We start from the raw sequence: 230686 nt of genomic DNA on the forward strand, positions 1-230686 counted from the left end.
TATTCATTTTCAAAAGTATCTTCACTAAATCCATATTCTTCATATTCATGATAATTAGATGTTTTTTGTTCCAAACTTTTACTTTTAAGTAAATTAGCTATCTTCGCAAACATTAAAAACACCTCTTTTTCCAAGATTAACTATCTTAGTATGAACATATCACTTTGTTGTTAATTTGAAATTAAGTGAATGTAAATTTATTGTAAAAATACAATTCTAAGAAAAACTCCGGCATCGCTAAATATTTCCAGCATTTTGAAGTTTCTTAACCCCACCTCCTTCATTCGAACTTCTCCCTTATAAATCTTTCATTTGAATATATGGTCGCTACATAAAAATGATCACTATTTTCTATTTGCTCAAATGTGTTATTAGACAGTGGTAGAAAACCATTGGAGAATTCAATCTTCATCTTATAGGTGGAACCTATTTCATAAGACAGTAGGTCTTTGTCTTTCTTTTTAAAGTCTCATACCTACTTGTCTACCCAAATTACATTGATATTAAATCCTAGGTCTAAAAAGCTTTACGATAGATAGTGAAGAATATTCGAATAGAGGAAAATAAGTTGAATATTTTTATTTTATCTTATTGATTTTATGAGGAAAATGACGATAAATGTAATAAGATACTATAAATCTACTAAACCAATGGAGCGTGAACCAATGAAGCTGGTGAAGAAACTATTTTTATTGACAGCAATTTTACTAACATGTACAACTCTGTCTCCATTTAATCATATGGCTGTGGAAGCCGCGAGTAAGACTCAAAGCATTCCGAAAACAACTTTGCAAACGACATCTAATTTAAACATGAGAAGTGGTACGGGTGCAAAGGACAAAATTATACTGACGATTCCGAAAGGTAAAACGGTAACAGCGACAGCAAAACAAGGTGTCCGTTATAAAGTATCGTATACGTATAGTTCGAAAGGGAAAAAGATAACAAAGGCTGGATGGGTTCATAGTGATTTTGTCAAAGAATACTATAAGTATACGAAAACGAGTAAGACATATTATGAAACAAACAAGCTAGCGAATCTTCGTCCAACTGCAGATACGAAGAAAAAAGCAGTCAGCAAGATTGCTAAGGGGAATGTTGTATACTCTACACAAAAAGCTGTGAATAGTATTGGACAAACATGGTATAGAGTAACTGTCAGCGGAAAGAATTATTATGTTTCAAGCGCGGATGTTAAAAAAGTCGCATCTAAAACTTTTTCACAAACAAAGTACTTTGCAAAGAATGATACGAATCTTTATTCTTCCTATAGTACGACCTCTACGAACCTTATAAAAATCCCGAAAGGCTCTTTAGTTACATCAAAGCAGAGAATCGGTAATTGGTATAAGATAAACTTTAGCGGAAAAACAGGATATATCGCTATAGGAAGCTTTGTGAAATTTGTTAGCCCATCTGAAGAACAGGTCGCCAAAGAGACATACAACGTAATAACTAAATCAGACTTAAAACAATATGCGCATAATTCGTCTAAAACACTCGCTTCTATTCCAAAAGGGAAAAATGTGACTCCAACTCACAAAACATCTAATGGATGGTTCAAGATTAAGTATGAAGGGAAAACGGGTTATATTTTAGGCACAAAAGTAAAATTGGTGAAGGAGGAAGAACAGCCTGCGGTAGAACCACCTAAAGTAGAGCCTCCAAAAGTGGAACCTCCAAAAGAAAATCCGCCAAAGGTTGATCCACCTAAAGAAGAACCACCAAAGGAAGATTCTCCTGCTGAAAAAATTAAGGAAGAGACGATTCCGAAGAAAACCTTTTGGGTGAAAGCTGATTTAAACTTAAGAAAAACAGCTGATACTATGTACGATCCAATTTTAACTATGCCAAAAAATATAATTGTGATCCCGTCCCATAAAACATCTAATAATTGGTATAAAGTTAAATACAATGGGAAAACCGGTTATGTTTCAGGGTCTTATTTACAAGAAGTTAAAACAGGCGATCCATTAAACGGGCGGACAGGGTACCAATTCATTGATTTGCGTACCCCATCACCTGTAACCGCGGCGCAGATTAATAATTATATTGCTAATTATGAAAAGCAGTCTGGTAAAAAAAGTGTTTTAAACGGAAAAGGGCAAGTATTCATTGATTCGGGGAAAAAATATGGAGTGAATGCCTTATATCTGGCTGCTCACGCCATTCACGAAAGTGCTTTTGGAACGTCGAGTCTTTCGTTTGGAAAATATAATTTCTTCGGATTTGGAGCATTCGATGCAACGCCTTATGTGGGTGCGTACCGATTTCCAACTATCAATTCAGGTATAGACTTTATTGCCATTGAAATGAAATCATCTTATCTCAATCCTGCTAATTGGAAATTTAACGGCTACCACTTAGGATTCAGTGCAAAAACGCTAGGTAATGTAAGAGTTGATGAGCTTAGCGAAGGAATGAATTTTTACTATGCGACGGATGAGAAGTGGGGACAAAAAATTGCAAGTCATATGGAGAAAATCTTACCTTATAAAAAGGCATATTATGACAAGGCTGTTGCAAATAAGACAGTTCCCGCTCGCCCAAGTATTCCTGCTGGAAGCGATGTGTTCCCAAATGAAATATCTGCAATCGCCAATCTATCTATCACGTTCCACAGTACAAAAGGTGGAAATGATAAAGTGAAAGAAGTGAAAAAAGGTTCCCAATTCACATTACTCGAGAAAACAAATGATTACTGGGTAAAAGCCAAGATCGATGGAAAAACATATTGGACTAACAATATTAACTTTGTTGCCTATAAAAGCTATATAACTGTTCAAAACCTTGGCAGGGTTAACGTGGACGAATTAAATATTCGACCTGAAGCGAACACAAACAAGAAGGAAATTGGCAAACTGAAACTGAACGACTATGTTTCAATCGTCTTAAACAAAGATGGAAGCGTAAAAATGGATAGTTCTAAATCCTGGTATCAAATTAACCTATCAAATGGAAAAACCGGCTGGGTAAGCAGCCAGTATATTACGAGGGAACTAAAATAATAAGTTTATTTTCTGATTGAACCTGCCACTGAAATATGGCAGGTTCTTTCATTTTAATGAAATTCCTTTGAATCAGTTAATGTAGATTTCATCAAATAAGCGTGACGCTCACTAACCTCTTCTAGAAATTCATCAATTAATCCAAATTACATCCGACAACGGGCCAGAAGTTTATAACTATGTTTCCAAGTGACTTTTTTCTCTAAAATCCTTCAATCGAAGAAGGCTTTTTCATATTTCCCACCATTTTCGGAAATACTTCCTACTATATTCCAGCATCAAAAGGGGTTGCAACGTCATGGATAGGAAGATACTTAAGCGAAGGATTAAATTTGTGATGGATCCGATTACGAGCTATGCTTTTCGGGAAAGTCATCGTAGGGTTCAGCAGTATGCGAAGTTTTATCAAAATTGTCGTGTGAGGAAGAAGACGATTCTTTATGAAAGTCGTGATGGGAACAGCATGACGGATAGTCCATACGCGATGTTTAAATATATGGTCGGAAACCCCAATTTCAAGGATTATACGCATATTTGGTCTGTCCAAGACTTCACAAGTCTAAAGAATGCCATTTCAAAATATCAGAACTATTATAACGTTAAATTCGTAAAGCGAAATTCAATGGATTATCTTAAATGTTTGGCGACTTGCGAATATCTCATTAATAACTCCACATTCCAAAACTTCGTGATTCCGAAGAAAGATCAGATCTATATTAATACGTGGCACGGGACACCACTTAAACATATGGGGTTCGATATTCCGGGCAATCCTTCCGGCTCCCAAAATGTACTGCGCAATTTTTTGAGTACAGATTATATACTTAGTCCTAATTCACATACGACGAACATTTATAAAAACAGTTATAAACTAGACGGTATTTATTCGGGGACGATTATTGAAGAGGGCTATCCTCGGATTGATTTAACGTTGAATACAAATCCAGAAGATATGATAAGACGTTTGCGGTCATATAGTTTGGAGCTTGATGATCAGAAAGACACCATTTTATATGCGCCTACATGGAAGGGTACAAATGTAGCGAAAGTTAATAACGACGTTCATCATATCATTGCGGATATGAATGATTTGCAGCAAAAAATCGGCGACAAGTACAATGTTTTAGTAAAGGTCCACCCTTATTTATTCAAGGAAGCTGCCCATCATCCAGACTTACAAACTAGACTTGTTCCAGATTTCATTGATACAAATGAGTTGCTTTCCACAATCGATTTACTTATTACCGATTATTCCAGTATTTTTTTCGATTTCCTTGTGACGAATAAACCAATTCTTTTTTATGCATGGGATCTCGATGTGTATAACGAGCAAAGAGGGCAATATTTAAAAAACGAAGAGCTTCCTGGTCCTCTTCTGTTTAATGCAAACGAATTGGTCGAGGCCATTCGCAATATCGAAAAAGTAGAAGCAGGCTATCGTGAAAAATACGACACCATGAAAAAGAGATTCACAAATCATGATGATGGCAATGTCACGGAGAGAATAGTGGATTTTATTTTTAAAGAATCGGGTACAAAATTGAATACAATTACGAATCTAAATTCTTCTAAAGAAAAAATTTTGATTTACCCTGGAGGAATGAAAAATAACGGAATCACCACTTCATTCATTAACTTAACGAATAATATTGATTACGATACATATGATGTCACTTGTTTCCTCCCTATGTCGAATGATGAAGAATTTTTTAAAAACGTAGAAAAAGTGAATAAAAATGTTCGCCTTCTTTTTAAAGGCGGCCATCCTGTTTACAAAATAACAGAACATTACCGGGATAAATTTGTTCATAACCGTGGCAGGAATGGATATTTGGCTAAAAAACTTTACCCTGAACATATTTTTATAAGGGAACACCAACGATTATTTGGCAAGACGACTTTCGATTACAGTATAGACTTTAGTGGCTATAGCCTGCTTTGGGCGAAATATATATTGGCAACAAATGCGAAAAAGAAAGTATGTTTTATGCATACAGATATGCTCTCCGATAGTGAAAAGGTTGTAAATGGGAAAAGACCACACCGCATTAATTTACGGGGCCTCTTTTCAGTATATGATCAATTTGATAAGCTCGTCAGCGTATCCAAAGGGACAATGGAAGTAAACAAGGCAAACTTGTCCAAGTATGCGGGCGAGGATAAGTTTGACTACGTGCTGAATTCGATCAATCCCGAGCGGATTTTACAAAGTGAAGTTGAAGTGAGAATGGAGAATGAAACACCAGTTGTTGAAAATTTTAAAGCGAGAGCGATAATAAAGGATGCTCAAAAAGCCTGGAATCTCCCGCCTTTTAATGACGGGGCAAGTGAGTTTGAATTAGGACCTGATTTTAAAAACGCAGAAATTCTGATTACGAGAAAAGCTGGTACACATTATAAATTTACCTATAACCATCAAGTAATCGGCTGGATTGGCGCTGATTCGGTTGAACTGCTCCCGGATAGCGTCATGAACGAAAAGGACGTTAATAAAATAGCGAAGCTTGCGAATCCAAAAGGACATCAAATTTGGTCGAAGCCATATAAAGTCCAAGGTGCCGAGAAAGTTTCAGGTAGCGCGGATTATAAAGATTTGATCGTTGACATTGATAGGGAGGCTGAAACTCCCCGAGGGATGTATAGTCGAATTTCTATTAATGGGGTTGTTCTTGGCTGGATCAGCAATTCCGCGCTGCAAATTTTGGATACGGATGTCATAAAAAAGAAATTACTTAAAACGAGAAATTATCGATGGAAAAAGAACTTAGTTAAAAATATAGAAAATCGAACCTTGAGTGAGGCTAAAATAATTAGGCCGATTTATGCGAAAATAACACAACCTGAACATCACCTCATTTATACACATGCTTATCCACATTGGAATGCAAAGGAAATGGCGCCGGCTAAATGGCTGGAAGGTGAGATTGTCACGATTAAAGCAGCAATCAAGACAAGATTTGGACACAGCTTTTTAATTTATCATGATAGCAAAAAAATAGGTTGGCTTGATTCCAAAGCGTTTGAGATTTTAAAAGAAGCGATGTTGATAAAAGATATAGAAGTATCGAGAATAGCAATTTTAAATTTAGATGAAAAGTATTCCATTTGGACAAAACCTTATGGACTTGATGGAGCAGAAAAAGTGGAAGGCGAGGAATTAAAAGGAGGAAAAGTTCTGATTGATAGAGAAGCAATTACATTAAAAGGAACGTATTCACGTATCTCGTCACTTGGATGGGTGAACAATAAGGCGCTACGTGTAATTGGAATGGAGGTAGACGGCCGGTATATCCCCGAACCGAGCAGTGAAGACATTAACTTTGTAACGATGGGCAGGTTGTCACCCGAAAAAGGCCAGGATAATTTGATCAACGCATTTGCTCGTTATCATATAGAAAATCCTAACAGTAAACTTTATATACTAGGTGATGGAGCTTTAAAAAAGCAGCTTCAAATCTTAATAAAGGAGCTAAAACTAATTGGTTCCGTGTTCCTCCTAGGGCAAGTAGAAAATCCCTTTTCTTTTTTAAAAAAGTGCGATTGCTTTGTGTTGTCATCTCATTACGAAGGCCAACCAATGGTCTTGCTAGAAGCGATGACACTAGGAATGAAAATTATCGCAACAGACATTGTCGCCAATCGAACCGTGTTGGAAGATGGGAAATATGGTTTGCTTGTAGAAAATAGTATTGAAGGGCTAAAAAAAGGAATGGATAAAATGGCAAAGAAGAAACATGTGGTTGAGCCATTTGATTATAAGTATTATAACGAAATGGCGATAGAATCATTTATTAAGGTGTTACCGTAAAGAGGGGGCCAAAAGTATAACTAATAGAGGAGCTTCCTATTTTGGTCATGAATAATAAAAAACTTTCTTCTTATTATTAATTAAGTCACCATTATAAAATCATCTAGAACTAGAATGGATCGATTTTCTTTATACTTCAACCACCCATAAAGGAAAAGAAGATGTCTGCAATTTACTTATGGTACAGTTCGCCTAGCTAGATATAGCATTCGCAATGGCAACCATACCGTATAATATTACTTTACTTAGCTTTAATCTTAATCCCTCTGGTCTTTGATTGTTATAACTATATTCAACTCATTTTTGAAAGTATTGTTCAGCAAGAGCTTTAATTAAAGCTTCCTTTACAGGTTAAATAAATTTCATTTTTCATAAAGAAAAGAGTACTCATTTGAGATACTCTTTTTTGATATATTATTTCTCAGCTTTGTAACTTACAGCTAATCGTGAGCTTTCTTTCATTCCAGACTTGTTACTGTTACATATACTTTTCCAGCCTTTACGCCAAGTTGTTTTATGGATAAAGAAACATTTGATCTTTGTCGCCGCTTTTGAGGTTGCTAGAACTTTTCCTTTTGTAGATGCATTATATAGCTTTACTATGTCGCCCTTTTTAAGACTTGAAATAGTAAACGTGTCATTTTTCTTTTTGTTATTAGCTATCTTTATAGAAATTGTTTTTGGTGTGTTCGTATTTTATACAGTATAGAAAACAGCAAATCGAGCACTTTCCAGTTGATTTGCTCTTTTTATAGATATGTAGATCTTACCGGATTTTAACCCAAGCTGTTTTACAGTTAAAGTAGCACTCTTTCCTTTTGAAGTTGTAGAGGCCAAAAACTTACCTTTAGAACTAGCATTGTAAACTTTTACTACATCACCTTTTACAAGATCGCCAACAGCTATTGTGTCACTTTTCCCTTTGTTATTAGTGATTTTTACTGGTTTAGTTTTAAGTGTATCTGTTTTTTCACCATTAGAAGAAACGAGCACTAAGTTCAAGTAATTTGACATTCGCCTCAATGGGAGGTCAATCCGAGTGGAATTGAAGTAGCAATATTGGGGGAGCTATTTTAGAAAGAATTGTAGAGTTCCATCGAGAGGAGAGGTGGTTTTGGGATAATTAAAGTATTGATTTAAAATATGGAGAAAAAAAGTCGCAGTCCGCGACTTTTTATAATATAATTACTCCCCTTCTGCAATAAAATACTTCTTCAAAAACTCATACCACAATTTATGGCCCTTTTTATTAGGTGCACTATTATCTTCAAGTAAATAATCCTCTAATTTTGGGTCATCATCATCTGGCCATGCACTCCAATGATCCAAGTAGTCAAGCTCGTGTTGCACGGCAAAATCCTTCAATTCATCCACTTGGACAGGGTAATACCTTGTGTCATAGACAGGGGGAGAAGGCTGTAAAACTAAGACGGCATCACTGCCTGCACCGTCCAAGGAGTTCATGAATTTTGAAATATTATCGCTATTATGTTGGGGGGCGACACTATTATCAATCCATTTAAATGGTTCAAATAAAATGAAATCTGGTTCAAAATCTATAATTTCCTTAACGTGTTCTTCATCAATAAATTGATCAGAGGAAAGTGCGTATTCGAATATTCCTATCTCTATGTTATCTTCTCCATATGTATCTACAAGAGCATCTTTTAACATGACTGACCAACCACCAGTTTCTTTTCCGAGTGCAGGCGATCCGACAAAGGCAAATTTATATGGATTGCCATTCTCCAACTTTTTCTGAAATGTTTTTTGAGCCGTGCTAGGCCAGTTATCTATATATTCCAAAATATTTACATCTCCGATTTGATTTTCTTCCAGATCGACAATTTCCTCGCTTTCTATCTTAGAATCTTTTATTTCAATTTCGTTTTCCGCAGTGGTATACGAAGAAATATTTGTCTTTTCTTTCCAATAAAAATGTCCGAATCCCAAAAAGACAAAGCACAAAACAGATGCTATTGTAACAGTAAATGCGCGCAATGCTAGACCCTCCAAACCATTGGTATTATTAATTGTAAAATAAATGTAAAGTTTTTGTTAAAAAGTGAAAAATTACAATTAAAATCTTTAAATACTATGTTATAATAATACACGTTATAAGAAAAGTCGACAATCGTCTAGGAGGATAACATGGAAGAGACTATTAGCTTGAAAGAGCTTATGTATACATTGCGAAAGAGAATGAGTTTAATTGTGTTGATTACTGTGGCAGCCATGGTCGTAAGTGGAGCTGTCAGCTTTTTTGTTTTAACCCCAATTTACCAATCTACTACTCAATTACTTGTCAACCAAGCGAAAAGTGACCAGCCTATTTATAATCCAGCTGAAATTCAAACAAACTTACAATTAATTAATACATATAACCAGATTGTGACAAGTCCGTTCATACTGGATAAAGTGATTGATGAACTTGAACTTGAATCAACAGCCAGTCAATTAAAAGAGAAAATTACTGTTCAAAGTGCAAAGGAGTCACAAGTAGTTGAAGTAACTGTTCAAGATCCGAATCCTAAAAAAGCAGCTGATATTGCCAATAAAGTAGCTAGTGTTTTTGAAAGTGAAATAGTAAACCTTATGAAAGTAGATAACGTGAACATATTAGCTAAAGCGGAGGTAGGGGAAAAAGCCTCTCCTGTTAAACCAAAACCACTTTTAAACATCGCTATAGCATTTATGGTGGGGGCAATGGTAGGAGTAGGTCTAGCGTTTTTACTAGAATATTTAGATAACACAATCAAAACACCTGAAGATATTGAAAGAATGTTGGAACTGCCTGTTCTTGGAGCAATTGCCACATTTGAAGATCAGAAACTGGAACGTCCGGCAAGAGAAGGCCGCAACACTAGGATTAGGAGTGAAACCATTGGCTAAGAACAATAACATACAGGCAGGAAAGCGAAAGCTAATCGCGAAGCTCAATCCAAAATCACCGGTTTCAGAACAATATAGAACAATTCGAACTAATATACAATTCTCTGCGGTTGATGAAGATATTAGAACATTAATGGTTACATCTTCAGGTCCTGGAGAAGGGAAGTCGACAACAACGGCTAATCTAGCAGTCGTTTTCACTCAGCAAGGAAAAAAAGTCTTGCTTGTTGATGCCGATATGAGAAAACCTACTGTTCATTACACATTTGGTATGACGAATACGTATGGGTTGACGAATGTATTGACAAGACAAATGGAATTAAATGAAGCCGTTAAAACAACGGATATTCCTACTTTAGATATATTAACTTCTGGACCAATACCTCCGAATCCAGCAGAGTTATTAAGTTCGAAGGCGATGAAGGATTTCTTTGAGAGAAGTAAGGACCAATACGATATGGTCATTTTTGATACTCCTCCCGTACTTGCCGTTACTGATGCGCAAGTATTGGCAAATCAATGTGATGGTACCATTCTGGTAGTTTCAAGCGGAAAAACAGAATTTGAAAGTGCGCAAAAGACTAAAGACCTTTTAGTCTCAGCTAAAGCAAAACTTCTAGGAGTCGTTTTAAATAATAAAAAAATTGAGAAAAACGATTATTATTATTATTATGGAACTAAATAACAGATTCGGGGCTTATTGACATTTTTCGAAAGAGCAGTAAATTAGTGCTATATTGATTGGATTAGGGGAGGAAAAAATGATTGATATTCATTGTCACATATTGCCGGACATGGATGACGGAGCTAGTCATTTCACAGATAGCCTTCTCATGGCAAAACAGGCCGAAATTGAAGGGATTCATACTATTATTGCTACTCCCCATCATCAGAATGGCAAATATATTAATGTTAAAAACGATATATTAAAAAAAGTCGAAGAGATAAATGATTATTTGAAAACAGAAAAAGTATATGTGAATATACTTCCAGGGCAGGAAACTCGTATATACGGAGAGATACTAGAAGATTATGAAGCAGGAGAAATCTTGCCATTAGCTATTCTATCAAACTACCTATTTATTGAATTACCATCAAGCAGTGTACCAAGATATACGGGACAGCTTTGCTACGATATACAAATGAAAGGTTTGACACCTGTCATTGTACATCCAGAGAGAAATAAGGAACTAATCGAGCATCCTGATAAATTGTACAAGCTTGTAAACAACGGAGCAGCTACGCAAATTACAGCTGCAAGTTTCACTGGTTATTTCGGAAAGAAAATTCAGAAATTTACTTTTGATTTAATTGAGGCTAATTTAACTCACTTTATAGCATCGGACGCCCATAATACAGCTACTCGTGGATTTAAGATGTCCGAAGCATTTGATCTACTTGAAAAGAAATATGGTCAAGATCAGGTTTACTTGTTTTTAGACAATGCGGAACAAATTGTTGCAGCAAAAGACATTTATAGAGAAGTGCCGGAACAAATAAAGAAAAAGAAGATACTCGGGCTATTCTAAAAAATAATTCGATTATTTTTTTTCGTTTGAAATTATTATTTCGAAATACTAAATGTTATTACATGTAGAATTATAATGTAATAACAACTATTAGGTAATGTCTCCTATCCGTTATCAATGGAGGCACTCGGTCATGCTGTGGGTGGAGAACCACCTTAGACACAATTTGTTGTCAGAAGGATGGTGCGAGGATGGGTTTGATGCCCAGTTCATTTAATTTATCTAGGCAACAAACAAAATAATATTTTTTAGAATGTATTGTAAATGTCTAATGAAAGCGTGCAAGGCTGTGCGTTTTCATTAGACATTTATTTTTATTAAACGAAAAGAAGGGATGAACTTGACTTATCAAAAGCGTGTTCCGCTATTGATGCTACTTGATTCAATTATCGTTTTATTTTCCATCTATGTAGGATATTTCATCTTGCATCCTTATTCTGATTTTTATACATCGAAGTTATTGCTTGTAAGTTCTGTGATCTTGCTCGTTAGCCACCATGTGTTTGCTATTATGTATCGTCTTTATAATAAGGTGTGGGAATATGCAAGTGTCGGTGAGTTGCTTACGATCACGAAGGCTGTCACCTTTTCAATCTTAACGGCAGCCATCGCTCAAGGAATTGGGAATGGTAATGTGTATTGGCGAGTCTTACTGATTACGTGGATGATGCATGTTTTACTCATTGGCGGATCTCGTTTCTCGTGGCGAATGTATCGAGATCACCATATTAAATCGAAGCTTGAGAAAAGGCGGACGCTGATAGTTGGAGCAGGCTCCGCGGGAACAACAGTCGCAAGGCAGCTCTTACATAATAATGATATTGATTTAGAGCCCGTTGCGTTTGTAGATGATGATATTACGAAGTATAAGCTTGAGATTTTCGGATTATCAGTGTGTGGCGTTATAGAACATATTCCAGACATAGTAGTAAAGAATAAAATAAAAGATATTATCATAGCCATTCCATCTTTACCAAAGTCAGAAATTAGAAGAATCTATGAAATTTGCGCTAAGACGGATGCGAATATTAAAATCATGCCGATGATTGAAGATATTATGACTGGAAAAGTATCCGTCAATGCGATTCGGAATGTTGAGGTCGAGGATTTATTAGGACGTGATCCAGTTGAACTTGACATTAGTACAATCTCCGAAACAATAGCAGGTTCAACCGTTCTAGTAACAGGTGCAGGAGGATCGATTGGATCGGAAATATGTAGGCAAATTTGTAAGTTTGCTCCCAAAAGACTAATCCTACTTGGTCACGGAGAATTTAGCATATATAACGTGGATATGGAATTGCGAAATAAATGGGAAGAGATCGAAATCCTTCCTGTCATTGCGGATGTGCAAGATCGCTCTCGTATATTCGAGGTGATGGAAGCTTATGTACCTGATGTCGTCTATCACGCTGCAGCTCATAAACATGTTCCATTAATGGAATATAATCCGAGAGAAGCTGTGAAAAATAATATATTTGGAACAAAAAATGTTGCGGAAGCAGCGGATACATTTGGGGTACACAGTTTTGTTCTTGTCTCAACAGATAAAGCCGTCAATCCACCAAATGTGATGGGAGCAACCAAACGAATTGCGGAAATGATCGTTCAAAATTTAGCGAAAGAGAGTAAGACGAAATTCGTTTCCGTCCGCTTTGGAAATGTACTTGGAAGTAGAGGAAGTGTCATTCCTTTATTTAAAAAGCAAATTGAAGCAGGTGGACCTGTTACCGTAACCCATCCTGACATGACAAGATACTTCATGACAATTCCGGAAGCTTCAAGACTCGTTATTCAAGCAGGTACATTAGCAAGAGGGGGAGAAGTGTTTGTGCTTGATATGGGGGACCCTGTTAATATATCTGACCTTGCCAAAAACTTGATCACTCTTTCTGGATATACTATAGAAGAAATCGGAATTGAGTATAGTGGAATCCGACCGGGTGAGAAGATGTTTGAGGAATTATTAAATGAAAATGAAGTACAGAAAAAACAAGTATTTCCGAAGATTCATATTGGAAAAGCGGAACCGCTTGGAAAGTCAGAATTATTTCATTTTATCGATAGTTTAATAGATATGCCAATGAATGAAATAAAAGAAACGATTGTTTTTGTGGCAAATAATAAAGAAATTAGAAAACTTCAGGTAGCGGAATAGTATAGCCTGTTTAATGAAAACTGTTAAAAAACGACTATACTTGCTGCGGAATCTTGTACTAGGTTTTTACCTTCAACAAAAGTCATGCAAATAGAATGCTTCCGATTGTTGATATAACCACAATTCAATATACTTTTGTTAAATCTGAGAGAGTTAGGAAGGATACGGATTTTGAATTTGAAGGAAGCTGGATTCTAGATGTCAGGTCTGGGTGACCAATTACTTATGTAAGTCCCTCTTCTAGTATTGAAGTTGGCTCCATCATATTTCTAAAGCAACTTTTAATACAAATGTAATAATAGAGAGGGGCTGTATTAAGTATTTATTCATTAATAGATAATGATAACATTGCTGAAAATTAAGAGCATATAGAATCAATTATTGAGACGAACAATAACTTGGAGCGACAAATAATGTTAGATTCCGGAATGATTTTAGGAAAGTTGAAAAACAAATAGAAGAATCTAGTTAAGAAATCGGGGTGTCATTTTAATGTATTTGAAGGTTAAGAGGCTAATAGATATTATTCTTTCATTGATAGGACTTGTTATTTTATCGCCTATCTACTTAACACTAATTATTGCAATTAAACTAGATTCAAGAGGGCCTGTGTTGTTTAAGCAAAAGCGTGTTGGAATTAATAAGACTCATTTTAATATATTAAAATTTCGTACTATGAGAATAGATACTCCTAAAGACACGCCAACCCATTTGTTAGAAAATCCAGAACAATATATTACTAGAATGGGAAAGTTCTTGAGAAAGACCTCTCTTGATGAGTTACCGCAAATTTGGAATATCTTAGTGGGACAGATGAGTATTATCGGACCAAGACCAGCGCTCTGGAATCAAAATGATTTAATACTTGAAAGAGATAAATATGGTGCAAATGGAGTTCCACCTGGTTTAACTGGTTTGGCACAGATTAATGGTAGAGATGAGCTTCCTATTGAGGTAAAGGCTAGGTTAGATGGAGATTATGTACAAAAATTAAACTTTAGAATGGATGTTATCTGTTTCTTTGCAACCATTATCAGCGTTGTAATGGGTGATGGGGTTGTTGAAGGTGGTGGAACTGCTGCTAAAAAGGAAGTGGCTAGTAGCAAGGAGAGATTATCTAAATGGTAAAAATATTGATTACTGGTAAAAATAGTTATGTGGGCATAAGTCTTGCAAAGTGGCTTGGCAATTATCCAAGTAGCTATTCAGTATATATGTTAAGTTTAAGAGATGAATCGTGGGAGAAAAAGGACTTCTCAGATTATGATGTAGTTGTTCATGTAGCTGGGATAGCCCATATAAAGGAATCAAAACATATTGCAGAAATGTATTATAAAGTAAATCGTGACTTAGCATTTGAAACTGCAAAGAAAGCAAAAAAAGATGGAGTTAAACAATTTATATTTTTAAGTTCGATGAGTGTCTATGGAATAGAAAGTGGTGAAATTAATAAAACATCCCTCGAAATTCCAAAAACCAATTATGGAAAATCTAAGTTGGAAGCCGAAGAACTTATAAATACTCTTAGTGATTGCGCATTTAAAGTTGCTATACTTCGACCTCCCATGGTATATGGCAAGGGATGTAAAGGGAATTATCCTAGGCTGGCAAAAATGGCACTTAATATCCCTGTCTTTCCTAATATACAAAATAGACGTAGTATGATTTATGCAGAAAACTTGTGTGAATTTATTAAGTTGCTAATTGATAAATGTGATAGTGGTTTGTTCTTTCCACAGAATAAAGAATATGTATGTTCTTCTGAAATGATTAAATTAATTACAGAAGCTCATGGTACAAGGATATACATGACGAAAATATTTAATCCTTTATTAAAAAAAATGAAGAATAATACTATAAATAAGGTTTTTGGTGATTTGATATATGATAAACAGATGTCCGAATACCAAGAAAATTATTGTTTATATGATTTTAGAGAATCAGTATTTAAGACAGAGGTGTAAAATGAAAGTGGACAAGCCTTTAATAAGTTTAATAACTGTCTCTTATAATAGTGAAAAAACAATTAAAGACACTATTGAATCAGTATTTAATCAAACATATAAAAATATAGAATATATAATTGTAGATGGATTATCTAACGACAATACGGTCTCTATTGCAAAAAACTATGAAAAAAGATTTGCGGAAAGAGGTTCTGCATATAAGATATTATCTGAAAAAGATAAAGGGTTGTACGATGCTATGAATAAAGGTATAAATCAGGCACAAGGGAAAATTATCGGCATTTTAAACTCTGATGACATTTATATAAATAATCTTGTAATTGAGAAAGTAGTAAATAAAATGGTTTCTGAAAATGCAGATTGCTTTTACGCAGATTTATTATTTGTAGATGAAAATAACACAAATAGAATAGTGAGAAAATGGAAATCTGGAAAAGGAGATTTTAGATTTGGTTGGAATCCTCCCCATCCAACCACTTTTATAACTAAAGCTACTTATCAAAAATTTGGGCTATATAAAGTTGAATACAAAATTTCATCTGATTATGACATTTTGTATAAAATTATCCATAAAGGGAAAACGAAAACAGTTTATTTGCCAGAATATATTGTGAAAATGCGTAGTGGAGGTAGATCCACAAGTGGTTTGAAAAGTAATATTATTGCGAGTAAAGAAATTTATCAAACACTTAAAGAAAATACCCAAAAGTATAAATTGCCTATTATTTTAATTAGGTTATTCGTTAAATTAAAACAATTTGTATAAAGTAGCTTTTTTGTTCGTATTTTCCTTATAAGAAATAAGGCTATTTTGTAAATATTGTCTAATTTTAATAATTATATTAGATAATATATTATGAAAGGAGAGAGTAGGATGCAAAAGGATTCTAGGATTTATATTGCGGGCCATAAAGGATTGGTAGGGTCAGCAATTTTAAATAATTTAAAAGAAAAAGGTTATAAAAATCTAATATACAAAACAAGTTCAGAGTTAGATTTAAGAGATTCAAAACAAGTATATAACTTTTTTGAAAATGAGAATGTTGAATATGTATTTTTGGCTGCTGCAAAAGTCGGCGGTATTGTAGCTAATAATGAATTTCCAGCTGATTTTATTAGGGATAATATACTAATACAAACAAATGTAATTGATGCAGCATATAAGTACGATGTAAAAAAACTATTGTTTTTAGGTAGTACTTGTATTTATCCTAAGTTAGCTAATCAGCCATTAAAGGAGGAATACTTACTTACTGGTGAGTTAGAGCCAACAAATGAACCTTATGCTATAGCAAAAATAGCAGGAATTAAAATGTGTGAATCATATAATCGCCAATATAAAACAAATTTCATTTCTGCTATGCCTACAAATCTTTATGGTCCAAATGATAATTTTGATTTGGAAACTTCTCACGTTCTGCCCGCTTTGATTAGAAAATTTCATGAGGCTAAGGCAAATGGTAATAGTAAAGTTGAATTATGGGGAACGGGAACGCCTAAAAGAGAATTTCTTCATACCAAAGATTTATCTGATGCATGCGTATTTCTAATGGAGAATTATTCAGGAAATGATATTGTAAATGTTGGTGTTGGTCAAGATATATCAATTGCGGAATTAGCAGAAAAAATAAAGAGAATTGTTGGTTTTGAAGGTGAAGTAGTTTATGATACTTCAAAGCCTGATGGAACACCTAGAAAATTAGTGGATGTAACAAAAATAAATAAATTAGGTTGGCGTGCGAAAATTAGCTTAGCGGTAGGCTTAAAAGAAACTTATGGCTGGTTTAAAGATAATTTAAAATAATAAATAACTAAGTCGGAGCCTTCCTGTTAAAAGCTTTTTGCGGACTTGAACAATAAAGAGCCTTCTCATCTCAGTATGTAGGAGTGTCTTATAACGAAAATTGACCCTAATATAGGATACCTAGGAGGACCAAGTTAAATTTAATATAAAACAACAAGGTTAACCAAGTCCCTGAACAAACGTTTGTGGTTGAAATGGATATCACCAATTATATGCATTTTGCATGTATGTTTGATTAACGAGGAATGCTACTGAAAAAGTCATTCCTATACTTATACTACAATCAAGACATAAATTTGAACTCTATTACAAAAAAATTCTTGAGGCCATGCAACTATTTAGCAAAAAAATGTCATTATCGCGATTGAATCAAAAGGCAATTATTGTCTTAACCTAGCCTACTCTCCCTATGAATGTGCATCCCTTTTGTAATTTTTAACAAAGCATTCAAAGAATTGGACTTCGTTTTGCACACCAATAAAGGTGCCAAAGATACATTTGCCATTACGATATTAGTCAAAGATGGGGGATAGTTACCCGCAGTTCTGAAAGAGATAGAGGTTGAACTACATGCCGGATCAACATCCGGCTGAAGAACTTGGTGAGGGTAAGAACAATATCATTCGTAGGACAGATTATTATTTTCCCGGGTTTCCAAGGGGATATCCGTCCTTAGAAAGATTGCCCTTGATGCCTTAGAGTGAACACCATTCCCTAGCGATTTACCTGGAAAAAAATTGGGGTATCAACCCTTTATTGGCAGGTAGAAGGGATGAAATCCCCCAAATAACTGATGGAAGCGCAGCTTATAGAATTTACCAAAATTTCCATTGGCCTAAAAGAAGAACAATAAATGGTTAGAACTCCAGACTGTTCCTTGCTTAAGAGGTACCATAATTGTTGATTTATTATCGAGATTGGAAACCTTTTACATTATGAATATCCAACCCAACTACTAAAACTATCGGGATTAATGCTATGGGAAAGCTTTTCTGCTCAACATAATGATCAAAAGCATATTTCCAAAAGACAGTTTCAGGATATTCTCTTTCGCATAAAGGTGCCGATAATTCGGCTAACGAAGCATCTTGTCGACTACATGAATATTGTACAAACAGACCAAACTTTTACGGATGAAATAGTCGATTGTAATGTGAAAGACATGGTCTTTGATACTAGGCTAATTATCTAGGACATTCCCAAGTTCATTGAGGCAAAATAAGTTTATATTCATTTAATCGTTAGACGATTGGACAACATGTTGAAGGTGGCATTATTTTTTTATTCGACCACAAGTTCCTATAGGACTTCGTTAGCCTCCTTCTTATGCACATATCATTGCCAAGATACATAGGAGAGTAAGTCAGCATAAGTAACGCAGAGAATCGCTGTCAACCGCACACCAATACTGATAGTTTATAAAGAATAATATAATTCCTGGGAATTCATCTGTCGAAAAATACTGTTTTTGATACCTTAATAACAGTTCAAATACTTGATACATCAATATTATAACGGAGGAATAAATAATGAAAATAGCGTTGATAACGGGAGTTACAGGACAAGATGGATCTTATTTAGCAGAGTTTTTACTACAAAAGAACTATGAAGTACATGGGATAATTCGTCGTAGTTCATCATATAACCAAGAACGTTTAGAAGGTTTTATAAATAATAAAAATTTTCATTTGCATTACGGTGATGTAACTGATGCCTCGAATATTATTCGTTTAATAAATGAAATTAATCCCGATGAGATATATAACTTAGCAGCTCAATCACACGTACGTGTTTCATTTGATATGCCTGAATATACACAAAATGTAGATGCAGCAGGTACGTTAAATATTTTAGAAGCAGTTCGTATACTAGGATTAGTTGGTAAGACTCGTGTTTATCAAGCCTCCACGTCTGAGTTGTACGGTAAGGTACAAGAAGTACCGCAGAAAGAAACAACACCTTTTTATCCAAGATCTCCATATGGGGTAGCAAAAATTTATGGTTTTTGGATTACAAAAAATTATCGGGAATCTTATAATATGTTTGCTGTAAATGGGATACTTTTTAATCATGAGTCTGAACGCCGTGGTGAAACCTTTGTAACAAGAAAAATAACCCTAGCTGCTGCTAGAATTGCTCAAGGAAAACAGGAAAGATTATGTTTAGGAAACTTAAATACTAAAAGAGATTGGGGCTATGCTAAAGATTATGTTGAGTGTATGTGGCTTATGCTACAACATGAAAAACCAGAAGACTTTGTTATTGCTACTGGAGAAATGCATACTGTTCGTGAATTTGTGGAATTAGCATTTAAGCAAGTTGGAATTGAAGTGGAATGGTTTGGAACCGGTGTGGAAGAAAAGGGAAGAGATAAGAAAACTGGAAAAATAATTGTGGAAGTTGACGCGAGTTTTTTCCGTCCTGCTGAGGTAGATCAATTATTAGGAGATCCAACGAAAGCAAAAACTTTACTTGGATGGTTACCAACGAAAACTTCTTTTGAAAAACTAGTAAGTATTATGGTAGAGGCTGATATGAAAAAAGTTGAAAAAGAAGAAGGGATAAGGAAGTCTTTTGACTAAGGTGGAGATATATCAATAAAAGGGGGGAGCCATCTTGAAGTTAGTATTACTTTCAGGAGGGTCAGGGAAACGCCTTTGGCCATTATCGAACGATTCTCGGTCAAAGCAATTTTTGAAGGTATTAGAAGGCGATAATGGGGAAAAACAGTCCATGCTTCAAAGAGTGTGGAAGCAGTTAAATTCAGTGAACCTTTCTGATGAGACAATAATTGCAACTTCGAAGCTGCAAAAAGACATTATTCAAAGTCAAATTGGGACGGATGTGCCACTAATTACTGAACCGGAAAGACGGGACACTTTTCCAGCAATAGCTCTTGCTGTTTCATATTTATATTCAGTTGAAAAAGTCTCAGATGATGAAGTAATTTCAATACTTCCTGTAGACCCTTATGTAGAAAATAGTTTTTTTGAAAAAGTTAAAGAGTTAGAGGGGATTTTTCGTAAGTCTGACTGTGATTTAGCTTTAATTGGAGTAAATCCTACTTACCCATCTTCAAAATATGGTTATATTGTGCAAGACAAAGATAGTAATACGGGACAAACAGAATACTATAATGTCAGCCATTTTACTGAAAAGCCTACCGAGGAGGAAGCTAAAAATCTTATCAGTATGAATGCTCTTTGGAACTGTGGTGTGTTTGCTTTTAAATCGAAGTATGTAATTGATATTTTAATAGAAAAAGGTTTGCCAACTGATTTTGAAACATTGTTAAATCAATATGACACATTACCAAGTATAAGCTTCGATTACGAAGTCGTTGAGAAGGCTAATCGCATAATTGTACTACCTTATAGTGGGAAGTGGAAAGACTTAGGAACTTGGAATACACTTACCGAGGAAACGGCATCTAATCAGATCGGAAGTGGAATTATATCTGAGGACGCAGTAAATACCCATTTAGTGAACGAGCTTTCTATACCTATTACTATATTAGGTATTCAAAATGCGGTAATAGCTGCTAGTCCAGATGGTATTTTAGTAACGGACAAATCCGCTAGTCCAAGGATAAAAGACTTTATTAAAGTGTTTGATAACCGCCTACCAATGTATGAAGAGCGGCTTTGGGGTTGGTCGAGAGTACTAGACTATGAGAAATATACCAATGGTAACGAAATGATTACGAAGCGTATTTGTATTCATAGAGGGAAGAATTCAAGCTATCATTCTCACCTTTATCGAGATGAAGTATGGACAATCGTGAAGGGGGAAGGAGAGCTTGCCTTAGAGGGGAATATTACAAAAGTAAAAGCTGGGGATAATATTCATCTTCCTGCAAATAAGAAGCATGGTATAAGAGCAATTACAGACTTGGAATTTATTGAAGTTCAGACCGGGAATGGACTAAGTGATGATGACTTTAGTAGATTATATTTTGATTGGGATGAGATGCTAAACTCTTTCAAGAAATCTAAAGTTATTTTATAAAAAGTAATGATATAAAAAGTTAAAAAGTAAGAAATTTGACTTTTTTATCGATTAATTAAGGTTTCTAGGATTCAGTTGTCATCTAAGAAGCGATTAAATGAAGTTTGGAGGAAGTAGTATGAAGATTGTTCATCTATGTCTAGCAAATTTTTTTATTGATAATTATGGTTACCAGGAAAATATGTTGACAGCTCAAAACAAAATGGATGGACATGATGTACGAGTATTAGCATCTACAGAAACGTTTATTAATAATAAACAGCTTGGTTATATTGAACCGAGTGAATATTTGAATGAAAATGGTATAAAAATTACAAGGATACCATACAGAAAGTTTTTACCTCACAAATTGATGGTTAAATTGAGGATCTATCCAAGGGTTTATCAATTTTTAGATAAAGAAAAGCCAGATGTTATACTATTTCATAATCCCCAATCATGGGAATTATGGACGGTAGCTAAATATAAAAAGAAGAATCCCCACGTTAAATTATACGTAGATAATCATGCAGATGAAGGAAACAGTGCCAAAGGATTTGTTTCTAAAAATATCCTTCATAAATTTTATTATAAGTATATCGTGCAAAAAGCTTTACCTTATATCGATCTATTCCTATATGTCACTATCGAACGGAAGCATTTTCTTGAGAAGTATTACCAAGTTCCTGATGAGAAGATGGAGTTTTATCCATTAGGTGGAACTATAATTGAAGATAAAAAAAGATTGGAATACAGAGACGAAATAAGAGAAGCATTAAGTTTTTCAGATGATCAAATAGTCTTCATCCATGCTGGGAAAATGGACAGGTTAAAAAAGACGAAGGACCTCATCATCAATTTTATGAAAATTAAAGACTGTAGATTAAGGCTATTAATAGCAGGATCCTTCACGGATGATGTAAAAGTACAGGTAGAGGAGTTAATTAATCAAGATGATCGCATTGTATCTCTCGGTTGGAAAACCCCTGATGAGCTGACCAAATACTTCTGTGCTTCTGATCTATATGTGCAACCTGGTAGTCATACAGTTTTAATGGAACATGCCACATGCTGTTCCCTTCCAGTTGTTGTGGCGGACTTAGAAAGCTATAAATTCTTATTAAAATATAGTAAACATTCATGGATTATTAGTAAAGTAAATGAATTAGAACAAATATTCACCGAAATTAGTAAAACACCTGCAATACTAACAAGCATGTCTAAAAGTGCAAACGACTTTGCACGGCAAACGCTGGATTATAAGAAGCTTGCTTCAAAATTGTATAGGTAAAGGAAGATGGTTTATGAACTTATATAAAAATATACTAGATAAAAAAGAAAGTATATCAATCGTTGGGCTAGGCTATGTGGGTATGCCTATTGCAGTTGCATTTGCAGAAAAAATAAATGTAATAGGTTTTGATATAAATGAAGAAAAAGTGGAAAAGTATAAGGCGGGATATGATCCAACCCAAGAGGTAGGCGATGAAGTAATAAAAAATAGTAAGGTGTTTTTTACTTCAGATGAAAAGGAGCTGAAGAAAGCCAAGTTTCATATTATTGCAGTTCCAACTCCAATTAATAGTGATAAAACACCAAACTTAAGCCCTGTGGAGAGTGCAACTGAAATGATAGGTCGCAACTTAACGAAAGGGTCCATTGTTGTCTTCGAATCAACAGTTTATCCAGGTGTTACCGAAGATGTATGTATACCGATTTTGGAGAAGGTTTCTGGTTTAACTTGTGGTTTAGATTTTAAAGTTGGTTATTCCCCAGAGAGAATCAACCCAGGAGATAAAATTCATCGTTTAGAAAATATCACAAAAATAGTATCTGGAATGGATGAGGAATCACTGGATATTATAGCTAAAGTATATGAATTAGTAGTAGAAGTTGGGGTACACAAAGCTTCTTCTATTAAAGTAGCAGAGGCTGCAAAAGTAGTAGAAAATAGCCAAAGAGATATTAATATTGCATTCATGAATGAATTAGCGATCGTATTTGACAAAATGGGCATTGACACCAATGAAGTGGTTGAAGCAATGAACACGAAATGGAATGCACTTGGCTTCTACCCTGGTTTAGTGGGTGGACATTGTATTGGTGTAGACCCTTATTATTTCTTATATGAAGCCGAGAAATTAGGATACCACTCACAAATTATCTTGTCTGGAAGAAAAATTAATGATTCAATGGGTGCCTTTATTGGAGATGCTATCATTAAAAAGCTGGTAACTATGAATAAAAGAGTAAAAAAAGCACGGGTTGTAATTATGGGTATGACATTTAAAGAAAATTGCCCTGACACGCGTAATTCGAAAGTAATAGATATTATTACAAGACTTAAAGAATATGAAATACAACCCATAATTGTAGATTCACATGCAGATCCAGCAGTATCTTATGAGGAGTATGGTGTTGATATTGTTAATTTGCAAGAAGTTGATAATGCGGATTGTATCGTATTTGCAGTGGCACATCATGAGTTTAAAGCCATGACTTTATCACAAATCAACGAGTACTTTATTGATGCACCAAATAGTGAAAAATTACTTGTTGATGTAAAGAGTATTTTAAATAAAGAAGAGGTTCTTTCTTCGGGATATCAATATTGGAATCTCTAGGTCGCACAACTATATATTTCATTGGAATGAAATAAGTAGTAAATAATTATTACATTTCTCTCTAGTATATGTTTTAGAATGAAATAGATTGAATCTTTCAAAGTAATATTGGAGGTGAATTTATTTCATGGAGGAATAATTTATAGGAGATTCAGATGAAAATTTCTAACACAATAACTAAATTTCCGTTAATTACAATTTTATTAATTATTATTTCATTCCCCGTCAATTATAATTTAGGTTTTGGTATAAGATTTGTCGACATAATAGTAATTACATTTATTGCTATTATTTTATTCACAAGTAACTTCCACAAGCTTTCTCATACCTTTATATACTTATATATATTTCTTTTATTATACCTACTTAGTATGGGCTATGGTATTATTTTCATTGGCATTGAATCCAGTTCAAACTTTTTTTTCATTTATAAATATATGCTTCCCTTTCTTCTTGCATATTCTTTATTGAAAGTGAAGTTGGAGGAGCAACAAATCTATCGGCTCATTAAATGGTTTTTCTTAATATTTTTCCTTTTAATCATCTATACTTATTTATATGTATTAGTTTTTTCAGGTGAAGGTAGACCTTCTTTTCCGTTCTCTAATGATATGACTTGGGGTGTTGATGCCCACTTATTTAGTGCATATTTATCAAATAGTTTATTGGCGTTCATCATGTTTGCAACCTATAAGTATAAGTTAAGTTATACCAAAAGACTTATTATCTTTTCTGCTTCTTTTGGAGCGTTATTATTAACTGGTTCAAGAACGGGAATATTAACATTAGCTATTGTTATGGTTGTTATACTTATTACTTATTTTTTTAAAAGCTTTAAAATCGGTTTAATTAAGTACCGAACGATATTTTTTGTCCTAACTTTAATACTTTTAATCCCAGTTGCTGTCTATAGTTATGATTTAGTAAACCAACAAGATAATTATAAGGAAAATTTGATAAATAGAGCATTAAATTTTAATTTAGCTGAAGATCAAAGTAGTTTGAGCAGACTAAACAAAGCTAGAATGGGCCTTGAATTAGTTAATAAGGAATTAATATTTATTGGTGTAGGTATGCAAAGTACCGAGATGGTATGGTTTGATAATTCTATTGCTAATATTGTTGTTTCATCTGGGTATCTCGGTCTAATCGCCTTTATTTTTATTATAGTCTCTTTTATAAAGAACACGTATAAAGTGGCAGTAAGACATGATAGATTAAGGGAATTTAATGTTTTTTTTGTTGTATTTACCCACTATATTCTTGTTAACATGATTACAGAATATTTTTTAGTTTCGAGAAGCATTGTTCCATTTATTGTATTTATAATCTTAATAATAAAAGTTATAAATATTCCAAAGTTTGAACAGCAAGTAAGTGAGTAAATTCAATTTAATATTTTTTAGAGGTCTACCTACAAAAAGGGGATATAATACAGTGGGAATAAAAAGCTTGATAAAAAAGTTTGTTAGTTTATTCTATGCTCTCATTAGGAAAGATTTACTTCTAGATTGGAAAAGTGAAATAAATCCTAATGTTTATAAGCACTTAAAGGGTTCTACCAAGTACAAAATATCAGTGAGCAATTCTGTTTTATCAGGAAATATCAAGGCAGGCAGAGGTTCAAAGTTCTTAAATGTTACCTGTTACGGAAATGTCAGGTTAGGGGATTTTGTATCAGTGAATGGTCCTGGCACAAGATTATCGTCAAGGATAAAAGGAATAGAAATTGGGAGTTACTCTTCCATTGCATCTAATGTAGTGTTACAAGAGGATTATCATCGAACAGATAAGGTATCATCATATTTTATGAACAATAATTTATTTAATAAAGGGATAGAAAAGGACATTTATTCAAAGGGAAAAATAGTAATAGAAGAGGACGTTTGGATAGGTTCTAGTTCCGTTGTATTGTCTGGAGTTAGGATTGGAAGAGGGAGTGTGATCGGTGCTGGAAGCATCGTAACTAAAGATATTCCAAGGTATTCCATTGTTGCTGGAAATCCAGCGAGAGTTTTAAAGAAAAGATTCGAAGATCATATTATAGATGCTTTGGAAGAATGCAAGTGGTGGGAATTAGAACCATCAGAAATGGAAAAAATAGAAGCGTTTTTTAATGCAAATCTTCATGAGATAAAGAGTAAGGAAGACGTTTTATCCTTATTAAATAAATTATAGCTATATCTATTGAGTATGAAGAAGAGGAGATTCAAGTTAGTGACTACGAATCAGCTAGCAAAACATAATAAATCGTTTGTTAGAAATATTTTAACACTAATGACAGGAACAACGATTGCACAGGCTTTGCCGATTGCTGCATCTCCTATCTTAACAAGAATATTTACACCTGATGACTTTGGAATATTAGCACTATTCTTATCCATTACATCTATTATAGGTGTCATGATTACTGGTAGATATGAGTTAGCGATTATGCTGCCCAAAGAGGATAAAGAAGCGGTAAACTTAGTTGCCTTATCTATAACTATTGCTGCTGGAATTAGTTTATTTTTGCTCACCCTAATCATAATTTTTGGAGAGCAGATTTCCGCATTATTAGGTAATAGTCAAATTTACCCTTGGTTATTTTTTGTGCCATTATCTTTGTTCCTAACAGGGATATTTCAGGCATTTAATTACTGGTCAAATCGAAAACTACAATATAAAAGAATAGCCAATGCAACTATTTCAAAATCTACTACGACTGCAGGGATGAATATTGGAATTGGTGTGATGCAGTCTGGCGCAGCGGGTCTCGTCCTTGGGAATGTATTAGGTCAGTTAGCGGCAACAGTCCAGCTAGTTGTAAAAAGCATTAAAAAAGGGAAGATAAGCTTTTCTTATGTGACATTAAAGGAGATGACTTTATTAGCAAAGAAATATGATCGATTTCCAAAGGTGTCAATCTGGTCTGCTATGTTGAATACCGCTTCATTGCAGCTTCCAGTCTTTGTTTTATCTACAGGTTTTTCTAGTGCCATTGTTGGTTTCTTTTCTTTATCACAGAGGGTACTTAGTATTCCAATGTCCGTATTAGGAAGTGCATTCGGACAAGTTTTCTTTCAAACTTCAACAAAATTAAAAGAGGAAGATCCTAAAGGATTAACACAAGTTACATATCGTTCTTATAAATATATGTTATTAATTGGAGTTATTCCTATATCCATTATATTCGGATTTGGAGACATAATCTTTTCCTTTGTGTTCGGTAAAGAGTGGCAAATAGCAGGTGAATATGCCCGGATCCTTAGTGTATGGTTGCTCCTCGTTTTTATCTCATCGCCACTAGCTTTATTGTACACAGTTATGAATAGAGAAGGAACACTTTTCTTATTTAACTTATCTATGTTCGTAAGTAGAGCGATTGTTTTGTTATTTGGTATTTTTTATTTTAAAGATGCTTATATCACGATTATATTGTTTTCCGTGATTAGTTCTTTGTTTTATTTATGGAACAATATTTATATTTTAAAATTAGTGAATATAAGCATGTGGAGATCACTACTTAATACGGTATTTGTTATGACAGTAGCATTGTGTATTATCTCGGTGTTTAGATATCTTTTTTTAAACACAGTCTGGTAAGGCAAGAATAACAAAAATATTATTAATTTTAAAATATAACTTTAAAATCGTGGTGAATCGTATAAATGAGAAAATTTGCTATCTTCATTGCAAAAATAATAGGTTATTTGTTTTATGATGAGAAATATTTAAAAGGAAAATGGTTCGAAAAAACCCCCAATGGAGATGGTTGGATATTCGTCCTTAAATGTTTCCTATGGCAAAAGATATTCAGAATTAATGGTAAAGTTCCATTCCCTGTTAATCAAAATATTAGAATATCAAATTATAAAAAACTTCATTTCCATCCAGATGATTTAAATAACTTTCAGGGATTTGGTGTCTACTTTCAAAACTTCATGGCAGATATTTATATTGGGAGAGGCACCTATATTGCTCCGAATGTGGGATTAATAACTGCAAACCACAATCCAAAGAATCCTGATTTGCATCTTAAGGGTGAAAATATTGTCATCGGAGAAAAGTGTTGGATCGGTATGAACGCTGTAATTCTTCCTGGTGTAAAGCTTGGTGATAATACCGTTGTAGCAGCTGGTGCAGTTGTAACAAAGAGCTTTGAAGAAGGAAATTGTATTGTAGGTGGTGTTCCTGCAAAATTAATTAAAAAGATAGATGAATAATAATGGTCTCATAAATACATCGGAATATGATAGATCCCTTTAGGATAATAAGTTGAGCTGTAAAGCATGTAGTTTGTTTTACAGTTTTTTATGCAACTAGGTCAATTTCCTAATTGCATGATAGACAACTGAAAAATGAACAATAATCTGATAATCAATTTAGCACTTTACCGGATTGAATTATGGAATCAATTATTCCACTCTCTAATTACATTTGGATTGCTAGAAATATAAAAACCCTTTATACAATATAGAAAACTAGCTTGGCAATTTTTAAGGGTTCTTCATCAATAGCTATTGGATTAGTGGAATGAAGTGGACAGGAAATTTTATCGACGTGAAAAAAGAAAAAGGGAGACAGAAAGTAACTTGTAAAATATCTATCCGAAGAAAATGTAGTGAAAATAGAATTAATTGTTAGCCCGATATCAAAGGATCATTACTTAAAGAAAGATAAATTGGAAAGAAAATATTCAAAAAAAGAAAACTGGTCCGAATTATAATGAGCATGACCTTTCTTTTTTAAAAAAAACCGAAAATAACTGAAACTTTTCCCTTTAAAAATATAAGTGCATTTAATGGTTATAATGCAATATTAGCGCGAGTTTCCAGGTGTATTTACATAGAGCTCATATCCTCCTACTAAATGAAGAATAGTTTTAGACAAAAATCGAAACCAAGAGAAGTACGCGAGTAGTTTTTTAATTTATCCCTCTAGGGTATAAAATCAAAAAAATAGCAAATTTATCTTATACATGGTAATTAAATAGCCCCAAATTGCACAAACTAACATTGACAATACAAGGAGATTAATGTGAACAACATAGTGGTATTTGGTTCAGGTGGACATAGTAAAGTAGTAATCGATATTATTGAAAGGGCTGGAAAATATAATATACTTGGATTAATAGACCCATATAAAAAAGTTGGAACAAGAATTATGGATTATGAAATATTGGGTAATGATGAAGCAATACTTGAAATCGGGGATATGGTGGTTGGTGGGATAGTTGCAATCGCTGATAACTGGCAAAGATATAAGATAGTAAAAAGAATTACATATATAAATCCTTATTTTAAATATATTAAAGCAATTCATCCATCTGCGCAAATTGGTAGAAATGTAACATTAGGAAATGGCACTGCGGTGATGGCTAATACGATAATCAACAGTAATACAAAAATAGACAATCATTGTATTATAAACACAAAAGCCTCACTGGACCATGACTGTCAAATTGGAGAATATGTAACATTAGCACCAGGAGTTACCGTGGCAGGAGGTGTTTCTGTAGGTAATCATTCTGTTATTTCTATAGGGGCAAATGTGATTCATAATAGGACAATTGGTGTACATACAGTGATTGGAGCGGGCTCGACAGTTTTACATGACTTTGACTCCTATGTAGTTGCTTATGGAACTCCGGCTAGAGTTATTAGAGGGAGAGCAGAGGGTGAAGAGTATCTTTAGAGATTCCCAGGATTGGCACTACGTAAAAGCTTCAGAAGAAATCCCGCGTGGAGATCATTTAATGCTATGCTATTTTAATACTTGAACATGAAAGTATATTAGGATTGATTTAGCATTATCTAAATTCCATTTATTTTTGAGTTAGTGGCTTGTTCTACCATTGAATAAAGAAGAGAAACTTACAATGTTCTCCAGGATGTTATCTACAAAAAAGAAAATTATTATGTTGTACACTGTATAACTGGCCTGTAATAACACTTCTTCAAAAGTAACGGAGAAGAAAAAAATAATTAAAATAAGATAGATAAGATTTAAACTAGAAGATCTGTTTTAATCATTTTGGGTGGTATTGATACTCTTGCCACTGGATCTGTTAAATACTTTGTAGTTAACATCCCCGTAAAGTGCTTTCCTGAAATTGCAAGCGTCAATATGTAAATACATATTCCAAAGACAGCAGAACCAGTCAAAAGCCCCGCGAGCCTCGCTTTTTCCGCTGGATATTTTATTCTTCTGGCCATATCGATAGATGCAAAGCCTGATATGGTAGCAATCACCTAAGAAATGAAAAAAGCCATAAATTATGATAGTCGTGTGTGCTGAATAATCTCAATTGCCCAACGGACGAGTTCATCATGTGATCTAAATTCTCACACTCATTCCATATTCAGAAGGGGAATAGTTTATCTTTATTACAATTTTTGAAAGAGGTGTGAATGATTACGGCCATCTAAATGTACCACTAATGGAATGGCTTGTACCAATGAATGTCAAGAAATTTACCACTGATTGACAGGTTATTTACTAGAAAGAAGATACCAGTGGAAAATGCAAGCGAAGCGGTCCTTGATAATGAGTAAGTGATATATAGGCTCTTCGGCTGGCAGCCCCCAAACGACTATAGGAGCGCTATAAGGGGGGATGCTAGCAAGGACAGCCACATCCCATATCCGCCGAAGGCTCAGTAACAGGGATGCCAGTAGAATGATCGGTAGAAAGATTCATCCTGCCTTGACGGTGACGTAGGATTTTTCATGGTAAATGGGACGTCAACGGCTGGTAAATTCCTCTGGCCGTAATCAGTAAAGGCTATCCTGTTTATGGCAATATGAATATGTAGGTTATGGCATTCCTTTTATGTAGGTCCCCCGCGGGGGACCTACATAAAAAGGCCACTTGCTAACATCCCAAAAATTCAATACACTTCCTGTTGGACCCATTACTGGCAGGAGGTATTTATAGGAGATGTTAGAAGTGACCGAAATTAATTATATCAGACAAGAAGTGAACACGAAAGGTCATTCCTATTCGGATGTTGCTAGAAGAACAAATAGGGATTTTCGTACTATTAAGAAGTATGCTGATCAAGAGGAATTTCAACCAGATATGAAACGTAAAAAGCCCCAACCATCCCCGGTGATGGATCCAGTTAAGGATTTGGTGGATCAATGGTTGAAAGAAGATATGAAAAAGAAAAGGAAATACCGAAGGACAGCCAAACGTATATGGCAAATGCTTGTGGATGATGTTGATTTCAAAGGATCAGATCGTACTGTAAGATCGTATGTTTCCAAACGAAAAAAAGAATTACTTGAGGAAAGCGAAGAAGAGCACTACCTTTGGAAGCAAGACCAGGTGATGCGCAAGTGGACTTCGGTGAAGCACCGTTTAAAAGAAATGGTAAAGTGATAGATCTCCCGTATCTTGTTCTATCATTTCCAAATAGTAATGCATTCTTAGTTCAAGTCTTTGAATCCCAAAATCAGGATTGTTTCTTAGAAGGATTAAAGTGGTTCTTTCACCACTTAGGAGGTGTGCCAAGGAGAATCCGTTTTGATAACTTATCTCCGGCAGTTAAAAAAGTTCTTCCCTACGGGAAGCGTGAACTAACAAAAGCTTTTGAAAGATTTACATTGCACTACAGTTTTGAATATGAATTTTGTAATCCTGGTGCCGGAAATGAGAAAGGCCATGTTGAGGCAATGGTTAAATATGTACGAAACAATTTCTTCTTACCTGAACGAACAGTACATAGTTTAGAAGATTTAAATAATGTTTTATGGGGTGAGGTAGAGATTGATCGATACCGCCCACATTATGAGAAAAAAGAAGAGGCTTTTGAACTTTTACTATCAAACAATATGTACACTATTAACTATTGGCTCTGAAAATACTCTATAACCGGATAACTAAAATAAATTGCCCGCTTTATTGCGGGCATGTCAAATTCTAGGGAGTAGAATGTAAAAATTCTACTGTACTAATAGTATCATTAATATTAAGGAATATGCACCAAGGAGTCTTTTTCTTTGCAATCCTAGCTTCTTTAAGGAAAAAATTCTTTAAAAAAATACTAGATAGGGGAGGTGGAAAATCATGACCACAGATTAGGCTGTATTTGTCCAAGATTAAAATAAATTAATAAACCGATTTATAGTGCATTCTAAAGAGTTGAGTTTGTAGAATGATCAGCTTTGCTTCGCATATACCCCTTGATTTAATCCTTCCAATATCCACATAACTTTTCTTCTTTCACAATTTTCCCCCATTCCAAATCTATGAGCATTATATATAAATTGGCTCGAAGGGATAAAGGTGGTCTTTTCATAATCATGTTAAAAACTTTTTCATCATTAACAACAATCGTCAATTTATCTGTTTCATTCAGTTCAAATGTAGTAATGCGCCCATAAAGAAAGAATGGCTGAAAAGTAGGATGATAACGATCAGGAATACTTGGTTTGAAATCTAAATACCATCTATTGTAACCATCATGATCAATGTTAAGGATCATATCTGAAAAATGATATTTTTCTTCGTGTTTTTCTACGCTCCATTTAAAAGGTTTTTCATATAGGTCAGCTAGTATGACTTGAATAAATTTCCTCTGTAATTGTTCCATTTTCCCTCTAACATCCATGGGAGAATGTTTTTCTATTCTGTCATGACTATTTATATCTAACTCGTTTTTTCGAGCTAAATGCCCGGCGGCAACCATAAGATCTTCGTACGAAACTTCATTTTGAGCTTTTGCTGCAAACTTTGATATCGTTTCAGGAGTGGGAGGTGAGGCTATCATGTTTCTAAGGAACCTTGAAATGTGGGCAGCACTTACACCAGCTTCGTTTGCGTACTGATTAATGGATCTATCTCCTTTTGCCCGCTCAAGAAGAATAGCAAATTCCTCTTTATTAAATTGGTCCTCAATATCCATAAAATTCCCCTCACTATAATTTATGTTCTTATTATATTTTAATCATTGACTGTAGTCAATGGTATGTAAAAGTAAATTAAATGATTGTATTGTTTTAATTTTAATAGAATGATATAATAATTTCTAAACATTATAAAAATTAGTAAAAAGGTCGTGTGTTTTAAGAACTATCCAGAGTTGCGTAATAACTACAAACAATGGGTAAGTGAGGTGAAAAGAATATTATATTTTATAAATGCTCCGATCATTAGGTTTGCATTTAGCATAGGGAAGAATCTTCAAAAGTATTGTAAGCGCCACCAAATGGACGGTTAGAAAAGGATATGGAAATGTTATATTTGCCGTTTTTTCAATATTGAATTGGAAAACCTGAGATATTGGCTAAATAACGGGATTAGCTGTAGCAAGCAGCTAAGGAGGTGAGGGCAGTGTGATCCTATTCATACATATAGAAAACCCCTTGAATTAATGGTCTTGGTGGACGTAATTCAAGGGCTCTACTGTTGGAGTATACCAACTACTAATAGTATACTCCTTTTTACAAAAAAATAAACTAGCAGTTACACGGAAGGAGTAGAATGATAGAAATGAAGAAATATACTATCAACATTGACACAAGAGCGATTTTAAACAATTACGATGAGAACGGGAACCTGTGCTCCATTGCGCTTGAAGGAAAAGAGCTCTATACCCTTAACGGAAGCCCACTTTCAATTGTTGAAAGAAGCATTGAATATTATGGGAATAGTCTTCGAGGGGCGATTGTAGGTGCAAGAGGCGCATTAGGAAATATTGATATGCCACCAGTCATGATATGCGGAAAGCTAGGTATTTACTGGTTTCCGATTAAATCAATTGGGCGTGATGACAATATTTGGCTGTCCGTTAATCATATTAAAGATTACGAACCCCTTGATGCAAAAACGGTTAAAGTGATTTTTCTTGATGACTCCGATATTAAAGTTGAAAGCAGTTACAGCAGCTTTGATCGAAAAGTAAAAAATGCGCTGAAGTTGAAAAATATATTAGAAATCAGAGCAAGTGGCGAGTATATAACTTTCAATAAAGGCACGGAAAATTTAATTATTAGGGATCCGGCTAGAAAGCATTATTGTTTTATGACGAGAAAGGAAAGGAGAAATAAGGAAACGTTGAGGAGAAATAGGAAGAGGTAGCTGATCATTAAAATCAGGAGGATTGTCTTATGCCTCCTGATTTTCAGTTTCTTGCAAAAATGACTCATTGTTTATATGAACTTTTGGAGTGTGATTGTTTCATTATGGATGATCATATATCGATTTGATCTATATAATTAAAAATGAAAGAATTTTTTTGGAGGACATTTTTAATGGAAGGGCAGCCTGATCCTGCTGTTGAGTTAGTTCATCGAATAGCGCACACATAGATCCGATGGAATCTGCTCTCATTAATGAATCTCAGAAAAGATTACCTGATTTAGCAGATGGACGTTTGAATTTCAATATCTTAAGTATAAGAAATAAAGGAAAAAATCTACCAATTATTTATTATTGGTAGATTTTTATTCGTTGACTTCCGCTTTTTGTCTTTTGATCATAGATTCTAAAAAACTTGACAGAAGATGAATTTCTTCTTCAGTTAATTGTTGTGCATTCTCTACTAGCCGTATTATTTCCCCGGGCAGAACAGGTACCGATCCAAAAAATTCACTTAAAGAAATATTTAATGAATCACATATTGTATTCAGTTTATCCAAAGATGGGGTAGTTCTACCATTTTCAATATCCCTTAAATATGACTGAGAAATAAAAGCTTGTTTAGCCAATTCCGCAACTGATAATTCTTTTGCCATTCTTAAATTTCGTATTCTATTTCCAATATCCATTATATTTCACCTACCTCTATTATATTATTTCCAGATCCTAATAAATTAAGAAAAATGAGAAATTTTGACGTAAATAACGTAAAATAATGTTGACTTTTATGTTATTTACGTTATTATGTATATAAACTTCCACACATTACTTTTTGACTAGTAAGGTTGTTTAATATCGTGCTAGTACATTGCTATGATTTTAAATTTCAAAAGGGGGGAGAAATCTATAAAAAACTGTGTGTTTTCAACCTTTACAAAAAAGTGGTAAGGAAGTTCTTGGGATTAGTTAATTTGATGTGAAATAACCAAGTAATTAGATTGAATTATTTAGTTTTATCTTTGAAAAAGTGAAAGGTTTTTATAATTGAAGGGACGTGAGATATTGGGAAACTTCGCAACATTTCTATCATCTAATGCTTACCTAGATTTAGGGGCAAAGAAGCATGTACGGAGGTTATCTCAGTTAAAGGATATTTATACGGATAAAGATGTAATTGGAACAATCTTAAAAAGGGAGGATCCAGTTATTTACGAAGTATACGAGATGCCGCAACCGTTTACGGAAACTGACTTGTTAGTGAATATTACTGTTCTTCATCCTGGGAAGGTGGGGGAAGAACTTTATATGACGAAAGGGCATTTTCATGAGGAGCCCGACACTGCTGAGGTAGTGATAGGCCTTCAAGGATCAGGTGTTCTTTTATTGCAAAATCGAGAAGGGGTTTTAGAAGAGAAACCTGTAATGAAAGATTGGATTAGTTATTCAGCTGGTGGATGGGCACATCGAGTAGTAAATATGGGAACGGAAGATTTAGTATTTCTAGCCATTAGTGGGGCGAATATTATCCATGATTATGAGACTGCTGCAAGATTAAATTTTAAATAAACTATAGAAGTCTTTAAGGGAGTGAAAAAAATGAGTGGTATAAAGGTTATTAAAGCAAAGAGACTTATTGATGGGACTGGCAACCCTATTCAAGAAAATATCGTCATAGTGGTGCAAAAAAACATTATTGAACAAATCATTCCTGAACAGGATTATATCATTCCGGAAGATGCAATCGTTTACGACCTTACTGATAAAACAGTCATGCCAGGTTTGATCGATGCTCATATGCATTTTTTTTCCGTACCTAGCCATGAATTACACAAACTTGTTAGTGAATCTGATGTTAATCGTGTATTGCGTGGAGCCGGAGAAGCAGAAAAGATGCTTCAAGCAGGGATTACTGCAGCGAGATGCTTAGGTTCTACCATCTCTCCTGCATTAAGAAAAGCTATAAATGAAGGGCATATTCGCGGCCCACGATTAGTAGTAGCGGGAGAATTTGTTATTTCCTCGGGTGGAACGTGGTATGAAATTATGCAAGATGTAGAAGGGGCAGATGGGCCAGAAGAAATAAGAAAGAAGGTTCGGGAACGGATTATGCAAGGGGCTAATGTCATTAAAGTGGGCCTTTCCAAAGGGAAGTTAGATGATTTGAATCGTTCATGGGGGGATGAACCTTATCAAACACTTACTGCTTATAGTTTAGATGAAGTGAAAGCCCTGACAGATGAGGCACATGCCAATCATCTAAAAGTAAGTGCTCATTGTATTGGGGACGCTGCGGTAAATCTAGCGATAGATGGAAATGTCGATGTAATTGAGCATGGATATGCCATAACAGAAGAAACGAGAAAAAGATTGGTAGAAAAGCAGATTCCTGTAGTGACAACGATTTCCCAATTGTACTTCCATGAAAAGGCAGCAGAAGCATTTCATTATCCTGAATGGGAAATGAGGATTTATCAAACTCATAAGAAAGCGATGAAGAAGGATTTTAACGAAGGATTAAAAGCTGGTGTAAAGTTTGTGATTGGGACCGATTTAATTGGTTATCCGACGCACCCACAAGATCAGGCAGCGAAAGAATTTGAATTGGCCGTTGAATGGGGGATGGATCCGGAAGCAGCCATCGTTGCAGGTACAAAGCGGGGAGCGGAAGTTTTAGGGTTAGAAAAAGAAATTGGAACTATTGAAGTAGGGAAAAAAGCTGACTTGATTGCTTTTGATGGTAATCCAATAGAGGATATTAAAGTTCTTCAAAAAGTGGATTTTGTTATGAAGGATGGCCAACTCATTAAATCTGAATTCAAGAAAGGAAAGAGATAGTATATGCACGCTAAGATTAAGAAAGTAACCAATCTCACGGCATCCCTTATTGAAATTCAGGAACTTTCCGTTGAATTTCAATCAAGTTCGAATCAGAAAATCACGGCTTTAGATAATGTAAATCTTTCGATCAATAAAGATGAGTTCATTTGTGTAATGGGGCCATCAGGATGTGGGAAAACAACATTATTAAATACAATCGCGGGTATGCAGGGAATCACTTCCGGGTCTATTACGATTGATGGAAGGAATATTGAAAAGCCTAGCCCTGAACGAGCGGTTGTTTTTCAAGATGATGCCGTGTTTCCTTGGATGACTGTTGAAGAAAATATTGGATTTAGCCTAAGTATGCAAAAGAAATCCAAGCAAGAAATTAAAGAGTCAGTTGATCATTTTTTAGAGCTAGTGAAACTGGAAGATTTTCGAAATGCATGGCCAAAACAATTATCGGGAGGTATGAGGAAAAGAGTTGATATTGCAAGAGCGTATGCGGCAAATCCTAAGGTTTTATTGCTGGATGAACCGTTTGGACCTTTGGATATTATGACGAAAGAACATTTACAAGAGGAATTAAGAAAGCTTTGGATGCAGGCCCCAAGAACGGTCATTTTTATTACACACGATTTGGAAGAAGCTTTGTTTCTTGGTGATCGGATTGTTGTGATGACTCCTAGACCAGGAAAAATTCATTCAATTTATAAACCTAACTTTCCGAAAAGTCGGGACATGTCCATTAAAACTTCAGCTTCTTTCGTCGATTATAGAAAACGGATTCGAGCTATTTTAAAGCAAGAGGAGGAGTCTTTGGAAGGAGGTGAAAGTTGATGTCAGAATTTTTTTTGAAAGGAAAGGCGAGTTGGTTTAAAGAATCACATTTAAGCATCTTATCCATTATCGGTGTGTTTGTCGTCTGGTTTTTGGTGACAAGAGATGGGCTGGGGTTAGTAAAGCCGGTCATTTTTCCTTCACCAATAATGGTGGTAGAAGCAGCGATCTCAACTAGCTCACTTATTGGAACAGACGTATTGTATACAATGTTTCGGGTCGTTTGCGGATTGGTTACAGGGACTATTGTTGGAATAACGATTGGGATGTTAGTTTGTTTCAATAACAAGCTGTATTATTTGCTGAATCCCATTATTGAAAGTTCCAGACCCGTTCCTGTCATCGCGATGATTCCCTTTTTTTTGATGTGGTTTGGAATTGGAGAAATTGGTAAGTTCTTGTTAGTCACATTGGGTGTATTTGCCATCATCGTGATAAACACCATTGAAGCAATTAGGAATGTACCACCTATTTATGTTAAAGCTGGACAAACATTAGGGGCAGGAAAAAAAGCGATTTTCAGTAAAATTATTTTGCCTTCTATTATTCCATCCCTAATCGGGCCAATCCGAGTTTGTGTTGCGATTTCATTTACATTGGTCGTTGCAGCTGAATTTATGGGTGCACAAGCAGGTATGGGATATCGGATTTTACAAGCAAGAAAGATGTTTAATACCGATGTGATTTTTCTAGGAGTCGTGATGTTCGGAGTTTTATCAGCGCTTGTAGATACTACCGTTCGTAAATTGTTGCAGCATTTGACGAGGTGGACTGAGAGGGCATGAAAAAATAAAAAAGGGGGATATGTGGGAATGAAATGGCATATGAAAATAGTTGCATTATTTATATTGGCTATCAGTTTCTCTTTAGGTGGGTGTGTCGATGATAAAAGTGTAGCAGGGGGAAATGGTAGTAAAGGAAAAAGTGATTTACAAACTGTTACCTTGGCGCTAAGTCCGTTCCAAGATGTGTATTCTATTCACGTTGGAATTGAAAAAGGTTTTTTTGCCGAAGAAGGCATTGAATTAAAAATTCAAGAAACGGATTGGGCTGGAGGAAATGATTTGCTTGTAGGTGGCAAAGTGGACCTAGCTACTGCAGGTGATTCCGATATTGTGTTGCAAAACTCAAATGGAGTAGATACGACATTGGCATTCCCGATTTTCTATTTTGCAGGGGCGGCATTAATGTTTGATAACGATAAATATGATTGGAAAACATATGATGAATTTTTAGCTGAAACGAATGATGATAAGGAGGCGATGCGCTTAACTCTGGAGCAAGCGAAAGGGAAAAAAGTTGGCCTGAATACAAGTGTAAGTGAATATACAAGTTTTATCTCGATGTTGAATCATGCTGGTCTGGATTCGAAAGATTACGAGGTTGTCGATATGTCACAGGAGGATTTGCCACCTGCCTTACTATCAGGGTCGATTGATATTATGATTAGCGGGATTCCACAAAGATTGGCCGTGCAAAAAGAAGGATATGAAACATTGATTGATCAAACAACTTTGCCCCATACAATCTCACATAATGGGTTTGCTGCTAAGAGAGAGTGGTTGGAGAAGAATCCAGAACTGAGGCAAAAGTTGTTAAAGTCGTTTTTTAAAACATTGAGTTATATTGAAGAAAATGCAGATGAATCTTTTCCGATTATTGTAAAACATATGAAAAAAGTTGGGACAGAGATTTCGGATGAACAGTTGAAAAATGTATGGAATAAGATGGAGTTTTTCCCAAGCGGTGTAGAATTTTATGAAAATGAAGTGTTGAATCCAGAAGGGAACTTTTACTGGGAAGATCGCTTTAAAGCTGTCATCGATATTATGGAAACAGAAGGGAAAATTGGAAAAGGGAGTGTAACGGATTTGCCGTCACTTCATTATACAGTGAAACTGGTTGATGAAATAAAGTAATAGATTAGGAGGATGGAAAGTGAATATCCAATTGAGGGAAGCTAAATTACCTGAGTTTGGGATTGCAGAGGAAATCCCGGCGGTTAGTAAGGAAGAATTTGAGAGACGTTGTCTAGCAGTGTATCGTGCAGCGAAATGTGACTGGTTTGTCGTGTATGGGGATCGAGAGCATTTTGCGAATATGCATTATCTATCGGGATATGATCCGCGATTTGAAGAAGCGCTTTTGATACTAGGTCCCAACAATGCCAAGTTTTTATTGGTTGGTATGGAAGGTTTAGATTATAGTGTAGATAAAAAAATAGAAGCGGATGTAATTTTATATCAATCGTTTGGACTGTTGGGACAAGATCGTACGCGTTCGCCGCGATTAGATGAGATTCTAGCGGGAATTGGGATTAAGCGTGTAGATCGTGTTGGATTATGTGGATGGAAGTATTTTGAGAGTATTGAAAAGGTGTCTGACGAACCACACTTTTTTATACCTGCTGGTATAGTAGAATGTTTTAAGAACGTGGTTGATACGCCTTTGATGGATAAAACGCGGGTCCTTTTACATCCGACTGAAGGGTTGCGTTCTTATAACAATGTTGATCAAATTGCATTATATGAGTGGGGGGCTTCGAGAGCATCGGCAGCTGTTCATAATATTGTACGTGGCGTTGAGGTGGGAATGTCAGAATTTGAGGCTGTTTCAAATATGCAATATGCAGGGGAACCATTGACTGCGCATATTATGTTTTCAGCTAGGAAAGAACAAATGGTTGGATTGCGGAGTCCTTCAGGCAGGAAGATTGAATTAGGTGATGGAGTGACGACGGCTGTTGGATATTGGGGCGGGCTCAGCTGTAGGGCGGGCGTAATTGATACAGAAAACGATGAGTTTGTAGAGAAATTTGCCAAGCCTTATTTTAAAGCAATTGTCGCATGGTACGAGACAGCTGGTATAGGGATAAAAGGTGGTGACCTCTTTGAGAAATGTCGATCTGTTTTGGCATTGGGTGGTTTACGACCTGCCTTAAATCCAGGACACTTGACGAGTACTGACGAATGGCTTCATACACCTGTTCGACCTGAAAGCAACGAAGTGATTGCATCAGGGATGGCCTTACAATGTGATGTTATCCCAACACCACTGCCAAATGGAGTTGGATTGAATTGTGAAGATAGTGTTGTCTTTGCAGATGAAGCCCTTCGAAAAGAGTTAAAGACGAAGCATCCAACGGTGTGGGAAAGGATTCAGGCTAGACGTAAATTTATTATAGAAGAAATCGGAATCAACATTAAAGATGAATTGCTTCCTTTGTCGAGCAACCCTGCTTACTATAATCCGTTGTGGCTGGCACCGGAGAAGGTGATGGTTGTAAGGTAGGGTGTGTACGGCAAACAGGATGTCCTGTTGCCGAGCACTGAAAATACAAAATTATCAACTGGCGAGATCAGGTGTTGGGTGCACCTGGTCTTTTTTATTATAGACCATTTTTTTGTTTGTTTCATTTGAAGAGACTTTTACCTAATATATAGAAGAAATTGAAAAAAGTTTAGATAAGTTATTTTTTGCTGTGAGGGAGGGCTGACCCTGAGGTCGAAAAAAAATACTTGGTTGTTTTGCCAGTATACTAAACACCTCGTAATTCTTTTTATGGGGGAGCCCGTAGTTATGATAGAATAAATGAAAAAAATGTGGTGAAATAAATGAATAAATGTGAGCAATGTGGATCAGATGATGTGAGAATAAGTATAACTGCAGGGGAAAGCATGAGTGTTCTATGTTTGAATTGCTACAACGAACAAATGGCAAAAGAACTTGAAGTCGAAATGGAACCACTGACAGAGACTTTTACATTAAATGATTTCCAAGGAGTAAGTCGTACTTTTATTGTGGAAAGACGAATAGACCCAATAGGTATTTTTATGGAGGCTAAGGAAAGAGGGATGTTTGGTTACAAATTTGCTGTACATGGTGAATTGTACTGTAATCAGGATGAACTGTTAAATACCCTAATTGAAAAAACTAGTAAAGGAATAGAAGAACAACAAGTTGAAACAAAGTTTTTTCCTAATGGACAAGCATACAATCTCATTAAGAACGATTATTTCACGGGTTTGATAGAGTATGATGAAAATTCTGAAAACACCCCACTTGTTATTATTGATGGTAGACCTTTTACATGGGAGGAAGTAGGAAAGATGCTCAAAGCGTACGAAGGTTTTCAAATAAAGATAAAGTGTTATGATTTTACAGATTAGGAGTAGCTAGAAGCTATGAAGTCTGTATATCGAAAATCTAAAAATTTTTATAAAATATATTTAATGACAAAATCTAGCAGTAATATTGTATTCGTTATATCATAAAGGAAGGAATAATTTTCAAAATTAGGTATATTTTATACAATGCGGAAAAATGGCTAATTCCAAAGACGTTATATTTTTGAGGTGAGATTAATGTCGAGAAAAGGCACTGTATTTGTCTTATCGTTTATAGCTTTAGGGATTGCCTCTTTAGTGGGTGGTAATCTTTATTGGAAAAATAGTGTTTCAATTATTAAAAATGATGATAATGTGAAGGTCGGTAAAGAAATAGAAAAACAGCAAGAAATAACAACTGATGTCGAGTTAAAGGGAACCTCCAATGAAGAACTAGAAGTGGCTGAGAATGAGGAGGAAAAAAATAACGATAATTCGGATGAAATCACTGATGAAGAAACAATGGAACAAGCTGATGAACCCCTTACAGAAGAAGAGGCTACTGATAGAAAGGTTACGAACAACACTCAACAATCTACTTATGTGCCAACTACGAATAATAAACAGGTGACTAACATTCCTAGAAGTTCGGTTTCCAATAATAGAACTAATACAACTAAAAAACCTGAAACTAAAAAACCAAAAGAAACTACGCCGGTGAAAACAAACCCAGCTAAGACAAATCAAAAAACAGAAAAACCAGCAACGAATAAGGAAAATCCAAAGGGTACGTCAAAGGAAGACAAGCCAGACCAAAAAAGCCCTTTAGATAAAGGAACAACAGAAGACCCTAATCCTGAAAAGCCAAAGGTAGAAGAACCGGAGACGCCAAAACCACCTGTAACAACTGAACCTCCGGAAGAAACAGAAGACCCAGATCCTATCAAACCTCCAGACCCAGAAAACTCACCTAATGACAGTAATAAAGATGTTGAAAATAATGAAGAACCTTAAAAAAACTAGTGAGCCCGTTATTCCAGAAACCTTAGATCCGGAATTAACGGGCTTTTTTATTCTAGTTTGTTACATTTCAGTCTAATCTAGTTATAATTGGATTGATTACAGTGATTATAATGATTGTTGTAAATAGAAAAAAGTAACCGCCCAGCCTCCCGACCAAAGGATAAAGGGTTGTTACTTTTTTCAATTCACCTTTTAGCATTCTAGGTCAGCCGCTCTACATGCGGCATGTAGTTGCCTACCTGACCGAGCGTTTGCAACGCTTGGTCACTTTTAATATATATCCAATTATATGGTAATATGCATTAATATGCAATTTCGCAAGTCTGACCCCATATATGTAGTTGGGTCTACTTCCCAATTATGAGGGAGGGATTATCTGAATGAAAGTAGATTATGTCTGGACTACCAATTACAAATCTATTAATGATAGAGGTAAGCTAGTTATAGATCCATCTGTAACAGCTGTAATTGGTAAAAATGAATCTAAAAAGAGTAATCTCACTTGTCGATAGTATCAAGGATTTACCTAGAGCCTCACAGCCTAAAAACCAACTTTTGAGAATCGACCTGCAGAAACGGATTGTAATGACAATATACAAAGTATGAAAATGGTTTTTGGAGCTATTGAAAGTGCAAACACTGGTAAAAGGGTTTTGATATAAACTTCAGTTAATTAAGTTTACGACACATAAGAGCTTATAAACGACTGATTTATTTTAGGAGTTAGTATTTAAAATCAGACTTAAAAATAAATTATCGAGTTCTTCGCTGCCTGAGATAAAATTCAAGGGGCAGCTTTTTTATTTTGTTTAAGAGCGGTTCGTTTTGGCATTAAAAGGGTAAGAAAAATACAATATGAAGAAGTGAGAGGTTTTTTTGAAACCAAGCTAACATGAATAAGGAGCATAGATATGAGGACATTACGGCAAATTAATGCGGTTTGTGAAAAAATTATTCAATCTGATATGCCAAACCGTGTTAAGACACATAAATTGACTAAGCTTATGACTGAAATGGAAAAGAAATTTCAAATTCCCCTTACAAGGAATGAGCATTGGGAAAGAGAAAATGAGGCAATTTTAGCTTTATATCGCAAATTATGGCGTTGTAGAGATTTATAGCGAATTGGAAAGTACCCCTTCTTGTTAATTAATAATAAAGTCGTTTAAATAAAAGTAAAGTTGTTGAATTGACAATAAAGTTATTTGAAACCTTCATAAGGCTGTTCATGAGCCCCGGTGTCAGGTTTTCTTGGCTCATATTATTTAGGGAAAATACGGTATATTGTACAGAGTTCATGGGGCGACTTTATGTTAGTGCAGTGGTGTTATCTATGTTATTGGTTTTATATTTTAACTGTTTTTGATAGATCAAAATGAGTTCGTCTAACTTTTGACTCCAATAAAGAGTTTCGGCGCTGCTTAATCCAAATGCTTTCCCAGTTTTAATCAGTTCTATTCTTAATTGTGCAATCTCCTTTTCGAGTTCATCTACTACTAAAGTCATCATCCTACCTCCCTAATAATCCATAATTAATGTTTGTACAATTATCCAAAAAAACGTACACAATTGAAATAGATCCTACAAAAACTTCCTATAAAGCGACAGGATGTTTTTTTTGCTTTAGGTATTGTGTTGTGTTTTTACTTAGTGAATCTTAAGTATTTTCTACTGTTATTTTTCCTGATATAGAAAATTTTTACCATTATATGTTTTTTATTGAGGGAAGTCGGGTACTTCTTACTAGAACTAAAATAGTGAGCTTTCTGGGGGAGCAACATAATGGAATTGTGACATGGTTTTCTTATAGTAATCTTTTATGAAAAAATCACATCGGGTGAGGGATAAAAATGAAGAAAGTACTAATTGTTGATGATCAAGCAGGGGTGCGAAGTTTACTGTGTGCCGTGTTACAATCTGAAGAATGCCAAATATATGAGGCAGCAAACGGTCCTCAAGCTTTATATATGATTAGTCAATATATTCCCGACTTTGTTCTCCTAGATATCCGAATTCCGGGAATGGACGGAATTGAAATTTTAAAGCGGATAAAAGAAACCAACTCCAATATTTGTGTGACCATCATGACAGCGTATAGTGATGAAAACCTGATAAAACAAGCATTGGAGTTTGGGGCCTTCTCCTGCTTATCCAAACCGTTTGATATTGAAGAAGTCAGAACTTTAATAAAGAGGGAAAGTTCTCGCCTATAAATGATGTTTAAATATGTTCTATGTATCTTAGTGTTAACTGTTTATTTTTTTATTCTCTAATCCCATTTTTAAAAGTAAACCGACGCCTATTCCAGGAATTGAAAATAACAGAGGCAAAAAGATAGGTCCTAATAGCACTCCAAACACCTTTAGATTTGAAGAGTATATCACCCCTAGTGTTGCCGTGTAAACACTAAATACAAAAGGAAGAAAGGCATAAGGTGATTTCCCGCCTCCCGCTAGCTTGTACGCGTCCCATATGGAAAATAAGTAGATACAAGGATAAAACATCAACCATTGATAATTCGCTTTTTCGATAGCTAATTGAATATCCCCTCGAAAACTATAGAGGATTACTTTTAATAAATGTGATTGAAAAAGGGTAAATAATTCTACTCCACTTAAAAGTAATCCTTTTATAATTTTCCCATTTAATATTTGTCCAGATCCCGGCAGTATGATACTCCAAAGAACTTTTTGGATTCGTCCTTTCTTTGACATTTATCCACTTCCTATTACTTCTTGTGAAAACATGGAATATAAAAATGGTTTGGAAAGTCTTTATAAGAAAAGGGCATTATTGAGATTCTTACTACATAAGTAATTCCAGCGCTTTCTAGCAATTTTAGTGTGTGCTCGCTTACTCAAAAATGTTTTTACTTTTTATGTTTAAAATTGCGAGCTAAGGTATTTATGGCAGGGGTAAAACATGATTATTGGATATATAAGTATGGTGACTATTTTCCTGATTTTATGGGGCTTATTTTTACTGTTGTCTACCTTAAGAATAAAACGAATTTGGGATTTCACACCTCTTTTATAAAAGAATGATTTAATTGAAAGTAATAAGAGCGTGTTTTGATCACTATCTTTTTTCAAAACACGCTCTTGTCTTTTTTTCTTTTATAAAGGTTATTAATATTTGCTCTTTATCAAGCAATAATATAATCTTTTCCGTTATTACCTATTTATAAACGGTCCATATTTGGCTGCCACATTACTCTAATCCTTTGATGATAATTCTTTACGATCGGCTGCTAAAGGGGGCTGTTCTAACCATTCATTGGCAATCATCATATTTACACCATCTTCAGCAAACTTCATCACTTCTGTCAAAAGACGCGAATAGTCCAAAACTAAATCACTTCTTTGACTTTGAGAAATAGCGGCTCCATAATTTCCAATACCAGCATAAGACATCAGACCAAAATGATATAACATTAATTTATCGGAGAAAGGGGATTCTGTTGACTCGCTTATTTCTTGATCAAACGTCATAGGTACTGGAAGAGAGTGATTGGCTAAATAATCACTAAAGACTTTTATGTGCTTCATCGAAATATCTTTTCCTCTTAAGATGTAACTTCGAACTTTTTTTGATTGAATTACCTGACTAAATCCCATCGCTATACTTGTACCTAAATGATTGGTCTGAATATTTGCATAAATATCAGCAATTTCTATTCCTGAAAGAGGGCGTTTTCCAAGACCTTCTAATAAAAAGGATTGTTTATGAACAAACTCCAATTTTTTTGGAAATGGAATGGTAGGAGGTCGGACAGCTAATCCTTTTTCTAATAAAATTTGCGTAACCACATTATTTAATTCCAAAGTAGATGTTAAACACTTTGAATAAAAAGAAAGTATGTCTTGGCGAAAGATATTTGGTGTCGCGCGCGCATACATCACTAGTCCGCCTTTAGCCATATTTTTCACATAATACAAATAAAACTTATCCGAAAATAAGCGCTTTGCCCTTAAATTAACGTCTTGTTCCGTAAAACCTTGTGGAATTTGGATATCTTCTTTTGAAAAAATCTCTTCAATGATCTCCACATGTTGTTGAGACAATTCTAAAGCGTGACTTACCACCGTTTTTATTTCATCATCCTCGATGTGTTCAAGAAAATATTTAAATACACAAACCGCCATACTATCACCAATATAACTGCTCCATAAATAAGACATCTCGGCAGCCGTTAGCTGAATATTCCCGTGATTATTTTCCAAAAAAACAACCTCCATTTAATTCTTCGCTAAGATATAAAATCCCCCAAAACAGAAAAAATATAGAGGTTTGCTAATATAAAATTGGAGATTTATTGTAATTGACTTAATTTATACATTTCAAATTTTATTAATAAGTATTTTATATCTTAATCAAATAAGTATATTTTTTTATTTCTTTGCATTGACAATTTTACCCATATATGATTTGATTGGAAGTGGAAGAATAATCCATTATTTTTACATAAAAAGGAGGAATAATCCGGACGATCGTTTCTAAAAGCAAGGAGTGATTTTTTTGAGTAATCGTTTAGCCGTCATTACTTACCATGAGAGCGACTTTTTAAATGCAATAAAGACAATGGTGCCAGAGGCAGCCATTATTTTACCTCATGACTTTACTGATGAAAATTTAGAGTCATTTGACAGTATTGCTTTGCTTGGAGGTGGGGATGAAGAACCTCTGTTACTTGAACCAAGACAAAGAGTTGCTTTAGAAAACCAAATCCACAAAGGAAAAAGGGTATTTGCAGAATATGTTGCTAGTATAGGTAACGTATATTTTTCAAAACCGGAATCTACTCGATATGATCGTTTAGTATATTGCTCGAGCACATCTGATATCCCTGATTTAAAGATCGGTTCTTTATTAGATGACCAGTGTGGACAGCGTATAATGCCTCATGACATTACTTGCACTCATGATATTCCTATTTTGCAATACGTGAGAAGACATGCTCATGACCATATAAATCTGGATGAAACTTTATTTAGTAATATTTCAGATAGGGCATTATGGTTCGATCATCCTAAAAATCTTCTAATATGTGCTTTTCGGATATGCAATTTTAGAAAATCCCGATATTCCCCTTGGAATGAAATAAAAAAGTTAGTGGAATTTATTATTGGATGGTTATTGGATCGAAAAGTATTATTAAGTGACTTAAGTCCAATTTATAGCAGTGGAACCGCCGCCTCGATCGGTGAGCTATCGGAGGATCAAATAAAAAGAAGTGTTTTAAAATCTATGGAATGGTTTGAAAGCGCTGGCATTTTATTGAGCAAAGGAAAAAGAGGAGCATGGGAGGGATACGGGACTGAAATATATCCTAATGGCAATCAGCGAAAAGTGAAGACTTTACGAGCAGATTGTATAGGAGAAATTTCACTGCCATATTTTCTTGACTATTTGCTTTGCGGAAATAAGGAGAGTATTGAAGTTTCAAATAATCTTCAAGATTTTATTTTTGATCATTATTTAAATCGTGAAGAAGGTTTTTTATACGGAATGATGAGATGGACAAATGAGGCTTGGGGCGTATGCTATCAAGATGATGTAGCAAGAGCAATAATGCCTCAATTATTAAAATGTCTATATCTTAATATAGAAGACCACTTGGATGATTGTATCGATGTATTAAAATTTTTAGTGAAAACTACAGGTTCAGATGGAACAAGAGTATTCAGAACAGATAACATCGATCTTTCGGAAGAGAAAATGAAGGAGTTGGCAGAAAGACCTGGCAATCTCCCTAGTGCTCATTACAATGGCTACTATTATGCTGCTTTATTGCTAACCTATCAATTAACAAATATTGAGGAATTTAAAAAGATTGCTATTAAAGGTCTTACAACCATTATGCAAGTATATCCCGATACTATACGGGAACAAAGCGAGACACAGGAATATTGTCGCTTAATTCTCCCTCTCAGCTATTTGTACTGGGTTACTAAAGATCCTATTCATAAGGATTGGTTGTACCGGGTGACCCATGATTTAAAACAATTTAAGCATTCATCAGGTGCATATTTGGAATGGGATTCGGATTATAAAGCGAGTATGCGCAATGGGGTAGGAGAAGGGGAAAGTTCTTTAGTATCTAAAAATGGTGATCCAGTAGTAGATCTATTATATTCCAATAATTGGCTGCCTATGGCATTTATACAGGCCTATTGGATAACGGGAGATACTTTATTTAAGGAGTTGTGGAAAGATATTTCTAGATTCCTAGTATCTGCTCAGCTAAATAGTGAAGTTTCTACTATAAATGGGGCTTGGGCACGAGCGTACGATGTAAACAAAAAGGAAGTTATTGGCTCCCCTGCAGATATGGGATGGGGTCCTTGGGCAATCGAGTCTGGTTGGACAGTAGCAGAGATTTCTGCAGGTTTATCCATGGGTTTGTTGGAGAAGCAGTTGGCTAAATTTTATAAAGTTTGTTTTGATGATTAGTACTTTTTTCTGGTGAAAAACTTGTAAGGGGAGAATGCGTTTTACGATAGGCCAATTTTTACAACATGATATTACACACTTTCAATCTAAAAAAATTGAGGAGTGTTAATAAAGTGAAATCAACTCATACTAAAATATTAATCGTGTTTATTGTTTCATTTCTTTGTTTATATTTAAAGGTTGGCGATGCAAAAGCAGAATATTTACCGAAAGATGATCCGAAGTCGAATCATTCATCAAATATAGCTCTCATATATACGGGGTACTACGATCCTGCTAACTATGATGGAGAAAGAATAGGAGACTTTAATAAAGAAAAGTTTCTACCTTATGTAGGTTATTTGGACGAAAGTGGTAAAGCTACAGACTACTTTTTTGATACTTTTTTATTGCTTAACATAAGATCTCCATACGAAGGTAGTTTAGGTAGGTATTATAGCTGGGTTGAAAACTCTCATCCAGGTACGTTAAAGGATTGGAAATGGGCGATGGATCGCATGTTCATAAAAAACCAACAGCTTGATGCACTAAATCAGGCAGTAAAAGAAGTGAGCAAAACACTTGGTGATCAAAATAAACAAGTAAATGTTTATTTGACACTTCCATTCCCTGATCCTCAAAGTGCCGATTTTGGAGACTTTAAAGGGAATGGGCAATCCGCTAATTTAGAGAGTTTAGAGACAAGAAACGAACTTGTAAAATGGTATATCGATAAAATGAGTTCTAGATTTAAAGAACAAGAGTATAAACATTTAAAACTTGCCGGATTTTACTGGTTTCAGGAAGATCTAGATACGACCGTTTCTGGTGAAAAGGAAAATGTGAAATATACGGCAGATTATTTGAACAGTCTTGATATGCGATTAGGATGGATCCCGTGGTCCGGAGCTGGTGAAAAAGCCAATGGCAATAAACATGGATTTGATTTCACTCTCGTTCAGCCAAACCATTTTTTCCAAGCTGATACAACAATTAAACGAATTGAGGAGACGGCTAAATTATCTAAAGCGAATGGGCAAGGGATAGAAATGGAGTTTGATCTTCGTGCAATGGAAGATCCTCATTACCGTAAAGCTTTAAATAACTACTTAATTGGCGGCGTTAAATATGGTTATATGAATGATTCTATTTTAGCTTACTATCAAGATGTAAATGCAATATATGATTTATACCATCACGAAAGCCCAATTGGTCGTCAATTTTATACAGATATATATCATTTTTCAAAAGGCGAATATGTTCCTCCAACTGGAAACATTGACCTTCGAGTGATTGATGAAGATGGTCATCCACTATCAGATGTAAAGATTTCGGATGAAAATGGATTAATTGGCACTACAGATGAAAATGGAAAATTTACAAAACAGGATCTTTTATCAGTAGATACAACTTTAAATTTTAGCAAGACTGATTATCCAAATAAATCTGTCACCTTAGATATACCTATAAATGAAACAATCTATAAAGATATTATCCTTGCTGTACCTAAAGGTGAAAATATTATTAAAACAGCTACAATCGCGGATTTTCAAGGTGATTTCAATGTGGGTGGAAACTCCGTTGTTCCAAGGTCTTTTAGTAAGGAGAAAACATTCACTGGAAATCAATCTTTAAAGATTCAATTTCCAAATGGATGGGGGCCAGTGAGGGCATTTATTGACTCATCTTCTGATAGTTTAGCGAATTCGGATCGAGAATATGTTAATTATACAAATACCGATTGGAGTGATTTTGATACCCTCTCATTGGCTGTATATAACGATTCGGATAGCGAGCAAAAGTTTGTAATGGAAATTATGTACGATCGATATAGCTGGGCATCGTCAAAGTTGAAAAACTTCAAACTTCTGCCGAAACAATGGAATGAAATTGAAATATCGCTAAAAGAATTAGAGGATGATGGAGTAAATATTAAAAATATTATTAGATTATCACTAGCTATGAACGAATTTAATAGAGACTGGACAACTATGTATTTCGATGACATCAAGTTGCGCAAATATGAAAAAATGAGTGTTATTCCTGATTACCATATTTCTCTACCTTCTAAAGTTCCAACAATGGACATTGGCAGCAAATGGACGCCAATTGTTATAAATAAAGCCCTACACGATGAGCAAGGAAATCCAGTTAAAGCTGCGAACGTCACATATGAAAGTTCCAATCCAAATGTAATCCATGTGACATCAGATGGTCAACTTGTAGCTCTAAAGAAAGGGAAAGCATCAATTAGAGCAATGATAAATGGAATTGAATCCGAATCCGTAGTAGTCGAGGTATCTCCTTGGAGTATTAACAAATTTAAAGGAGGTAATTCCAACCTAGGAGTTGGTAAAGAAACAACATTAACTATGCGGAATTTCTTTGAGAATGGCTATGAGATTCCTTCGGAAGATGCAAAGTATGAATGGTCCATTATTAAAAAGAGTGATGTCGCTACCATAAGAGATAACGGTAATAATAAAAATCAGCAAATCCTAAAAGGTGTAAAAAATGGGAAGGTAACGGTACAGGTAAAGGTAACTTATAACGGCCAATCTAAAACATTTACGAAAAATATCAAAGTGAAAAATAATCCGTAAATATTAAGAGATATATCAATGTACTTTGAAAGAGGCTCACCAAAAAACATAATTGTTAAGCCCTCTTTCTCAAACAAAATGCCTATTTCGGTATTGCAACACTCTTATAATTGGAGGTTAAAAATGATTATAAAGCTTTTAGGAACTGCTGCAGCTGAAGGATACCCAGCTATTTTCTGTAATTGCGATGCCTGTAAGCTAGCTACAGAATTAGGAGGTAAAGATATTAGAACAAGAACATCTGCCATAATTGATCAAGAGCTTAAAATTGATTTTCCACCCGACACACTACACCATGTATTAACCAATAAATTAAACCTTGGAAATATAGAACACCTCTTATTTTCACATACACATCACGATCACTTCCATCCAGATGACCTAACAATGAGAGCTCCAGTTTACGCTCATAACATTTCTTATCCATTGAATATTTATGGAAATGATGTTGTTATAGCGAAATGTGTGAACGCTATTCAATATTCGAAAGAATCTTTTAAGTATCATCAAATTAAGCCGTTTGTTTCTTTTCAAATTAGTGAGTATCAGGTAACTCCATTGCTTGCAGACCATGATCAATATGAAACCTGTTTTATATTTTATATTGAAAAGGATAATAAAAAAGTTTTATATGGCCACGATACTGGCTGGTTTCCTCAACAAACGTGGGACTGGTTGGAAAATAAAAAATTAGACCTAGTTATATTGGATTGCACTCATGGGTTAATCCCAGAAAGGAGAAACCATCTAAATATAGAAGGTGTAAAGGAGATAAAAAATATCTTTTCTCAAAAAAATATTACTAACAAGACAGCGAATTTTATTGCCACTCACTTTTCTCATAATATTAAGTTAACCCATTCCGACTTGACTAATCTATTAGAGCCTTTTGGAATAATGGTTGCATTTGATGGAATGGAAATTGAAATATAGGACAGTTGAAAGTAAAGGGAAGGATACTTTCTTTCAATATTGAAGACGGGAATTAGAAGGAATATGGGAAGCGCTGAACTTAAATGGTGGATTTATCCGTTGTTTAAGAAAAAAAAGGAGGGGATCTTCATTTCTATAATCCAAACAAACTAGAATCACTAGTATAGGTGTATCCAACTTTTTTTGGAACAAATCACACAATTGGATCTTTGAAAAAATGTAGATTAATAGAATTACTCGTTTTGCAGTAAATGTATATTCATTTGTGAAAGGGCTTTCTGATTTTTTGGAAATGATGTTGAATTAAACTATTTTGGAAGCGTTGAAGTATGCAAATATTTGAGGGGGAGAGAGAAAATGAAAAGAATTTTGCTCATTTTGTTAACGGTAACAGTTATTTTTAGCTTAGCTGCATGTTCATCTTCAAAGAATAGTGGATCTAATACCAAAAAGGAAATATCTTTTTGGCACGTGTCCAGTGATAAAGATGCCGGTCCTATTAAGAAGCTAGTTGAGAAATATAACACCAGTCAGGACAAAGTAAAAGTGAATTTTCTAGGAAATCAAGATCCGCAGAAGCAACTAACGGCTATTTCCGGGGGAAGTGCTCCAGATATTGCTTTTATTTACTGGAATATGGTCGGTCCATGGGCAGCAGCTGGTGCGGTGCAGCCATTAGATGATCTTATTAAAAAAGATAATTTTGAAATAGACTCTTTGATTCCAGCGGCAGTTAATAGAATGAGTATTGATGGTCAACAATTTGGATTACCACTTACGATGAGTATGGCATCTAAACTTTTTTATAACAAAGAATCATTTAAAGAGGCAGGTATAACAAGCCCTCCCGAAACGATGGAAGAGTTAATGGAGTATTCCAAAACACTAACAAAAAGGGATGGCGATAATCTTACCCAAATTGGATTTATTCCAGATTATCCTTGGATTGACAACGTATTTTGGCCAATTGTGTTTGGAGGATCTTTCTATGATGAAAACACAGGCGAAGTAACTCCTAACAAAGAGGAAAATGTTAAGGCAATTGCATATCAACAAGAATTTTATAAAGAATTTGGAGTTAAAGAGATTGAAAAATTACGTTCAGGTATGGGTGCGTATGAAACACCTCAAGATCCACTGTTAACTGGAAAATTAGCAATGATGATTGGATGGGAAAATAACTTTAACGAGCATAGAGTAGAAGATGGTCCTATAGGTGTTGCACCGTTTCCTTACCCATCTGATCGTCCTGATTTGAAAGGATCTGGTATGGTATCACCGACAGCTCTTTATATTCCTAAAAACTCAAAGAATCAAGAAGAAGCATGGGATTTCATGAAATTTTTGCTTGAAGAGGATAATCAAATCGATTTTGCGATTGAATCTGGAAATATCCCTGTAGTATTGAAAGCCCTAGATAATCCACGTTTAACAGAGAACGAGGATGTCAAAATTATGTGGGAGTTTTATGAAGCGGCTAAGAGTGAAAATCTACGTGGATTCCCAAATAGTGTTTACATTAATGAATACTTACAAGCTTTATCTGAAGAAACAGAAAAAGCATTGAAAGGTGAAATTACAGCACAAGAAGCGATGGATAAGGTAAAACAAAAGATTCAGCCAGAGGCAGATAAAGAAAACGAGAAGAAATAGTTACTTATTATAGGTGGGACTGTTTCTTGGTCCCCCTTCCCTATGTATGAAAGGAGTGGCAGGAATGGATGGCAAAATGTATAAGGAAATATCCCCTAGCCAAAGAAAACGTAAGGCATTCATCCTCGGTATCCTATTTTTAAGTCCGTGGATTATCGGGTTCATTGTCTTTCAGCTGTTTCCCATTGTTATGTCTTTTTACTATAGTTTAACAGAATATAATCTCTTTAATTCACCAACTTGGGTTGGGCTTGAGAACTATAAAAACCTTTTTCACGATGAAAAGTTCTATTTATCTTTATACAATACTATGTACATAACTTTTTTCGGCTTATTTCCACATTTAATATTCGCTCTCTTAATGGCTATTATTTTAAACACCAATGTAAAAGGCCAATCTTTATATAGAACGATTTATTTCCTGCCAACCCTTGTCCCAGCGGTAGCCGGCTCATTATTATGGATGTGGTTATTTAATGCTCAATATGGACTAATCAATGAAATGCTTGGTGCAATTGGATTGGTTCAACCGAATTGGCTTGTTGATCCACAATGGACAAAGCCAGCCATTATTATCATGGGTTTTTGGGCAACAGGTACAAATACAATAATGTATCTTGCTGCGCTGCAGGATGTACCAAAAACTTTTTATGAAGCAGCAGAGATTGATGGTGCTAATAAATGGCAAAGGTTCTGGAACATTACTTTACCAGCCATTTCTCCTATTAGTTTATTTCTTATCATTATGGGATTAATAGGTTCATTTCAATTCTTTACTCAAGGGCTTATTTTCGGTCAAGCATCACAATCGATGGGCGGTCCAGAGAACTCGATGTTATTTTATGCAATATATCTTTACCAAACTGCATTTTCCTTTTTGAAAATGGGCTATGCTTCTGCAATGGCTTGGATATTATTTATTATCGTATTAATCCTTACTGTCATTATCTTCAAGACATCAGCGAAATGGGTTTATTATGGAGGTGAGAAGTAATGGAAAATCCAATTTTTTCCGTTAAGAACGATAAACAAGCTGTTGGAAAATATGTGCCACAGAAAAAGAGAAGGGGATTAAATCGGGTTATTAAAGAATCAATCACTCCTCACCTACTTTTGGCTATAGTTGGTTTATTATTTCTCTTACCGTTCGCTTGGCTAGTACTTACTTCGTTAAAAACATTAGATGAAATCTTTGCTATTCCGCCAGTATGGCTGCCAGAAACATTTCTTTGGTCTAATTATTCTGATGCCATTAAGGCGATTCCTTTCTTTCGTTATATATGGAATACAGTAGTTGTTTGTTTGTTTTCGGTTGCTGGCCAATTAATTTCAGCACCGCTCGTTGCGTATGCATTTGCCAGAATGAAATTTAAAGGTCGCGATTTTATATTCTTTTTAATGATGGCAACAATGATTTTGCCATACCAAGTGACAATGATTCCTCTATATGTCATGTATAACAAGCTAGGGATGGTAGATACATATTTGCCTCTTACCTTGCCAAACTTTTTTGGAGCAGCTTTTTATATCTTTTTGCTAAGGCAGTTTTTTCTGGGAATCCCTCACGAGTATTCAGAGTCAGCAAAAATAGATGGCGCATCAGAATTTAGAATCTATTGGCAAATAATCTTACCTTTATCAAAGCCGGTTTTATTCACAGTCGCATTACTAACATTTTTAGGCGCATGGGGCGACTTTTTAGGACCATTAATTTATTTGAATGACCCAAAAAATTGGACTTTATCTGTAGGTTTGAAGGCATTCATTGGAGAGCATTCAGTAGACTGGGGAATGTTAATGGCTGCATCGACGATGTTTACAATACCCATTATCATCTTGTATTTCTTTGTACAACGTCAATTCATTCAAGGGATAACATTGACTGGATTTAAATAACCATAGTACAGATATAAAAAGGAGCGGATGGACAATGAAGCATGATGGTAATTTAGCTAGTGTTTTAGGTGCTGCTGGAAATTTCGCCTATTTAAATGCACTATTTATTTTAACTTCACTTCCAGTTTTCACAATCGGCCCAGCTTGGCTAGCAATGTTGGGAGTGACGCGTGAATGGTCGATGGGCGAAGATCCACCCATTACAGCTACCTTTATTAGTCTATTTAAAATTCACTTTAAAAAGGGTCTAGCTGTAAGTGCCATTCATCTTGTTGTCCTGATTATTTTAGCAGGAGATTTTACTGTTTTACTTAAGCTTCCTTTAATCTGGAAATTAATGATCATTCCTTTGTTTACAGCTATTACCTTGATTTTAATAGCAATGACGCTGTATTTATATCCCTTACTCTTAAACTACGAGATGACAATTAAACAATTATTAAGAAATAGCTTTTACTTATCAGTCTCGCACCCAATGGCAGTTCTTTCGATATTTGTTTTCGCAGTGCTCTTTATTTTGTTATCTTATATTTTCAGGTTTCTTCCATTCTTATGTGCATTTAGTGTGTTTACATATATTTACTATAAGATCATCCATCTTTCATTAATAAGGGTAAAGAAGTTAGTTATTTAACCAATTATCTATCCGTTATTACTAATAGTGGTGCAGTCTTTAAACAATAATCCGGGATGTGATCAGAATGAATAAAGAAGAATTTTTTAAGAAAATTAAGGGTCAGTTAATTGTTTCATGCCAGGCTCTTCCTGGGGAACCGCTTCATGGTCCGCAATTTATGTCTAAAATGGCAATGGCGGCTAAGGAAGGAGGGGCAGTTTCAATAAGAGCAAATGGTGTAGAAGATATAAAGGCTATTAAAAGTCTGACACAATTACCGGTTATTGGATTAATTAAACGACACTATCCGGGATGCCCAGTATATATTACTCCTAGTAAAAAGGAAATCCAAGATTTGATTGATGCTAAAGCAGATATCATTGCATTAGATGCTACTAATCAAGAAAGGCCAAATCTTGAAAGCTTGGAAGAGATCGTTCAATACATTCGTGAGAATAGCAATTGCTTAATTATGGGGGATATTTCTACCTTTGAGGAAGGAATGGCAGCAGAAAAAGCTGGTGTGGATATGGTATCTACTACGCTTTCAAGCTATACTTCATATACAAAGGATAGAGTAGTTCCAGATTTTCCTCTAATAGAAGCATTAGTGCAGAACTCGTTAATTCCCGTTATTGCAGAAGGGAATATTGCTACTCCTATGGAAGCGGCAAAGGCTTTGGAATTGGGTGCTCATGCTGTAGTTGTGGGCACAGCAATAACTAGACCCCAAATCATTACGAAACAATTCTTTGAAGTAGTGAGAAAGACTCAAATTGACAGAGTGAAATAGATTACCATAGTTATAATAACGGATGCTACAATAGTACTAGAGTAAGCATCTGACAGTGAAATATATTATTTTTTGTAAGTTAAAGGAGTAACGAATGATGAACAGGGAAAATCAAAAAGCCAGTCCTCTTGTAATGATTAAAAGCATCTACATTTCGTTAACAAAATCTGAGCAAAAAGTGGCAGATGTGGTCAAAAATAAGTTAGCGGAATCGGTATATTGGTCTGTGTCCGATCTTGCAGAGCATGCAGGGGTTGGTGAGACAACGGTCATTCGTTTCTGTAGAAAGCTAGGATACAGAGGCTACCAAGACTTTAAACTTTCCGTAGCTCAAAACGCGGTTGAATCAATCACCAATGAATATGGGGAAGTACAATATACAGATAGTGTAGATATATTGGCCAAAAAAGTTACGTCCGAAAATAGCAACATACTTCAAAATACATTAAGCCTAATCCAACCAGGTAAAATAGAGCAAGCAACGCAAGAGATTATGAAAGCAAGTAAAATATTTATATTTGGTGTAGGTGCTTCCGGAATAATGGCTCAGCAGGCTCAATATCGCTTTATGAGACTGGGCTTCAATGTTCATTTTGCAACTGATTCCCATGTTATTGCAATGAATTGTGCATTGGCAAAAAAAGGGGACGTTGTTATTGGACTTTCTACTTCAGGCAGTACTAAGGATCTTGTAGATGCGATTAAAATTGCTCATCAAAATGGTGCTTATATCGTATGTATTACTAACCATATGAGATCTCCGATTACCAAGTTTGGGGATGTCGTGCTTCTAACCTCGGCAAAAGAAAGCCCCTTACACGGGGGGGCTTTTACTTCTCTCATTTCTCAAATGCATGTTTTAGATATTTTCACAAGATATGTAGAATTTCAACAAAAGGAATTATCCTTATTAGCCTTGCAAAAAACGGCAAAAGCAGTTTCTGACAAATTATATTAGGTGCGCGACAAACATTTTCTTGTTGCTACAACCCTTGATATTAAAACAAGGATTGAATTCAGCGAATATATACTAATTCAATCCTTTTTTACTTAGAGTAAGCAATGGTGCAGTAAATCTTCAAATTTGATCCCAGCTTTTTAGTGACAATAAAGTTTTGAACAATGATTACTAAAATATATCGAACTACTCACCTACTTTTTACCCATATCAAGTTCCAAAGCTAAGCGAATAGGAGAATATTAAGGTAATGTGGTTATCAATAAGAACATTTTTTGTTACTTATTTTAAGCTGTAATTCCCTTTTATCAAAGCCTATCTACCTACAGATAGGTAGACAAATAACTTTGTAGAAAGTTTATAAAATCCTTTTTTGGGAATACTATTATCAAAGTTGTTGAAAGGGGAATACAAAAATGAAAGTCATTCAATCAAAAACACTTACATATAAAGAACCTATTAATCTTGAAAAAATTAATGAATTCTTCAATAAAATAAAATCCTATCAATTCAATCTTTTTTTAAGCAAACAAGGCTTGCTTACAAACGGAAAAACGTTAGCATCGCTCGTTTCTTTCTTCTTAATTTTGAAACAAGGCGACTCCTTTATGCTTATATTAGAAGGTAAAGATGCTAATCAAGCATTAGAAAGCTTTTTGGATTTCTTTTAGGCTAGATAGGCCATCAATGTTTATTCGTTTGTATATTGTCCTAGCTTATTCTTTTCTGACAAAATACCGAATCCCTTTACAGGGTATTTGGTATTTTTTGTCTTATTGCGTTTCCGAATAAAGTTAGTTTTACACAGGGGTATTGTTGTTTCTGCCTAGTCAGTCATTTTGTTTGTTCAAAAAACTAAGGTTTACCTAATGCTGCCTATTTCGATTTTTCGAATCCATTTATAATACACAAGGACAATGTACAAAAGTAAAGGATTGATCAGAATGGAATGCCCTAATTTCCACCATCCATGATGGTAATAACCCCACGGTTCAGGTAATAATGTAACTAATTCATATAATGTGATAAGGATTATCCAAACAGTAAAATAAAGAACACGTCGATAAAGAGTCTGTCTAAAAGGGTACCAGTTTAAAAACATGATATTAACAGGAGGAATTAATAAGATATAAACAGGTATGGAACTCCAGTCCACACCATTAGAGAAGTACCAATATCCGTGATATTTTAAGGAAACAAATACATCAAAAAATGTTTGGAAAGCCATCGTAAATACCCATAAATGTACAATTTGATTTTTCGTCAGTCTTTTATTTGTTTTAAATGCAATAAAATTTAAAAGTATGATTGCAATCATCATTCCAATCATTTATATGAACCTGCCTTTAAAAAAACCAACGATAAAATACCCTTGAACTATAATAAGAAATCCATACGGTAAGGAAGCTCCAATACCATTTCCATTTTACATATTTGATCAAATTAGAGTATTTTTCTACAAGCACTTCAAACATCACAATAAAACCCGTATGGAAAAGATAATAAAGAAATTTTATACACTTATTTTTGTGTTCTGGAAAGTGTACGTTAAAGATTGCGCACAAGGCAGGAAAATAAAAAAATTCGAATGAAAAACTTGTTTTGTTAGCCCTTTTAAAAAATCGAACAGGATATTTTATCAGACCTAACTCCGCAATAAACAGTCCCGAAAACCACGTTACAAATTGTTTGTAAAAAAAAGCGACGATAGCATGCCGGATTTTATTTTTGGGGATAAACTTAAACAATAGTCCTGCCGTTATTACCCAAAGCAATAGAAGTATTCCTTTCTCTTTGGACATCCTTCAAACAACTCCTTCTCCCTTAATTTCCCGCCATGAATATATTCATACAACGGATTGATCACTATTTAATTTGTCCGAAAATTGCTTTGGAACTATAGAAGGATTCTAAGGAAACAGAATTTAACATTTTTAAATATAGTAGTTTTAGGTATCTGAATATATTTGATCTAGAATGTGAAGCAATGGGCAAGTTCGCCCTTAGTAAAGAAGTTATATAGTGAAAAAATTAAATGGCACAAATATAAAGAAGAGATTACAACTTACGGAAAAATATCAAGGAGATTTTGTTAACTTTCTTATGAATTTCATATGGAAAATAAGAACCGTATAAAGAATAGGATAACAAAAAGCGGAATACCAAAGTTTCCAATGATTGTAATAGAAAACATTAGTATGTAAGGCTATATATTCGAAAAAAGTTGTAAGAAGTGTACATCCTAAAATAAAAATAAATTTCATTGTCAAAGGCTTTTGATAGGGATAAAAATTAACAATGAACATACTTACAGCCGGGTATATAACGATAAATATAGGTAAATACTCCCAATCAACCCCTTTTCTGAAAAAACCATATAAATCTAATTTAACATCCAAGTAATAATCAGCTATTGCGGCTATGAAAGCTGCAAATAATCCGGTAAAATACAATTCCCATATTGCCACATTCTTTGGCATAAGAATGATGCCAAGTATGGAAGCAAAAGTGATTATAATCAATAAGAACATTTTTTTATTTCCTTTTTTTTACTATACTTCCCATTAATATATCCTACATACTTACTGAAGGAAGAAAAATAGTACTACAGCAAGTTTTAATTTAGCCTAAGAATATAAAAAAGAGCGGCGATCTCGCCACCCTTAAGCTCAGCTTTTTCCACAAATGCGCACATTCATTGTACAAGACGATCTATTCAACTTACTTATCTCCTGTTTTTACTATAGAAAATTTTCCTTTTGGCGTATATCCAATCATAGGCGATTATACTGGCGCTATTCGAGTAAACAGTGTGCGACTATGCATTGTTCGGACACGGATTTTTAGTGAGACTTGAAAAATATATAAAACCCTTGGGAGATGCTTCTTATCGTTCCAAAGGACACTACAGAAGCCTATTCCGGCTGTCCTACACTTTCAAGCATGTCCCAGATGACCGCCTGTTGGACTGGCTTACTATAGAAATAGCCTTGTATAATATCACAGCCTTCTTTTTTCAGCCAGTCTACCTGTCCTTTGCTTTCGACTCCTTCCACCAGTACTTGAAGGTTCAAGTTGTGCCCCAACTGAATCATGGATCTGACGATAGCTTCCTGTCCAGCGTTTCCTATGAGATGATCCACGAATGATTTGTCTATTTTCAGTACCTCTATCGGCAATTCCTTCAAATATTTAAACGAAGAGTAGCCTGTGCCAAAGTCATCGAGGGATATTTTCACACCCATGCTTCTGATTTCCTGAAATTTACCTTTTGCTTGGTCTTCAAAAGCCATTGAGGCGGATTCGGTCAATTCCAGTTCGAGATAGTGCGGATCCATTCCTGTAATTTCGATTGCTTTTTTTAGTTTTTGCAAAAAGTCATCTTTTGAAAATTGAAGTGGAGAGATATTGACGGCGACTGTAATTGGCTGCATGCCTTCCTCTTTCCACTGAACCCATTGGGAGCATGCCTTTTCAAGAACCCAATCTCCAATTTCATAGATCATTCCTCTTTCTTCGGCAATTTGAATGAATTCAACGGGTGAAATATTCCCCAGTGTTGGATGCTTCCACCGCAGAAGCGCTTCGACGCCTTCTACCTTACCTGATGCAACCCCCACTTTTGGCTGATAGACGAGGGAAAATTGTTTTTGTTCGACTGCTGTCCAAAGCGCTTCTTCCAATTGTGCAGCCCGGACAATTTGTGATTTGATCGCAATATTGAACATAGTTACTTGATTTTTTCCATTTCTTTTCGATGCATACATCGCCAAATCTGCATAGCGAAGCAATTCCTCGGCCGTTTTTGCATCCTTTGGGTACGAGCAAATTCCTGCACTAACCGTCACACGCACATTGATGCCATTAATGGAATAAGGGACGTTCATCTCATCCACACAGCTTTTTGCAATTTCATAGGCATCTCTGGCACGATCATCGACAAGTAAAATGACAAACTCGTCACCTCCGATTCGTGCAAGAAGGTCATTTTTTTGCATCAACTTCTGCAGGCGTTTGGACACATATTTCAATAAAGTATCACCGGCTTCATGGCCAAGAGTATCATTCGTGAACTTAAGCCGGTCTAAATCTAGGTAGATGCAGGCAACTTCCATGCCAGATTTAATCCATCCATCCAGCCCGTTCTCCAATTTATGTCTATTAGGCAGAAGGGTGAGTGGATCGTGATAAGCCATGAACTCAATACTCTGTTCTGCCTCTATTTTTTCTGTGATATCACGAAGAAACCACAGTGAGTCATTAATCCCATCTTCTTGAATGGTGTGTTTATTTACTTCAATTGTCCGTGTACCAACCGTAATGCGGAACTCCTTATTATATTCCGCACCCTTCGTCAGTTGGGGGTGGAATTCTTCAAGAAGGAAAAGACCTTTGGCTGCAGCCGTGCTATTGAAAAGGCGATAAAACGCCGGATTGGCATGGAGGATGAAACCATCCTTATTTGTTACTACAATGCCATCTTCTGCAGAATCCAAGATGGTGTCATGCACCACTTCTTGCTTTCTCCACATTCTTTCAAAAGTAATGGAGAAGAAAAAAATGATAAAAATGATAAAAGTGACGATTGCTACGATCCAAACTAGAAGATCGGTTTTGATCATATGGGATGGTATAGATGCTCCTGCCGCTGGATCTGTTGAATACTCGGCAGCGGACATTCCTGTAAAGTGCATCCCTGTAATGGCGATCGCCATTATAAGAGAGAACACTATTTTTAGCTTCCGAGACATCTCATGTTTGGAGTATGGATAAAAAAAGCCAATCCATAATGCTGCCATGGATGCGAAGACTGCAATAAAAATTGAAGCGGCAAATAGCGTTTTGTCATAGGTGATGATCATTGGTTTTATGGCTTCCATTCCGATATAATGCATCGAAGCAATACCGAGACCCATGATCGTACCGGAAGAGACAAAACGTGTAATAGTAAACGTACGTCTTGAAACGATAGAAAAACCAAGAAAACAGCCAAAGATCACAACAATGACCGAAAGGATAACGAGAACTTGATCATAATAAACGGGATTTGGAAAATGATAGCCCAGCATTGCAACAAAATGCATAGACCAGATGCCAATCCCTAAGACAGCCGCACCAGATAAAAGCCATGCAAGCCTCGCTTTTTTCTCTGAATATTTTACTCTTCTTGCCAGATCAATTGATGCATAGGCTGAGATGGTTGCAATGACATAGGACAGGAAAACAAGCCATAAATTATGATGGTCGTGTGTGTGCAAAAGAACGTTCAACTTGTCACCTCATGAGTTTATAGTTTTAACAGGGAGTACAAATATGTTAAGGGTTTGTCCGGGAAATGAAGAGTTATTGAAGCTTTATAAAGGATTTATTAAGTCCTAATAGAAAATAATGTTCATTAACGTCTCATTTTTAAGTGAATGAATAGATTTATTGTTTTGTGTGTGAAAACTTAGTAAGGAAATTGTCGAATTTTGATTATATATAGAGAAATATTGGTAATGCCCAAATATAAATTATACATAAATTCAAGGCGTTTGGTTAAATAAATTTTTCTGAATGTGCTGCTCATCTAACTTTTGGGCACAAGTCATGATTATGAAAGGTAAAATAGTGTTTTAGTGTATAAATCTTTATACTCTATTAAATTATTTCATAAAATATATTTTTTTTGACAAAATCTAGCAATAATGTTGTATTCGTTATATCATAATAGAAGGAATAATTTTCAAAATTAAGTATATTTTATAGAAATGTTGATAAATGGCTAATTCCAAGGAACTAGTGAGTATCGTATATTTTTGAGGTGAGTTTAATGTCGAGAAAAAGCACCGTATTTGTCTTATCGTTTATAGCTTTAGGGATTGCTTTTTTAGTGGGTGGCAATCTTTATTGGAAAAAGAGTGTTTCAGTTATTAAAAATGATGATAATGTGGTGGTTGGTAAGGAAATAGAAATACAACAAGAAATAACCACGGATGTCGAGTTAAACGGGACCTCCAATGAGGAACTAGAAGCGACGGAGGATGCCGCAGAAGAAAAAAATAACGATAATCTAGATGAAGTAACTGATGAAGAAACAATGGATCAAGTTGATGAACCCCTTACAGAAGAAGAAGAGTTCACTGATAGTAAGGTTACGAACAATACCCAACAATCTACTTATGTGCCAACGACGAATAATAAACAAGTGACTAACATTCCTAGAACACAGGTTTCCAATAATAAACCGAACACAGCTAAAAAACCTGAGACTACGAAACTTAAAGAAACTAAGCCTGTGAATACAAATCCAGCTAAGACTAGTCCGAAAACGGAAAAACCAAAAACAGATATAGAAAACCCAAAGGATAAGCCAAAGGAAGACAAGCCTGACAAAAAACCTCCTTCAGATAAAGGTAAAACAGAAGATCCTAAACCTGGAAAGCCAGATGTAAAAGAGCCGGAGAATCCAAAACCGCCTGTAACAACTGATCCTCCGGAGGAAACAGTCGACCCAGATCCTGTCAAACCTCCAGACTCAGAAAACTCACCTGATGACAGTAAAAAAGATGTTGAAAATAAAGAAGAACCTTAAAAAACTAGCTATATCAAAGTGAGCACGTTTTTCCCGAAACCTTATAAAAAGGTGATGCGGAATAAACGTGCTTATTTATTCTAATATGCTAAATTCTTAGTCATATAAAGATAGAGGTCCGACTTTACATTTTAATTTTTCACAGTACCAATCGAACCCTAATCTAGTGATCATAATGAATGCTAAAAATAGAAAAAGTAACCGCCCCACGTCCGACAAAAGGATAAAGGGTTGTTACTTTTTTTAGTACACCTTTTAGATTTCTAAGTCAGCCGTTCTTTATGCGTTATATAGTTTTTAATCTGACTGAGCGTTCGTAGCGCTCGGTCATTCATACATATCCAAAGTTAGGATTATAAATAATTTTTTTGCAAAATTCCCTAAAATTCATTTAAAAATAAATACTTCTATCAATAATGGGTTGACCCATTAACCTACAAATGGTATATTCAGATAAATTAATGAATTCTGATTCAAAAAGGGGGTATGTTGGTTGATGGCTTGTAAGGGGTTTCAGGTGCAATCTATTAAATATAGTTTTACTGGTGGCGAAATCACCTTATTTTTAAGTTTTAATGAAAGTGCTTTCAATCAAATCGAAAACAAAATGATGGAGGGGGTAAAAATAATATGAAGAAAAAATGGCTGACAGCTTTATTTTTAACTTTAGTAACTATTTTCGTTTTGCAAGCGTGTTCAAATAGTTCGTCTTCTGGCTCAGATTCCGGCAAGGTGAAACTCGTATGGTGGGCTCATGATAATCCTGCGTTTGTTAAAGCAAATAAGCAGTTTATTAAGGATTACACAGCGGAAAATCCAGATGTGGAGATTGACCTGCAAATCTTTCCGTACGATGCTTTCGTTCAAAAATTGAAGACGGCGTATGCTGGAAATGCAGCGCCTGATATCGCACAAATTTTTGGTAGTTGGGCGCCGCAATATATTGCAAATGGACATCTTTCACCTGTTCCCGATATGTATGCTGATAAGTTAAAGACGGACTTTTATGAACCGACTTTAGGTGCTTATACAAAGGATGGAACGATTTACGGGATTCCACAAGAATACAATTTGGAAAATGGAGGAATGCTTGCCAGTCCCGATATGTTTAAAGAAGCGGGAATTGAATATCCAACAACATGGGATGAACTTGTTGATGCTTCTATTAAACTAACAAAAACCGAGAACAATAAAATCACAACTAAGGGATTCGAGTTTGTGAGTGGAGATAATATTACATTCTTTTTCTTGTCTCTTATCCTTCAACAAGGCGGAGAGTATTTAACAGAAGATGGACATGTGGATTTCAGTACTCCTGAAGCAACAAAGGCAATGGGTGAGATGAAGAGGTTTTTAACAGAGTATAAGGTTACGGACTTTAGAGATTTTGGCGGGGATCTAGATATTTCCGACTTTTTCTTCACAGGAAAATCAGCAATGGCGTATAGAGGACCTTGGACAATTGCGGAAGGGCAGGAAAACTATGAATTAGGGGAGTTTGACTACATCCCGATGCCTGCCTATGAAGATAGTCAGCCATATTTTGCCGCTGAAACTGGTTGGGGAGAAATTGTTGCAAAATCCAGCAAGCATCAAGAGGAAGCATGGAAATTTGTAAATTACATGACGGAGAGGGAACAAGCAAAATACTTTAATATTACTACGTTCACTGTACCGGCCAATATTGCGGCGGCTGAGGATCCAGAGCTTTTAGAAGCTCTTCCTAAAATGAAGACGTCTTTGGACATTTTAGAGTACGGTAAATTTATAGGTAACTTTGATACAGATTTCTTTAAACAGCAAGTGAATGATAATTTTCAATTAATTGTGGATGAAAAACTTTCAATTGATGATGGGTTGAAAAAGATTGAAACTGAAATTAATAATATGGTAGATAAACAGAATTAACGTATGGCAACGAATGGTAATGAACAAAGAAGAGGGTAATCCCTCTTCTTTTAAAAGGAGTGATATTATGCCAGCACAAGCTAAAATCGATATGTCGAGCGGAAAGATTGGAAAGTCAAAGACACTTTCAAGCCTAAACAAAAAGAAACGCCGATTTATTTTCGTATCCTTAACGCCTATTATGGTTTTGTTTATGATATTCTTTGTGATCCCAATTGTCTGGGGATTGCTTTTATCTTTATACCAGTATAATCCGTTAAATGCCAACTCTCCCTTTGTTGGACTAGAAAACTTTAAAGAGCTGCTACAGGATGATGTGTTTAAAAAAACCTTTTGGAATACATTTAAGTTTATTATTATTGCTGTTCCTGGAAATATATTTTTAACATTATTCATTGCTATCGGAATTAGTAAGATTCGAGGCCGTTTCTTTCAAGATACATTCCGTACCCTTTATTTTTTGCCATGTATCGCCCCTTTAGCTGCCTCGGCAGTTGTTTGGTCTACCCTTTTTAATTCTGATAGAGGACTATTCAATATGATTTTAATGAATTTAGGATTCTCAGGGGTTGATTGGTTGACGGACCCAACAATGGCGATGTATTCCGTCATCATTATGACACTTTGGGCTGATATGGGCTTTAATATTGTCATATTTATCGCAGGATTGAATGCTATACCAGAAATGTTTTATGAGGCAGCTGATCTGGATGGCGCCGGCAAGTGGGACAGGTTTCGAAATATTACGGTTCCTCTTTTAAGTCGTACAACCCTTTTTATTACCATTATGACAAGTTTGTCTTACTTCCAAATGTTCCCACAATTCCAGGTACTTACAAATGGGGAGCCCCAGAATGAAACGAGGGTATTGGCATTAAGTATTTATGACCATGCTTTTAAGTATTTTAATATGGGTTATGCCTCCGCGATTGCAACTGTTCTATTTTTAATCATTTTAATCATCACGATTATTCAACTTCGTGTCGGCAAATCAAATTGGGAGTACTAGGAGGGCAAGGGTATGAAAGGTAAAGTAGATGTTCCTTATATCATTCTTTTTTTCTTTGTTTCTGTAGGAGCAATCATTATGTTTATTCCTTATTTATGGATGGTGTTATCCTCTTTAAAAAGCAATCTGGAAATCATTTCCCCATCGTCGGGATTATTCCCAAAAACAATCTCTTTTGATGGTTATAAAACTGTAATCCAAGAGGCCCCCTTCATGAGGTGGCTTTTGAATAGTACGTTTACATCGGCGGCTATCACTTTGGTAACGCTATTCACAAGTGCGATAGGCGGTTATGTTTTTGCTAAGTATCGTTTTCGGGGTCAAAAGATTTACTTTGTTTTGCTGCTTGCAACCATGATGGTTCCATTTCAAGTTGTCATGATACCAAGCTATTTGATTATTTCTAAAATGGGATTGTTAAATAATCTGTTTGCTATTATCATTCCAAATTTAGTAAGCGGATTTGGCATCTTTTTAGCGAAACAATTTATTGAAGCGATTCCAAATGATTTAATCGAAGCAGCACGTATTGATGGAGCCGGGGAGTTCCGTACATTTTGGAGTATGATTTTGCCGCAGTTAACTCCAGCTTTATCAGCTTTAGGAATTTTCACTTTTATGGCGGCGTGGAATGATTATTTATGGCCGCTGATTGTATTAAATGATACGAACAAAATGACAGTGCCATTAGCGTTGGTTTTCTTTAATGGCCAGCATTCAGTCAACTACAATGTTGTTATGTCAGCAGGTGTTCTAATTATGATTCCAGTAGTTATTGTCTTCCTGATCTTCCAACGTCAATTCATTAAAGGTATGGCCTTAACAGGTTTGAAATAATATTGTGCAGACGAAGATATATGTGCCTCGATAATTAACGAAATGCTATGAATCTAATTTCTATTACTTTCAAGTTAGAAGGTTAATATATATAGGAGGTTTTCGATATTGGAAAGAAGGAAAATAGTTTTAATTGGTGCAGGTAGTGCCGTTTTTACGCAAGGACTAGTGACTGATTTTATTGTTTCGAAAAATATGGGGCGTTGGGAAATTGCATTAGTCGATATAGATGAAAAGGCTCTTCAATCTATTACAACATTAGCAAAGAAAATGGTTGAAAGTAAAAATGCCGATATTATCATCTCCTCTTCTACAAACAGAAGGGAATTGTTGCTTGGAGCGGACGTTGTAGTGACAACGATTGCGGTCGGAGGTAGAAGGGCTTGGGAAAATGACGTTTTTATCCCTAGAAAGTATGGAGTTTATCAACCAGTAGGGGATACGACAATGCCCGGTGGGATATCAAGAGCATTACGGATGATTCCAACGATGCTTGATATTGCAAGGGATGTAAAAGAACTATGTCCTGACGCTTATTTCTTCAACTATTCGAATCCAATGACAGCAATCTGTACGGCGATAAAGAGGGAAGTAGGCATTCCTGTCATCGGATTATGCCATGGTGTCATCCATGTCGAACAGTATTTGGCAAAATTCCTTGGTATATCATCTTCAGAATTTAAAACATTCGGGGTAGGACTTAACCATCTCACCTTTTTATATGATTTAAGATTAAAAGGAAAAGATGCTAAACCTATGCTTTTGGAAAAACTGACAAAGCAAAAGAGGTTATCAACATCTCCTGAAAACTCTAATGTAGAGCAATTCCGTGAGATGGGTGGTAGCGATTCAGATACACCTTTTTATGGAGATAATCCATTTTCATGGCAGTTTTTTGAAAAATATAATGTATTCCCTGCTGTATTAGATCGACATGTTGTGGAGTTTTTTCCAGAACGTTTTCCTGAAGGGCATTACTATGGAAAGACGCTTGGAAAGGATGCATTTTCTTTTGAAAAAGTAATCGAATATGGAGATCAAGTATACGAGAGGATGCACGAACAAGCTGTTGATGGAAGCATTAATGAAAGCTTATTCAATCGCTCTGAAGGTGAGCATGAACAGCTAGTGGATATACTAAACTCTTTGTATTCGGATGATAGAAAAATGTATTCAATAAATATACCTAATCAAGGCGCTGTTCCAAGTTTGCCTTATGAGGCAGTGTTAGAGATGCCGGCTATTGCATCTGCAAAGGGCTTTGTCCCTTTATTTATAAATGATTTACCAGAAATCCCGAATAGCTTATTGCAAAATCGTATTACTGTCGTTAATTTGACCGTGGAAGCAGCTTTAACTGGCGACTTTTCAATGTTTGTTGAAGCACTTTTGTTGGATGGTTCGGTAAATACAGAAGAAGCTGCAACGAGTTTAGCAAGGGAATTGATTGAAGCGCACCGAGTGTTTTTACCGCAATTTGGAAGAAATGAAATCCATTCTACATAAAATCTATTCAAAATAAGGAGAATGAAAATAAAATGATAAAAGTAACTATAATCGGCGCAGGTAGCGCATTTACTAATAATATTGTTGTAGATATTTTGAGTATTCCAGGGATAGAAAGTGGTAATATAAGTTTAGTTGACATAGATTCCCGACGTTTAAAAATAGCCCATGAACTTGTTGAAAAGATCATTAATAAGACAGAGAAGAAATGGAAGGTTGTATCTTCAGTTGATCGCAGGGAAGTTCTTCAGGATTCCGACTTTGTCATTAACCAGATTGAAGTAGCAGGATTGTCAACCGTGAAATACGAGTTTGAAATTCCCCTTAAATACGGAGTAAATCAGTGTATTGGGGATACATTAGGTCCAGGGGGATTATTTAAAACGCTGAGAACGTTGCCTGCCTGGATTGAAATCGTAAGAGACATTGAAGAGTTGGCTCCAAATGCAACTATTTTAAACTATACAAACCCAATGTCTGCAGTAACATTGGCTACAACAAAGATAACAGATCTTCCGGTAGTTGGGCTTTGCCACTCCATTCAAAATACTTCAAGGCAATTATCAGAGTACCTCGAAGTTCCTTATGAAGAACTGAAATGGAAAACTGGCGGGATTAATCATATGTCATGGTTTACGGAGCTTACCTATCAGGGACAGGATATGTATCCAATATTAAAAGAAAAAATCAGCAAGGATAAGGAATTACTTGCAAAGGATCCTGTTCGTTTGGATGCAATGAAATATTTGGGAGCTTTTGTCTCGGAATCCAGCGGCCATTTTTCTGAATATATTCCGTACTATAGAAAAAGACAAGATCTTATTGAACAGCATTGCAGCGCTGGATATAATGGCGCAACAGGATTTTATGCGAACAATTGGCCAATTTGGCGAGAAGAAAATGATGCTAGAATTATGAGAATGCTATCAGGCGAAGAGGAAATTTCTTTAGAAACAAGCAATGAATATGCAGCTGTTGTGATTGATGGAATGGTCAACAATGTTCCTAAAGTAATATATGGAAATGTCTCCAATACAGGCTTAATTGATAATTTGCCAAGTGGTGGTATTGTAGAAGTAGCCTGTTTAATTAATGCGAATGGAATCAATCCAACTCATTTTGGTAAACTACCTGAACATTTGGCTGCTTTATGCAGAAGTAATATGGCATTCTTTGAACTAGCTGTAAATGCGGTATTGGAGAAAAATAAAGAAATGGCTTTCCATGCATTAACAATTGATCCCTTAACTGCTGCAGTCTGCTCTTTAGATGAAATAAAACAAATGTTTGACGAACTGTATAATGCGGAAAAAGACTTTGTTGGTGTGTAAATATATGTGGGTGGGTCTGGAAGATTTTTCTAGAACTACATATTAAATTAAATGAACTTTCCTTAGCAATGAATTGAGGATATTAGCACGAAAGTGTATAATCATGATGCCTTATCCAGTTTACGATAAATGAAAATGTGTAAAAGGAGTTTGCTATGAAAGGAAAAGTATTGGGAAAAGTATTGGATAACACTAGTGTTATCCCTCTTTATTACCAGCTTCAGGAAATTTTAAAAGAAAATATAGAATCCCGTGTATGGCGTCCTGAAGAAGCCATTCCATCGGAAAACCAGCTAATGAAAGACTATAATATAAGTAGAAACACAGTGATAAAAGCAATAGAAAACCTTGTTCAAGAAGGTGTGTTAATTAGAATTCAGGGGAAAGGAACCTTCGTTTCTAAACCGAAATTCGAGCAATCTTTATCCGGCTTCTATAGCTTTAGCAAGATAATGAAAGAAAGCGGTATTGAACCAAGGGATGAAATTACAAGCTTTAAAGTAGTATCAGCTAAATACAGCGTTGCAGAGCATCTTCAAATAGAAGAGGGAGATCCGGTAATTGAGCTAAGGAGAATTCGTTACGCGGATAATGAACCAATGATATTAGAAACCTCCTACGTCCCAGAACAATACTTTCCTGGTTTAAAAAGAGAGCCACTCGAACAAAGCTCCCTTTACGATCTCATGCAAAACGAATACGGCATTTATGTAATAAAAGCTAAAGAAATCTTTGAGCCTGTCCTAATTAGAGAGTATGAAAGCAAGCTTCTACAAGTAGAAGTCGGCTTCCCAGCACTTCTCTTAGACCGAATCGCCTATGATTCAACTGAAAAACCAGTCGAATTTTGCAGATCCATAGTTAGAGGCGATCGTTGCCGCTTTTATACTGAGCTCCTTTAATCACATAATAAAAGTTGTTCCTCGTAATCACGCCAGTGTTTTACGAGGATATTTTTTTGAATTGGATTAAGATCTCCACTAGGCAAAAATGAGTGTAGGGACATCGATATTAAATAAACAATGTACTCTATAATAGATTCACCAATAGCCATATATTTGTAACCAGTCCTGTAATAATATTCCTTAGTTTTCTTAATATAAAGGAGACTTATGAAACTGTTTTCGATTTTATTGCTGATTTCAGGAGTATTCGTTCCAATTCTTGGAACTCTACCGTACATTTTTTCTTATCCTAATAATGATAGTCCTGATTTCAGGCCATCTATGTTCGTAAAATGGAAATGGCAATTTACAGTGATTAAGATTGAAATGATATCATCCATTCTATTCTGACTTAGGATATAACTTGCTTTTGATCCAGCCACTTATCATGTCTAATGCATTTCCTTCCAATTTATTACCATTAACAATGATATCGGCGAATTTTTTAGTTGGAAGGATAAATTCCATTTCTCGATGTTTTGCCACTTGCACATAATACGTTGCCACTTCCTCCATACTTACTCCCCAGTTCTCCATATTTCTTTTAATTCTGCGATACATGCGTTCATCCGCATCCAAATCAACAAATACTTTCAGGTCGAGCAAATTGCGAATTTCCTCAAAATACAGTGTGAAGATTCCTTCGATGATAATAATGTCGGCCTTATTCTTAGCGTTTAACCACCCGTATAATTCTTCCAAAAATTTATCATAGTCCAATGCATTCGGGTGATTAAAATCGTCATATTCAATATTAGACAATGGAGATTTCATTTTAGGCAGCAATTTCTTAAAATGTTGATCTGTTTTAATAACATATACTTGAGAACCTTGAATTTCTTTGACTAATAGATTACTAAAAGTAGTTTTCCCACTTCCCGAACCTCCAGCAATTCCAACGACGATTGGCTTCATACTATTTATTCCTCTTCCTTTTATTCTTTTTATAATTGAGTATACAAATGTTGCATAAACAAAGTCATAATCTATAAAGTTGAATATTTTGGATACTCTTAAAAACGAATTTAAATTAATGAATACACTAGGACATTACATCAATATATTGATGCCAGATCGGTGAAAAAGACTTTTTGATGGTTTGGTTTTAAAATAAAATCGAATCTTAAATAGTTTATACTGAGTAAGTTCCAGTGGCAACTTATATTTAAATCAAGCCTGCTTTTTTCTTAATAAACGTTTTTTAGAGAGATATTTAAAAATATATAGTAGATATGCGTTAGCATGTTAAAACATAAAAAGTTTATTGTATCTGTTGTAAGCGAGAATATTTTTAAAGTTGAAATAATCTAGTTGAACATCAGATGTAGAAATAATTAGTAGTAATTGGGGGGGTTGTACAGAGGAAAGCGGTCTTTATAGGATAACCTTATAAAGGGGTTTTAATAATGAAGTTGAGAGCGTTGTTCGGTATTTTTCTTGTAGTCATTTCAACGGCCTGTTCATCAACTAAACAAACTGTTGTATCAGACAAAGTAATCTATTTTGGTGAGGGAGATTATTGGAATGCAGCTTACATATACAATCCAGAATTGTATGATGATAAGAAAGTAAATTGGGTTGAAATTGAATTCAAGGATTCAGTATTATCCCAGGAAGATCTAACTAGTATTGACATTGAAATTGAGAGTAGAGATGGTTTGCTTACTGGGAATGCGGGAAATATGGAAACAAAAATGGAAGGTAACATTATTTCTTTACTAGTTGGTACTATTAATTTTGATACATATGAGGAAGATGAATATAAAATTACTATAATGTTCAAAGATAAACAAGATATTATAAAATTGCATATAATACGATGATTAATCTACACAGGGGCTTGGGCTTAAGTAGGATCAATGAAGGGGCTCTATTTTCTACTTTAACTAACTATAAGCAGATCATTATGTATGCTGCTAGGACATAAGCATGTTTCATACCTGTTTTGTTAAGAAAAATTTTGCAGACTATGGCTGGTATTGCATCTTTTTCACTTTTCCCAATGTGGTACATATAGCGTTGGAAGATGCATTAAAAGAATCTAGTAATATCCTCAATTACCCCTATCAATCCTTTAAACAATTGCGTTAAGAAAATGATGGAGTAAATAAAAAATAGGAGACTACTCATCACATAGTAAGCACCGATTCCATAAAAGGAGTCTAACCGAGTAGTCTTTTTGCTCAAATATGTACTTAAAATATAGTAAGGTATGATGGATAACGATAAAGTAAAGATAATACTTAGTATAAAGATACCAACGAAAAATGAATCTAGTAATATAAGTAATAAAGCCACAACTTCTAATATGATGAGAGGCGTGAGCATAGTTCCGTAAACGGCAATGATCTCTTTATTGCTGTTGCCTGAACCGAATAATTTATTGATTGTATAAATTGAAATTGTTACGATTGCGAGCGATAAAATGGTTAAGAAAAATGCTTTAGTAAACACCGGGAAGAACATTGTTCCGCCTACTAACATATCCGATATACCATAGGATGCATCGGATACTATTTTTGATATCGTATTTGCTAGGTTAAAAAATATGATGGCGATTAAAGCGGCAAATATAATGACTGATATTGTCCCATTTAGAGATTCTTGCTGCTGATTGGCGAATATTTGCGATGGCTTTTTTATGTACTGCTTAAAATAATCCCAATACAACTTCGAAGTGTTTTTAACTGTCTCTACATGCTTGTTTTGTTGTATTGGTTGTGCTTGGCTCGGCTGTGCAGTTTCAATAGCTGCTGCCGTCTCCTCTAAAGCTGGATTACTATTAATTTTTTGTTCTGGAGCTGATCTACAGTATCTAATAGATTTGCTCCGCATTTTCCGCAGAACTTCCCCGATTCTTGCTGATTTCCACAATTATTACAAACCATTCCTTTTCATTTAATGACATAAATTTTTAAAAATAGACAAAATTCACCCCTCTTTTACATATTTAATAAATATTACCATATTGTGTATGTAATTGTAAGAAAAAAACAGTTAAATAGTAATGGGTATATGGGATTAGTTTATTGCTTGCGAGTATATTGACATTTTTAATGCATACAGGAAAAGGGATCGTTTGTATCGTTAGGATGTGGCATTCTATCTTTGTATATGTTAATAATGTTGGAGAATGGAATCTTTATTTTTATTAAGAATAATACTGTAAAGCGAAAAATTCTATGGCTCATAGTGGATGAAGAAGTTATTGCCTTTTTATATCGAACTGCGGTTTGGAAAATGGCGATTCATTGCGAATTATAAACATACTAAGCTACTAAAAGGTAATTTAGTAGGAGGTTATCATATTGAAATTTAAAATAAGGGAGAGGTTATTTTGAGTAGATATATTCCAATTGAAGTAAGACAAGGCTTAAGGCAAGAAGTATTTTATGGGTGTCCTATCCATGGATGTGGAAGCCCATACTTATCTTATCATCATTTTGATCCTCCTTATCACGAGGGCGGTACTCATAATCCTGAAGGTATGATTGCTCTTTGCTTGGCACATCACAAGTATGCTGACATTGGAACATATACAAATGATCAATTAAAGAGTTTTAAAAAGAACCCTTTTCTAAAAGGGAAAAGTGTAAAAGGGCGTATTGAATGGATGCGTAGAGATATTATTCTTCGTACAGGTGGAATGACAACTATTAAAACACCGATATTTCTTGAGATTCAACGAAAACCATTGATATGGGTAAAAAAATCGGAATCAGGGGTTATGCTATTGAATATGGATATACCTGGGAAAGATGGTACTTCAATCTTTAAAATTGTAGATAATGATTGGGAACTCAGTAATTCAATTAAAGACTTGGAAGCTGTCCCTAGTGGTAGGAGCATTAATATATCAGCTCCTGCTGATGGAATTGAGTTAATGCTTAAATTCGAAGATGTATCGAATGATGATTTCAAAAAAAGTTTGACCAAGTATAATCTAAGTGAAGAAGATATTAGCGGCTTTAATTTAAATTGGCCTTCTCTTCTAGTAACTCTTAAAGGTAAAATAAAATATCCAATTGATATTGAAATTAAAGAAAATCACTTTATTTTGCAAAAAACCAACACATTTGAAGGTGGGTTTATTGGAAATAGTCAAACAGGAATCTCGATAGCGTAGATATGTTATTTTGATTGTATTTTCGTAAAAAATAGCTTTGGATCAGGTTAGGACTGTTACATAACTTATTGACTTAATACAGAAGCAATTTTTTGCAGAGGTAACTGTTCTGAGTGTGAAAAATAATTCAGCTTGGGATTGTAAAACATAAAAATGCCAGTCTTCATACGTGAAGGCTGGCACTTTTTTTAGTGGACACAACTAAAATAGGAGCTATAACAGTCGGTTCTCCGAAAAAGCTAGAATTTTGGTATTTTAAATCTTAGAATTTTTCAAATATCCCCTTGGTGAAATGACAAAAAAAAGATGTTTTTGAGAACTTTTATGTAAAAAAATTTTATTTTTAAAAAAGTATTCATTCGCTTGGATTACTTTATCGAACTATCTTTAAGGTACTCGAGAATATAAAAGAAAGCGCGCTTTCCAGGAAGGCAACAGAATGGAAAGGGAATACTTTGAAGAGGTTATCATATCGCATGAGCGGATGATTTATCATGTTATGAAATCATTAGGAATTTTTAAAAATAAGGATGAATTTTATCAAACAGGATTAATTGCTTTGTGGGAAGCCTACCAGCGTTTTGATGTAGAAAAAGGAAAGTTTTCAACATATGCATATTCGTATATAAAAGGACGAATGCAAACAAAGATGACGAAAGCGAACAAGGATGAGGATCGATACGTGTATCCAGATGAATCTTTTTGGGAGATGTCTATCGATGAAAATGGCAAGCCAGCATTGGAATTGGAGCAGTTGTATTCATACTGTAAAGGGCTAACCGCAAGGCAGGAAAAGTGGGTGATTGACACGTTCTACTTAGGATTAAGCGTTCAGGAAATTGCAAAAAAGGAAGGAGTGTCCCTTTCGGCAGTTAAAAAATGGCGAGCAGGAGCCATTCAGAAAATACGTATTAATATCGACCAAGGCAGCATTGAAAAATAGGGAAAAGTAGCTTATCAAAAGTAGATGCTAAGTAACTAAATACGCAGTATTAATATTAAATGCTCAGAAAACTGGGCATTTTTTTTAGTTTATTGAAGTTAATGCGGAAGGGTAAGGATGATAGTTCCCATCTATATTGTGAAAGATTAAGGGAAAAGTTGAGTTGTGAAAAAAATAATATTCACAAATTTTGAAAGAGCAACAATTAATTTTATACAAAAGGGAAAAAGTCGAAATAGGTTGAAAAATAAAATTTGAAGTCACTTTTTTTATATACAAGGGATAAATTATAAATCTTATTGTAATGAAAAACATAAATATAGAAGTTGCAAAATGTATTATTATATCAGTTTTGCACTATATTACAAGATTCAAGAAAAAAGAAGACAAACGAATAACAAGAAATAAAAATAATTTAAAATAATTAGACAAATAAATTTAATTGTGTATAATCTAGTTCAAAGGTAGGTGAGTACAAAGTATGAATAACGCAGGGATGGTCACAAAAATAAATGGAACGGCCTTCATGCAGTTTGAAAAAAGGGTATTGGCAACCCAAATGCCATATTCGATGCTCGAGGCAATGTTTGAGGTGGATCAAGAGGTACAAAGAAAAATAGATCCAAATCGAAGAATAGAAATTAGGGAGTTTATTCTGAAATCCCTTGAAAATAAGCAAATGTTTTATTTTTCACCATTTATCTTTTCGGCACGGAATGGGATTATAGCTGCACATGATGGTTTTGAGTTTGAACCAGGTAGTAAACTTTACATACTTGATGGACAGCATAGACAATCAGCCATTTCAAGTGCGATCGGTTATCTAAAATCGTTAAAAGAGGGGAGCGAAGAATTAGGGCAGTATGAAAAAGCAATAGAATTACAGAATCAAATAAATATGCTTAAATCGTATCCAGTATCTATGCAAATCTATTTGGATTTGGAGCAGCATGAGGAAAGACAACTTTTCACGGATATCAATACGGAGAGGAAAGAAGCTCATATAGGCCTGGTTATGCAATATGATTATCGGGATCAATATACAGAGCTTACCAGACAAGTTGCAGAGAGCCTTGTTAAAGAAATGGAAATAGAACAAAAACGATCCAGGTTAACTAATCAAAATTCAGCCATTACTTCATTGAGCATCATGCGTAAATGTCTCATTGCATTGTTTGAAGGTATATTAGCCGTTAAGTCCGGAGATCCGTATTTTCGAGGATGTAAACAAAATGAGGTTCCTGACATATCGAGAGCTTTCTTTCTAGCTTGGAAAAAGCTATTTCCAAGGAATATGTCAGATCGAAATAAATATGTAACAGGATTATCTGGAATTCAAATTGCGCTTGCCTACACAGTATTTATTCTCATTAGGCAATATTCAATCTCACACAAAGAAGCGATAAGAATGCTTGCATCTCTGAAAAAGCATTGTAGCTGGAAGCACCATGACCCCTTATTTGCACATATGTATAACCCCGCGACTGGAAAAATTGCCCATCATTCATCAACGACCGCCATCCAAAATACAGCTTTGGCCTTTATAAAGAAGATAAAGGGTGAAGGTAATGACTAAACTTTTCATTCAAAAACATCAATTGATTACAAGTTATACTATTGAAAAACTAGAAAAATTGTATACAGAAGACAAATTGAAACTTCGAGAAATCAATAAACTCCAAGTAAGGCAGATTAGACGTTACATATTGGAAAATGCCTATGATGAACGCATCTACTTTCCGCCAATTGTTGCGCATAGAAATGTAGGAGATTCATCAGATACTTTATTCATTATTGACGGAACTCAGAGAATAAGAGCATTTACTCAGCTTTATGGAATAAGTTTAAAATCTATTAATAGTGATGATGAAATAGAAGTGAAAAATGCTGCAAAATTATTAGAGATGTTAAGCAAAACTGAAGTTGCCGTGCAAATTTTTGAAGGGATGTCTGAAAAAGAAGCTGATCAAATGTATGTTGATTTTAATACTAAAGGAAAAAAGGTAGCGTTATCTAAAAGAATTGCGTTTGATTCTCGGGATGAGATTAATATTATTACAAATGGAGTTTTGCAAAATAACACGATGCTTCGTTTAGCAGGAGTTGAGATGGAAAAACGAGCTGTGGTGCGGCCTGCCAATAAAAATTTCTTATCATTGTCGCAATTAAGACAAATCATTGGCTTATTTCTAACAGGTAGAATATATGATGGGCATAAAATGAATACTGGTGATCTATCATTACATATAGATCAGTATTTAGATCTTGTTCACACATGGTTTAAGGAGTTGTTTGAATTATACCCAGTTGCTTCAATTGGTGATTATGAGGAATCAATGCTGGCAAGCTTTCCACTTTTAACAGCGGTAGCATTGTATGCGCTTACTAATACGGACAAATTATCATATGAAGAAAGAAAGTCTACGATTATCTCAAGAATGAAACGACTGAATGGAGTAGATTGGAGCCGAGGCAATCCAGTTTGGACGAGCTTTGAAGGAACGAGGAGAGGAGCGTATAAATACTTTTATTTAAACAAAAACAAGAGGAATATTGAAAGATTGGCAGAATGGTTACAGACGCAAGGGAGGTGAGGCAAGTGTGATCGTTAATACATATAAAAACCCTTGGATTGTAAGTCGTGATGGACCAAATCCAAGGGTTTTTGCGTTGGAGTATACCAACACTATCAGTATACTCCTTTTTAAGAAAAAAGAAAGAACCAAGAAAAAAAGGAGGAACGGAAATGGAAGTTAGGAATGATTATGTAATTAATACGGACGCAAAGGTGATTTTAAATCAATACGATGAGTTTGGAAGCTTATGTTCTTTAGTATTTGAAGGTGAGGATATCTATTCAGTTAAGGCAAGCCCTCTTACGATTGTTAAAAAAAGCATCGAGTATTATGGGCACAGTCTTCAAGGAGCTATTGCTGGAGCAAAAAGTGCACTAGGGAAAATAAGTATGCCACCAGTGAAAATAAGCGGGAAACTTGGCATCTATTGGTTTCCAGTTAAATCTATCATGCACGAAGACCATATTTGGATCTCAATTGATCATATCGCGGATTATTACGCGTTAAGTGACAAGACAGTAACGGTAATATTTCACGATGGCAGTGATATAGCGGTGGAAAGTAGTTATAACAGTTTTGAGCGGAAGGTAAATAGAGCACTTAAGTATAAAAACATCATGGTTAATAGAACAAACGGTGAGTCACTTAATTCAAGTAATAAATTGAAAGGGCACGGGATTGAAAGGGACCCGGCTAGGAAGCAATATAGGTATGTAAGTAGGAAGGATTATGAGAAGTGATAATTAAGAAATTAGCGTGAAGAGAGAAAAAAGGGGACAGGTAAAAAAACTACTTATTTAGTTGTCCTTCTGTACGGAATGTTAATGAAGAACAGAAGGACAACCAAAGTAAAGGTTGATGGTAATGGCGAAGTTTTACACATACCAAAATTTACGATTCTGTGAATAAGTCCATTGGAGTAAGAAATGTCCTATTGAATCTGTCTAATATTATATTAATAAAAGTGATCAAAATTGAAATTAACTAACTTTGCTAATGCATATTGTCTTAAAAATACTTAATATAATTTAAGAGATGTACGCCAATGTGTAATTCTAAACCACTGTATTAGTTACTGTATAACTGATATACTAAGTAAAATAAAACCATTTGAAAAGGTGGTAATCTTGAGTAATAATTTAATATTAAATCGCTTTTTTTCCCAAGCAACTATAAGCAAATTGATAACTACTGGATCATGCTCAGTATTTGAAGCCTGTGCTAGCAGATATTTAGATTCATCTGAACTTTATTGCAATCAAACAGTAATACAAAGTATGTATAACTTTATAAAGAAAAACTACAGAAACGAATACTTTTATAAGAACACTCTTTTTAATAAACTTTTGATAGGTAGGCATAGTTTAAACACTACCACTGCATTAACAGAACTCCCAATAAACAGTTCTATTGCCGACTTTATAATGATAAATGGTAAAGCTATTGTATACGAAATAAAGACCGAGTTGGATTCATTTGAAAGGCTAGAACAACAACTTAATGATTATTATAAAGCATTTACAACTGTATATTTAGTTACGAGTGAATCTAATGAACAGAAAGCAAAGAAAATTTTATCTAATAGTAATGTTGGTCTGATTATCCTTAATAAACGAAACTGTTTAAGCGAAAAGAAAAAAGCTTCTTCAGATTATTCTCTTTTAGAGAAAAAGGTGATGTTCAATATTTTACGTAAGTATGAATTTGAAAACATCATAACAGATAATTTTGGTTCTTTACCTCAAGCGACCCCAGTCAATTATTATCGTGAATGTTTTGCTTTATTCGAAAAAATAGAAATAGAAATTTTGTACAAGTTATTTATAAGGGAACTGAAAAAAAGGAATAAAGTTGATGTGGTAAATTATATGAGGTACGTTCCCTATGAATTACGATATATTTTTTACTTCTCAAAAACACTTCAAAAGAGATACAAAGAATTATCCAACTTTTTAATCCAATATAGGGGGATATAACATGTATTTTCCATATTTAAGGGGAAAGCAATTTGAATTAATTGCGATTCGTGAACTGGTTGAAAATGACTTGATTAATGATAATGTAGTTCCTATAATTGAACCGGTAAAATTAACATCTACTCTGAAAATTACATTGAATCGTTTTATAGAGAAAGAAAGAAAGATCGTTCTTATACTCAATCCGCAAATTAGTAAAACTACAGTTGAGGAGGATGAAGAATTCAGGAAACTTCTATCCAACGAATATATTATAAAAGGACATATAATGAATACTAATTCAGATTATGAGATTAATAGATTGATTGGTGCAGGAGTATCTTTAAGTGAGTTATTGGTAATAAATTCAGAGGCAAGCCATTTATCAAAATTCAAGACAATTTTTAAAGATGTATATCCAAGTATCACAGTGATTCCAGACGATACATTATTTAGGAGAAGTGTACCTTCTGAAAAAGTGTTATTAATGGATAGATTTCCAAAAGAAGAAAGAAATGTTGATTATAAAGATAAAGATGTATTTTTTTCCGCTGATCATTTATTTTATCAATCGGAAAGCTATAAAGGCTTTAGCGACTATTCAATAATTGGAAATAGATTTGATGAAGCCGGATTTGCACCATATGCGGTTGCTATCCATATAGTCTATTTTAATGAGGATGAATACCTAAATGTTATTAGTTTTGTTTCCGATACAAATGATGATATCAGTGATCCGGCAAATAAGTTTTATGAGGCTGTTACTTATTTGAAAAAATGGACAGCAAACAGGGAGATAGATACAGAAGGTTTACGGCAATTCATAAAACATTATGAAAATGAAACGTATCCGGGCTTAGGAACAGTAAAAAAATTATCTGTAATGCATCATCTTGAATTAATGAGTCAGTATATTGATAGGAAGCTTTTTCAATGATTTGTTGCGTTGATTGTTTTAAAGATAGTGAAATAATTGCGATCATAACGTCTCTAAATATTAGGGGGAGTTGTGAGGTTTGTTTACATGAAGATACATACATTTATGATATTGATAGAAACGATAACCTCATTTCATATTTCAATGAGTTAATAGATATCTATACTCCTATTTCTAAAATGTCTGAAGAGATGAAAGAATATAGAGCTGAATTTTCACTTTTGAAAGATGAACTTAATTCTAGGTGGAACCTATTTAATGTCGGTAGTCCAAAAGTCTACAAAATAATCACGGAAATTTGTAAAAAAAGATATGAACAAACCCCTGAAATTTTTGATGAACCTATTGGCATTGTTCAAATGTATGATAAAGAATTCAAAGAAAAAAACTCAATATTAAGAAATTATAATTGGCAGGGATTTACGGAGGAAATTAAAAATCAAAACCGTTTTCATATTAAATCATTTAATTCGGAAGTTTTTGCGAGAATAATTGAGTATGCTTCAACTACTTTTAGACGTGGAGAAATGTTTTACAGAGCTAGGCTCTCAAATCAAAGAGCTACTCCTTTCCCTCAAAAATGTATGGGAGCCCCTCCAAAAGGAAAGGCCTCAAGTGGAAGGGTTAATCCGTTGGGAATAAGTTGTTTATATTTGGCAAGTGGATTGGAAACTGCGATTAAAGAAATCAGAGCAGGCATCCACGATAATGTCTCAATTGCCAAGTTTGAACTTTTGAAAGATATTGAAGTGATTGATCTAACTCAATTAGATAAATTTAGTCCACTACTAGGATATGATCATGTATCTCATGCCATTAATAAAGAGTATTTAACACATATATCAAATGAGGTTGGAACACCATTGAAAGGAAATGACCCTAATATAGGTTATCTGCCTTCACAATATATTTGTGACCTGATTAAAAGTGAAGGAAAGAAAGGAGTAAAATACCAGAGCACGATGGACAAGGAAGAGTTCAATCTGGCAGTTTTTAATGAGGAATACTTAAGATGTACAGAAGTAGCTTTATATGAGGTTACAGAAATAAAATATAATTTTTTTAGTAAACGATAATGATTTACAGGCGAAAAATGCAAGAAATTGCAGAGGAAGCTGTCGTTTATCTGAGGAAGGTATAATTGAATAGTAGATTTATATGAAAAGACAAAAGAATTCCTAGAATCCATTCGATTCTAGGAATTTTTATATATTACTATGTCCTGGACCAAAGAAGTTGATAATAGCCATTTGTTCGATTTTTGGATTTTGTGAAGTAAGCCCGAATTCAAACAACGCATATAAATAGATCCGCACCTCCAGTAGTATTAAAATATCAATTTAAATGGAGGTGCTTTTCATATGCCGCAACAAAAACTTACCATTGTCCCCGTTACATTACATAAACAGAAGGAAAATAACCCCGCAACTGTTCCAGTAGCCCCATACTCCAATCCTACTTGCAGGATCAAAACTGGCAATACTGAAATTACCTTCTTCAACGGCGTAGATGTGCACATCATCCAAACCATCATGAGGGAGTTGAAAGATCGATGAAACAGGATTATACAAGCGTGAAAAACATTTATATCATTTGTGGTAAAACGGATATGAGAAAAGGAATTGATGGCCTGGCAACACTTATTCAAGATTCTTTCGAACTTGATCCATATGGGGATTCCATTTTTTTATTTGCAGGATGGAGTAAAGATCGCTATAAATGTTTGTATTTCGATGGTGATGGCTTCGCCATGCTTTATAAACGTTTAGATAACGGTAAACTGCAATGGCCAAAAAATGAGAAAGAAGTACGCAATCTTTCTCAACAGGAGCTACGCTGGCTCCTTGAAGGATTATCCATTCAGCAGCCGAAAGCGATTCAACCTTCATCAAAAGGAGTGTTCTAAATTCCTTAAAACTACTAACTTTATCTTTATTCCATCGTTCGAACTAGTTATAATAAAAAGAACAAAACTGAACGAATGTGGTGAATAATGTGACGAACGCTTCTTCTACGAATGAAAATCAATACGAGAAATTAATTCGGCTGCTCGAAGAGCAATTGGCTCATTCGAATCAACAAAACAAAGAGTTATCAAAACAGATTGAAGCGTTAACCGAGCAAGTTCGCCATTTAACTAAGCTTTTATATGGATCCAAAACTGAAAAAATAAAATATAACTCACCGGACGGACAAGCGTCCTTATTTGACGATGATCCGACTTTTAGCGAATCTGAGCACACAGATGAACAAAGCCAACAGACAATTTCTTATGCTGTTGTACGAAAGATTCAAAAGAAAAAACGAAATGATTCATTGCGGAGTGATGTCGAAGTAGAAGCATTTCATCATCATCCGGAAAATACTCTTTGTGACTGTTGCCATGGGCAAATGATCGAAATCGGCACTACAATCGTTCGCGAAGAAGCGGAATTTATTCCTGCAAAGATGAAGAAAGTTCAACACGTTGAACACGCATATGAATGTACTAAGTGCAAAGGAGATTCATTTCAAAAAGCGCAAATTAAACGTGGCAAAGCACCACATCCAGCTATTCAAAGGAGTATTGCCAGTCCTAGCGTACTGGCCAAAGTAATATATGATAAATTTTCACAATACTTACCACTTTACCGTCAGGTAAAGGAATGGGATCGTTATGGTCTTAATACCAATGATAAGAACCTTTCAAATTGGGTCATTCGTGCATCGCTGGATTGGCTATTACCGATTTACCTACGAATGAAGCATTTGATGATGGATAAATCGATTTTGCATGTCGATGAAACATATGGCCAAATTATTAACCGGTCCGATGGGAAATCTGGTCAAGCCAATGCCTACAATTGGGTGTATCGAAGTGTGCCAAGCCAAGGACCAATAATCACCCTGTTTCAAAGCGCATTATCACGGGCTCGCTCCGTACTTGAAAGTTTCATAGAAGGCTATTCTGGAACGATTGTTTGCGATGGTTATTCTGCTTATGGTAAGTTGGAAGGCGTTACCTTCGCAAATTGTTGGGCGCATGTTCGCCGTTATTGGCTAAAAGCTGACAGTAAAAATGGTCGCATTGGCGTGAGCTATTGTGATGATTTATATCGTCTGGAAAGGAAATTCAAACATTTGTCTCCAAGTAAGCGAAGAAAAAAACGCCAGAAATACTCGAAGCCAATTGTAGAAAAATTCCTTGATTGGGTTGAAACATCACCGTTCTACGGAAAAAACGCCCTTGGCAAGGCAGCTGAATATACCCTGAATAGAGTAAATGGACTTAAGGCGTTCTTGAATGATGGGCGCATTGAAATCGATAATAATCCAGCTGAAAACGCCATTCGCCCCAATGTTTTAGGTAGAAAAAACTGGTTGTTTAGTGTTAGTGAAGCCGGTGCGAGAGCGAACGCCATATGTTTGAGTATTGCAGAAACGGCCAAAAGTAACGGCGTTGATTTTTATGAATACATAAAGAAACTTTTGACGGATCTTCCGAACGCCGGTATTAACCAGAACCCAGAAATTTTAGATCAATACCTGCCTTGGTCAAAAATGATTAAAGCAGAATGTAGCAAATAATTGAAGTAAGCCGTATTTCGATTGAAAAAATCGGGTCATACGGCTATTTGTGATGTGTACCGGATAGGTACGCTTATTTTTTATAATTCGGGCTTACTTTGTGAATGCCAAACAGATAATTTCTGTTTTTTCATCTCAATAAATAAATTATTTACAGCCCCTTTAACAGAGCTTCTTAAACAGTTTGTCAAATTCGATCTTCTTATAGGTTCTGTTTCCATACCTACAATACTATCCTCGTCCCAATAGTAGTAACTGGCAGTTGCAAGTGTATAGTTTTCATATATATTATAAAAGATTTCAATATTCATCCCACTTAATTCAATCCAAAATACACCCCCGTCTATTGGAATATCATTCGCTTTATATAACAATTTTCTGATGTCTCCTTATCTTTTATATTTTATAAGTATTAACGTAAAAATAAAAAAGCCCCACTCTTTTAGCTGATAAAACCGTCAAGTGAGAGCATGTCTATGGTGAGTTAATTTTAATACGGTTGGTCGATGCTTGTTGATATTAACTAGTATCATAACATTATTCATTGCAATAGGATATAAAGATCAATTACTTTTATCTGCAACAAGAAGCAAAAACTCATTTAATTTTACCCTTGCTTCAGGGCTTAATGTTTGCTCTGTATTTATTGTTGTATTAAATCAGCAGTTTCCTTTGTAAATGCATGAGGTGTTTCGTGAATTGGGCAGAAGGACAATGAATCCAATCGACATAATCAATTATTATAAAAGTTATGATTTTTAACATTACGGATACAAATAAGAAATACATGTTAATAATGAGTTTGATGTTTCTTTATGATTGTTAAGTATAATACGGAGACCAGATATAACCGGGGTATAAGGATGTTAAAATGTAGGATATTTTGCGGACTTAATCTCGATTTAACTTTATAAATCAAGATATAAATTAGTATTAGAATTATAAAATCAATTCAATCCATATTTAAATTTTTTATATAGTAATTTTAGTAACTACTCGACCTCCAAGAGTAGTCAAATATTAACTGTTTGAAGAGATCCGATCCCGATCTGCAGTATACTAATGGAGCTTTGATGAATAAGGCAGGAAATATGAAACTCGTACCGAATTAATCATTATACTTGGAACAATGGGGTCATAAAGGTATTACTATACTTGTTGATGTTAATTGCACTTGATCAGTTTTTGAATAGTTCCTTTAATGACATTCCGGAGGTGCATTGTGAAAGAATCAGTGATTAAGTTTTATGATGACTTTTCAGAAGATTACCACCTTATTTACTTCGATTGGGACGGTGCGATAGTACGTCAAAGTAAGATTTTGAATCGGTTAATAAAAGATAACCTACCTCATTTAAATAACTGTCCAATCTCACTCCTAGACTGCTCCTGTGGCATAGGTACACAAGCGATAGGATTAGCAAAAAAGGGGTATATAGTTACAGCAACTGACATAAGCCCTGCTTCAATTAAGAGGGCTGAACAAGAGTCCGAGTCACGCGGGGTCAAAATTACCTTTGGTGTTGCTGATTTTCGTTCCTTGAAGGAGGATGTATCCGGAGAATTTGATGTTGTTATATCAGTTGATAACGCCATTCCCCACCTTCAATCTGACGATGATCTACAATTAGCCGGCCAGAATATGTATTCAAAATTACGCCAAGACGGCTTATTGGTTATTTCAATAAGGGACTATGACGCGCTATTACAAGATAAACCGCGTGCCACTCAGCCAAGTGTCTTTGATAACGGGAAACGGATAACATTTCAGGTGTGGGATTGGCAAGATAACTCAAAAACGTATACTGTAAATCAATTTATGATTCAAGACATTAACAATCAGTGGGAAACAAAACATTTTTCAACAAATTATCGTGCCCTTAAACGACAAGAGCTTAGCACAATTCTAATTTCCAGTGGATTCACTGATGTCAGGTGGCACATGCCAGAGGAATCGGGCTTTTATCAGCCAGTGGTTACTGCGCGTAAACGGTGAATATAAGATAGATTTTGTGTCGTCTAGGTGTATTAAATACAGTTCGATAAAATAAGTATTGGTAAATTAATGTTTTAATAAATATCGTTTTTAAAAATTCAAAACTATAAATTATTTATATGGTCTAAATGAAAGTTGAAAATAATCTAAGTCGATCAAGGTGGAGTAATTAATGAATATCCAATTGAAATAATGAAACTTGAATCTCAAGATTCTAATTTATAGAAATTTGAACAGCTTTAGAGTGCTTACCAAAGGCCCATCAGCTACTGCTGCATATTCAGATCATGAATGGCATTATCAAATGAAACAATGTTGGCACATGCTTGGGTCAAGGCATTGTGCAAAGCATGTCTCGTAAAGGAAACAATTATAAAAAACACCCAACATTAGATTTTCTATAAACTCTTAAAAAAAGCTGGTATCGTGGTGAAAATAAAATTGCATATTACTTTATGCAAAGTGAAGATGGGATCATAAGAATAAATAACGATGAAGAAAAGAATTATCAATTACACAAGATTTAGTTGAATGAAAGTTTTTAAAAACGTTTGGGGCAGTACAAGGTTCCGCCCCCGGAATCCCCCAGTTTAAAATCCTTTAACTTCTCTTCTTTCACACAGTCACAGCATAGCTACTTGCCATTGAAAGCCACTCACGATACATTGCCTGAGATGGAAATGTGGGAAAATGTTATTTTTCATTTTCCCATATTTAATTTCTAAACTTTTTTTAAAAACTATCTTTCTATCAAGCTTCATAAATCTAGTAGATATTCATTAAAAAGGAAGCTAGGCAGCCATTTCAAAGTGTTCTTACTATAGAAAAGTGGTTCATTTTTTAAAATTATAAAGATTGTTTCTCAGCATGGATTCGCATTGTAAGTAGCTAGGGATAATAGTTACGTTAACGTTGAAAAGTAGATATTATTATTGGGATTTTCTTCTATATTCACTTGGAGACATATTTATTTCCCTCTTAAATGCAACACTTAAATATTCTGTATGCTTAAAACCTGCTCGTTCAGCAATTTCATAAAGTGGTAAATCGGTCTCCGTTAAAAGCTGTTTAACAAATTTAAGTCTAACTGATATTATTTCTTCGTGCGGTGTTCTCCCAAGTCTTTTTCGAAACCTGTCTTCAAATATCCTACGTGAAAGTGGGGTAACCTCTAATAAATCTTGCACTGTAATACCATCACAAGCATGATTACGAATAAAATTAAGGGCGTCTGCAATAACTTTGTCATCAATGGCCAAGACATCAGTTGACTGGCGCGTTTTGATTCCTAATGGCTCAATTAGATATTTTTTGTTTTCGAAACTATTTCCATCCATCATTTGATCTAACAGGAAAGCTGCTTGATATCCTGTTTTTAATGAGTTTGGAATAACACTAGATAATGGCGGCTGTGCTAGTTCACAAAGTAATTCATCATTGTCTACACCGATTACGGCAACCTCATCCGGAACTGAAACTTTTGCAATTCGACAAGCTTCTAGTAACTGCTGGCCTTGCGAATCAAAACAAGACATAATGCCAATTGGTTTTGGTAGAGTTTTTACCCAATGTGCCATCTCTTTTCTCTCTACATATCGAAATTTATCTTGATGGGAATACGAATCAAACGAATAACATGGAAATCCTAAATCTTGTATGTATTCTTTAAAATGTAAACTACGCTGATCCGACCAGCTATATCTGGAATTCCCACAAAAACCAAAGTATTTGAAACCTCTCTCTATTAAATGATCCGCAGCCAATTGGGCAAAAGACATATCATTAGTTTCTACAAACGGTAAATCTGGAAGTAATCGCGCAGCGCTCAAGTCAACGGTAGGCAGATTAATTTTAGAAATATAATCTGCAATATGTTCATTTTCTATACGTGCTATTATTCCATCGCCTTCCCAGTTGAGCAGCCAAGTTAAATCTGTATTAGACCTCCCATATTCTCCTAAATAGACAGACCATCCTCTGTTCTCACGAATATATTTTCTAATTCCAAATAATAATCCTCTGGCATATTCGTTTGAAGTTTCAATTATTAATGCGACTTGTTTTCGATTTTTTAAGTTAGAAATATAATTATCCTTCGTCAAATTTTTCAAATCCCTCTTTCCATATTATGTTTACTGATTCAATTATATTGAATATATCAATTATAAATAAGGGATTCAACAAATTAATCAAATGTAAAATATCTCAATTTGTAATATAAGAAATCTCATAGACTAACAAAAAAACATCAGATATACTCTGAAAGAAAAGGAGATTTTAGAATATTTCAAATAGAAAAGTGGGGAAGGAGGAGAATGAGTGTAAAAAAACATATGCTTTACGGAGTTATCTTCCCTTATTATACTGGCCATCTTCATTTAATGGCCCATTGACTGATTTTTGGTACTATGAGCAGCTGTTGAAAAGAATAATAAGGTTAATAAGAATTAAATGTTCATCAATCATTAAATCAATAATTTAAAAGGGTAGTTGATTTGATCAATGATATCTTAAGTAACTTTGGAATTTTTAAAGAAATAATACTGTTTTTTAGGAGGAATGTGATATGGGAAACGAAAAAAGGATAAACATAGCAATCGTTGGTCTAGGATTCGGTGCCGAGTTTATTCCGATTTATCAAAACCATCCCAATGCTGTAATGTATGCAATCTGTCAAAGAAATGAAGAAAATTTAAACAAAATTGGGGATCACTTTAATATTGAAAAACGTTATTACAGTTTTGAGGAACTATTGGAAGATGATCAAATAGATGCTGTTCATATAAATACCCCCATACATTTGCATGCTAAGCAAAGTATTGCTGCATTAAAGGCTGGAAAACATGTAGCGTGTACAGTACCGATGGCCACCACAGTTGAAGAATGTCGGCAAATTGTAGAGGCGCAGCAAGCCTCGGGAAAAAAATATATGATGATGGAGACCGCTGTATATACAAGGGAATTTTTATATGTAAAAGAGTTGAAAGATACTGGGAAACTCGGAAGAATCCAATTTTTACGAGGAAAACATCAACAGGAAATGGCAGGATGGCCAGGATATTGGGAAGGGTTGCCTCCTATGCATTATGCCACACATGCAATTTCACCCTTATTAGCCCTTGCTGAAAGTGAGGCTGAATATGTATCCTGTTTTGGCTCCGGGAAAATAGCGGATAATCTTAAAGAAAAATACGGATCTCCATTCGCAGTTGAAACTGCTTTATTTAAAATTCGTAATTCGAATTTGGCGATGGAGGTTACAAGGTCCCTTTTTGAAACATCAAGAGAGTACATAGAGAGCTTTGACGTTTATGGTGAAAAGGCTAGTTTTGAATGGCAGCAATTGTTGAGTGAAAATCCTATCGTTTTCATTGGTGAAGATGGCAAACGAGTAAATGTACCTGATTATGCATACTTATTACCTGAATCTATCCAACGTTTCACAACAGAGGGTGTATACGATTCAAAGGGAAATCAGCATTTATCTTTCACTCAAGGAGGAGGTCATGGGGGATCCCATCCGCACCTTGCACATGAATTTGTTATGAGCATCATTGAAAATCGATCTCCTTTACCTGATGTTTATACATCTGCAAATTGGACTTGTGCAGGGCTTTGTGCACATGAATCAGCTATGATGAACGGCAAACACGTTCCATTACCTGTATTTAAATAAAACGGTGCCATTTTTCATGAATGAAGAACATTCAGTAGTGTGATTTTATTTTAATTTTTATAAAAAAGTAATGATCAAATAAATGTTGGCGTTTTCAATAAAATAATTCAAATATATAAATATTGATTTTACGTCGGAAAATTTAATATAGGAGGAGTTTTATGAGAACTGTATTAGTTGTACATCCTGATTTTGATGAAGTATGGCCCTTTGCAGCTGATCATTTTCGAAAAGTAATGGAAAGGCTAGGAGAAGTTGAGTTTTACCGTATAGATGATAGTGATGAGAGAAGTATTGTGGAAATAATTCCAAATCCAGAAAGTGTTGCACGATTGATTTCTCTAAGTGTTCCAGTAACAAGCAACGATATCCAACTGTTTGGCTCTTTAAAGGAGGCTGTAATTACACACGGGTATGGTAGTCAATTATCAGATGAGTGCAAGGAACAGCTCGAGCAAAAAGGAGTACGTATTTATAACCAGCCTGGTGAAGGATTCTGGGGTCAGTCAGTATCGGAATTTGCTCTTGGATTAACTATTTGTGGCTTAAGACGCATCCCGCAAACACATCATGAGATAATTACAAGCCTGGATCCATGGGACTATAACCCCCCTGAAAATAGAGGACGTCCTAGTGCTAAAGGACAACAATTTGGAGATAACGCTAATTTCTCAAATGGTACGATACAAGGCAAAAGAGTTCGTATAGTTGGTGCAGGAAATATTGCTAGTCGCTATGCAAGTTTCGTCAACTTTTTGGGGGCTGATGTCGCTAGTTGGGATCCCTATGCTAGTGAACCGTGTTTTCATCGTTCAGGTTCCCGAAAAGAATGGCATTTAGAGGAACTTGTAAAAGATGCGGAAATTTTTGCCCCTATGGTGCCATTGACTAAATCTACAGAAGGATTAATCACTGCAGATCATATACGGGCGTTGCCAAATGGTTGCTTAGTCATCCTTGCTACTAGGGCAGGGATATGTGATGTGCCGACTTTAAGGGAGAGAGTATTAGCTGATGAATTAAGTTTAGCGGCGGATGTTTTTGATATTGAACCACTTCCACTTAATGATCCATTGCTAGGTAGACATAATGTAGTTCACACCCCGCATAATGCCGGGCGGACTATTGATGCCAATAGACTTTGGGCAGATAAATTAGCAGAACAATTTTTACCTCTATGATCTGATGAAATAATTTTTAAGCAAACTAGGAAACTATGTTGAGGAAATGCTGAAAATAATTCAGACATTAGATAACGTAAAGGAGGATTTGAACCGAAAAGATAATTTGTATTGCCTACTTTGGAAACGGTTACTTATTGATTTAGGCAAAGCTTCATATATCTGCAGTATAAAAAAGGGACTTGGGAGGAATAGCAGTGAAAAGACTAATATTTGGCACCTTCTTGTTGATTGTTGGAATCTTTCTATCCGCTTGTGGTTCTGATAATACCACTGGCGAGAAAGACGGAAAAGTTGTAATACAAATGGCTGTAAGTGGAAGTAATGCTGAAATAAAAATAAGAGAGGATACCGCAGATGCATTTATGAAGGAAAACCCAAATATAGAGATAGAATGGGTTGACCTTGGTGATCAACGTTTTGAGAAGACTTTGACCCTGATATCAGGTGGAAATTCTCCAGACATCTTATACCTAAATGAGTGGGTACCAGCTTTAGCCAAGCGTGATGTATTAATGCCGTTAGATGATTTAATGACTGCTGACTCAGAGTTTAATATAGACGATTTTTATGAAGGATTGATTGATGGAAATCGATATAAAGAAAACATTTATGCACTTCCTCAAGAGGTTTCTCCAATGATTATGTATTACAATAAGGATCTTTTTGATGAAGCAGGGGTCCCATATCCAAATGATAATTGGACTCAAGAAGAGTTTCTCGAGACTGCTATGAAACTTACAAACCCTGAGAAAAAACAATATGGATTTCGTTTAGATTATTGGTATGGTCAAACCCTTGGATGGGTTTATAGAAATGGAGGCAATATATTAAAAGAAGATGGCACAAAAACTGGACTTGATTCTATTGGTGCTCTTAAGGCATTCGAATTCCTGAATGAAATTGTGAAAAAAGGAATATCACCTAATCCGGCTGAAATGGAAGCAGCGGGTCAAGGTGCTGATGCTCAATTCAGAAACCAGCAAGTGGCGATGTTTAGTGCAGGATTATGGATGTTGCCACCATTTAAAGACGAGCCGCTTAATTTTAATTGGGATGTTGTTTCTATGCCTAGAGCTGAAAATCAAAATGTAACAGCAGGGATATTGAATTGGGGAATCTCCAAGCAAACAAAGCATAAAGAAGAAGCATGGAAGGTTCTGAAATATTTTGTTGGCCATGAAGGGATGAAGATAGTAGCTGAAAGCCATATGGCATTACCAGGATCAAAGGATGAGGCTGCAAATCAGATAATTATAGATTCAGGGTTTCCTGAAAATGTAAAAGCATTTGTAGATAGTGCTCCAAATGTAGTAATGGACGGATTTACAAGTCCATACACCACTGAAATTTCAGAAACAATGGGTCCGGAAATAGAAAAAATGTTACTAGGCAACCAGACTCCAGAAGAAACTCAGAATATTTTAGTAGAAAAGATAGATGCTATATTAAGTCAGTAAAATATAAAAAACATAATTTTAAATAAGGTGGTGAAGGGATGCCGACATTGCGTGCTATTACGAATAAGGAGTCATTTTGGGGGTATGTTTTTATTACCCCCATTATGATAGGTTTCTTTTTATTTATGTTATATCCATTGCTTGCTTCTCTATCTCTTAGTCTAACAAAATCAGATGGAATTACCCCAGCTACTTTTATAGGAATAAAAAATTATCAAATGCTAATAACGGATGAACGATTTATTAATTCCTTGTTGGTTACATTAGTTTATGTCGTAGGTACTGTTCCGATGGGGGTAGCATTAGCTTTATTGGTTGCGTTGCTGCTGAATCAAAAAATTCGATTTATTCATTTATATAGGACCGCATACTTTATTCCTTACATTACTTCTATGGTGGCAGTTGCCACTGTATGGAAGTGGCTCTATAACACAGACTATGGACTTATTAACGGTTTCCTATCTCAATTAGGATTATTTGAGCCGCCATGGTTATCTAAACAAGGATGGGCAATGCTTTCTATAATCATTATGAGTATTTGGAAGGGCCTTGGTTTTAATTTAGTTATCTTTTTGGCAGGTTTGCAAAATATTTCTCCATCCATGTATGAAGCCGCGAAAATAGATGGTGCTAATGCTTTTCAAAGATTCTTTTATATTACAATTCCATTATTACGGCATACGACATTGTTTGTTATGGTAATGGCGATTATAGGTTCTTTTCAGGTATTTGATCAAGTTTTCGTTATGACAAATGGCGGTCCAGCTAATTCGACTTCAGTCATAGTTTACTATGTATATCAAAATGCTTTTTTATTTTTTAAACAAGGTTACGCATCTGCAATGGCTTACGTTTTATTTGCAATCATCTTTGTTGCCACATGGATTCAACTAAAAATTTCCAATAGGAAAGATGTGATATAGGGGGGAGATGCTACATGAATAAAGTTCTTAAAAGTGAACGCGATTCCATCATTTTATTAAAAAGAAATCAGGGAGTTAATATTAAAAAGGTGATTGCAAAAATACTTTTGCATTTCTTTCTAATCGCTTCATCTTTTATTATGATAATTCCTTTTTGGTGGATGATATCAAGTTCTTTAAAATCAACAAATGAAATGTTCATGTTTCCGCCAACATGGATTCCAGCTCAAATAATGTGGGAAAACTATATTTATATGTTTGAAAGTGCCCCTTGGGGAATTTATTTCTTCAACTCATCAAAAGTAACAATTTTAGTTGTTATTGGTCATTTGATTGTAAGCTCTATGGGGGCTTATGCATTTGCGAGGCTAAAGTTTCGGGGAAGGAATATTCTATTCTATTGCCTATTGGCAACAATGATGATTCCCTACCATGTTACAATGATCCCAACATTTAAGTTATTACGTCTTTTGGGATGGCTAAATACTCATTTTGCATTAATTATCCCTCCACTATTTGGAGCATTTGGCCTGTTTTTATTACGACAATTTTTCTTGAGTATTCCCAAGGATTTGGAGGATGCAGCAAGAATAGATGGTGCGAGTTATCCTAGAATTTTTATCAATATAATTTTGCCGATTTCTTTACCCGCTTTAACAACGCTAGCTATTTTTACATTTATGGGACAATGGAATGATTTCTTGGCACCATTGATATACATCAATGATGATCATTTAAAGACACTGACACTGGGGTTAGCGACATTCCAAGGAACCTATACCACCCAATGGAATTACATGATGGCTGGTGCATTTATTGTTTTGCTACCTATTATAATCATTTATATTTTTGCCCAACGTTACTTTATTGAAGGCGTAATGATGAGTGGACTAAAGGAATAATAGCAATTTAGCATCGGTTTATAGTAATTGCAAGGTAATAGCATCAGTTATCGATAAAAGGAATTACTATTCTATACCTATCTACAGTGACTTGGGTTACTGGTTTTACTTGGAATATTGACAGTTCAGTAGTTATTGATTAGGTGTCAACATCCCTTATCAAATTTTATTAAGCTATATGAAAGTGAAAGATTCTATTAAGATGTTGATTATCTGTGCCCTATACTTACTTACACTTTCGATAGTTGGATATGTGTAAAGTATGAAATATAAGGGGAGGAAAAAAGAAAATATGGTGGAGAAAAAAGTTAACATTGCCGTCGTCGGTTTAAACTTTGGAGCACAATTTGCTCCAATCTATCAATTACATCCTGATGTAGAAGTGGTAGGCATCTGTGATACAAATGAGGATTTATTAAATGAATATGGAGATAAATTTGGATTTAAAGAACGTTATACTAGTCTTGATCAAGTTCTAAACTCTGGTAAGTATGATGCGGTTCACTTATTGACACCGATACATTCTCATGCTCGGCCAACTCTAGATGTGTTAAACGCAGGGTTGCATTGTGCCTGTGCTGTTCCAATGGCTACTGCTCTTGAGGAGTTAGAAGCCATAGTCGAGGCTCAAAAAATAAGTGGAAAGAATTATATGATGATGGAGACAGCAATATATACATATCAATATCTCCATGCTAAAGAAATGAAATCTAAAGGAGAGTTCGGGCAAATCCAATTTTTGAGGGGAGCACATTATCAGGATATGGAAAACTGGCCGGATTATTGGATGGGTCTACCACCTATGCATTATGCAACTCATGCCATTGCACCTCTACTTGCTATTAGTGAAGCACGTGCAATTAAGGTTCACTGTTTTGGCTCGGGGAGTATGAGAGAAGAACTTCAGCAGCAATATAATAACCCTTACCCGATTGAAACGGCCATATTTCAATTAGATAAAGAAAATTTATGTGCTGAGGTTACTCGTTCCTTATTTAATACTGCTAGAGATTATATGGAAAGCTTTAATGTTTATGGTGAAAATTCTTCCCTAGAGTGGCATATCGAACAGGAACCTCTTCATTTGTTTCAAATGGGCCCACTTCCTCAGGAGGGGTGGAGAAAGATTCAACATAAGGAAGTTAGGGCGGTCGCGCGACCTGAATTACTGCCAACGGAAATTTCTAAATATATGGAACATCACGATCACCTTGAAGAAAATAATCCACATATTTCTGTCCTTCAGGGCGAAGCGCATCACGGATCCCATCCACACCTTGTACATGAATTTATAAGAAGTATCGTTGAAAAGAGAAAGCCGTTTGTGGATGCGGTAACAGCGGCTAATTGGACTGCCGCAGGCATTTGCGCCCACGAATCTGCCATGAATGGCGGGGTGGGAGTTGATATTCCTGTCTTTGAAGGGAGTCCTTTGACGAAGTAAAAGAAGGAGGGAAATAAATTGGAAAAGGTAGCAGAGAAGTTAAACCGATCTTATATAATACCAGATGACTATATTGAAAAAGTTTACGCTGGGTGGTTAGGGAAGGTTATTGGGGTTCGTCATGGAGCAAATATTGAAGGATGGACATACGAACAAATAGAAAGAGCGTTTGGTGATATTACAAACTATCCACATGATTTTAAAAATTTTGCAGCTGATGATGATACGAACGGCCCTGTTTATTTTCTTCGAGCTTTAGAGGATTACACTCACACTCGTGAGATAACAGCTGAACAAATAGGCAATACCTGGCTCAATTATGCCCCGGATGGTCATGGATTTTACTGGTGGGGTGGTTATGGAGTGTCAAGTGAGCATACCGCTTATATGAACTTAAAAAATGGAATTCCGGCTCCACAATCGGGATCTATTGAACAAAATGGTGCAACTATAGCTGAACAAATCGGTGGGCAAATTTTTATTGATGTATGGGGATTGATTGCTCCAAATCAACCCGAATTGGCCGCAGAGTATGCTGCAAAAGCTGCTAGTGTTTCGCATGATCGGAATGGAATTTATGGTGGTCAATTCATAGCAGCATGTGTAGCAAAAGCTTTTTCAGAAAAAGACATTGGTAAAATTATTGAAACTGGTTTAAGCGTTATTCCAGGGGACTCCGAATATACAAGAATGGCAAGAGCTATAATAAATTACTATGAAAAGAATCCGGAAAATTGGAGAGATTGTTTTAAATACGTAAAAGCTAACTTTGGCTATGATCGTTATCCTGGAGTCTGTCACATTATCCCAAATAGTGCCGTAATCGTTCTATCATTATTATATGGAGAAGGAGACTTCTCAAAGTCAATCAATATTTGTAATATGTGCGGTTGGGATACCGACTGTAATGTGGCGAATGTAGGAACGATTATGGGTGTTAGGAATGGATTAGAAGGGATTAGTCCTCATTGGAGAGAGCCTATCAATGATTTTCTATGCTGCTCAGGTGTGATTGGAACACTCAATATATTAAATATACCTGAATATGCGCTTTATACTGCTAATTTAGGGTATAAAATAGCCGAGGAAAAGCCTAATCAATTATGGAGCAAGATTATAGCAGGTAAAACACCAACTTTTCATTTTCAATTGCCTGGATCGACACATGCATTTCGTACAGATGCAGTTGCAAATACAAAAGGATCTTTAATGAAAACTGTAAATACCGAGGAAACAGCGAAGACAGGTACCCGCTCATTAAAATTAACCATTGATCGAGTAAGGGCAGGAAATCCTTATCACCTTTATCATCAAACATATTATCGTCCAGATGATTTTAATGATAGTAGGTATGACCCCGAATTTTCCCCAATACTCTATCCGGGTCAAACAGTTACAGCAACAGTTAGTCAGTCAAAAGAAAACCATGTTGGGGCTAGAGCGCGTCTTTATGTGAAAGATGGCAACCATAACCAATTACATTATGGGGAATGGTATGATCTTCCAGGAGATGAATGGATAGATTTGAGCTTTAATACACCATATATGGAAGGTGCTTGTTTGGAAGCAGCGGGAATTGAATTTATAACATTAGAATCCTTATATTCTCCTGCAGTCTTTTATTTAGATTGCATGGATTTAACGGGGACCCCCCATTACAAGCTTCTATTTGAAAAGGAAAGACTCGAAAAGTGGACTTTTCTTCGTGAATCGGTAAGCCAGTTCACACATTTACGTGGACTCTGGACATTAGAAAAAGGGGAATTAAGTGGTAGTTACTCAGGTGAACCCGCTGAATGCTATACAGGGGATTTGAAATGGAAAGATTATTCCCTTGAAGCAAGTGTGATTCCAAAACTAGGAGATGATCATCGTGTACTCTTCCGTGTTCAGGGAGGTATTCGTTCCTATGCAGTAGGATTAACATCAAACAATACTATCACTTTATTTAAAAACAATAATGGATATGAAGTATTAGCTACTGCAGATTATTATTGGGAAAATGATAAGGAATACATTTTCAATATAAAAATTGTTGAAAACAAAATTTCTGTTTCCATCAACGAAAACCATTTAATAAGTTTTGAGGATACACAATCACCATATCTCACAGGTCAAATTGGATTTGGTAATTCGAATGGCAGCCATACACATTTTAAATGTTTTACTGTACAAGGTATTATTTGAATTTTAGGGAAAGTTAAATTAGGTAATTTTGGAATTTGACCTTCAGATATTGATCAAATCAATCATTAAACAGACAGGCTTCAGAGTCTGGTTGAAGATATGATTCGAAATGCCCAATTAATAATGGTTCAATTAACGCTGCAACAATGGAACAACTAATTGCTAACAGAATCTCCTTTAGCTCTACTAATCTTCTACCGAATAATAAAAAACTGTGTAAGTAAGAAACCGTACGCATTCCTTACTTACACAGTTAATTTACACTCCAAGAAACCTTATGGGATCGAAAATATCATTCGCTTATTCTTTATAAAAAAATCCACTTATTTTTGATTGCTAAAACTGCTGCACTTGTTCTATCTTTTACATGTAATTTTTTTAGAATAGATCCAATATGATTTTTAACCGTTTTACTTGCAATATTTAAATGCTCACTAATACTATCGGTATTTTTTCCGTGGACTATTTGTTCTAATACATCCCATTCTCTTTTTGATAAAAGCTTCTTTGGTCTCTTAATTTGTTCTTTATAGATTTTTTTATAACTTTGAAATAGATTCGGAACAAATGCTGGGTGAATATATTCAATCCCATTTGATATACTATTGATACCAATTTGTATTTCCTTTGTATTCATCCCTTTAAGAAAATATCCATGCACATTCATTTTGAACAATTCTGGAAGATGCTTCACTTCATTTTTTGATATCCATAATGCAATTATGACATTATGTCCTTGATGTGACTCGATTACTTTACATATGTTGATATTTGAGTTTAATTCCAAGATTAATAGTTCAGGAAGATTTCCAGCATGTAATGAACGTATTTTCTGTACGGATATATTTTCATCTTTCCCTGATTTAAGAAGATCTATCAAAAATGGCTGGGTATGATTGGGACGATTCTCTATATTCTCTTTGTCTAAAACACTCCCCATTATAGCTTCACCTTTTTTCATATTGAATTCGGTATTTATTATTTGGATTAAGATGTAACTTTGTTGATTATTACTTCACAAAAATTATAATTGAAATTTATTAACTTGCATGTTTAATTCTTCCGCTAGGGATGCAAGTTCCTCTGCACCTGCAGCGATCTCTTCCATTGAACTGCTTGACTGTTGAGCTGATGCTGCGGCTTGTTCTACACCAGCAGCTGATTCTTCTGCTACAGCAGCAACTTCTTCAATGGATGCGTTCATTACTCCACTGCTTTCCCTTAATTCCTTAAGATTTACGGAGATGTTCTGCACCTTGCCAACCATATCCGTAACGGACTCATTGATATTTGCAAATGTTTGTCCAGTAAGACTTATTTGATTTGTACCTGCTTCTACTTCAACATAGCTCGATTGTAATGATTGGACTGCTTCTTCCGATCCACTGATAATTCCACTAACTATAGTAGTAATTTCATTCACAGAGGTAGATACTTGTTCCGCTAATTTTCGAACTTCCGATGCCACTACAGCAAAACCTTTTCCTTGTTCTCCGGCTCTTGCGGCCTCAATTGCAGCATTTAAGGATAATAGATTCGTTTGATTAGCAATTTCTTCAATTACTTGAACTAGATGTGAAATTTCTTTTGTTTGACTATTTAATCCTTTAACATTTTCAACTGCCAACGTAACTTTTTGGTGGATGTTTTCCATTTGTACGACTGATTGATCCATTAGGATTCGGCCTTCTTCGGTCATTTCTAATACTTCATCGGATGTTTTGACAACATCCTCTCCGTTGTCGTTCGCTTCTATGATTTTAGCATTAAAATCTTCCATCGTTTCAGTTAGGGACGCTGCACTATTAGCTTGAGATTCGGCACCAGATGACAATTCTTGCATAGTTGCTGCGACCTGTTCTCCCCCTTCTTTCACTTCGTTAGCTGATTGAGTAAATTCTTCACTTTGGCTAGCGATGGTTTTGGAAGCATACGAAACATTTCTAATCATATCTTTTAAGGCTGCTTGCATTTGGTTCATCGCATCCGCAAGTCGTCCAATTTCATCTTTAGATTTTACTTTTAAAGCTTCTTGCGTTAAATTTCCTTGAGCTAGGTGTTCCATATGATTCGATACCATATTAATTGGTTTAGCGATATTACTTGAGAATAGCCAAATAATTAGAGTACCAAGCAATAACGCCACACCGATAATGATTACCATTAAGTTGAGTATTTCTTGGGCAGGTTTGTTGAAGTCCATCATGTAAGTACCGGAAGCAACAACCCATCCCCAATTAGGGTCTAATTTGGAATAGGCTAATTTAGGTTCTATTTGATTTTCCTGACCAGGTAAAGGCCAAGTATAGTAAGAAAAACCCCCACCTTCTTTTGCACTTTTAATCATTTTCTGAACAAATTTTTCTCCGCTCGAATCTTCACTTTCCCAAGTGTTCTGGCCTTCAATTGATGGGTGAGCTATATCGACTCCATCCTGACTTAACACAAATAAATATCCATTCTCACCTAAATCAATATTTTGGTTAATAGGGCGGGTTCCGTCAGCCATTTTTTCACCTAAAATGGCAATCTTTACTTTTTCTTGTGCTTCTTCTAATGAAAGATTTCCTTTTTCTACTTCTTCGTTCATATTTTGAATCATTAATATAGTCATTTCCACGCTGTTTTTTAAATTTATCTCGCCAAGGTTATCTAAGCTGTCATTGCTTTTTTCATAGGCAAATAATCCACTAACAACCATAGGGATAGATAAAAGTAGGAAAGACATAACGATCAGTTTTGTTTTTATAGTGGATGATAATAATGTAAATAATTTCAATTAAAAACACCTTCTCTTAATATTTTTCACATGGCAATTATATTAGTGTTCTATTTAATCTTCTTTCATATTAGATTCAAAATCGATAAACATTTTCGAGAAATAAAAACATAACGCTCCTTTCATTTTGTTTTACATTCTTAACAAAAAAACAGTAAGGGAACACTAGTAATTGCACTTAAGTTGAAAATACTAATGTTACTGCTTATTACCTAGTACGAAAGTAATGTTATAACAAATTTTTACCATTTTCAACATATTTTTACTTATTTCGACATATTATTTGAAATTGTTCTAAATTAGGAATATTTCTAGGGAGAAATACTATTCAGCCTTTATCGTAATGTAAGATTTTTTAATAAATTGTGTTAGATAATAGATGAAAAGTTCTATTGTGGAATTTAGTTAAATGAATCAATTTCAAAATTGGTTGTTTAATTGAGGGATATTTTCATATTTACCTTTAAGTAAAAGTTTAAAGTCAATAGTTCGCGTAATATTAACGCAGAGAATTTTTATCATGTAAAAATAGAATACTGCTTCAAACTGATATAAATACTTAAGAGTGTAGTAAAGAAAATGAATTTCAATATTCCGAAGGCTTATGAAAAAAATCTGAAACAAAAACGGTGGCCCAAAGATTCTGTAGCGTTGGGTCGTCATGCCGTGTCTTGGGTCTTAAATTTTGACGGTATTGTAACGCTATCAGTGATGATAAATTTGGCGACAATTTAATGTGAGAGGCTAGGGCGATATTGTAGCAGTTGAGCCGAGTTGTGCATATAATATCGATCTTAATCGGATGCAAGCTGACTACTGTGGGTGGTTATGAATATGGCCAATGCGATGTAAGCAGCTAATTGCCTGGCAATTAGTTTTACCTGCAAGCTGTTTATCTGGTATAACAGGTGGTTCGGAATTTGGGATATTTCATGAGAGAGCTTCAGAAAATGCGGATTTTCAGCGTCCAGAGAATTAAAACTGCTTAAAATCCTACTTTCTCAACAATTCATTAAGGAAGTAGGATTTTTTTCGTTTTTCAATTAAAGCACCCTTGTTATACGGAAATACTAGTTTATTTTCTTTGCTGCTAGATCTGTCTGGCTAAAATAGCAATGCAAGCTTTTGAAGACGTTTCTGATTAGCAACCAGCTCGATTTCGGAATACAGCATTATGTTCAATAACCAAAGAGCAGTTGACCGCGAGGGCCCACTGCAAAATCTATTAGATCTGTTCATGAGCATTTAATATTCTTCCATTAATGAAAAACAATTGAGACAGCACTATATACTAATAACAATGCCATAATAATATTAAAAAATGGTCGATACTTTGCTAAAAGGTTTTGAAAAATGGAACCAAATAAACTCCAACTTAATGAACTCAATAAACCAACAATCCCTAATAAAAGTGAAAAAATAAAAAAACTAAAGTAGGTAGTGTAATAGGGCAATATGAAGTTTGAAACTACCGTAATACCATAAAGAATACCTTTTGGGTTTATAAATTGTACGAATGCCCCTATTATAAAAAGATTTTTATCACTACGGTCATTTCTTTCATTTTTGATGTCTTTATTGGTAAGTGTTTTATAAGCCAAATACAATATATAACCTACACCTAAAATGGTTAAAGGCGTTTTTATTATTGGCAAAAGCTTGGCAAGTAAAAGGTTAAAAACACTACACAATAATGCGAGAACAAAGAAACCAAAGGCAACACCTATACAAAATTTAATTGTTTTTTTAAATCCATAATTATTTGCAAACGACATTGCCATAAAATTATTTGGGCCTGGGGTAAAACTGCTAACAAAAACAAACAACAAGAATGATAAAAAAGGCACTGTTGAAACTTCCTTCCGTTTGTATGTTATAATGTCTGAAATGAGTGGTATAACATATTTACGTTGTATTTTATAGTATGGGCGTTATATTGTAAATTCAATTGAGGTGATTTTATGGAAGAAATTCAAATAATTTTGGCGAGAAATTTAAAATCTATCAGAGAGAAAGAGAAACTAAGTTTAGAGAAAGTCTCTGAACTAAGTGGTGTCAGTAAAGCTATGATAGGGCAAATTGAAAGGGGAGAATCTAGTCCTACTATTAATACCATTTGGAAAATTGCTAATGGATTAAAGATCTCCTTTACTTCGCTAATTAACGAACCTCAACCCGATGCTAAAGTCGTTTTACAAAATGAGATAAAAGTATTGTCTGAAGACAATGGAAGATACAGGGTTTCTCCTATATTTACTTTTCAAGAAGACAAACGATTTGAAGTATACTCTGTTCATATTGAACCAGAAGGAAAAGTAAATTCAGTTGGGCATAGAGGGGGAGCTGAGGAATTTATTACTGTTTTTGATGGTGAAGTTACCATTACCGTAAACGAATACAAGTATAATTTGAAAAACGGTGATTCAATAAGATTTAAGGCTGATAGGCCACACACATACTATAATTCTGGGGAAGTATTAGCTCGTCTAAGTATGACAATATATTACCCAAATATATAACAATAGAGGATAGTAACGCGTTATTAAGCAGCCAATATATTATATTTGATATCGATGAAAACCTATAAAGAAAAGAACATAGTAATGAATAAGAACAGATGGTGCGACTGCTTATAACTGGGATGATATTTTAGAAAAAGTTTTAGATGAAAGTGAAATCCAACTTAAAATAAACATCGCAGATTTATTGGTTTTTCAAACTTTAATGGGCCGTACCCTTTTCAATTGAAGGAAAATAATATAGTAAAGGAACGAAGCTTTCTAATAAGTTTCGTTCCTTTACTAATCTTTTTCTCTATCCCTTTATTCCCGTCATCACCAGTCCTTCAACAAAGCGGCGCTGGAAGATAAGGAATACGATAAACACAGGTACCATGATTAAAACAGCGGCGGACATAACTACATTAAAATTAGTTGTGTTTTGGCTGTTAAAAAACACTAAAGCTAATGGTACAGTCATTTTAGTCTCCTCATTTAATACGATTAGAGGCCAAATGTAATTGTTCCACGAACTCATAAAAGTAAAAATCCCGAGTGCCGACAAAACTGGCGTGATTTGCGGAATAATGAGCGAACGAAAAGTCCGAAACTCCGATGCACCATCCACCCTAGCTGACTCGATAATATCGCGCGGAATCCCCTCGATAAACTGCTTGCATAAAAATATTCCGAATGCGCTTGTTAAATAAGGAATGATAATGGCATGGATATTATTGATTAGGTTAAGTTTCGAGATGATTAGATAGGTGGGAATCATAATAATTTGAAATGGAATCATCATCGTAGCTAAGATGGCAACAAAGATAATCCGCTTCCCTCGAAAACGAAAACTAGCAAAAACATACCCTGCCAACGCACTGGAAAATAACGTTCCTAAACATACTAGCACGGCAGCATACAAACTGTTAAAGAACCAGCGAATAAATGGAGCATCGTTGATTACCTTCTCATAACCGGAAAATGTCGGGTTTGCCGGTAACAGTGATGGTTTACTTTGAATAATCTCCATATTGCTTTTTAAAGAAGATAACACCATCCACAAATAGGGCATAAACATGATAAACGATGCAACCGATAGGAAAATGATTAATACAATATAGGTTACTGATAGTTTCTTTCTCATTGAAATCCCCCTTGTATAGTAGTCGTAAGGGCTCTTTCTAGAACAATTTCCAATGATCTTAATTCATAAAATTCGCTCTAGATTTATACAGAATAGGAAAAATATTAGGCGCTGTATTTTTTCACTCATACAGCACCGTATTGATATTTTTTAAAAATTTCTCTAATATTCCCAATTAGTACGGCCTACACGCAACTGGATAACGGTAATGACCAAGATGATAATCAACAATACAAAGGCCATTGCAGAAGCATAACCCATATTGGCATAAGTAAACGCCTGGTCATATATTTCTAAGGAAAGGACTCTGGTTGAGTTCATTGGGCCACCGCTTGTCATGATTTGAAACTGGTCAAACATTTGAAAATAGGCAATTGTCGTCATAATGAATACAAATAGCGATGTACGACTAAGTAGCGGCAAAGTGATATAGCGGAAAGCTCCCCATTTCCCAACTCCATCCAACTCTGCAGCTTCGTAGAAAGAGGAAGGAATTGCGTCCAAGCCTGCCATAAAAATAATCAAATTATATCCAATATCTGCCCATAGAGTCATGATAATGATAGATATCAGGGCAACATTTGGATCTGTTAACCAGTTAATCCCTTCAAAACCAAGCATGTTTAATATCATGTTTAACAATCCTGCTTGCGGATTAAAGATAGAAGCCCATACAATCGCTGATCCGGCCAACGGCGCAATACATGGTAAAAAGAAAAAGGTGCGGAATGTATTTTTTAAACCGCGATGCTTCACTTTATTGATACAGACAGCAAGGAACAGGGTGAAAATGATATTCAAAGGTATTGCTACTAGAACAAAAATCGTCGTGTTCAATAGTGCTTCACGGAAAATCTCATTTTGAAATAGCTTCACGAAATTATCTAAACCAATAAAATTAGATGATGCATTTAGCGGAGTATAGTCAAAAAACATTAACCATGTTCCGGCAAATATGGGAATGATCTGAAAAATGATATATAACGTTAAGATTGGGAGAAGTGAAAGGAAGACAAACCTTCTCTCATGTATTTTTTGGTTAGATAATAAACCTTTTTTATTCATGGTTTACCTCCTCGTAACACAAATCAATCTAAAGCCTTCATCGCTTGATATTTCATATTAGTATCAATTTACTTGCTCTGAAGCATTTGATTGATTTCATTCTCTATTTGTTTAAGTCCATCTTCCACGGATACATTCCCTCTAACCATTGCTTGGAAATTGTCTAAAACTGTTTTAAACCAGAAAGAATCATCCTTCATCCTTCCTATGGTTCTACCATTTTCTAGCGCATCAAGGGCTGTCTGCATAATAGGCACTTCTTCTCTAAAACTAGCATCATGTGCTACTGATTTTAAAGCTGGAACTGTAAATGTAGAGATGTTCCATTGCTTGGATCGTTCTTTATCAGCCATGAAGTTAACAAAGGTCCACGCTTCGTCAGGATGTTTTGTATAACTAGAAACGACCTCGCCCCAACCAGATTTGGCAGCAAAATATGCGGGATTCGCAGCATCAAACGAAGGTAAAGGAACGTAATCGTATTTATCCTCACTAACGTTCAGTTCTTCTGCCCCTGCTGGAATGGCCCATGGCCCAATAATCGTCATGGCCGATTCACCTTTGAAGAAAGTCATATACGTTTCGGCACCAGGCACATCGAGTAGATTTAAATCAGTAACCTGGTCTTCTTTTACTAAGTTAACGAGTTCAGTCATCGCATTTACAGCTTCCGGTGAGGTGAAGTTTACCTTGTTATCACCGTCCCAATATTCGCCGCCTTGTTGAAGGATCATGGCTAAAAACTGATAATTCACCGAGTCGCGTGAAATAAAGTCGAAACCTCTAACCGCTATATTATTTCCGTTTTTTACTGTCAATTTACGAGCTGCTTCCTTTAATTCCTCCCATGTTTGTGGATAATCTAGCCCAGCGTTAGCAAACATTTCTTTGGAGACAAGCATTGCACCGGCTTCGATACTGGATTCCCGAGGGATTCCATACACCTTATCATCATGCTTATAGAATCCTAAAGCGACGTCGAAAACGTCGTTTATTAATTCATCATTTGTAACAGGCAGTAGATGCCCATTGCTGGAATACTCAGGCACCCATGAACCAAACATTTGTACAATATCTGGTGTGTTTTTGGAAGCAAACGCCGCACGCAGCTTTTGAATAATAGCATCCCACGGGAATATTTCCATATTAATTTTAATATTCGGATGCTGTTCCTCAAATTCTTCAATCATAGCCTTGTTAGCTTCATTAAAAGCTGGGCTCTGATGGACCCACCAGGTAAGGGTTACTTCTTCCTTACTATCGCCATTACTACTATTACTGCCGCTGTTATTATCACTGTTGCTGCTACCGCTGTTGCTGCTTCCGGAACATGCGCTCATAAACACCATTACTAAAATTAGCGAGATAGAGACAAATAGCCTTGAAAAAGACTTGTTTCCTGCTCTCAATTTGCACACTCCTTTAAATTTGGATTTGTTTTGGATCAAAATGACTGGCTGCGTCTGCATCCACTACAACTGTGAGATGCGGATGCAATTGCAGCACTGATGCAGGTACACGCTCCGTAACCGGACCGAAAAGTGCCTGCTTCATAATATCTGCCTTGTGCATGCCTTTGGCGATTAAGAGAATCTGTTTTGCGTGCATAATATTACGAATACCCATTGTGATTCCCTGGGCTGGAACATTATCAGCAGAACCGAATAGCTCTGTTTTCGCCTTTACAGTGGACATAGAAATTTCAGCGATTCGCATCGTCGTGCCAAACGGTGTGCCAGGTTCGTTAAAAGCAATGTGGCCATTTTCACCAATACTAAGTATCTGAAGATCGATTCCTCCTAACTGCGTTATTTTTTTTTCATAATCTTCACACTCTTTTTTAGGTGACTCTGCTAATCCATCGGGAACGAACGTATTTTTCATATTAATATTTATTTGTTTCAAAAAATCTTGATTAATCCTAGCGCGGCAGCTTGTCGGATCATTTGATGCCAAACCTACATACTCATCAAGATTAAACGTAGATACTTGGGAATAATCGATACCCGCGTTAAGGTGTAATTGTACCAATTCACGGTGCAATCCTTCGGTGGTATTCCCTGTGGCCAACCCGATGACAAGATTTGGTTTGGTGATGACCATTCTGCTTACAACTACTGCAGCAAAACGATCAACTTCCGCGGGAAGAGTCTTCATATGAATGATCAATAGCCTTTACCTCCGTTTTGTATTTTTCAAATATGTGCTAGTATGGTGATCTTTATTAAAATTGGGGTAAATGTGCCTGTTGTGCGCTGATCAGTTCATCGACCATTCGGGATGCTGCTGCCGAATCAGTCATATACCCACCCGCTAGAATCGCCTCTATAAAAAGTTGTTTATCTCCTTTTAATGCTGCTTCAACGGTCATTTCGCCAATTGTAATATGTTTGTTAAGTGCATCAAGCATGCTTTCCGGGAAGTCCAAAATCCGCAAAGCCTTAAACCCGCTTCCCGCGGCTACTGCCGGCAACTCAATGATGGCATCGTCTGGCAGACCAGTCACTGCACCATTATTTGGCATATTGACCGCATACAGACGCTTGTGGTCATGTTCAATTGAATCAATAATTTCCATCAATTGCTCATGCTCACCTTCTATACGATTAAAGAAATTCTCTGGCAATGGTTCAGTGGAAAAAGCAAGATTTTTCGTTTGTTCATAGCTTTCATCCCCATGCTCTATTGTTTTTTCAAACGAGTACGCATCAATCCCCAGCGTTTTTCCAAAGTAATTATTTTTTAACATCGCATCCACGGTGAATTCAGAATAGTGTCGGTCATCCGATACTGGATACACTTTGTGCTTCATTATTACTTCCCTTGAGAGAGGGCCAATTTTGCTATTGGGATCATTTTTCGTTTGCTCCACTTTTTCTTGAACAAGCCCCCAAGCATCCTTGCCATTATGGCGAAAGTCGTACATAAAAACCATATGGTTAACACCAACAGCAATCGAGGATGTTTGCTTATAGTCAAGTCCTAAAAATTCAGAAAGCCTGCGATGCCCATTTTTAACGCCGTGACACAATCCAATGACAGGAACACCTGTATCTTTTCGGACTGCACGACAGATAGTCGACATCGGATTCGAATAATTGAAAAATTGAGCATCGGGACAATATTTCTTGATATCGCGGGCGATGCCTGTAACAGCAGGGATCATTCTCATGGCACGTGAGATTCCCCCAGGTCCCACACTGTCGCCTACAGGTTGATAAATGCCGTACTTCCGAGGAATAAACACATCCTGTTCCCATGCTCTCCTGCCTCCAACACCGATTGTACAAACGACATAGTCCGCATTATCCAGCACCTGTGTACGATCAGTAGAATAAGAGATTTCGATATCACTTTTCTTTGCAGTAATCATTTTTTCGCAAAGTCTTTGCATCACTTCAAGCGTATGTGGGTCAGTATCTACCAGTGCTATATGCCATTTTTGCTCTTTCATTTGTTGAATTAAATCCATTACCAATCCACGGGTAAACACGACACTTCCTGCACCAATTAAGACGATTTTTTTCCTCATAATGTTATGCACCCCTTATAAATTCAAACTTCTAACTGTTGAGTCATATTTCCTCCAAGCTACACATCCTGCTCCAAGTAAGCCAACGTTATTCGGATCTAGTGCGGATAGCTGAAGATTTCGGACGGACTTTGCAAACAGTCCAGAATGGCCCTGTACATATTTGAGAAGTTGTTCGTAAAACCACTCATTTTGGAACAATCCGCCGCCTAGAATAATTCCTTCCGTGTCCAACATTACTGAAACATTAATGATTGCCTGCCCTAGGCTTTTTACAGCTTGCTTTGTCATATCTTCACTTAGCGCATCCCCAGACTGAGCGGCTTGGAAAATATGCTTTACTAAAAGCTCACCACTTTGAATATACGGCTGCAAGGTGGATGATGGATAAGCTTGTGTTATTTCCTTAACATGCTTGATCATGTCTCCGCCGGAAGCGAGCATTTCCAGACAGCCAGTTTGCCCACATTTGCATAGGACTTCTTCGGATCCGACAATCATATGGCCGATTTCACCCGCAGCAAAATTTGAACCTAGTAAAAGTTGCCTGTTGTTAACTATTCCTGCCGCTATCCCTGTACCAACATTGATATAAACAAAGTTATTCCATTGTTGCCCAGCACCTAATCGCATTTCTGCGATCGTCGCCGCGTGCACATCATTGGCTAGTACGGCTTTAATGTCATATCTCTCTTGAAACTCTCTAGCTATTTCTACGGAATGGCGAATAGGAATATTGATTGCACCCACCCAGATTCCTCGTTCCGAATCGACCTTTCCAACTAGTCCTAACCCGGCCATTACTGGTCGCGGAAGGTGTTGAGTATCTGCTATGTAGCTGTCAACCGCTTGCCATATTGAATTGAGCGCTGTATCCTGTGTGGAACGATCCATTGGATAACGCTTACATTCTGAAGAGCACCCATTCCTTGTAATGCGACCTATGAAGATTTTAGTTCCTCCAACATCGATACCTAGAACGGTTTGTTCGCTTTCAGCCACTGGATCCATCACCTGCCTTTTACTTGGTAAATGTTGTTGTCACTATATATAGTTAGTGCTATTATATAGGCAATTAAAGGGATTAAGAATGTTTAGATAAACTGATAATATGTACAAATCAACTATATGGATTTGAGAGGTGATAGGATGACTTATGCTTCTACTTACGAATCTGATGAATACCATGGCCGTGGTTATGAGAATAAAGATGAGTACGCCCTTGTAAATAGCGCTGGTTACTATGAATTTGACCCACCCAACGGTTTAACATATCGAAAATATGGACGACCCGATTATTATTTGTCCTATAATCATTCCGGAGATATGCTTGTTAAAATCAATCGTAAAGAATATGAGATCGGTCCAGGGACGGTGTTTATTTATTCCCCATATCAAGAGCAATTTTATGAGCAAGTGGATAATCAACTTATTTCTAACTACTGGGTCCACTTCACTGGTTTTGCCATTCAGGAATTGTTGCTTAAGGCTAACCTAGAAGCGGATCAAGTCTATCATGTATCAGTTAATGAGGAGATTCCGCATTTAATTAACACGATTATCGATGAGATTTCTCGCAAACAAGTAAACTTTAAACATATATCCTCTATTCTTCTGCAGCAACTATTCTTTACCATTTCAAGGCAATATGCACACATCAATAACATAGATGAAAATTCCCAAATCGACTCGCGAATAGTAGAAACGGTAGATTTTATCCGTAAAAATTACCAAAACAACATCACCGTTCCTGAACTAGCTTACATATCCGGTTGGAGCGTAAGTCGATATTCTTACTTATTTAAACAAAAATTCAATGTGTCACCCCAGCAGTACCTTATCAATTACCGTTTGCAAAAGGCGAAGGAGCTAATGGCTTTTACGAATCTCACCATATACCAAATAGCAGAAATGACCGGATTTGCCGACCAGTTTCATTTCTCAAAGACTTTTAAAAAGTATGAGAAGAAAACTCCTATGGAGTATAGAAAGTAGAGTTTTTTTAGTTTCTAGGAAATTACAATGAATGATTATTTTCTCACCTGAAGTGCAAATCTGGTAAAAGAGCTGGCGGTCTGCACTATCTTGAACGTGAGCTTTTTGAAGATCAAAAGTGCCTTTTGAACAGTAGTTCATTTTGGATGATGACCCTTATCAAACTGAAAATAATAAACCAGTGGGTAAGTAGAGTATCGACTGGTACTTCTTTTTAGATGGTTCATACTTGTGTTATGAAAAAATGTAGGCGAGGTGTTGGTAATTTGCGTTTGTTTTTATTCATTCTTGGGATGCTTTTTTTTAGTTATGGAATAAGTATGACAATCAAAGTGCAGCATTTAGGTATTAGTCCATGGGATGTATTACATGTTGGTTTATTTAATAGATTCGGCTTGTCTATTGGCAGCTGGGGAATTATTGTTGGTATTACCGTAGTAATGATGACGTTAAAATTCGATCGAAAATATGTAAAGTTCGGAACGGTTGTAAATATAATTGGAATTGGTCTATTTGTTGATCTCTTTTTATGGTTAGACTTTTTACCCCAGGCAACACATACATGGAGTGACATCGTCATCATGATATTAGGAATTATTATAATGGGTGTAAGTGGAGGAATGATAAATGCAGCTCATTTAGGTTCCGGTCCTCGTGATGGTTTTATGCTTTCTATGGCAGAAAAATTTAATGCCCCTATCGGACGTGTGCGAATTATTATTGAATCAATTGTTTTGTTAGTAGGATTGTTGCTAGGAGGCCCTGTATTTATCTTTACTTTTATTATAACATTCATCCAAAGTCCGATTTTCCAGTACTCCTATCTTAAATGCTCAAAAATATTTGCTTATTTAGAACATAAAGGACAAGAACAAGAATCCATTACCAAAGCAGCAAAATGAAATATACAATCGAATTCACAGGTGAAGTATAGTAACTAAATTTGTTGTGATCGTAATGGGGGAATTAGAGATGGTTTATATCATTTCACCCTACGTATTGTTTTAGTGACATGAGCAGTTAGTTGTTACATGAAAAATATTTTCATATTTAATATTTTCCATGGTTACTTTGGACTTTTTACATGAGGTATACTAAACTGCATTATAAGAAGAACGTAAAAAAGAGCATGATCATAGAGATATAGATTAGGGTGTAAATATGGAAAACAAGTCAATCACTATCCAAGATGTTGCCCGGGAGGCGGGTGTTTCGGTAGCTACGGTATCTAGGGTGCTTAATAATAGTCCTTTGGTTAAAAAGAATACGACCTCAAAAGTCCAAAAGGCCATCGATCAATTAGGCTATCAACCCAATTTTTTGGGTCGTGATTTAAGAAGAGCAGAGACAATGAGAGTATTGCTTCTTACACAAGATATAGGGGCACCAATTACCGGAGAGCTTGCCAAAGGTATGGATGAAGCTGCTAAGAAGCATGGTTACTATCTTATGGTATGCCCAACGGATAACAGTAGGGAAAGAGAAGAAGAATTTCTTCAATTGCTTAAAAATAAGTTTGTGGATGGGTTAATCGTTATTGGTTCAACTCTAACAGCAGAAGAATTGGATAGACTTGGCCAAAAGTACAGTATTGTTCAATGTGCTGAATGGATACAAACAGATCATATCTGTTCGGTATCGGTAAATGATGAAAAAGCAGCATTGGATGCCGTAAATCATTTAATCAAGTTAGGGCATAAGCGAATAGCCATGATCAGCAGTAATTTTCCACGAATGACTTCTTCCAAAGTCTTAAGGGAAAGTGGTTACCGAAAAGCCCTGCAAAATGCAAGCATCCCATTTGATGATGGGTTACTTAAATATGGAGATGGAACTTATGAAGGAAGTTTCCATTTAACAAATGAACTCCTTCAATTAGATGCTCCGCCTACAGCGATATTTTGCTACAATGACGTAATGGCCATAGCTAGTATTAACGCCATAAAAGAGGCGGGTTATGATGTGCCAAGTGATATTGCCGTAGTTGGATTTGATGACACTAAAGAAGCCCTCATGTCGATACCACAAATTACAACCATCTATCAACCTAAGTTTGAACTAGGTTACCGAACGATGGAATTACTAATTCATAATATGACAAATAATAAGGCTCCTCTTAAAAATATTACAATTGACCATAAGCTTATTGTTCGAGGATCAAGTTCGAAAATCTAGTGGATTCAATTACGCTGATATATTGTAAGTATCACACAACTGATTAACGTCATTTGTGTGTTTTTTTATATAAAGGGGATTTTATCATCCTATGTATTTTTAAGTTTTCAAGTAAAACTTAGTTCCATTATGTTAAAGATTGACTATTTAAAGTGGAAGTAAAACTGAACTTCTATTTGTTTTCTCACTTCAAGAATGGACGTGTGGAGATTCTGATCAGATCATTGTAAAAATATGTTCGTAGCATAGAAGAAAAACTCATCTAGGTATCTCTTGAGTTATATTCTTTTAAGAATAATGGGTTGGGATTACAAGTTTTGATTTTATTCTACAAAAAAAGGTTGCAATAATAATATATTCAAGTTAGTATATTAATACGAAATGTAATCCATTACATTTTTTTATTTCAGAAAAGTGTAATCCATTACATTTATTTTATACTTTAAAATGTAATCCGTTACATTCGCTGTAAACATTTTTAAAAGGAGGAATTTTTCATGAGTTTATCTTTAGGGTTGCAGTTATATTCTGTAAGGGATGAATTAGAAAAAGACTACTTAGGAACTTTGGAAAGGTTAGCGGAGATTGGTTATAAAAATCTTGAAGTTGCGATACACAATGCTGACGAAGGTTTAAAAGTAGGCGGTATGAACGCAGCTGAAGTTAAAAAGCAATTAGACCGACTTGGAATGAGGGTCGTTTCAAGCCATATTGGGCCTCTAGATAAAGTGGATTGGGATGAAGTAGCAGATTTTAGCCATACACTTGGAAGCGAAGCTGTTGGTTGTTCGATTGCATTTTTTACAAACTATCAAGAAATTCTTGATTTTAGCGCTGAATTAAATAAATATGGGGAAGAATGTCGTAAACGTGATCTTCAATTCTATTTCCACAACCATTTCCAAGAATTCCAAAAGTTTAATGGAAAATATGCGATGGATATTGTACTAGAAAATACCGATAAGGATCTAGTTAAAATGGAATTTGATACGTACTGGGCTGTACGAGGTGGTGTGGACCCTGTTGAATACCTTAGACAATTAGGTGACCGCTGTGGGTTGATCCATCAGAAAGATTTGCCAGCTACAGTAGAAAAAAGCAACTTGTTTGATGTAATCGGTGAGGACGCTGAAATCACCTTTGAAAGTTTTGTTAAAATACCTAAACCTGAAGAGTTCACAGAAATTGGCGAAGGTGTCTTGGATATTGCAAGCATTATTAGGGAAGCCAAGAAAATCGGTGCTGCAAAGTATATTTTTGTTGAGCAAGACCTCACACCGAGAAATCAATTGGACAGTGTAGAAATTAGTTATAAAAATATAACTGAATTATTAAAAACTAATGCTTAAAGATCTTAGTGGGAGGCACATTCATGACAAATAAAAAATTGAAAATTGCGATCATTGGTTGCGGCGGAATTGCCAATCAAAAACATATGCCAGCTCTTTTTAAGCTAAAAGATAAGGCTGAAATGGTTGCTTTTTGTGATATCGAAGAAGAAAGAGCGGTCCAAGCGGCTGAACAATATGGTGCACAGGATGCGAAAGTGTATCAGGATTATAAAGAACTTTTAAAGGACTCTGAAATTGATGTAGTTCATGTCTGTACACCAAATGTTTCTCATGCGGTTATTACAGTTGATGCGCTTGAGGCAGGAAAGCATGTTATGTGTGAAAAACCGATGGCCATTAACTCAGATGAAGCGAAATGGATGATCGAAACAGCAAAACGCACAGGTAAAAAACTTACAATTGGCTACCAAAACCGTTTTCGAAGCGATTCATTAGTTTTAAAGGAAGCTTGTGAAAATGGAGATTTAGGTGAAGTGTATTTTGGTAAGGCTCACGCGATCCGCCGTCGCGGTGTACCAACATGGGGCGTTTTCATGGATATAGAAAAACAAGGTGGCGGCCCACTTATTGATATTGGGACACACGCATTAGATCTTGCATTATGGTTCATGGATAACTACAAGCCGAAATTGGTAGTAGGATCTACTTTCCAAAAGCTAAAAGATAAATATGAAGGAAATATATTCGGACCTTGGAACCCAGATGAGTATAATGTCGAAGATTCCGCTTTTGGCTATATCAAAATGGAAAATGGTGCGACCATTATGCTTGAATCATCATGGGCTTTAAATATGATCAATGGAAAAGAAGCACAAGTCACATTGGCTGGAACGGAAGCAGGAGCTGAAATGTTTGGTGAAGCTTGGGAAGGAAAGGGCTATGTGACATTTAACTCAACAAAATATGGTCAAATGGTAGAAACAGAAACATCAGCAGGTGGAGGAGTCGCCTATTTTGATGGGGAAGAGATTGGCGCGGGAGATATGGAAGCAAGACAATGGATTGACGCCATTCTTGAGGATAAAGAGCTTGTTGTAAAACCTGAACAAGCGTATGTGGTAACTCAAATTCTTGAAGCTATCTATAAATCCGCGGAAACAGGAAAAGCAATCGAACTATAAACAGGAAAAGCCCGATTTATGTTAAAGAAAAGCTGTTGGGCGCTATAAAAGATGAGTACTCCCACGGCTAGCAATGGGGGTACTCCAAATGAAAATATGGAAAGTGGGGTAGAGAAGATGTCTACAAAAGTTGAAAAAATTAGCCTAAAAGAAAAAATCAGCTACAGCTTTGGAGATTTAGCGTCCAACTTTGTTTGGGGAATGACAACGAGTTATTTGCTTTTCTTCTATACAGATGTTTTTGGAATTACTGCCGCTGCGGTGGGCACACTCTTTCTTATTACTCGAGTTTTTGATGCATTGAATGATCCAGTCATGGGAATTCTCATTGATAAAACAAAGAGCAAGCATGGGAAAGCAAGACCTTATTTACTTTATCTACCCATACCTTTTGCCATTTTAAGTGTATTAACCTTTATAACTCCGGGCTTTTCTGACTCGGGAAAACTTGTTTACGCTTACGTCATCTACTTATTACTAGGGATGATTTACACAGCGATTAATATCCCTTACGGTGCATTAATGTCTATGATGACAAGGGATTCAAATGAAAAATCGCAATTAGGCAGTTTCCGGATGATGGGACTTGCGACAGGGTCTATTCTTGTTTCTGCCCTTACGCTCCCTTTAGTCAATTTATTCGGTGGCGGGAATCAGCAAGTAGGGTTTCCAATTACAATGGCTGTGTTTTCTGCTGTAGGTGTTGTACTGTTTTATATCACATTTAAATACTGTAAAGAGCGTTATTCTGAACAAGAAGATCCGAATAATAAAATAAAAGTGACAAAATCGATAGGCAACCTCTTTAAGAATAAGCCATGGACGATCATTGCTACGAGCTCTATCATTCAATTCTTGAGAATTGGAGCAATGTTTGGTGTTCTCATTTATTTCGTAACGTACGTACTAGACCAACCGGCTTTAGTTCCACTTTATTTAACATTGGCGAATGTAGCGAATTTCGCAGGTGGTGCAATAGCTCCCCCGATTTTAAAACGTTTAAAAAATCGAAATGGAAGTCTTGTTGTATTAGCTATAGCATTGGCATTATTTATTCTCCTTATTTTCTTAGAAAATAGCTCGATTTTCTTATTTGCTAGCGTATTCTTTTTAGCTAATACGTTAATTGGAGTGTCTGGTTCAGCCAACTTCGCATTATTAGCGGATACAGTCGATTACCAAGAATGGAAATTCGGTCAAAGAACTGAAGGATTACTTTATTCCGCATATAGCTTTGCGACGAAGTTTGGAATTGCGATTGGTTCTGCATTCATCGCGTACGCACTAGGATGGGCGGGATATAACCCTGCTGCCATAACCGGTGAAGCAGTAAGTATGATCCGTGTCCTAATGTATGCCGGTCCAATTCTATTCACCTTGCTCCAAGTGATCGTACTAGTATTTTACAAACTAGACAATAACCATGCGCAAATTGTAAAAGAATTGAACGAACGAAACGTAAATACGGCTGTTTGAGAATCAAGGAATTGTTTGAGAATTGTTTCAGTGCCAGGCACTCAAACAATTCCAGAACAATTCAGAATACTTAGGTTAAGTCACTTCCTGTTTTATGAAGGGAGTGACTTTTTCTATTTGGGATAGAATCCTGCTAAACATTTTTTGGTTTCTCCACATTTACAAAAAACTTAATGGATATTTTGGTAAGGACCTACTGAGAGTATTAAGTAGCGAAAGACACCGAATAATGAAATCAATTTGATAACATAGAGTGAAATAATCGTGGGTCAAAATATAATAATAAGGTGATTTAAAAATAGATATTGTGATTCGAATAACCAAGCTTATTATTTCTCCATATCCAACAGTGTATATTTAATAATTAATATCTCCCAAAAATAAACTGAACCCCGAGTAGGCGATGTCTCTTATTCGGGGTTCAGTCCATTTATTAAAGTTTCTTTACTCCTTAACAGACCCAATCAATAATCCTCTTACAAAATACTTTTGCAAGAAAGGATAAAATAATACGATTGGACCGATTGTAAGAATAGCCGTTGCCATCTTAACCGATTCATTTGGAAGGGTTGCAGTTGGTGCAGTTCCTGTTCCCTGCATGGACTGAATCATGCTTATTTCAGAGTTCAATTTAAATAATAAATACTGTAATGGATATAAATCAGGTTTATCTACGAGCATTATAGCATTAAACCAGTTATTCCAGTAGGCAATACCATAAAATAAGGTAATGGTGGCCAGTACTGGCATACAAAGCGGGAAGAAAACCCGGAAGGCAATATAAAAGTCGCTGGCACCATCCATTTTGGCTGCTTCTATTAAAGAATCTGGTATTTGTTTCATGAAGTTTCTAACTAAAAATAAGTTAAAAGGATTAAAAATCAATGATGGGATAATTAATGCCCATATATTGTTTTTCAAACCTAGTGAAGTACTCATCATGTACCATGGAACTAAACCAGTATTAAACACCATGGTGATAAAGAAAAACATAGCTAGTCCATTGCGATACTTTACATGTTTCGCTACTAGTGTGTATCCAGCCATAAATGTAATCGTAACAGCAAGGATTGTTCCGATCACCGTGACAACAATGGAGATAAAATAACTTTGTAAAAGCGGTGAGTTTCCCGAAAACAATAATTTGTAAGCATCTAGTGAAAACTTTTCAGGCAAGAAACTATATCCATTTACTTGAATCGCCTTTTCATCTGTGAATGATACCATAATCACGAGAAGAAGCGGCAATGTACAAATGAGTGAAATGATGGTGATGATCGTTTTATTTAAGTGATCAAATAATTTAGCAGAAAGCAATGGCCCTACTCCTTTCTTTAAAATAATGAATTATCGGGGTTAATTTTTTTGACGACCCAGTTAGCACCGAACACTAAAATAAACCCTACTACTGATTGGAAAATACCGACAGCCATTGCTTGGGCAGGGTTGCCAATCGTTCTAAGTGCACGGAAGACGTAAGTATCGATAACATCCACTGTAGGATATAGCAAACCATTATCTTTAATGATGGCGTAAATCATATCAAAACTACCGAACATAATTTTCCCTAATGCAAGGAGTGATAAAATGATCACGGTCGGCATTAATAGAGGAAGGGTGACATATCGAATTTGTTGCCAACGATTCGCACCATCAATTTTGGCAGCTTCATAATAAACGCTATCTATACCGGTAATAGTTGCTAAATAGATGACAAGCGATATCCCGACATCTTTCCATATATTAGCGCTTACTAAAATTTGCACCCAGTATTGAGGAGAGGAATACCAATTAATCGGTTCCAAATGAAAAAACTCCAATGTTCTATTTACTAGACCAAAGTTGGATGCAAATAAACTATAAATCACATAACTTACGATGACCCACGATAAAAAGTGGGGAAAAAGAATAGTAGATTGAGCGATCTTAGAAAAACGCTTATTCTTTAGTTCATTAAATAATATCGCTAATATTAAAGCGCATACTGTACTGAAAACGATAAATAAAAAATTTAGTCTAATCGTGTTGAAAGTGACTTGCCAGGCTCTGTCTGATGCAAAAAAGAACTTAAAATTTTCAAGTCCTACCCATTCAGAACCTAACAACCCCATTTTATAATTGAATTTTTGAAAGGCTATTAGCATGTAAGGCATTGTAAGATATCCAAATATAAATGTATAAATGGCAGCCGGAAGTGCTAATAAATAGGCTGAGTAGTTTTTCTTTAATTCCATAAAAAATGATATTTTTTTCTTTTTTGTTATTGGTTTGATTTTCTCTTTCGGCAATTCTGCTTTCACTGTTTCCAATGAATTGACCTCCCTTTCTCTTATTATGATGTAACCCCAATGTACTTTTGTCGCGCTTACAGTAAACATATGTTTTTATATAATCGGAGTAAAGTATCAATATTTTGAATGAATTAAAATAATAAAAATAAAGTATTTCAATTTTTTAAAATCACTTTAAATTCCTGCGTTTAAAGCTATGTTTTGATTCTGGCCCTTAATATTTTAAAAATTTACTATTATAATAAAATTAAGTTTTTAAAATAGGGAAAGGAAAATAGATATGAAAGAATTAAAAAAGAAGTTTACATATTTCTCGACCTACAGGCATTTTTTCTTAAGTTTTATTCTTTTATCTTCTATTCTTATAACACTAGCCTGTGCATTATTATTTTCCCTTTTTTATAAAAGCGCGGAAAAAGAAATGGCGCATATTTCAAACTCTATGTTGCGGCAGACAAGTTATATTGCGGATATTGTAAATGAGCAAGTATTTAATATTGGAAATTACCTTATAAGTGATAAGAATGTTACGAACGTTATGTTTAGCAAGGAAATAGATCGAATTAATGAATATAATGTGGTTGAATTTATGAAGGATATTCAAGTTACCTATCCTTTTATTTATTCTATTGGGATTTATAATGAAAATATCGACCGTTATATTAATACCAAAGGATACAAGCGGCAAGATGAAGCTGATTTAATTGACGGGATTATTAACCAAAATAAGCAAATGTATGTGAGCTTTTTTCCAAGAAAAGCGAAAAATGTTGTTTCAGATAAAGAAATTAATCTTTTAACGTTTGTCCTTTATCCGGGTTATTCATCGTATTTACCTAAAAAGGGTGCCATTATTATAAATTTCGAAGAACAATATTTGCAAAATTTAGTCGGTCATTTAAAGAGTGAAAGTTCTAACACGTTAGTTGTAGTGGACGAAAAGGGAAATATACTTTCGGAGTCCGGGGGAGGGAATTTCCTTGAAAATATTGGCAGTGAACCTTACGTGAAAAAGGTATTGAATAATGAAAATTTAAGCGGTAACTTTACAACTGATATCAATAAGCAAAGAAGTTTGGTATCCTTTAAAAAATCGGACGGTTTAGGTTGGTATTTAATTGGAATTAATCATTATTCAGATTTATTATTTGCAGAAAAAAATCTAAAGAAGAGTATTTTTGTAATCGCTTTTTGTTTGTTTTTATTATGTATTGTAGGTTCTATCTTTTTAACAAATATGTTGTATAAACCAATTAATATGTTAATGGATAAAATTGCGGTACGAAAGAAAGATGCCTTCAAAATAAATGAATTTCAACTTTTGGACCATAAGTTTTCACAGTTATCAAATAGGTTAAAGTTTCTGGAACCAGCAATGTCCGTTATTGAAAAGAGCTACCTTCTTCACTATATCAATGGTAGTAAAGTTGATTTAGAGAGTCGTTATCATCATCCGCTTCAGGGCAACTATTATATGGTCGTAATATTAAAAATGGAAACGCTTAAAGAGGATAAAGAAAAGTTCAATTCTCAAATACATTCTTTAATTCAGTTTTCAATCTGCAATTTAGCCATGGAGATCGTTGGAAAAGAAGAAAATATAGAAACGGTTATTATTGAAGAAGATGAAATTGGTATTTTTGTTCTATTAGATGCGGAACAGTATTCCGACGAGCTGATACCTTCTTTAAAAGACCTTCAACACTATGTGAGAGACTATATGGATATTAGTTTTACTGCTGGAGTTGGAAATGTAATCAAGGATACTAAAAAAATTAGGGAATCTTATTTAAAAGCTAAACTCGCACTAAATGAAAGGTTTACAAATGGTGGAGGAAATATATTCGTTTACAGTGATATGGAGAACGACATTGAAAATATGGTTCCTGGCTTACAAAATGAAGTAGATATTAAATTAATCAACGCAATTAATACTGGGAATAGGCAAGAAATAATAAATGAAATAAATGCTTTTCGTGAGATGCTTGTAGGAACAAAATATCAAGAAGCCATTTTTCTATTAAAGACACTATTATTTTCGCTTTATAAGCATTATGAGAATTTGGAATATACGAAAGACCTTGCAGGGTTTTTTACTGATTTAATATTCCAATTAACTCAAATAGAAACTTTACAAGAAGTTACAGAGAAAATAGAAGAAATATGCTTGTCCATTTGTAATGAGTTAGGGGAAAGATCGAAAAATAATAATAATGAAATTATCGAAAGCATTCAAGAGTACGTCAAAAAGAATTATGCTGATCCAAATTTATCGATTGACCAGTTAGCGGATCAAGTTCAATTAACTCCAGGATATCTTGGGAAAATGTTCAAAACTCATTGTGATATGTCATTCAATGATTATTTAAAAAACATCAGGCTTGAAAAAGCTAGAAACCTTTTATTGGAAACAAATCAAGCAGCAAATGTGATTAGTGAAAAAATAGGTATTCCAAATACTACTTATTTTTATACTCTTTTTAAAAAGAAGTTTGGTTTATCACCGGCAAAATACCGAATTGCAAATAACCAGTTTAAAATTTCAAATGAATAGAAAGAATTTAAAATAGATATTCTTTATTTTTAATGTATTTTTTAATTTTTGAAGTTTACGATTTTAGTTATGAAAGATATGCTGAATGCGATTACAACATATTTTTCATAAGGGGATGATTTTCTCATGAAGTCAAGTAAGTTATTCTTTTTTCTGCTTGCAATTTCCATCGTTGTTATATTGGGTGCATGTTCGAAATCAGAAGCAGATGGTTCGAAATCTTCAGAGTCTGGAGATAAATTACCTGTTCGATACGTAATGCCGGGTAATGCACCTCAAGATCAAAAAGAGGTTGAAGCAGCTATTAATGAAAAGTTAGAAAAAGATGGTTTGAATTTGAAATATGAAGCGATTTATATTCCTTGGGATGTTTGGGATCAAAAGACTAATTTAATGATGTCAACAGGTGAGGAATTTGAATTGATTCATATTATGCACGATCAAAAAGGGCCAAATGTTTTAGCAAGTAGTGGTGGGATTGTTCCAATTGATAAGTACCTTGATGAATATGGATCAAATTTAAAGAAAAGTCTACCGGATTGGATTTGGGATTCAGCTAAGATCAATGGAGAAACATATATTGTACCGAACTTCTGGATGGATACTGCGTATGCAGAAGGTATGGTGACCATGCGTACGGATTTATTAAAAGCAAACAATTTAGAAGCACCAACTTCTCCAGAGGAATTATTAGATGTAGCGGAGACATTGAAGAAAAATTGGCCAGAAGATAATAAAGATGTATATATTCGTTTTCTGAAGGAAGAACCACCTGCATACCTTCATACAACCTATGATACATTTCCTTTTACCGTTTTTGCTGACTTAGTTTATATTGATCAAGAAGGAAATGTGAAATCTTGGATTGAAACAGAAGAGTTTAAAAAGAACTCAGCCTATTTTAGAGAAGCATATAATCGTAAATTGGTTAACCCTGATATTTTGACAGAACCAGTTGAAGTTACAAGCCGTGAAGAAGAGCTTGGCCGTTTCTTATATCGTGAAGGAGAAGGTAACAATGGTGAAGCTAATTTAGTCAAGAAAGTACCTGGAGCAAAATTAGATATTTATTATTTAAATGATAAAGATAAATTCCGTGCATATGGTGTGCGTAACTCTAATGGTATTTCATCTACGACAGATCACCCTGAAGCAGCCATTCAATTTTTAGATTGGATGTATTCTAGCCAGGGAAATTTTGATTTAATGTCCTATGGAATTAAAGATGAACATTGGGCAGATTCTGGTGAAAATAAAATGGAAATATTGAAAACAAACGATACTGGTGCGGCTGCGTATAATGTTGCATTTTGGATGCTGGGTAATATTGAAATGAGCAGATGGTCCCCAGATACACATCCTGAATTCTTAAAAACTCATACGACAGTAGAGGATAACGCAGTCAATAGTATAACAATGGGATTCAACTTTGACGCTTCTAAAGTTGGAGTAGAGTATGCAAACTGTCTAGCAGAATTGAAAACTAGCATTTATCCAATCAAATTAGGATTGGTTGATTATGACAAAGCATTCCCAGATGCACTTAAGAAAATGAAAGCAGCTGGAATAGATAAAGTTGTAGAGGAATATGAAAAACAATTTAATGAATGGTTAGAGAGCACTAAGTAATATACAGTTCAATAACTTACTCAAATGAGAGGGCCTCCGGAGTATTAGGGGGCCCTGAATTTTAATAATTACAATAGATTGGTTGTGAATGTGATGATCTATAAAGATAGCTTACGCCCTATAGAGGAGCGAGTTGAAGATTTATTTTCAAGAATGACGATAAAAGAAAAGGTCGGACAGCTTAACCAAAGATTATTTGGTTGGAATGCATATGTGAAAACCGAAAAAGGGATTGAACTATCTGACGAATTTATAAAAGAAGTAGACTTTGGTGAAGGAATGGGTGCTTTATACGGTCTTTTTCGTTCTGATCCTTGGTCAGGGGTTACATATGAAAATGGTATTCCTCTTCATAAAAATGCACAAGTCGCTAATATGGTGCAAAAGTATGTTTTGGAGAATACTAGACTGGGAATTCCTGTGTTATTGTCAGAGGAATGTCCTCATGGACATCAAGCATTAGATGGAACGTTAATTCCTACAAATATAGGTGTCGGGTCTACTTGGAATGATGAGTTAATGGAAGAAGCATATTCACATATTGCAAAGGAAATTAGAGCCCGTGGTGGACATCTTGGACTAATTTCTACTTTAGATATTTTGCGTGATCCAAGATGGGGGCGTTCTGAAGAATGTTTTAGTGAGGATCCTTATCTAGCTTCAAAAATGACAGAGGCAGTAGTAAGGGGATTGCAAGGGAAACTGACAAATGGCCAATTAGACCAGGATAGGATTGTAGCAGTATTAAAGCATTTTTGTGCACAGGGCTCTGCAGAAGGAGGATTAAATGCGGCTCCAGCGTCAATTGGGGAAAGAGAAATGAGAGAAGTACATTTACCTGCTATGAAAGCGGGTGTTAAAGCGGGTGCTTTAGGATGTATGGCTGCTTATAATGAAATTGACGGAGTACCTTGCCATGCAAATGGGAAGCTGTTGACTGATATTCTAAGAGAAGAAATGGGCTTTGAAGGAGTAGTTATGGCTGACGGAGTGGCCATAGATAGACTGCTGGCCTTAACTGGAAAATTCGAGGGGGCAGCTGCTCTTGCGATTGAAGCGGGAATAGATTTAAGTTTATGGGACACTTCTTTTACAACATTAGAGAGGGCTGTAGAAGAAGGAAAGACATCTGAAGAATTTCTAGATAGAGCTGTTCGCAGGGTTTTGGATCTTAAATTTAGACTAGGATTATTTGAAAAACCTTATATAGATGAGGATGATCATATTGATGCAGTTGGCAGTGAATCTTTTGAAAAGGTCAATCTACAAATCGCAAGAGAATCGGCAGTTTTATTAAAAAATGATGATTCCATTTTACCATTGGATAAAAAATTGCGGAAAGTTGCTGTGATTGGTCCAAATGCGGATGCTATTTATAACCAACTTGGTGACTATACCGCGATTCAACCCGAAGGTAAAGGGGTTACCGTTTTGGAAGGTGTTAAGAAGGTAGTATCTGAAAACACGGAAGTTCTTTTTGCAAAAGGATGTGGAATTCGCGACACATCAAAGGAGGGCTTTAAGGAAGCTATTTCTTTAGCACAGGATGCAGAAGTGGCCATTTTGGTACTGGGAGGCAGTAGTGCCCGTAACTTTGATTTGGAATTTGATACAAACGGGGCTGCAATTGTAAATGGCAATCCGACTGAAATGGATTGTGGTGAGGGAGTTGATTTAGCGGATCTTAGGCTAGGTGGAGTTCAATCAGAATTAGTGAAAGAAATTGCCGCTACTGGAACACCTATCATTACAGTTCTTATTCAAGGACGGCCACATGCGATTTCTGATATCGCAGGCTATTCAGATGCAATTGTATGTGCATGGTATCCTGGTCAACAAGGCGGGGAAGCGATAGGTGAAATATTATTTGGGAATGTGAGCCCCAGTGGAAAGCTGCCGGTTTCTATTCCAAAATCTTCATCTCAACTTCCTGTTTATTATAATCGTAAAGAACAAGGAAGAGAACTTCTTTATATAGATACAGATGGTGCACCACTTTTTCCATTTGGATACGGATTGAGCTATGCGAAATTCGAGTATAGTGACTTAAAGCTCAGTAACGATGAAGTTTCATTGGGAGAATTAATGAAAGGAAAGGTAATTGAGGTATCAGTTTGCATTAAAAATGTTAGCGGTACAGCTGGAGCGGAAGTGGTTCAGTTATATATTAAGGATATGGAGGCTAGCATTACAAGAAGGGTTAAGGAATTGAAAGGTTTTAAGAAGGTATGGCTTGAGCCCGGGGAGCAGAAAACGGTTGTATTAGAATTGTCAGAGGAAGATCTGGCTATTTGGAATGCTGACATGGAGTTCTGCGTTGAGCGTGGGAATGTTAAAGTTATGGTTGGTGGTAGTTCGGTAGATACTAAGGAAGTAATGTTGGTAGTTAACTAGGGTATTAGTAATGATAGAACAATATTTGAAGTCCTTTTTCAGGGCTTCTTTTTATTGAATTAAATAGATAGTTATTATCAGGTCATGGGCGCTTCAGAAAGTCATACTAAATTGGTAACAGTTATAATAAAGTTTCTCTCATCCAGCCATATTGTATAATATAAAAAGAGGATTAGAATACATAAGAGCGGAGGAGATATTATGCTAAATATTGTTGTACTAGATGGTTATACATTAAATCCAGGTGATTTAGATTGGGCAAGTCTAGAAGGATTGGGGAATGTAACAGTCTATGATCGAACGAATACAGATGAGATTATTTCGAGAGCGGCCGATGCTCAGGTTGTGTTGACGAATAAAACGCCAATGTCGAGAGAGACCATATCTGCATTACCAAATTTGAAATATATTGGTGTGCTTGCGACTGGCTATAATATTATTGATACGGAGGCTGCGAAGGAACGAGGAATTATTGTTACGAATGTGCCGACCTATAGTACGCAATCAGTCGCTCAATTAGTATTTGCGTTGCTTTTGGAACTATGCCACCGTGTACAGCGGCATAGTGATGCTGTATACGAAGGGGAATGGACAAACAGTATTGATTTTTCCTTTACAAAGTCACCGCTGATCGAGTTAGCTGACAAAACAATTGGTTTAATTGGATTAGGAAGAATTGGCAGACAGACAGCACAGATTGCCCAAGCATTCGGAATGCGTGTAATAGCAGTTGGAAGCGGACGTCGAACTCCTCCTGAAGTGGACGGGGTAGAATGGGTGGAGCTTGAGGAATTAATGGAAAAGTCTCATGTCGTTAGTCTTCATTGTCCATTGACACCGGCTACGGAAAAATTGATCAACGCTGAAAAGATATCTTTAATGAAGAAATCCGCATTTCTAATTAATACATCGAGGGGACCTTTAATTGATGAGCAAGCTTTAGCGGATGCATTAAATGAAGGGCGCATTGCCGGGGCGGCGCTAGACGTTCTTTCTACCGAACCGCCTGCAGCGGACAATCCACTTTTATCGGCAAGTAATTGTGTCATTACGCCGCATATTGCATGGGCGACAAAAGAAGCTCGCGAACGTTTGATGGAAATTGCAGTAAGTAATGTACAAAGTTTTATTGAGGGAAAGGCTGTAAATATTGTTAATCCATAGGAATTAGGAGAAATCAACCTCCCTGCTATCTTTATAGCTAGGAGGTTTTCTGTTTTAAGTAGAGTCTCACTTTCGGAACTCTTTATTATAAAGATACTGTACTAGTAAGTTACAAGAAAATTTGGCTGTTCTATTAGAAATTTTCCATATAACAAAATAATTAACTTTAATTAATAAGTTACAGATTAATTTTCAATATATTCATTCTGAAGATTGGACAGAGAAAAGTCGCCTTCAAAGAATTCACTAATCCATAAAGAGGCTGCCCCTAGTACATCGGCTTTTCTTCCAAGTAGTGATTCCGTTATTTCTAAAGTAGCTGTGTTTGTTTTTAAAGCATGACACTGCACTGATTCAAGCAATGTGCTCATAACAATATCCCCTCCACGTAAAATACCACCAGTTATAATTACTTTTTCGGGATTGAAAACATTAACAAGCGTCGATATTCCTATTCCTAAATACCGGGAAGCAGTTTCAAGTGAACTAACTGCTAGCTTATCGTTTTGTTTTGCGGCACTATACAAATGTTCTATAGTAATTAAATCGGGGTTTTTTACAATCTCATTAATTTTACTAGGGAATCCTTTCTTAATTTTAATTTTAATATCCTCGATAATTGATAATTCACTTGAAGTTGTCTCCAAACACCCATAATTACCACAAGTGCATAATGAACCATTATCTTGAACAATGGTATGACCAATTTGCCCCGCTCCATAATCACTTCCATGAAATAGCTTCCCATTAATCATAATGCTCGCGCCAATTCCATAGTCAATATTTAAGGTGATAAAAGAATTAATTCCTTCACCTTTTCCAAACCAATATTCGGCAAGGGCTAATGAATTACAATCATTATCCACAATAACAGGTAAATTTAATTTTTCTTCAAGAATCCTTTTTATAGGCACGTTTCTCCAGTTTAAATGAGGTGGATATATGGAGATGCCTTTTATAGGATCAACAATGCCATGCATACCTAGGCCTATCCCATTTACTTCTGAAATTTCGGTATTTGATAATTCAAGAAGTTTATGCACCAGTTTCGCAACATAATCCATTGTGTATTCAGGAGATACCTCGTTGTTAAGTCCCTCTTCTAAAAAAAACAAAGATTCCCCTAATATATTGAATAGACCTAATCTAATTGATTTAGATCTAATAGAAATACCTATTACCTTAAAGGCATTTTTATTAAGTTCATACAATGTAGGGAATCTCCCTCGCTTGATTGGTGATTCGCCAATGTTTGTAATTACATTATATCCTTCAAGCTCATTAATAATATCTGTAACTCCGGGGATGGTTAACCCAGTTATTTTAGCTAATTCTGACTTCGAAGCTGATTGATTTTCTTTCAGTATTTTTAAAATTAATTTTTGATTTAATTGTTTCATTAAATCTTTTCCTATTTTTTGTGTTTTATTTATCATCTTAAAGAACTCCTTACCTCATCCTTTAATAAACTAAGTTTATTATATATTATAGAACTGATATTTACAATTATGATAATAGTTATATTTATTTTATCCATTACTTAATATTACAATGAATGAATTATAAGAGAAAAGTAAAATATTAATTGAATTTATTTTATTTTGAAAAATATATTGACTTTATTAAAGTGAGCTTACTATAATAATGTTAAAGTGAATGCGCTATCATTTTTGCACGCTATTTTATGGTGATCTATTACAAGATTGGGTGGTGATATTAGGTATGGAAATAAACAAATGATTCAAAAAGACTAAAAATAATAACCGTGTCTTGGTGGGATTAATAATCGACTATTACTCTAATGTTAGTAGAAATATTAGAAGTACATATTTTAGGGGGGAAGTTAAGTGCATAAAAGAATATTTGCTAGTTTAGTATCGCTAATAATAATTTTTGGTTTAGTTGGATGCAATACTACTAAAAATGCTTCAGAGGGTAGTGATGATGGTGTTACTAATTTAAAAATGCTTTTCTGGGATACGAATCAAGAAGTGGGACTAAAAGCAATGGCTGATGGATTTATGAAAGAAAATCCTGATTATAAAGTTACTGTAGAAACTATCCCTTGGGATCAATATTGGACTAAACTGCAAGCGGCTACTCAAGGTGGAGATGTGCCAGATATTATTGTTATGCATCCTGATGAAGTGGAGAATTATGCTGAGGGCGGTAAGTTAATGGATTTAACTACCATGTTTAGCAACAGTACTCTTACCAGTTTAGATAAATTTCCGGATTATGTAGTCGAGGATTTCACTGTTGAGGATAAAATTTATGGAGTTCCTAAAGATATCGGGACTATGGCCTTGGTGTATAACAAAAAGTTATTTGATGAAGCCGGAGTGGATTATCCGAATGATAGCTGGACATGGGAAGATATGATGGATGCGGCAGCTAAGATTTCCGATAAATCAAAAGATATTTATGGAATTGCTGCACCGAACAACGGTCAAAACTTTTATTGGAACTTAATATGGCAAAATGGTGGAGACTTTTTTGAAGATGATGGTGTAACTAGTACATTTGATCAACTTGAAAATATAGAGGCTATAGAATATGCTACTTCATTTGTAGAAAAAGGTTTTTCTCCAACTGTAAAAGACTTTGCGAGTTTAAGTGCAGACGAATATTTTCAAGCAGGTAAAATTGGAATGATTTTTGCCGGCTCATGGATGCTAACGCAATATCTTGATACAGAAGGACTTGAATTTGATGTTGCACCATTACCAAAGGGAAAAGAACGCGCGGCAATATGTAGTGGTATGGCATTCTCAGTTTCAGAAAGTACTAAGAATCCTGATGCAGCTTTAAAATTCATTGAGTATTTAGGTTCAGAAGAAGCTCAACTTATTCAATCAAAATCTGGTGTTGCAATCCCGGCGTATGAAGGTACGCAAACACCATGGATTGAAGGTTTTACTAGCATAAATGCTGCGCCATTTGCCGGTGTTGCTGAATATGGACATACTAGTCCAGGACTTACAACGAGTAATGAAGCATCAGCTATTCTGGATAAATATATGCCTGAAATATTTTCATTAAATTTACCTGTAGCAGAAGGAATGAAAAAAATTCGAGAAGAGATTAATGCGCTTAATTAACTTTTTCTGCCTAGGTAACTTATAAAATTAATATTAATTGGTATGTGCATCAACTTATAAGATAAATGGGATTCCTTAGGGTTTTGCATGAAAGGATCCCATTTATCAATATAAGATTATTTTATTCTTATAGAAGTAAAAAATTTTCTAGTATATATGAAATTTAGCGTTTTTATTTTTATATGAATGACAAAAGGAGATTCCAAAACAATATGAGTGGAAAAAGAAACCATAAATATACCACGTGGATATATGGATATCTTTTTATTGCCCCAACTATGTTGGGGGTATTGATATTAAACCTTTGGCCAGTCTTCCAATCTTTTTATTATAGTTTTAATGAAGTAAAGGGCTTTAAATCTCCTAAATTTGTTGGATTGGATAACTATTCTCGGTTAATTCATGACACGGAAATATATAGGGCATTGCTTAATACATTATTGTATTGCGTTTTAACTGTTCCCCTAGGAGTCATAATTTCCCTCGTTGTAGCCGTATTTTTAAATACAAAAATAAAAGGAAAAGGGATTTTTAGGTCAATATATTTCTTGCCTGTAGTATCAGCGCCAGTAGCTGTTGCGTTAGTTTGGAAGTGGCTTTACAATCCGCAATATGGATTGATAAATCAATTATTAAATTCAATGGGGCTATCTGGGCCAGATTGGCTAGGAAGTAACTTTTTGGCCTTGCCATCAATAGCGATAGTAGGAATCTGGAGTATGATTGGGTACAATATGATCATTTTAATCGCTGGTTTACAAAACATACCTAGATCTTTGTATGAAGCAGCGGATATAGATGGTGCCGGCCCAATAGCAAAGTTTTTTAAAATAACTATTCCAATGGTATCACCAACGCTGTTTTTTGTGACTATCATCACCGTTATTAGTTCTTTTCAAGTGTTTGACCACATTTTTATGATGTTAACACCTGCAAGTCCATCTTTTAAATATACAGAGTCAATCGTTTACCTGTTTTATCGATACACTTTTGAGAATTACAATAAAGGCTACGGTTCAACTATTGTTATTTTAATGTTAGTGATTATTTTAATCCTTACAATGATACAAATATTACTTCAAAAAAAATGGGTGCATTATGATAATTAAGGAGGGGAATTAGTCGTGGCTCGAAAAAACACTGGATTATGGGTAGTTTATGTTCTATTAATAATTGGATCTATCATTATGATACTTCCTTTTGTTTGGACACTACTTACCTCTTTTAAAACCCAAGCAGAAGCATTAAAAATCCCTCCACAAATAATGCCTAATTCATGGGGAACTTTTAATTATGAAAAGGTTAATGAGACCTTACCGTTTGTAAAGTTATTTTTAAATACCACTTTAATGGTTACTTTTAGATGTATTGGATCTGTTTTTTTAAGTGCATTAGCTGGGTTTGCATTTGCAAGATTAAAATTCCCCTTAAGAAATTTTTTCTTTATGTTGATTTTAGTGCAAATGATGGTACCGGGACAAATTTTTATACTTCCGCAGTATTTAATTGTAAGTAAACTCGGTTTATTAAATACAATCACTGCATTAGTAATTCCTGGCTTTGTAAGTACATTTGGAACCTTTTTGTTAAGACAATTCTTTTTAAGTATACCTAAGGACTTAGAGGAGGCAGCCATTTTAGATGGTTGTTCTATTTGGAAGTTATTTTGGTTCGTCATGCTGCCACTAACTAGATCGGGCATGGTTTCAGTTGGTATTTTTACAGCACTTTTTGCTTGGAAAGATTTAATGTGGCCTTTGGTAGTGAATATGTCTATTGACAAAATGACACTATCATCCGGATTAGTAACGTTAATGGGGCAATATTCCATTGATTATCCTCAGCTAATGGCGGGCTCACTGATCGCAATAGTACCAATGGTAATCTTATTTTTAATATTTCAAAAGCAGTTCTTGGAAGGGATTGCAACAACAGGGATAAAATAATGTTTCCAAAAGATACTATAGGAGGAAATAACAATGTCAATAAGCGTTTATAAAGAAAAGTTTTTTTTACTTAGTACCGAAAAGACATCTTATGCTCTATACATAAACAATAAACAATTACTTTGCAATCTCTATTGGGGAGAACGTATAGATAGAATAGAAGACTTTGACGATACATTTTTAGAGGAATTTGCTGATTCTGCAAACCCTCAAAAAATTATGGAAGAGTGCTCGTCGTTTGGGGGAATGCGATTTAAAGAAACTTCTATGAAAGTAACCTTTTCTGATGAGGTTCGTGATTTTCGATATGAAGTTAAGGATTATTCTATAGAAAACGATACCTTAACTATTGTCTTAGAAGATGTTCACTATTCATTAAGAATATATATGAAATATAGGGTTTTTGAAGAAGAAAATATTATAGAAAAGTGGAGAGAAGCCGAAAACTTTGGTGAAGAAAAAATAGCGTTAGAGCGCTTTTACTCCGCAGAGTATGGGATAGAAGGTACCGGATTTGAAACTTTAAACTTTAATGGGCACTGGGGAAGTGAATTTCAACAGTATAGTGAGCCTATTGAAAGTGGGAAAAAAGTATATGAAAGTCTATATGGTTTAACAGCTCATAATGCAAGCCCATTTTTTGCAATTCATAAAAATGCCAATGAAAGCCAAGGAGAAGTCTATTACGGAGTATTACAATATTCGGGTAACTTCAAAACAGTAATAGAGCCTGTTTCATATGGGTATGTCAATATATTATCGGGAATATCTGATAGTGATTTTGAATGGATATTAAGACCAGGGGAAGTTTTTAAAGCTCCATCTGTATTTTCCGGATACTCCAATAATGGTTTTACTGATATGACACATACACTTTCTATATTCTCTAGGAAGCATGTTATGCCTTCTCATTGGGCAAACAAACCACTGCCTGTTTTGTATAACTCTTGGTATTCAACATTTTTCGATGTGCATTGTGATGACCAAATAAAATTAGCTGAAAAGGCCTCCGAAATTGGTGTTGAGCTTTTTGTAATTGACGATGGTTGGTTTGAGGGCAGAATCAATGATAAAGCGGGATTGGGAGATTGGTATGTTGATAAAAATAAGTTTCCAGATGGACTTACACCTCTAATAAAAAGAGTAAATGAATTAGGCATGGATTTTGGGATTTGGATTGAACCAGAGATGGTTAATGCAAATAGTAATTTATACAAGTCTCATCCAGACTGGATTTATAGATACAATTCTAGAGAAGTCTTAATGGGTAGAAATCAATATATGCTTGATTTAACTAATCCTGAAGTTATTGAATATCTAATTAAAAGTTTTGATGAATTATTATCCGAAAATAAAATTGCCTATATTAAATGGGACATGAATCGCTATGCTTCGGAAATTGGATCAAATTTTCAAGATCCAAAAGAGTTTAAGTCAATATGGTATAAAAATACGCAAGGATTTTATGAGGTTATTAAAGCATTAAGAGAATTGCATCCAACAGTCGAATTCGAGGCTTGTGCTTCTGGTGGAGGAAGAGTTGATTTTGGTTCTATGGCGTATTTCGATGAGTATTGGCCTAGTGATAACACTGATCCATTAGATCGTTTATATATGCAAGAAGCCTATAGCCTTGTTTACCCTATAAAGTATATGCGAGCTTGGTATACACATGATTTTGGAATGAATAATCGTTCCATCCCATTGCAGTTTAGTATGTATTCTGCAATGTGTGGCTCATTAGGAATTGGAACCAATTTATATAATACGGATGCAGAGGAACTTCAACTTATTAAAAGATATATTGAAGAATATAAGTATATTAGAAATATTGTTCAATTTGGTGATTTATACCGATTAAAATCATTTAGACATGATGAAGTTCATGTAGTCCAATACGCAACTGAAAATAGTAGTGCTTTATTTATCTTTTTAGACCACGCTAGAAATGGGAAGAAGTATTATCGAATAAAGTTAAAAGGGTTAGATTCTTTATCCAATTATCATTTTGAAATAAATGGAACAAAATATATTAAGTCGGGTTCCTTTTTAATGAATAAAGGAATAAACATTCATTTAAAAGGTGATTACGATAGCAAATTGATTCATTTAAATAAAATGTAATTATCGTACATTAATTTTAGTGAAATGTAATTTATGCTCAATCAAAATATTTTCAGATTTTGAATTAACCCTGGTAGCTTTTAAAAGAAGGAGGGCAAGTTAGCCCTCCCTTCCTGTTATCTTTGAATGACTATTAAAAATGATGTTGATGATATTTTTTTAGTGCTAACCGCCTATAGTTAATTGATATAAGGGCTGGTTTACATTTTAGAGAACAAAAGCAAATGTAGAAGGTGGAGGGATACTTTTTGGACCATCAAAAGGTTAAAGTAACGATTGTGACTGGGGCCGGTAGAGGAATCGGAAAAGGTATTGCGGAGTGCTTCGTCAAAGAAGGTTCAATCGTTATAATTGCAACCAGAGAATATGAAGAAGGAAAAATTGTAGAAAACGAATTGAAGAATATGGGAGGTACCGCGGTTTTTATACAAACTGATGTTTCTTCCGAAGAAAGTATAAAAAATATGGTTAACGAAACTATTAATCAATTTGGGAAAATTGATACATTAGTAAATAATGCAGGTATTACACGGTTTATACCAATTGAACATGCCACCTTAGATGATTGGAATGAGCTTATCAACATTGATTTACGAGGACCGTTTTTATGTAGCAAATATGTTCTGCCACATATGAAAAAAAATAATTATGGATCTATCGTTAACATTTCTTCAAATCATGCAATCGCTACCCTCCCAGATTCTGAAATATATGCGGCGGCAAAGGGAGGAGTAAACGCGATGACAAAAAGTATGGCACTTAGTTTAGGTGAATACGGAATTAGAGTTAATTCAATTTGTCCCGGTTTTACAGAGACTCCTCATTATTATCAATGGTTGTCTGATAAAGGGGATAAAGATTTGCATGAAGAAGTATTACAAATTCATGCAACAAAAAGAATTTGTAATCCAATTGATATTGGTAAGCTAGCGGTATATTTATCTTCGGAGGATGCATTCATGATCACGGGTGAAAATATTGTGGTAGATGGAGGAGTTTCTTCTCGCCTATATAATTCAAATAAATTTTGAGAATTAGCCATTCTTACATAGCCGGATTTGCTTTGCACGAATCTAAACAATTTCCATTTGTAAAAATATTCTAAAGGGGCCGTAACTTTTATAAAATGCTGCCTCCCTCAACTGTAAAAGTAATTGAAAATGATAGGTTTTTATTTTTATAAAATAAAAGGTGGATTTTAGAAGAAGGGGGAAGATGATGAGTACATTATCAAGAATCTTGAACCAAAAGTTGATAGCTATTATTAGAAATATACATCCTGAAGACATTTTAAAAGTATGTAAAGCATTGCATGAAGGTGGAATAAGCATCATGGAAATAACTCTGAATTCACCGAATGCACTGAAATCAATTAACGAAGCATCTAATGCATTGGGTGAAGAAATTTTAATTGGTGCTGGCACTGTTTTAGACTCGGAATCCGCACGTGCTGCCATATCAGCAGGGGCAAAATTTATCATTTCCCCAACTGTCAATATTGAAACAATAAAAACTACAAAAAGATATGGAATTACCAGTATTCCAGGTGCATTTACGCCAACTGAAATACTTTTAGCATATGAAAATGGTGCAGATATCATTAAGGTTTTTCCAGCATCCTTAGGACCAAACTACATTAAAGATATACTAGCCCCTCTTTCTCCTATACCTTTATTAGCAACTGGTGGCGTGAATATAAATAATGTTATCGATTATATGTCGGTGGGTGTTGTAGGTTGCGGTATTGGCAGTTCATTGGTAAGTAGTGAGGAAAACATTTCTCCAGAATATTTATCGCAAATAACATACAGGGCACAACAATTTAGCTTGGCGATAAATGAGTTTAGAAATTAGCTATATTTTAGTTTTATAGAGGTTTTGTTTATAGGGAGGGTGTGGATATGAAAATTGTAAAAATGGAATGTTTTGTAGTTCCCCCACGTTGGTTATTTGTAAAAGTAGTAACAGACGCAGGGATTGTTGGATGGGGAGAGCCTATAATTGAAGGAAAAGCTCAAACGGTAAAAGCAGCGGTTTACGAATTGAGTGAATATTTAATGGGAAAAGACCCTATGAGAATTGAGGATCATTGGCAAACTCTCTATCGTTCCGGTTTTTATCGCGGTGGTCCTATTTTAATGAGTGCTATAGCTGGAATTGACCAAGCTTTATGGGATATTAAAGGGAAGTATTATGATGCTCCTGTTTATCAGTTATTAGGTGGAGCATGCCGCGACTCTGTTCGTGTATACTCATGGATTGGAGGAGACAGACCCGGTGAAGTTGCCCGAGAGGCTAGAGAAAAGAAAGAGGCTGGATTTACAGCAATTAAGATGAATGGAACTGAAGAGTTGCAATATATTGATTCTTATAAAAAAATTGACGAAGTTCTTGAACGTGTAGCTGCCGTTCGTGATGTAGTTGGCTCCGATTTTGGAATTGGAATAGATTTTCATGGTCGTGTACATAAGCCGATGGCAAAAATTTTAGCGAAAGAGCTGGAACAATTTAGACCGATGTTTATCGAAGAACCCGTTTTATCTGAAAATAACGAGGCGTTGCGTGAAGTTGCACGTGCTAGCACTATCCCAATAGCAACCGGGGAAAGATTGTATTCCCGATGGGATTTTAAAAAAATTCTCTCGGAGGGATACGTGGATATTATTCAACCAGACCTTTCACATGCTGGTGGTATTACAGAGTGTAAAAAGATTATTTCAATGGCGGAAGCATATGATGTAGCGGTTGCACCCCATTGCCCGCTTGGCCCCATAGCATTAGCAGCGTGTTTACAAGTAGATGCAACATCCCATAATGTTTTTATTCAAGAACAAAGCTTAGGCATTCATTATAATCAAGGAAGTGATTTATTAGATTATTTGGTGGATCCGTCTATTTTTGAATATACAAATGGGTACGTTAATAATTTGGAGGGGCCAGGATTAGGTATTGAAGTAAACGAAGAAACAGTAAAAAGACAAGCTGGCATTGGACATAATTGGAAAAACCCTATATGGAGACATAAGGATGGAACTATAGCAGAATGGTAAATTTATAATGTTTCAACTTAGTAAAGTGCAATGAACTTATTACTTCAATTAATTTTGAGACATTTTATTGTTTTTGTAGTTTCATAAGTTTATTCGTAACAGATATATCTGCTAAATCGAGCTACCATTTATGACTAAGTTTAAAATGTTGAAACATACAAAGAAGAAATTCCTTTATTCCATTTTTGATTAAGGTAAGGAGACTATAAAATGTCATATATAGCTTATCGTACGAAAGAGAAAATTGTAATAGATGGTAAACTAAACGAGAAATCATGGCAGCTTGCACCTAGATCTCCTCGTTTTGTAGATATTATTAATGGAAGTCCAGCGTTATATGGCACTCAGTCTGCAGTGCTTTGGGATGATGAATATTTATATATTGGATTTTGGGTTGAGGAGCCATTAGTTCAAGCAGAAATTACAGAGAGGGATGGCCTAATATTTAACGAAAATAATGTGGAAGTTTTTATTGATGGTGGAGATACATATTATGAATTTCAAATTAATGCATTAAACACCATCTATGAAGTTTTTTTTATATGGAGAGATGTTTTTGAAAGAGGAGGTAAATATGACATTCCTGAATTCGATATTTTTGGGAAAAGTGCTTATACATTTGGAGGGAATCATGATAGAGTTCCAATACATTTTTGGGAAGGCACACATCCGCGTGGGCTAAGGTGGGCATTTAGAAATTGGGATTTTCCTGGACTTAGAGCGGAGGTTCATGTTGATGGCAAAATAAATGATGAAAACTCTATTGATAAAGGCTGGACAGCTGAGCTCGCATTTCCGTGGTCAGGGATGAAATGGTTAGCTAATGGTCGGTCATTACCGCCTAGTGAAGGAGATTTATGGAAATTGCAATTTGCTAGATATGAAAAATTAATATCCTTAAATAAAAATATTGGATATGCATGGAAGCCTATTGGGTCGGATGACAACCACAGACCTGAAAAGTTTACAGCGATACAATTTTCAAACAAAATTGTCGGGGAATAATAGAATTATTGATAAAAATATTATGGACCATACATAGAAATTAATCATAGGATCTTTTAGAAGGAGGTATCCTTTGTATGACCACTCAAAGTCCCGATGTTATTACTTTTGGTGAAACTATGGTTCTATTGACGCCGGATCATCTTAATAGAATTGAAAATAGCGATAGATTTATAAAGTCACATGGAGGAGCAGAAAGTAATTTTGCTATTGGGATCGCCAGACTTGGACATAGTGTAGGTTGGTTTGGTTCACTTGGAGATGATCCATTCGGCAGATACATATTTAAATCAATTCGTGGCGAGGGAGTAGATGTAACAAGAGTGGAATTTACAAATCAAGCTCCCACCGGTTTCATGCTCAGAGAAAGAGTAGCTGGACAAACCTCCGTTTACTATTACAGACATAATTCAGCTGCTAGTAAAATTGTTCCTGAAAACATTGACGAAGATTATATTAAACAGGCTTCAATCCTGCATATTACTGGTATTACTTGTGCTATTAGTGAGACAGCAAAGAATACCGTTTTCGAAGCTGTTAATATTGCTAAAAGGAACGGTGTGAAAGTTAGTTTTGATCCAAATATAAGATTAAAATTGTGGAGCTTAGAAGAGGCGAGATCCGTAATATTACCATTGGCGGAAGAAGTTGATTATTTCCTTCCGGGAATGGACGAATTAATGCTGTTATATGAAACAAATAATCCCGAAAAGATATTTGCGAGATTAACAAAATTGAATGCGGTTTCTATCGTGAAAGGAGGAAAAAAAGAAGCTTTTTTAATTGAAAATGGTAAGATTGCCTCCTTTCCTTATGTAAGAGTTGATCATATTGTTGATCCGATAGGAGCTGGTGATGGGTTTTGCGCTGGTTTTATCAGTGGTTTATTAAAAGGGTTTGATCATACTGACTCCGTTCGATATGCGAACTTAGTTGGTTCACTTATCATTCAGGCCGAGGGTGATTGGGAAGGCATACCAAATTGGCAGCAATTACAAGCAATCATAAATAAAGAAAGTTTTATAGAAAGATAGTGCTACATAACGATATTTTCCTAAGGTAGAACAAAAGGGAACACCTTGAAAAAGGAAGTGGAAAAAAGTATATCATTAATATATCAACATCTAGAAGGAGGGAAGATTCATTAAAGCAGTTTTGATTTAATGAAAAAACTAATGAAAACAATATTTGTAAAAGATTACGATGAAATGTCTAAACATGCCTATGAATTAATTAAAGAAGTGATTGAAACAAAAGAGGAACCAGTAATATCGATGACAACGGGTGGTTCACCTAGAGGCTTGTTTAAATTATTTGTAGAAGATATTAATAGTGGATTAGATATTAGTAATACGACAATTATGAACTTAGATGAGTATATGGGTCCAAAAGATTCTGTTTACACAGTTAGGACGTTTATGTATAAAAATCTATATAACATTATTGATTCTAAGCCAAAAAATATATACTTAATCGATGGGGAAGCACAGGAACCAGAAAAAGAAATTGCCAGATATAAAGCAATTCTTGACCAATATCCTAGGGATGTGCAATTACTCGGTTTAGGTACAAATGGTCATATAGGTGCCAATGAGCCAGGAACTTCTTTCGACTCAACGATGTTTTTAGCGATGCATGATGAATCTACGATTCAAAGTACTATGAGGGAATATGGAATCGGAAGAGAGGATGCTCCTACAGAAATGTTAACTCTCGGATTTTCTGAGATTTTAGAAGCGGAAAAAGTAATACTAATCGTATCTGGAAAGCATAAGGCGGAGGCAGCAAAAGCCTTATTAGAAGGTGAAATAACTCCTGAATGTCCTGCAACGGCATTAAGAAATAAAGAAAATGCGATTGTCATTATTGATGAAGAAGCAGCATCACTATTGGAAAAGAGCTCTAACCGATACAAAAGTGAATTTTTTAAATCTTACTTTTAATACATAACAGGCAAATATTAAATTTGTGTAAATCCGTATTGTTAAAATTGGGTATAGTTTGCACCATCCTAAATAGTCAAAGCAAATAGGGAAGTATTTGTAGATCGCACTCACTCAGGAGATACAAGCTTCCATCAAGATCTCGCCGGTAAACATAGCGTCATCTTGCAGCCAAACGATAATAAAATTAGTTTCATGTATATGTTGATTGGTCATCTGTTGAAGTCTTTGTAAATGACGGAGAGAAAGTAATCACGGACTTAATTTTTCCAAAAGAAGATGGCGGGGAGATTGTCCAATTTTCCAACGGAGCGAGAGTAACGTTGAGTTCATATGAGTTTTTTGAATTGGAATCTGTGTGGAGTTGAGAATTGTTTAAAATGAAATTGTTTGAGTGCCTGGCACTCAAACAATTATCTAACCGAAAGTAAGCTATCATCTTCAATTTTGGAGAGGAATCTACAGCGAAATAATGATGAAGCTTTAAAATAGAATAACGTAAATACCACATGACCCCAGGGAGAATAATTTCTGAGGTCATGTTCCTTTTTGAAAACACAAAAGCCCTGAAGTTTGTACTTCGTTGAACAGGCGCTAGCGCTTTTGTTCATTTTATTCAGAATTTATTAGGCGTGGCTTCGGATTCAGACACTGGTAAAATTACACGTCTGTTAACTGGAGAGCCCAACAAAATGGAAGTTCTAGTACTTCCGAATGGGATCAGTTTTTCGATTAAGTGTGTTAGTTCTTCAGTTCCGTTTAATGCTGCTTTAATATAATAATGAACGTGGCCAGTGGCTTTATGGCATTCGAGCACATCTGGTTCATCAGAAATCATCTTTTCAAATTCATCTAGAGATACTTGTAGACTACTTAATTCGATCATGACCAATAACTTTCTTCCAACTGCCTCGGGAGGAACATGAGCATAGAAACCGCCAATAATTCCTTTTTCTTGAAGTCGCTTTAGGCGTTCTGCAACACTGGGGCGGCTAAGGGCTAATTTCTTGGATAACTCACTTATTGTCATTCGTCCATCCAACTGGAGCAATTTAATCATATTCAAATCTATTTGATCCATTCTTCCGCTCCCTTCAAAATGTAAACCGTAAATTAAATTTTCCTTCAAAATAAAGTTTAATCTCTTTAAAGACCTTCATTATAGTATGTAAATCATCCTATTATTATACTATTATATAAGATAAATACAAATAGTACGAAAAGATAGAAAATAAGAGTAAATAGTTACCTTAAGAAAGAGAATACGAAGACAATATATGAATATACCTCCGGTGAAAATTCAGGCTAGATTATTACAAAAGAAATATAGAAGGATTGAATTTTTTTAATCTATTATAAGGGAGCTGGTGATGGGATTATTGTACGGGGGAAGATCATTGTTTGAAAAAGCATTAGTTTAAGAAAAATTTCAGGTAGAACTTATTTAATATCACTTATATTTAAGGGAACTAGAAAAGAGGTTAACATGAATAATACTTTTAAAATTATCGTTATAGCAGGAGCGTTTGTGTCATTTATTCTAGGTGCTGGAACAGCAACAGGACAAGAAATTTTGCAGTTTTTTGTATCTTTTGGTTACTTTGGGATTGCAGCTATAATTATTGCAGCCATTTTACATATGTGGTTTGGAGCTTATGCAATGGATGTGGGGATCCGCTTAAAGGTTGATGATTCAAAGGATGTATTTATTTATTTTTGCGGTAAATATCTTGGCATCTTCTTATACTGGTTCGCACAATTATTTATACTAGTTGTATTTGTAGTTATGATTTCGGGTGCAGGGGCAACTGTTTCAGAACATTTCGGCTCAGGAATTGTTACTGGTAGAGCAATAATGGCCATTTTAGTATTAATCACGGTTTTATTACGACTAGATACGATCGTAAAGATTTTAGGGATTGCAGGACCAATTATTATTATATTTGCGGTAATTGTCGGAGCAGGAAATTATGATTCTTCTGGATTTTCTCAAGCAGGAGAAATAATAAAGGAACTTAGTCTATTGAAAGCGACTGATTACTGGTGGCAATCAGGTTTTGTTTATTCGTCATTTGTTTTACTAGTAGCTTTACCATTCCTCGTAAACTTAGGGAAAAATGAACTAAATAGAAAGAATGTTATCATTGGCGGAGCCTTAGGTGGTTTAATCATGTTAATTGGAGTTTTTGCTATCTATATTGGAATTCTTTCAAACATAGAACAGCTTCACACGAAAGATATTCCAACCTTATTTTTAGCAAATCAATTAAGTCCAGTATTAGCATCAATATTTTCGATTATATTGCTGATCGCTATTTATACAACAGCGGTTGGAATGCTTTGGACTGTTTCTATACAGTTCTCAAAAGGTAATATATTGAAATATCGAATCATCGCAGTTTCATTGACAATTCTCGGGTTCATAGGTGGGTTATTGCCATTTGCGAAAATAATAGATCTTGTGTATCCAATAGTCGGTTATATTGGTTTACTGTTGATGGTTGGAATGCTTTATCGTCAATTTATAAATAAAGGAAAAATTGAAAGTGCATCGTCCAATCTATTCAAATTAAATAAAACTTTAAGTAAATGAGGAGATAATATGAGTAAATATGGGAAACTACCAGATTATAAGAGAGTAAAATTGGATATGCCTTTTACAGGAATTACGTCATTTAGAAAATATCCGATTTGTACTAATTTAGATGAATTAGATGCGGATATTGCCATAATCGGTGTTCCAAATGATATGACAACTGCATATCGCTCCGGGGCACGTATGGGACCTAGGTCGATACGTGAGCAATCTTCATTGTATGCATTTGGCTCAGGGTATGATCATGAAAGGGATATTGTTTATGATAATGAAGGTTGGAAAATTGTTGACTGTGGAGATGTTTCCATTATTAATGGAGACGTGGAGCAAAGTCATGAAAATACTGAAGAAGCAATTAGGAAAATCATTTCCAGAGGAGCTATTCCTATCGTTCTAGGTGGGGATCATTCTATCACGAGTCCAGTGGCTTTTGCATTGGAAAGTGAGGAAAAAGTGAATGTTGTCCAAATAGATGCTCACCTAGACTGGTTAAAGGATGTATCAGGTGGAAGGTTTACGTTAAGTAATCCTATGAGAAGAATGTCTGAGATGGATCATATTAATAAAATGGCACAGCTTGGAATCAGGGGAGTCGGCAGCAGTCAAAAAGATGACTTCGATGATGCTTTTGCTTACGGAAGTACTATTTTGTCGCCAAAACAAATTAGAAAAATGGGTATTGAAGAAGCATTAAAGGATATGCCAGATGGCGAAAAATATTATGTTACGATTGATATTGATGGACTAGACGCTTCAGTTGCACCTGGAGCCGGCTCACCTTCACCTGGCGGATTTTATTACGATGAAGTAAGTGAAATATTAGAGGTCGTAGCGAAAAAAGGTAAAGTAATCGGTTTTGATTTGGTGGAAGTGAATCCATTATATGATCCTACTGGGGTAACTTCGCAAATTGCTGCTAGACTTATCATTGATTTTATAAACTTTATAATAAGAGAGAAGCAATTAAATCCGGAGAAATAGACTTTGTAGAGGTGAAGGTTTTTACTTTGTGCTGCTTGCTATCCTGCACTAGAATCCTGAAAATAGAGAGTTTTCTCGACTTTTGATTTGTGCGTATAAAGATATAAACATACAATATATAAATTTTTCACGATGCATAAATACTTGGAAAAATAGATCATGAGATCGGGTGCCAAAAGAGCTCCTGATCTTATTTTTTTAGGGTGATCGAACGTACTGTGAATCAAGGTATAGATTTGAATGGAAAATCGGTTTATGATATTTATAGGAATCTGAATACAATTTATTTATTGAATAATCAAAAGGATTAAATTAGATGATTAAATATTTAGTAAACCTATGTTGAAAACTCGAAGCTAAAGAGAATTTATGAGTCTATTATTCTAAAATATCCAAATAAGGGGGAGAAGTTATGATTAGGGGAGCGTTTTCGAGTTTTCGGTTTAGAAGTGTATTTATTAAAATATCCCTTAGTTTATGCGCTTTGGTTATATTACCAATATTAATTGTTGGCTTATTTGGAAATTGGTATAGTCAAAAAATTATTCAAAAAGAAGTTGACCAATCTAGCTTGCAAATGTTAGATCAGACTAGAAGATTGATGGATAACGAATTAAATAATATAGATTCCATAACCGTTCAATTGGCCAATAATGATTCACTAATAGATGCTATTCAAATGCAAAATATAGATACTATGGAACCGCATTTAAATAATATACAGTATTATTTGCGAGATTTATATATATCATCACCTTATATCGATTCTATTTACGTATACTACCAAAATATCGATATGATACAATCGGCCATTACAGGGTTGCATCCAATGTCTGAATTTGAACAGAAAGAAATTATTAATATTTTTGATGGTATGGATAAGAAAAGAAAGTGGGTACTACCGACTACAGTTGAGGGCAGAATGCCTGAAAATTCAACTGTTACTCTAATAAGACCAATTCCCCTGATTGGTAAGGATAATAGTGGAGCTATTATCGTGAATTTAAATAGAAATGTTTTATTCCAAAATCATTCTGCAAGACTGATGAGGGAGGGGGAGCAAATATGGATGCTTCATCCTAACGATAATTTTGGCTTTGATACAAGGGAAGGGAAGTCACTGACCCCCATTGAACTTCGAAATGTTAAAGGGGAGATAAACGGTGATATGAATACCTTTATCAAAAAGTTCCGTGGTGAAAAATACAGTTTTACATCCGTTACTTCGCCCCATACGGGTTGGAAATATATTTATTTAGTTCCTACAAATACTCTATATTCAGGTAGTTATGTAATTAAAGTTTTTATGTTTTTGTTATCGGCTATATCAATCATGTTCTCCATTATCTTGGCTATCATTATTGCGAAAAAAATTTATAACCCGATTCAAGCGTTAATTAATATTATTAATTCTCATAAAAATAAAATAGAAAAGAACATACAAAGTACAGGTGAGGTTCCTTTCATTTTATCTTCATTTGAACAATTATCACTTGATCAGCAATTATTAAAAAACGAATTACAAAATAATTTAAGCGCTTTCCGTGAAAGTTATTTAAAAACACTGTTATATGAGAAATCGGCACGTGATAATGAGAGGTTATTTAAATTAGAAGATTATGGGGTTAAATTCACCACTTTTGGTTACTTTGTAGGTGTTTTAAGAATAGACGATTACGATGATTTCAAAAAAAGAAATAATGATTTAGATATAGAGCTGTATAAAAAATTTATTGAAAAGGTCAGTGAAGAGGTTGCCACAGAAATATTTAATACAGTAACAATCAATATGGACGGCAGTGATATTATTTTGATCTGTAATCTAAAGAAAGTAATATCTACAAATGAGACAAATGAAAATGCATATAAGATGTTTACAACTATTAGTCATCAAATTACACATTATTTAGATCTTTCCATAACTATTGGAATAGGGGAAGTTGTTTCAGGGATAGGGGCAGTATCTACCTCTTTTGAAAAGGCTATACAATCACTAAATTTAACATCATATAAAGGCAATGGTTCAATCGTAGCTTATTGGCAAATAGAGTCAAATAAAAATATTTATAATAATATTTTTGGTAAGGTAGGTAAAGCGGAAGAGGCAATATTGCTTGCTATTAAAAATAAGGATGAAAAACAAATTGAACAAAGTGTCTTTGACTTTTTTTCCTTATTCAAAAGTTCTAAAGAGTATCCTTTTACACTGATTCAGCATGTAGTTCTGTCCTTAGTCAATTCAATAATTGAAAAGCTATCCAATTTAGGATTGCCACTTAATGTGGAGAAGGAAATTTCGGCACTTTATATTAAAGTTATTCATTTTGATTCCATAGATCAATTAGAAAATTGGGCATCAAGCTATATACTTGAATTAAATAGTCTATTAGAGAAAGAATTCACTCACGTTAATCATGATGTTACTGAACATATACTTGGTTATATTCAAGCTAATTTTAATAAGGAAATTTCACTAAACGGAATAGCAGATAAACTTGCATTAGATCCATCTCATATTAGCCGTATATTCAAACAAAAATTTGGTACTAATTTTATGGAATATACTATTACTTTACGATTAGACAAAGCAAAAGAATTATTAACGGCATCTGACGTGACGGTAAAAGAAATAGGACAATTAGTTGGATATACAAATATCCACAGTTTTATCCGTATCTTTAAAAAATATGAGGGAATAACACCCGGGAAATATAGGGAGATAAATAATCGGAAAATGCTCGATGTTAATAAAGTATATTAATAAGAATATTTTATATATAGCCTATGGAGTACCAATTGAAATAAGGACTTGCCCATCCATTTACAAAAACCCCATTTAGGGGTTTTTGTGTTATACGAGGCATTAATGCTACTAAAATATTGATTATGACAGCACTACATACAGGGTTGCAAGAATAGTACACGATATCAAAAGAGGGCTATTCGTGTTGTAAAGAAAGAGGAGAGTCATCGATTGGAACGAAAAGCATGATAGTGACATTACATCAAAAATAATCCATTGATTAAATGTTCAATATAATCTAACCTTTTAAACAAATTAGAAAAAGGGGGATAAAATAACTGAGTAACTTTTGAATGCTATTTAAAATATAGGGAGGAATTGAAGAAAATGAGAGGCAAAAGGATCTTATTATTACTTATATCAATCGCGTTGCTGAGTTTTATAGTTGGATGTTCGGCAGATCAAAATGCAACAGGCAATAATGGTGGAAAGAAAAATTCAAGTGGTAAAGTGCAATTTCATTTAGGTGAAACTATTAATCCAGAGCAAGTATCAAATTTTAATCCTTTGCTTGCTACCGGAAACTGGTCCAACTTATTCGATTATATTTATGACTCCTTATTTTACTTTAACCCAGTTGAAGGAGAATTAATGCCTATCCTTGCAGCTGAAATGGGAACATGGTCCGAGGATCAGAAAACCTATACGATTGAGCTGCAAGATGGAGTTAAATGGCATGATGGAGAGGAATTCACTGCCGAAGATGTCCTTTTTACATTTAATGCGTTAAAAGAGAACAAAGCCTTAGATCGTTACCAAATTTGGGGAGAAAAGCGATTACAAGAAGTGGTCGTGGATGGAAATAAGGTTAATTTTAATTTAGATGATAAATTTCCTTCATTGCCTTACTATCTATCTACTGTTTATATAGTAGCGAAACATGCATTTGGAAGTGAAGATCCATCGACTTACTTGAATAAAGAACCAATCGGTACAGGACCATTTATATTTAAGGGTGTAAATGAAAGCGCTATTACATTAGACAGGAATGCTGATTATTTTAATGGTGCTCCGAAAATAGATCAGTTAATCATTGATCGTTATAATAATTCCTCCACCCTTACATTAGCTTTGGAAAAAGGTGAAGTACACGCCTCCACGGGTACTGTTGCCATGCCAAGTATTCCGAAATTATTAGAGAACCCTGTCAATAAAATGCAAGTATATCCAGGATTAACTGTATTTAGTGTAATTATGAATAACGAGAAGTCAGGATTAAATGATCCGGCAGTTCGTAAGGCAATACAATTAGCTATTGATAGAAAGTCATTGATTGAGAAGGGCGAAATGAATGCTGTGTTCCCTGCGAATCCTGGTTTCCTTCCTAAGGTATTCGGGGATATGGCAGTCGATGATCTTTTTGATGATCCAAGCTATAGCTATAACACTGAAGAGGCTAAGAAAGTCTTGGAAGGTGCAGGTTATAAGTTAAATTCAAAAGGAATCTATGAAAAAGACGGAAAAGAACTTTCTTTTGTCTATAATATGGCTGCAAATGCTCCCGCACAAAACAAGGAAGGAACTATGATTACTCAATGGCTAGAGGAAGCTGGTATTAAGACTTCTGTAAAATTGGTGACATGGCCTGAATTAACTAAGTTGGCAATGGCGGGTGACTTTGATTTACTGCAAAATGGTTTATCATTTCCACCAGATCCACAAGCTTCCTTAGAGGTGTTCCATAGTAAAATGACAGCACCTATTGGAGAAAACACAAGTGGTTTAAATTATATGCGCTTTAAAGATAGTGAAGTAGATCAGTGGTTAGATGAAGCGTTTGGTGCGGAACCCGAGGTCAGAAAGGAATTGTATGCAAAGATTCAACAGCGTATCGCAGAAACAGCCCCAATAGCGGTTATGTATAATGTCGGTGGCCATATTCCATACCGAACTGATGAATTTACTAATTTTGATGAAGATGTTCCGGTATATTCAGCACTATCTTTATCTAAAATTGAAAAAAAATAAAGATATATTTTATGGGGGTAGTGTAAAGGCTACCTCCCCGAATGGAGGAATAGTGGTTTGCGATTAAATTATGTTTATGTCTTGAAAAGAATCGGGTTTGCGTTAATAACACTTTTTGTTGCAATCACTGTGAATTTCTTGCTGCCACGTTTAATGGGGGGAAACCCAGCGGATACATTAGCATCTGAAATGGCACTCGGTTCACCTGAAGTAGCAGAAGCATTAAAGAAACAATTTGGTTTGGAAAGTTCGAATATATTTTTTCAATATAAGCAATATCTTATCCAGCTCTTTCAAGGAAATATGGGGATCTCATATGTAAACTATCCTGCACCAGTCATTGAAGTTGTATTGAAGGCTTTACCTTGGACGTTAGGAACAGTTTTGATTGCTACTTTATTTAGTTATGCGATTGGATGGATGATTGGGATTAAAGGGGCATGGAAATCCGGATCTTTGTTTGACAATACATCCTTATTTACTTCATTTTTTCTTAATTCGGTACCTTACTTTTGGATAGGTATTATTATGATTATGATTTTCTCATTTCATTTAGACTGGCTCCCATTGGGAAAAGCTATACCGTCTGATTATGACACTTTAACATTTATGGGAAAGGTTGCAGCTATTATAAAACATGCCATTTTACCAGTTGTTACGATGGTTATTGCTTCATTGGCGGGACATATTCTCGTATTAAGGAACAATCTAATGAGTGTATTATCTGAGGATTATATGCTTCTTGCGAAAGCGAAAGGTCTATCTACAAGGAGACGTAAATATATCTATGGTGCCAGAAATGCTCTTTTACCATCTTTCACAGGTTTAATGATTACTCTTGGCCATGTTATTGGTGGGGCTTTAACGATGGAAATCGTTTTTTCATATCCGGGTGTTGGATTACTTACTTTTAATGCAATCCTCAATCACGATTTTCCGTTAATACAAGGATCATTTTTATTTATAGCCATCTCGGTCATTATTGCAAACCTAATCGCGGATATTATGTATCCGTTTATTGACCCACGTGTAGCATTGGAATAGGAGGCAAATAAATGAAAAGACTTTTCTCTTTAGTAAAAGCTTTTTGGAACCTATTTCCTGGCATAAAAGGGAAGTTAGGATTTTCCATCATTTTAGTTTTTGTAATTATCGCCATTTTTGGTTCTAGTATAGCACCATATAAGAAAAATAATATTGCATTTGAATCATGGTTAGCACCATCGGGAAAACATTGGTTAGGGACTGATAGTTATGGTCAAGATGTTCTTTCTCAAATGATTTATGGTACCCAGACATCATTGCTTGTAGGAATAGTAGCCGGTTTTATAACTACAGTAATTGGTATTTTAGTAGGTCTTGTAGCAGGGTATAAAGGTGGATGGATCGGAGGAGGATTGATGAGAATTGTTGATTTATTTCTAATCATTCCAACACTTGCCTTAATGATCATCCTTGCCTCATTTCTTCCATCTATGGGTGTCATGAGTACGATTCTTATTATTGGGCTATTAAGCTGGCTTTACATGGCAAGAAGTATACGCAGTCAAACAATGTCCGAAAGGGAAAGTGGATATGTCGAGGCCGCTAGAATGGCTGGAATGAGTGATATCGAAATAATGTTTAGGGAAATTATGCCAAACATTATTCCTGTTATCTTAGCTAATTTAGTATTAGTCACGACACAGGCTGTGCTTGCAGAAGCAGGCTTGAGCTTTTTGGGCTTGGGAGACCCGACGGCAGTAAGTTGGGGGACAATCCTCTCACTAGCACATGCAAATAACGCTATAATGTTCAATGCTTGGTGGTGGCTATTACCGCCCGGCCTAGCTATAGCAGGTCTGTGCTTTGGATTTATTTTAATAGGAAATGGCATCCTCGACCGTTATCAATCTACTAGAGGAAATGCTGCTTTGTAAATACTAGTAAAAGGAGAGTCTACCTATGAATGACCTTCTTAAGGTGAAGAATTTAAATATTGAATATGACTCCCCAAGAGGCGGAGTTAAAGCTGTACGCAATGTAAGTTTTACAATTGAAAAAGGCGAAATTTTTGGTTTAGTCGGCGAGTCTGGCTGTGGAAAATCAACAACAGCTTTTGGTATTAGCCGTTTGTTGCGCCCTCCTGCCATGATTACAGGAGGAAGTATTACATTGGAGGGTCTAGAACTTACTAAACTCTCTGACCAGGAGTTTGATAGAGTACGCTGGTCTGAAATGTCGATTGTTCTGCAAAGTGCCATGAATAACTTAAATCCGGTAATTAAAATTCAAGATCAATTAATTGATGCTATTTTGGCACATAAGAAAATGACTATAAAAGATGCTTTAAATCATGCTAAATACTTATTATCGTTAGTGGATATTCAAGAAGATAGACTAAGAAGTTTTCCTCATGAATTATCCGGCGGCATGCGCCAACGGGTAGTCATTGCGATGGCTTTAGCTTTGAATCCTAAATTAATCATTATGGATGAACCGACAACTGCACTAGATGTGGTAATTCAAAGCGGTATCATAAAAAAAATAATTGAGTTACAAAAGGAATTTGGATTTTCAATTCTTTTTATTACCCATGATTTACCACTAATGTTAGAAATATGTGATCGTGTTGGTGTGATGTATGCGGGTGAACTTGTGGAAGTCATGGAAAGGGAAGAATTATTAAAAGGTGCACGACACCCTTATACTCAAGGGTTATTAAACTCATTTCCTCCTTTAAGAGGAGAAAAAAGAAGGTTAAAAGGTATCCCGGGTACTCCACCCGATTTGATTACTCCACCCCCAGGTTGCAGTTTTCACCCTAGATGCGCACATGCCATGCCTGAATGTAAAATCAGTGAACCGAGAATGATTAGCGATAATAAAGGATTAGTTGCTTGTCATTTATATAGTAAGGGAGCGGAGAAGATTGACGACAACATATCGGTTACGAGTTGAGGAGATTAATAAAGTCTTTACCTCCCGTAAAAGTTTCAAGAAAACTCATTTTCAGGCGGTTCAAGACGTGAGTTTTAATTTGAAAGATAAAGAGGTGCTTGCTATTGTCGGTGAGTCCGGGAGTGGTAAAAGCACTACTGCTAGAATATTAACAAATTTGATTAAACCAACCTCGGGTGAAATTTACTATGATGGTATAAGCATAAAAGATAAAAAGTTTCAAAGGGTTCTTCCTGAAAGGGTTCAAATGATCTTTCAAGATCCTTTTGCTGCATTGAATCCACATCATTCTATTGGTTATGCAATTGGAAGACCATTGCAATTAAGAGGTAAATCAGAAGGGTCTATTCGTAAAAAAGTATTGGAATTGTTAACTCAAGTTGGATTAACACCTGCCGAAGATTTTATTGATAAGTATCCTTACCAAATCTCTGGAGGACAGAAACAACGTGTGATTATCGCACGTGTTTTAGGATTAGAGCCAGAAATTATTGTGGCTGATGAACCTACTTCTATGTTGGATGTATCAATTGGAATAGAAATTATGAATTTATTGTTAGATCTAAGAGACAATAGAAATCTATCATTTATTTTAATTACTCATAATCTTGGTAGTGCACGTTATATGGCTGATCGTATTATGGTGATGTACGCGGGCGAAATTGTAGAAATAGGAGATTCAGAGGAAGTAATAAATGACCCGAAACATCCTTATACAAAACTACTTCTTCAATCATCGCCAGATCCTTGGAAAGAAAATAATACATTAATAGAGGCTATCGAACCTTCAAAAACAGCACTGCCAAAAATGGGTTGTAAATTTCAAAATAGATGCCCATTCGCAACAGAAGAGTGTAGAAAGTCTTCAATACCTTTTTACTCATTATCAAATGAACGTCAAGTAAGATGTAATCTTTATAACTAAGGTTGGTGAAAAAAATGAAAAAACCGAATGTTGTTGTGATTTATGCTGATGATTTGGGATATGGGGATTTAAGTTGTTATGGGTCAGAGGAGATTAAGACACCGAACCTGGACCAATTAGCTACTGAGGGAGTTAGATTTACGGATTGGTATTCGAATTCTCCGGTTTGTTCGCCGTCGCGGGCATCGCTTTTGACGGGGCGTTATCCGGCAAATGCCGGGATTAGCGAAATTCTTGGGAGTAAAAGAGGAACATCGGGATTAGCAGAAAATCAAATCACGATTGCAAATATATTAAAGTCAAGTGGGTATCGGACTGGAATATTTGGTAAGTGGCATTTGGGCACGACGAATGAAAACAACCCAAATGCACATGGATTTGATGAGTTTTTTGGATTTCATGGAGGGTGTGTGGACTATTATTCTCATATTTATTATTGGGGGCAAGGTGATGGAGTAAACCCGGTTCACGATTTATGGAATAATAATGAAGAGGTTTGGCGTAATGGGGAGTATTTAACGGAAGTCATAGCACAAAAAGCTGTTGATTTTATAAAAAAAGATCAAGATCAGCCATTTTTTCTCTATTTACCATTTAATGCCCCGCATTATCCAATGCATGCACCACAAAAGTACTTAGACAAGTATTCCCATTTATCCCCAGACCGTCAAATCATGGCGGCAATGATTACGGCGATGGATGATGGAATTGGATTGGTTATAAATACTTTAAAAGAAATGAATGAATATGAAGATACGATTATTTTCTTTTCAAGTGATAACGGGCCTTCTACGGAATCAAGAAATTATTTAGATGGGAATGAGGATTTATATTATGGTGGTTCGGCAGGTATATTCCGCGGGCATAAAGCGAGCCTATTTGAGGGTGGAATACGGGAGCCGGCCATTATAAGCTATCCATCTTCACTTCCACAGGGGAAGGTCTGTAAGGAGGTAGGCGCTATGATGGATATACTGCCCACCATTCTAGAATTAGCAGGCATTCCTTTACCGGAGAACCACTTAATAGACGGAAAAAGTATTGTGGATATGGTAAAAAATGATACAGGCAGTCCGCATGATCATCTTTTTTGGGAATATAGCGGACAGTTAGCGATACGTAATGGTAATTGGAAATTGGTTCTCGATGGGAAATTAGATTTTAGCCGAAAACAAGCAGATGCTGTTCATTTATCAAATTTGGCTGATGATCCTGGTGAAAGGGAGAACCTCTCAGAAAAGCATCCGGAAATTGTTAAAGAACTGAAGGGAAACATTGAAAAATGGAAGAAAGAACTGATTGGAGTGACTAATAGATGAAAGCAATCATGCTGATGTTTGATTCATTAAATCGTCATATGCTCCCTCCTTATGGATGTGATTGGGTACAGGCTCCAAATTTTGTACGCTTAGCAGAAAAAACGGTGAAATTTGCTAAATGTTATGCGGGAAGTCTGCCATGTATGCCGGCAAGAAGGGAACTACATACGGGGAGATATAATTTTTTGCATAGAAGCTGGGGTCCTCTTGAACCTTTCGATGATTCGATGCCGCAAATATTGAAGGAAAACGGAGTTTATACGCATCTAGTAACAGATCATTACCATTATTGGGAGGATAATGCATCCACTTACCATACGAAATTTAGTACATGGGAAAGTGTTCGTGGTCAAGAAGGTGATGCATGGAAAGGAGAGGTTGGTGATCCGGAAACGATAGATACCTTAAATAATAGAAATCCAGAAAGATGCCGCCAAGATTGGATAAATCGCAAGTATATGCAAGAAGAGGACCAGCATCCCCTTAAGTGTACAGTAGATTTAGGTCTTGATTTCATTCGAACAAATAAAAATGAAACGAATTGGTTCCTTCAGTTGGAATGTTTTAGTCCACACGAACCTTTTTTCAGTCCGCAAAAATATAAAGATTTATATCCGCATGAATATGATGGTCCGCATTTTGATTGGCCCGATTATCAAAGAGCAGATGAAAACCCTGATATTAACAATCATATCCGTATGGAATATGCCGCCGTCGTAAGTATGTGTGATAACTATCTTGGTAAAGTTCTAGACACTATGGACGAGCTCAATTTATGGGAAGATACATTATTAATTGTAAATACCGACCATGGTTTTTTATTGGGCGAGCATGGCTGGTGGGGGAAAAATATTATGCCTCACTACAATGAAATTGCAAATATTCCACTGTTTATTTGGGATCCTAGAAGTGGAAAACAGAATATGGAGAATGAATGTTTAGTTCAAACAATTGATATTGCACCGACGCTATTAGACTATTTCCAAGTTGATATACCAGAGCACATGCTTGGTCAACCTTTAACGAATGTAATTTCAAAGAAAGAACCAATCCGAGAAGCTGCATTATTTGGGATCCATGGAGAACACGTGAATTGCACGGATGGCAGATATGTATACATGAGAGCGCCTATTGATGAGTCAGGAGGACCTCTTTATAACTATACATTAGTTCCTTTATTTGGATTTAATTCAACACCAACTCAGATATTAAAGGATCTTGAATTAGCTGACCCTTTTACATTCACTAAAGAATGTAAAGTACTAAAAATAAGAGGCTTACGCTTTTTTGGTGGACGGAAATACTCACATCTTTTGTTTGATCTCGAAAAGGATCCAAAACAAGAGGAAGTATTAGTTAATGATGAAATTGAAAAGAAAATGACTAAACACTTAATTAAACTAATGCAAGAAAATGATGCTCCTGCTGAACAGTATGAAAGATTAGGTCTGGTATTAGATTGAGGACTTAGGTCCTTAATTGTACTTTCTTTTTGGTAGAAAAGTAAGTGGGGACTTGGGATAATTTACAGGTATATCATGATTATATATCTCCATTTTTGAAAAGCCTATTGATAGGAATACTACTTTTTAATATATCTAGAGGGATCATGTAAGTGAATGATCCCTTTTTTCCTTTATAAAAAAAATTTATAAGATAATATTTTTTTATAAAGCCAGATTGGAAGGATCATTTTATTAATAAATAGTAGTAATAGATAACTTCCTGAAGCAGATTTATTACAAATTGAGAAATTGAAGCTTTTCTATTTATAAGACAAAGCTAAGCCTGGGTCTATAATAATCGGTTTTTAATATGAAAAGTTGCCAATATATTATAAGATCACCCACCGATTCTTAATCGCTATTACAGCTGCGCTTGTTCTGTCGTCTACATTCAATTTTTTAAGTATATTTCCTATATGATTTTTGACTGTTTTACGAGCAATGTTTAAATGCTCACTTATTGTTTCAGTGTTTTTTCCATGGACGATTTGTTCTAATATTTCCCATTCTCTTTGTGATAAAAGTTTCTTTGGTCTTTTTTCCGCACGGATATTCTTATAACTTCGTAGTAAAATAGGGACTAATTTTGGATGAATGTATTGAAGTCCATTTAACATACTAGTTATAGCAACTTGTAGCTCTCCTGCATTCATTCCTTTCAGAAAGTAGCCTTGAATGTTCATTTTGAATAAGTCGGGGAGTTGTTTCATTTCTTTATTCGAAATCCATAAAGCCATAATTACGTTTTGGTCTGCGTATGATTGGATCATTTTATGTAAGTTAAGATTAGGGTCAATTTCCAAAATGATTAATTTAGGGCTTTTTGCGTTAAGTGATGGAACTCTCTGGATGAATATCTCTTTGTTTAATATGTGTAAATCTACTGCAACTGGTTGAGAGCATTCGGGCATATTTCTCTTAAACGCTGTATTAAAAGTATTCTCCACTAAAGATCACCATTTTCACTTCGGACTCTTTGTACTAAAGGTAGTAACAATTTACCTACTTATACTAATGCTTTACAAACTATCAGAAAAATAATACAGAAGTAATGTTATAACATATATTTTACATTTGCAAATTTTCTGACGTGATAAGCGGCGGTATCCTAATCAGCCATTTTTAGTAGTTTCGGAGACTATTTTCTAAGGTGATGACGAAGTGTTTGTCTATGGTTACCTTTTTTAGTTTCGAAAATGTTCATTTATGTTAAACTTTGAGGTTGATATTTAACAATTGCAATTAAACGTTCTATGAGAAGAGTGATATTTAAAACAGGTTCCAACCGAAGTATTTCAAGATATTGCTGAAATGTGAGACCTACTCTCCGTATTCAGAAAATGGCAAGCGAAATATTGCCGAACGTAAGCCACGTAAATGGGGCCGAAAAGCCAAATAGCGTGGCATTCAAAAAGCTTGGCTCATTACCGATTCAAGTCCGACGGAAAACAACTTGTTAAAGGTGTGTACCATATCCAAAACGTAAACAGCTACCACAGCCGCTTAAAGAAATGGATGGATCGCTTTAATGGTGTTGCTACGAAGTATTTACAGCACTATTTGGCTCGGTTTCGATACTTAGACAGCAAGGATTATGAGAGTACCGCATCGAATAAGAAAAATATGTTGGCCAAATCGTGCCTGTTTACTTTGACCGAAACGAATACCAAACTTCGGCTTTCTATTTATTTTTGCTAAGCTAACAGGCAGACTAGCACAATTAAATAGAAGGACAAGCGGGATATATAATGGAATTATTATATTGCGGATTCTTAACAAAAAATGTTCAGTTCATGCAAAGCGATGTTATGAAAATATTCCTATAATTTTATTAGAGAGGAGGTGCCTAATGGATAATCTTAACGCTTTTGAGAGCGTAGTGGAATACTTAGAGAATATTATACAGTCTTCTAATGAGATTGATTATAGCGTGATTTCTAAAATTGCAGGTTGCCCAGCCCCATTATTTCAGCGTATTTTTACATATATTACAGGAATTTCAATTAATGAGTACTTAAGGCGGCGGCGATTAACCCTAGCGGGTCATGATATAAGAAATAGCAATGAAAAAGTCATCGATATAGCTATAAAATATGGCTTCAATTCTCACGCATCTTTTACAAGAGCTTTCAAGGAGCATCACAATGTTTCACCCTCTAGTGTTAGGTCGGGTAGAGGAAAACTTAATGATCTTCCACGCACCTCCTTTACAAATATTAGAATTGTAGGAGGCAAACGAATTATGGCAGAGCTGAAAAAAATTGAGTATGCACAATTTGGAAGTCGGAAAGTTGTGGGGATGATGAAAATGACCTCATTTCAAAAAGCCGGAGAAGAATGTTGGGGGGCGGCATTCAAGGAAGGCGTTTTTGATAAAATAAAACAAGAAGTTGAACCGTGGATTTGCAAAGATATTGATGATTATGTTGGACTTGGACATATGAGTAAATTTGAAGGAAAAGATAATTTTCAATATATCATAGGTAAATATGTAGAACTTGATGCACCTGTTCCAGAAAACATGTATGCAGAAAATATACCCGATGGAACGGTTGCCAAGATATGGATTGAAGCTGACAACCTTAACGATATTATTGATAGTGCATACTTAATTTGTTTCGAAGCAATCGAGAAAACAGGTTACAAAATTGACTTTGAAAACTTTTATTGGTGTGATGTCTACACATATGACCGATACTGCACACCGCTAGAAAAGGGACAGAAGATTATTCTTGATTATTTGTTGCCTGTTATCAAAGATGAATAGCTGAATCGATTCAAAAAAGGTAGATTACTCAATCCCTTCACATAACGGATACGATAGCTCAATAAACCGCCTTTTCAACCAAGGCGGTTTTCTAATGGTCACATATCAACAATTAGAATTTAACATAGCCAAGAATAAATAAAAATTTCTTTAATACCGTAGGCAGCAAATTTTATTAACCTACTTGTTTAAAACAGTAGAGTTTTTACTACATTCTTTCTGTAGATCTCATACATAATTCATAAATTCCCCTTATCCATTAATTCAATTAAAATATCCATTGGACGTAATTGTAATGATAAAATATCTAAATATAGTGAGCAAATCTAAAAAAGGGAAGGAGAATAAGTGGCCAATACGATACTGGATTAATACAGCTGCTATGCTAGAAGAATAAAAGAAAGAGGTGTATAGTGAAATGATATCTTTTGAAACAAGAAAATCTATTGCAGAAAAATTTTTGAGTTTTACATATAAATCAATGCCTTATCGTTTATATGTACCAGAGAATTATGATTCAAACCGATCATATCCGCTCGTGATGTTTTTACATGGTGGAGGGGAGCGCGGGGATGATAATATTAAGCATTTGATTGCTTATGACGGTGCTGTAATTTGGGCGACTCCCGAAAACCAAGAGGAAAATCCAGCATTTGTTTTGGCACCGCAGGCACGTGATGGTTCAAATGGTGGCTTTGGACTTACAAGGGATGCGACAATTAATGAAAAGATCGAATTAAGTAGAGTATTTGAAATGGGTGATGACCTATTATTGGCTCATGAAATACTCGAAAATGTAATAGAAGAATATCCTATTGATCGAAATCGCTTATATATTACAGGTTTATCCCAAGGGGGATTCGGAACATATAATTTAAATATGTTATATCCAGATTTATTTGCAGCTATGGTTCCAATTGCGGGTGGCGGAGATCCTGAAAAGGCAGAATTACTAAAGTATAAGCCTATTTGGAATTTCCATGCAGAAGACGATGAGATTATACCTGTCGAGTATTCTCGTAATATAATTAATAGTATTGAAAACGTAGGTGGAAAGCCTATATACACCGAATATCCATCGGATAAAGGTTATAATCATGGATCGTGGGTACCTGCTTATCAGAATCAAGAAATGATTGATTGGTTATTTAAACAAGTAAAAACAGAAACGAAGAGTTAAGATATTTTCATGAGGTTTTTCGATATGTATTTCAAGAACCGGTGTATAGAAGAAACTAGCTAGTGTATATTTTGGGAGATGGAGTTTTGGAAACGATTGAATTAATTTTTGTCATGCTCTTAACCGGGTTATTGCTAGGATTTATTGGGGCTGGCGGCTCCGGTTTTATGATTGCGATATTAACGGTACTATTTGGTTATCCCATCCATATTGCTATGGGGACAGCACTTGCAGCCATGATGTTTACGACTTTATCTGGAACAGTAAGTCAGATTCGTGAAAAGAATACGGATATAAAAAGTGGAATCATTGTTGGAATTACCGGGCCATTGCGGCATGGTTTGGAACAAGGGTAGCCTTTTCGATTCCTGGGTCGACAATGGCTTGGTTAACAGCAGGAATGTTGGCATTATCGAGTCTTGCCTTATTTTTAAGATTAGTATTAGCTTCAGATGAGTATGTACAATTGGATAAAAAAACAATCCGCTATTGGATTTTAGCCATCGTTATCGGAATCGTAACTGGTTTCTTATCTGGAACATTTGGTATTGGTTCCACACCTTTTATTCAAGTAGGGTTGATGTTGCTGTTAGGATTACCAATGAGGATGGCGGCCGGGACATCCATGCTTATTATATTACCAATTGCAACAGCCGGAGGAGCCGGATATTTCTGGGCAGGAAGTTTAGACCTTCAACTATTATTTACCGTATTAATTGGTACAATGACCGGGTCTTATATCGGAGCGAAACTTACGAGACGAGCCCCACAAAAGCTATTAAAAACGGGGATGATCGTAACTCCCATTGCTGCTGCTTGTTTGTTGGTGTTATGAAATATATGAAAAAAGAACCGAGTTTTGATAAACTTGGTTCTTTTTAGTTCAAGTAATCTTGGACGTTAACGGGAAAACTTCTGGATTTTTAAACTAAAAGATAGACAAATATAAGGTTAGGTTATAAGGTATAGTTAGTATATAAGGAACATAGGTGATGAAGTATTAATAACGTACCTTTGTATCAACAGATAAAACAATATATTAAAGAACAGATACTTTCTGGGGAGTTGCGGCTTGGAGATTTGGTTTACTCGGAAAAAGAATTAATGGAAAAATTTCATGTCAGCCAAATCACCACGAAGAACGCACTTAATGGACTTGCTGAGGAGGGAATTGTAAAAAGGATAAGGGGTAAAGGGACATTCGTTATAGAGAGTGATCTGGTACATAAAACAAATCGCTTGTCTAATAATATGAAAAACCATTCAAATGGTATTGTAGGACTTATATTGCCAAGTATGAAAACGAAGATTGAACAAGAGTTTGTGAATTATATTGAAATTTACGCTTCAAAGTATAAATATAATTTGATCATCAAGATTACGAGGGAGTCTCAGTTTGAGGAAAGTAATGCTATTGAAATGTTTCATGAATTAGGGACGAAAGGAATCATTATTTTTCCGACCGAAAAAGAAACATATAATGAATCCATACTCAGGCTTTCACTGGATAAATTTCCTTTAGTATTAATTGATCGATATTTAGAAAATATAAGAACGTATAGTGTTTCTTCCGAAAATGAAAAAGGTACATTTGAGGCAATTTCTTATTTGATTCGTGATGGTCATGAACATATTGGCTTGATTTCACCGCTCATTACCAATACCGTTACCGTTGAAAGATCAAATGGCTTTGAACAAGCTTTTTTAAAAAGTGGTTTAGTTGTAAATAAAAATTTATGGTTATTAATGAATTTCCATAAGATTTCGATTGAACAAGCTCCCTTATTAATTGAAAAGTTTTTATTAAGTAATCCTGATGTTACCGCTCTTTTTATTATGAATGCTGAATTAGCAGTTTATACGAAGATAGCAGTGGACAAGATTAAAAAGAAATATTCTAGGGAGATTGAGATCATATCTTTTGATGATTCGGGCAAAGAAGGGATTTCTTATATCCAACAAAATATAGAAGAATGCAGTAAACAAACGATAGAGTTATTGCAAGAGCAGCTTGAAGGCCAATATAATCCTAGAAGAGTTTTTGTACCGGTCGAATTTTTAAAATCAAACAAATATTGATTAATGCCTAATAAGTCAAAGAGCTTATTAGGTATTTTTTTATAAAAAAATCGTATACTTATACTATTTTATACTAATATTAGTATATTTATTATTCTATTATTCTAATAACATGAAAAATGTAAGTGATTACATTTCTGGGAGGTCAAATATGAAGAAGGTTAGAAAAGGATTTTTAGTAATATTTTTTAGTGCGTTTCTATTAGTCGCAGGATGCAGTAGTAGCTCAAGTAATACAGGAGGAGAAGCTGGAAAAGATGGCGATACGATTGAATTATCTTTCATGGGGCATGGAAATCCTGATGAAAAGAAAATCTTTCAGTCGGTGATTAAATCCTTTGAAGAAAAATACCCAAATGTGAAGGTAAAGTATACGAGCGTTCCTCCTGCGGAGTATTCGCAAAAACTATCTACCTTAATTGGATCAGGAAAACAACCTGATGTGTACTATGCTGCTGGACCCGAATTTGCACGATTTGTGGCTGCAGATCAGTTGTTAAATCTTCAAACATATCTTGACCAAACGGATATTTTTAATCCTGATAACGTTTGGGAGCAGGCATTAGATAGATATAGATATGATGGTAAATCGGTTGGCGGAGGAGACTTATATGGTTTGCCTAAAGATGTTGGTCCTTGGGCAATGGCATATAATAAGGATTTATTTGATGAAGCTGGTGTCAATTATCCGCCTCTGGAGGTTGGAAAATGGACATGGAATGATATGTTGGCAGCGGCTCAAAAATTAACAAAAGATACAAATGGAGATGGAAAAACAGATCAGTATGGAATCGCTGGTTTCCCTTTAGAAACAGCAGTCTGGGGTAATGGTGCAGACTATATTGATTATGAAACTGGTGAAGTGAAAATTGATTCACCTGAATTTATCGAAGCTATGCAATTTGTTGCTGATTTAAGCCGAAAGCATAAAGTGTCGCCTTCTAAGGATGATGAAAAGGCACAAAACAACTACACAAGATTCGTATCTGGCGGAGTGGCCATGTTTCCGATGGGACCTTGGGATCAACCAAGTTTTTGGGAATTGCCATTTGGCTGGGATTTAGCTCCTTGGCCAGCTAGTCCAAATACTGGGGAAACGGCAACTTGGCTTGGCTCTATGGGATTTGTCATATCCAAAAAGACAAAGCATCCTGAGGAAGCATTCGCTCTCGCCTCTTATTTATCATTAGATGAGGATGGTCAAAGACAATTTATGGAATTAGGGCAGCAAGTGCCTAACTTAAAGAGCCTTGCTGAAAACGAGTTTTTAAATATGGACAGTGCTCCAGAAAATCGACAAGAGTTTATTAATATTATTGAAGATTACGGTAAACCAAACAATGGTTGGAGATCTCCTGATGTCCAGTGGCTCGATTATTTTAATCAGGAAGCCGCAAAGGTCTGGAATGGAGAAATGTCAGTAGATGATTGGGTAAAGGAAGCAAAGCCTAAAATGGAGGAGCTATATAAAAAAGGAAATCTGAAATGATCTGAAAAACATAATCTAGTATTTAAACTTACTAGATTATGTTTTATCCATTTTAACAAAAGGAGGGAAAACGTTGAGTAATTTGCCTATGGACACCGAGATAACGGTCAATTCCAAACTAAAACGTTCTAAAATTCCCGGGTATAAAAAGAAAGAGATTATGTGGGCCTATTTGTTTGTTGCGTCACCGGTAATTGGTTTTCTTTTATTTGGACTTATACCTACCATTTGGTCAATTGGTCTAAGTTTTACTGAATGGGATCTAATTACTAAGCCCAAATTTGCAGGTATGCAAAATTATAAAGAGCTTCTAGGTGACGAAAAGGTTTTTAAATCCATTTATAATACCATTTTCCTCATGATTGGAATTCCTATTGGAATGATCATTTCCTTAATATTGGCCGTTATGATGAATAGAAAGATTAAAGGAATCTCCGTTTTTAGGGCAATTTATTATATTCCGGTCATCTCTCCGATTATTGCGGTTGCACTTGTTTGGCAGTGGATTTTTAACTATGATTACGGACTTTTAAACAATACTCTTTGGGATTGGTTTGGTATACAAGGTCCGAATTGGCTTGGAAATGCATCTTGGGTAAAACCAGCGTTAATCATTATTGGAGTTTGGGCAGGAGTAGGAAGTACGATGATACTTTATCTAGCGGGACTTCAATCAATCCCAGATTCATATTATGAAGCCGCGGAAGTAGATGGAGCGAATATTTTTCAAAAGTTTATAAAGATCACTTTTCCGTTGCTGTCACCTATCCATTTTTTTGTACTTGTAATGGGTGTGATAGGGTCGTTTCAGTCTTTCAGTCAAATATATGTACTTGCAAGTGACGGGGGCCCTGAATACAGTGCCGCAACGATTGTTTTCTATATTTTTGAAAATGGTTTTAAATATTACAACATGGGTTATGCAAGTGCAACGGCGTGGATACTCGGTGTCATTGTATTCGTTGTTACTTTAATCCAATTTAAATTATCTAAACATTGGGTTTATGAGGGATAGGGGGATTAAGGTATGAGAAGTGAAAAAATAATTAATATTTGGGCCTTCGTTTTACTTTTGTTGGGGTCAGCTGCAATGCTTGTACCTTTTGTTTGGTCCATTTCTACCTCGTTAAAAGATCAAAAAAACATCTTTCAAATACCGCCTAAATGGATTCCTAATCCAGCAACTTTTCATCATTATATTGATGTTTGGAAGGAAGTTCCGATGTTAAGTGGGTTTATCAATACGCTAATCGTTGTCGTCTTTGTGCTAGTGATTGGAATTTTCACATCGACAATGGCCGCTTATGCTTTCGCTAAAATTGACTTTCCTTTTAAAGAAACGATTTTTTTGGCGCTTTTAGGCACTATGATGATTCCATTTGCAGTAGTTATGATTCCGCAATTTATCATGTTTTCAAAATTAGAATGGGTAGATACATTACTTCCATTAATTATCCCAGGGCTATTTGGAAATATTGTTGTAGTGTTCTTCTTAAGGCAATTTTTACAAAGTGCATTGCCAGACGATTTGATAGATGCCGCCAAAATAGACGGAAGTGGATTTATCCGCACGTTCTTTACGATTGTTATACCAGTTGCGAAGCCCGCCATTGCTGCACAAGCTGCACTAGGGTTTATGGGAATATGGAATGACTTTCTTGGTCCGTTGATTTATTTACACTCTCCAGAGAAACAAACGTTGCAAGTTGTCATTGCCTCGATGCAGGCACAGTATATGGGTTCTTCAAATTATCCATTAATATTGGCAGCGTCCATTATATCCATGGTTCCATGTGTGGTCATCTTTTTAATTGCTCAAAAACATTTTATTCAATCATTGGCGATTAGTGGAATTAAAGGGTAGGTAGCCTTTATGAGTAAAAATCAATGCTTCATGATCATCTTTGTTTGTTTTATGCTGTTAATAGTAACTGCTTGTACACAAACAAAAGAAGAGAAGGTGGACGTAAATATGAAAGAGATCAACACATATTCTAATCCTTTTGAATTAGCAGACGAATGGCCGGATTATGGAAACGGCGACCCTTATATTTTTCGCTATAATGGAACCTACTATTTATATGTGAGCACAAAAGATGGAAGAACAGGAATTAAGGCGTGGAGTTCAACGGATTTAGTGAATTGGACATATGAGGGTTTAGTAACGGAGGATGAACGAACGACTTCAGCATATGCTCCAGAAGTCGTTTATTGGAATGGGAACTTCTATATGTATACATCCCCAGCCGGTAACGGGCATTATGTTTTGAGCAGCAAAAGTCCGACGGGTCCTTTTAAGATTGAAACTGAGAATCTAGGGATGTCTATAGATGGATCTATTTTTATCGATGATGATGGCTCATGGTATTTTACTCATGCTGGGCATACTGGAATTGTCGGACATAAAATGAAAGATCCGTATACTTTTGAAGAAGGTGTAGAAACGAATGTCTTTCTAGATCATTGGACAGAAGGCTCTATGATCATAAAAAATAATGATTTTTATTATATGACGTATACGGGAAATCATGTTTTTAGCAAAGGATACAGAATTAATTATGCTGTCTCAGAAGAAGGTCCATTAGAAGGATATGAGGTGCCGGAACATAATCCAATTATCATCAGTACACATGATGATTTCAATGGCCTTGGTCATAATTCGATTGTAATGGGGCCGAATCTAGATTCTTATTATGCTGTTTATCATAATCTTATTGGACGTTCGGCTGAAGGCCCTCCAGTACGGAAGATGAATATTGATCGGATGATATTTAATGGGAAAAAGCTAGATATTCTTGGTCCGACTCATTATCCAACTCCCGTACCCGAACTACCTGATTTTGAAAAAAGATGGAAAGAAAATGAACAGCTTGATGCAAATTGGTTGAGTGATGTTAAGACAAACGAGCATTTTACTGCGGAATATAATTTTACAGTAGCGGAAAAGTCGAAGAATACGAAGGTTGAAGCGCAATTTTCATACAAAGACGATGGTCATTATGGAGCGGTGGCGTTCGATTTTGCGGAAAATAAAATAAATCTTCTACAAGTAGTGGATGGAAAGGCTCAAGTACTAGATTCCGCAACATTTCCAAAGGAATTTGATTTTAGCTATCTGCATACTGTTAGAGTAGAAAATAGAAAAAATAAGACAATCGTATTTTTAGATGGAATGAAGAAAATTGTAGTGGAAGCCCCTGATTTTGGTGCAGGAGAAATAGGCTATCATGTTGAAAGCACGGGTATGTCTTTAGGATATACTGCATTCTCCAATCATGTTGATCATTCAAGTGACTTTGAATTGTACAAGCCATTACCAGGTACGATTGAAGCCGTTCATTATTTAGATGGTGAAAACAGGGGATACTCAATAAAAAATCCTTCTAAAAACAATAATTATCGGGAAAATGTACCCATTCAATTACGGGAGGATGGAACATATTCCGTAACTTTGAAGGATAAAGGTGACTGGCTTAAATATAAAGTAAATGCTAGTGAAAGTGGATTGTATGAGTTAAGTGCCGTTATAAATCCTAAATCAGTTAAAAAGAATTTTTCGCTAGGAACATCGATCGATGGTGAACAATCCGAAACTTTTAAAGTTAAAAAAGCTATTTTGGATGAGGAATCAGATTTCTTTAAGGTTCGCCTAGGCAAAATCCAAATTGAAGAAGGTTTTCATATCGTAAAAATTTTGCTTGAAAGCGGAGAAGTGGAAATTGATCATTTGGAATTTAACCTAGTCTCCGATGAAAAAATTGATATAAAAAATGGAATAAAGCAAGTAGAAGCGGACGATATACATGGTTCCTGGAAACAACATAAAGACGGGGTAGATTCCAATTCTTCAGAAGATATGAAAATGTATGTTGGCGACGAAAAATGGTCAGATGTTGAAGCTGAATTAACATTTGAAATTGCTGATGAGTTGATGGATGAGGCGGGATTGTTATTAAGGGTCACTAATGAATCCAATTTTGAACATCAAGTAAAGGATTCGTTGATCGGCTATTACATTTCTTTCGATACGAGAGAAGTGTCATTACAAAAGTTAAACTACAATTCTACTATATTACAATCAGCATCTGTTTCATTTGAGGAAGGTAAAGAATATCGTTTACGTGTGTCGGTTCAAAGCAATGAGATTAATGTTTATCTGAATCATGAGAAGAAACCTATCATTTCCTATAAAGACCCAATGGCTTTTATGAGTGGAAAAGTGGGAATAAGATCTGAATACTCAGATGTATTTTTTAAACAATTGAATATTAATTCAATACAACAATAAAAACACTGTAAGGAGAATTCATCACATGAATCACAATAATATTCCAAGAAAAGAATATCCAAGACCTCATTTTGATAGAGGAAATTGGTTAAATTTAAATGGCGAGTGGAACTTTGCTTTTGACAAAGAAAATACTGGCGAAAAGGAAAAATGGTATGAATCCGGAAATCTCCAACAAAAAATTATTGTTCCTTTTACGTACGAAACGAAGGCAAGTGGAATTGGAGAAGAGGAATTTTATGCCAATATATGGTACCAAAGACAAGTGACAGTTCCTGAAGAATATGGGGATAAAAAGACTATTTTACATTTTCAAGCAGCAGACTACATCACTAAGGTTTGGATAAATGGAAAATTTGTTGGAAAGCATCAAGGAGGACAAATTGCTTTTTCCTTCAATATTACAGATTTTGTGGGAGAGAATCGTGAGCTAAATATCGTTGTAAAAAATGAGGATAGCTTTAGTTGCCATCAACCAAGAGGTAAGCAGCGTTGGCAGGATAAAAACTTTGGTTGTTGGTATGTCCAAACAACAGGAATTTGGCAGACGGTTTGGTTGGAATTTTTGAATGAGGCACATGTAGATTCGGTAAAAATTACGCCGGATATTGATACAGAATCAGTTGAGTTTTCCTATCATTTTACGGAAGAGCTTGATTTTACTAATAATCTAACATTAAAGACGGATATCACTTTTAATGAATTGCCAATCAAATCTTTTAGTATGGATATTGACCGCCAACTGCATACAGCAAAAGTAAACATCGCGAGCGATCATTTTGATTGGAAAGTAATGCTATGGAGTCCTCAAAATCCAAATCTTTATAATGTAGTATTCACAGTATATAAAGATGGAGTGGTATTGGATCAAGTTGAATCCTACTTTGGAATGAGAAAGATTTCTATTGAAAATAGAAATGTATTATTGAATAATATTCCTATTTATCAGCGATTGCTGCTAGATCAAGGTTACTGGCAAGACAGTCATTTAACACCTCCATCAGAAGAAGCGATACTTGAGGATATCGATAAAACAATGGAAATGGGCTATAACGGTGTTCGAAAGCATATGAAAGTAGAAGATCAACGTTATCTTTATTGGGCTGATAAGAAAGGGTTGCTCGTTTGGTCGGAAATGGCCGCAACATATGAATTTTCTGATGAGGCCGTTCAAAATTTTACAGAAGAATGGATGGAAGCTGTAAAACAGCATTATAATCATCCATCTATTATCACGTGGACTCCATTTAATGAGTCTTGGGGAATTAAAAACATCTATACAGATGTGAAGCAACAGCAATTTACTGAAGGAATCTATCATATTACGAAATCGTTTGATAGCATGAGGCCGGTAATCGTCAATGATGGTTGGGAGCATACGGTGTCGGATATTTTAACCTTGCATGATTATGTGGAATTGGGAGAAGAGTTTTCAGAGCGATATAAGGATATAGAAACGATTGTCGGCAACAAGATTGCCTTCAATAAACATAAGCATGCATTGGCACAAGGCTATGAATATAAAGGACAACCAATCATTATGAGCGAATATGGAGGCATTGCCTTTAGCTCTGAAAAAGGTTGGGGTTACGGAAATCAAGTGAAAAATGAAGAAGAGTTTTTGAAAAGATTTGAATCTATTACTCAAGCAATCAAAGATATAGATTACATTTGCGGGTTCTGTTATACGCAAATCACAGACGTTCAACAAGAAGTGAATGGATTGCTTACGGAGGATAGACAACCAAAAATAGCGATGAATAAGATTCGAGAAATTAATCTTAAGTGATATTTGTGTTAAAAGCAGCAAAAATCGAGGCCCAAAAATACCGCCGTTGAGGTGAATAAGTATATGGCTGATCAGTTCAATTTTAAACAGAAAATAGAAAAGGGGAGTCCACTCCCCCTTTTTTCGCATCGTTTTATATTGCCTAAGGAAAGGGACTGGATAATCTTCAAGTTTGATGCCACTGACAACGTTTGGCTTCAATTTTTAGTGTTCGATCCCTGCGGGACTTTACGGGTTCAATATTTACGGGGCAATTCGTTAAATGAAATACTACTACATAGAAAAATCGAAAAATCAAGTGCTCTTACAGTTCCAGGAAAATTAGCGGTGGGTGAGTGGATTATACAAGTGTTTACAGCCCACGGGTCCAATGATGATCATCATCTGATAGAGTCTGATATTTCATATGAAGTTGGAGTTGAATCAGGTAAGGGGGATGTGGTCAATCAAAGTGATTTTCATCCATTAGGAAATGCCCCTTGGGTTTTGCCGCAACAAGGAAAGGGATTTTTTATCAATGGGTATGACTGGGACGAAGTGAAGGACCAAGAGGAAAAGTGGTACCGTGGTGATTTTCATACACATACTATTTTCTCTGATGGGAAAATGACACGCAGCAGTAATATTGAAAGTGCGCAGAAGCAAAATTTAGACTTCTTCGTAGCGACCGAACATAACATTGTTCATACGTCTTGGACGGAAGAAGGAATATTGGTCATTCCCGGTGTAGAAGTGACATCCACGAAGGGTCACTGGAATGTACTAGGTGTGCGGCAGTGGCCAGATATAAGGACATCAATGCCTGATGGCGGTTTGCAAACCGAAGCAGGGACAAAGCGGCTTTTCCAAGAAATGAAGAACACAGGTGCGTTATGCTCCGTTAACCATCCATTTTTATCGCCTTGGGCTTGGTTGTTCAATGACATTCCCTTGTCGATGATCGATAGTATCGAAATCTGGAATGATCCAACGTTTAAAGACAATCTAATTGCAACAGAACATGCCTTGAACTTTTGGTCTAACGTTTGGAATGAAGGTTATCATATAACCGGAATTGGTGGCTCCGATTCACACCTGCTCCCGCATGAAAGTTACAACGATGATGGTCATCCATCTTTGATTGGTGACCCGGCAACGCATGTCCTAGCACAAAACTTATCTGCTTCCGCTATTTTAAACGCTGTTAAACAAGGAAAGGTATTTGTGTCTAGAGGACCATTTATCAATTTGAGTGTTTCAGTAGGAAAAGAGACATTTAAAATTGGTGACGTAATAACAGCAGCGCTGGAACAAAATGATTTTAGCGGGACTTGCACAGTAACTCTTGAAAATTGCGATGAAAATACTTCTATTTATTGGATTGAAAATGGTGAAGTCGTATTGAAAGAACAAGGAATCAACTCCAACTATACCTTTAACTGGAAAAACACAGAATATCGTTGGTTACGGGTTGATATAAAATCTGAGGACGGCCAACTGCTAGCCTTCACAAATCCAATATATCACGGCAATAAAACACCAACTGTATCCACATGGGGACAATTACTTCAAAAAATAAAATAACCGTTAGCCAATTGTTTTCTGAATTGTGTCCAAGTTGTTTGAGTGCCTGGCACTCAAACAATTTCAAAACTTTACATAAGGGAGAGGAAAGTCTTGAAAGATAAACCAAATATTATTTTTATTTTAACGGATGATTTAGGTTTCTCGGATTTAGGGAGTTTTGGGAGTGAGATTGAGACGCCTAATCTTGATCAGCTGGCTACGGATGGTTTACGTTTGACGGAATGTTATAATTCGGCGCGTTGCTGCCCAAGTCGTGCTTCGTTGTTAACGGGGGTTTATCCTCACCAATCTGGTGTTGGGGATATGGATCATGATTATGAACTTCCTGGATATCGGGGACATTTGAAGGATGAATGTGTAACGATTGCAGAGGTATTGCGAGAAGGCGGATATCGTACGTATTTATCTGGGAAATGGCATGTGGGAAAACATGGCCCGATTGAAAGAGGATTTGATGAATTTTATGGGCTGCTAGGTGGATTTACAAGCTTTTGGGATGAAAATAGCTATGTGCGTTTGCCGGAAAGCCGACCAATCCACAAGTATAATGAAGGAGAATTTTATTCAACGGATGCGATTACAGATTATGCGTTAGATTTTATTAATGAAGCTCGTGGTGATGAGAAGCCGTATTTCTTGTATTTGTCATACAATGCACCGCATTTTCCTCTTCAAGCGCCAAAAGAGGATATTGAGAAATACGTTCAGGTGTATGAAAAAGGATGGGATCAGATTAGGGAAGAGCGGTTCGCTAGAATGAAGGAATTGCAAATTGTTGATGAAGATTCGCAGCTATCTCCTCTATCAGAATATTGGGACCGTGATAGAGAGATACAAGGGGTTAATCCTCCTTGGGATACGATTGATTTTGATCGCAAGCGAGATTTGATCCGGAGGATGGCTATTTATGCGGCTATGGTTGATCGAGTTGATCAGAACATTGGAAGAGTAGTTGGGGATTTAAAAGACAATGGTGAGCTCGATAACACGTTAATTATCTTTTGCTCAGATAATGGAGCCTGTGCGGAATGGGATCCATGGGGATTCGATAATTGGATCACAACTACAAATATTTTACATAGAAAAGCAGATTTGGAGAAGATGGGCGGACCTGATTCCTATCATAGCTATGGATCGGCATGGGCCAATGTGAGCAGTACCCCTTTTAGAATGTATAAGCATTACAGCCACGAGGGTGGCATCAGTACTCCAATGATTGTGCATTGGCCAGAGGTCATTAAGCAAAAAGGTGCCATTGACCACAGACCTGCGCATTTTATCGATTTTATGGCGACCTTTGTGGATATAACAGGGGCCCAATACCCTGAAGTATTTAATGGAAATAAGATTTTACCTATGGAAGGAGAAAGCTTACTACCAGCTTTTCTGGGAGAAGTACCAACATCACGAACATTATGCTTTGAGCATGAAGAACATTGTGCAATTCGCCAGGACAATTGGAAATTAGTAAAAATCAAAGAAAGAGATTGGGAGCTTTACAATATGGAGAATGATCGAACTGAAATGAATGATGTAGCTGATCAATATCCTGAAAAAGTAAAAGAACTGAAGCAGTCATGGGAAAAATGGGCTGAGCGGACGCATGTGGTTCCGAGGTTCTAATAAGAAAGCTAATATAGTTTACGAGATATACCGAAATCCAAGCCAATTTAAAAAGTTGAATTCCTTGAAGCTAAGGGATCGACTTTTTGAATTGGTTTTTTTAACGATATACGGTATAGCAGTTCATTGGCTTGTAAGTTTTAAAGCTACAAACCTAGTGAATGGCTTTTAACCACAGTATTAAATTTCAAACTAGCGTACGACCCCCACTGATAACTCCTTCTCTCTAATTCAATCGAATAAAATTCGTTTATTTATGGATTTTTTATGACCGTTATCCTAAGTATTTATCGAGAAATTATAAAGAAAATATCGATTTATTGAGGTTTGCTAAATGAATTGTAAAGGATGTTAAGTTCCATTTAACGATGAGTAATAATTCAGTTAATTTGAGTTTTTTTCCAAAATAATATGTTTCAATATGGTTAGCAGATCAAAAGGAGGTTAAACATGGGACAACTTGAGTTGAGTGATGTTTCGAAATCATATGATCAGCAAACGCACGTATTAAAAGGGATTAATCTAACTATTGAACAGGGAGAATTTTTCGTTCTTGTGGGGCCCTCAGGTTCTGGTAAAAGTACATTATTAAGAATGATTGCAGGGCTGGAGGAAATTAATAGTGGTACATTAAAAATCAATAATCGAATCGTCAATCACCTTCCGCCTAAAGATCGCAATTTATCGATGGTATTTCAAAATTATGCATTATATCCGCATTTAAATGTGGAACAAAATATTCTCTTTGGTTTACATGCAAAGAAGATTGATAAAAAGGAACAGTTAAAACGATTAAACGAAACTGCAAATATGATGGGGTTAAGCGAATTATTAAAGCGTAAGCCAAGAGAGCTTTCAGGAGGGCAAAGACAAAGAGTCGCACTAGCAAGGGCTGTTGTAAGTGAATCACCTTTTTGTTTGATGGATGAACCACTTTCGAATCTAGATGCAAAACTGCGAGCGCATATGAGAATTGAAATACGTCGTTTGCAAAAACGACTTGGACTAACGATGGTATATGTGACACATGATCAAGTTGAAGCGATGACGATGGGAGATCGGATTATGGTTTTGAATGATGGGAAGATCCAACAAATTGGTCAGCCTATTACGTTGTACAATGAACCCGCTAATCTCTTTGTTGCTTCTTTTATAGGCTCGCCAAAGATGAATATAGGAAAAGCTGTGATCGTGAATCAGAATGTGGTTATAGAGAATACACTCAATATTCCAATCGACATTATGGATATCCCGCAAACTTTAAAAGACCGATACTTTACGATTGGAATTAGAGCAGAGTTTATTCCTTTTGGAAGTACTGACAAGAAAACGCATGAAGTAGAAGTCATCAATGTAGAACAGTTGGGAAATGAAACATTAGTCGCTTTCGAAATTGGCAGAGAGCTATGGACAGCCAAGTGGATTGGACAATGGAAAATTAGTGCTGGAGATAAAGTTCCTGTTCAAATTTCAGCAGATTATATGAATTTCTTTGATTCAGATTCAGGCTTATTAATTAAGGCGGCAGCGGTAGAAAAGCAACGAGAGGTCATCGCGATATGAGTATGGATCAGGCGGTCATTCAAACGAATGAATTAAGTTCTATTCATTTTTACCGAGTTAACAAGATCCAGAGAATGAAGTCTTTTATTAAAGGAGTATTATTCCTACTGCCTTCAATCGTCTTGTTCAGTGTATTTTTGTTCTATCCCATGATCCGAACCATCTATTTAAGTTTTTTCTTAACGAAGGCGAACGGGGAGACGACTGTATTTGTTGGATTCAATAATTACGTCCATTTGTTCACTTCACCCATATTTTTGCAAAGTATTAAATCAACATTCTTATTTGTCTTATATACCGTTCCACTTACGATCATTATTGGGTTGTTTTTAGCCGTTATCGCAAATGAAAAGCTGAGAGGTGTCGGTTTTTTTCGTACCATATACGCTTCTACTATGGGGATATCTGTCGCAGCTGCATCTGTATTTTGGTTATATTTATTTCATCCAACCATTGGCTTCTTGAACCAAATTCGAAAAGTGTTTGGATTAGAAACAATTGGTTGGTTAACAGATCCGAACTGGGCATTAATTGCAGTAGCTATCACCACTATTTGGATGAATCTCGGTTTCACATTTTTGATTTTATTAGGCGGTCTACAATCCATCGATTCCTATCTGTATGAAAGTGCAAATATTGATGGAGCGGGTTATTTTTATAAGCTTAGGCGAATCACAATTCCGATGCTGTCTCCAACTCTATTCTTTGTCATTACGGTTACGATCATTAATGCGTTTCAAACATTTGGGCAAATTGACATTTTAACGCAAGGAGGACCACAAAATACAACGAATTTAATGGTTTATTCAATCTATCGGGAGGCTTTTACAAATTACAAATTTGGCTCTGCCAGTGCTCAGGCGATTGTCCTATTCATCATTATTTTATTGATGACCATCTTGCAATTTAAGCTTGGCGAAAGGAAGGTTCATTATCAATGACCACCATGCCATTCAGTAAAAGAATTACACTATATTCCTTGCTTGTCTTTGCAAGTGTGATCATCTTTGCACCAATAATTTTGGCGTTTATTATGAGCTTCATGACAAATCAAGATATTATGACGGGGAGTTTACCAAAGGAATTGTCATTTGATAATTATATAAAAGCCTTTAACCAATTCCCTTTATTTCAATATTTATTTAATAGTTTTCTAGTCGCGATTGTCATTATGCTCGGACAATTAACTCTTTCTAGCTTAGCTGCTTATGCTTTTGTGTTTTTGGAATTTAAGGGTAGAGATTTTCTATTTTACCTTTTTGTCGCTACGATGATGGTTCCTTTTGAAGCATCGGTGATTCCTAACTTTCACACGATTCGCGACTTAGGGTGGATTGATACATACCAAGGCTTATCCGTGCCCTTCTTTGCAATCGCATTTGGAACATTTTTATTGAGGCAGACTTTTAAACAAATCCCTAAGGAATTGAAGGAAGCAAGCGAAATTGCTGGAATTGGCGACCTCAAGTTTTATTTTACAATTGTATTGCCAGTAGCGAAGACTAGTTTAGTTACCTTAGGAGTGTATGGATTTTTAACATCTTGGAATATGTATTTGTGGCCGCTGCTTTCAACAACAAATGATAAAGTGCGTACTGTCCAAATTGGACTGAAGCAACTACAGACTCAAGAGCAATTAAACGATTGGGGTGTCATCATGGCTGGGGCGATTATCGTCATAATCCCAACATTAATTCTATTATTCTTTGGACAGAGTAAATTGCAAAGAGGTTTAACGGAAGGTGCTCTGAAATAAGATGGAACTTTTAAATCATTTTTTAGGCCGTGATGTGGAAATCATTTTTCATATTTAAAAAACCTTGTTTTGAAGCAAATTACTTAAGGATTTATCTATTTACGTAAAAACCTTCATAAAAAAGGAGAGTATGTACACATGAAAAAGATAATGGGTTTACCGTTTGTCATGCTAATTTTAGTATTGTTTATGGCGGCATGCAGTTCAGGAGAAGCGGCACCTCAGGCAGCAACTGGGCAAGAAGCCTCATCAAATAATAGTCAGGAGAAAAATGAGGATAGCCCCCAAAAGCAAGTTGTTACATTTTGGCATTCCATGGGAGGTAAAGGACAGGAAGCATTGAATGCCATCGTTGAAAGCTATAATCAGTCTCAAGATAAAGTACAAGTAAATGCCGAATATCAAGGTACATATGATGAATCGTTAGCAAAGTTTCATAGTGTTGCAGGCTCAGATAGTGCGCCAACGATGATCCAAGTGTTTGAAATTGGGACAATGTCGATGATTAATAGCGGATTTATTAAACCTATTCAAGAATTTATCGATGCAGAAGGATATGATATGGGTCATCTAGAAGAAAACATAGTGAACTATTATAAAATTGATGATCAATTTTATTCAATGCCGTTTAATTCGTCTACACCTGTCATGTACTACAATAAAGATGCCTTTAAAGCAGCAGGCTTAGATCCTGAAGCACCACCTCAAACATTTGAAGAGGTGGAAGAAGCTAGTAAAGCCATTTTGAAGTCTAACTCGAAAATGAAAGGTTTTGCCTTGCAAGCGTATGGATGGTTATTTGAACAATTATTAGCCAACCAAGGTGCCTTATTAATGAATAATGATAATGGGCGAACAGATTCACCGTCAGAAATAGGATTCACTAATGAACAAGGAAAATCGATTTTTAACTGGGTAAAACGGATGATTGACGATGGAACATTCGCTAACTATGGTACAAATGGCGATAACATGGTTGCAGGCTTTTTAGCTGGAGATGTATCAATGTTTTTACAATCATCTGCAAGTTCAAGAGATGTGATTGATAATGCACCATTTGAGGTAGGGATTGCGTACCTACCACACCCTGGAAATATAGAGCGCCAAGGGGTTGTTATTGGTGGAGCAAGTCTATGGATGCTGGACGGCAAATCTGTTGAAGAACAACAAGCAGCATGGGATTTCATGAAATATGTACAATCTCCGGCAATTCAAGCTGAGTGGCATGTAGGAACTGGATATTTTGCCATTAACCCTGCCGCTTATGATGAGCAAGTCGTTAAAGATGCTCATGAAAAAATGCCGCAATTACAAGTAACCATTGATCAGCTTCAAGATACGAAATCATCGTTTGCTACACAAGGGGCTGTAATGGATATGATTCCTGAAGAAAGAAAAATAATCGAAACAGCACTTGAAACCGTCTATAACGGCGGTGATGTAGATGAAGCTTACAATACAGCTGTAAAACAATTAAATAGTGCAATTGAACAAGCGAATGCTGCTAGAGGTAAATAATGATGTCCACCTTATGATCGCTTACTAGGTTTCATTCATCGTTTTCGCGGGCAAGATTAACTAAAGATTCCCCCTATCCTTTAGAATCTTGCCTTTGCTTTAATGGAATCTTGTCATATTAAATAGAAAATAAATCGTTAGTGTTTTATTTTCCAATATTCATAAAAGAAAGGAAGAATTAATATGGGAGAAACTAAAATTTACGGTCATCGAGGTTGTATGGGAATATACCCTGAAAATACGATGATTAGTTTTAAGAAAGCGATTGAACAAGGTGTAGACGGTCTTGAAATAGATGTACATATGACTAAAGATGGAGAAATTGTCGTCATCCATGATGAAAAACTGGACAGAACGACAGATGGAATGGGCTATATTAAAGACTTAAGCTTGTCAGAGATTAAGGAATGTAGTGCAGGTGCTAAATTTTCCAATTTCACACTTTATCATGAGTCATGGAAATTGGAACGAGTCCCTACCTTACAGGAAGTAATGGAATTACTTTTGCCTTATGATATCGAACTGAACATTGAATTAAAGACATATTTGGTAGAATACGAGGGTATTGAAGAAAAAGTTTTGAATATCGTAAAGCAATATGGGAATAATCGCAACGTCATCTATTCATCTTTTCACTTACCAACGTTGATACGTTTGAAAAAATTGGATCCTACCTCCAAGATTGCCTTTTTATTAGAATACCAGATTCCACATCCAAATGATTATATTAAAACATTTGATATGGAAGGATTACATATATCAAAACGCATAATCTTAATGGGAAATCATTATTTGAAGGATTTAAATGGGAGTATTCGTGTTTGGACTGTTAACGATCAAGAAGAAATGATGCAGCTTCTAGATTTAGGTGTAGACGCCATTATATCAGATTATCCAGAAAGAGCATTGCATATTAGAAATGCACGAAAAATATATAATTAAAAAATTGTATATTGGCTTTTCTATCATGATGTTGGCCATTATATTACACTCATTATATTGTTCTTCAGAATATAAAAGTGCTGAAGGACATACACCTAAAATCTTTGCTCATCGCGGGGCCAATGATCGTTTCAATGAAAGTACGATAACAGCTTATAGATTTGCTGCAGAAGACGGAATAGATGCACTGGAAATGGATTTGCGAATGACGAAAGATGGCATTTTAGTTGTCATGCACGATGAAAAAATGGATCGGACGACTAACGGAACAGGTAAGGTTTCACATTTTTCATTAGAGGAACTGAAATCTTATAGCACAGTTGCGGAGTTCAATCATCAAACAACAATGGAAACCATTCCCACTTTGGAGGAAGTCATCCAGACTTTTAAAAGTACGGAAAAGTATTATATTGAAACTCGTCTTGTCAATGGTGAAGTAAAGATGGAAGTGCCTTTGATCCAGCTATTGAAAAAATATAATTTAATAGATAAAGAATTAGTCATGATTCAATCTTTTTCAGAGGACAGTTTAAAAAAAGTAAAAGCATTAGAGCCTGAAATTCCCTTAACCCTTCTATTTGGAAAAGGAAAGTTTGAATTAAATAAAGCATTATCGGTTCCTTATCCCGTGATAGGCGTGGAAGCATCTGATGTAACAAGAAATGTGGTGGACGCCATACATCGTAATGGCAAAGGGGTGCATGTATATTTCACAAATCGAGATACTCAAAAAAAAGAGCAAAAACGCGTAAAACGTTTAAATGTGGATGGATATTTTACGGATGATATTCAGTTTACGAAAAAAATACTTAAGTATGAAGTAGAGGCTAATGAAAGAGGGAACACCACATAACCTTTTGGTTAAGGATATGTGGTGTTCCTTTTTGCATTTTTAATGAAGTTGGGACATATGTAATTTTATAAAGGAATTTGTTAACTTTTGATGAATCTAATAGTAATAACACTTAATTGGAGGGATTGATATGAAAAAAAAGATTGAACACCCATTAGCCATTACGATGTGGGATTTTTCTTGGTTAGAAAGACGTTGGCCGGGGGCAGGTTACGAAGATTGGGACAAAGCTTTAGATGAGTTGAAGGATAGGGGGTACGATGCAGTCAGAATTGATGTCTATCCACATTTACTAGCTGCAGACCCTGATAAGGAGTGGACGTTAAAGCCATGTTGGAATCAACAAATATGGGGAAGCCCTGCATTAAATAAAGTGGTAGTAAAAAATAACTTACTTAAATTTATGAAAATTTGTAGAGATAAGAATATTCAAGTAGGACTGTCTACTTGGTTTAGAGAAGATATTGATGATACAAGAATGAATATTAAAACTCCGGAATATCTAGGCGATATATGGAAGAAAACTCTAGATATTATTTATGATGCAGGGCTGCAAGATACGGTTTTATATGTAGATTTCTGTAATGAATACCCTTTAGACGTATGGGCACCTTGGTTACATAAAGCTGAGGGGAAAGATATATTAAGAGCGTCAACAGAAGGTACGCTATGGATGAAAAAGTCAATTGAATATGTTAGAAATTTTTATCCGGATCTGGATTATTGCTTCTCGGTGACATCTGAGTACGATACGCTAGATATACAAGATGTATCATTTATGGATGTCCTTGAACCACACGTATGGATGGTACACTTTGGTGATTTTTATGATCAAGTAGGCTATAATTTTGAAAGTTTTGAAACAATTGGTTATGAGAACTTAGTCGAAAATTGTGAAAGACTTTATAAAAGTGATCCAATCAAATGGCAAAACCAGTTGAAGGATGGCATCGAAATAATAGCAAGATGGTCAGAAAAAACGGGTAAGCCATTAATCACAACCGAATGTTGGGGCATTGTAGATTATAAAGATTGGCCATTACTTAACTGGGATTGGATAAAGGAATTATGTGAAATTGGTGTCAAAGAAGCCGCATCTAAAGGAGTATGGGTAGCAATCGGAACAAGTAATTTCTGTGGTCCTCAATTTGTGGGAATGTGGAGAGATATAGAATGGCACCGAAGATTAACTGATATTATTCACAAATCGGAAATTCGTGAATGGGTAAAGTAAAAAATTGAGAGAGTATGATTATCGCCCAGTTATGGGACAAACGATTGTAGTTTTATATCCAAATGGAAATGTAATTGTATGTTTGGGGGTTAATGACTCCAAAATATGAGATAAATGCTTTATTCAATTATGAAAAGAGATGTAAATATGGTTTTAATGCAGGTTTGACAGGTACATATTATTATTCTCAAAAGATACGTGGAGAATAGAATCTATTCTCTCTCCTGAGCATGTGGGATAATACAGAGAATTGTATTGAAAATTTAAGGAACTATGCAAATTAGGTTGATGAATCGTATTATACATTATTTTGTGGACGATGTAATATGGAAAGAGGCTGGGACATAACTAAAACAATCAAACCTAAAGACGAACAATGATCTAACTTAGCGGAGGAAATATACGAAGACTCCTGTGGGAGGAAGGCATAGGTGAGACCCCGCAGCTCGGGACGAGCGAGGAGGCTCGCCAGCCGCCCACGGAAAGCGAAGTATATTTCCGAAGCGGGTATATACACTAAACAACCTATTGTTCGGATTTATCTTTGTCGGAAATAGTTATGTCCTGGTCTCTTTATCTTGAGGACTTTTAATGGGGGAGTTTTGATAGATCCTGAACATCAAATAGTTATTTTTAATTGAAGATCTGACAATAGGATTTTACATATAATAGTCTTGCACCACGTTGAAATTGACAAAGATTGTACAAGATCAAATGATAGTATAAGATTAATTTGTGAAGCTAGAGCTGGGTTGTATGATGGATAGGATAAAAAAGCACTTATTTATTATGAAGGAATAAAAGGAATGGAAAGTTTCTATTGTTAGTTTTAACATAAAAAATACTAAACGAGGTGACTTATGAAAGGACAATGGAACATAATAATAGCACTATTAATCGTCTTAATTATTGCGATATTTTCAGTAATCAATGTAGAACCTGTGACTGTTAATTATTTATTTGGAAAAGCTGAGTGGCCATTAATTCTCGTTATTATTGGATCTGTCCTTTTAGGAGCCATTTTAGCAGGTTTAATTAGTATGATGAAAGTATATCAACTAAAACGGACATTGAAAAAAGCGGAAGAGAAGATAGATTAATTAATATACTCTTATATTGCTTCAAGTGTAAAGCACCTTTCTTTTCAGAAAGGTGCTTATTTCAACATTATTTTTACTTGAAATTCAATTATTTACAAGATATTCGTCCTATGAGGAAGAAGGGGGCCTTTTAAAGGCTTACCCTTTTATTGATCCAATCATTGCACCTTTGGCGAAGTGTTTTTGCAGAAAAGGATATACTACTAATATAGGTAGGGTAGCCACAATAATGGATGCCATTCTAACAGTAAATTCGGATACGCTGCTTTGCATCCCCATCCCAACTCCACCAGATGATTTAACGACTTGAGCGGTGTTGCTTATGATATCTCTTAAAAATGCTTGAAGCTGCCATTTTTCTTTATCAGAGATATATAGAATCGTTGAGAAAAAGTCATTCCAGTAGAAAACAGCAATAAATAATCCGATCGTTGCTAAGACTGGCTTAGATAAAGGTAATACAATCTTAAAAAAGATTGTTAAATCATTAGCGCCATCAATTTTTGCGGCTTCTTCTAGCGTATCGGGTATTCCTTTAAAAAAACTTCTCATGACAAAAATGTTAAAAGCACTTAATAAATTTGGAAGAATTAATGCCCAATATGTATTCATCATACCTAACATTTTTACTAATAAGTAGCTTGGCACTAATCCTCCATTAAATAGCATTGTAAATAATATTAAGAATGAAACGAGTCCTCCGCCTCTTAATCGTTTCTTGGAAATGGCATAGGCGGTCGTTGCAGTGAAAAATGTTCCTAGAAATGTACCAGCAAGAGTTACAATCACAGTTGTTTTCAGACTACTTAAAAAGGATGAGTTATTTAATATTGCTTTATAGGCATCTAAGGAAAACCCGGCAGGAATGAGGAATAAGCCACCTCCTGCTGCTAGTTTAGCATCACTGATAGAACCCATAAATAAATACCAAAAAGGATACAACATTAATACTAACAGTAAAACCATAAAGCCATAATTAAACAATGAAAATACCTTTTCTCCTCTAGACATATGTATCATTTTTTTCACCTCACCATAGTCCATCTTCCCCAAACTTTTTAACAATCTTATTTGCGGTTACGATTAGCACCAAGGCAATGATTGATTTAAATAAACCTGCAGCAGTAGCTAAACTATAGTTGGCTTCTTGGATACCTCTTCGATATACATACGTATCGATTATATCGGCTACATCATAGACCAGCGGGCTATATAGTAAATAAATTTGGAAGAAACCTGCTTCTAAAATATTTCCCAGACTTAAAATCAACATAATAAGTATTACTGGGCGAATAGAAGGTAGTGTAACATGCCACATTTGTTTAAATTTATTTGCTCCATCGATTCGTGATGCCTCATAAAGATCGGAATTAACGCCAGTCATAGCAGCTAAATAAATAATCGTTCCCCAACCCATTTCTTTGTAAATATCCGTTATCACGAGGATTGATCTGAAATGTTCTTTACTCGTTAGGAAATGCATAGGTTTGCCGCCAAAGTATTGAATTATATGGTTAACTAACCCATCAACAGGATTTAAAAAAGTCATAATAATTCCAGCGAAAATAACCCAAGAAACGAAATGCGGCAAGTACAAAACGGATTGAGTGAAACGCTTAAAAAACATATGTCGAAGTTCATTTAACAGTAATGCTAGAATAATTGGTGCAGGGAAGCCAAACACGAGTTTAAGTAAACTAATAATGAGGGTATTCATAAAAATCTTTTGAAAATCGGGTGTTCTAAATAATCGTTCAAACTGTTCAAACCCTGCCCATGGACTATCAATAATACCAGCAAACATATTAAAATCTTTAAATGCTATGATGACTCCATACATAGGAAAGTATTTAAAAATAATTAAATAGATTAATCCAGGTAAGAGTAATAGATACAAATATTTATCTCTGACCATATCTTTCAAAATCTGTTGGCGTTTACTTACTCCTAAAGTTGTTGTTATTGGAGATGTGTTAAGTGTTTTATTGACTTTCAAAACATACCACCCACTTTTTAACTTTGGAATTTAGATAAGGTGAGTTCCCGAAGATCGGGAACTCATATTTGGCTTACTTATAAGACTCAATATTTTCGTCATACCACTTGGAGAACTCTTCATACTGTTGATCTTGTTCAGTATATAGTTTGTTTGCTTCTTCCTCGATTTCTTTTCCACCCATGCCAGGATATTTTGCGACGAAATCATCAAAAGCATCCAGTGGAAGTTCACCAGCGATAATTCCCCAAAACGTTTCATCTCTAAGTTTGTTTACATCGGCACTATATTCAATCCAAGCAGGACGCTCTAAAGATTTAAAAAACACAATTTTCTCCCTCATTGGCTTTGAAGTTTCATCGCGTTTATTAAACAATTCAATGACTTCAGGAGTATTTTCAATATTTGCTTCATCTTTTCGAGTAATATACCAGCTGTAGTTGCCTAATCCAAGCTCATTCTTTTCGTCTGGAGTAAGTTTAGTTTTGTATTCGCCATCAATAATTTCATAATGCTCTCCTTCTTCACCAAATCTAATTAGTTTATTTGTTTCAGAAGAAGCCATGCGATTTAATACTTGAACAGCTGCACTCGGTTCTTTTGCAGCAGCCGTAACAGATAAAAATGACCAGCCGATATTATCCGATGGAATATCTGAAGCAAATCCGTCCGGCCCTACTAAAGGTTCGAGAGCCATATATTCACCATCGGGATTTAGTGCTTTAAAAGATTGGTGAATGGACTCCTCGGGATTAAAAAATGCAACCCACCGATAGATTGAACCTATTTTACCGTTGGCTACAATATCATCAACTTGCGCACCGTCAATCGGGGCAACCATTCTCGGATCTAATATACCTTCCTCATATAAACCACGTAATATAGCTAAAACTTGTTTTACTTGAGGCATGGTTGCTCCATATTTTACTGCTCCATCTTCTTGAATCATAAAGGCTTCAGGATCGACGCCGTGAGAATAAAAAAATGGGGCGAATGTTCGATATGAATTCTCTCCTGCAAATCCATAAGTATCATCTTTGCCATTTCCATCTGGATCATCCTTTGTAAAGGCGCGAAGAGCTTTAATATAGTCATCTAAGTTTTTTGGCACCTCTAAACCTAAATTATCCAACCAGTCTTTACGAATAATGGTTGTCATTGTTCCCGGCTCTGATATGTCTGCCGGGAGTCTAAAGATTTTTCCACTAGGGTCCCAATGATAGAACATTGTTTCTTTAGAGTAATAGTTAATAATATTTTGCCCGTATTTCTGCAAATGGGGGACCATATCGACAACTGCCCCAGCTTTAACCCAACTATCAAACTCCTTATTCATGTCCCAATGCCAAATAACATCAGGCATTTCTTTTTTATCACTCATAAGTAAATTAATTTTAGTTTTGGCATCATCCCATGATGGCAAAAATACATCATCAACCTCGACTTCTCTCCCAAGGTTTTCAGATAAATCTTTTGAAAGAGCCTTATTAGCCCATGAATTTGGTGTTTTTGGTCCACCCATTAAGGCTAAGCTTATTTTTATTGGACCTGTTCCATCACTTGGTTCATTTCCGGCATCTTTTGAACAAGCAGCGAGGATTAGAGATAGTGATAATACGAGAGCTATATACATGTGGACTTTTTTGTTCATACAAATTCTCCCCTTGTAAAATAATTTTAAGTCTTATCTCTATAGACTTAATATAGCGCTTACATATGAAGTGATTGAAAGATGATAAAGATGTCTCCCTCCCTTTCCCATTTTGAAAACTAGAGTTATCCAAATTACTATGATTACTAATATTAAGCAAATAAGGAAAATTAAGCAATTACTTTTTGATTATTTGAAATCATCAAAAGTATTGAAATTGTCGAATTATAGGTTAAAAACTTTTTGAATAGGTTTGTATTATGTTTCTTTTTGGTCATATGTAGTTTTAACAACATTGTTAGAATACCTTCATGAAGGAAAATGGGGGAATTAAAGCAATATTGGTCGACTGCTAAAATAATAAAAAGAATGTCGTTTAAATTTCTATTTCTTAAATATAAAAATGTTTTAGTGAGTAGCCTATTATTGACAAATTATCATTTTCCCGCATATTAATTAACAACTAGAATCTTTTTGCTTTTTACACTTTCTCCTATTCTATGAACTAGACAAGAGAATGGAAAGGTAAAGTATGACAAGGAAAAAGAGTTTTATTTTGTCAATGGTAAAAGTATATAAATACAATGAAAGCGAAGTCTTGTACAAACAGACTTCGCTTTTTTATCCATCTAATCTTCCTTGAAGATCAATTTATTTTCTTTTTCCGCCTAAGAAGCATTATTGTACCTACTGCCAAACCACTTACTGGAATACCTACTCCAGTCGCCGTCATCATTTTCTTGTGATTTTCTTGTTTTCGAAGTTTTTGTCCCTCGTTAAATAAAGAATCATACAGTTTTATAGATTCTTTACTTTCTTTAAATTCTTCTGGAATAAAGTATTTTGAATGCGAATGCCCATTTTCGAATGCCATCTCTTTTATCTTTTTTGCAGTATTATTAGATTCATATCCTTCTTTATGCCAATCTAGTAAATCCTTTTCTTCAAGGAAGAGGAAGGAAGGTGATAATCGATAATTGAGTAAGTTTCGTTCATTTTTTAGGGCTCTATATCTTCATGCCAATTGATTGGTAAAAAATATACATATTGACCAAGAGTTACCATAGTATTAAAATTAAATGAAATCGGTTTCAAAAATGTTGCTATGAAGTGATTAGCAATGGGGGACAGTTATGAAAAAGGGAAATATAACAATATATGATATCGCTAAAGAAGCTAGTGTATCACCAGCAACGGTTTCCAGATTTTTAACTGGAAATGCAAATGTGCGTCCACAGACGATGAGGAGAATCGCTGATGCAATAGAGAAATATAGTTTTAGACCGAATAGTTTGGCGAGAAGCTTATTACATAAGCAATCGAAAACAATTGGTTTTATTTTACCCGACATCAATCATCCTTTCTTTTCGACTCTCGTTCAAAAAAGTGAGGCGCATGCTTTGGATCTTGGGTATACAGTGTTTCTATGCAACACATTAAATAACTCAGAAAATGAATCGAAATACTTGCATAGTTTGGTAGAAAAGCAAGTGGATGGTATTATCTATTTGGGTGGTAGAATTAATGATACTGAAACAGACGAGGAATATGCTCAAGAAATAAAAAAAGTGATGGAGAGGGTTCCGGTTGTTTTTGTTAATGGTCAAATGACAGGTGTAGATGCCCATGTAGTGAGGACAGATGAAGAATCTGGCATTGAAAATCTTGTGGAATTATTACTAAATCTAAATCATACAAAAATTGGTTTCCTTGGTGGAAAGAAAGGAATAAGTTCAACTGATTTGAAAAAGAACACTTTTGTTCAAACGATGAAAGGAAAAGGGTTTGATGTCAATGAAGATTGGGTTTTAGGAAGCGGGTTTAATATTGAATCTGGTGAGGATGTTGCGTCCCGTTTACTATACTTAAATGAGAGACCTACAGCGTTAATATGCGCTAACGATTTGGTAGCGATTGGGGTAATAAAAATACTTACTAAATTTGGATTAAAAGTTCCGGAAGATATTTCGGTTGTTGGGTTTGATGATATCTATTTAGCGAAGTATTTCCCACCAGGACTTACGACGGTAAGTCAAAACTATGATCAGTTGGGTCAAACAGCCATTAATGTATTAGTAGATTTAATTAATGAGAGAGAAGCAGAGAAAGAAACTATTGTACCAACATCGCTAGTTTTAAGAGATTCCTGTAAATTATGTTCAGAATGATTCTTTCCATAGGATGGGATTAAATCATTTTGAAACTGATTTCATTATTGGGAATTTTAAACATAAATGGTATTTACTTTTAACGCAAACGGAAATATAATGAAAAATAGGAAGCGCTTTCAAGTGAAAGATAGATGGAATTATAATAGATATGCAGATTGTCTTTTTAATAAATGAAAACGATTTCAAAATTGTGTTTTGTTGTTTGCTTTTTAAAAGTTTCATCATTATACAGTATGATTTTTGAGGTATATATGAAACCCATTTCATTATTGTAGTAAGTAAACGGGCAACAAGAAAAAATAGAACAAAATTTTAAGGAAGGGTTATTCATGTAGGTGGAATGTCATTGTTTAATAATCAATAAGAAGTACATTAAGTACCGCATCTTTGAAATTATGTTGCCGTTTTTGACTCAAGATTATGTTAGGGAGGATGTAAATGAAAACAGAAACTAGGCAATCAGAGTCATCTATTGTTCAAAAACAAACAAAAGATTCTATGTTTAAAAGAATGTGGAAGAATCGAACTCTTCTTCTTATGTGTTCGCCTGCTATTATTTTCTTTGCTATCTTTGCTTATCTCCCCATGCCAGGGCTATATCTCGCATTTGTCAACTTTGATTATTCACTGGGAATCTTTAAGAGTGCTTTCGTAGGATTTGATAATTTTCGTTTTTTAGTGATGACCGGTGATTTGTGGCGGTTGACCTTTAATACGATTGCGTACAACCTTGCTTTTATCATTTTTGGCAATATCCTTCAAATCGGTGTAGCCATTATGCTAAACGAATTAGCAAGTAAATGGTTTAAAAAAGTATCCCAGACCATCATGTTTCTACCACATTTTATTTCCGCAGTCCTTGTTGGACTTTTAGCCTACAACATACTTAGCTACGATTACGGAATGCTTAATTCATTTTTGAAAGCAGTCGGCTTGGATCCAGTCCAGACCTATTCGAATCCTACAATTTGGCCATATATTATTGTCATCACTTTCCTTTGGCAATCGACAGGATATGGATCGATCATCTATTTTGCCGCCATCATGGGTCTTGATAGAGGCATACTTGAAGCAGCTGAAATTGATGGAGCCAATGCTTTCCAACGTATTCGATACATCATTATTCCTTGGCTTAAACCAACCTTTATTATTTTACTCTTATTCTCATTAGGTGGAGTTTTGAAAGGAAACTTTGGATTGTTTTATAACTTAGTCGGTGCCAACAATACAATGCTCTATCCAACCACAGACATTATTGAAACTTACGTATTTCGTACGTTAATGACAAACTTTAACTTTTCATTAGGAAGTGCAGTAAGTTTGTATCAATCTATTCTAGGATTCTTTATCGTGATTACAGCTAACTGGTTTGTTAAAAAAGTGTCGCCGGAAAATTCATTGTTTTAAAGGAGGGACTTGTTTTTGGAAAAAGCAGCTAGAAGTAATGTGGATTTTTCAACAATGATGGTTCGTATCATTGGATATGGTTTCATTGGTTTTTTCGCTTTATGTTGTCTTTTGCCATTTGTTATGATTTTGGCTTCTTCCTTTACAACCGAGAAGGCCATTATGGAAAGTGGATTTGTTTTATGGCCAAAAGAATTTACAACTTTTGCATACGAAATTGTTTTTCAAAATCCAAGGCTTGTTATTGGATCGTATGTCGTCACGTTGATTATTACAGTTGCCGGGACTGCAATTGGTTTATTTATTGTAGCGATGACAGGCTATGCCTTGCAGCGGGTGGACTTCTTGTATCGTAATAAAATATCGTTTTATATTTACTTTACAACCCTTTTTTCTGGCGGACTTGTCCCGTTTTATCTTTTAGTTACGAAGTATATGCACCTTAACGATAATTATCTAGCGGTATTATTGCCAGGTTTGTTAAGTCCTTTTTTAATCATTATGATGAAGGCGTTTACAAAATCGATTCCACATGAGATTACAGAATCTGCAAAGATGGATGGTGCGGGAGATTTTACGATATTTGTACGATTAATTTTACCTATGTCAACTCCGGCTCTTGCGACAATAGGACTTTTCATTGCCTTAGGATATTGGAATGAATGGTATCATTCCATGCTTTTTCTTTCATCTAATATGGAATATAGACCACTGCAGCTATTTCTATATAACGTTATTACTAGTGCTGACTTTATAAGAAATTCAGCTGCATCTTCAAATGTACCGCCGCAGGATGTCCCGCTTGAATCTATGAAAATGGCGACAGCGATTGTGGCAACTGGACCAGTTATATTGTTTTATCCGTTTGTACAAAGATATTTTATTAAAGGTATTACCATTGGTGCTGTTAAGGGGTAATGGAATATGATTGAGGATTTCCTCATTTCATAGAGGTTTTTTAGAACAAAAAAACGAAAAGGGAGGCAATAAAATGTTGAAGGTAAGAAATTACTTTGTAATCACCATGGTAATGCTGTTGATCTTTAGTCTTGCGGCCTGCAGCGGCTCTGACAAAACGGGTTCGAAAAATCCTAATCCAGGGACAAAAGTAAACGATGATGGGGAAGTCGATACCTCCAAATTTGTTACCATTACGTACATGATGTTGGGAGATAAACCGACCAATGGACAATTGGAAAAAGTAATGGAACAAGTAAACGCTAGATTAAAAGAAAAAGTAAATGCTCATCTTGAGTTGAAATGGATTGAATGGGCGGATTATATGACAAAGTATAATCTTACTCTAGCTTCTGGTGAACCAATTGACTTAATTATCACAGCAACTGACTGGCTGGATGCTTGGGGAAATGCTCAAAAGGGTGCTTTCTTAGATATTTCCGATCTTCTACCAACTTTTGCCCCTCAGACATATCAAGAAGTTCCAGAGGAAAACTGGGAGCAAACAAAATACAATGGAAAAATTATGATGATTCCGGAAGACTCCTATACTCAATGGGTCAACCATGGATTTTTCTATCGCACGGATTGGGCAAAAGAATTTGGAATTAACGAGCATATTAAAGATTTTGAGATGTTAGGTAAGTACTTCCAAGGAATTATTGATAATAAGCCAGGTGTTATTCCTTGGGATGCTCAAGGAACAAATGTTACTACTGCATGGGGATATGTTAATTCTTATTCAGATGAAATTGAACTTCCAATCACGACAGGAGTATTTCCAATTTACTGGGGTAAATCATATGAAGATTTCAGCACTGTTGTAAGTCCTGTGTTCGAACCCATTTTTGCAGACTATGCGAGACTTATGAAAGATTGGGCAGATAAGGGTTATTGGCGCACAGATGTATTGAATTACAAAGGTGACACTCGTGAATTGTTCCAAGCTGGTAAAACGGGTGCTGACCAGCATCATACGCAAACATTCTCAGGTTTACGCCCACAAATGGATAAAAAACAACCTGGTTCAGACATTGATATGTTTGCTTGGTCTGATACTCGTGACAATTTAATTTCAATGTCGATAACTCACGGTGCTACTGCTGTCGGAGCTCATAGTAAAAATCCAGAGAGAGCTCTTATGGTATATGATTTAATTCGTAATGATGAGGAAATTTACAGATTGTTTAACTACGGTATTGAAGGTGTACAATACGAAATTGTAGACGGTAAACGTGTTCGTCCTGAAGGATATGATGATACTAAAGATTCATTTAGTTCAAACTTCTGGGGTGGCCGTGTTGACAAATTCGAAATCCCATCAGAAGACCAGTGGGATGGAATGGAAGGGATTTACGCAAAATACGATAATATTAAGAAACCATTCCCTTATGGTCAATTTGTCTTTGATAGTAAGCCGGTAGATGCTGAAATTGCAGCTCTATCCCAAGTGACCGCACAACTTATACCAGCTATTGCCTTTGGTAAAGCAGGAGACCCAGATAAAGCTGTCAATGACTTAAGGAAAAGATTAGAAGCAGCTGGCTACGAAAAAGTTCTAAACGAAATCCAAAAACAAATGGACGAATATAAAAAATTAGTAGAAGGTAATTAAACATCACGTAGAAAGGGCTATCAAGTACATTTGATAGCCCTAAGTTGTTTGATTTGCCAGATTTGTTTGAGTGCCAGGCACTCAAACAAATCTGGTACTATTCTGAATTGTGTCTAAATTGTATGAGTGCCTGGCACTCTAAAAGAGGTGTAATTTGAAGATGGTAAATGTGATTGATCAGGAATGGGATTTGTCTGTTAAGAGGAGAAAGTTTAATTATGAGTGGAAATTTTTGAAGGGTGATAATTCCAATGCGTTTAAGGTTGAGTTTGATGATTCGGATTGGCGTACACTAGACTTGCCGCATGATTGGAGTATTGAAGGTCCTTTTAAGGAAGAGTATGCGAGTTCAACTGGTTATTTGCCGGGAGGAATTGGTTGGTATCGGAAGTGTTTTATTGTTCCAGAAGGTGTGAAGGAAAGAAAAGTATTAATACAATTCGATGGAGTTTATAAAAATAGTGAAGTGTGGGTCAATGAACATTATCTTGGCAAAAGACCTTATGGATACAGTTCATTTCATTATGATTTAACCCCTTATTTACACTTTGATAAGAAGGAAAATGTGATTGCTGTTAAGGTAGATCATTCGGACTTTGCGGATTCTCGTTGGTACACGGGGTCTGGAATATATCGAAATGTATTTATCCAGCAGACTGATAAAGTGTATATTCAGCCGTATGGAATATTTGTCACAACCCCTAATATTACAAACGCAGAAGCGGAGGTTGTTATTCAGACAAATGTGAAGAATGAACATTGTAATGAAGCAAATATCATAATTGAACATTCAATTAATGATGCTGCAGGTAAAAAAATCATTGCGGGTTCATCCATGGAGACAATTCAAGCAAATGATGAACAAAACTTTTCACATTCCGTTTTTCTTGAACAGCCCAATTTATGGGCACCGGATCATCCGTATTTATATAATGTTGAAACAAAAGTGATCAAGGATGGTAAAGTAATAGATTTTGAGGTAACTCCACTTGGTATAAGACATTTCCATTTTGATGCAGACACAGGTTTTTATCTTAATGGAAAGAACATAAAAATGAAAGGTGTATGTATCCATCATGATGCTGGGTGTCTTGGTGCTGCAGTTCCTGAAAAGGTGTGGCACAGGCGATTGCAGCTTTTAAAAGAGGCTGGTGTTAATGCTATTAGAATGAGTCATAACCCACCTGCACCAGAGCTGCTGGATATGTGTGATGCTTATGGGTTCCTAGTCCAAGATGAAGCATTTGATGAGTGGGAATATCCTAAGAACAAATGGGTAGAAGGTTGGAATAAAGGCGAACCATCGTTGGACGGGTATGCTGCTGACTTTACTGAGTGGGCGGAAATTGACTTGAGGGATATGGTGATAAGAGATCGGAATCATCCGTCCATTATTTTCTGGAGTATTGGGAATGAAATTGATTATCCTAATGATCCATATTCACACCCAGTACTTAAAGGACGTTACAAAGCAGGAAAGCCTAAAGCAAAGGGCATGGGTGATATTGCAAAAAGGTTGGCAAATGTTGTAAAACAATTTGATCCAACGCGGCCTGTTACTGCTGCATTAGCAAGTGCTGTCATGTCAAATGAAACTGAATTTCCAGATGCTCTTGACGTAGTGGGTTATAACTATCAAGAGTTTCTATATCACGAAGATCATAAAAAATACAATAAGCGGGTGATATATGGAAGTGAAAACGGAAGACATCACGATGCATGGTTTGCTGTAGAAAATAATGACTTTATATCTGGACAATTTATCTGGACAGGGATTGACCATTTGGGAGAAGCTCGTGGTTGGCCAATTCGTCATGCTACTCCGGGAATGCTCGATCTTGCAGGATTCAAAAAACCTTTATACTACTTCAAACAAAGTCAATGGTCTCATAAAGATATGGTCCATATAGGAATAACTTCTATTAAAAATCCAGTTCAAATTAACTGGGATCATGAAGTCGTCTGCCAATGGAAAGGAAATGAAGGAGATACAGTAAGGGTTGCTTGCTGTACTAATTGTCCTGAAGTGGACTTACTTTTGAATGGTGAATCTGTAGGTGTCAAAAAACGTATAGATTTCCCTGGTGGAACTATCTATTGGGACATTCCATATTCTCACGGTACATTAAAAGCGATGGGGAAACGAAAAGGAACCATTTGCTGTACACATGAATTAAAGACTGCTGGTGTGCCTATTAAAATACAACTGCATTCAGATGTACCAGCCATTAAACCTAACAAACAGGAGGTGGCGCATGTTGAAGTAAATATCCTTGATCAAGACAATTACCTTGTCTATGATGCGGATAATGAAATACATGTTGCTATCAATGGACCAGGTGAAATTATCGGTATTGAATGTAGTAATCCTAAGAGCCATCAGGATTATCAAGCAAAGTACAGAAAGGCTTTTAATGGCAAGTTATTAATTTATATAAAAGCTACTGATCAACCAGGAATCATTCATTTAGAGGCGTCTTCATTGAATTTGGAGAGCTCATCCATAGAAATAGAGGTTAGATAAAAAGTGTTTAATTAATTTGAATATTCAAATTACTAGGGGGGAATATGATAGAATACGAGGTAACTTAATATATTGACGTTTTTCTTTCCTTCAGTAAATGATAATCCTGTAAGCATAACATCATAACACTCATTAGATTACGAAAAGAATCATGCAAAATAGTTGTTGCACATACTTTCGAATAAAATAGATAAAAAGAAATTCAGGAATCAGATGGAAAATCCCGTCTGATTCCTTAGATTATGTGATTAAACTTATAAAAATAGAATAACTTAAGTCTATCTTCAATTCTATTTTCCCAACAAGAATCTTTCATTAGAGTCACATATTTCTAAATAAAATTAAAGGAACCATTTGTACATATTTCCGTTGCCATATCCATCCGAGAGAATTTGTTCTATTAGGAATATGTATCATTTTATTTTGTCATTTTCATAAAAATATATAAAAGTAGAAGGTTATTTAGTTTTACTGGCGAAAAGAGTAAGAATCATTCTATTTTTAAATTCATGGAGGGATGATGTTTGAAGAGCATTCGCGTTAATGGAGTCGGTAAGGAAATTTCGAGGCTTGTCATGGGTTCAGGTGGTTTTACTCCGGATCATATGGATCGTGTAACGGATGTGTTAAATCATTATTTAGAAATGGGCGGAAATACGATTGATACGGCCTTCATTTATTATGGGGGAAAAAGCGAGGAAGCGATTGGGATTTGGATGGAGGAAAATAAGCGTCGTGACGATGTGATTATTTTAACAAAGGGTGCTCATCATAATGCAGATGGTCCACGTGTCAGCAAAAAAGCGATTGATGAAGAATTAGAAATTAGCTTGGATAGATTAAGAACCGATTATGTTGAATTGTATGCTCTTCATCGTGATAATCCTGAAGTGCCTGTCGGGGAAATTCTCGAGATTTTAAATGCTCATGTAGAAGCGGGTCGCATTGGTGCGTTCGGTGGATCTAACTGGTCGATCGAAAGGCTTCAAGAAGCGAATGACTATGCAGAAAAACACGGTTTGATAGGATTCACTTTCAGCAGTCCCAATTTAAGTCTTGCCAAACCTAATGAGCCATACTGGGCAGGGTGTATATCCGTTGATGACCCAATGCTCGCATGGCATGAAGAAAATTATATGCCGCTATTTTCTTGGTCCTCGCAAGCGAGTGGTTTTTTTACTGGACGATTTACACCTGAGGATCGCTCACATGAAGATATTGTCCGCGTTTATTACAGTGATGAAAATTGGGAGCGCTTTCGACGGGCTGAACAGATGGCGAAGGAAAAAGGGGTTGAAACTGTTCAAATCAGTTTAGCTTATGTATTGAATCAAAGTTTTCCAACTGCAGCGATTATTGGGCCGCAAAACAAGCAGGAATTAGCATCTTGTAGACAAGCCTTAGACATTCTTTTAACGGAGGAGGAACTGAAGTGGCTTGACCTTCGTAATATTAACTGACTTTTCCACTAGAAAACAAGCTTTGCAATTTAGAAACTACCTCTACGATTACACTCCATGATGATATTTACTTTCCATTTCACTAAAAAAACGTTGAGAAATAAGGGGGATTTTTTATGTCTTCTAATCTATTTTCTTTAAAAGGAAGAACGGCACTCGTTACAGGAGGTTGTCAAGGTCTAGGGTTAGAATTTGCAAGAGCGCTCGCATCAGCTGGCGCCAATGTAGCGATTACGAGTAGGGACGTTGAAAAGGCAGAAAATGCTGCACAGGAATTGACTAATCATTATGATTCAAATGTTTCGGGACATGCAGTCGATGTGTTGGATGCTAAGCAAATAGATGAGTTAGTGGAACAGGTTATAGCAGAGCATGGAAGTATTGATATTTTAATCAATAATGCTGGAGTGAATATTCGTAAGCCTCTTTTAGAATATGATGAAGAAAGTTGGGATTTAGTTCAGGAGACGAATTTAAAAGCTCCTTTCCTCGTTTCGAAAGCGGTAGCTCCGCACATGATTCAACAACGATATGGAAGAATTATTAATCTTGCTTCGATGTTAGGAATGGTAGGGCTTGCTGAACGATCTGCCTATTGTTCTAGTAAAGGCGGTCTCATTCAATTAACAAAAGTGATGGCGCTGGAATGGGCTGAATATAATATTACGGCGAATGCGATTTGTCCTGGACCATTTGCAACTGAATTAAACCAAGTTGTCATCAATAATCCTGAAGCGAATCAATTTTTCCTTGATCATTTGCCGATTAAGCGATGGGGAAAACCAGATGAGTTAGCCGGGTTGATTATTTACCTTGCTTCAGAAGCTTCAAGTTTTATGACTGGATCCTCGATTGCCATTGATGGTGGTTGGACAGTGGAATAAAGTCTGGGCCAAATAGGATTTGAATTTCATGTAGTAACTAGGAGGAGATAGCATGCAGTTTGGACTTACGGCGTACGGAACTGTCTTTTATATGGGATTACATCCAAAAGCGGAAAAACCACGAATCACGGCTATACAGCAAATGAAGATGGCAGAGGAATATGGATTAGAAGGGGTAGAATTGCCATTCGATCTATTAGTGCACGCCAATTTGGATGAGGTTAGAGAGTATGCGAGAGACCATAATTTGTTTATAAATATCGCTGCAGGTGGTTATGATCCGGAACTTTTAAAACGAGTTCTTCAGCTCGGCGGAAATATTAACGCACGTACGGTTAGAACGGTCGTAGGTGGGGCTGATTTTGGCGGAGACCGCAGAAAAATGAGTGGCAAATGGGAAGCGTTTCTTCATGAAATTTTAGTTTCCTTCCAAGAGGCTGTTAAGACGGCTGAGGAAGTAGGGGTTCATTTAACCGTAGAGAATCATCAGGATTTAGCATCAGAAGAGCTCATTTGGATATGTGAAACCATCAATTCCGATTATTTTGGAATTACATTAGATGCCGGGAATCCATTAGCTACTGCTGAAGTTCCGATGGATTTTTTTTCAAAAATGGCTCCGTATATAAAAAATGTCCATTTAAAAGATTACAAGATTTATTGGTCAGATGAAGGCTATCGTCTCGCTCGCTGTCCTGTTGGACAAGGAGTGATTGATTTTCCAGCGCTTTTTTCATTAATGGAAGAAGTGAATCCAAATATTACGTTATCGATTGAACATGGGGCGTTAGAAGCAAGGCATGTCCGAGTTTTACAGGAGGATTATTGGACGGAATATCCGGACCGAACGGCCAAACAGCTGACACGTCTTCTTCGTTTTATAGAAGACCATGCTTTTACAAAAGGAGATTGGCGTACTCCATATGAAAAGGGAGAAACCGCAGAGGCGATTGCCACATATGAAATGGAGGAAATGGCCATTGGAATGGCTTATTTATCTTATTTGATGAAGAAAAACGATACCCTACAATTGGAGGCGTAATATGCAAGCTTTAAAAGGAAAAAATGCACTAGTTACGGGTTCAAGCCGCGGATTGGGAAAACAATATGCTTTTGATTTAGCGAAAGCAGGGGCCAATGTGATTGTTCATGATATTAATAATCATGCTGCAAGTGAATTTAATGAAGCCGAGTCGGGACACGAAGTAGCTAGGGATATCCAGTCTCTTGGCGTAAAGGCAGAATTTATTGCCGGTGATTTATCCTATCCGAAGCAGGCCTCCAGTGTGGTAGCAGAGGCCATTAATCGTTTTGGGGCAATTGATATATTAGTCAATAATGCTGGAGGAGATATTGGCTTTTCTACGCCACGTCCCAATCCGAATGATGCCTTGGATATATCAGTTGAAGATATTCGCTCTGTCGTCGATCGAAATTTACTGACGACAATGTATATGTGCAAGTATGTTGGACTTCATATGAGGGAAAGAAAGTCTGGGAAAATCATTAATGTCGGTTCGATTGCGGGGCATGTGCCAGTGCGTGAAGGGATCATCTATGCGACGGCAAAGGCTGGAATCTCTTATTATACGAGAAGTTTAGCAGAGCAATTACGACCTTATGACATAAATGTAAATGCCATTTCACCAGCTCCCACTTATACAGGCAGATTTTTAGCAACTCGAACAGTCAAGGAAGAAGAAGGCAAATCCCGTTTGCAGAAAATTGCACATCCCGAAGATATGTCGGGCATCGTGATGTTTTTATGTGGACCATCTGCTGGTGTTCTAACGGGGGAAACGATTGTTTGTTGGGTGTGATATTGTGTGAGTGCCAGGCACCCAAACAACTCTGGAACTATTCTGAATTGTTCGGGTGCCTGGCGCACTAATTAAAAAGGAAGAAAGAGTGATGTGAATGAGCAAACGTCTTCAAGATAAAGTAATTGTCATCACGGGATCGACAAAAGGAATTGGAAAAGGTATTGCTTTGATGTGTGCAGATGAAGGAGCTAAAGTTGTTGTTAGTGGGAGAAATCGAGATGCGGGGAATGTGGTTGTAGAAGAAATAATGAGTAGGTACGAAACCGAAGCGATTTTTATTCAAAAAGATATTGCATCCGAGCAGGCTTGTAGAGAGTTAATCGAGGAATCTGTTGCTCATTTTGGCCGAATTGACGGCTTGGTTAATAATGCAGGAATTTTTCCAAGGGGAACTATTCTTGATACGACAGAAGAGTTATTTGATTCCATATTTGATGTGAATATAAAAGGAGCATTCTTTTGTTCTAAATTCGCCATACGAGAGATGTTGAAAACTGGAAAGGGTTCAATCGTTCAAATTGGGTCGACCAATGGGTATGCGGGTGGAGAAAATTTGGTTGCGTATTCCTGTTCGAAAGGAGCAATGCTTACTCTGAACAAAAGCATCGCTAGCCACTATGCTAAAAAGCAAATTCGTTCAAATTGGATAACCGTTGGATGGGTTGCCTCTGAAGGGGAAATCGAACTGCACGAAAGTATGGGAACAAACAAAGAAAAACTCGTAGAATGGGCAGAAAATGCAATTCCCACCGGAAAAATGCAAACAGCTGAGGACATGGCCTACGGTGTTGTATACTTACTATCAGACGAATCCAGCCAGGTCACAGGCACAGAACTACATATTAACGGCGGCTTAGGCTTACGGAGCTCCAGATAATTGTTTGAGAGTTGTGTGAGTGCATTGTGTGAGTGCCAGGCACTCACACAACTCTGGAACTATTCAGAATTGTTTGGTGGTGTCAAGAGCGTATGACTGACGTTAAATAAGAAAGGAAATGAGTAAAGAGGAAATGGAAAATGTTGAGCGTGGGTTAGAGATATTGGAGGAACTTAAAGAAACGGTAGTCCCGGAAGGAATGCTTGCTGTATGGTTTTTAGGTCAGAATAGTGTTCTTTTGAAGGGAGCGGGGAATAAGGTTGTTTGTATCGATCCTTATTTGGAGTCTGCACCATATCGGGCATTCGCTCCTCCTTTTCAGCCGGAATTGTTAACAAATATTGATTATGTTTGTATCTCGCATGATCATAGCGACCACTTAGATCCATATTCTGTGGAGGCGATTGCTAAGGTCAATAATCAAACAAAGTTTATCGCTCCCGCTTATTGTCATGAGCAATTGCGAGAATGTGGTGTCAATGAAGAAAATATAGTGGAAGCTGATACGAATCTAGACTGGTGCAGTACGGATGTGAAAATAAAAGCCATCCCGGCTGCTCATGAGGAATTTGAATACTCTCCTGAGCATGGCCACCGATTTGTAGGATTCATTTTGGATTGGAACGGTGTAAAAATATATCATGCTGGGGATACAGTTATTTATCCTGGATTAGTAGATACGTTGAAAAAGGAAGCCATTGACTTGGCTCTTCTTCCGATTAACGGAAGAGACTTTTTTAGAAATGAGCGAAATATTGTAGGGAATATGGACGTAAGAGAAGCGGCTGAATTAGCGGTTGCAGCAGGTGTCGATACTGTTATTCCTCTCCATTATGATATGTTTGCTGGAAATTCAGAAAAACCTGGTAGAATCATTGACTATTTTTACGAGAATTATCCGATGCAGAAATGTCATGTTTGTGCTCGATTTGAGAGGTTTATTTATGTTTCATCGGGAGCTTTAAAAGGGAAATAGGGATCTTCAGAAGTAAGAGGCATTTTTAAAATATCCCTTACCCTTGTAGCAAGTCACACTAGTCACCAATAAAAAGAAGTAACTGCCCTCTGCTCTGACAAGAAAGGGCGTGTTACTTCTTTTTAACGTTCTTATTTTTGGCCTGTGTTCTTTTTGCGTCTTGTAATTGCAACGATCAGATGTAACAGCACCTGGTCTATTTGCTAACGAAAAAAAGTAGAGAAGAGATGGATCACTAAGTATAAAATTAGATTATAGTAAAGATAACATTCCTTCTCCTAGCCATTTTTTATTTTTTTAATGTACTGTAAAGCTGGTACTGGGTTATTACATGTCATTAACGTTACGCCACAATCCAATGAATATTTGACTTGTTTCGCATCGTCTGGACAGAAGCTCCATGCAAGTTTTCCTGCACTTTTGTAAGATTGAACCATCTCACGGGTTAACACATTCATTTCAATCCCAATAGCCCACAATTTGGAAAAAGTTCCGTTTTTGCCTGGGATATAATTGGACATTTTATCTTCCGGAAACCCTTGAGTTTTGCATTGATACGTATCGTGAATATGCGCAACTATATTTGCCTCGAAGCTTGTAAATACACACCTGTCAAGAAAATCAAACTTCCTTAGGATCTCAATTGCCCTGTCAGCAACCTCTATTGCCTTGCTGCCACGCTTAATTTCAATATTAAAAAGTAATTCCGAATATGGTTGAAGCATCTTACAAAACTCTTTTAATGTGGGAATCCGTTGCCCATCACCTGCATCCAATTCTTTTAATTCTCTTAACGTAAAATCCTGCACCTTTCCCGAACCATTCGTCGTCCGATCCACCGTTTGATCATGGATAATTACGACTTCGTTGTCCTTAGATAGCCGAAGATCAAACTCAATCATATCTACTCCAATATCCACTGCTTTTTGAAAAGCCAAAAGAGTATTTTCAGGATAATTAGAACTAAAGCCACGATGAGCCGCTACAATTATATTAGATTCGGATTGAAGTCGTTCTATCATATTAGTAACCTTCTCCCATATAACTTTTCTAGTAGATGTTCAACGCCTAAGTACCATACAACTTATAATTCTCGATTGCAGAAAAGAAATCCTTCATTTTTTGTTTGTGAGGGAGGAATTGTGTAAGAATTGTGTGAGTGCCAGGCACCCAAACAAATTAGAAACGATTCAGAATAGTGTCAGAGTTGTTTGGGTGCCTGGCACTCATTTCTGACAATTGGTTAATGCTTTATTTGTATGGAATTCACTTTGTATTGTGTAACGAATCCTTTTTTTCAACGTCTAAAAAAGAAAAAGGGGAATTATAATTATGAAAATTCTTCACTGGTTTGTGAGTTTGGCAGTGATTACTTGTTTATTTTTTACTATATCGCCGATTAAAGGTTCTGCTTGTTCTTGTGTTCCAGTTGGCACGGTTCAGGAAGAGTTAGACCGTAGTTCAGATGTTTTTTCAGGTAAGGTTATTAGTATTGTAGATCCAAGTAAAAATAAAAAAGTCCGATCTTCCGCAGATTTGGTTGAGGTTACAATCGAAGTGAATCAATCCTGGAAAGGAAGTAAACAGTCTGAAATAGTTGTTTACACAGAAATAAGCTCGGCAAGTTGCGGCTTCGAATTTTCGTTAAATGAAGAATATTTAGTGTATGCAAACGACGTAGAAGGACAGCTCAGAGTGAGTCTATGTTCAAGAACAGCCCAATTGACAGCTGCTACAGAAGATCAAAATGAACTAGGAGAGGGTCAAAAACCCGTAAAAGACTCTCCACGAGATAACGAAAACATAAAAAAATCAGCCACACCCGATAAACCTGAGAAACCAAACAACGAAAATCAAATATACATCATTTCTACGGCCCTAGGAATAGGCTTAGCCGTCGGAATGGTCGTAGCGTTTATCATGAGAGGTAGAAAAAAGTAAATTGTGTGAGTGCCAGGCACCCAAACAACTCTGGAACTATTCTGAATTGTTCGGGTGCCTGGCACTTTTGTTTATCCTTCATATTGTTTTCGAAATTGGTGGGGGGTAAGGCCTTCTTTCTTTTTGAAGAAACGGCTAAAGTATGCTGTTTGTTGGAATCCGCAGTTTTCTGCTATTTTTTCTATACTCCAATTTGTTGAGATGAGGAGGATTTTTGATTGGTCAAGACGAACTTGGTTTACGTATTCTACTGGGCTGTATCCAAGGGTATTGATCATACATCTAGCGATATAGTTGGGATGGTAGCTTAGTGATTCTCCTAGCTCTTTATAGTTTATTTTATTGGCGAAATTTTTTCGCAAAAAAGAGGCGGCCTGTTCTGCTACAGCCATAGAGGGTGAGGATTTCGCCAAGTGATTTGTATTTGATAATTCCTGTAATAATTGTTGGAATTGCAGTTGTCTTTTCCATTCCCATGAATAAGTAGTATTTTCTTCTATTGATAATAAATGTCTGCATAAAAGGTCCACGGTGCTCCAATTATGAATGGTCCCATGCTTTGGAAGTGTGATCCAAAATGGGTACTCCGAAAAAGCACTTCTATCCTCAGTTTTATCAATATCCAATCCCCTTCTTGTAGATGCATCAGTGATTTCATTCCAATCCTTCACTGATTTAAAATGGATCCAATAAAAATGGGTTTCTGATTCGCATGGTTTCACCGTAAAATGATGGCGATCGGGATATAGAATGAGTGCTTGTTTTTCTTCAACAGGAAACGTATTTAGGTTTTCCCCCATCAGTAAACAACCTTTCGTTACGATGAGTAAATCAAATACTCCTATTTTATTGCGGTTTGGATGAGATTGCCCAACAGTATATGTATCTTCTCCCGCAGCTAAGATGATTGGTAAAGGTGGTGCAATTAATTGTAGCATATTGTCATTTCTCCCCTATGAAAGGTTACGATAGTGCAAATAGTTGTTTGAATTTTGCATTATTTAATCAAGATTATACCAATATAATAGGCTCAGATGTAAATAGAAATAGATAAAGGTGGGGAGAGTTGTTGAATAATAGTACATATCTGGGTTTAAAAGAAACCGCTTTCCAGTCATTGCCGCTTGGTAGTATAAAACCCGCTGGATGGTTAAAAAATCAATTGGAAATACAAGCAAATGGATTTACTGGTCATTTAGATGAACATTGGGAAGATGTCGGTCCTAATAATGGCTGGCTTGGTGGAGCTGGGGATAGTTGGGAGCGTGGTCCATATTATTTAGATGGCCTTCTACCATTGGCGTATCTTTTAGAGGATAAAAGATTAATAGAAAAGGTTCAGCCATGGATAGAATGGACAATCTCTAGTCAAAGGGAAGATGGCTCTTTTGGTCCTGCCTATGTGAAGACTGTTAATACTGAAGTGGGAAATCACGACTGGTGGCAAGATTTTATTATGTTAAAAGTACTGACTCAGTATGAAGAGGTATCGAAGGATGAGAGAGTCATTCCTTTCATGTCGAAGTATTTTTCATATATGAAAGGTGCGCTTGTTGATCGGCCCTTAAAAGAATGGCATGAAGCTCGTGGAGGGGATTTATTATTATCCATTCATTGGCTTTATGAAAGAACAGGGGACTCCGAGTTACTTGAATTGGCAAGTATAGTACAAGAACAAACGATAGATTGGAATCATATTTTTGCGAAATTCCCTTACTGGAGGAAGCAAACAGAATGGAATCATCGCACACATGTAGTAAATGTTGCGATGGGAATCAAAACGCCAGCTGTTTTTTATCGGCAAACTGGAAATGAATACGATAAGGAAGCTGTATATAAAGGAATTCAGAGCTTAATGACCTATCATGGTCAAGCACATGGGATGTTTTCAGGAGATGAATGGCTGTCGGGGACCCATCCGAGTCAAGGTGTTGAATTATGTGCAGTTGTAGAATATATGTTCAGTATGGAAAACCTCACTCGCATATTGGGGGACGGGATGTTTGGGGATATTTTAGAAAAAGTTACATTTAATGCTCTTCCAGCAACGATCTCACCTGAATGGGATTCTCACCAATATGATCAACAAGTAAATCAGGTCATCTGTAATTTAGCAAAAAGGCCATGGTCGAATGGTCCAGATGCCAATATGTTTGGTTTGGAGCCGAATTTCGGTTGTTGTACTGCGAACATGCACCAAGGATGGCCAAAGTTTACCGCTAGTTTATGGATGGCTACTCAAGATGACGGGTTAGCAGCAGTTTCATATGCGCCTTGTACTGTTAAAGGGTTTGTGGCAGATGGGAAGGATATCGAGCTAGTGGTTAAGAGTAATTATCCATTCCGTGAACATGTGAGCATAGATATAAACCTTAAAGAAAAGGCGACCTTCCCTATTATGTTAAGAGTCCCAGACTGGTGCCCGGATATGAAGGTATCTGTAAACGGAGAACGTCAACATGGCATCGTTGAGAATGGATACGCCCGTTTTGAAAGAGAATGGAATCCAAATGATCGAATTGAAATTCAACTTCCAATGCAAGTGCAATTAGAAGAACGAAATAACAATGCAATAAGTGTGAACCGTGGACCGCTCGTATATGTGTTGCCAATAGAAGAAAATTGGATTCAAGTTCATGAACGTGAACGTTTCCATGATTGGGAGGTTTACCCAGCTTCAGCTTGGCGTTATGCCTTAACCCAAAATGCAGAATTTGATGTTGAAGTAGAAGAAAACATGGACCTTCACTATCAACCATTTAAAGCCAACCATGCTCCAATAAGACTACTAACAAAAGGAAGACTACTCTCAAATTGGATGATGAAACAAAACTCAGCTGCAGCCCCGCCAAAAAACCCAAAACCGTACGCTAACGCCCTAGAAGAAACAATCCAACTCGTTCCATATGGATGCGCCCGGTTAAGGATCGGAGAATTTCCAGTATTGAAATAAGAAGAAGTGTTTGGAAATTGTTTGAATTGCTTGATTTGTTTGAGTGCCAGGCACTCAAACAAACCAGGCACTCAAACAAATTGGAAACAATTCAGGATTATTTAATTATCGTCTATAACGATCAGTGGAATTGAATCGGTTTTATTGGATGGGGTGATAGGAGTGGAGCTTTTATTTTATAGTGATTGTTACTTAAATTTATCGAATTAATGAAATCGATTTTATTTATGCGATTACTAGTGAGAGGGACTGAAAATTGACCACGATAAGGGATATAGCTAGGATTGCCGGTGTTGCTCCTTCTACGGTTTCGCATGTGTTGAATGGAACAGCACCGGTTAGTTCAAAAACCAAAGAAAAAGTACAAAAGATTATTAAAGAGTATCAATTCCAACCGAACTTTATTGCTAAAAGTTTAAAACAAAATAGAACATTTACGATTGGAGTGTTGACCGATAATTTCATGGATTTTGTTCCATCTATGGTTGATGGAATAGAAGAATATTTGTATCAACAAAATTATTCCATATTAATCTCTAAAATAAGATATGAAAAAGAAAAGGAATGGGATTATACACAACTTTTTAACCCAAAACAAATAGATGGATTGATTTATGCGAGTTCATGGGTCAGAGAAATTCAATGGAAAACGCCTAATATCCCTCACACCTATGTATACGGATATACTCAGGACCTAGCGGAAGATTATGTTATACCGAATGATCTTCAAGGTGCTTATGTAGCGGCGATGTATTTAATACATTTAAGACATCATAAAATCGGTTTTATTAATGGTCCAATTGATTGGAATGCATCAATAGAACGATTGAATGGATTTATTGAAGCGCACCGAAGGGAAGGTCTTGAAATATATCCGAAATGGATAAGATCAGGTGATTGGTCGAGTGCTTCAGGCTATAAATTGGCTCAAGATATGCTAAGCGGAAATGAAAAGCCTACAGCTATATTTGCAGGTAATGATCGAATGGCTGCAGGTGTGATTCAGTATTGTACAGCATATGGAATTAGGATTCCCGAAGACCTTTCGTTAATTGGCTTTGATAATACCGATTTTTCTTCTATATTAATCCCTGCTTTAACTACTGTTGAACTGCCTACTTATGAGATGGGAAAATTAGCTGCTAAGCGATTACTCGATAACATCCAAGGAAAAAAGGCATCTAATCTAAAGAAAAAAGTAGATTGCAAGTTAATAATAAGAGACTCGACAATCGAAAATAACACAACTTAAGTAATTTATTATGAAGCTTTCTACTTAAGGAGGTGGTATTTAACAATTAAGCAATATTAATTGGTAAACGTTCTTAATGCTTGTAACTAAATTTAAGGGGGAACTGTAGTGATGTCTAAAAAAATATGGATTATCATTTTCACTTCTATTTTATGTATTTTTATTACGGCATGCAGCTCAGATAATTCATCCAAGACTAGCAAAGGAAAAGATGATAGTGCAAAAGTAACGTTAAAATTCATGTATTGGGGAAGTGTATTTGAGAAGCAAGCAGTTGAAAAAATGGTAAAATCCTTTGAAGAAAAAAATCCTAACATAAAAGTAGATGCACAGCATGTTCCGAATGATTATGAAACTAAATTAAATACTTTAATGGCGTCCGGAGATTTACCAGATGTAGCCTATTTAGGAGAAGGTTTAGCATTAAAATGGGCTGAAGAAGGTAAAGTCATGGATATCACTCAATATATGATGGAATATGACGAGTTAAAAAACCGTATCCCAGAAACTTTCTATTATTTTGATAAAGGCAAAACAATTGGTACGAATACGGCTGGAGAAATTATGAGCCTATTTTATAATAAAGATTTATTTGAGGAAGAAGGCGTTGAGCTGCCGCCAGCTAATGCCAATGAAGCATGGGATTGGGAAACCTTTGTTGAAATGGCGCAAAAGCTAACTTTGGATAACCAAGGGCGAAATGCTTTGAACCCAAGCTTTGATGCAAAAAACATTGCCCAATATGGAATTTCCTTTCCGACTTGGTGGGCTGGTTGGTATCCATTTTTATTAAGTAATGGTGGTAGTATCACGAATGAAGATGGCACCCAATATACATTAAATAGTCCTGAGTCAGTTGAGGTTTTTCAAAATCTACAAGATTTAATGTATAAGTACCATGTCGCTCCTACTCCTACACAAAAGGAAAATATGCCTGCAACAAGTGTTCTTTTACAAACTAAAAAGGTTGCTATGGTGATGGATGGTCATTGGAATATCCTTGATTTTGGCGAAAGTAAATTAAATTATGGGATAGGTGTTCTTCCTAAGTTTAAAGAGGCAAAATCAGTTATATTTGGAGCCCCTACCATAATTTTTTCAGATACGAAGCACCCCGATGAAGCGATGAAGTTTTACTTATTCCATAATAATCCTGAAGAAGTTGACCTATTTGCAAAAGGATTATGGATGCCGCTCGAAGAGAAATATTACACTGAACAAGATGCGATCGATAGTTGGACAAATAATGAGGTTCACCCTCCAGAATTTAAGGAAGCAGTCATTGACTATACGTTAAATAATATTGAGGCTGGTCCATCATATAGTCTTAAAAACTTTGTTGAAATTGACCCTGCAATAGGATCAGGATTAGATCCTATTTGGTTAGGTAAAAAGCCAGCAAAAGAAGTTTTGGATGAACTAGAAAAAACGGTGCAGCCATTACTTAAAGGGTTATATGAACGATAAAATTTACGACAGGAAGATTACTTTTCTTCCTGTCCCTTTAAAAGGGAGGGGTTGCGATTGAACCTTACAAAGAAAACAAGATCAGGTCTATACGTTTCGGAACGAAGATGGGGCATTCTTCTTGCGTTACCCGCAATTCTTGGATTTTTAATTTTCACATTTGGCCCGATGGTGGCTTCCCTCTTTTTTAGTCTTACAGATTGGGAGATTGGTGGGGAATATACCTTTATCGGCCTAGACAATTATAAAACGATGTTAACAGAGGATCCTCTTTTTAAAAAGTCACTCGGTGCAACCCTTTACTATTCATTGGGAAGTGTTCCGCTCGTTATTATCGTAGCATTTATAGTGTCGCTGCTCTTAAATCAAAAGGTAAAAGGTTTATCTATTTTTCGTACAATCTATTATCTTCCCGTCATTGTGCCGAGCATTGCGAGTACAATGCTATGGCTCTGGATATACAACCCTGATTTCGGTCTGTTTAATTCGATGCTGAAAATGGTAGGATTGCCGGGAATGCAATGGATTTATGATGAAAAAACTGCTGTCCCGTCTTTAATATTAATGAGTACTTGGGGAATTGGAAACTCCGCGGTGATCTTCCTTGCAGGTCTTCAGGGAATTCCGACTCATTTATTCGAGGCGGTGGATATTGATGGCGGGAATGCGTTTCATAAGCTCTTATATGTCACGATCCCCTCAATGACGCCTACCATCTTTTTTAATTTAATTATGTCACTGATCGGAACGTTACAAGTGTTTAATGAGGCCTATATCATGACGGCAGGTGGCCCTAATAATTCCACTTTATTTTATGTATATTATTTGTTTAGAACAGCTTTCCAAGAAACTAAAATGGGTTATGCAAGTGCTTTAGCTTGGGTTCTATTTTTGATCATTATGGTATTGACTATGATCGTATTTAAAAGTTCCAAAAGCTGGGTTTATTACGAAGGTGGTGACAAGTAATGAATGCCAACATCAGTTTAGATAATAAACCAAACCTTCAAAAGAAAAAGGTTAAGAGAAAAAGGAAGATTTCCATTTGGCGAGTCATCGTGTATGTGATATTAATTGCCGGAAGTATTGTTATGCTATTTCCTTTCGCGTGGTTAATAAGGAGTTCCTTGATGGGGACGGCTCAAATTTTTACCTTCCCACCGGAATGGGTTCCAAGTCCTTTTATGTGGAGCAACTATTCTGAGTCATTAACGATTGTTCCGTTTCATAAATATTTTTTTAATACGATGACCATTGAATTATTTGCGGTATGTGGTGTTCTATTTTCTAGTACGGTTAGTGCCTATAGCTTTGCCAGATTACGCTGGCCAGGCCGAGACATCATTTTTGCTTGTGTTCTCAGTACGATGATGTTGCCATACGCCGTAACACTAATACCAGTTTTTATGGGGTGGAAGGCACTCGGTGCAGTTAACACATTTTTACCATTAACCGTTCCAGCTTGGTTTGGTGGTGGAGCGTTTAATATATTTTTATTAAGGCAATTCTTTAGAACGATTCCGAGGGAATTGGATGAAGCGGCGTATATGGATGGTGCATCGCCATTAAAGGTGTTAATTACCATCATTATTCCCTTATCAAAGCCGGCAATCATCGTAGTAGCACTATTCACCTTTATAGGTGCCTGGAATGACTTTCTTGGACCATTAATTTATTTGAACGATGACTCAAAGTTTACCCTGGCACTAGGATTAGCTTCCTTCAAAGGAATGTACAATGCCCAATGGGGATACCTAATGGCGGCTTCTGCCACTATCGTCGCACCAATCATTGTCCTATTCTTCTTCATGCAAAGATACTTTATTGAGGGAATTGCATTAACAGGAACAAAAGGTTAGGGAGTGCAATTGTTCGAGAATTGTTCGAGTGCCAGGCACTCAAACAAATCAGGAACAATTCGAAATATTCTTAATGCACAATAGCAACTCTTAAAAGGGAGGAAAAAAATGATTACGAAGCAGTTGAAAAAGTATAAGCCGATTTCATTTACTGATGTTGTGATTGATGATTTGTTTTGGGCAAAAAGGTTAGAGGTTAATCGAGAACAGACGATTCCGTTTCAGTATGAGCAGTGTAAGAATACTGGGAGAATTGATGCTTTTCGGCTTGATTGGAAGCCGGGAATGGAGCCTATGCCGCATATTTTCTGGGAGTCAGATGTTGCGAAGTGGATTGAAGCGGCAAGTTATAGCTTGGCGACTCATCCTGATGAACAGCTTGATGCACTATTGGATGAAGTAATTCATTTAATTGCAGGAGCACAGCAACCAGATGGATATCTAAATATATATTTTACAGTTGTAGAGCCTGAGAAAAGGTGGAAGGATTTGCGTGATGCTCATGAATTGTACTGCGCTGGTCATTTGATTGAAGCCGGAATTGCCCACTTTAAAGCAACGGGGAAGAGGAAGCTATTTGAGGTCGTATGCAAGTATGCAGATTATATAGATACCGTTTTTGGATCGGAAGAGGGAAAAAAGAGAGGATATTGCGGGCATCAGGAAATAGAATTGGCTTTAGTTAAGTTATACAGAGTAACAAATGATGAAAAGTATTTACGTTTAAGTCAGTACTTTATAGAAGAAAGAGGGAAACAGCCTCATTATTTTGATTTAGAGAAAAAAGAGAATCCTGGCCAGTTTGATTCATTCATGAATCGACTTCCAGATAAGAATGCCTACAATCAGTCACATAAACCAGTAAGGGAACAAAGTGAAGTTGTTGGTCACGCTGTAAGAGCACTATATATGTATTCTGCAATGGCTGATCTTGCAGGGGAGCTCGGAGATGAAAGCCTTCTTCAAGCAAGTGAGCGATTATGGGATAACCTTCATAATAAAAATATGTATATTACGGGGGGAATTGGATCAACACGTGCTAATGAAGGGTTTACTTATGATTATGATTTGCCGAATGAAACGGCATATGGTGAAACTTGCGCAGCCGTTGCAGTTGTTTTCTGGAATCATCGTCTTTTACAGCTTGATTGCGATGCTAAATATACCGACGCTATGGAGCGTGCATTATATAATGGAGTGATCAGTGGGATTTCCTTGGATGGGAAGAAATTCTATTATGAAAATCCGTTAGCTAGTCTTGGAAATGTTCATAGAAAGGATTGGTTTGGTTGTGCTTGCTGCCCTCCTAATGTTTCTAGATTACTAGCTTCCTTGGGGGAGTATATTTATTCCCAAAGCGACCATGAAATAGCCACCCATTTGTATGTGCAAGGTAGTGGGAATTTTAATATTAAGAATCAAAAGGTTATTCTACATCAAAAGACAAATTATCCTTGGGATGGGGATATTACTATTAATTTTGAGCTTAGTAAGCCTCTTGTATTTAGCCTAAAACTTAGAATTCCAGAGTGGTGTAAAGACGCCCAAATAGAAATAAATCGAGAGAAAATTGAGATGACGGATAAGCTTCTAAATGGGTACTTAACCATTGAAAAAGAATGGTCCACCGATGATACAGTAAAGCTAATATTACCCATGCCTGCTCAACGTTATTATTCAAATCCAAAAGTACGTCAAAATATTAATCATGTTGCAATACAAAGAGGGCCAATTGTATATTGCTTGGAATCTATTGATAATATTGAATCACTACAAAAAATAGGTATATGTAAAGACGGTAAATTTGATGAAGATTTCATTCCTAGCCTTCTTGACGGAGTCGTTAAAATCTCTGGTGAAGGCATAGTACTAGATGACAGCGGTTGGGATAACAAACTTTATATAGCCGATAAACCAAATACTTCGCCATACAAATTCACAGCCATTCCTTACTACGCCTGGGACAATCGCGAACCTGGAGAGATGCGAGTGTGGATCCCTGAAATGGGGAATTGAACGAGTACAATTGTGTGAGTGCCAGGCACCCAAACAACTCTGGAACTATTCTGAATTGTTCGGGTGCCTGGCACTCTTGTTTTAAATATTGTATATTTAGAGTATCGAAATATTGTAGAGTCAAATGGACATCTTAGAAAATACATATGGGAAGAGGTTGGGAAGTGGGGAGTTTGTTTAGTTTTAGGAGTTTGAGGGCGAAGGTTTTGGTTGGGTTTTCGCTTGTTATTTTGTTGTTTGTTGCTTTTGGGTTGTATAATTTTATTTCTGTTAAGAATGTGAATCAAGATACTGAGGATATCCTGGATAAAGAGTTGCAGATTTTAATGATTGATCATGAATTGGCAGCCAATGTTGATAAGCGGGTATCGGCTTTACGGGGATTTTTGTTATTTGAAGATGGGAAATATCGAAGTCAGTTTGAAGAGTTATCTAAAAAAGCGATCGTAGATGAAAAGAAGGCGATAGATTTAGGTGCTTCTGAGGAATTTCAACAGCTTGTCCAGCGTTCGATTGCTTGGCGAAAAGACATTGAAACGAATGTTTTTGCTATGTATGATAAAGGACAAAAAACGTTGGCAAACCGTAACCATGCGGCATCCACTCAAGAAGCAGAGGATATCATCATGGAATATGAAAAAATTGCTTCGGACAGGGAAGAAATCATTCATCAAAAAGGCGATAACATCATATCGAATGGAGAAAAAACGGTATATATTGTATCCATTTTTATCATATTAGTGATTGCCGTTAGCATTGCTGCAGCGCTTATTACTTCTAGCCTAGTCACTCGTCCGATTAAGAAAGTAATGGAGCGGATGAAGGTTATTGCAAGTGGGGATCTAAGTCAGGATTCTCTGCATATTTCATCAAGGGATGAGATTGCGCAATTAGTTGATACGACAAATGAAATGAATGACAAAATACGTGAATTGATCAGTGAAATCAACGTTGTTACTGGAACGATTTCGAGTCACAGTGAAGAATTAACGCAATCTGCGAACGAGGTGAACTCAGGTTCGGAACAAATCGCAGGGACGATGCAAGAATTGGCAGTAGGAACCGAGTCGCAAGCTACCATTGCAGGTGAGTTGGCTGAACGAATGGCTTCATTCTCTACTATCGTTCAAGAAGCGAATGATAATGGCGATCGAATTTTAAAAGTTTCTACTAATGTATTAGAAATGACCGATGAAGGCAGTCGCTTAATGGAAACTTCAAGCGAGCAAATGGGTAAGATTGATCAAATCGTTCAAGATGCTGTTCAAAAGGTGAAAGGGCTGGACGAGAAATCGCAGGAAATATCTAAATTAGTTGCGGTTATTCAAGAAATTGCTGATCAAACGAATTTACTTGCACTAAACGCAGCAATTGAAGCAGCAAGAGCAGGTGAGCAAGGTCGTGGTTTTGCGGTAGTCGCGGATGAAGTAAGGAAACTCGCAGAACAAGTATCCAATTCGGTAACGGATATAACTGGAATTGTTTCCGGCATCCAAAATGAGTCTAGCATCGTAACGGATTCACTGGAGATGGGCTATAAAGAGGTGGCTCAAGGAACGAGTCAAATCGAAACGACGAGAGAAACCTTTAATGAAATCAGTACATCTGTAAAAGAAATGGCGAATACGATTAAAACCGTATCTGATATAATCTTAAAAATTTCTTCCAACAGCGAAAAAATGCAAGAATCTATTACGGAAATTGCAGCGATCTCTGAAGAATCTGCTGCAGGAGTAGAAGAAACATCGGCTTCATCTGAACAAATAAGCAGTTCAATGGAAGAAGTAGCAAATAATTCGACCGATCTTGCTAAATTAGCTGAGAATTTAAATGGATTAATTCATAGGTTTAAACTTTAATATATAAGCTGAAAGAAATGCACCCATTTTTTATTGATGGGTGCATTTTTTTGAAGGATGAATTTGCTTTTGAAGCTAGTAAAACCATAAGTTGAAAAAATTGAAATGAACCTCAAAAAATTTCCTCCCACAAAGACATATAAAATAGCCTATTTCGAACATTCAGTGTAAAATCTAAGATGCTGGCACTTTTTCGTAAAGAAGAAAATAACCCAAGCTAAGATGGAAAACTGCTGAACTGAAAAAAGGCAAATTTCAGGTTTTTTGTTTTGCCTGTTTGAGGATAAAGACATCGTCCAGTTCTACTTGATTAATAGATTAAAACATTAATTGAAGCGGCTTCATTCTCTTTTGCATGGAAAAGGGTCTTTTTTTTGTATTGAATTAGTTCATATTATAGGCGGTGCTCAGTAGCGGGAACACCATAGAAAAGGAAGCGTACATATGAATCAGAAACCGTTATTTCGGAATTTAAAGGGATTTTTATTTTTAGTTGGGGCGATGAATACTTTTGTAGTCAGCTATTTTCCACTTTATTTTAAGCATGTAGGATTAACTACTTCGGAAATTGGAATGTTTTTAGCGCTTGGAACATTTGCCGGTCTTATCGGGCAGCCGTTTTGGGGATTGATAAGCGATAAATACAAAACGGTAAAAAAGATTGTGATCGCGGTTGTCCTCGGGAGTGTGCTTGGTCTCGTATGGATTTTTCAGCTTTCCCATATTGCCTGGATTTTTGTTGCTGGCTCGTTCTTTTTTCTTTTTTATAATGCTCTTTTTCCCTTAACAGAAAACTTAACAAAACGGCTTGCGGACCAGAACGGAGTTTCTTTTGGCTCTATACGTTCATGGGCAGCCATCGGATTTGCCTTAATTTCCCTAATGAGCGGATTTTTATTTGCCAAAATAGGAATTCAATACCTTGCTTATCCAATGATTTTTATTGGAGTTATTTTATTTTTGTTAAGCATGCGGTTGACAGATGCAAAAACGGGGACAGAAAAAATGGACTTTAAGCAGGTAGGAACCTTTTTTAAAAATCCAACCTTATTGCTCTTTTTCTTTATTGTTTCGTTTATTACTTTAACTCATCGTATGAATGACAGCTTTATCAGCTTGTATTTATTTGATATTGGCGGGGATGAGACACTTGTAGGTTGGTTGTGGTTTATTGGTGTATCGAGTGAGGCGATTATGTTTTTCACAGCGACACTTTGGTTTCGTCCCCAAAAACCAATCCACTATATCATCCTTGCTGGAATTCTATATATGGGTCGTTGGATCGCCATTGGCTTTATTACCAATCCTTATCTCCTCCTTACCGTCCAGGCATTGCATGGGGTTTGCTATGTCATTTTATTTATGGGAGCGATTGAGTATTTGTATAAACGGCTTCCGGTAGAAATGCAAGCAACTGGCCATATGGCTTTCATGATTATTGTGTTTGGTGTGACAGGAATCATTGGTTCCTTTGGAGGCGGGTTTATCTTTGATACGTATGGAGGCTCCACTCTATACTTTCTTATGGCTGCCTTTACTTTTATTGGCATCGTTGGCTTAGTTTATTTTAACGCAAAAAAGATACCTTCAGCTGTAATGGGTGAATGAATGGAAAGAAGGGGCTGACTTTGTACGTTAGTCAGTCCCGATTTTTGAATGTTGTAGGAGTAGAACAAACAGCATATATAAGCAATTTTTTAGAAAAAGTCGTGAATGTAAATGCTATTCATAAATTTAAATTATAGATTTACTTACTGAAAAATGTCCCGATATTTAAAGTTCGGGTACATTTTTTTTTATGTAAAGATGTCACGAAATAATGATTGTTAAAGGATATTATTAATCAACATAGAATTTCTATATAAAAGGCTAGTTTTTCATTTGAATGGAAAGCGCTTTAATTTATTTTGAAGGAGTGGGCTATATGCCAAATAAAATGAAATTTGCCATTGTTGGAGCGGGTGTTATTGCTCCTTTTCATGCAAAGGCCATCAGTGCGAACAGTAATGCTGATTTAGTCGCTATTTGTGATACTGAAATTGAGAAGGCGGAAAAGCTGGCTAGTGAATTCGGAGTGTCAAAAACGTATATTGATTATGAAGATATGTTTAAAAAAGAAGAGATTGATATTGTATCCGTCTGTGTTCCGAGCGGGCTGCATGCGGAAATAACGATTGCGGCTGCAAAAGCAGGGATCCATGTACTATGTGAGAAACCGCTGGATATTACACGAGAAAATATGAGTGAAATGATAGAAGTTTGTAAAAACAATAAGGTGAAGTTAGGTTGCGTTTACCAAAGAAGGACGCTGGATGCGGCGGTTATTACTCGGAAAGCCATTCAAGACGGGAAACTAGGAAAGCTTGTCCTCGGGGATGCTTACTTAAAATATTATCGCAGTCCGGAATACTATGAGAGTGCTGGATGGAGAGGAACTTGGGAGTTGGATGGCGGCGGAGCTCTAATGAATCAAGGGGTGCACGGGATTGACCTTATTCAATGGATGGTCGGGGATGTTGAGTCTGTTTTCGCTTATACAGCTCCTTTAGTCCGAAATATTGAAGTCGAGGATACTGCAGTAATTACGGTCAAATATAAAAATGGAGCGTTTGGAGTTATTCAAGGGACAACTTCTGTTTATCCTGGACAGGAGACGAGGTTTGAAATACACGGGGAACATGGTTCGATCATTTTTGCGGATAGTGGTTTTAAAGAATGGAAGTTTCTTAATGGTGATGAAACGATTCCTAAAGTTGGAAATAATGAAGGTGGAGGCAGTGATCCAAAGGCCATTTCAGATGAGGGGCATTATCTTTTTGTTGAAGATATCATTCAGGCCGTTCGGGAGGATCGTGAACCACTTGTCCCTGGTGAGGAAGCACGAAAAGCGGTTGATTTAATCTTAGCGATCTATGAATCTTCGAAGACTGGAAAAGAAGTAAAAGTGTGAAGGGAGATGGAGACGATGATAAAAATTGGAATGATCGGACTGGATACGTCACACGTGATCGCCTTTACAAAGCTGTTAAATGAGCGTCAAGTTCTTGGAGGGGAAATTATCGCCGCGTTTCCAGGCGGGTCTAAAAATATGGAATTTAGTTCCTTACGAGTGGAGGGGTTTACAAAGGAGATTCGTGAACAGGGCATTAAAATTGTTCAATCTCTTGAAGATGTGGCAGAAGTTTGTGATGCGATTTTGTTAGAGTCTGTAGATGGTCGGGTCCATTTGGAACAATTTAGTAAAATTGCCGCGTTTCGTAAGCCGACTTTTATTGATAAACCGTTTGCAACGACTTCAGAGGATGCGAGAGAAATTTTTCGTTTAAGTGAGCAATTCGGGACGCCTGTGATGAGTTGTTCTGCGCTTAGATATTCGGAAGGATTAACGGATGCCCTTAATCATGACGGCGCCGTTTATGGGGTGGACTGTTTTGGACCGCTTGCGATGGAACCTACTCACGGATTATTTTGGTATGGAATTCATACGGTAGAAATGCTTTACAGGATGTTAGGACCTGGATGCGAAAAAGTCACCGTGACGAAAAATGATAATCATGATCTCATAGTTGGAGAATGGAAAGATGGGCGAATTGGTAGTGTACGTGGAAATCGAAAAGGCAATTCTTCATTTGGTGCCTTGATTCACCGTGAAAAAGGAACACAATACGTAGATATTAATGCCGATAAAAAACCATATTATGCGTCTTTATTAGAAGAGATCATTCAATTTTTCAAAACTGGCAAATCTCCCATTAACGACTGGGAAACATTAGAGATTACTAGGTTTTTGGAAGCGGCAAACGAAAGTCGTGAAACGGGATTAATGGTGAGATTATAAGGAGTGAGCAATTTGATTTTTGAAAGATTAGGAGTTTTAACGGATGAGGTATCCCAGGATATTACGGAAGCATTGGACTGGGCGGAAAGCAATGGGTTAAGGCATGTCGAAATTCGGATGGTAGATGGGAAAAATATCGTTGATTTTACGGATCAGGAATTGGAACTATTGCTTTTTGAAGTTGAAAAAAGAGGATTGTTTGTTTCGGCAATCGCTTCACCTATTTTTAAATGTGCCCTCGATCCTTCAAGAGCTGTGGCTTCAGGGGATACATTTGGGCAACAAGAGGAGAGTGTGGAACGTCACTTTTTAAAGTTAGAAAGAGTAATAGAGATTTGTAAGAAATTAAATGCAAATAAAATTAGAATTTTTTCCTTTTGGAGGGAGGAAGATCCCTTTGCATACGAGGAAGAGATCATCGGTTACTTAAAGAAGGCTGCTAGTACAGCGGCTAAACATGATATTTTGCTTTTACTCGAAAACGAAAACTCTTGCAATGGCGGCTATGCCTCTGAAGTTGCTCATATCGTTCGACATGTAGATTCACCGAACTTAAAGGTACTATGGGACCCGGGGAATGAAGTATACGGAGGCCGTCCTGCGTTTCCGGAAGGATACGAAAAAGTAAGAGGGTTTATTGGCCACGTTCATTTGAAAGACGCTTTTGCTAATAAATGTGTTCCAATCGGTGAGGGAATGGTGCCTTTTTCCCATCAGCTTCAAGCACTTAAAAATGATGGCTACGAAGGCCTTTTTACAATTGAAACACATTATATACCAGATGGTGGAACAGCAAAAGCTGGGACTGAAATGACATTGGAAGGCTTGAGAAAAATATTGAGAGGGTAGGATGAACAATGAGCATAGCTGTGGAACAAATTGAGAATTTAGTTGTCCAGGTGTACGAGACACGGGTGGATTTAGGGAAAGCAGCTGCGGCACAGGTTTCGAAAAAGCTAAAGGAACTTTTGGAAAATCAGGATACGGTTAGAATGATCTTTGCAGCAGCTCCTTCACAAAGTGAATTTTTTGATACGTTAAAGAAGGATGCGAGCATCGATTGGACCAGAGTCATTGCGTTCCATATGGACGAATATATTGGACTAGAGCCTGACGCGCCGCAACGTTTTGGTGAATTTTTGAAAAGTCATCTGTTTGATGAAGTGAGACCTGGAAAGGTGCATCTAATGGATAGCTCGGGGAATGTGGAGGGTGAACTTTCACGCTATGGGAATCTAATCAAGGAAGAATCAATCGATATTGTTTGCTTAGGGATTGGAGAAAATGGCCATCTCGCTTTTAATGATCCTCCTGTCGCTGATTTTGACGATCCAGAAGTAATTAAAGTTGTGGAATTGGATGAGGTTTGCCGTCAGCAACAAGTAAATGATGGCTGTTTTTCAAGTATTGAAGAAGTGCCGACTCGTGCAATTACGTTAACGATCCCAACATTGATGTCGGGCCACCATTTATTTTGCATGGTTCCTGGCCCTACAAAAAGGCAGGCTGTGAGAGGAGTTTTGCAAGGTCCGATCTCAACAGAAAATCCTGCTACCATCTTACGCCGTCATTCAAACTGTATTCTTTATTTGGATAGGGATTCTTATGGTGCATTATGATGATAAAGGGAAGGCACTATGCTACCGGCGAATCGATTTCTGTTACGGTTGAAGAAGGGGAAATCACTAATATTGAAGAGACTATTGAACAAGAATCTCCTTTTTACATAGCACCTGGGCTCGTTGACATACAAATTAATGGCTATAAAGGTTATGATTTTAATACACTGCCGATTCCGGACGGTCTTGTTGAACACATGACGAGTGCATTGTGGGCAGAAGGGGTAACTTCATATTATCCGACAATTATTACGAATAGTGATGAGGCTATTGAAAACGCAGTAAAAACAATAGCTGTTTCTTGCGATCAGAATCCAATTATCAATCATTGTATCGCTGGTATTCATATAGAAGGACCTTTTATTTCTCCTGAAGACGGACCAAGGGGTGCACACGGGAAAGAATTCGTAAAAGCTCCTGATTGGGATCTCTTTCAAAGATGGCAGGAAGCGGCAAAAGGAAGAATTAGGATCATTACGATCTCACCAGAGTGGCCAAATGCGGTTGGATTTATCGAGAAATGCGTGGAAAGCGGTGTTGTCGTGGCGATAGGACATACTGCCGCGACCCCTGGACAAATAAGGGAAGCCGTTGCCGCTGGAGCTACGATGTCCACTCATCTTGGAAATGCCGCGCACTTAATGCTGCCCCGTCATCCGAATTATATTTGGGAGCAATTGGCACAAGACGATTTGTGGGCGAGTCTTATTGCAGATGGGTTTCATCTTCCGGAATCCTTTTTGAAAGTTGCAATGAAGGTGAAAGAGTCACGTGCGATGCTAGTAAGTGATGCAGTGTATTTGAGTGGATTAGCCCCTGGACAATATGAAACTCATATCGGCGGCCATGTTGTTTTAACTGCTGAAGGGAAGCTTCATACGAAAGACAATTCAAACATCTTGGCGGGATCCGCACTAATGTTAAAAGAAGGAATTGGGCATCTATATAAAAGTGGAATAACAACATTGCATGAAGCGTGGGAGATGGCATCCACACGGCCTTCTCATTTTATGAAATTGCCTACAGATAGAGGACTTAACCGAAAAGCTCCCGCTGACTTAGTTATTTTTAGCTGGGACGAAAATCAGGTAAATATCGTACAGACATATAAAGCAGGGAAGCTCGTCTATTCAAAACAATGAGAAATAAGAAAAATCGCTATCAACCTAGGTTGCTGGCGATTTTTTGTTATCTTTCATGTAGAGAGGGTAAATTTATTAAATAAGATTATTTAGAAAGGTGGGGAAGTATGAAGAAATCGAGTTGTCTTATTATTTCAATTATCCTACTGCTCGGATTGGGTGCATGTGATCAGAAAAAGGTAGATGAAGCCAACTCTCAAACAGATGGTTCTAAGTCAAATGCAGCCGAAAATAAGGAGACTGATGCTTCGCAGTCAAATGCTGCCGAAAATGACGAAACAAATGATTCACCGTCAAATGAATCTGAAACTGAGGAGAATCATTCTGATGAAGCGGGGTCTAAGGAGGAACAAGAAGTGAATGATTCCGAATCTGAAGAAGGACATACAGAAAATCAATCTGTTGAAAGCGAACAGAAACAAATGGCGATAGATACATTGAATGATTTAGTGAAGGACGCGAAAGATGGACGTGTATATAAACTCGGTGATGGAATTTATATTGGGAAAACGAAACGCGATGAAGTTTATGAGTTAATTGGTGAACCCGAAGAAAAGGAAAATGGATTTGAACGATATCATGGCTCAATGGGAAATGCGTCTTATGATTTGGCTTATGATGATGGCGGCGTATTAAAGGAAGCGCGATATAGAGGGACGAATGTTGAAAGACAGACGAATCTTGGAGGGATAACTGTTCAGGATTTGAAAGAACAAATAAGGGAGCCGGATGAAATACGAAAAATCAGTAAGACGGATGAAATAAATTATATTTATCGCCTCGGATTGTTTGAGCTTCAATTCGTGATGGGGCCTGATGGAACGGCCGATCATGTGAATATAATGGAACAATAAGACGCAATGTAGAAATCAAAATAATAAATTTTTGCTTGACATATAAAAGTGGACGGTTATAATTATTTTTAAATCAGCATGATTGTTGATTTTTATTTTTTCTTTAATTATTTAACTTCATTAATTAATATAGTATATTATTTAAGGAGTGTAAGAAATGAAGTCTTACTTACCGAATGATATAAAAGACGAAAACAGAAAAATCATCTTCGATATATTGTTGCAAAATCCCGAATTGGCGAAAGTAGAGATTACGGAAAAAACGGCAATTAGTTTTGTAACCGTTAGTAAAATTGTTAATTTTTTTGATCAAATAGGTATTTTAAAGGCTACTGGTGAAAGTCGAGAAGGTTCGGGTGGTCTAGGCAGGAAAAGAACGGTCTATCGCTTTGTTGAAAATAGTTATGTCACGATTGGAATTCAAATGATTGGCAAAAGGATTACCGCGCTACTTGTAAATTTACATAGCAAAATCATTGATTCTTATTCTATGGAAACAGAGATTCCTTTTTACAGTGAAGAGTTCATTCCGGTTTTTGATGAAATTGTAGAGCGGATGAAGAAAAAGGCAGCGGAAACAAATAGTGTTGTCTTAGGAATCGGCATCGGTGTTGATGGCGCCATTAATACTAGAAAAAAGACAATCAGAATGAAAACAAAGGAATATAAGGAACAGGATTTCTTTTACGAGGGCATTATTGAAAGCCTAAAAAGTAAGGTGCAGTTACCCATTATTCTTGAGAACGATGTGAATGCCTCTACGGTAGCTGAATTTAGAAATTTAGAAAATACCGAGTCTTCCGTGACCGACCTTGTTCACATAACATTAGGGGACGGAATTGGTTCCGGCATTATTATTAATAAAAAGCTGCATAGAGGATTTAATGCAAGTGCTGGAGAACTGGAATACTTGTGTTTCGATGAGGATTATAAAAGGGATCCTTCTTCGGTCGGGTGGCTGGAAAGTAAAATTGGGAGTGAATATTTACTCCAATCATTTGATTTGCATTCTGAATCTGGTATGAAAGCTTGCATACATTATATTTCAAAAAAACTAGCGCTTACGATCACGAGCATTATTAGTATATTGGATATCGATCAAATCATTATTGGCGGAAAGACAATATCCTTATTTCCGGATGCTGTCTTAGAAAGTACAAAAAAATATGTTGAACAATACACAGATTGGCTGCCCAATATTTCGGTTAGCCATTCAGATCATTCAACTGCACTTGGAGCCGCTATACTTATGCTCCAACAAGAGATCTTAAAAGTAATTTCAGGAAGTGGACATGATGATAAAAATAGTTGAAAGTACAGAGGAAATTGCAAGAAAAATTGCAGAAGAGATGAACGAATCACTCAATCATGATGAACAGCCTGTTTTTTGTTTGGCTTCTGGAAGCACACCTGAAAAAGGATATAAACAATTTGCAGAAATCATGGATGAAGAAAAGTTAAAGAAACTTAAAATCGTAAGTTTAGATGAATGGGTCGGAATTGACCGTAATTCTGAAGGCAGCTGTTACCAAATGTTGAACAAGGATTTATTTTCTTTGCTCCAACTAGATAGCGAGCAAATTCAATTTTTCAATGGAACTTCCCACAATATGCAAGAAGAATGTGAAAGAATAGATCAATTTATTGAAAACCACCCTATTACATTTAGTTTAATGGGAGTCGGAATGAATGGTCATATTGGATTAAATGAACCGGGGTGCCCTGCTTTAGACTATAGCAGCATTGTAGATTTATCAGAAACGACAAAGACTGTCGCCCAAAAGTACTTTGCTCAACGTACGGATCTAGAAAAAGGAATTACGTTAGGTTTAAATCAGATAATAAATAGTAAACGGGTGATTGTCGTCATTACAGGCGAACATAAGGCTCATATCGTAAAAGAAATTTTTTCTAACCAAGAAGCTAATCTCCCTGCTCAAAAATTATTAAATTATGATCATATCGATTTTTATGTGGATTCGGATGCAGCAAAGTATATCCGTAATGGGTGTCCGAATCATGAGTGACGGAGTAATTGGTATAGATATTGGGGGGACTAATATCCGAGTTGGTTTTCTTGATAAGCAGCTTCAATTAATTCGGAAAGAAACAGCATTGCAAACTCAATTCCGTAATGCAGGGGATATGTTTACATATGTGAGGAAAATGATTAGCAAGGTGGATGTTGATCGAAAAGCAGATAAAATTGGGATTGCGATGCCTGTTCCTTGGCGGGATGATACAAAAATTATTTTTGATGCGACGAACATTCCGTTTTTGGAGAACATGAGCATTCAAAAAATCTGTTCTTATTTTCCAGGATATGATGTTTTTTTTGAGAATGATGTAAATGTCATTGCGTTGCTAGAATCTAATTATGGTGCAGCTAAAGGGTATCAACATTCAATGTACATCACAATTAGTACAGGGATCGGAAGCGGAATTGTTGTGAATAATGACATCTTTCACGGTGCTCATGGCTACGCGGGGGAGATTGGGAATATGATGGTTTCCGATCGCAATGGATCATTAGAATTATTATGCAGTGGTCAAGCTTTGGAACAAGAAAGTAAACGCTTATATGGTAGTGAAGCTACATCCCGTTTACTTTTTGAAAAATATCATGCAAAAGATATTCATGCAGTGGAAGTGATTGAATTATGGATTGAGCGCTTTTCAAATGCCATTGCTTCATTAATGCAAACGATGGATCCGCATATTTTTGTTTTTGGTGGAGCGGTTATTTACCATAATCAATGGTTAATCGAAAGAATTATTGAAAGTGCTGAAAAAAAGATCCTTCCTAATTTAAAAGGGAAAGCCAAAATCGTAATGTCAAAATTCGGTCCTGACGCGGGAATAATTGGGGCGGGCTTTATCGCCTTAAAAAAATCAAAAGGAGAATGATCGTTATGAAAAATATGAAAGTAACGCTTGTCGGAGCAGGAAGCTTGTCTTTTGCCTTAGGGGCACTTCAGGATATGGTTTTATCAGATAAATTAAAAAATCAAGTAAATCTTGAAATCGCTTTGATGGATATCGCGGAAAAAAATGTGATGAGAACATACGAATACACAAAAGAAATGTTTGCGGCTTTCTCACATCCAGCAAAAATTTCACAGACTACCAATTTAGAGGAAGCACTTACTGGAGCTGACTTTGTCATTGTTGCTATTGAAGTGAATCGTTATTTTTATTGGTCCCAAGACTTTCATATTCCACGCCGTTATGGGAGTAAGCAAATTTATGGGGAAAATGGCGGACCTGGTTCTATGTTCCATACATTAAGAAATCTTGGGCCAATGCTTGAGATTGCTAGAATGATGGAAAAGGTATGTCCAGATGCTTGGTTCATTAATTTCACAAACCCTGAGGCAAAGCTAGTAGAAGCTATTTCAAAAATGACTACTATAAAAATAGTAGGTCTTTGCCATGGATTGGACATGGGTATCGACCAGATTTCTCAGTTTTTAGAAATGGACAAAGAGGAAATTGGAATCGAAGGTGGAGGATTGAACCATTTTGGCTTCTTCACAAAAATTTGGAACAAAAAAACAGGGGAAGATTTATATCCGTTATTTGATGAAAAGGAAAAGAAAGCGGATCGATTGGCGCAATTTGATCATATTGGGCTTTCCAGAACGATGTATCGCACGTACGGCTACTATCCTTATCCGGGTACAAATCATATTGGCGAGTATGTTTCATGGGCAGAAGATTTTTACGCAGGATTAGCCTTGCAGTATCGTTATGACCCGATAAGAGAAAAACTTTGGGAAGAACATTCAAGGGTTCCAGAATTTATATATTGTGCCGATGGCCATACGTTGGATAAAGGGCTATTTTCAGACGATATGACTCAAGAAGAATGGATTGCAGAGACGTTTACTTTCGATAAAGACAAGGTTCAAAAAAGTAATGAATATGCGATTCCAATTATTGAAGCGATCTTTTTCGATGAAGAAATTCAGCTAAACTCCGTCAATATGCAAAATAATGGAGCAATCAAAGGGCTGCCAGACGATATGGTTGTAGAAACGCAAGCCATTGTTAACGGACAAGGAATCAAGTTAATTCCAATGACTGTTGAATTACCGACCGCGATTATCGGAACCATCCATATTCAAGGAACGATCCACAAACTATTGCTTGAAGCATTTGTGGAACAATCTAAAACAAAACTATTGCAAGCGATTTTACTAGATCCACAAGCTCCCACCTATTACCAAGCATGTGCCATGATTGATGAAATCTGCGAACTGCAGAAGGATATATTGCCGAAGTTGGAGTGGAAGTAGTTTTCTAGGGGGTAATAAATATTTCATGAATAATAAAAAGGTTATAGAATTGCTAAAAGAAATGACACTTAAAGAGAAGATTGGACAGCTTTCACAAATTACTGGAGAGCATTATGTAGGTAAAATTGATGATGAAATGGTGGAAACTGGGCCAGACGTTTCACGCCAAATATTAAAAGAAGATACTTTATATACAATGGGAAGTGTCATAGGCGCTTCGAGTGCAAAAATTACTAATTTAATACAATCTGAGTATTTAAAGAAATCAAGATTGAAAATCCCTTTGCTTTTTATGCATGATGCCATTCATGGGTACAAGACTATTTTTCCTATTCCACTCGCCCTATCTTGTACCTGGGATGAAGGCATTTTGATGAAAGTTGCGGAAGACATTGCATCTGAATTACGGTCTGCAGGCATCCATGTTAACTTTTCCCCAATGGTAGATCTTGTGAGAGATTCTAGATGGGGAAGAGTAATGGAGTCTTTTGGAGAAGATCATATTTTATCAGGTAAACTTGGTGGAGCAATGATTAAAGGCTACCAAAAATCCGATGAAGGTAAAATTTCTCAAAAGGGTGTTGCTGCTTGCTTAAAGCATTTTGCTGCATACGGAGCAGGTATTGGCGGAAAAGATTATAATACCGTCGATATGTCTTGGAGAGAATTTTTCGAATACTATGGTAAGTCTTATGAGATAGCTCTGAGTGAAAAACCGAAATTTGTTATGAGTTCATTTAATACTTTTAATGGGATTCCAGTAAGCGCAAGTGAAGAAATGTTGAAAGATATATTAAGAGACCAGTATCAATTTAATGATATTGTAATTTCTGATTGGGGTGCTGTATCCGAGCTTCAAAACCATAGAGTGGCTAAAGATGGAAAGGAAGCTGCTCAGTTGGCTTTAAAAGCGGGAATAGACATTGAAATGGTTTCAACATTATACCTTGAACATTTCGAAACACTATTAGCGGAAAATCCCACTCTTCTTAATGATATAGATGCAGCAGTATTAAAAATTTTACAACTTAAAAATGAAATGGGACTTTTTGAAAACCCTTTTGTTGACGAAGAGTTGGAAAAGGAAGTTATTTTAAATACAAAGTCATTAGAATTTGCCAAGGAAACGGCAAAAAAAAGTTGTGTATTACTGAAAAATGATCAAATGTTGCCAATAGGCAAAGAACACAAAAATATAATAATAATTGGACCTTTTTCTAACACAAGTGAATTACTCGGTAATTGGAGTTGTAAGGGTAGCTTCGAGGATGTCGTTACTCTTGCGGAAGGCATGAAGCTTGTGGATGATTCTCTGGAAATAAAAGCATATGATCATTTCGAAGACTGTCCAAAAGATGAACTGGACCATTGCGATTATATTATTGTTGCTGTCGGAGAAAGTTGGGAGTTAAGCGGGGAAGGGCATAGCAGTGTTAACATTGAATTGGAAGAAAGACAACGAAGGCTTATACAAGCAGTGAAAAAGATGAATAAGCCATATGCTTGTGTCTGTTTTTCAGGTAGACCGTTAGCACTTCAAAACATCATTGATGATATTCCATCCTTGCTTTGGTGCTGGTATCCAGGAACACAAGCAGGTATAGCGATTGCGGAGCTTATCACTGGAAACGATACACCGTCAGGGAAATTAACGATGTCATTTCCGCGATATTCCGCTCAGGTACCCATTCACTATAATGAATATAGTTCAGGACGACTGGCGAACGCTTCAAACTATAGCAGCAGGTATCAGGATTGCGAAATTGGACCACTATTCTCTTTCGGACACGGGTTGACGTATACAAATACAGAGTATTCTAATTTTCAAATATCAAGTAATAAAATTACGAAAGATCAAGAAATAACAATATCATTTCAAGTTAATAATCAAAGTCAATTTGGTTATTCAGAAATTGCTATTTTGTATATTGAGGATCTAGTATCAAGGGCTGTACGACCAACACGAGAAATGAAAAAATACCAAATTGTAAACGTTCCACCGTTTCAGAGTGTTCCTGTAGAATTTACTATTACATTAGATGACTTGTATTATTTGAATGCGAATTTGGAGCAAACGATTGAACCAGGAGAGTTTAATTTATATATAAATAAACTAGATCAGCCTATTTTTACTATTGAGTATTGATGTGTCCAGTGATGATCGGATTACACTAAGAAAAGTGCACCCATATAATTAAGAACATTAATTAATTTCATAAAGTTTCATTTGTTATAAGAAGAGGTGAGAATATCGCTTATACGAGTAGAATGTCTTGCGAATAATGAGAGGCGGTATAAAGATGAATTACAAATTTAAAAAAATATTTTTATCTCAATGGCAGTTACAATTGATGATTTGGCCGAGTATTATCTTGATGATTGTATTCTCATTTATACCAATGTTTGGGTTAATCATTGCCTTTCAAGATTACTCTCCTTTAACAGGATTTTTGGATTCAGAATTCGTAGGTATCGAAAACTTCAAAGCATTTTTTGGAGATAGAGACTTTTATAATGTTTTGACCAATACATTGGGGATCAGTTTATTAAAATTGCTGATTGGCTTTCCACTCGAAATCATTTTAGCTATTTTAATAAACGAATTGAGACTTGGCATTTTTAAAAAGTTTACTCAAACCATTTCATATTTACCCCATTTCCTGTCATGGGTAATTCTTGGTGGAATGATCATTTCATGGTTAAGCTCCTCTGGCATCGTTAATAGTTTGCTATTATCACTTCATTTAACTTCGGAGCCGATAGCATTCCTAACTAATCCAAATGGATATTGGTGGGTAGCTACGATCTCCGATATATGGAAGGAAGTAGGTTGGGGAACCATCTTATACTTGGCAGCAATGTCGGGAATTGATCCTTCACTATATGAGGCAGCAAAAGTTGATGGAGCGAAGAAATTAAAGAGAATATGGCATATTACGCTTCCGGGTATTAGCTATATTATCGTTTTAATGTTCGTATTACGTGTAGGTTCTGTTTTAGGATCGAATCTAGAACAAGCATTAGTATTACAAAACTCTTCAAATATGAGCAAAAGTGAAGTGCTAGATTTATACGTTTACCACTTAGGATTAACACAAGGAGATTTCTCCTTTGCCACAGCAGTTGGAATATTTTCATCTGTTATATCGGTAATCCTTTTATTACTTGCCAATTTTTTAACCAAAAAAATAAATGATAGCTCAATATTCTAAAAGGAGGTATGAATATGCGTTTAGAGAAAGGCGAAAAAATCTTTAATATTTTTAATGTAATATTCATGCTTTTCTTTTCTTCATTAATAATATTCCCGTTGATTAATATTATTGCCCTATCATTCAATGACGGTTATGACGCAATGAAAGGGGGGATTTACTTTTTCCCAAGAAAATTTACATTAGTAAACTATGAAACAATCTTAAAAGACGTCACCATTTATAAGGCATTTGGAATCACGGTTGCAAAAACTTTAATCGGTGTTGCTGCCCACTTATTTATTACAGGCATAGCAGCTTATGCAATGAGTAAACCGTATTTGGCGGGCAGAAAAGTGTTTATTCGAATGGGAGTAATCACAATGTTCTTTAGCGGTGGAATGATTCCGACATTCCTAGTAGTAAAGTCTTTGGGA

The 230686-nt window shown here is 35.9% G+C and carries 190 protein-coding genes and 5 pseudogenes (2 of these 195 running past the window's edge); 156 read left to right on the forward strand and 39 right to left on the reverse strand.

Annotation, left to right across the window (positions count from 1 at the left end):
* Positions 1 to 113, reverse strand: partial view of a hypothetical protein gene (locus tag KHA96_RS11670; protein WP_213129455.1) — the 5' portion only. 49 nt of this gene lie to the left of the window's left edge; 113 of the gene's 162 nt are visible here — the first part of the coding sequence; it begins with the start codon at positions 111 to 113; the stop codon falls past the left edge of the window.
* 167 nt (positions 114 to 280) lie between these two features.
* On the reverse strand, positions 281 to 412 hold the full coding sequence (locus KHA96_RS23245) for a hypothetical protein (protein WP_283248450.1): 132 nt from the start codon (positions 410 to 412) through the stop codon (positions 281 to 283).
* Between the two features lie 253 nt (positions 413 to 665).
* Here KHA96_RS23245 and KHA96_RS11675 point away from each other — a divergent pair, with 253 nt between their 5' ends.
* On the forward strand, positions 666 to 3008 hold the full coding sequence (locus KHA96_RS11675) for an SH3 domain-containing protein (protein WP_213129456.1): 2343 nt from the start codon (positions 666 to 668) through the stop codon (positions 3006 to 3008).
* A 298-nt stretch (positions 3009 to 3306) separates the two neighbouring features.
* The gene (locus tag KHA96_RS11680) at positions 3307 to 6816 is read left to right on the forward strand and encodes a CDP-glycerol glycerophosphotransferase family protein (RefSeq protein WP_213129457.1); all 3510 of its coding nucleotides are present in this window, start codon (positions 3307 to 3309) and stop codon (positions 6814 to 6816) included.
* 696 nt (positions 6817 to 7512) lie between these two features.
* On the opposite strand, the gene KHA96_RS11685 is transcribed toward KHA96_RS11680, so the two are convergent.
* The gene (locus tag KHA96_RS11685) at positions 7513 to 7818 is read right to left on the reverse strand and encodes a hypothetical protein (protein ID WP_213129458.1); all 306 of its coding nucleotides are present in this window, start codon (positions 7816 to 7818) and stop codon (positions 7513 to 7515) included.
* A gap of 183 nt (positions 7819 to 8001) precedes the next feature.
* Entirely contained in the window at positions 8002 to 8817 is an 816-nt protein-coding gene (locus tag KHA96_RS11690; protein ID WP_213129459.1) for an SGNH/GDSL hydrolase family protein, read from the reverse strand.
* A 150-nt stretch (positions 8818 to 8967) separates the two neighbouring features.
* Here KHA96_RS11690 and KHA96_RS11695 point away from each other — a divergent pair, with 150 nt between their 5' ends.
* From KHA96_RS11695 to KHA96_RS11775, 17 genes are all read left to right on the forward strand, one after another.
* Positions 8968 to 9708: a YveK family protein gene (locus KHA96_RS11695; RefSeq protein WP_213129460.1), complete on the forward strand. Its 741-nt coding sequence runs from the start codon at positions 8968 to 8970 to the stop codon at positions 9706 to 9708.
* Positions 9701 to 10393, forward strand: coding sequence for a CpsD/CapB family tyrosine-protein kinase (locus KHA96_RS11700; protein ID WP_213129461.1), 693 nt, complete (start codon positions 9701 to 9703; stop codon positions 10391 to 10393). The genes KHA96_RS11695 and KHA96_RS11700 overlap by 8 nt, the downstream gene beginning before the upstream one ends.
* Before the next feature lie 76 nt (positions 10394 to 10469).
* Positions 10470 to 11237 carry a tyrosine-protein phosphatase gene (locus tag KHA96_RS11705; protein WP_213129462.1) on the forward strand — a complete coding sequence of 256 codons (768 nt, stop codon included), beginning with the start codon at positions 10470 to 10472 and terminating at the stop codon, positions 11235 to 11237.
* A 340-nt stretch (positions 11238 to 11577) separates the two neighbouring features.
* On the forward strand, positions 11578 to 13395 hold the full coding sequence (locus tag KHA96_RS11710; RefSeq protein ID WP_283248451.1) for a polysaccharide biosynthesis protein: 1818 nt from the start codon (positions 11578 to 11580) through the stop codon (positions 13393 to 13395).
* Between the two features lie 492 nt (positions 13396 to 13887).
* Positions 13888 to 14523, forward strand: a complete 636-nt coding sequence (locus KHA96_RS11715) for a sugar transferase (protein WP_213129464.1) — start codon at positions 13888 to 13890, stop codon at positions 14521 to 14523.
* Positions 14517 to 15359 (forward strand): NAD-dependent epimerase/dehydratase family protein, encoded by an 843-nt coding sequence (locus tag KHA96_RS11720; RefSeq protein ID WP_213129465.1) that lies wholly within the window; start codon positions 14517 to 14519, stop codon positions 15357 to 15359. Before KHA96_RS11715 ends, KHA96_RS11720 begins: the two co-directional genes overlap by 7 nt.
* 7 nt (positions 15360 to 15366) lie before the next feature.
* On the forward strand, positions 15367 to 16128 hold the full coding sequence (locus KHA96_RS11725) for a glycosyltransferase family 2 protein (RefSeq protein WP_213129466.1): 762 nt from the start codon (positions 15367 to 15369) through the stop codon (positions 16126 to 16128).
* 108 nt (positions 16129 to 16236) lie between these two features.
* Positions 16237 to 17166 carry a GDP-L-fucose synthase gene (gene fcl, locus KHA96_RS11730; RefSeq protein WP_213129467.1) on the forward strand — a complete coding sequence of 310 codons (930 nt, stop codon included), beginning with the start codon at positions 16237 to 16239 and terminating at the stop codon, positions 17164 to 17166.
* A 1529-nt stretch (positions 17167 to 18695) separates the two neighbouring features.
* On the forward strand, positions 18696 to 19748 hold the full coding sequence (gene gmd, locus KHA96_RS11735) for a GDP-mannose 4,6-dehydratase (protein ID WP_213129468.1): 1053 nt from the start codon (positions 18696 to 18698) through the stop codon (positions 19746 to 19748).
* 34 nt (positions 19749 to 19782) lie between these two features.
* Entirely contained in the window at positions 19783 to 21174 is a 1392-nt protein-coding gene (locus KHA96_RS11740; RefSeq protein ID WP_213129469.1) for a sugar phosphate nucleotidyltransferase, read from the forward strand.
* A gap of 118 nt (positions 21175 to 21292) precedes the next feature.
* Positions 21293 to 22444, forward strand: coding sequence for a glycosyltransferase family 4 protein (locus tag KHA96_RS11745; RefSeq protein WP_213129470.1), 1152 nt, complete (start codon positions 21293 to 21295; stop codon positions 22442 to 22444).
* A gap of 13 nt (positions 22445 to 22457) precedes the next feature.
* Positions 22458 to 23777 carry a nucleotide sugar dehydrogenase gene (locus KHA96_RS11750; protein ID WP_213129471.1) on the forward strand — a complete coding sequence of 440 codons (1320 nt, stop codon included), beginning with the start codon at positions 22458 to 22460 and terminating at the stop codon, positions 23775 to 23777.
* 155 nt (positions 23778 to 23932) lie between these two features.
* Positions 23933 to 25162, forward strand: a complete 1230-nt coding sequence (locus tag KHA96_RS11755; RefSeq protein WP_213129472.1) for an O-antigen ligase family protein — start codon at positions 23933 to 23935, stop codon at positions 25160 to 25162.
* A gap of 52 nt (positions 25163 to 25214) precedes the next feature.
* Positions 25215 to 25955, forward strand: coding sequence for a CatB-related O-acetyltransferase (locus KHA96_RS23360; protein WP_213129473.1), 741 nt, complete (start codon positions 25215 to 25217; stop codon positions 25953 to 25955).
* 39 nt (positions 25956 to 25994) lie between these two features.
* On the forward strand, positions 25995 to 27362 hold the full coding sequence (locus KHA96_RS11765) for an oligosaccharide flippase family protein (protein WP_213129474.1): 1368 nt from the start codon (positions 25995 to 25997) through the stop codon (positions 27360 to 27362).
* Positions 27363 to 27427: 65 nt separating this feature from the next.
* A complete protein-coding gene (locus tag KHA96_RS11770) occupies positions 27428 to 27982 on the forward strand; it encodes an acyltransferase (protein ID WP_213129475.1) in 555 nt (184 codons plus the stop codon).
* A gap of 814 nt (positions 27983 to 28796) precedes the next feature.
* A complete protein-coding gene (locus KHA96_RS11775; protein ID WP_213129476.1) occupies positions 28797 to 29453 on the forward strand; it encodes an acetyltransferase in 657 nt (218 codons plus the stop codon).
* 311 nt (positions 29454 to 29764) lie between these two features.
* On the opposite strand, the gene KHA96_RS11780 is transcribed toward KHA96_RS11775, so the two are convergent.
* Positions 29765 to 29974, reverse strand: a complete 210-nt coding sequence (locus KHA96_RS11780) for a hypothetical protein (RefSeq protein WP_213129477.1) — start codon at positions 29972 to 29974, stop codon at positions 29765 to 29767.
* Between the two features lie 724 nt (positions 29975 to 30698).
* Between KHA96_RS11780 and istA the strand changes: the two are divergent.
* Positions 30699 to 31579: pseudogene (istA, locus tag KHA96_RS11785) on the forward strand (IS21 family transposase); the annotation flags it as partial.
* Positions 31580 to 31950: 371 nt separating this feature from the next.
* Here istA and KHA96_RS11790 read toward each other — a convergent pair.
* The gene (locus KHA96_RS11790; protein WP_213129478.1) at positions 31951 to 32667 is read right to left on the reverse strand and encodes a hypothetical protein; all 717 of its coding nucleotides are present in this window, start codon (positions 32665 to 32667) and stop codon (positions 31951 to 31953) included.
* A gap of 587 nt (positions 32668 to 33254) precedes the next feature.
* Between KHA96_RS11790 and KHA96_RS11795 the strand changes: the two genes are divergently transcribed.
* The gene (locus KHA96_RS11795) at positions 33255 to 33842 is read left to right on the forward strand and encodes a competence protein ComK (RefSeq protein WP_213129479.1); all 588 of its coding nucleotides are present in this window, start codon (positions 33255 to 33257) and stop codon (positions 33840 to 33842) included.
* A 365-nt stretch (positions 33843 to 34207) separates the two neighbouring features.
* On the opposite strand, the gene KHA96_RS11800 is transcribed toward KHA96_RS11795, so the two are convergent.
* Positions 34208 to 34531 carry a helix-turn-helix domain-containing protein gene (locus tag KHA96_RS11800; protein ID WP_213129480.1) on the reverse strand — a complete coding sequence of 108 codons (324 nt, stop codon included), beginning with the start codon at positions 34529 to 34531 and terminating at the stop codon, positions 34208 to 34210.
* 355 nt (positions 34532 to 34886) lie between these two features.
* Here KHA96_RS11800 and KHA96_RS11805 point away from each other — a divergent pair, with 355 nt between their 5' ends.
* The 9 genes from KHA96_RS11805 (at position 34887) to KHA96_RS11845 (ending at position 43752) form a co-directional block, all read left to right on the forward strand.
* The gene (locus KHA96_RS11805; protein ID WP_213129481.1) at positions 34887 to 35408 is read left to right on the forward strand and encodes a glucose-6-phosphate isomerase family protein; all 522 of its coding nucleotides are present in this window, start codon (positions 34887 to 34889) and stop codon (positions 35406 to 35408) included.
* Between the two features lie 30 nt (positions 35409 to 35438).
* A complete protein-coding gene (locus KHA96_RS11810; RefSeq protein WP_213129482.1) occupies positions 35439 to 36677 on the forward strand; it encodes an amidohydrolase family protein in 1239 nt (412 codons plus the stop codon).
* 3 nt (positions 36678 to 36680) lie between these two features.
* Positions 36681 to 37502 (forward strand): ABC transporter ATP-binding protein, encoded by an 822-nt coding sequence (locus tag KHA96_RS11815; RefSeq protein ID WP_213129483.1) that lies wholly within the window; start codon positions 36681 to 36683, stop codon positions 37500 to 37502.
* Entirely contained in the window at positions 37502 to 38287 is a 786-nt protein-coding gene (locus tag KHA96_RS11820) for an ABC transporter permease (protein WP_213129484.1), read from the forward strand. Before KHA96_RS11815 ends, KHA96_RS11820 begins: the two co-directional genes overlap by 1 nt.
* Before the next feature lie 27 nt (positions 38288 to 38314).
* A complete protein-coding gene (locus KHA96_RS11825; protein ID WP_213129485.1) occupies positions 38315 to 39421 on the forward strand; it encodes an ABC transporter substrate-binding protein in 1107 nt (368 codons plus the stop codon).
* Positions 39422 to 39440: 19 nt separating this feature from the next.
* On the forward strand, positions 39441 to 40793 hold the full coding sequence (locus KHA96_RS11830) for a M24 family metallopeptidase (protein ID WP_213129486.1): 1353 nt from the start codon (positions 39441 to 39443) through the stop codon (positions 40791 to 40793).
* Between the two features lie 323 nt (positions 40794 to 41116).
* The gene (locus KHA96_RS11835; RefSeq protein WP_213129487.1) at positions 41117 to 41671 is read left to right on the forward strand and encodes a DUF7713 domain-containing protein; all 555 of its coding nucleotides are present in this window, start codon (positions 41117 to 41119) and stop codon (positions 41669 to 41671) included.
* 195 nt (positions 41672 to 41866) lie between these two features.
* On the forward strand, positions 41867 to 42622 hold the full coding sequence (locus tag KHA96_RS11840; RefSeq protein ID WP_213129488.1) for a hypothetical protein: 756 nt from the start codon (positions 41867 to 41869) through the stop codon (positions 42620 to 42622).
* A 920-nt stretch (positions 42623 to 43542) separates the two neighbouring features.
* Positions 43543 to 43752 carry a hypothetical protein gene (locus KHA96_RS11845; protein WP_213129489.1) on the forward strand — a complete coding sequence of 70 codons (210 nt, stop codon included), beginning with the start codon at positions 43543 to 43545 and terminating at the stop codon, positions 43750 to 43752.
* A 187-nt stretch (positions 43753 to 43939) separates the two neighbouring features.
* On the opposite strand, the gene KHA96_RS11850 is transcribed toward KHA96_RS11845, so the two are convergent.
* The gene (locus KHA96_RS11850; protein ID WP_249315474.1) at positions 43940 to 44137 is read right to left on the reverse strand and encodes an aspartyl-phosphate phosphatase Spo0E family protein; all 198 of its coding nucleotides are present in this window, start codon (positions 44135 to 44137) and stop codon (positions 43940 to 43942) included.
* A gap of 344 nt (positions 44138 to 44481) precedes the next feature.
* Here KHA96_RS11850 and KHA96_RS11855 point away from each other — a divergent pair, with 344 nt between their 5' ends.
* Entirely contained in the window at positions 44482 to 44844 is a 363-nt protein-coding gene (locus KHA96_RS11855) for a response regulator (RefSeq protein ID WP_213129491.1), read from the forward strand.
* A 33-nt stretch (positions 44845 to 44877) separates the two neighbouring features.
* Here the strand turns inward: KHA96_RS11855 and KHA96_RS11860 are convergent, their stop codons facing one another.
* The gene (locus KHA96_RS11860; RefSeq protein WP_213129492.1) at positions 44878 to 45345 is read right to left on the reverse strand and encodes a hypothetical protein; all 468 of its coding nucleotides are present in this window, start codon (positions 45343 to 45345) and stop codon (positions 44878 to 44880) included.
* A 501-nt stretch (positions 45346 to 45846) separates the two neighbouring features.
* Positions 45847 to 46854 (reverse strand): DUF3231 family protein, encoded by a 1008-nt coding sequence (locus KHA96_RS11865; RefSeq protein ID WP_213129493.1) that lies wholly within the window; start codon positions 46852 to 46854, stop codon positions 45847 to 45849.
* 295 nt (positions 46855 to 47149) lie between these two features.
* Between KHA96_RS11865 and KHA96_RS11870 the strand changes: the two genes are divergently transcribed.
* The 10 genes from KHA96_RS11870 (at position 47150) to KHA96_RS11915 (ending at position 59186) form a co-directional block, all read left to right on the forward strand.
* On the forward strand, positions 47150 to 49084 hold the full coding sequence (locus KHA96_RS11870; protein WP_249315475.1) for a hypothetical protein: 1935 nt from the start codon (positions 47150 to 47152) through the stop codon (positions 49082 to 49084).
* A gap of 113 nt (positions 49085 to 49197) precedes the next feature.
* Complete coding sequence (locus KHA96_RS11875; protein WP_213129495.1) at positions 49198 to 51666, forward strand: DUF4855 domain-containing protein; 2469 nt, start codon at positions 49198 to 49200, stop codon at positions 51664 to 51666.
* A 123-nt stretch (positions 51667 to 51789) separates the two neighbouring features.
* Positions 51790 to 52599, forward strand: coding sequence for an MBL fold metallo-hydrolase (locus KHA96_RS11880; protein WP_213129496.1), 810 nt, complete (start codon positions 51790 to 51792; stop codon positions 52597 to 52599).
* A gap of 357 nt (positions 52600 to 52956) precedes the next feature.
* Entirely contained in the window at positions 52957 to 54252 is a 1296-nt protein-coding gene (locus tag KHA96_RS11885; RefSeq protein ID WP_213129497.1) for an ABC transporter substrate-binding protein, read from the forward strand.
* A 64-nt stretch (positions 54253 to 54316) separates the two neighbouring features.
* On the forward strand, positions 54317 to 55246 hold the full coding sequence (locus KHA96_RS11890; RefSeq protein ID WP_213129498.1) for a carbohydrate ABC transporter permease: 930 nt from the start codon (positions 54317 to 54319) through the stop codon (positions 55244 to 55246).
* On the forward strand, positions 55246 to 56148 hold the full coding sequence (locus KHA96_RS11895; protein WP_213129499.1) for a carbohydrate ABC transporter permease: 903 nt from the start codon (positions 55246 to 55248) through the stop codon (positions 56146 to 56148). Before KHA96_RS11890 ends, KHA96_RS11895 begins: the two co-directional genes overlap by 1 nt.
* A gap of 34 nt (positions 56149 to 56182) precedes the next feature.
* On the forward strand, positions 56183 to 56782 hold the full coding sequence (locus KHA96_RS11900; protein WP_213129500.1) for a YesL family protein: 600 nt from the start codon (positions 56183 to 56185) through the stop codon (positions 56780 to 56782).
* 67 nt (positions 56783 to 56849) lie between these two features.
* On the forward strand, positions 56850 to 57557 hold the full coding sequence (locus KHA96_RS11905) for an N-acetylmannosamine-6-phosphate 2-epimerase (RefSeq protein WP_213129501.1): 708 nt from the start codon (positions 56850 to 56852) through the stop codon (positions 57555 to 57557).
* A gap of 97 nt (positions 57558 to 57654) precedes the next feature.
* A complete protein-coding gene (locus KHA96_RS11910) occupies positions 57655 to 58515 on the forward strand; it encodes a MurR/RpiR family transcriptional regulator (RefSeq protein ID WP_213129502.1) in 861 nt (286 codons plus the stop codon).
* Between the two features lie 416 nt (positions 58516 to 58931).
* Entirely contained in the window at positions 58932 to 59186 is a 255-nt protein-coding gene (locus KHA96_RS11915; RefSeq protein ID WP_213129503.1) for an HPr family phosphocarrier protein, read from the forward strand.
* 191 nt (positions 59187 to 59377) lie between these two features.
* Here KHA96_RS11915 and KHA96_RS11920 read toward each other — a convergent pair whose 3' ends face one another.
* The 4 genes from KHA96_RS11920 to KHA96_RS11930 form a co-directional block, all read right to left on the reverse strand.
* Complete coding sequence (locus KHA96_RS11920; RefSeq protein ID WP_213129504.1) at positions 59378 to 59845, reverse strand: hypothetical protein; 468 nt, start codon at positions 59843 to 59845, stop codon at positions 59378 to 59380.
* Between the two features lie 16 nt (positions 59846 to 59861).
* The gene (locus KHA96_RS23250; protein WP_283248452.1) at positions 59862 to 60317 is read right to left on the reverse strand and encodes a CBO0543 family protein; all 456 of its coding nucleotides are present in this window, start codon (positions 60315 to 60317) and stop codon (positions 59862 to 59864) included.
* A gap of 276 nt (positions 60318 to 60593) precedes the next feature.
* Positions 60594 to 61046, reverse strand: a complete 453-nt coding sequence (locus KHA96_RS11925) for a CBO0543 family protein (protein ID WP_213129505.1) — start codon at positions 61044 to 61046, stop codon at positions 60594 to 60596.
* A 384-nt stretch (positions 61047 to 61430) separates the two neighbouring features.
* On the reverse strand, positions 61431 to 63785 hold the full coding sequence (locus tag KHA96_RS11930; RefSeq protein WP_213129506.1) for a bifunctional diguanylate cyclase/phosphodiesterase: 2355 nt from the start codon (positions 63783 to 63785) through the stop codon (positions 61431 to 61433).
* 542 nt (positions 63786 to 64327) lie between these two features.
* On the opposite strand from KHA96_RS11930, the gene KHA96_RS11935 reads away from it, so the two are divergent.
* From KHA96_RS11935 to KHA96_RS11970, 8 genes are all read left to right on the forward strand, one after another.
* Positions 64328 to 65089: a hypothetical protein gene (locus KHA96_RS11935; protein WP_213129507.1), complete on the forward strand. Its 762-nt coding sequence runs from the start codon at positions 64328 to 64330 to the stop codon at positions 65087 to 65089.
* 493 nt (positions 65090 to 65582) lie between these two features.
* Positions 65583 to 65723, forward strand: coding sequence for a hypothetical protein (locus tag KHA96_RS11940; RefSeq protein ID WP_213129508.1), 141 nt, complete (start codon positions 65583 to 65585; stop codon positions 65721 to 65723).
* Positions 65720 to 66997 (forward strand): ABC transporter substrate-binding protein, encoded by a 1278-nt coding sequence (locus tag KHA96_RS11945; RefSeq protein WP_213129509.1) that lies wholly within the window; start codon positions 65720 to 65722, stop codon positions 66995 to 66997. Before KHA96_RS11940 ends, KHA96_RS11945 begins: the two co-directional genes overlap by 4 nt.
* 67 nt (positions 66998 to 67064) lie before the next feature.
* Positions 67065 to 68006 (forward strand): carbohydrate ABC transporter permease, encoded by a 942-nt coding sequence (locus KHA96_RS11950; protein WP_249315478.1) that lies wholly within the window; start codon positions 67065 to 67067, stop codon positions 68004 to 68006.
* A gap of 12 nt (positions 68007 to 68018) precedes the next feature.
* Positions 68019 to 68843 carry a carbohydrate ABC transporter permease gene (locus tag KHA96_RS11955; protein WP_213129510.1) on the forward strand — a complete coding sequence of 275 codons (825 nt, stop codon included), beginning with the start codon at positions 68019 to 68021 and terminating at the stop codon, positions 68841 to 68843.
* 108 nt (positions 68844 to 68951) lie between these two features.
* Positions 68952 to 70349, forward strand: a complete 1398-nt coding sequence (locus tag KHA96_RS11960; RefSeq protein WP_213129511.1) for a family 4 glycosyl hydrolase — start codon at positions 68952 to 68954, stop codon at positions 70347 to 70349.
* Positions 70350 to 70381: 32 nt separating this feature from the next.
* Positions 70382 to 71680 carry an alpha-galactosidase gene (gene melA / locus KHA96_RS11965; protein WP_213129512.1) on the forward strand — a complete coding sequence of 433 codons (1299 nt, stop codon included), beginning with the start codon at positions 70382 to 70384 and terminating at the stop codon, positions 71678 to 71680.
* 155 nt (positions 71681 to 71835) lie between these two features.
* Entirely contained in the window at positions 71836 to 72582 is a 747-nt protein-coding gene (locus KHA96_RS11970; RefSeq protein WP_213129513.1) for a GntR family transcriptional regulator, read from the forward strand.
* Here KHA96_RS11970 and KHA96_RS11975 read toward each other — a convergent pair.
* Both KHA96_RS11975 and KHA96_RS11980 read right to left on the reverse strand, forming a co-directional pair.
* Entirely contained in the window at positions 72579 to 72863 is a 285-nt protein-coding gene (locus KHA96_RS11975) for a hypothetical protein (protein ID WP_213129514.1), read from the reverse strand. The two genes, KHA96_RS11970 and KHA96_RS11975, sit on opposite strands and share 4 nt — an antisense overlap.
* Before the next feature lie 103 nt (positions 72864 to 72966).
* The gene (locus KHA96_RS11980) at positions 72967 to 73539 is read right to left on the reverse strand and encodes a uridine kinase family protein (RefSeq protein ID WP_213129515.1); all 573 of its coding nucleotides are present in this window, start codon (positions 73537 to 73539) and stop codon (positions 72967 to 72969) included.
* Between the two features lie 491 nt (positions 73540 to 74030).
* Between KHA96_RS11980 and KHA96_RS11985 the strand changes: the two genes are divergently transcribed.
* Positions 74031 to 74447 carry a hypothetical protein gene (locus tag KHA96_RS11985; RefSeq protein ID WP_213129516.1) on the forward strand — a complete coding sequence of 139 codons (417 nt, stop codon included), beginning with the start codon at positions 74031 to 74033 and terminating at the stop codon, positions 74445 to 74447.
* Positions 74448 to 74655: 208 nt separating this feature from the next.
* Here KHA96_RS11985 and KHA96_RS11990 read toward each other — a convergent pair whose 3' ends face one another.
* Positions 74656 to 75498 carry a Yip1 family protein gene (locus KHA96_RS11990; protein ID WP_213129517.1) on the reverse strand — a complete coding sequence of 281 codons (843 nt, stop codon included), beginning with the start codon at positions 75496 to 75498 and terminating at the stop codon, positions 74656 to 74658.
* A 249-nt stretch (positions 75499 to 75747) separates the two neighbouring features.
* Between KHA96_RS11990 and KHA96_RS11995 the strand changes: the two genes are divergently transcribed.
* The 12 genes from KHA96_RS11995 (at position 75748) to tnpC (ending at position 86728) form a co-directional block, all read left to right on the forward strand.
* A complete protein-coding gene (locus KHA96_RS11995) occupies positions 75748 to 75888 on the forward strand; it encodes a hypothetical protein (protein WP_213129518.1) in 141 nt (46 codons plus the stop codon).
* 73 nt (positions 75889 to 75961) lie between these two features.
* On the forward strand, positions 75962 to 76750 hold the full coding sequence (locus KHA96_RS12000) for an HNH endonuclease (protein WP_213129519.1): 789 nt from the start codon (positions 75962 to 75964) through the stop codon (positions 76748 to 76750).
* A gap of 439 nt (positions 76751 to 77189) precedes the next feature.
* The gene (locus tag KHA96_RS12005) at positions 77190 to 77693 is read left to right on the forward strand and encodes a sigma-70 family RNA polymerase sigma factor (RefSeq protein ID WP_213129520.1); all 504 of its coding nucleotides are present in this window, start codon (positions 77190 to 77192) and stop codon (positions 77691 to 77693) included.
* Positions 77694 to 78174: 481 nt separating this feature from the next.
* Positions 78175 to 79269: a DNA sulfur modification protein DndB gene (locus tag KHA96_RS12010; RefSeq protein WP_213129521.1), complete on the forward strand. Its 1095-nt coding sequence runs from the start codon at positions 78175 to 78177 to the stop codon at positions 79267 to 79269.
* On the forward strand, positions 79262 to 80287 hold the full coding sequence (locus tag KHA96_RS12015) for a DNA sulfur modification protein DndB (RefSeq protein WP_213129522.1): 1026 nt from the start codon (positions 79262 to 79264) through the stop codon (positions 80285 to 80287). The genes KHA96_RS12010 and KHA96_RS12015 overlap by 8 nt, the downstream gene beginning before the upstream one ends.
* A 152-nt stretch (positions 80288 to 80439) precedes the next feature.
* Positions 80440 to 81009, forward strand: a complete 570-nt coding sequence (locus KHA96_RS12020; protein ID WP_213129523.1) for a competence protein ComK — start codon at positions 80440 to 80442, stop codon at positions 81007 to 81009.
* 378 nt (positions 81010 to 81387) lie between these two features.
* Positions 81388 to 82245, forward strand: a complete 858-nt coding sequence (locus KHA96_RS12025) for a sce7726 family protein (RefSeq protein ID WP_349305737.1) — start codon at positions 81388 to 81390, stop codon at positions 82243 to 82245.
* Between the two features lies 1 nt (position 82246).
* Complete coding sequence (locus KHA96_RS12030) at positions 82247 to 83161, forward strand: sce7725 family protein (RefSeq protein WP_213129524.1); 915 nt, start codon at positions 82247 to 82249, stop codon at positions 83159 to 83161.
* Positions 83158 to 84237: an RES family NAD+ phosphorylase gene (locus KHA96_RS12035; protein ID WP_213129525.1), complete on the forward strand. Its 1080-nt coding sequence runs from the start codon at positions 83158 to 83160 to the stop codon at positions 84235 to 84237. Before KHA96_RS12030 ends, KHA96_RS12035 begins: the two co-directional genes overlap by 4 nt.
* 285 nt (positions 84238 to 84522) lie before the next feature.
* Entirely contained in the window at positions 84523 to 84717 is a 195-nt protein-coding gene (locus KHA96_RS12040; protein ID WP_213128004.1) for a hypothetical protein, read from the forward strand.
* The gene (gene tnpB / locus KHA96_RS12045) at positions 84714 to 85067 is read left to right on the forward strand and encodes an IS66 family insertion sequence element accessory protein TnpB (protein WP_213128003.1); all 354 of its coding nucleotides are present in this window, start codon (positions 84714 to 84716) and stop codon (positions 85065 to 85067) included. The genes KHA96_RS12040 and tnpB overlap by 4 nt, the downstream gene beginning before the upstream one ends.
* Positions 85068 to 85156: 89 nt before the next feature.
* Entirely contained in the window at positions 85157 to 86728 is a 1572-nt protein-coding gene (gene tnpC, locus KHA96_RS12050; RefSeq protein ID WP_213128674.1) for an IS66 family transposase, read from the forward strand.
* Between the two features lie 80 nt (positions 86729 to 86808).
* Here the strand turns inward: tnpC and KHA96_RS12055 are convergent, their stop codons facing one another.
* Entirely contained in the window at positions 86809 to 87102 is a 294-nt protein-coding gene (locus KHA96_RS12055) for a hypothetical protein (RefSeq protein WP_213129526.1), read from the reverse strand.
* Positions 87103 to 87950: 848 nt separating this feature from the next.
* Between KHA96_RS12055 and KHA96_RS12060 the strand changes: the two genes are divergently transcribed.
* Positions 87951 to 88724: a class I SAM-dependent methyltransferase gene (locus tag KHA96_RS12060; protein WP_213129527.1), complete on the forward strand. Its 774-nt coding sequence runs from the start codon at positions 87951 to 87953 to the stop codon at positions 88722 to 88724.
* Positions 88725 to 89653: 929 nt separating this feature from the next.
* On the opposite strand, the gene KHA96_RS12065 is transcribed toward KHA96_RS12060, so the two are convergent.
* Positions 89654 to 90826 (reverse strand): AraC family transcriptional regulator, encoded by a 1173-nt coding sequence (locus tag KHA96_RS12065; protein ID WP_213129528.1) that lies wholly within the window; start codon positions 90824 to 90826, stop codon positions 89654 to 89656.
* Positions 90827 to 91290: 464 nt separating this feature from the next.
* Here KHA96_RS12065 and KHA96_RS12070 point away from each other — a divergent pair, with 464 nt between their 5' ends.
* The 7 genes from KHA96_RS12070 (at position 91291) to KHA96_RS12100 (ending at position 100497) form a co-directional block, all read left to right on the forward strand.
* Positions 91291 to 92400 (forward strand): Gfo/Idh/MocA family protein, encoded by a 1110-nt coding sequence (locus KHA96_RS12070; protein ID WP_213129529.1) that lies wholly within the window; start codon positions 91291 to 91293, stop codon positions 92398 to 92400.
* A 161-nt stretch (positions 92401 to 92561) separates the two neighbouring features.
* A complete protein-coding gene (locus tag KHA96_RS12075; protein WP_213129530.1) occupies positions 92562 to 93581 on the forward strand; it encodes an NAD(P)-dependent oxidoreductase in 1020 nt (339 codons plus the stop codon).
* A 197-nt stretch (positions 93582 to 93778) separates the two neighbouring features.
* A complete protein-coding gene (locus KHA96_RS12080) occupies positions 93779 to 95041 on the forward strand; it encodes an ABC transporter substrate-binding protein (protein WP_213129531.1) in 1263 nt (420 codons plus the stop codon).
* 38 nt (positions 95042 to 95079) lie between these two features.
* Positions 95080 to 95964, forward strand: a complete 885-nt coding sequence (locus KHA96_RS12085) for a carbohydrate ABC transporter permease (RefSeq protein ID WP_213129532.1) — start codon at positions 95080 to 95082, stop codon at positions 95962 to 95964.
* Positions 95965 to 96053: 89 nt separating this feature from the next.
* Positions 96054 to 96866 (forward strand): carbohydrate ABC transporter permease, encoded by an 813-nt coding sequence (locus tag KHA96_RS12090; RefSeq protein ID WP_349305738.1) that lies wholly within the window; start codon positions 96054 to 96056, stop codon positions 96864 to 96866.
* A 292-nt stretch (positions 96867 to 97158) separates the two neighbouring features.
* Complete coding sequence (locus tag KHA96_RS12095; protein WP_213129534.1) at positions 97159 to 98310, forward strand: Gfo/Idh/MocA family protein; 1152 nt, start codon at positions 97159 to 97161, stop codon at positions 98308 to 98310.
* An 18-nt stretch (positions 98311 to 98328) separates the two neighbouring features.
* Positions 98329 to 100497, forward strand: a complete 2169-nt coding sequence (locus KHA96_RS12100; RefSeq protein ID WP_249315481.1) for an ADP-ribosylglycohydrolase family protein — start codon at positions 98329 to 98331, stop codon at positions 100495 to 100497.
* Positions 100498 to 100804: 307 nt separating this feature from the next.
* Here the strand turns inward: KHA96_RS12100 and KHA96_RS12105 are convergent, their stop codons facing one another.
* From KHA96_RS12105 to KHA96_RS12115, 3 genes are all read right to left on the reverse strand, one after another.
* Positions 100805 to 101437 carry a response regulator transcription factor gene (locus KHA96_RS12105; protein WP_213129535.1) on the reverse strand — a complete coding sequence of 211 codons (633 nt, stop codon included), beginning with the start codon at positions 101435 to 101437 and terminating at the stop codon, positions 100805 to 100807.
* Positions 101438 to 101521: 84 nt separating this feature from the next.
* Positions 101522 to 103225 (reverse strand): methyl-accepting chemotaxis protein, encoded by a 1704-nt coding sequence (locus KHA96_RS12110; RefSeq protein WP_213129935.1) that lies wholly within the window; start codon positions 103223 to 103225, stop codon positions 101522 to 101524.
* Between the two features lie 1310 nt (positions 103226 to 104535).
* Positions 104536 to 105123 carry a LysE family transporter gene (locus KHA96_RS12115; RefSeq protein WP_213129536.1) on the reverse strand — a complete coding sequence of 196 codons (588 nt, stop codon included), beginning with the start codon at positions 105121 to 105123 and terminating at the stop codon, positions 104536 to 104538.
* Between the two features lie 114 nt (positions 105124 to 105237).
* Here KHA96_RS12115 and KHA96_RS12120 point away from each other — a divergent pair, with 114 nt between their 5' ends.
* On the forward strand, positions 105238 to 105795 hold the full coding sequence (locus KHA96_RS12120) for a helix-turn-helix domain-containing protein (protein ID WP_213129537.1): 558 nt from the start codon (positions 105238 to 105240) through the stop codon (positions 105793 to 105795).
* A gap of 295 nt (positions 105796 to 106090) precedes the next feature.
* Here the strand turns inward: KHA96_RS12120 and KHA96_RS12125 are convergent, their stop codons facing one another.
* The 6 genes from KHA96_RS12125 to KHA96_RS12150 form a co-directional block, all read right to left on the reverse strand.
* A complete protein-coding gene (locus tag KHA96_RS12125) occupies positions 106091 to 106918 on the reverse strand; it encodes a carbohydrate ABC transporter permease (RefSeq protein ID WP_213129538.1) in 828 nt (275 codons plus the stop codon).
* Positions 106919 to 107080: 162 nt separating this feature from the next.
* The gene (locus tag KHA96_RS12130; protein WP_213129539.1) at positions 107081 to 107983 is read right to left on the reverse strand and encodes a carbohydrate ABC transporter permease; all 903 of its coding nucleotides are present in this window, start codon (positions 107981 to 107983) and stop codon (positions 107081 to 107083) included.
* Positions 107984 to 108051: 68 nt separating this feature from the next.
* Positions 108052 to 109392, reverse strand: coding sequence for an ABC transporter substrate-binding protein (locus tag KHA96_RS12135; protein ID WP_213129540.1), 1341 nt, complete (start codon positions 109390 to 109392; stop codon positions 108052 to 108054).
* A gap of 13 nt (positions 109393 to 109405) precedes the next feature.
* A complete protein-coding gene (locus tag KHA96_RS12140; RefSeq protein ID WP_213129541.1) occupies positions 109406 to 110152 on the reverse strand; it encodes a glucosamine-6-phosphate deaminase in 747 nt (248 codons plus the stop codon).
* 55 nt (positions 110153 to 110207) lie between these two features.
* Positions 110208 to 111515: a family 4 glycosyl hydrolase gene (locus KHA96_RS12145; protein WP_213129542.1), complete on the reverse strand. Its 1308-nt coding sequence runs from the start codon at positions 111513 to 111515 to the stop codon at positions 110208 to 110210.
* Between the two features lie 15 nt (positions 111516 to 111530).
* Complete coding sequence (locus KHA96_RS12150; protein ID WP_213129543.1) at positions 111531 to 112517, reverse strand: ROK family protein; 987 nt, start codon at positions 112515 to 112517, stop codon at positions 111531 to 111533.
* Positions 112518 to 112664: 147 nt separating this feature from the next.
* On the opposite strand from KHA96_RS12150, the gene KHA96_RS12155 reads away from it, so the two are divergent.
* The 6 genes from KHA96_RS12155 to KHA96_RS12180 all read left to right on the forward strand — a co-directional run bounded on the left by KHA96_RS12155 (position 112665) and on the right by KHA96_RS12180 (position 119634).
* Positions 112665 to 113510 (forward strand): helix-turn-helix domain-containing protein, encoded by an 846-nt coding sequence (locus tag KHA96_RS12155; RefSeq protein ID WP_213129544.1) that lies wholly within the window; start codon positions 112665 to 112667, stop codon positions 113508 to 113510.
* 236 nt (positions 113511 to 113746) lie between these two features.
* Complete coding sequence (locus KHA96_RS12160; protein ID WP_213129545.1) at positions 113747 to 114412, forward strand: YczE/YyaS/YitT family protein; 666 nt, start codon at positions 113747 to 113749, stop codon at positions 114410 to 114412.
* Positions 114413 to 114671: 259 nt separating this feature from the next.
* Positions 114672 to 115685, forward strand: coding sequence for a LacI family DNA-binding transcriptional regulator (locus tag KHA96_RS12165; RefSeq protein WP_213129546.1), 1014 nt, complete (start codon positions 114672 to 114674; stop codon positions 115683 to 115685).
* A 497-nt stretch (positions 115686 to 116182) separates the two neighbouring features.
* Positions 116183 to 117034 (forward strand): sugar phosphate isomerase/epimerase family protein, encoded by an 852-nt coding sequence (locus tag KHA96_RS12170; protein WP_213129547.1) that lies wholly within the window; start codon positions 116183 to 116185, stop codon positions 117032 to 117034.
* A 23-nt stretch (positions 117035 to 117057) separates the two neighbouring features.
* Positions 117058 to 118158 carry a Gfo/Idh/MocA family protein gene (locus KHA96_RS12175; RefSeq protein WP_213129548.1) on the forward strand — a complete coding sequence of 367 codons (1101 nt, stop codon included), beginning with the start codon at positions 117058 to 117060 and terminating at the stop codon, positions 118156 to 118158.
* Between the two features lie 51 nt (positions 118159 to 118209).
* Positions 118210 to 119634: an MFS transporter gene (locus tag KHA96_RS12180; RefSeq protein ID WP_213129549.1), complete on the forward strand. Its 1425-nt coding sequence runs from the start codon at positions 118210 to 118212 to the stop codon at positions 119632 to 119634.
* Between the two features lie 444 nt (positions 119635 to 120078).
* Here the strand turns inward: KHA96_RS12180 and KHA96_RS12185 are convergent, their stop codons facing one another.
* Together KHA96_RS12185 and KHA96_RS12190 are read right to left on the reverse strand one after the other, a co-directional pair.
* On the reverse strand, positions 120079 to 120951 hold the full coding sequence (locus KHA96_RS12185; protein ID WP_249315484.1) for a carbohydrate ABC transporter permease: 873 nt from the start codon (positions 120949 to 120951) through the stop codon (positions 120079 to 120081).
* 17 nt (positions 120952 to 120968) lie between these two features.
* Positions 120969 to 121934, reverse strand: a complete 966-nt coding sequence (locus KHA96_RS12190; RefSeq protein ID WP_349305761.1) for an ABC transporter permease — start codon at positions 121932 to 121934, stop codon at positions 120969 to 120971.
* Positions 121935 to 122367: 433 nt separating this feature from the next.
* Between KHA96_RS12190 and KHA96_RS12195 the strand changes: the two genes are divergently transcribed.
* The 4 genes from KHA96_RS12195 to KHA96_RS12210 all read left to right on the forward strand — a co-directional run bounded on the left by KHA96_RS12195 (position 122368) and on the right by KHA96_RS12210 (position 129666).
* Positions 122368 to 124479, forward strand: coding sequence for a helix-turn-helix domain-containing protein (locus KHA96_RS12195; protein ID WP_213129550.1), 2112 nt, complete (start codon positions 122368 to 122370; stop codon positions 124477 to 124479).
* Positions 124480 to 124605: 126 nt separating this feature from the next.
* Positions 124606 to 126108, forward strand: a complete 1503-nt coding sequence (locus tag KHA96_RS12200; RefSeq protein ID WP_213129551.1) for an extracellular solute-binding protein — start codon at positions 124606 to 124608, stop codon at positions 126106 to 126108.
* A gap of 90 nt (positions 126109 to 126198) precedes the next feature.
* Positions 126199 to 128502, forward strand: a complete 2304-nt coding sequence (locus KHA96_RS12205; RefSeq protein ID WP_213129938.1) for a glycoside hydrolase family 3 N-terminal domain-containing protein — start codon at positions 126199 to 126201, stop codon at positions 128500 to 128502.
* A 201-nt stretch (positions 128503 to 128703) separates the two neighbouring features.
* A complete protein-coding gene (locus KHA96_RS12210) occupies positions 128704 to 129666 on the forward strand; it encodes a D-2-hydroxyacid dehydrogenase (RefSeq protein ID WP_213129552.1) in 963 nt (320 codons plus the stop codon).
* 185 nt (positions 129667 to 129851) lie between these two features.
* On the opposite strand, the gene KHA96_RS12215 is transcribed toward KHA96_RS12210, so the two are convergent.
* Entirely contained in the window at positions 129852 to 131102 is a 1251-nt protein-coding gene (locus tag KHA96_RS12215; RefSeq protein WP_213129553.1) for an ROK family transcriptional regulator, read from the reverse strand.
* A 411-nt stretch (positions 131103 to 131513) separates the two neighbouring features.
* On the opposite strand from KHA96_RS12215, the gene KHA96_RS12220 reads away from it, so the two are divergent.
* From KHA96_RS12220 to KHA96_RS23525, 11 genes and pseudogenes are all read left to right on the forward strand, one after another.
* On the forward strand, positions 131514 to 132767 hold the full coding sequence (locus KHA96_RS12220) for an ABC transporter substrate-binding protein (protein ID WP_213129554.1): 1254 nt from the start codon (positions 131514 to 131516) through the stop codon (positions 132765 to 132767).
* Between the two features lie 212 nt (positions 132768 to 132979).
* Positions 132980 to 133876 (forward strand): carbohydrate ABC transporter permease, encoded by an 897-nt coding sequence (locus KHA96_RS12225; protein ID WP_213129555.1) that lies wholly within the window; start codon positions 132980 to 132982, stop codon positions 133874 to 133876.
* 15 nt (positions 133877 to 133891) lie between these two features.
* Complete coding sequence (locus KHA96_RS12230) at positions 133892 to 134713, forward strand: carbohydrate ABC transporter permease (protein WP_481748230.1); 822 nt, start codon at positions 133892 to 133894, stop codon at positions 134711 to 134713.
* A 33-nt stretch (positions 134714 to 134746) separates the two neighbouring features.
* Positions 134747 to 136837, forward strand: a complete 2091-nt coding sequence (locus KHA96_RS12235; protein ID WP_213129556.1) for an alpha-galactosidase — start codon at positions 134747 to 134749, stop codon at positions 136835 to 136837.
* A 248-nt stretch (positions 136838 to 137085) separates the two neighbouring features.
* A complete protein-coding gene (locus KHA96_RS12240) occupies positions 137086 to 137868 on the forward strand; it encodes an SDR family NAD(P)-dependent oxidoreductase (RefSeq protein WP_213129557.1) in 783 nt (260 codons plus the stop codon).
* Positions 137869 to 138055: 187 nt separating this feature from the next.
* Positions 138056 to 138691: a bifunctional 4-hydroxy-2-oxoglutarate aldolase/2-dehydro-3-deoxy-phosphogluconate aldolase gene (locus tag KHA96_RS12245; protein WP_213129558.1), complete on the forward strand. Its 636-nt coding sequence runs from the start codon at positions 138056 to 138058 to the stop codon at positions 138689 to 138691.
* A 47-nt stretch (positions 138692 to 138738) separates the two neighbouring features.
* Complete coding sequence (gene dgoD, locus KHA96_RS12250; RefSeq protein ID WP_213129559.1) at positions 138739 to 139887, forward strand: galactonate dehydratase; 1149 nt, start codon at positions 138739 to 138741, stop codon at positions 139885 to 139887.
* A 210-nt stretch (positions 139888 to 140097) separates the two neighbouring features.
* Positions 140098 to 140892 (forward strand): carbohydrate-binding family 9-like protein, encoded by a 795-nt coding sequence (locus KHA96_RS12255; RefSeq protein ID WP_213129560.1) that lies wholly within the window; start codon positions 140098 to 140100, stop codon positions 140890 to 140892.
* A 77-nt stretch (positions 140893 to 140969) separates the two neighbouring features.
* Complete coding sequence (locus tag KHA96_RS12260; protein ID WP_213129561.1) at positions 140970 to 141926, forward strand: sugar kinase; 957 nt, start codon at positions 140970 to 140972, stop codon at positions 141924 to 141926.
* Between the two features lie 141 nt (positions 141927 to 142067).
* Positions 142068 to 142835 (forward strand): glucosamine-6-phosphate deaminase, encoded by a 768-nt coding sequence (locus KHA96_RS12265; RefSeq protein ID WP_213129562.1) that lies wholly within the window; start codon positions 142068 to 142070, stop codon positions 142833 to 142835.
* Positions 142836 to 143038: 203 nt separating this feature from the next.
* Positions 143039 to 143203: pseudogene (locus KHA96_RS23525) on the forward strand (GH32 C-terminal domain-containing protein); the annotation flags it as partial.
* A 248-nt stretch (positions 143204 to 143451) separates the two neighbouring features.
* Here KHA96_RS23525 and KHA96_RS12275 read toward each other — a convergent pair.
* On the reverse strand, positions 143452 to 143916 hold the full coding sequence (locus KHA96_RS12275) for an Lrp/AsnC family transcriptional regulator (protein WP_213129563.1): 465 nt from the start codon (positions 143914 to 143916) through the stop codon (positions 143452 to 143454).
* A gap of 405 nt (positions 143917 to 144321) precedes the next feature.
* Between KHA96_RS12275 and KHA96_RS12280 the strand changes: the two genes are divergently transcribed.
* The 10 genes from KHA96_RS12280 to KHA96_RS12325 all read left to right on the forward strand — a co-directional run bounded on the left by KHA96_RS12280 (position 144322) and on the right by KHA96_RS12325 (position 157830).
* Positions 144322 to 145428: a YkvI family membrane protein gene (locus tag KHA96_RS12280; protein WP_213129564.1), complete on the forward strand. Its 1107-nt coding sequence runs from the start codon at positions 144322 to 144324 to the stop codon at positions 145426 to 145428.
* A gap of 9 nt (positions 145429 to 145437) precedes the next feature.
* Positions 145438 to 146412, forward strand: a complete 975-nt coding sequence (gene speB, locus KHA96_RS12285; protein WP_213129565.1) for an agmatinase — start codon at positions 145438 to 145440, stop codon at positions 146410 to 146412.
* A gap of 412 nt (positions 146413 to 146824) precedes the next feature.
* Positions 146825 to 149173 carry an AraC family transcriptional regulator gene (locus KHA96_RS12290; RefSeq protein WP_213129566.1) on the forward strand — a complete coding sequence of 783 codons (2349 nt, stop codon included), beginning with the start codon at positions 146825 to 146827 and terminating at the stop codon, positions 149171 to 149173.
* Positions 149174 to 149542: 369 nt separating this feature from the next.
* On the forward strand, positions 149543 to 151183 hold the full coding sequence (locus KHA96_RS12295; RefSeq protein WP_213129567.1) for an ABC transporter substrate-binding protein: 1641 nt from the start codon (positions 149543 to 149545) through the stop codon (positions 151181 to 151183).
* A gap of 57 nt (positions 151184 to 151240) precedes the next feature.
* Positions 151241 to 152227 (forward strand): ABC transporter permease, encoded by a 987-nt coding sequence (locus KHA96_RS12300; protein WP_213129568.1) that lies wholly within the window; start codon positions 151241 to 151243, stop codon positions 152225 to 152227.
* A gap of 11 nt (positions 152228 to 152238) precedes the next feature.
* On the forward strand, positions 152239 to 153102 hold the full coding sequence (locus tag KHA96_RS12305; protein WP_213129569.1) for an ABC transporter permease: 864 nt from the start codon (positions 152239 to 152241) through the stop codon (positions 153100 to 153102).
* Positions 153103 to 153127: 25 nt separating this feature from the next.
* Entirely contained in the window at positions 153128 to 154123 is a 996-nt protein-coding gene (locus KHA96_RS12310; protein WP_213129570.1) for an ABC transporter ATP-binding protein, read from the forward strand.
* The gene (locus tag KHA96_RS12315; protein WP_213129571.1) at positions 154095 to 155048 is read left to right on the forward strand and encodes an ABC transporter ATP-binding protein; all 954 of its coding nucleotides are present in this window, start codon (positions 154095 to 154097) and stop codon (positions 155046 to 155048) included. Before KHA96_RS12310 ends, KHA96_RS12315 begins: the two co-directional genes overlap by 29 nt.
* 14 nt (positions 155049 to 155062) lie before the next feature.
* Entirely contained in the window at positions 155063 to 156367 is a 1305-nt protein-coding gene (locus KHA96_RS12320) for a sulfatase-like hydrolase/transferase (protein ID WP_213129572.1), read from the forward strand.
* Positions 156364 to 157830: a sulfatase gene (locus KHA96_RS12325; protein WP_213129573.1), complete on the forward strand. Its 1467-nt coding sequence runs from the start codon at positions 156364 to 156366 to the stop codon at positions 157828 to 157830. The genes KHA96_RS12320 and KHA96_RS12325 overlap by 4 nt, the downstream gene beginning before the upstream one ends.
* A gap of 371 nt (positions 157831 to 158201) precedes the next feature.
* Here KHA96_RS12325 and KHA96_RS23365 read toward each other — a convergent pair whose 3' ends face one another.
* Positions 158202 to 158819, reverse strand: coding sequence for a response regulator transcription factor (locus KHA96_RS23365; RefSeq protein ID WP_213129574.1), 618 nt, complete (start codon positions 158817 to 158819; stop codon positions 158202 to 158204).
* A gap of 478 nt (positions 158820 to 159297) precedes the next feature.
* Here KHA96_RS23365 and KHA96_RS23530 point away from each other — a divergent pair.
* From KHA96_RS23530 to KHA96_RS12425, 20 genes and pseudogenes are all read left to right on the forward strand, one after another.
* A pseudogene (locus KHA96_RS23530) lies at positions 159298 to 159526 on the forward strand (IS1595 family transposase); the annotation flags it as partial.
* A gap of 195 nt (positions 159527 to 159721) precedes the next feature.
* The gene (locus tag KHA96_RS12335; RefSeq protein ID WP_213129575.1) at positions 159722 to 160639 is read left to right on the forward strand and encodes a helix-turn-helix domain-containing protein; all 918 of its coding nucleotides are present in this window, start codon (positions 159722 to 159724) and stop codon (positions 160637 to 160639) included.
* Between the two features lie 418 nt (positions 160640 to 161057).
* On the forward strand, positions 161058 to 161819 hold the full coding sequence (locus KHA96_RS12340; RefSeq protein WP_213129576.1) for a carboxylesterase family protein: 762 nt from the start codon (positions 161058 to 161060) through the stop codon (positions 161817 to 161819).
* A gap of 113 nt (positions 161820 to 161932) precedes the next feature.
* Positions 161933 to 162654, forward strand: a pseudogene (locus KHA96_RS12345) (sulfite exporter TauE/SafE family protein).
* A gap of 179 nt (positions 162655 to 162833) precedes the next feature.
* Positions 162834 to 163898, forward strand: coding sequence for a GntR family transcriptional regulator (locus KHA96_RS12350; protein ID WP_283248453.1), 1065 nt, complete (start codon positions 162834 to 162836; stop codon positions 163896 to 163898).
* Between the two features lie 151 nt (positions 163899 to 164049).
* A complete protein-coding gene (locus KHA96_RS12355) occupies positions 164050 to 165387 on the forward strand; it encodes an ABC transporter substrate-binding protein (protein WP_249315489.1) in 1338 nt (445 codons plus the stop codon).
* An 88-nt stretch (positions 165388 to 165475) separates the two neighbouring features.
* Positions 165476 to 166402 (forward strand): carbohydrate ABC transporter permease, encoded by a 927-nt coding sequence (locus KHA96_RS12360; RefSeq protein WP_213129941.1) that lies wholly within the window; start codon positions 165476 to 165478, stop codon positions 166400 to 166402.
* 12 nt (positions 166403 to 166414) lie between these two features.
* On the forward strand, positions 166415 to 167251 hold the full coding sequence (locus tag KHA96_RS12365) for a carbohydrate ABC transporter permease (RefSeq protein ID WP_213129578.1): 837 nt from the start codon (positions 166415 to 166417) through the stop codon (positions 167249 to 167251).
* 9 nt (positions 167252 to 167260) lie between these two features.
* Complete coding sequence (locus KHA96_RS12370) at positions 167261 to 169675, forward strand: family 43 glycosylhydrolase (RefSeq protein WP_249315491.1); 2415 nt, start codon at positions 167261 to 167263, stop codon at positions 169673 to 169675.
* 25 nt (positions 169676 to 169700) lie between these two features.
* Positions 169701 to 171464 (forward strand): glycoside hydrolase family 2 protein, encoded by a 1764-nt coding sequence (locus tag KHA96_RS12375; RefSeq protein ID WP_213129579.1) that lies wholly within the window; start codon positions 169701 to 169703, stop codon positions 171462 to 171464.
* A gap of 63 nt (positions 171465 to 171527) precedes the next feature.
* Entirely contained in the window at positions 171528 to 173027 is a 1500-nt protein-coding gene (locus KHA96_RS12380) for a CehA/McbA family metallohydrolase (protein ID WP_213129580.1), read from the forward strand.
* Between the two features lie 93 nt (positions 173028 to 173120).
* Positions 173121 to 174653 (forward strand): arylsulfatase, encoded by a 1533-nt coding sequence (locus KHA96_RS12385; RefSeq protein ID WP_213129581.1) that lies wholly within the window; start codon positions 173121 to 173123, stop codon positions 174651 to 174653.
* Between the two features lie 450 nt (positions 174654 to 175103).
* Positions 175104 to 176216 carry an ABC transporter ATP-binding protein gene (locus tag KHA96_RS12390; protein ID WP_213129582.1) on the forward strand — a complete coding sequence of 371 codons (1113 nt, stop codon included), beginning with the start codon at positions 175104 to 175106 and terminating at the stop codon, positions 176214 to 176216.
* Positions 176217 to 176290: 74 nt separating this feature from the next.
* Complete coding sequence (locus KHA96_RS12395; protein ID WP_249315585.1) at positions 176291 to 177157, forward strand: carbohydrate ABC transporter permease; 867 nt, start codon at positions 176291 to 176293, stop codon at positions 177155 to 177157.
* A 5-nt stretch (positions 177158 to 177162) separates the two neighbouring features.
* Entirely contained in the window at positions 177163 to 177972 is an 810-nt protein-coding gene (locus KHA96_RS12400) for a carbohydrate ABC transporter permease (protein ID WP_213129944.1), read from the forward strand.
* Between the two features lie 138 nt (positions 177973 to 178110).
* The gene (locus KHA96_RS12405) at positions 178111 to 179490 is read left to right on the forward strand and encodes an ABC transporter substrate-binding protein (RefSeq protein ID WP_213129583.1); all 1380 of its coding nucleotides are present in this window, start codon (positions 178111 to 178113) and stop codon (positions 179488 to 179490) included.
* A gap of 183 nt (positions 179491 to 179673) precedes the next feature.
* The gene (locus KHA96_RS12410; RefSeq protein WP_213129584.1) at positions 179674 to 180432 is read left to right on the forward strand and encodes a glycerophosphodiester phosphodiesterase; all 759 of its coding nucleotides are present in this window, start codon (positions 179674 to 179676) and stop codon (positions 180430 to 180432) included.
* Complete coding sequence (locus tag KHA96_RS12415; protein WP_213129585.1) at positions 180410 to 181285, forward strand: glycerophosphodiester phosphodiesterase; 876 nt, start codon at positions 180410 to 180412, stop codon at positions 181283 to 181285. Before KHA96_RS12410 ends, KHA96_RS12415 begins: the two co-directional genes overlap by 23 nt.
* Before the next feature lie 130 nt (positions 181286 to 181415).
* A complete protein-coding gene (locus KHA96_RS12420; protein ID WP_213129586.1) occupies positions 181416 to 182519 on the forward strand; it encodes a cellulase-like family protein in 1104 nt (367 codons plus the stop codon).
* Between the two features lie 860 nt (positions 182520 to 183379).
* The gene (locus KHA96_RS12425) at positions 183380 to 183619 is read left to right on the forward strand and encodes a LapA family protein (RefSeq protein WP_213129587.1); all 240 of its coding nucleotides are present in this window, start codon (positions 183380 to 183382) and stop codon (positions 183617 to 183619) included.
* Between the two features lie 138 nt (positions 183620 to 183757).
* On the opposite strand, the gene KHA96_RS12430 is transcribed toward KHA96_RS12425, so the two are convergent.
* The 4 genes from KHA96_RS12430 to KHA96_RS12445 all read right to left on the reverse strand — a co-directional run bounded on the left by KHA96_RS12430 (position 183758) and on the right by KHA96_RS12445 (position 188140).
* On the reverse strand, positions 183758 to 184639 hold the full coding sequence (locus KHA96_RS12430; protein WP_249315587.1) for a carbohydrate ABC transporter permease: 882 nt from the start codon (positions 184637 to 184639) through the stop codon (positions 183758 to 183760).
* Between the two features lie 10 nt (positions 184640 to 184649).
* Positions 184650 to 185615, reverse strand: a complete 966-nt coding sequence (locus KHA96_RS12435; protein ID WP_349305740.1) for an ABC transporter permease — start codon at positions 185613 to 185615, stop codon at positions 184650 to 184652.
* Positions 185616 to 185688: 73 nt separating this feature from the next.
* Positions 185689 to 187266, reverse strand: coding sequence for a type 2 periplasmic-binding domain-containing protein (locus KHA96_RS12440; protein ID WP_213129588.1), 1578 nt, complete (start codon positions 187264 to 187266; stop codon positions 185689 to 185691).
* A gap of 646 nt (positions 187267 to 187912) precedes the next feature.
* The gene (locus tag KHA96_RS12445; protein WP_213129589.1) at positions 187913 to 188140 is read right to left on the reverse strand and encodes a hypothetical protein; all 228 of its coding nucleotides are present in this window, start codon (positions 188138 to 188140) and stop codon (positions 187913 to 187915) included.
* A 259-nt stretch (positions 188141 to 188399) separates the two neighbouring features.
* Between KHA96_RS12445 and KHA96_RS12450 the strand changes: the two genes are divergently transcribed.
* From KHA96_RS12450 to KHA96_RS12500, 11 genes are all read left to right on the forward strand, one after another.
* The gene (locus KHA96_RS12450; protein ID WP_213129590.1) at positions 188400 to 189434 is read left to right on the forward strand and encodes a LacI family DNA-binding transcriptional regulator; all 1035 of its coding nucleotides are present in this window, start codon (positions 188400 to 188402) and stop codon (positions 189432 to 189434) included.
* A gap of 501 nt (positions 189435 to 189935) precedes the next feature.
* Entirely contained in the window at positions 189936 to 190844 is a 909-nt protein-coding gene (locus KHA96_RS12455) for an ABC transporter permease (RefSeq protein ID WP_249315589.1), read from the forward strand.
* 54 nt (positions 190845 to 190898) lie between these two features.
* Positions 190899 to 191762: a carbohydrate ABC transporter permease gene (locus KHA96_RS12460; protein ID WP_213129947.1), complete on the forward strand. Its 864-nt coding sequence runs from the start codon at positions 190899 to 190901 to the stop codon at positions 191760 to 191762.
* Positions 191763 to 191835: 73 nt separating this feature from the next.
* Positions 191836 to 193416: an ABC transporter substrate-binding protein gene (locus tag KHA96_RS12465; RefSeq protein WP_213129592.1), complete on the forward strand. Its 1581-nt coding sequence runs from the start codon at positions 191836 to 191838 to the stop codon at positions 193414 to 193416.
* A 160-nt stretch (positions 193417 to 193576) separates the two neighbouring features.
* Positions 193577 to 195940 (forward strand): glycoside hydrolase family 2 TIM barrel-domain containing protein, encoded by a 2364-nt coding sequence (locus KHA96_RS12470; RefSeq protein WP_213129948.1) that lies wholly within the window; start codon positions 193577 to 193579, stop codon positions 195938 to 195940.
* A gap of 524 nt (positions 195941 to 196464) precedes the next feature.
* Positions 196465 to 197400: an aldo/keto reductase gene (locus KHA96_RS12475; RefSeq protein ID WP_213129593.1), complete on the forward strand. Its 936-nt coding sequence runs from the start codon at positions 196465 to 196467 to the stop codon at positions 197398 to 197400.
* 116 nt (positions 197401 to 197516) lie between these two features.
* Positions 197517 to 198284, forward strand: a complete 768-nt coding sequence (locus KHA96_RS12480; RefSeq protein WP_213129594.1) for an SDR family NAD(P)-dependent oxidoreductase — start codon at positions 197517 to 197519, stop codon at positions 198282 to 198284.
* A gap of 52 nt (positions 198285 to 198336) precedes the next feature.
* Positions 198337 to 199326 (forward strand): sugar phosphate isomerase/epimerase family protein, encoded by a 990-nt coding sequence (locus tag KHA96_RS12485; protein WP_213129595.1) that lies wholly within the window; start codon positions 198337 to 198339, stop codon positions 199324 to 199326.
* 1 nt (position 199327) lies between these two features.
* Positions 199328 to 200104: an SDR family NAD(P)-dependent oxidoreductase gene (locus tag KHA96_RS12490; protein ID WP_213129596.1), complete on the forward strand. Its 777-nt coding sequence runs from the start codon at positions 199328 to 199330 to the stop codon at positions 200102 to 200104.
* A gap of 97 nt (positions 200105 to 200201) precedes the next feature.
* Positions 200202 to 200984: an SDR family NAD(P)-dependent oxidoreductase gene (locus KHA96_RS12495; RefSeq protein ID WP_213129597.1), complete on the forward strand. Its 783-nt coding sequence runs from the start codon at positions 200202 to 200204 to the stop codon at positions 200982 to 200984.
* Positions 200985 to 201102: 118 nt separating this feature from the next.
* Complete coding sequence (locus KHA96_RS12500) at positions 201103 to 201960, forward strand: MBL fold metallo-hydrolase (RefSeq protein WP_249315493.1); 858 nt, start codon at positions 201103 to 201105, stop codon at positions 201958 to 201960.
* Between the two features lie 278 nt (positions 201961 to 202238).
* On the opposite strand, the gene KHA96_RS12505 is transcribed toward KHA96_RS12500, so the two are convergent.
* Entirely contained in the window at positions 202239 to 202982 is a 744-nt protein-coding gene (locus KHA96_RS12505) for a glycerophosphodiester phosphodiesterase family protein (RefSeq protein WP_213129598.1), read from the reverse strand.
* Between the two features lie 310 nt (positions 202983 to 203292).
* Here KHA96_RS12505 and KHA96_RS12510 point away from each other — a divergent pair, with 310 nt between their 5' ends.
* Positions 203293 to 203901 carry a hypothetical protein gene (locus tag KHA96_RS12510; RefSeq protein WP_213129599.1) on the forward strand — a complete coding sequence of 203 codons (609 nt, stop codon included), beginning with the start codon at positions 203293 to 203295 and terminating at the stop codon, positions 203899 to 203901.
* Positions 203902 to 203972: 71 nt separating this feature from the next.
* On the opposite strand, the gene KHA96_RS12515 is transcribed toward KHA96_RS12510, so the two are convergent.
* Positions 203973 to 204839 (reverse strand): helix-turn-helix transcriptional regulator, encoded by an 867-nt coding sequence (locus KHA96_RS12515; RefSeq protein WP_213129600.1) that lies wholly within the window; start codon positions 204837 to 204839, stop codon positions 203973 to 203975.
* 131 nt (positions 204840 to 204970) lie between these two features.
* On the opposite strand from KHA96_RS12515, the gene KHA96_RS12520 reads away from it, so the two are divergent.
* From KHA96_RS12520 to KHA96_RS12620, 22 genes and pseudogenes are all read left to right on the forward strand, one after another.
* Complete coding sequence (locus tag KHA96_RS12520; RefSeq protein ID WP_249315495.1) at positions 204971 to 206854, forward strand: beta-L-arabinofuranosidase domain-containing protein; 1884 nt, start codon at positions 204971 to 204973, stop codon at positions 206852 to 206854.
* Between the two features lie 256 nt (positions 206855 to 207110).
* On the forward strand, positions 207111 to 208106 hold the full coding sequence (locus KHA96_RS12525; RefSeq protein WP_213129601.1) for a LacI family DNA-binding transcriptional regulator: 996 nt from the start codon (positions 207111 to 207113) through the stop codon (positions 208104 to 208106).
* Between the two features lie 111 nt (positions 208107 to 208217).
* Positions 208218 to 209573, forward strand: a complete 1356-nt coding sequence (locus tag KHA96_RS12530) for an ABC transporter substrate-binding protein (RefSeq protein ID WP_213129602.1) — start codon at positions 208218 to 208220, stop codon at positions 209571 to 209573.
* Between the two features lie 57 nt (positions 209574 to 209630).
* Complete coding sequence (locus tag KHA96_RS12535; protein ID WP_213129603.1) at positions 209631 to 210542, forward strand: carbohydrate ABC transporter permease; 912 nt, start codon at positions 209631 to 209633, stop codon at positions 210540 to 210542.
* Positions 210542 to 211432, forward strand: coding sequence for a carbohydrate ABC transporter permease (locus KHA96_RS12540; protein WP_213129604.1), 891 nt, complete (start codon positions 210542 to 210544; stop codon positions 211430 to 211432). Before KHA96_RS12535 ends, KHA96_RS12540 begins: the two co-directional genes overlap by 1 nt.
* 108 nt (positions 211433 to 211540) lie before the next feature.
* A complete protein-coding gene (locus tag KHA96_RS12545; protein WP_213129605.1) occupies positions 211541 to 213448 on the forward strand; it encodes a glycoside hydrolase family 127 protein in 1908 nt (635 codons plus the stop codon).
* Positions 213449 to 214074: 626 nt separating this feature from the next.
* Positions 214075 to 214350: pseudogene (locus KHA96_RS23535) on the forward strand (HAMP domain-containing protein); the annotation flags it as partial.
* 138 nt (positions 214351 to 214488) lie between these two features.
* Positions 214489 to 215307, forward strand: a complete 819-nt coding sequence (locus KHA96_RS23540; RefSeq protein ID WP_481748240.1) for a methyl-accepting chemotaxis protein — start codon at positions 214489 to 214491, stop codon at positions 215305 to 215307.
* Between the two features lie 444 nt (positions 215308 to 215751).
* On the forward strand, positions 215752 to 216915 hold the full coding sequence (locus tag KHA96_RS12555) for an MFS transporter (RefSeq protein WP_213129607.1): 1164 nt from the start codon (positions 215752 to 215754) through the stop codon (positions 216913 to 216915).
* 316 nt (positions 216916 to 217231) lie between these two features.
* A complete protein-coding gene (locus KHA96_RS12560; RefSeq protein WP_213129608.1) occupies positions 217232 to 218257 on the forward strand; it encodes a Gfo/Idh/MocA family protein in 1026 nt (341 codons plus the stop codon).
* A gap of 15 nt (positions 218258 to 218272) precedes the next feature.
* Positions 218273 to 219145, forward strand: a complete 873-nt coding sequence (locus KHA96_RS12565; RefSeq protein ID WP_349305741.1) for a Gfo/Idh/MocA family protein — start codon at positions 218273 to 218275, stop codon at positions 219143 to 219145.
* A gap of 12 nt (positions 219146 to 219157) precedes the next feature.
* Positions 219158 to 219994 (forward strand): sugar phosphate isomerase/epimerase family protein, encoded by an 837-nt coding sequence (locus KHA96_RS12570; RefSeq protein WP_249315498.1) that lies wholly within the window; start codon positions 219158 to 219160, stop codon positions 219992 to 219994.
* A gap of 8 nt (positions 219995 to 220002) precedes the next feature.
* Positions 220003 to 220764, forward strand: a complete 762-nt coding sequence (locus KHA96_RS12575; RefSeq protein ID WP_213129610.1) for a glucosamine-6-phosphate deaminase — start codon at positions 220003 to 220005, stop codon at positions 220762 to 220764.
* Entirely contained in the window at positions 220764 to 221906 is a 1143-nt protein-coding gene (locus KHA96_RS12580) for an N-acetylglucosamine-6-phosphate deacetylase (protein WP_213129611.1), read from the forward strand. Before KHA96_RS12575 ends, KHA96_RS12580 begins: the two co-directional genes overlap by 1 nt.
* Positions 221907 to 222013: 107 nt before the next feature.
* Positions 222014 to 222760, forward strand: a complete 747-nt coding sequence (locus KHA96_RS12585) for a DUF4309 domain-containing protein (protein ID WP_213129612.1) — start codon at positions 222014 to 222016, stop codon at positions 222758 to 222760.
* Positions 222761 to 222917: 157 nt separating this feature from the next.
* A complete protein-coding gene (locus tag KHA96_RS12590) occupies positions 222918 to 224072 on the forward strand; it encodes an ROK family protein (RefSeq protein ID WP_213129613.1) in 1155 nt (384 codons plus the stop codon).
* Positions 224056 to 224787 carry a 6-phosphogluconolactonase gene (locus KHA96_RS12595; protein ID WP_213129614.1) on the forward strand — a complete coding sequence of 244 codons (732 nt, stop codon included), beginning with the start codon at positions 224056 to 224058 and terminating at the stop codon, positions 224785 to 224787. The genes KHA96_RS12590 and KHA96_RS12595 overlap by 17 nt, the downstream gene beginning before the upstream one ends.
* Positions 224780 to 225667, forward strand: a complete 888-nt coding sequence (locus KHA96_RS12600) for an ROK family protein (protein ID WP_213129615.1) — start codon at positions 224780 to 224782, stop codon at positions 225665 to 225667. The genes KHA96_RS12595 and KHA96_RS12600 overlap by 8 nt, the downstream gene beginning before the upstream one ends.
* A gap of 5 nt (positions 225668 to 225672) precedes the next feature.
* Positions 225673 to 227058, forward strand: a complete 1386-nt coding sequence (locus KHA96_RS12605; RefSeq protein ID WP_213129616.1) for a family 4 glycosyl hydrolase — start codon at positions 225673 to 225675, stop codon at positions 227056 to 227058.
* 25 nt (positions 227059 to 227083) lie between these two features.
* Positions 227084 to 229204, forward strand: coding sequence for a glycoside hydrolase family 3 N-terminal domain-containing protein (locus KHA96_RS12610; RefSeq protein ID WP_213129617.1), 2121 nt, complete (start codon positions 227084 to 227086; stop codon positions 229202 to 229204).
* Between the two features lie 154 nt (positions 229205 to 229358).
* On the forward strand, positions 229359 to 230270 hold the full coding sequence (locus KHA96_RS12615; RefSeq protein WP_213129618.1) for an ABC transporter permease: 912 nt from the start codon (positions 229359 to 229361) through the stop codon (positions 230268 to 230270).
* Between the two features lie 14 nt (positions 230271 to 230284).
* Positions 230285 to 230686, forward strand: partial view of a carbohydrate ABC transporter permease gene (locus tag KHA96_RS12620; protein ID WP_213129619.1) — the start only. 471 nt of this gene lie beyond the right edge of the window; 402 of the gene's 873 nt are visible here — the first part of the coding sequence; the start codon lies at positions 230285 to 230287; its stop codon lies off the right edge, out of view.

The sequence above is a fragment of the Bacillus sp. FJAT-49711 genome (assembly GCF_018343715.1).
Lineage (GTDB): Bacteria > Bacillota > Bacilli > Bacillales > Bacillaceae_C > Lederbergia.

Bases quoted from the DNA above. Each gene is read 5' to 3' on its own strand.
- fcl (WP_213129467.1), top strand. From the start codon at position 16,237: ATGCAAAAGGATTCTAGGATTTATATTGCGGGCCATAAAGGATTGGTA.
- KHA96_RS12365 (WP_213129578.1), top strand. From the start codon at position 166,415: ATGAGAAGTGAAAAAATAATTAATATTTGGGCCTTCGTTTTACTTTTG.
- KHA96_RS11845 (WP_213129489.1), top strand. From the start codon at position 43,543: ATGAGGACATTACGGCAAATTAATGCGGTTTGTGAAAAAATTATTCAA.
- KHA96_RS12160 (WP_213129545.1), top strand. From the start codon at position 113,747: ATGAAAAAATGTAGGCGAGGTGTTGGTAATTTGCGTTTGTTTTTATTC.
- KHA96_RS11840 (WP_213129488.1), top strand. From the start codon at position 41,867: ATGTCGAGAAAAGGCACTGTATTTGTCTTATCGTTTATAGCTTTAGGG.
- KHA96_RS11955 (WP_213129510.1), top strand. From the start codon at position 68,019: ATGAAAGGTAAAGTAGATGTTCCTTATATCATTCTTTTTTTCTTTGTT.
- KHA96_RS12560 (WP_213129608.1), top strand. From the start codon at position 217,232: ATGCCAAATAAAATGAAATTTGCCATTGTTGGAGCGGGTGTTATTGCT.
- KHA96_RS11705 (WP_213129462.1), top strand. From the start codon at position 10,470: ATGATTGATATTCATTGTCACATATTGCCGGACATGGATGACGGAGCT.
- KHA96_RS11795 (WP_213129479.1), top strand. From the start codon at position 33,255: ATGAAGAAATATACTATCAACATTGACACAAGAGCGATTTTAAACAAT.
- KHA96_RS12355 (WP_249315489.1), top strand. From the start codon at position 164,050: ATGAAGAAGGTTAGAAAAGGATTTTTAGTAATATTTTTTAGTGCGTTT.
- KHA96_RS12455 (WP_249315589.1), top strand. From the start codon at position 189,936: ATGTTTAAAAGAATGTGGAAGAATCGAACTCTTCTTCTTATGTGTTCG.
- KHA96_RS12595 (WP_213129614.1), top strand. From the start codon at position 224,056: ATGATAAAAATAGTTGAAAGTACAGAGGAAATTGCAAGAAAAATTGCA.
- KHA96_RS11835 (WP_213129487.1), top strand. From the start codon at position 41,117: ATGAATAAATGTGAGCAATGTGGATCAGATGATGTGAGAATAAGTATA.
- KHA96_RS12320 (WP_213129572.1), top strand. From the start codon at position 155,063: ATGAAAAAACCGAATGTTGTTGTGATTTATGCTGATGATTTGGGATAT.
- KHA96_RS12565 (WP_349305741.1), top strand. From the start codon at position 218,273: ATGATAAAAATTGGAATGATCGGACTGGATACGTCACACGTGATCGCC.
- KHA96_RS12305 (WP_213129569.1), top strand. From the start codon at position 152,239: ATGAAAAGACTTTTCTCTTTAGTAAAAGCTTTTTGGAACCTATTTCCT.
- KHA96_RS12440 (WP_213129588.1), bottom strand. From the start codon at position 187,266: ATGAACAAAAAAGTCCACATGTATATAGCTCTCGTATTATCACTATCT.
- KHA96_RS12040 (WP_213128004.1), top strand. From the start codon at position 84,523: ATGCCGCAACAAAAACTTACCATTGTCCCCGTTACATTACATAAACAG.
- KHA96_RS12600 (WP_213129615.1), top strand. From the start codon at position 224,780: ATGAGTGACGGAGTAATTGGTATAGATATTGGGGGGACTAATATCCGA.
- KHA96_RS12410 (WP_213129584.1), top strand. From the start codon at position 179,674: ATGGGAGAAACTAAAATTTACGGTCATCGAGGTTGTATGGGAATATAC.
- KHA96_RS12430 (WP_249315587.1), bottom strand. From the start codon at position 184,639: ATGATACATATGTCTAGAGGAGAAAAGGTATTTTCATTGTTTAATTAT.
- KHA96_RS12280 (WP_213129564.1), top strand. From the start codon at position 144,322: ATGAATAATACTTTTAAAATTATCGTTATAGCAGGAGCGTTTGTGTCA.
- KHA96_RS12275 (WP_213129563.1), bottom strand. From the start codon at position 143,916: ATGGATCAAATAGATTTGAATATGATTAAATTGCTCCAGTTGGATGGA.
- KHA96_RS12310 (WP_213129570.1), top strand. From the start codon at position 153,128: ATGAATGACCTTCTTAAGGTGAAGAATTTAAATATTGAATATGACTCC.
- KHA96_RS12510 (WP_213129599.1), top strand. From the start codon at position 203,293: ATGAAAATTCTTCACTGGTTTGTGAGTTTGGCAGTGATTACTTGTTTA.
- KHA96_RS12370 (WP_249315491.1), top strand. From the start codon at position 167,261: ATGAGTAAAAATCAATGCTTCATGATCATCTTTGTTTGTTTTATGCTG.
- KHA96_RS23540 (WP_481748240.1), top strand. From the start codon at position 214,489: ATGCAAGAATTGGCAGTAGGAACCGAGTCGCAAGCTACCATTGCAGGT.
- KHA96_RS11855 (WP_213129491.1), top strand. From the start codon at position 44,482: ATGAAGAAAGTACTAATTGTTGATGATCAAGCAGGGGTGCGAAGTTTA.
- KHA96_RS11985 (WP_213129516.1), top strand. From the start codon at position 74,031: ATGAAGTTGAGAGCGTTGTTCGGTATTTTTCTTGTAGTCATTTCAACG.
- KHA96_RS12005 (WP_213129520.1), top strand. From the start codon at position 77,190: ATGGAAAGGGAATACTTTGAAGAGGTTATCATATCGCATGAGCGGATG.
- KHA96_RS11860 (WP_213129492.1), bottom strand. From the start codon at position 45,345: ATGTCAAAGAAAGGACGAATCCAAAAAGTTCTTTGGAGTATCATACTG.
- KHA96_RS12035 (WP_213129525.1), top strand. From the start codon at position 83,158: ATGATTTGTTGCGTTGATTGTTTTAAAGATAGTGAAATAATTGCGATC.
- KHA96_RS12495 (WP_213129597.1), top strand. From the start codon at position 200,202: ATGAGCAAACGTCTTCAAGATAAAGTAATTGTCATCACGGGATCGACA.
- KHA96_RS12265 (WP_213129562.1), top strand. From the start codon at position 142,068: ATGAAAACAATATTTGTAAAAGATTACGATGAAATGTCTAAACATGCC.
- KHA96_RS23250 (WP_283248452.1), bottom strand. From the start codon at position 60,317: ATGTCCAAAGAGAAAGGAATACTTCTATTGCTTTGGGTAATAACGGCA.
- KHA96_RS12585 (WP_213129612.1), top strand. From the start codon at position 222,014: ATGAAGAAATCGAGTTGTCTTATTATTTCAATTATCCTACTGCTCGGA.
- KHA96_RS12545 (WP_213129605.1), top strand. From the start codon at position 211,541: ATGATTACGAAGCAGTTGAAAAAGTATAAGCCGATTTCATTTACTGAT.
- KHA96_RS11920 (WP_213129504.1), bottom strand. From the start codon at position 59,845: ATGATTGGAATGATGATTGCAATCATACTTTTAAATTTTATTGCATTT.
- KHA96_RS12075 (WP_213129530.1), top strand. From the start codon at position 92,562: ATGAGAACTGTATTAGTTGTACATCCTGATTTTGATGAAGTATGGCCC.
- KHA96_RS12105 (WP_213129535.1), bottom strand. From the start codon at position 101,437: ATGGGGAGTGTTTTAGACAAAGAGAATATAGAGAATCGTCCCAATCAT.
- KHA96_RS11755 (WP_213129472.1), top strand. From the start codon at position 23,933: ATGAAAATTTCTAACACAATAACTAAATTTCCGTTAATTACAATTTTA.
- KHA96_RS12375 (WP_213129579.1), top strand. From the start codon at position 169,701: ATGAATCACAATAATATTCCAAGAAAAGAATATCCAAGACCTCATTTT.
- KHA96_RS11790 (WP_213129478.1), bottom strand. From the start codon at position 32,667: ATGGATATTGAGGACCAATTTAATAAAGAGGAATTTGCTATTCTTCTT.
- KHA96_RS11850 (WP_249315474.1), bottom strand. From the start codon at position 44,137: ATGACTTTAGTAGTAGATGAACTCGAAAAGGAGATTGCACAATTAAGA.
- KHA96_RS12580 (WP_213129611.1), top strand. From the start codon at position 220,764: ATGATAAAGGGAAGGCACTATGCTACCGGCGAATCGATTTCTGTTACG.
- KHA96_RS12390 (WP_213129582.1), top strand. From the start codon at position 175,104: ATGGGACAACTTGAGTTGAGTGATGTTTCGAAATCATATGATCAGCAA.
- KHA96_RS11715 (WP_213129464.1), top strand. From the start codon at position 13,888: ATGTATTTGAAGGTTAAGAGGCTAATAGATATTATTCTTTCATTGATA.
- KHA96_RS12480 (WP_213129594.1), top strand. From the start codon at position 197,517: ATGTCTTCTAATCTATTTTCTTTAAAAGGAAGAACGGCACTCGTTACA.
- KHA96_RS12450 (WP_213129590.1), top strand. From the start codon at position 188,400: ATGAAAAAGGGAAATATAACAATATATGATATCGCTAAAGAAGCTAGT.
- melA (WP_213129512.1), top strand. From the start codon at position 70,382: ATGATAAAAGTAACTATAATCGGCGCAGGTAGCGCATTTACTAATAAT.
- KHA96_RS11745 (WP_213129470.1), top strand. From the start codon at position 21,293: ATGAAGATTGTTCATCTATGTCTAGCAAATTTTTTTATTGATAATTAT.
- KHA96_RS12095 (WP_213129534.1), top strand. From the start codon at position 97,159: ATGGTGGAGAAAAAAGTTAACATTGCCGTCGTCGGTTTAAACTTTGGA.
- KHA96_RS12295 (WP_213129567.1), top strand. From the start codon at position 149,543: ATGAGAGGCAAAAGGATCTTATTATTACTTATATCAATCGCGTTGCTG.
- KHA96_RS11695 (WP_213129460.1), top strand. From the start codon at position 8,968: ATGGAAGAGACTATTAGCTTGAAAGAGCTTATGTATACATTGCGAAAG.
- KHA96_RS12575 (WP_213129610.1), top strand. From the start codon at position 220,003: ATGAGCATAGCTGTGGAACAAATTGAGAATTTAGTTGTCCAGGTGTAC.
- KHA96_RS12335 (WP_213129575.1), top strand. From the start codon at position 159,722: ATGGATAATCTTAACGCTTTTGAGAGCGTAGTGGAATACTTAGAGAAT.
- KHA96_RS11825 (WP_213129485.1), top strand. From the start codon at position 38,315: ATGAAATGGCATATGAAAATAGTTGCATTATTTATATTGGCTATCAGT.
- KHA96_RS11750 (WP_213129471.1), top strand. From the start codon at position 22,458: ATGAACTTATATAAAAATATACTAGATAAAAAAGAAAGTATATCAATC.
- KHA96_RS12425 (WP_213129587.1), top strand. From the start codon at position 183,380: ATGAAAGGACAATGGAACATAATAATAGCACTATTAATCGTCTTAATT.
- KHA96_RS12245 (WP_213129558.1), top strand. From the start codon at position 138,056: ATGAGTACATTATCAAGAATCTTGAACCAAAAGTTGATAGCTATTATT.
- KHA96_RS12215 (WP_213129553.1), bottom strand. From the start codon at position 131,102: ATGATAAATAAAACACAAAAAATAGGAAAAGATTTAATGAAACAATTA.
- KHA96_RS12360 (WP_213129941.1), top strand. From the start codon at position 165,476: ATGGACACCGAGATAACGGTCAATTCCAAACTAAAACGTTCTAAAATT.
- KHA96_RS11950 (WP_249315478.1), top strand. From the start codon at position 67,065: ATGCCAGCACAAGCTAAAATCGATATGTCGAGCGGAAAGATTGGAAAG.
- dgoD (WP_213129559.1), top strand. From the start codon at position 138,739: ATGAAAATTGTAAAAATGGAATGTTTTGTAGTTCCCCCACGTTGGTTA.
- KHA96_RS11915 (WP_213129503.1), top strand. From the start codon at position 58,932: ATGAAAGTCATTCAATCAAAAACACTTACATATAAAGAACCTATTAAT.
- KHA96_RS11900 (WP_213129500.1), top strand. From the start codon at position 56,183: ATGAAGCATGATGGTAATTTAGCTAGTGTTTTAGGTGCTGCTGGAAAT.
- KHA96_RS12290 (WP_213129566.1), top strand. From the start codon at position 146,825: ATGATTAGGGGAGCGTTTTCGAGTTTTCGGTTTAGAAGTGTATTTATT.
- KHA96_RS12120 (WP_213129537.1), top strand. From the start codon at position 105,238: ATGGAAGAAATTCAAATAATTTTGGCGAGAAATTTAAAATCTATCAGA.
- KHA96_RS12445 (WP_213129589.1), bottom strand. From the start codon at position 188,140: ATGGCATTCGAAAATGGGCATTCGCATTCAAAATACTTTATTCCAGAA.
- KHA96_RS12485 (WP_213129595.1), top strand. From the start codon at position 198,337: ATGCAGTTTGGACTTACGGCGTACGGAACTGTCTTTTATATGGGATTA.
- KHA96_RS12460 (WP_213129947.1), top strand. From the start codon at position 190,899: ATGATGGTTCGTATCATTGGATATGGTTTCATTGGTTTTTTCGCTTTA.
- KHA96_RS12260 (WP_213129561.1), top strand. From the start codon at position 140,970: ATGACCACTCAAAGTCCCGATGTTATTACTTTTGGTGAAACTATGGTT.
- KHA96_RS12395 (WP_249315585.1), top strand. From the start codon at position 176,291: ATGAAGTCTTTTATTAAAGGAGTATTATTCCTACTGCCTTCAATCGTC.
- speB (WP_213129565.1), top strand. From the start codon at position 145,438: ATGAGTAAATATGGGAAACTACCAGATTATAAGAGAGTAAAATTGGAT.
- KHA96_RS11945 (WP_213129509.1), top strand. From the start codon at position 65,720: ATGAAGAAAAAATGGCTGACAGCTTTATTTTTAACTTTAGTAACTATT.
- KHA96_RS12200 (WP_213129551.1), top strand. From the start codon at position 124,606: ATGAAGTCAAGTAAGTTATTCTTTTTTCTGCTTGCAATTTCCATCGTT.
- KHA96_RS11780 (WP_213129477.1), bottom strand. From the start codon at position 29,974: ATGGCCAGAAGAATAAAATATCCAGCGGAAAAAGCGAGGCTCGCGGGG.
- KHA96_RS12125 (WP_213129538.1), bottom strand. From the start codon at position 106,918: ATGAGAAAGAAACTATCAGTAACCTATATTGTATTAATCATTTTCCTA.
- gmd (WP_213129468.1), top strand. From the start codon at position 18,696: ATGAAAATAGCGTTGATAACGGGAGTTACAGGACAAGATGGATCTTAT.
- KHA96_RS12030 (WP_213129524.1), top strand. From the start codon at position 82,247: ATGTATTTTCCATATTTAAGGGGAAAGCAATTTGAATTAATTGCGATT.
- KHA96_RS12415 (WP_213129585.1), top strand. From the start codon at position 180,410: ATGCACGAAAAATATATAATTAAAAAATTGTATATTGGCTTTTCTATC.
- KHA96_RS12340 (WP_213129576.1), top strand. From the start codon at position 161,058: ATGATATCTTTTGAAACAAGAAAATCTATTGCAGAAAAATTTTTGAGT.
- KHA96_RS12610 (WP_213129617.1), top strand. From the start codon at position 227,084: ATGAATAATAAAAAGGTTATAGAATTGCTAAAAGAAATGACACTTAAA.
- KHA96_RS12020 (WP_213129523.1), top strand. From the start codon at position 80,440: ATGGAAGTTAGGAATGATTATGTAATTAATACGGACGCAAAGGTGATT.
- KHA96_RS11880 (WP_213129496.1), top strand. From the start codon at position 51,790: ATGATTATAAAGCTTTTAGGAACTGCTGCAGCTGAAGGATACCCAGCT.
- KHA96_RS12420 (WP_213129586.1), top strand. From the start codon at position 181,416: ATGAAAAAAAAGATTGAACACCCATTAGCCATTACGATGTGGGATTTT.
- KHA96_RS12605 (WP_213129616.1), top strand. From the start codon at position 225,673: ATGAAAAATATGAAAGTAACGCTTGTCGGAGCAGGAAGCTTGTCTTTT.
- KHA96_RS12530 (WP_213129602.1), top strand. From the start codon at position 208,218: ATGTCTAAAAAAATATGGATTATCATTTTCACTTCTATTTTATGTATT.
- KHA96_RS12180 (WP_213129549.1), top strand. From the start codon at position 118,210: ATGAGTACTCCCACGGCTAGCAATGGGGGTACTCCAAATGAAAATATG.
- KHA96_RS11895 (WP_213129499.1), top strand. From the start codon at position 55,246: ATGGAAAATCCAATTTTTTCCGTTAAGAACGATAAACAAGCTGTTGGA.
- KHA96_RS12505 (WP_213129598.1), bottom strand. From the start codon at position 202,982: ATGATAGAACGACTTCAATCCGAATCTAATATAATTGTAGCGGCTCAT.
- KHA96_RS11820 (WP_213129484.1), top strand. From the start codon at position 37,502: ATGTCAGAATTTTTTTTGAAAGGAAAGGCGAGTTGGTTTAAAGAATCA.
- KHA96_RS11810 (WP_213129482.1), top strand. From the start codon at position 35,439: ATGAGTGGTATAAAGGTTATTAAAGCAAAGAGACTTATTGATGGGACT.
- KHA96_RS11680 (WP_213129457.1), top strand. From the start codon at position 3,307: ATGGATAGGAAGATACTTAAGCGAAGGATTAAATTTGTGATGGATCCG.
- KHA96_RS12195 (WP_213129550.1), top strand. From the start codon at position 122,368: ATGTTGCGGCAGACAAGTTATATTGCGGATATTGTAAATGAGCAAGTA.
- KHA96_RS12110 (WP_213129935.1), bottom strand. From the start codon at position 103,225: ATGTCTTTCCTACTTTTATCTATCCCTATGGTTGTTAGTGGATTATTT.
- KHA96_RS11910 (WP_213129502.1), top strand. From the start codon at position 57,655: ATGAACAGGGAAAATCAAAAAGCCAGTCCTCTTGTAATGATTAAAAGC.
- KHA96_RS12145 (WP_213129542.1), bottom strand. From the start codon at position 111,515: ATGAGGAAAAAAATCGTCTTAATTGGTGCAGGAAGTGTCGTGTTTACC.
- KHA96_RS12130 (WP_213129539.1), bottom strand. From the start codon at position 107,983: ATGAATAAAAAAGGTTTATTATCTAACCAAAAAATACATGAGAGAAGG.
- KHA96_RS12470 (WP_213129948.1), top strand. From the start codon at position 193,577: ATGGTAAATGTGATTGATCAGGAATGGGATTTGTCTGTTAAGAGGAGA.
- KHA96_RS12070 (WP_213129529.1), top strand. From the start codon at position 91,291: ATGGGAAACGAAAAAAGGATAAACATAGCAATCGTTGGTCTAGGATTC.
- KHA96_RS11800 (WP_213129480.1), bottom strand. From the start codon at position 34,531: ATGGATATTGGAAATAGAATACGAAATTTAAGAATGGCAAAAGAATTA.
- KHA96_RS12500 (WP_249315493.1), top strand. From the start codon at position 201,103: ATGAGTAAAGAGGAAATGGAAAATGTTGAGCGTGGGTTAGAGATATTG.
- KHA96_RS12515 (WP_213129600.1), bottom strand. From the start codon at position 204,839: ATGCTACAATTAATTGCACCACCTTTACCAATCATCTTAGCTGCGGGA.
- KHA96_RS12405 (WP_213129583.1), top strand. From the start codon at position 178,111: ATGAAAAAGATAATGGGTTTACCGTTTGTCATGCTAATTTTAGTATTG.
- KHA96_RS11970 (WP_213129513.1), top strand. From the start codon at position 71,836: ATGAAAGGAAAAGTATTGGGAAAAGTATTGGATAACACTAGTGTTATC.
- KHA96_RS12325 (WP_213129573.1), top strand. From the start codon at position 156,364: ATGAAAGCAATCATGCTGATGTTTGATTCATTAAATCGTCATATGCTC.
- KHA96_RS12175 (WP_213129548.1), top strand. From the start codon at position 117,058: ATGACAAATAAAAAATTGAAAATTGCGATCATTGGTTGCGGCGGAATT.
- KHA96_RS12165 (WP_213129546.1), top strand. From the start codon at position 114,672: ATGGAAAACAAGTCAATCACTATCCAAGATGTTGCCCGGGAGGCGGGT.
- KHA96_RS11995 (WP_213129518.1), top strand. From the start codon at position 75,748: ATGTTGGAGAATGGAATCTTTATTTTTATTAAGAATAATACTGTAAAG.
- KHA96_RS11935 (WP_213129507.1), top strand. From the start codon at position 64,328: ATGTCGAGAAAAAGCACCGTATTTGTCTTATCGTTTATAGCTTTAGGG.
- KHA96_RS12010 (WP_213129521.1), top strand. From the start codon at position 78,175: ATGAATAACGCAGGGATGGTCACAAAAATAAATGGAACGGCCTTCATG.
- KHA96_RS11975 (WP_213129514.1), bottom strand. From the start codon at position 72,863: ATGTACGGTAGAGTTCCAAGAATTGGAACGAATACTCCTGAAATCAGC.
- KHA96_RS12015 (WP_213129522.1), top strand. From the start codon at position 79,262: ATGACTAAACTTTTCATTCAAAAACATCAATTGATTACAAGTTATACT.
- KHA96_RS12590 (WP_213129613.1), top strand. From the start codon at position 222,918: ATGAAGTCTTACTTACCGAATGATATAAAAGACGAAAACAGAAAAATC.
- KHA96_RS11720 (WP_213129465.1), top strand. From the start codon at position 14,517: ATGGTAAAAATATTGATTACTGGTAAAAATAGTTATGTGGGCATAAGT.
- tnpB (WP_213128003.1), top strand. From the start codon at position 84,714: ATGAAACAGGATTATACAAGCGTGAAAAACATTTATATCATTTGTGGT.
- KHA96_RS23245 (WP_283248450.1), bottom strand. From the start codon at position 412: ATGAAGATTGAATTCTCCAATGGTTTTCTACCACTGTCTAATAACACA.
- KHA96_RS12555 (WP_213129607.1), top strand. From the start codon at position 215,752: ATGAATCAGAAACCGTTATTTCGGAATTTAAAGGGATTTTTATTTTTA.
- KHA96_RS12225 (WP_213129555.1), top strand. From the start codon at position 132,980: ATGAGTGGAAAAAGAAACCATAAATATACCACGTGGATATATGGATAT.
- KHA96_RS11980 (WP_213129515.1), bottom strand. From the start codon at position 73,539: ATGAAGCCAATCGTCGTTGGAATTGCTGGAGGTTCGGGAAGTGGGAAA.
- KHA96_RS12380 (WP_213129580.1), top strand. From the start codon at position 171,528: ATGGCTGATCAGTTCAATTTTAAACAGAAAATAGAAAAGGGGAGTCCA.
- KHA96_RS11815 (WP_213129483.1), top strand. From the start codon at position 36,681: ATGCACGCTAAGATTAAGAAAGTAACCAATCTCACGGCATCCCTTATT.
- KHA96_RS12255 (WP_213129560.1), top strand. From the start codon at position 140,098: ATGTCATATATAGCTTATCGTACGAAAGAGAAAATTGTAATAGATGGT.
- KHA96_RS12490 (WP_213129596.1), top strand. From the start codon at position 199,328: ATGCAAGCTTTAAAAGGAAAAAATGCACTAGTTACGGGTTCAAGCCGC.
- KHA96_RS12235 (WP_213129556.1), top strand. From the start codon at position 134,747: ATGTCAATAAGCGTTTATAAAGAAAAGTTTTTTTTACTTAGTACCGAA.
- KHA96_RS12540 (WP_213129604.1), top strand. From the start codon at position 210,542: ATGAATGCCAACATCAGTTTAGATAATAAACCAAACCTTCAAAAGAAA.
- KHA96_RS12400 (WP_213129944.1), top strand. From the start codon at position 177,163: ATGCCATTCAGTAAAAGAATTACACTATATTCCTTGCTTGTCTTTGCA.
- KHA96_RS11925 (WP_213129505.1), bottom strand. From the start codon at position 61,046: ATGTTCTTATTGATTATAATCACTTTTGCTTCCATACTTGGCATCATT.
- KHA96_RS12615 (WP_213129618.1), top strand. From the start codon at position 229,359: ATGAATTACAAATTTAAAAAAATATTTTTATCTCAATGGCAGTTACAA.
- KHA96_RS12170 (WP_213129547.1), top strand. From the start codon at position 116,183: ATGAGTTTATCTTTAGGGTTGCAGTTATATTCTGTAAGGGATGAATTA.
- KHA96_RS12085 (WP_213129532.1), top strand. From the start codon at position 95,080: ATGCCGACATTGCGTGCTATTACGAATAAGGAGTCATTTTGGGGGTAT.
- KHA96_RS12155 (WP_213129544.1), top strand. From the start codon at position 112,665: ATGACTTATGCTTCTACTTACGAATCTGATGAATACCATGGCCGTGGT.
- KHA96_RS11885 (WP_213129497.1), top strand. From the start codon at position 52,957: ATGAAAAGAATTTTGCTCATTTTGTTAACGGTAACAGTTATTTTTAGC.
- KHA96_RS11675 (WP_213129456.1), top strand. From the start codon at position 666: ATGAAGCTGGTGAAGAAACTATTTTTATTGACAGCAATTTTACTAACA.
- KHA96_RS11770 (WP_213129475.1), top strand. From the start codon at position 27,428: ATGAGAAAATTTGCTATCTTCATTGCAAAAATAATAGGTTATTTGTTT.
- KHA96_RS11905 (WP_213129501.1), top strand. From the start codon at position 56,850: ATGAATAAAGAAGAATTTTTTAAGAAAATTAAGGGTCAGTTAATTGTT.
- KHA96_RS11890 (WP_213129498.1), top strand. From the start codon at position 54,317: ATGGATGGCAAAATGTATAAGGAAATATCCCCTAGCCAAAGAAAACGT.
- KHA96_RS12465 (WP_213129592.1), top strand. From the start codon at position 191,836: ATGTTGAAGGTAAGAAATTACTTTGTAATCACCATGGTAATGCTGTTG.
- KHA96_RS12210 (WP_213129552.1), top strand. From the start codon at position 128,704: ATGCTAAATATTGTTGTACTAGATGGTTATACATTAAATCCAGGTGAT.